Here is a 230,686-nt window from a genome sequence, read left to right as displayed (position 1 = left end):
CGAGAGCGTGCGGGATGAGCAGGTACGCCAGCACCGCGCCCGCGGCGAAGAGGATCGACGCGAAGAAGACGAAGGTGAGCGCGTACTTGCGTTCCTTCGAGTAGAGGCCGGGCGCGATGAACGCCCAGATCTGGTAGAGCCACAGCGGGGCCAGCAGCACCGCGCCAGCGGCGAGGCCGACCTTCAGCTGGATCATGAAGGCTTCGAACGGGACCGTCTGGAGCAGCTGACAAGGGCCGTCCGCCTTGGCTCCGAGCCTGCGCTCCCATGGGATGCCACAGTACGGGCCGGTCATGATCTCGCCGAGTGACGGGATCACGCCCACCTTGGTCTGGAACCAGATGAAACCAATGATCCCGCCAGCCACGATTGCGAGCAGCGCGAAGCCCAGCCGACGCCGGAACTCGTAGATGTGCTCGATGAGCGTCATCGTGCCGTCGGGGTTGCTCCGACGGCTGCGCTTGCGCCGCTTCGTGCCGCGGCGCTCCTCACCGGAGGCGGAATCCGCCACTGGACAGTCCGTTCTCGTCAGGGTCCACCATGAGCGCGCCGTGACTTCGGCGCGCTCATCCGCGAACAGGCTCCGCTGTGCTGGCTGGAAGCTGGCTTGCTAAAAGACCGCTCAGCTGGCGTTCTTCTGTGCCTGCTCGGCCGGAGCGGGCGCGGCGGCCTGCTGCTTCTTGAGCTCGTCGAGCTGACGCTGGAGGTCGGCGACCTGCTTGTCCTGCGCGGTCGCGGCAGGCGCGGGCGTGGTGGCCTGCGGCAGCTGCTTGGTCTCGACCTCTTCGGTCTCGGCCGCCTTGTCCTTGTCTCCGGCCATGTCCTTGGTCTCGGCCTTGAAGATCTTCATGGACTTGCCGATGGACCGCGCGGCGTCCGGAAGCCTCTTGGCGCCGAACAGCAGGACAACGACGAGCACCAGGATGATGATGTGCCACGGCTGCAGCGCGTTCATCGTGTGCGGCCTCCTTCTTGAGTCTCTGGGTGAGATGTTACCGGTCTTCGAGCCCACGTCGTTGCGCGATCGCCACACGGAGCGCGGCCGACCGGGCGCGGAGCAGCCCTGTCCGTTTTCGGGTGTTCGTAGCCACCATGCTCATCGTATGGGTGAGTACGCGCAAGGCTCCGCGTAACTTGATCAGCAGAACAAAGAGCGCGATCAGCCCGGCGACGGCGAGCACGATGCTCGGCAGGTACGACACGGCGTCACCCTACTGCTCGTAGGTTGACGCAAGGTGACGTGCCCGCGCCAGCGCGTCGGCCGCCCGTCGACGAACCGCCTCCGCCAGCGCGGCGGGGCTCTCTACCTGCGCGTCTCCGCCCAGTCCGAGGATCAGCCGGACCATCCAGGACTCGTCGGCGTAGCGCATCCGGATGCGGAGCCGTCCGCCGTCGAGTTCGTCGAGTTCCTCGCACGGGTAGTACTCGGCGACCCAGCGGGTGTCGGGGTCGAGCACCAGAACGGCTTCCTGCTGATCGGGACGCGGGCGGAAGACGCCGTCGGAGATGTCGGTCGGCCGGGCGTGCGCGGGCGGGACGGCGGGTTCGTCGAGCACGGTCAGCTCGTCGATGCGGTCGAGCCGGAACAACCGGACGTCCTCCGCGCGGCGGCACCAGGCTTCGAGGTAGCCGACCGCCTGGACGATGAGCAGCCGCATGGGGTCGACGGTGCGTTCGGTGATCTCGTCCTTGGACGCGGTGTAGTACCGGATCCGCAGCGCGCGCTTCGCGGTGAGGGCGGCACGGACGGCTTCGCGGGTGCGGGCGGTCTTCTTGCCTTCGCGGACTCCCCCGCTGACCACGATCCCCGACGGCTGGGCCTGTCCCGCGGCGGCTTCGATCTTCGCGATGGCGCGGCGGACGGCGTCGGCGTCGACCACGCCGGGTGTCTCGGCCAGCGCCCGCAGCGCGACCAGCATGGCCGTCGCCTCGCCACCGGTGAGCCGCAACGGGCGGTTCATCCCGGCGTCGTGGGTGACGACGATCGTGTCGCCTTCGAAGGAGAGGTCGATCAGGTCACCGGGTCCGTAGCCGGGCAGCCCGCACATCCAGAGGAGTTCGAGGTCCTTGCGCAGCTGTTTGGGCGAGACGTCGAAATCGGCGGCGGCGTCGGTGATCTTGATACCCGGCCGGGCGAGCAGGTACGGCACGAGCGCCAGCAGGCGCGGCATCCGTCCGGTGGCGCTCATCGGGCACCGCCTGCGTGGGCGATGGCCTCAAGGCGGCTGAGGACCGACTTCGCGAGGACGTCGGGTTCGAGGACCAGGATGTCCGGACCGTGCGCGGTGAGCCAGTCGGCGGCGGATTCCGGGTAGTACAGGTCAATCTCCACGAGGTCGCCTTCTTCTCCTCCCGCGTCGCTGCGGCCGACGACACGGCCACGGCGGCGGACCCCGGCGGCCCGGCCGTCGGCGACCCAGACACTGGCGGTGGTCGGCGCGGACGGGTCCTCACCGCTGCTGGACGACACCATCTGCAGGAGGTTGACCCCTTCCGGGCGTTCGACGACGCCGGCCCTCCCGACGGGTTCGACCTTGCCGGTGACGCGGGAGAGCCGGAAGCAGCGGGAAGCGCCGCGGTCCCTGTCATGCCCGACGACGTACCAGCGGGCACGCCACGACACGACACCCCACGGTTCGAGGGTGCGGATCTTGCGTTCGGCCGAACCGCTGCGCCGGTACTCGAAGCGCACCGCCTGACCGGCCTGGACCGCGGCGAGCAACGGTCCAAACGCCGGTTCGGCGCGGACGCGGGGTTCGACGACGGTCGGGGCGTGGTCGTCCACCTCGACTCCGGCGGCGCGGAGCTTCACCAGCGCGCCCTGTGCCTCACCGGTCAGTTCCGGCGAATCCCACAGCCGGACGGCGAGGCCGACGGCGGTCGCCTCGTCGGGCGCGAGGTCGATCTCGCCGAGTTCGTAGTCGCGGCGCGCGATGCGGTAGCCGTCGATCGCGTCGAAGGCGGAGTTGCGGCCGGTCTCCAGCGGGATGCCGAGTTCACGCAGTTCCGTCTTGTCGCGCTCGAACATGCGGAAGTAGGCCTCGTCGCTGGCCGCGTCGGCGTACCCGGGCACGATGCCCCGGATCCGTTCGGCGGTGAGGTACTGCCGGGTGGACAGGAGGGCCAGAACCAGGTTGACCAATCGTTCGGCGCGTGCGGTGGACACCCGGTTACCCTAGCCCGCGCCGTCCGACCCGATGGTGAGAGCCGCCGATCGCGCGTCGTAACGGTCCCTGGCGGACTCGACCTCGTCGAACCGCGTCTCGGCCCAGTCCTTGATCCCGGCCAGCAGCTCACGGAGGCTGCGGCCGAGATCGGTCAGCTCGTAGTCGACGCGGACCGGCACACAGGCGGTGACGGTGCGGGTCAGCAGGCCGTCCCGTTCCAGGGTCCGCAGGGTCTGCGTGAGCATCTTCTGGCTGACGCCGGCGATCCGGCGCGAGAGGTCGCTGTAGCGCTGGGGCCCGTCGCCGAGGGCGACGAGGACCAGGCTGACCCATTTCCCCGAGACCTCGTCGAGCAGCTTCCGGGCCGGGCAGGCCGCGAGATAGGCGTCGTAGGCCCGTTTCTCCTCGTTCCGCCGTTCCTGTGCCGTGCGCGTGACCACGATCGCCGTACCTCCGCGTGGGTTGGGCACCTCGAAGTGCGTACTTCCCGATGGAGAGTAGCTCCCCATAAGTTCGGTCTCGACGACCCCTGGGAGGAGAGCGATGCACGCGATGGTGGTCCGCCGGTTCGGTGGCCCGGAAGTCCTGGAATCCATCGAGATCCCGGTGCCCGCGCCGGGAACCGGGCAAGTACGGGTGAAGGTGGCCGCGGCCGGGGTCAACCCGGTCGACGCCGCGACCCGGTCGGGTTTCCTGACCGAGGCGGGGATCATCCCGCCGCGGGAAGCGGTCGGGATCGGCTGGGACGTGGCCGGGACGGTCGACGCGATCGGCGACGGCGTCACCGGGTTCGCCGCGGGTGACGCCGTGATCGGCCTGCGGGACCGGCCGGCGACCGCGCTCGGCACCTACGCCGAGTACGTCGTGCTCGATGTGGACGCGATCGCCCGCGCCCCGCGGACGGTGTCCCTCGTGGAGGCCGCGACCCTGCCGCTGAACGGCTTGACCGCCCGCCAGGCGCTCGATCTGGTCGCCCTCCCGCCGGGAGCGACGGTCCTGGTGACGGGAGCCGCGGGCGCGGTCGGCGGGTACGCGGTCGCCTTGGCCAAGGCCCGCGGTCATCGCGTGGTGGCCGTCGCCGGTTCCGCCGACGAGGCACTGGTTCGCGACTTCGGCGCGGAGGTTTTCGTGCCCCGTGGCGACTTCCTGGCTGACCGTGTGCGCGCCGAAGTCCCCGGCGGGGTGGATGCCGCCCTCGACACGGCACTGCTCGGCCTCGACGCCTTGGACGCCGTGAAGGGCGGCGGGCGGTTCGTAGTGTTCGCGGCCGGCGCGGCGCCGATTCCCTTGCGCGGCATCAGGGTCGAGCACGTCTGGATCCGCGCCGACGGCGCCGCACTGGGCGAATTGGTGGCCCTGGTCGACAGCGGCGTGCTCGCCGTCCGGGTCGCGGAGACCTTGCCGCTGGACGACGCGGCAAAGGCACACGAGCGACTGGCGGAGGGCGGACTCCGAGGGCGAGTAGTGCTGACCGGCCAGGAGAGCTGAAGGGCGCTTTCCCCGCATCTCACGCGGTGAAGGGCGCTTTCCCCGCATGCGATGCGGGGAAAGCGCCCTTCGGCCAGGCGGACAGGAGCGTCAGCGCGCGGCCGCGGTCTGGGGCAGCAGCGCCTCGGCCAGCAGCCGCCATTGCGGCATGGCCGATTCCCCGGGTGCGACCCCGATGACCTGGACCCCGACGTGGTCGGCACCGGCGTCCAGATGTCCTTGCAGTTTCGCCGTGATCGAGTCGAGGTCGCCCCAGAACACGAGGTCGTCGACGAGCCGGTCGCTGCCGCGGCCGCCGTCGATGTCGGCTTCGGTGTAGCCGAGGCGGAGGAACTTGGCGACGTTGTACTCCGACGTGAGGTACACGTGCAGGTGCTCACGGGCGATCTCGCGCGCCCTGCCCGGGTCCGTTTCGAACAGCACCGCGTGCTCGACGCCGAGGAAGGCCTTGTCCCCCAGCACTTCCCTCGCCTTGGCGGTATGCGACACGGGCACGTGATAGGTGTGCGCCCCCTCGGAACGGTCCCGGGCCAGTCCGAGCATCTTCGGCCCGTACGCGGCCAGAAGCCGCCGCATCGGCGCGGCGGGCGCCGGGTTGGCGTTGGTGACCTCGTCGAGTTCGTCGAGGTACTCGTTCATCGCCTCCAGTGGCTTGACCCCGGGACGCGCGCCGCCGAAGCCGAGTCCCAGGACGTGCCTGCCCGGGTAGGCGTCGGCCAGCAGCAGGGCCGCACCATGGGTCCAGCGCGCTCCGCGGGATCCGATCCGCGCGATCCCGTTGACCACCGACATCCGTTCGGTGGACGCGAGCAGGAATCCGGCGTGGGTCAGCGCCTCGCGGCCGTCCCGTTCCGGGATCCAGATCGCGGGCCAGCCGAGTTCCTCCAGTTCCCGCACGGAATCCCGCAGCATGCTCGCCGGCTGCTCTTCGAAGTCGAACGTCCAGATCCCGAAACGCCCCAGTTCCATCTGTCTCTCCTCAGGTCGAGTCCCACATATCGAAGTATCGCAGATTCTCGATATGTTATTCCCGTCGAGGCTCAGATCGACCGTCCCAGCAGGTCGACGAGCTGGGCGATCCGCTGTTCGTCACGCCGATAGTGCGTCCACTTCCCCACCCGCGTGGACCGGACGAGCCCGGCACGCTGGAGCAACGCCATGTACGCCGACACCGTCGACTGCGCGAGCCCCAGCTTCTCCTGAAGATGACTCACGCAGACCCCGACCTCGTTCTGGTCGGCGATCGCCCTCTCCGGCGGGAAGTGCCTGTCCGGCTCGCGCAACCAGCCGAGCACCTGGAGCCGGACGGGATTGGCGAGCGCCTTGAACACCTCGACCAGATGATCGGTGGTGTCCGGGGCGGGGTCTGCGTGTGCGGTCATGGTCCGTCGAGCCTAGCCAACTCAGACGACGATGACCCGGCGTCCGCGCGTGTGCCCGGCCTGGCTGTCGATCTGCGCCTGCGCGGCCTCGGCGAGGGTGTACGACTTCTCGACCGGGATATGGAGCCTGCCCCGCGCGATGAGATCGGCGGCCTCGGCGAGGGCGTCCGGCAGGCTCCCGGCGACCCCGGAGAACCGGACGCCGAGCTCCGGGGCGCCGAGGTCGGCGATGGAGATCACCTTCCGCGGATCCCCGGTCAGCTCGACGAGTTGGGGGATCACGCCCGCGCCCGCGAGATCGAGGGCCGCGTCGACCTTGCCGAACTCGCGCACCAGCTCGGCCCAGCCGTCGTCGTACGTCGTGGCGAAGGCGCCCAGACCGCGCAAATAGTCCTGGTTCGCGGCGCCGGCGGTGCCGATCACCGTGATGCCGCGGTCGCGGGCGATCTGCAGCACCGCCGATCCGACCCCGCCGGACGCGCCGCTCACCAGCAACGTCTGCCCGGACTCCACCCCGACCTCACGGAGGACACGCAGCGCGGTCTCCACCACGGACGGATACCCGGCCGCCTCCTCGAACGTCAGACCCTCGGGCATCCGGGCCCAGGCCCACAGCACGGCGAACTCGGCATAGGTACTCGCACCTTCGCCGAAGACGGGATCGCCGACCTTCACCCCTTCGACGCCTTCACCGACCTCGTCCACCACCCCGGCCGCGTCCTGTCCGGCCCCGAAGGGCAACTCGACCGGATGGGCGCCCAGAACCTGACCTTCCCGGAGCCGCCAGTCGACGGGGTTCACCCCCGCCGCCCGCACCGCGACGCGTACCTGACCGGGGCCCGCATGGGGCTCCTCGGCGTCCGTGAGCCGCAGGACCTCCGGACCGCCGAACTCGGCGAAACTCACTCTCTTCATACGATCGACCGTAGCACTAACGGTTAGTGTTTTGAAACAGGTAGTGTTTTGCATCTGATAGCGTTAGGCGATGACAGAGCCACTGGGGCGCCGTGAACGCAAGAAGGCCGCGACGCGCCGGAAGATCGCCGAAACCGCGCTGCGGCTCTTCCTCGAACGCGGGTACGACGAAGTGGGCATCCGTGACGTGGCGGCCGAGGCCGACGTCGCCGTCACCACGCTTTTCTCCCACTTCGCCTCCAAGGAGGCTCTGGTGTTCGAGCTGGACGGCGACTTCCAGCACGGCCTCACCCAGGCGGTCACCGACCGGGCGCCGGACGAGCCGCTCATCTCCGCGCTGCGCCGCGAGATCCAGGCTCAGGTGCGCCATTGCGCGGCGGACGGGGCCGCGCCGGTCTGGCGCATGATCGACGGGTCACCCGCGCTGCGGGAGTACGAGGAACTGATGAGGCTCCGCCACGCGAAGGCGCTGGCGGCGGCCATCGCCGCCGATCTCGACGCGCCACGGACCACGACGGCCTGCCAGGCGATCGCGCGGTTCGTGGTCGACGCCCATTCACTGGCCCGCGAGTCGGCCGATCCGGACGCCGCGGTGGACGAGATCTTCCGGATGATCGAAGCGGCCTGGGAGGTCTACCGGCCGCAATCGGTGTCCTGAGCGCCGCTCACGACAGCCGGGCGGCCCTGCCCTTCGCACCACTCGCCCAGCACGCGCCGCGGGCGCAGTCGACCGAGTCGAGCGAGCCGGTGTCGAAGGACTTCCAATGCCGTCCGCCGTCCGGGCTCAGGTCGCTCCCGCCGGGTCCGACCGCGATGACGGTGTTCCCCCGCCAGGCCAGGCCGGAGCGGTAGCCGACGGGAGCCTCCGGCGGCGTCCGCCAGGTGCGGCCCTTGTCCGCGCTGAGCGCGACCGCGGGGCCGGGCGCGTTCGGTGCGGCGTAGTCACCGCCGATGGCCACACCGTGCCGCGGATCCCGGAAGGTCACCGAGAAGACCCCGGCCGAGGCGCCACTGGGCAACGGGGTGTCGGCGGCCGCCCAGGTCTTCCCGCCGTCGCCGGAGTGCAGGACGCGCGCGCGGGCCCCGCCGCCGGTGGCGATCCAGGCGTCGTGCGGACCCTCGGTGGTCAGGCACTGGCCGCTGGCGGCGAAGCCGAACTCACCGTCCAGCGCGGGGACCATGCCCTCGGCGGGCACCGGCTGCCACGTGCGGCCGCCGTCCGAAGTGGACTGCAGCCGGAACTTGCCGCCGACCGGGTCGCTCATCGCGAGGCCGCGCCGGTGGTCGAAGAACGCGACGCAGTCGTAGAAGGCGGCCGGGTCGCTGTTCTGAAAGGACAGGCGCCAGCTCAGGCCGCCGTCGTCGGTGCGGTAGATCCGGGACGCGTCGCCGGGCCCGATGGACAGGGCGACGGCGTGATCGGCGTCGAAGGCCTCGATGTCACGGAAGTCGAGCGCCGCGGTGCCGGGCGGGGCGACGGGCTGCCAGGTGCGGCCGCGGTCGGTGGTGCGCAGGATGGTGCCCCTGCTGCCGCTGACCCACGCGGTGCGGGAGTCGACCGCCGACAGCCCGCGTAACTGCGCGTCCGTGCCGGTCGGCGTCTCCGTCCAGGTGGGAGCGGGACACTCCGGCGCCGCGTGCGCGACCCCGGTGAACGCCAGCGGGACGACCGCCCCCAAGCAGGGCCAGCAGCGCACGACGCATCGGCGTACCTCTCCTCGAAGATCCGTGAAGGCCACCCTAGACGGCTCGGCGCCTTCCAAGATGGCCTTCACGGAGTAATTCAGAGCGAGGAGATGAGCCGCTCGACGCGTTCGTCCACCGAGCGGAACGGGTCCTTGCACAGCACAGTCCGCTGCGCCTGGTCGTTCAGCTTGAGGTGCACCCAGTCCACGGTGAAGTCGCGCCCCGCGGCCTGCGCGGCGGCGATGAAGTCACCGCGCAGCTTCGCCCGCGTGGTCTGCGGCGGGGTGTCCTTGGCCAGCTCGATCTCGCCGTCGTCGGTGACCCGGCGGACCAGACCCTTGCGCTGCAGCAGGTCGAAGATGCCGCGGCCGCGCCGGATGTCGTGGTAGGCCAGGTCGAGCTGCGCGATCCGCGGGCTCGACAGGTCGAGGTCGTGCTTGTTGCGGTAGCGCTCGACCAGCCGGTGCTTGATCGCCCAGTCGATCTCGGTGTCGATCTTGCTGAAGTCCTGCTGCTCGACCGCCTCCAGCGCCCGGCCCCACAGCTCGACGACCCGCTCCGACTGCGGCGACGACCCGGTCTCCTTGACGTGCTGGACGGCACGGGCGTGGTACTCCCGCTGGATGTCCAGCGCGGACGCCTCACGGCCGCCGGCGAGCCGCACCTGGCGGCGGCCGGTGAGGTCGTGGCTGATCTCGCGGATCGCCCTTATCGGGTTGTCGAGGGTGAAGTCGCGGAACTGGACGCCGGCCTCGATCATCTCCAGCACCAGATGCGCCGACCCGACCTTCAGCATCGTGGTCGGTTCGGCCATGTTCGAATCGCCGACGATCACGTGCAGGCGCCGGTAACGCTCGGCGTCGGCGTGCGGCTCGTCGCGGGTGTTGATGATCGGCCGGGACCGCGTGGTCGCGCTGGAGACGCCTTCCCAGATGTGCTCCGCACGCTGGGACAGGCAGTACACCGCTCCGCGCGGCGTCTGCAGCACCTTGCCCGCGCCGCAGATCAGCTGCCGCGTCACCAGGAACGGCAGCAGCACGTCGGCGATCCGGGAGAACTCCCCGGCACGGGTCACCAGGTAGTTCTCGTGACAGCCGTAGGAGTTGCCCGCCGAGTCGGTGTTGTTCTTGAACAGGAAGATGTCGCCGCCGATGCCCTCGTCCGCCAGCCGACGCTCGGCGTCGACCAGCAGGTCCTCGAGGATCCGCTCCCCCGCCTTGTCGTGCGTGACGAGCTGGACGAGGTCGTCGCATTCGGCCGTGGCGTACTCCGGGTGTGAACCCACGTCGAGATAGAGCCGGGAGCCGTTCGACAGGAAGACGTTCGACGAACGTCCCCAGGACACGACACGCCGAAACAGGTAACGCGCCACTTCATCCGGGGAGAGCCTGCGTTGCCCGTGAAAGGTGCACGTGACCCCGAATTCGGTCTCGATGCCAAAGATCCGCCGCTGCATCCCACCAGAGTAGGCGGTGAGGCCCCGCTGAAGGTGCGCCGTTCGGGCGGCGACACGCGGTCGGTACGTTGCGTTCGGTGAAAGGTGTGCGGAAAGTCCCGATCGGGTATCACGCACATGTCGGCCCGACCCGGAAGCGGTGAAACCGTGTTAAAGCAGCTCAAGCGCCCTTTCCGCAAGGTCGGGCGAACCGACCGGCGCCTGATGGCCCGGAGTGCGGCCCTCCCGAGGACGCGGGCCGACGACGTGATCACGTCACTTTCAAAAAGTGCGGACAAATCCAAACTCTGGTGGTGTGTCGCCGTACTGCTCGCGACGAAGAAGGGCCCGACCCGGCGGGGCGCGCTCCGCGGTGTCGCCGCCATCGCCGGGGCGAGCGCCGCCGCGAACCTGGTCGGCAAGCCACTGTTCCCCCGCCGCCGTCCCGCGGCCGAGGAGGTTCCGATGCACCGGCGCCTGATCCGGCGCCCGACCTCCTCGTCGTTCCCGTCCGGGCACTCCGCGTCCGCGGCCGCCTTCGTCACGGCCGTCGCGATGGAATCCCCCAAAACCGGCGCCGCCCTGGTACCGCTGGCCGCCGCCGTGGCCTACTCGCGGATCCACACCGGGGTGCACTGGCCCAGTGACGTCGGCGTGGGGATCGGCATCGGCATCGGCGCGGGCCTGCTCACCCGGCACTGGTGGCCGCTCAACCCCGATGTCCCCGGCCGCACCGCGCACACCGCCGAAGCCCCTGAGATGCGCGACGGCGAGGACATGCTGGTCCTGGTCAACCCGCACTCCGGCATCGACGGCCGCGACCCGACCGAAGACGTCCGGTTCGCCTGGCCCAAGGCCACCGTGCTGTATCCGGACCCCAAACAGGATCTGCGCGCCCAGCTCTGCGACGAGATCGCGGCCCGCGACAACACGGTGCGCGCGCTCGGCGTCGCGGGTGGCGACGGGACGGTCGCCGCGGTGGCCGCCGTCGCGGCCGACCACGACCTGCCGCTCGCGCTCATCCCGGCCGGCACGCTCAACCACTTCGCGCGCGACGTCGGCATGCGCTCGATGCCCGACGCCGACGCCGCCACCGAGGCGGGCAACGCCGTCGGCGTCGACCTCGGCGAGGTCGAGATCAACGACGACGACGATCACCGCTACTTCGTCAACACCGCCAGTCTCGGCGGCTACCCGGAAATGGTGCGGATACGGGAAAGGCTGCAGAAACGGCACCCCAAGTGGCCGTCGGCGGCGATCGCGCTCGCCCGCACGCTGCGGCGCGCGAAGCCGCTGGAGGTGACCCTCAACGGCAAGGAGGCCAGCATCTGGCTGCTGTTCGTCGGCAACGGCACCTACGCGCCGAAGGGGTTCGCGCCTTCGCACCGCCCGGCACTCGACACCGGCTTGCTCGACGTCCGGTACCTGCGCGCCGACCTGCCGTACTCGCGGGCGCGGTTCATCCTGGCCACGCTCACGAACAGCCTCAACGCCAGCCACGTCTACCAGGAACTCGACGTCCCGGAACTGCACGTCCGGCTGCTCAACGGCAACCGCCGCGTCGCCACCGACGGCGAAGTCGGCCCGCTCGGCAAGGACTTCCGCTTCCGGTCGCGGCCCAGCGCGCTCACCATTTACCGGCTTTAGGCACCCAGCAGCGCGCTGCCCAGCGGGGTCAGCGAGTGCAGCACGGCGTTGCGGTCGCGTTCAGTGGTGATCAGCCCCGCGCGCCGCAGCACGGTGGTGTGCTTGCTGACCGCCGACGGCGTCACGCCCAGCCGGGCGGCCAGCTCCGACGTGCTGCAGCCGACCGCGAGGACCGCCAGCGCCGCCGCCCTGGTCGGCCCGAGCAGATCGGCCAGTGCGCTGTCCGGCGATCTCCGCACGTCGCGGCCGTACCCCGTCGAGGGGGCGCCCTGCCGCACCGACGGATACAGCAGCCGGACCGGCGTCTCCCCCATGGCCGGGACGATCACCGGGCACACCGCGAAGTACGTCGGCGAGATCGTGAGGCCGGCCCCGCCCGTGCCACGGGAACCCGCGATCCCGTCGCCGACCTCCAGGACCGGGCACGACCAGCGCACCAACGGCCGCAGACTCGTCAGGACCGCGTCCACGCCTTCGTTCAGCAACAGCTGCGCCCGCATCCCGCGGTCCGCGTCCACCTGGGCCCGCGCGGGCTCCCAGCCCGGCGCCAGCGACAGCTCGAAGTAGTCCTGCAGCGCCTGGACGAGCCGCGGCAGCCCGGCGGTGTCGCCGTCCGGCAGTCCCGCCGCCCAGGCCGGCAGCTCCCGGTTGACCGGGACGTCCCGCAACGCCGACTTCAGGCACACCGGGTCGGTCCGGGCGATGGCGGCGAGCCCCGCCTCCAACCCGCGGTCCTCCGCCTCCGGGACGAGGAACGCCGGGATGGGCGCGTGCGGGCGGCACAGCCACAACAGCACCGAGGCCGATTCCACCAGCCCGAGCTTGACCCGGTGGCGCCAGCGGTTGAACAACGCCGAGCCCGCGTCGCGCCGCTGCAGGATCTGCAGGCTGGAAACCAGCTCGGCCAAGGGATCGGCTTCGGGCGCGAGCCGGACGCGCGTCAGGTCCTGCAACGTCAGCTCGATACGCACGGATGTCCTCGCCTTGATCAGAGTCTTCGCCGTGTGATCGCGAACCGCGTCGTTCCGTTACATGGTTGAACTGCTCTATTGCCGCTGCCGGAAATCTCCTCGACGGCCGTGGTTCAGACCTGAATGATGTTCGCAGAAGGTCCGCTTCTCGGGGGTTTACGCGGCGCCTTCTCTGAGGGGGATTCATCGGCAGGGCCCACCGGGCCGCGCTTTGTCGCGGTCCGGCGACTCAAGCCGCTCTCCTTCGGCTCACTGGGAGAAAACGCTTTCCACAAAGGGGAAAGAAAATGACGAAAATGAAGCGTCTGGCGGGAATCATCGCCGCCGCGGCGGGTGTCCTGACCCTGGTCACCGCGCCCGCCGCCACCGCGGCCCCGCAGCCCACCGGCGACGGGTTCAAGACGGTCACCGTCCACGGCATGAAGCTCATCCCGGTCAAGCGCACGCCGACCGGCGCGCGCACCCAGGCGGCCGGCCTCGCCGACGCGGACATGTTCCTGATCCCGTCCGGGCTGGACGCGAACAAGTGCTGGGACGCCGACCTGAACACCATCAACCGCAACGGCACCAAGATGCAGCTCTGGGACTGCAACTTCGACGCGGACCACCAGGCGTTCTACATCACCGACAACCCCGAGGGCTACTCCCGCTTCCAGAACGTGGCCAGCGGCCGCTACCTGGACGCGGACCTCAACACGATGAACGGCAACGGCACCATCGTCCAGCTGTGGGACTTCATCGCCGGTGCCAAGAACCAGTGGTGGGGCGGCACCGTCAACCCCGAGGGTTACGTCCGTTTCCAGAGCCCGAGCAGCGGCCGCTACCTGACCGCGGAGGGCAACTCGGCCAGCAACGGCACGCGGCTCCAGCTGTGGAGCTTCATCGCCGGTGGCCGTAGCCAGTGGTGGGGCACCGGTCCCGCCTGAGGCCATGAGCGGTCCAGGCCGCGACTGATCGGCTGAAAATCGTGAAGGCCCCCTTCACCGCGTCTAGCGCGGTGAAGGGGGCCTTCACGTATCTCACAAGGAAAGGGCTCAGTCCTTCTTGGACTCGCCTTCGGGCTTGTCACCCTCGGCCGCGTCCTTCTCCGGCTCCGGCTCGGCAGGCAGCAGCGCGTCCAGTGCCGCCCCGGCGACGCGCCGGAACTTGCGGCCGCGCCGCTCCCGTTCCAGGACGGCGACCTCGAGCTTCACCGGGTCCGAGTCGCCGTTCGCGGGCGTCGGGGTGTTGGCGCGCAACGCCTTCACCGCGACACCGAGCGCCGCCCCGAGGTCCATGTCGGACTCGTAGCTTTCCTTCAGCTTCGTGGTGAGTGTGTCGGCCTGACCGCCCATCACGACGAACTTCGGCTCGTCGAAGATCGAACCGTCGTAGGTCAACCGGTACAGCTGGTCCTCGGCGGCGGTCGCGCCGACCTCGGCGACACAGACCTCCACCTCGAACGGCTTCAGCTGCTCGGTGAAGATGCTGCCCAGCGTCGCGGCGTACGCGTTCGCCAGCGCACGCGCGCTGACGTCCCGCCGGTCGTACTGGTAACCCTTCAGGTCCGCGTGCCGGATTCCCGCCACCCGCAGGTTCTCGAACTCGCTGTAGCGGCCCACCGCCGCGAAACCGATCCGGTCGTAGATCTCCGACACCTTGTGCAACGTCGCCGAGGGGTTCTCGGCCACGAACAGCACGCCACCGCGGTACTTGAGCACGACCACGCTCCGGCCGCGCGCGATGCCCTTGCGCGCGATCTCGGAACGCTCCCGCATCAGCTGCTCGGGAGAGGCGTACAACGGCATCGTCACTGTGGTGCTCCGCTCTTTCTGGCTCTCATCGGCAAGGGACTGGGAAGACGGCTAGCGCCCGCGCTCGGCCCGCGCGGCCACGACGGCCTCGGCCACCGCGGTCGTCTGCTCCACCGGCACGGCGACCGCGCCCTGCTCCGCGGTGACCGTGACGACCGTCGGGAAGATCCGGCGCACCAGATCCGGCCCGCCGGTCGCGCTGTCGTCGTCCGCCGCGTCGTACAGCGCCTCGACCGCCACGCGGATCGCCCCTTCGGCGTCCGAATCGGGGTCGTAAAGCTTCTTCAGCGCGCCCTTCGCGAACAGCGAGCCCGAACCGATGGCGTGATAGCCCGCGCGCTCCTCGTACCGCCCGCCCGTCGGGTCGTACGACACGATCCGGCCGGCGTGCTTCGCGTCCTCCGCGTCGAGGTCGTATCCGACGAACAACGGCAGTACGGCCAGCCCGGCCATCGCCATCTCCAGGTTGGACTTCACCAGCCCGGCGAGCTTGTTCGTCTTACCGTCGAGCGAGAGCGAAACGCCCTCGATCTTCTCGTAGTGCGCCAGTTCGACCGCGTACAGCCGGACCATCTCGATCGCGAGCCCGGCCGAGCCCGCGATGCCCACCGCCGAGTACTCGTCGGTGACGTGCACCTTCTCCATGTCGCGCGAAGCGATCAGGTTGCCCGACGTCGCCCGCCGGTCACCGGCGATCAGCACCCCGCCCGCGAACTTGACCGCGACGATCGTCGTCCCGTGCGGGGCGTCCAGCCCGCCCGCCCCGGCCGCGACCCGCCGTTCCGGGAGCAGCTCGGGCGCCTGCGCCCGAAGGAAGTCCGAGAACGACGAGGTCGCCGACGAGAAGTACGCGGCGGGCAGCGCCGACTTACCCGAGGTGTGTTCCATACGTGCTCAAAGTTCCAATCTGTGTGATCCGCCGGCTCCGCACAGGCGACCCCGGCCCGGGGCCGCCGGAAGACGAACTACTCGCCGCCCTTTTGCACGTACGCGCGGACGAAGTCCTCGGCGTTCTCCTCGAGCACGTCGTCGATCTCGTCGAGGATCGTGTCGACGTCCTCACCGAGCTTCTCGCGCCGCTCCTGGCCCGCCGGACCGCCGTCCTCGAACTCTTCGTCCGAGTCGCCGCCGCCGTGCTTTTCGATCTTTTCCTGAGCCATCTCGCCTCCCGGTGTGGCCGATGTTTCCTAGCCTACCCAGCGGTCCCGACATTCCGTGGGATCCGTGATCGCTTAACCCCGATGAAAGGAAATCCCGCTAGTCCGAACCGGTGAGCGCCTCCACCAGCTCCTCGGCGGTCGCGGAGTCGTCCAGCAACTTCCCCACGTGGGCCTTCGTGCCCCGCAACGGCTCCAACGTCGGGATCCGCACCAGCGATTCCCTGCCGACGTCGAAGATGACCGAATCCCACGACGCCGCGGCGATGGAGTTGGCGTACTTCTCCAGCGTGCGGCCCCGGAAATAGGCCCTGGTGTCCGAAGGCGGCGTCGTGACCGCCTCCAGCACCTCCTCCTCGGTCACCAGGCGCTTCATCGAGCCCCTGGTGACGAGCCTGTTGTACAGGCCCTTGTCCAGCCGGACATCCGAGTACTGCAGGTCGACCAGCCGCAACCGCGGCGCGCCCCAGGCCAGCTGGTCCCGCGCGCGGTAGCCCTCGAGCAACCGCAGCTTCGCCGGCCAGTCCAGCCTGTCCGCGCATTCCTGGGGGTCCCGCGCCAGCGCGTCCAGGATCTCGCCCCAGACCCGCAGGACCTCCTTGGAGGCCTCGTCCGCGCCGGTGCGCTCCAGATTCGCCGACGCGATCTCGTGATAGGCGAACTGCAGGTCCAGCCCGGTGTACTTCCGCCCGTTGGCCAGCGACACCTTCGCCTTCAGCGTGGGGTCGTGGCTGATCTGGTGCACCGCCCGCACCGGCTCGTCCAGCTTCAGGTCGTCGAACCGGATGCCCGACTCGATCAGGTCCAGCACCAGCGCCGTCGTCCCGACCTTGAGATACGTCGAGTACTCGGCCAGGTTCGCGTCACCGATGATGACGTGCAGGCGGCGGTACTTGTCCGCGTCGGCGTGCGGCTCGTCGCGGGTGTTGATGATCCCGCGTTTGAGCGTGGTCTCCAGGCCGACCTCGACCTCGATGTAGTCGGAGCGCTGCGAGAGCTGGAAACCGGCTTCCTCGCTCTGCTGCCCGATACCGACCCGGCCCGAACCGGTCATCACCTGACGGGACGCGAAGAACGGCGTCAGCCCGGCGATCACCGCGGTGAACGGCGTCGACCGCTGCATCAGGTAGTTCTCGTGCGTGCCGTAGCTCGCGCCCTTGCCGTCGACGTTGTTCTTGTACAGCTGCAAACGTGGCTGGCCGGGGACGGTGGCGGCCTTGCGCGCCGCCTCCTCCATGACCCGTTCGCCCGCCTTGTCCCAGATGACCGCGTCGCGCGCGTTCGTCACCTCGGGTGCCGAGTACTCCGGGTGAGCGTGGTCGACGTACAGCCGCGCGCCGTTGGTCAGGATCACGTTGGCCGCGCCCAGGTCCTCGACGTCCGGGTCGTGACCGGGCCCGCTCGGCCCGGTCAGATCGAACCCGCGGGCGTCACGCAAAGGCGATTCGACCTCGTAGTCCCATCGCGCCCGCCTGGCTCGCGGGATGTCGGCCGCGGCCGCGTAGGCCAGCACGACCTGGGTCGAGGTGAGTACCGGGTTCGCCGTCGCGTCGCCCGGCACCGCGATGCCGTACTCGACTTCGGTTCCCATGATCCGCCGCATACCCACCACCCTACGGGGTCGGAGCCGTGCGACGATGCCCCCCATGTCAGGCAGTGACGAACTCGTTGCGCTCTATGACCTCGGCGGAACCGCGGTGGGGGCGGCCGTCCGCTCCCGGGTACGTGCCGAGAACCTGTGGCACGCCGCCGGCGTGGTCTTGGTCCGTTCGAGTGACGGGAACTCCGTCTACGTGCACTTGCGCACGCCCACGAAGGACGTCTATCCCTCCACTTGGGACTGCTGGGCGGGCGGCATCGTCGCGGCGGGCGAGACCCCGGAGGACTGCGCACGCCGTGAACTGGCTGAAGAACTCGGTGTGCACGGAGTGGAACTACAGCCGCTTTTCGTCCACATCACCGACGACGGCACGATCCGGTGCCACAACTTCGCCTTCGAGGCCCGCTGGGACGGCCCCTTCGTGCATCAGCCGTCCGAAGTCGTCGAAGGACGATGGCTGACGCTGGAGGAGTTGCGTTCGTGGCTCGAGGATCCGGAGAGCCGGTTCGTACCGGACGGACGGCTCGGCGCGTTGGAGTGGTTCCGCCGGGAAGACGCCCTAGGCCGAACGGAGGCGCTGCGCGACGATCGGCAGTAACCGCCGCGCGGCGTCGGCCGCGCGCGCCTCGGTCCCGGCGGTCACGCTGAGTGCGGAGACGAGCTTTCCCTTGGCGAGCAGCACCGTGCACGTCGTGCCCGCGCACCAGGCGCGCTGCGCGTCGATGCCGGGCAGCTTCGTCAGCGTGAGCTTCTTGCCCGCGCAGTCCGCCCGGGTGACGACGTCCGAGGCGTCACGGTCGGGGTACTCGGTGACCTGATGCTCCAGCGTCGATCCACTCGGGTACGACCACGCCACCGAACGGCTCGGGCCGCGGGTGAGACCAGTCAGGCAGCCGGACATCGTGCTCTCGCCGGGGACGACCTCTTCCTCGGCGACGTCTTCGTCGGTCAGCAGCGCCGCGGAAACGGCCGCCGGGACCGGGGCCTGGGTCGGGGGCAGCGGCAAGGGCGCGGCCTGCGGTTTCACCGATGGCCGCGTGGGTTCGACCGTGGGCGTCGGCGCCGGGTCGTCGTAATAGGTGTCGAGGTCGTTGGGACGGTCGGCGCATCCCGACAGACCGAACAGCGCGACCGTCGCCACCGCGAGCACCTGCCGATGACGCACCCTCAAGCCTCCCGGTGTCCCGCCCGTTGTTTGCCGCGAGACTAGACCAGCGCCTCACTGCCAGCCGAGGCAGGACCTGTGCCGCCAGTAGGCGGCCGGTTCTTCGGCGAGCGTGGCCAGCTCCGCGAGGTCGTCCGCGGTCAGCTTCGCCTTCGTGGCAACGAGATTCTCCGCGAGCTGCGCCGTGCTCGACGGGCCGATGACCGCCATCGGCCGCCACTCCCGCGCCAGCACCGCCGCGATCGCCACCGCGTCCGGGCCCACCCCGTGCGCCCGGGCGATCCGGTCGAGCGACGGCGGCGGCTCGACCACCAGGCGGCCGTTCGCGACGGTTTCCTTGACCAGCACCCGTTTCCCGGCCGCGTGCGCTTCCGCGAGCGCCGGGCCCGCCGAAGGTTCGAGCAGGTTCCACGTCGACTGCACGGCACTGAAGACCGGTGTTCCGGCCACTTCCAGCTCGAACGCGCGGCGGATAGCGTCGGCCTGCGCCGGTCCGGACGTGGAGAACCCCACCGGGACACCGTCGGCGGCGAGTTCGGCCAGCGCGCCGACGAGCCGCTCGTCGGCGAACAACGGACTGTCCACGGTGAGTGAGTGGACCTGGTAGAGCGACACCGCTTTCCCCAGCAGGGCACCGGTTTCCGCCCACTGTTCGGCGAACCGCGCGGCGGTGTGCTCCTTGACCTCGTGCACTTCCGCGTCGAGCTTCCACTCGCCCACGTAGCGATAGCCCCATTTACTCGACACCGTCACGTCCGGGTGGCCGCGGTCGGCGAGCCAGCCGGCGAGGAACTCCTCCGAAGAACCATACGAACGGGCGACGTCGATCCAGCGGACGCCCGCGCGGTACGCGTCGTCCAGTACGGCGTGGGTCGCCGCGCGCATCGCCTCGAATTCGCGTCCGGGCGGCAGCACGCCGGTCCGGCCGAGATTGATGTACGCGGGCCTGCCGAGCGCGGCCAGTCCGACGGCGATCCGTGCGCCGACAGGGATTTCCGAGTCCGTCACCGGGCTCCTTCGTTCTTGTGGCGGAGGATCGCGAGCCACTGGCTCGAGTTCTGCGCCTGCCGGTGGAGCTTTTCGAGGCGGGCCGCCGGGGCCCGGACGTATCCCTTGCCGAAGACCGGCGCGATCTGGCGGAGACTGGCGCCCTCTTCCCTGGCGGCGAGCAGGGCCCAGTCGGACGCGTCGGCGCAGGCCGCGGAGGCGCGCCGCAACTCCCCCAGCAGTTCGATCAGCTCGGGGGCACTCACTTCCCCGGCCTGGACGGCGGCCGCCGTCGTCTCCAGCCATGCCAGGACATCGGCTTCGGTGATCGGCGCGCGCGGGCGCCCGGAGGTTTCGCTCACGGCCGCTGAGTATAGGTCGTTATACGCTCGGCAATCGGGACCGCCACGCGGAGGGATGGGACACATCGTCCGAAAACCGCTGGAGTACACAGTGGATTCCCGATTCACTGAGCCGGGGATTGAGGACTCAGGAGAAGGACAATTGGGACGTTTCGGTATCGCGATCCGGTTCGCGGCACTCGCGATCGTGTGGGGTGCGAGTTTTCTGTTCATCAAGGTCGGTCTCACCGGCCTGTCGCCCGCTCAAGTGGCGCTCTCCCGCGTCTGTCTCGGCGCGGTGGCGCTGATCGCGATCGCCGCGTGGCGGCGCAAGCCACTCCCCCGTGATCCGGCGCTCTGGGGCCATCTCGCGGTCGTCTCCGTACTGCTGTGCGTCATCCCGTTCCTGCTGTTCTCCTGGGCCGAGCAGTACATCTCCTCCGGGCTCGCCAGCATCTTCAACGCGACGACCCCGCTGATCACCATGCTCATCGCCGCGGCGGCGCTGCCCTCCGAGCGGTTCACGAAGGCCCGCACCGCCGGCCTGATCCTCGGTTTCCTCGGCGTGCTCACGATCGTCGGGGTCTGGCAAGGGATCGACGTCTCCCACGAACTGACGGCGCAGCTGGCGTGCCTCGGCGCGACGACCTGCTACGGGATCTCGTTCGTCTACGTGCGGCGGTTCATCTCCGGCCGGAACCTCGACGCGCCGACCATCGCGCTCGGCCAGGTCTGCTGCGGTGCCGTGGTGATGCTGGTGCTGGCGCCGTTCATCGCGACGGCCCCGGTGCGCCTCGACACGCCGATCGTCCTCAGCATGATCGCGCTCGGCGCGCTGGGCACCGGACTCGCCTACGCCTGGAACGCGTCGATCATCGCGGCGTGGGGCGCGTCGAACGCGTCGGCCGTGACGTACCTCACACCCGTTGTCGGTGTGCTGTTGGGAGTCCTGGTCCTCGACGAACCCTTGGCGTGGAACCAGCCCGTCGGCGCGCTGCTCGTCGTCCTCGGGATCCTGGCCGCGCACGGCAGGCTGAGCCCGCGCAAGAAGGTCGAGGAAGCCGTCGCCGTGTGACACGACGAAGGGGCCCTTCACCGCATGGCCTGCGGTGAAGGGCCCCTTCGTTCGTGCTACAGGTACTGACCGGTGTTCGTGGCGGTGTCTATCGCCCGCCCGGAGTCCTGGTTCTTGCCGGTGACGAGCGTGCGGATGTAGACGATCCGCTCGCCCTTCTTGCCGGAGATCCGGGCCCAGTCGTCGGGGTTGGTGGTGTTGGGCAGGTCCTCGTTCTCCGCGAACTCGTCGACGATCGCGTCCAGCAGGTGCTGCACGCGCAAGCCGGGCTGCTGGGTCTCCAGCACCGACTTGATGGCCGACTTCTTCGCCCGGTCCACGATGTTCTGGATCATCGCGCCCGAGTTGAAGTCACGGAAGTACAGGACCTCCTTGTCCCCGTTGGCGTAGGTGACCTCGAGGAACCGGTTCTCGTCCGTCTCCTCGTACATCCGCTCGACGGTGTGCTGGATCATCGCGTCGAACGTCGCCCGGCGATCGCCGCCGAACTCGGCGAGATCGTCCGCGTGGATCGGCAGGCCGTCGGACAGGTACTTGGAGAAGATGTCCTTCGCGCCTTCGGCGTCCGGACGCTCGATCTTGATCTTGACGTCGAGCCGGCCCGGCCGCAGGATCGCCGGGTCGATCATGTCCTCACGGTTGGAGGCGCCGATGACGATGACGTTCTCCAGGCCCTCGACACCGTCGATCTCCGAGAGCAGCTGCGGGACGATCGTGGTCTCCACATCGGAGGACACGCCCGAACCGCGGGTGCGGAAGATCGAGTCCATCTCGTCGAAGAACACGATCACGGGGGTGCCTTCGGAGGCCTTTTCCCGAGCTCGCTGGAAGATCAGGCGGATATGCCGCTCGGTCTCCCCGACGAACTTGTTCAACAGCTCCGGACCCTTGATGTTCAGGAAGTAGGACTTCCCGTCCGCCTTGTCGCCGCGGGCTTCCGCGACCTTCTTGGCGAGCGAGTTGGCCACCGCCTTGGCGATGAGGGTCTTACCGCAACCAGGAGGACCGTAGAGCAGCACGCCCTTCGGCGGGCGCAGCTGATACTCCTGATAGAGATCCGCGTGCAGGAACGGAAGCTCGACGGCGTCGCGGATCTGCTCGATCTGCCGGGTGAGGCCACCGATGTCCTCGTAGCGGACGTCGGGCACCTCCTCCAGCACGAGATCCTCGACCTCCGCCTTCGGCACGCGCTCGTAGGCGTAACCGGCCTTCGAGTCCACCAGCAGGGAATCGCCCGGCTTGAGGGGCTGTTCGGCCAGCGGGTCGGAGAGCAGGACGACCCGCTCCTCGTCCGCGTGCCCGACCACGAGCGCACGGGGGCTGCCGCCCTCGACGTCCGGGGCCAGCACCTCGCGCAGCGCGCAGACCTCGCCGATCTTCTCGAAGTCGCCGCCTTCGACGACGGTGAGTGCCTCGTTGAGCCGCAACGCCTGTCCGCGCTGCAGCGACGAGACCTCGACCGCGGGTGAGACCGAAACCCGCATCTTGCGGCCCGCGGTGAACACGTCCACCGTGTTGTCCTCGTAAGCGGTCACGAACACGCCGTAACCGCTCGGAGGTTGGGCCAGCCTGTCGACCTCCTCTCGCAACGCGAGCAACTGGCCACGCGCCTCGCGGAGCGTCTCGACCAGTTTCGTGTTGCGTTCCGTGAGTTGGCTCACGCGTTCCGACGCCTCGGCGAGTCGCTGCTCCAGCACTCGGTTCTGACGTGGCGAATCGGTGAGCTTCCGTCGCAGCAGGGCCACTTCCTCCTCGAGGAAGCGAATCTGACGTGCCTGCTCTTCGGACGTGGTTCCAGCTCCGGTCGTTTCTGAAGGGTCGGCCTCCTCGCGCCGACCTCCGGGAAGGTCATGATGCATCGGGCACCTCCTCGGAGTGCTTTTCATTCCACGGTACCGGCGATCACCGACAATAAAAGGCCTTTCCGCATCACAAGATCGGCGCGTCGCGTTCTGGACGACTCCTCTGCACGTACGTCGGCGCCGCGCAAGGGGCCATCCCGGTGCCGGGTCCGACACTCCCATGGTCACAATCCGTCCACCTGGCCTGACCTGCGCCGGAATACCCGGCCCCGTACGGGTGCAAACGGGTTCCGGGTATCAGTTCGGCCCTAATCGAGCGGCGATCCGGCGCGATGGCTAGCATCGGCCCGACGTTCGCCGGGTCGGCGGACCGGCCTGTCGTGTTGAGCATTTTCGCAGAACAGCTAGGGGGCAACAGCCATGACTTCCCCGCCGCAGCAGCCCGGCGGCTACGGGCAGGACCCGTACGGCCAACAGGGCGGGTACCCGCAGAGCGGCCCCCAGCCGCAGCAGGGATACCCCGGGGGTGGCCAGTACGGCCAGCAGCCCGGTCAGTACGGGCAGGACCAGTACGGCCAGCAGGGCGGATACCCGCAGAGCGGGCCCCAGCCCCAGCAGGGATACCCCGGTGCCACGCAGCAGTTCGGGCAGCCGGATCCGTACGGTCAGCAACAGGGCGGCTACAACGCCTACCCGCAGGAGGGCGGCTACGGTGAGCCGCCGAAGAAAAAGAAGACCGGCCTGATCGTCGGCATCGCGATCGGCGCGGTACTCCTGGTCGGCGGTGGTGTCACCGCTCTCGTCATCGCGCTGAACTCGGGCGACGACGACAAGACCGCCGCGCCGCCCGCCAGCTCCAGCAGCGCGGCCCCGACGGGTTCGGCGTCTTCTTCCGCGCCGAAGTCGTCGAGTTCCTCGACCCGGAGCAAGTCCAGCTCGCCCAGTTCCTCGACCCCCAAGGGCTCCGGCCCGGCCCCGCTGGGCAAGTCGACGCCGCAGGAGGTGGCCGACGCCGTCATCGCCGCGTACAACGCCGGGGACGGCAAGACCGTCGCGCAGTCGGCCTGCCGCAGCGTGAACACCAAGGACGAGGTGCCCATCGGCAAGGACATCAAGATGGAGAAGACCGGGGAGATGACGATCAGCGGCGACACCGCGAAGCTCCCCGCGAAGGTCACCCAGGGCACCAAGGTCGACACGGGCAACCTGAACTTCAAGAAGGAGTCCGACCTCTGGTGCTTCACCGGCGGCAAGGGCTGACCCGAAGCCGGTGTCCAGCAGGCTGATCGCCGTTCTCGCCGGCTGCGGCGCGGTCGTGGTGGGTGTCGTGGTGGGGCTGCTGCTGGTGGCCCCGTCCGGCTCCGACCCGGCCGCGCCGGGCACGGCGCCCGCCCCACCGGGACCGGGTTCGTCCCGTCCGGTCCCGGTGGATCCGGACGTGGCCGCGGTCGAGGTGGTCGGCAAGGCGATCGCCGCCGCGATCGTGAACCACGACGCGACGGCGTTCGGCAAACTCACCTGCGTCCAGCAGTCGTCGGCGGATCTGGCCGCGCTGAAGCGGAAATGGGAGGCCGCAGGCAAGGTGAGCGCGACCGTCCCGGATCCGCCGAAGGTCGGTGGCGACTCGGCCACCGTGACCGTGCACGTCGAGGGGGCGGGCGGCCAGAAGGACACGCCTTTCCCGCTGAAGAAGCGGGACGGGAAGTGGTGCGTGCCGTGATCTCCCGGTCCGGAGTGTCATAAGGGGTCCCCATGAGACGAATTTCGTCTCATGGGGACCCCTTATGACATCCCTGGACCCGAGTCCGGGTCAGCCCTTGCCGGAGCGCCGGTGGACTCGCGGCGAGACGGTTCCGTCGGCGAGACGTCGCGCCGTCAGCAGGAACGCGGTGTGCGCGACCATCCGGTGATCCGGCCGGACCGCGAGACTCACCACGTGCCAGGGCCGCATGAGCGTCTCCCACGACTCCGGCTCGGTCCAGCACTGCTGTTCCCGCAGGGCTTCCGTGATCCGCGAAAGTTGTGTGACCGTCGCCACATAGACCGTGAGCACGCCGCCGGGCACCAGATGCGCGGCGACCGTCTCCAGCTGGTCCCAGGGCGCCAGCATGTCGAGTACCACCCGGTCGACCTCGCCGGTGTGGGTCGAAAGGTCCGCGACCGTCAGCGACCAGTTGTCCGGTTTGCGGCCGAAGAACTTTTCCACGTTCCGTTCGGCGTGCTCGGCGTGGTCGTCCCGGATCTCGTAGGACTGCACGGTCCCCTCCGAGCCGACCGCCCGCAGCAGCGAACAGGTCAGCGCCCCGGAACCGGCGCCCGCCTCGAGTACCCGCGCGCCGGGGTAGATGTCGCCCCACATCACGATCTGCGCGGCGTCCTTCGGATAGATCACCTGCGCGCCGCGCGGCATCGACAGCACGTAGTCCGGCAGCAGCGGGCGCAGCGCCAGATAGTGGCTGCCACCGGCCGAAGTCACGACCGAACCCTCCTGCGCGCCGATCACGTCGTCGTGCGCCAGTGCGCCACGATGAGTGTGATACTGCTGTCCCTCGGCGAGGACCATGGTGTAGTGCCGCCCCTTGGAGTCGGTCAGCTGAACCCGGTCACCAACACGAAACGGCCCACGGACCGACACTGAACCTCCATAGCCGCAAACACTTGATCGACGATCGATCCTCGCAGGTGGCCGTACCGCGCTACGCCGGGGGTCGGCTCCGGGACATCGCGGCGCGCAGGTCCTCGCGCCGGAGCACCCCGGCGGGCCTGCCTTCGTCGTCCACGACGAGGAACTGCCACGCGGCGGTTTCCCGGACGCGCTCGGCGATCTCCTCCCCCGACTCCGAGGAAAGCAGCACGGTGTCGGCGCGGATCGGCTCCGCGGCCATCTCCGCGGGCGCGTGCGGCGAGGTCCCGGCCAGTTGCGCGGCGGCCGTCTCGTCGAGCAGCCCTGCCGCGACGCCGTCGGCACGCACGAGGACCACCCCACGGCCCGCCGAAGCGGCCAGCGCGTCCGAGACGGGGCTTTCCGCGGGAAGCTGGAGGACGGGCCGGACGAGTTCGCTCAGCCGTACGCCTTCGGGCCAGCCTCGGCGCGCTTCGGCGGCGAGTTCGCTTCGCGCGCCGAGGATCACGAACCACGCCGTCACGACGCAGACGCCGAGCCGGAGCCAGCGGTCCTCGCTGCCGGCCGCCAGGCCCCACAGCGCCCAGACGACCAGTCCGGCCGCGACGAGACCGCCACCGACGACGGCGGCGCGGGTGCCCTTGTCCCGGCGTCCGGTGGCGGCCCAGACCCCGGCGCGGACGAGGCGCCCGCCGTCGAGCGGGAGTCCGGGAAGGAGGTTGAAGATCCCGACGGCGAAGTTCGCGACGGCGCATTCGGCGATGAGCAGCCAGGCGGCGCTCTCGGGCGGGACGGCGAACATGAGCAGCCCGCAGAAACCGCCGAGCAGCAACGAAACCACCGGTCCCGCGGCGGCGACGAGTCCTTCGTGCCTCGGCTGCCGGGGAGTCCTCGCGACCTCGGAGAGGCCACCGAGCAGGAACAGCCGCAGCCGCCGGACCGGGATGCCGAGGCGCAGCGCCACCAGGCAGTGCCCGAGTTCGTGCGCCAGCACGGAAAGTCCCAGCAGGACGGCGAACGCGGCCGCCAGCAGCCACGAGGTCACCGTGGTCGCGCCGGGCAGGAGCCGCCCGACCAGCGGCGTGTAGAGGACGACGATGATCAGCGAGCCGATCCACCACGAAGGGGCGAGCAGCACGGGAATGCCGGAGACGCGGAACAGCAGGAGTCCGCCCTCCGGTGCCACGCCTCGTCGAGGCGGGCCCTGCTCACCCGTCACCGCCATGTGTCAGAGCGTAGATGCCCAGGTGTGGGGTGCCGGTAACCCGCCCGTCCCGTCCGGGTGGTGTCGGTCATGCCCGCTCCGGTGCGTCGCGGTCACGGAACTGTCGGTACCCGGCGCTACCCTCCCCTCATGCCCGACACCGACACGGTCACCGCCGATCCGCCGCCCGGCGCCGAAGTCCCGCGCCGTCGGCCGGCCCTGTCCCCGTCGCGTGCCAGCGACTTCAAGCAGTGCCCGCTGCTCTACCGGTTCCGCGCGGTCGACAGACTGCCCGAGATCCCGACGAAGGCCCAGCTGCGCGGCACGCTGGTGCATTCCGTGCTGGAGCGCCTGTTCTCCCTTCCGCAGGCCGATCGCACTCCCCCGCAGGCCAAGGAGCTGCTCGCGCCGGCGTGGCAGGACCTGTCCGCGGAACGTCCGGAGTGGATCGAGCTGTTCGACCAGGACGATCCCGAGGCCGTCACCTCATGGCTCGCTTCGGCCGAGCAGCTCGTCGACACCTACTTCGGGCTCGAAGACCCCCGGCGGCTGGAGCCGGAGGCGTGTGAGCTGCACGTCGAGATCGAGCTGGGCTCCGGGGTGCTGCTGCGGGGTTACGTCGACAGGCTGGACGTCGCGCCGACCGGCGAGATCCGCGTCGTCGACTACAAGACCGGCGCCGCGCCCCGCGAGATCGGCGAGGCCAAGGCGATGTTCCAGATGAAGTTCTACGCCGTGGTCCTGTGGCGGCTGCGCGGTGTCGTGCCGCGTCAGCTGAAACTGATGTACCTCACCGACGGCCAGTCACTGGCCTACACCCCCGACGAGGCCGAGCTGGTCCGGTTCGAGCGCACGCTCGAAGCGATCTGGCAAGCGATCCTCAAAGCGGGCAAGACCGGCGATTTCCGGCCCAATCCGAGCAAACTCTGCGCGTGGTGCGATCACCAGGCGCTCTGCCCGCAGTACGGCGGCACTCCCCCGCCCTATCCCGGCTGGCCGGAGCCGGATCCCGGCGAGGAGTCCGTTTTGGACCGTGCGGATTGAGGTGTCCGGTGTGACAGAGGCCTTTTACGTTCCCTCGGGCGACGGGAAGTTCGTCCCGACCGAGCACACCGCGGGGCCGTGGTCCCCGGACGCGCAGCATTTCGGGCCGCCCTCGGCGTTGCTCGTCCGCGCGCTCGAGGAGATCGACGCGCCGCACGCGAGCCAGCTCGCCAGGGTGACGATCGAGATCCTCGGCCCGGCACCGCTGAAAGAGCTTTCCGTGCGGGCGTGGGTGCGGCGCCCGGGCCGCTCGGTCGAGTGGCTGGCGGCCGAACTCGCCCACGGCGAGCGGGTCGTCGCGCGGGCGTCCGCGTGGCGCATCGCGACCTCGGACACCACGCCGGTGGCCACCTCCGAAGGTCCCGCCCTGCCCTCGCCGGACGACGCCCCGGCGTCGAACTGGCCCGAAAGCTGGCACGGCGGTTATCTGGACGCCGTCGAGTGGCGGCGGGTCCGGGGCGCGCTCGACGAACCCGGTCCCGCGACGGTCTGGGGACGTCAGCGCGTCGCCCTCGTGGACGGGGAGAAACCGAGCGCGCTGCAGCGGCTGTTCGTCCTGGCGGATTCCGGCAACGGGATCTCGAACTTCCTCGACCCGCGGGAGTGGTGGTTCATCAACTCGGAGCTGACAGTGCACCTCCGGCGCCCACCACTGGGTGACTGGATCGGCGTCGACGCGGCCACCCTGGTCGGCCCGAACGGCATCGGCACGGCGACGACCACGCTGCACGACGTGTCCGGGCCGCTCGCCTCGGGGGCGCAGGCGTTGCTGGTGCGACCGCGACAGGCGGGCTGATAGACGCGCTTTCTCGGCGTGTTTCCAATAGCCTTCCCGGAACAACAGACGCAGGGAGCGCTTCGGCATGCAGATCACCTCGGTGGTCAACCAGAAAGGCGGGGTCGGCAAGACCTCACTCAGCGTGGGCGCGTCGGCCGCACTGGCCGAACGCGGCCGCCGGGTGCTGCTGATCGACCTCGACCCACAAGGGCACGCGACCACCGAACTCCTCGGCCTGGACGAGGTGGCCCCGGACGCGCCCAGCCTGGCGAAAGCCCTGACCAAGGTGTGGAAGGGCCCGATCGAGGAACTCGCCGTACGGCATCCGCGCAGCAACATCGGGCGCGGCGGCGCGTTCGACGTCATCCCGACGTCGCCGGGCATGTTCGACCTGATCAGGCGGCTGGACCAGTTCCGGGTGCCCGGCTGGCAGCTGGCCAGGGTGATCCAGTTCGCGAACTACGACCACATCATCATCGACTGCCCGCCCGCGCTCGACGTGCTGACCAACAACGCGCTGGCCGCGTCGCACGGGATCCTCGTGCCGGTGCAGCCGGACCGGACGAGCATCCGCGCCCTGCGCCTGCTTTCGGACCAGGTGCGCTACGTCGAACAGACCGTCGGCCGTCCGCCGATCGCCTACTACGGCCTCGTTCCCGGGCTGTACCGCCGCCCGATCTCGCATTACGCGGCGGCGGCGCTGCAGGAGCTGTACACGTTCGGGATCCCGATGCTCTCGCATGTCCCGCTGGGCGTGGTGATGAACGAGGCGGCCGCGCACGGCGTGCCCGTGACGACCTACGCACCGGAAACCCTGCAGGCGCTGTCGTTCCGGGAGATCGCGGCGACGCTGGACGGGTACCTGCAGAACCATCCGGCCCCGGCGATCGTGCCCGCGGACGAGGAGTTCGTCTTCGAGGACTTCATCACCGAGGTCTCGGTGGCCCGCAGCGCCAACGACAACGGCGCGCGGAAGAAGCTCTACGACCTGATGCCCAAGAAGCCGAACCGGCCTCGGTAGCCCATGCCATGAAAGGTCCTTTCCTTGCGAAATTTGCAAGGAAAGGACCTTTCATGGCGTCCTTTTTTCCTGGTTGTGGCCCGGGGCTGAAGGGCGCTTTCCCCGCATCGCATGCGGCGAAAGCGCCCTTCGCCGCGTCAGATGAGGGGAAAGCGACCTTCAGCCCCTCCCGCCCATGCCAGGGTGCAAGGGAGCGGGGTCGTGCGCGGGTAACGGCTCTGACCGGCGACGTGGATCGTGAGTGGTAAGTGCCGTTCTAACGACACTTACCACTCACGAGGCTTTACAGGCGGCAGGCCCGGATGTCCGACGCCAGGACGGCCTTCGCGCCGGTCTCGGCCAGTTCGTCCATGATCCGGTTGACCTCCTTGCGCGGGACCATCGCCCGCACGGCCACCCAGTCGTCGTGCGCGAGCGGCGCGACGGTCGGCGACTCGAGGCCCGGTGTGATCGCGATGGCCGCGTCCAGCAGCGAACGCGGGCAGTCGTAGTCCAGCATCATGTAGTGCTGGGCGAACACGACACCTTGCAGCCGCGCCTTCAGCTGGTCCTTGGGCCGGGTGTGCTCGGTGCCCGCGCGCTGCAGCAGCACCGCCTCCGACACGCAGATCGGGTCACCGAACGCCACGAGATTGTGCTGGCGCAGCGAACGCCCGGACTCGACGACGTCGGCGATGGCGTCGGCCACGCCGAGCTGGATCGAGATCTCGACCGCGCCGTCGAGACGGATGACCTCCGCCTCCACCCCGTGCTGCTTCAGGTTCTCCCGCACGAGCCGCGGGTACGACGTCGCGAGCCGCTTGCCCTGCAGGTCCTCGGCCTTCCAGTCCCGGCCGGCCGGCGCGGCGTACCGGAAGGTGGACCCGCCGAAGCCGAGGCCGAGGATCTCCTCGACCGGGGCACCGGAGTCGAGCGCGAGGTCGCGGCCGGTGAGGCCGAGGTCCAGTTCACCGGATCCGACGTAGATCGCGATGTCCTTGGGGCGCAAGAAGAAGAACTCGACCTCGTTGACCGTGTCCAGCACGGTCAGGTCGCGGGCCTCATGTCGCTTGCGGTAGCCGGCCTCTCCGAGCATCTCCGACGCGGCGGCGGCGAGGGCTCCCTTGTTCGGCACGGCGACACGCAGCATTGCTTCTCCTTGGTTCTCCGGGACGCGAGCGCGTCACAGGTACCGGTACACGTCCTCTGTCGACAGTCCACGGCCGAGCATGAGCACCTGTATCCGGTACAGCAGCTGTGAGATCTCCTCGGCGAGCCGGTCGTCGGATTCGTGCTCGGCGGCGATCCATCCCTCGCCCGCCTCTTCGAGCACCTTCTTGCCCTGCGCGTGCACTCCGGCGTCGAGCGCGGCGACGGTACCGGAACCGTCGGGGCGCGTCCGGGCGCGGTCGGCAAGCTCGGCGAACAGCTCATCGAAGGTCTTCACGGTCGGAGATCCTTCCATCCGCATCGCGACCGCGCTGCCCCGGGCCGGTGTGTTGACACCGGCGTCACACCTCAGAACAGCGTCGACCCGCCCCGTTCGAAGTCGAGCAGCTGCCGCTTCCGTTCGATACCACCGCCGTAGCCGGTGAGATCGCCGTTCGAGCCGATCACGCGATGGCACGGCACGATGATCCCGAGCGGGTTCTTCCCGTTCGCGAGACCGACCGCCCGCGACGCCGTCGGCCGCCCGAGCCGGTCGGCGAGTTCGCCGTAGGACACCGTCTCGCCATACGGGATCCCGAGCAGGCCCCGCCAGACCGTCCGCTGGAATTCGGTGCCGCCGAAGCTCAGCGGGAGATCGAATTCCCGCCGTTGGCCCGCGAAGTACTCCTTCAGCTGTTTCTCGGTCTCCGCGAAGATCGGCGCGCTCGGGTCGGGATGACCGAAGGTCTCTTCGGCCGGGCGGTGACGCTGCTGGACCATGTACAGGCCGCAGAGGCCTTCCTCGTCGGCGACCAGGGTCAGCGGGCCGTACGGGCTGTCGATGACGGTGTGCGTGCGCATGGCGCTCCTTGCGGACTCAGGCGGCCGGAAGCCGGTTGATCGGGTGGTCTCCGGTCGCCCAGAGGTGCTGCACGGCGTAGGCGCGCCAAGGACGCCAGCGTTCGGCGTGCGCGACGAGCGCGGCCGGGCCCAGCCCGTACGCCTTCGCGGCGACCTTGACGCCGAGGTCGGTCGGCAGGAACGCGTCCGGGTCGCCGAGCGAGCGCATCGCGATGCTCTCGACGGTCCACGGGCCGAAGCCGGGCAACGCTTGCAGCCGTTCCCTGGCGCGCTGCCAGTCACTGCCCGTTCCGAGGTCGAGGCCGCCTTCGGTCAGTTCGGCGACGAGGCCGAGCAGCGTCCGCTTCCGGCTTCGCGGCATCGCGAGGCTTTCCGGGTCGATCCCCGCGAGGGCGGTGGCGTCCGGGAAGACGTGGGTGAGGCCGCCGTCCGCGTCGTCGACCGGCTCGCCGTGCGCGAGGACCAGCCGGGCGGCGTGCGTGCGGGCGGCGGCGGTCGACACCTGCTGCCCCAGTACGGCGCGGACGGCGAACTCGTCGCCGTCGACGGTCCGGGGCACCCGCCTGCCCGGCGCGGCCTTCACGAGCGGGCCGAGCAGCGGATCCGCGGCCAGGAGGTCGTCGACCGCGACCGGATCGGCGTCCAAGTCGAGCAGGCGGCGGCAGCGGCTGATCGCGGTCGAGAGGTCCCGCAGGTCCGACAGCGTGAGCCGGCAGCCGATGTAGCCGTCTTCGGGTTTGAGGGCGACGACGCCCGCGCCGTGCGGGAGCCGCAGCGTCCGGCGGTAGGCGCCGTCGCGCCACTCCTCGACACCGGGGACGCCGGTCGCGACGAGATGCCCGAAGAGGTTGTCCGGGAACAACGGCTTCCGGTACGGCAGACGCAGGTTCAGCGTCCCGGGGGCGGTCGACGGTGTGGTGCGGACCCGTGCCCGCAACTCCGTCGGGGACAGCGCGAAGACCTCGCGGACGGTGTCGTTGAAGGTGCGGACGCTGCCGAACCCGGCGGCGAGCGCGACGTCGATCATCGGCAGGCTCGTCGTCTCGATCAGCAGCCGGGCCGTCTGCGCGCGCTGTGCCCTGGCCAGGCTGAGCGGACCCGCGCCGAGTTCGGCCCGCACATGCCGCTCGACCTGCCGGACGCTGTAGCCCAGCCGGGCGGCCAGCCCGCTCACCCCGTCACTGTCGACGACGCCGTCGGCGATCAGCCGCATCGCCCTGGCCACCAGATCCGCGCGTTCGTTCCACCGCGGCGAGCCGGGACTCGCGTCCGGGCGGCACCGTTTGCAGGCACGGAACCCGGCCTCCTGCGCGGCCGCCGCGCTCGGATAGAACGTCATGTTCTCCGGTTTGGGCGGGACGACCGGGCAGCTCGCCCGGCAGTAGATCCGCGTCGTCAGGACGGCGGTGAAGAACCAGCCGTCGAACCGGTCGTCCTTCGCCTGGACCGCGCGGACGCACCGCTCGAAATCCTCATGCACCCGGTCAGCATCACCGACCACGCGGCCGGGGTCTAGCGGAAATGCGACATGGTGGTCAGGGCAGGAGCGCGGTCAATCCGGGCACGTCGAGGCCGACCAGCGACGAACGGAACACGCGCCGCTCCCCCGGCGGGACGTCGACGTCGTTCGGGATCACCACCACCGTGCAGCCCGCCGCGGCCGCGGAAGCCGCGCCGGGCGGGGAATCCTCGATCGCGACGCACCGGGAAGCCGGGACCCCCAGCAACTCCGTCGCCAGCTGGTACGGCCTGGCGTGCGGCTTGTTCAGACCATCGACCTCGTCACCGCAGACGGTGGCCGCGAAATACTCACGGCCGATGGTGTTGAGGGCGAGTTCGGTCAGCGATCGTTCGGTGGAGGTGACCAGCGCCATCGGCACACCCTGGGCTCGCAACAGTTCGAGCAGCTCCTGTGCGCCGGGACGCCACGGGAGCGGGCCGTCGAAGAGGTTGGCCGTCCGCGCGCGGATCCACTCCCCCATCTCCGCGATCGACTCGGGCGTGACGGGTTTACCGCACACTTCGAGCAGGAACGCGGCCGTGTCGTCCATATTGGACCCGACCAGGCTCAGCCGCTGCTCCTCGGTCAACGTGCCACCGAGGGTTTCGACGGCCTCGTAGAGGGCGACGTCCCACAGCTTCTCCGAGTCGACCAGCGTGCCGTCCATATCCCACAGCACGGCGGCGAGTCCGTCCAGTGTGGACGGTTCGGTCACGGCTCCCCCTTCACGATCAGGTGTTGAAGTACTTCGCCTCCGGGTGGTGGCAGACGATCGCGTCGGTCGACTGTTCGGGATGCAGCTGGAACTCTTCCGACAGCTTCACGCCGATCCGCTCCGGACGGAGCAGCTCGACGATCTTCGCCCGGTCCTCCAGGTTCGGGCAGGCGCCGTAGCCCAGGGAGAACCGAGCCCCACGGTAGCCGAGTTCGAAGAACTCCTCGACGTCGTCCGGGTCCTCCTCGGCCACCGCGGCGCCGCCCGCGAAGCGCAGCTCCTCGCGCACCCGGCGGTGCCAGTACTCGGCCAGCGCCTCCGTGAGCTGCACCCCGAGGCCGTGGACCTCCAGGTAGTCCCGGTAGGAGTTCCCGGCGAACAGCTCGTTGGCGTAGTCGGCGATGGGCTGCCCCATGGTGGCGAGCGTGAACGGAATCACGTCCACCTCGCTGTTCGCGAGCGCCCGCTCGCGCGGCCGGTAGAAGTCGGCGAGGCACAGCCGCCTGTCCCGCCGCTGCCTCGGGAAGGTGAACCGCAGCCGCTCCGGGGCGTCCGGGCGGGGCTCGGTCAGCACCACGACGTCGTCGCCGTCGGCGACGCACGGGAAGTACCCGTAGACCACGGCGGCGTGCGCGAGGACGCCGTCCGCGGTGAGCCTGTCCAGCCAGTACCGCAGCCGCGGCCGTCCCTCGGATTCGACCAGTTCCTCGTACGTCGGCCCTTGGCCGCCGCGCGCGCCTTTGAGCCCCCACTGGCCCATGAACGTCGCCCGTTCGTCGAGCATGGCGGCGTAGTCGGCCAGCGGGATCCCCTTCACCACCCGGGTGTCCCAGAACGGCGGCGAGGGAAGCGGGACGTCCGTGGCGACGTCGGAGCGGGCCGCAAGGTCCACTTCGGACTCTTCGGCGGCCTTCTTCGCCTTGCGCGCCTCGGCGATCCGCAGCGACCGCTCGCGGCGTTCCTTGCGCTCCTGGCGTTTCCGCTCGGCTTCGGGGTCCACGAGGGGCGATTCACCGCGTTTGGCCGCCATGATCGCGTCCATCAGGCGGAGACCTTCGAAGGCGTCACGGGCATAGCGGACATCGCCGAGATAGAGCTCCGCGAGGTCGTTCTCCACATAGGACCGGGTGAGCGCCGCCCCGCCGAGCAGCACCGGCCACCGTGCCGAGACCCCACGGGAGTTCATCTCCTCGAGGTTCTCCTTCATGATCACGGTCGACTTCACCAGCAGGCCGGACATGCCGATGGCGTCGGCCCCGTGCTCCTCGGCGGCGTCCAGGATCGTCGTGATCGGCTGTTTGATGCCGAGGTTGACGACCTCGTACCCGTTGTTGGACAGGATGATGTCGACCAGGTTCTTGCCGATGTCGTGGACGTCGCCGCGCACGGTGGCCAGCACGATCCGGCCCTTGCCGGAGTCGTCCTCCTTGTCCATATGCGGTTCGAGCAGCGCGACGGCGGCCTTCATCACCTCGGCCGACTGGAGCACGAACGGAAGCTGCATCTGCCCGGAGCCGAACAGCTCGCCGACCGTCTTCATCCCGGCCAGCAGCGTGTCGTTGATGATCTCCAGCGCCGGACGCTGCTCCAGCGCCGCGTCGAGGTCGGCGTCGAGGCCGTTGCGCTCGCCGTCGACGATCCGCCGCTCCAGCCGCTCGAACAACGGCAGCGCGGCCAGCTCTTCGGCGCGGGACGCCTTCGACGACGCGGTGCTGACGCCCTCGAACAGCGCCATCAGCTCCTGCAACGGGTCGTAGCCCTCGCGGCGCCGGTCGTAGACGAGGTCGAGGGCGACCGCCCGCTGCTCGTCGGGGATCCGGGCCATCGGCAGGATCTTGGACGCGTGCACGATCGCGGTGTCGAGCCCCGCCTGCACGCATTCGTGCAGGAACACCGAGTTCAGCACCTGCCGCGCGGCCGGGTTGAGCCCGAAGGAGATGTTCGACAGGCCCAGCGTGGTCTGGACCTCGGGATAGCGGCGCTTGATCTCGCGGATCGCCTCGATCGTCTCGACGCCGTCGCGGCGGGACTCCTCCTGGCCGGTGGCGATGGTGAAGGTCAGCGCGTCGATGATGATGTCGCTGTGCCGCAGGCCCCAGGTGCCGGAGATGTCCTCGATCAGCCGCGCGGCGATCGCCGTCTTGTGCTCGGCGGTGCGCGCCTGGCCCTCTTCGTCGATGGTCAGCGCGACGACGGCGGCACCGAACTCGCGGGCCATCTCCATCACCTTCGTGAACCGCGATTCCGGCCCGTCGCCGTCCTCGTAGTTCACCGAGTTGATCGCGCACCGGCCCCCGAGCCGTTCCAGTCCGGCGCGCAGCACCGGGACCTCGGTCGAGTCGAGCATGATCGGCAGCGTGGACGCCGTCGCCAGCCGCCCGGCGAGTTCGGCCATGTCCGCCGCGCCGTCCCGGCCCACGTAGTCGACGCACAGGTCCAGCATGTGCGCGCCGTCGCGGGTCTGGTCGCGCGCGATCTCGACGCAGTCGTCGAAACGGCCTTCCAGCATCGCCTCCCGGAACGCCTTGGAGCCGTTGGCGTTGGTGCGCTCGCCGATCATCAGGACGCTGGCGTCCTGCCGGAACGGGACGGCCTGGTACAGCGAAGACACGCCGGGTTCCGGGCGGGGGCGCCTGGTGGCGGGCTGGATGTCCGCGACCGCTTCGGCCAGCTGCCGGATGTGCTCGCCGGTCGTCCCGCAGCAGCCGCCGACCAACCCGACGCCGAACTCGCGGACGAAGCCGGTCAATGCCTCGGCCAGTCCTTCCGGGGACAGCGGGTAGACCGCGCCGTCCGGGCCCAGTTCGGGCAGTCCGGCGTTCGGCATCACCGAGAGCGGGACGCGCGCGTGCTTCGACAGCTGCCGCAGGTGCTCGCTCATCTCGGCGGGCCCGGTGGCGCAGTTGAGCCCGATCAGGTCGATGCCCAGCGGCTCCAGCGCGGCCAGGGCCGCGGTGACCTCGGTGCCGAGCAGCATGGTGCCGGTGGTCTCGACGGTGATCGAGGCGATCACCGGTACCCGCCTGCCCTCGGCCTTCATCGCCCGGTGCGCGGCGATGATCGAGGCCTTCGTCTGGAGGATGTCCTGTGTCGTTTCGACGATGATCGCGTCGACGCCACCGGCCAGCAGGCCTCGGACCTCTTCGAGGTAGGCGTCACGCAACGTGGTGAAGGGCGCGTGCCCGAGCGTCGGCAGCTTCGTGCCCGGACCGACCGACCCGAGGACATGGCGCGGACGATCAGGCGTCGCGTACTCGTCGGCGACCTCGCGCGCGAGCCGCGCGCCCGCTTCGGACAGCTCGAAGATCCTGTCCTCTATGCCGTATTCGGCCAGGTTCGCGTAGTTCGCGCCGAAGGTGTTGGTTTCGACGAGGTCGGCCCCGGCTTCGAGGTAACCGCGATGCACGCCGCGGACGACGTCCGGACGGGTGACGTTGAGGATCTCGTTGCAGCCCTCGAGTCCGGCGAAATCGTCGAGGCCGAGGTCGTGCGCCTGCAACGCGGTCCCCATCGCGCCGTCGGCTACCAGGACCCGGGCGCGCAGCGCGTCGAGCAGCGGTGACGAAAGGCGATCGGACATGCTCAACAGCGTACGACCGCCTGGTCGTAGGCTGGTCCGGTGAGTGAGCCCGTCGACGAGACCCAGCGGCCCGGCCGCGACCACCCGGATGACACCAAGCCGATCATGATCGTCGCCTTCGAAGGATGGAACGACGCAGGTGACGCGGCCAGCCGGGCGGTCGAGCATCTGCAGCTCAACTGGGATGCGACACCGCTGAGCGAGCTGAGTCCGGACGAGTACTACGACTTCCAGGTCAGCAGACCGACCGTGCGCATGGTCGACGGCGTCACCCGCAGGGTCGACTGGCCGACCACCCGGCTCTCGGTGTGCCGCCCGGAGGGCTTCAGCCGGGACATCTTGCTGGTACAGGGGCCCGAGCCGAACATGCGCTGGCGCGCCTTCTGCGGGGAACTGCTGGAGTACATCCAGCAGCTGGACGTCGCCACCGTCGTCACCCTCGGCGCCCTCCTGGCCGACACCGCGCACACCCGTCCCGTCCCGGTCACCGGGACGGCGTACGACAAGGACACCGCTTCGCAGTTCGGCCTGGAGTTGAACAACTACCAGGGCCCGACCGGCATCGTCGGGGTCCTGCAGGACTACTGCGTCCAGGCCGGTGTCCCGGCGGTGTCGATCTGGGCGGCCGTGCCGCACTACGTCTCGCACCCGCCGTCGCCGAAGGCCACCCTCGCGCTGCTGCACAAACTCGAAGACGTCCTCGACGTCGAGATCCCGCTCGGCGCGCTGCCCGAGCAGGCCGAGGAATGGCAGCGGACGGTCACCGAGATGGCCGAAGAGGACGAGGAGATCAGCGAGTACGTCCGAGGGCTCGAGGAGCGCGGGGACGCGGAAACCGAGTTCACCCTGGACGACGTCAGCGGGGACAAGATCGCGGCGGAGTTCGAGCGGTACCTGCGGCGCCGTCGTCCCGGGCAGGACGGTCCGGGCCGGGGCTGACAGCGGCCCTCAAGCGCTCTCCCGCTCCATCCACGCGCCATGAAAGGTCCTTTCCTTGCAAATTTTGCAAGGAAAGGACCTTTCATGGCGTTGGGGGCAGTGGTGGCGAGGCCTCAGAAGATGCGGCGTAGCGGGATGGGACCCCGCGCCCGCTTCCGCCACTCCCGCGGATAGCCGAGCGAAACCTCTTCGAACCGCACCCCGTCCGCCTCCGTGGAACGCGGGATGTGCAGATGCCCGTAGACGGCCACCTCCGCGCGGTAGCGCAGGTGCCAGTCCTCGGTCTCGGTGGTCCCGCACCACAGCGCGAACTCCGGCCAGTACAGCGGCGCCGTCGGGTGCCGGTGCAACGGCCAGTGCGACATGAGGATCGTCCCGTGGTCCTCCGGGATCGCCTCCAGCCGCTCGGTGCTGACCTTCACCCGGTCGGCGCACCAGGCCTGCCTGCTGGGATACGGGTCCGGGTGCAGGAAGAACTCGTCCGTGCACAGCACGCCGGCGTCGCGCGCGTGGTCGATGGCCTTCTGCAGCGACAGTCCCTCGGCCTCCGGGGCCCGCCAGCTGTAGTCGTACAGCACGAACAGCGGGGCGATCGTCAGCGGTTTCCCCTGGTGTTCCCACACCGGATACGGATCCTCCGGGGTGAGGACGTCGATCTCCCGGCAGCGCTCGACCAGATGCTCGTAGCGTGCCTGGCCCCGGAGCTGACATTCGTCCTTCTGGGTGGTCCACAGCTCGTGGTTGCCGGGTACCCAGACGACCTTCGCGAAGCGTTCCCGCAAGGTCTTGAGCACCTCGATCACGGACTCGGCGCGTTCGGCGACGTCACCGGCCACGAGCAGCCAGTCGTCGGGGGTTCGGGGGACGACCTCGTCGACGAGCGGGGCGTTGCCCTCATGGGTGACGTGGAGGTCGCTGGTGGCGAAGAGATGCGGCACTCCACCACCGTAGCTTCACCCGGACCGGGGAACCGCCGAAACCGCATCCCGGCGTAACCGGCCCGAAGCCAGCACGCCCAGCACCATCAGCGCCGAGACGGTGTGCAGGGCCGCCTGGACGTTCAGCAGGACACCGGTACCCAGCACGCTCACCAGCCCGCCGGCCAGCAGCGCGCCCAGTGCGGTGAACCCCGCCATCCCGGCGAACATCGTGCTGAGCACCCGGCCGGACCGTTCGGGCGACGCGGCCGTCTGGACCAGCGAGAGCAGCCCGGACCCGGCCAGCACCCCCGGCGCGCCGACGAGGCCGAACAGTCCGATGTAGACACCCAGCGACGCGGTCAGCGCGGGCAGGTTCCAGATCAGCGCGGACAGCAGGCCGAGCGCGAGCCCGCCCCAGCCGAGCAGCGCGGCGGGCGCGACCTTGCGGGCGACCGTGGCGACGGCGAATCCCGCGGCCAGCCCGCCGAGTGCCTGCACGCCGCGCAACAGGCCGACGTCGCCTTCGGTGCCGTCGAGGATGTCGAGGACGAAGACCACGAACAGCACCAGGAACATGCCCTGCGCCAACGAGGTCAGGACCACGACGAAACCGGCCACGCGCAGCCGCCCTTCCCGCCCGATCTCGCGCAGGCCGTCGAGCCACGCCTTCACCACCGGCTCGTGCGGACCGGCCGCGACGGGTGCCGCGGCCCGGAGGAAGGGACGCGCCAGCAGGGCCGACGCGATCACCAGCACCCCGAGGTAGGCCACCACGACCCAGCCCAGACCGCCGAAGCCGAGCAGGAGACCGCCCGCCCAGCCACCGGCGAGCCGCGAGACGCTGCTGTTGATGCTCATGAGGCCGTTGGCGCCGATCAGCTCGTCCGGGGTGACCAGCTCCGGCACGAGCGCGTTGCGGGCGGGTTCGAACAACGAAGCGAGCCCCGCCTGGCCCGCCATGACCGCGTAGATCACGACCACCGGGCCGTCGGCCCCGAGGAAGAGCAGCGGGAGCGCCACGAACGCCTGTCCCGCGCACACCACGCACAGCACCAGCCGCCGGTTCCAGCGGTCCGCGATCACGCCGGCGACCGGGCTGAGCAGCACCGCGGGCAGCAGGCCGAGCACGATGCTCAGCGCCGTGGTGGCCGCGGACCCCGTCGCCTGGAAGACGAAGACCGGCAGCGCGATCTGCAGCATCCACTCGGCGGTCTCGGAGAAGAAGGCGGCGATCCACAGCCGCGCGAAAGCAGGTTCCCTCAACGGTTTCATCTGCTCGGCTTCCCCTCCGCGTCGATGCGCAGGAACGCGCGGAACCCCAGGTGCACCGGCCGGGCCTCCTCGGGCGCGTCCTTCCGGATCGCGCCGACGTAGGGCCGGACCAGCGCGTCGATCCCCTCGACCAGCTTGTCCAGTTCCGCCGCGGTGACCCGCAGCGAGTACGTGTTGATGCCGGACGAGTCCTGCCACTCCTGCTCCAGCCGGTCGGCGGCGTCGAGGTAGCGCTCGGTCAGTTCCCGCTCCCGGGCGAGCGTCGTGCCCAGGACGGCGAGCTGCGCTCCGCGCAGCGAGGGGTCGTCGCCGAATTCGAGGCCGACCTGGCACGCGCGCCAGGGCCGCTCCCGCCCGTCCTCCGCCTCCACCCGCTCCACGAGCCCGTGCTGGGCGAGCTGGCGCAGATGCCAGCTGATGTTGGACGCGCTCGAACCGACGGCCGTCGCGCAGTCGCTCGCCGTCCGTGGGCCGACCGCCATCAGGTGGTCCAGCAGTGCCGACCGCAGCGGATGCGCCAGCGCCCGCATCAGCTCGGCGTCTTCGATCCGCTTGCGCGGCGGCAACCCGGCCATCGGCTCGATCCAATCTGAAAGAGTTCTTTCGAAAGTTCTCTTTCAGAGTTGCAGGCGGCCGCGAGGTTGTCAATCGGCCTCGATACCCTTGCCAGGACAGTTGCTGTCCCCCTCAGTAACTGCACAAGTCAACTACTGCCCCAGGAACGCGCATGCCCGACCAGCGGGAACTCGCCACCGCAGCCGCCCTTGAGATCCCCCGGTTCGTCAGCGCGACCGTGCTGTTCCAGACGGCCATGGCGGAGCGGCTGGGGATCAGCCCCACCGAGTTGCACGGCCTTCAGCTGGTCATCAGCGGTGCCGCGACCTCGCCGACGGGTCTCGCCCGGGCGCTCGGGATGACGACCGGCGCGGCGACGCGGCTGCTCGACCGAATGGAGAAGCAGCGTCTCGTCGAGCGGGTCCCCGATCCGGCCGACCGCCGCCGCCTGCTGATCCGCCCGCTCCCCGACCGGCTGGACGACGTCGGCGCTCTCTACGCCCCCATGGCCCGCTTCTTCGGCGATCGCCTCGGCAGGCTCGACCGGCGCCAGCTCGCGGCACTCCTCGGCGTCATGACCGACGGCCGCGCCTTCGCCGAACAAGAGGCCGCCCGCCTGCGATCCGGCTCACCGGAAAAAGGGGGTTGACTAACGCTACAAGGGTTGCGTTAGAATTCCTCCCATCATGGACAACTGACACCCGCACCCACTCCGTCCCGAGGCTGCTTCGGTCGAGCACGGCTCCCGTAAGCGACAGCGCCCGGCGGGGATTCCCCACGGATCCGAAACGCGGTGATGTCGTATGTCTCTTTCCCTGATCGCCAAAGACCTCGTCCGTTCCTACGGCGCCCGCGTCGTGCTCGACGGTGTCGACCTGACCGCGTCGGCCGGGCAACGGCTCGGCCTCGTCGGCGAGAACGGCGTCGGGAAGTCCACGCTCCTGCGGCTGCTCGCCGGGGTCGAAGAGCCCGACGCCGGCGAGGTGCTCCGCGGCGACGACGTCGGATTCCTCTTGCAGGAACTGCCTTTCCCCTCGACGGCCCGGTTCTCCGACGTCCTCGACGACGCACTCGCCGAAATCCGGCAGGCGTCGGCGCGACTCGACGAACTGACCGAAGCGCTCACGGAACGTCCTGACGACGCGGCGGTGCTCGACGAGTACGGCACGGTCCTCGAATGGGCACAGGCGCACGATCTCTGGGACGCCGACCGGCGGGCCGAGGGCGTGTGCGCGGGCCTCGGGCTCGCCGGCATCGACCCGGCGCGGCCGCTGGGCACCCTGTCGGGTGGGCAGCGATCGCGGCTCGGCCTGGCCGCGCTGCTGATCCGGCGGCCGGGGACGCTGATCCTCGACGAGCCGACGAACCACCTCGACGACGCCGCGATGGAGTTCCTCGAACAGCATCTCGCGTCGCTGACCGGGGTCCTCGTGCTGGCCTCGCACGATCGCGTGTTCCTCGACGCGGTGTGCACCGACATCGTCGACCTCGATCCGGCACTGGGTGGCCCGACGCGCTACGGCGGGGCGTATTCCGCTTACCTGGACCAGAAACGCGCCGAACGGGCGCGCTGGGAGCAGCGGTACGCCGAGGAGCAGGACGAGCTGAAGGAACTGCGCGAAGCGGTGGCCGTCACCGCGCGCAACGTCGCGCACAACCGGCCCCAGCGCGACAACGCCAAGATGCTCTACGACTTCAAGACCGGGAGGGTGCAGAAACAGATCTCACGCCGGGTCCGCAACGCCCAGCTGCGACTGGACGAGCTGGAGCGCGATCAGGTGCGGAAGCCACCCGCGCCACTGCGGTTCCAGGCGGAACTGACCGGCAGGCCCGGCGACGACAAGACGGCGATCTCGGTACGGGACATCGAGGTCCCGGGGCGGTTGCGGCTGGGCACGCTCGACGTCACGACGACGTCGAGACTCCTGATCACCGGCGGGAACGGCGCGGGGAAGTCCACCCTCCTGTCCGTGCTCACCGGCGCCCTGACCCCGGACGCCGGGACCGTCCTTCGTGGACGCGGGGTGCGGATCGGGCTGCTGGCGCAGGATGTCGAGTTCGCCGAGCCGGACAAGTCGGCGCAGCGGACCTACACCGAAGCGCTCGGCGAGGCCGCTCCGCCGTTACGGAGCCTGGGCTTGCTGGCTCCGCGCGACCTCGGGACCCGGGTCGGCGCGCTGTCGGTCGGGCAGCGACGGCGGCTCGCGCTGGCGTTGCTGATCGCCGATCCGCCGGAGGTCCTCCTGCTCGACGAGCCGACGAACCACCTCTCGCTCAGCCTGGCCGAGGAGTTGTTCGCCGCCCTCGACACGGCTCCGGGCGCCGTCGTCGTCGCTTCGCATGACCGCTGGCTGCGGCGGGACTGGGCGGGTGACCACCTGCGGCTGGTGGACGGCCGGGTCGCCGTATAGGGCGTTATACGGGCGGCAGGTGTGTCATGAGGGGTCCCCATAGGACGAAATTCGTCCTATGGGGACCCCTCATGACGTTGCTCAGAGCACGACGCCGAGCAGCGCGTCGACCGCGTTCCGGATCAGGCCGGGTGCCGCCGGGTCGGAACCGGACCGGTTCAGCGCCTCGCTCACCCAGGCGTCCACGGCGGTGAGCGCCATCGGGGTGTCGAGATCGTCGGTCAGGTGGTCGCGGAGACGGGCGATCGTGTCCTCCGCGGCCGGGCCGGTGCCGAGCGAGACGGCGTCGCGCCAGCGGGCGAGCCGGTCTTCGGCGTCCGCGAGCAGCTGCGCGGTCCAGGGGCGGTCTTCCCGGTAGTGGCCGGCGAACAGCGCGAGCCGGATCGCGCCGGGGTCGACCTTGTCGGCGCGCAGCCGCGAGACGAACACGAGGTTCCCGCGCGACTTCGACATCTTCTCGCCGTCGAGGCCGATCATCCCGGCGTGCACGTAATGGCGCGCGAACGGGCGGTCGCCCGCGACGGCTTCCGCGTGCGCGGCGCTGTACTCGTGGTGCGGGAAGATCAGGTCGGAGCCGCCGCCCTGGACGTCGAAGCCGAGGCCGAGGCGGTTGACCGCGATCGCGCTGCACTCGATGTGCCAACCGGGGCGCCCCTCCCCCAGTTCCGACTCCCACGACGGCTCACCCGGCCGCGCCATCCGCCAGAGCAGGGCGTCGAGCGGATGCCGCTTGCCCGGCCGGTCCGGGTCGCCGCCGCGTTCGGCGAAGAACTTCGCCATGGTCTCGGCGTCGTAGTTCGACTCGGCGCCGAAGTGCCCGGTCGCGTTGTGGTCGAAGTAGATGTCCGGGTACTCCGCGTCGTCGGCGCGGTACGCGCTGCCGTTCGCCAGCAGTTTGGCGATCACCTCGACGATCTCCGGGATGCTCTCCACCGCACCGACGAACTGCCGCGGCGGCAGCACTCGCAACGCGGTCATGTCCTCGCGGAACAGCGCCGTCTCGCGCATGCCCAGCACGACCCAGTCGTCCTTGTCCCGCTGAGCGCGCTCCAGCAGGGGCTCGTCGATGTCGGTGACGTTCTGTACGTAGTGGACGTCGTGCCCGGCGTCGCGCCACAGGCGGTTCACCAGGTCGAATGTCAGATACGTGGCGGCATGCCCCAGATGGGTGGCGTCGTACGGCGTGATGCCGCAGACGTACATCCGGGCGGTGGACCCCGGCGCGGTGGGGCGGATCTGCCCCGTCGCGGTGTCATGGAGCCGCAGCGGACGGGGGGTGCCGGGGATACGGGGCACGTCGACCGATGACCAAGTCTGCATACCTCGACTGTAAGCGGAGCCGCCGCGCCGTTCCCGCCCGGTGGGAGGCGGACACGGCCGGAGTAGCCGGATCCCCTACTCGCGGGCCCGGGCGGCATTGGCGTGGACGGCGTCCCGGATGTACTCGCCGAGGCCCGGCCGCTGGTCCGGTTCGCGCACCAGGAAGCCGAGCTGGACCGGTTCCGTCGCGTACAGCGCGGCGATCTCGCGGTGCAGGGCGTGGTCGCAGTCCCCCATGAACGCGGCCAGCATCCGCCGGTGCTCTTCGGCGAGGTCCATCGCCGCGGCGCTGTCGGCGGGCGCACCGGAGTCGACGACGTCGAGCAGCCGCCGGACCCAGTCTTCGCGGGCCTTCTCCGCCTCGCTCCATTCCGCCTTGGACAGTGGCATCGCCGCCGCCTGCCACTGCGGGGTCTCGCCCCACCGCCGGACAGCCTCCTCCGCGTAACCCTCCGGTTCACGGAACTCGCCGAAGACCTCGAACTTCTCCTCCGGCGTCAGCGCGCCGCCGACCTCCTTCGCCTTGATCACCCGTTCGACGGACTCGACCATCCGGCTCAGCTCACCGATCCGCTCCAGCAGCAGCGTCCGCTGCCGCCGCAGATGCTCCAGCGCGTCCAGGCCCGGATCGTCGACGACCTTCGCGATCGTCTCCAGGCCGAACCCGAGTTCGCGGTAGAACAGGACCCGTTGCAGGCGATCGAGGTCTTCGTCGCTGTAGCTGCGGTAGCCCGCGGAAGTCCGGCCACTCGGGGATAGCAGCCCGATCTCGTCGTAGTGGTGCAGCGTGCGCACGGTGACCCCGGACCACGCCGCGACCTTCCCCACCGGATACCCCATCGGCCCAGCGTAGGTGGACTCGGCCGGGGACCGCGCGTAGAAACGAATCATGGGGACAGCTGGAACCACCGTGTCGGCTTCGCTTCCACCCGGGCCCCCGCTGCCCGCGCTCGTCCAGACGCTCGTCGTCGGCAACCTCCGGCATCACGTGCTCCCGCTGCTCGAACGCCGCTACGGATCCGTCGTCCGCCTGCGGTTCGCGCCGAACCGGGACATCGTCATGCTCACCGACCTCGACGACATCAAGGCCGTGTTCTCCGGACCGGTCACGACGTTCCACGCCGGCGAGGGCAACATCATCCTGAAGCCGGTGATGGGCGACCACTCGGTCCTGGTGACCGACGAGGACCGGCATCTGCGCACGCGGAAGCTGCTGATGCCCGCGTTCACCGGCGCGGCGTTGCGCGGCTATCGCGACATGATCACCGGGCTGACCAGGGCCGAACTCGACCGCTGGCCGGAGAACCGGGCCTTCGGCGCGCACGACCGGATGCGCGCGCTGACGCTGGAGATCATCCTGCGGGTGGTGTTCGGTGTCGCCGAAGGGCCGCGGCTCGACGAACTCCGCCGCCTGATCGGGCATCTGGTGGAGATCGGCCTGGTCCAGGTGCTCGGCTGGCAGAACCCGCGCCTGCGGCGGTTCCGGCCCTGGAGCACCTACGCCGGACGCCAGGCCAGGGTCGACGAACTCCTCTACGCCGAGATCTCCGAGCGGCGGCGGGCCACCGATCTCGATCAGCGCACCGACGTCCTGTCCCGGCTCCTCACGGTGCCCGCCGACGGCGACGAACTGTCCGATGTGGAACTCCGCGACCAGCTGGTCACCCTCCTGCTCGCCGGGCACGAGACCACCGCGACCGCGCTCGCCTGGGCACTGCACGAGCTTTCCCGTGAGCCCGCCCAGGCGGCGTTCACCACGCGTGCGGCGGACGAGGGCGACGAGAAGGCGCTCGAAGCGGTGGTCAAGGAAGCGATGCGGCTACGCCCGGTGGTCGGCGAGGTCGTCCGGCGGCTGACCGAGGACGTCGAGATCGGCGGTTACCGCATCCCGGCCGGGTTCGACGTCATGCCGTCGATCGTCGTCGTCCACGCCGACGGCGGCCATCATCCCGATCCGCGGCTCTTCCGGCCCCGGCGGTTCCTCGACGGCGCGCCGCCCGCCGGCAGCTGGCTGCCGTTCGGCGGCGGTGCCCGCCGGTGCCTCGGCGCGGGGTTCTCTTTGATGGAGGCCTCGATCGTGCTGCGTGAGCTGTTCGGCCGGTTCACCGTCGCCCCGGAGCACTCCCGGCCGGAACGGGTCCGGTCGCGGCCGATCACCCTGGAACCGGCCCGCGGGGCCAGGATCAAGGTGACCCGCCGCTGACCTACCGCTTCCTGGTGCGCAGGTAGTCGCCGACCACGGCGGCGCCGAGACCGTCGAGGTCGGGTGCCACGACCCGGCCGCCCGAACGACGGGCGATGAGGTCGACGAACGCCGTCAGGCGCGGGTCGTCCCCGAGCCGGAACACCGTCACCGACGCGCCCAGCTTCGCCATCCGGTCCACTTCGGACAGTGTCTTGAGCAACGTCCTCGGCTGGGGCGGATAGTCGAAGACCGCCGAGCCGTCGGGTTCCAGATGCGCTGTCGGCTCGCCGTCGGTGACCATCAGGATCACCGGCTGCGCGTCGGGATGCCGCCGCAGATGACGTCCGGCCAGGAGCAGGGCGTGGTGGGCGTTGGTGCCCTGTTCCCAGGCGCCTTCCAAGCCGACCAGTTCGGCTAGTTCGACCGCCATCGCGTGGCGGCCGAAGGTGATCAGCTGCAGGGCGTCAGCGCGGAACCGCGTGCTGATCAGCTGGTGCAGCGCGAGCGCCGTCCGCTTCATCGGCAGCCAGCGGCCCTCCTGCACCATCGACCACGACGTGTCGACGAGCAGGGCCACCGCCGCGCGCGACCGGTGCTCGGTCTCGATCACCTCGACGTCGGAGACGTCCATCCGGACGGACCGCCCGCCCACCGAAACGGAGCGCAGGACGGAGTTGCGGACCGTCCTGGAGACGTCCCACGGCTGCATGTCCCCGAACCGCCACGGCCTGGTCGCGCCGGTCGGCTCGCCCGCGGCACCGGCCGATTCGGTCTCCCGGCTGCCCGCCTTGCCGCGCAACGCGTTCACGACGTCGGCGAGCGCGGTTTCCCCGAGGCGACGCAAAGCCTTGGGGGACAACCGGAGTGAGCCGTCGGGGGCCCGTTCGAACAGACCCTGCCGCCGCAGCTCACGTTCCAGTTCGGACAGTCGGCGGGCATCGACGCCCGCGTCCGGGCCGAGCTGACGCTGGAGCGCGTCGAGGTCGATGTCCTCCAGCCGCGCCCCCGGATAGGACTGGCCCAGCTGCTCGGCCAGCGCGTCCAGTTCGGCGAGATCGGACATCGCCCTCGCGCCCTCGCCGAGACCGAGCGGGTCGTTGCCGCGGAAGCGTTCCGAAGTCGTCCAGTCCTCACCGGGCCGCAGCGCCCGCAGCTGAGAGTCCAAAGTGGACAGCTGCTGCGCGAGCCGGGGGTCCCCGAACGCCTGCTGGGCCAGTTCGGCCAGTTCGGCGCGCTGCTCGGGGGTCATCGAGTTGAGCATCCGCTGCGCGGCCGCGGCCCTGGCGGCGAGGACGTCGATCAACTCCTCGACGTTCTTCGGGTTCTCCGGGAAGAACTCGCCGTGTTCGCGCATGAACCCCGCGAACCGCTCGGGCACGTCCTCACGGCCCTGCGCGTGGGCGGCCAGGAGGTCGTTGAGGTCGGCGAGCATCCGGTTCACCCGCTCGACATCCTCCGGACCGGCGTTCCGCATCGCCTCCTTCATCCCTTCGAAGCGGGAATCAAGCAGCTCACGGCCGAGCAGGTCGCGGATCTTCTCGTAGTTCTCCCGGCCCTCCCGCGACCGCCAGTCGTACCCGGCGAGTTCGCGGACGGCCGCGGCCGTCCCCGGGGGCAGCGCGTCCAGTTGTGCTTCGCGGAAGCGGGCGTCGTCGTCCGGGTCGGGGAACAGGTCACGCCGCTCGGCCTCCAGTGCCTCGTCGAGCAGCCGCTGGACCTCTTGGAGGGTGCCGTCCAGCCGGTGACGGCGCTGGATCTCCGACCGGCGCTGCCACAGCCGCCTGGTCAGCTCGTCCAGCCCGGCGGTGCGCGGGGTCCCGCGCCTCAGCAGTTCCTCCAGCGCCGACCGGGGCGAGGCCCCCGCCATCACGTCGCGGCCGATCTCGTCGAGCGCGTCCCGCAGATCGGCGGGCGGCGCCAGCGGATCCGGGCCGTCGTGCCACGGCCCGTACGAATAGCCTTCCGGGAGGGAGTTCATCGGCCGTAGACGGTCGTCGAGTCGTCGGAGTCCTTGGCGAGTTTCCTCGACAGGAACAGGGATTCCAGCGCGAGTTCGACCGCGGCGGCGATCCGCCCCGCCGGTTCGCCGGGGCCGACACCGGCACGGGCGGCGACGTCGTGGAGCACCGGCAGTTCCGGCAGTGCGGCGAGCACGTCCTTACCCGGCACGCGTTCCCCGGTCGTCACCAGATGGCCGTCCTCGACGGCGTCGGCCAGCGGCAGGAGGTCGAGCCCGGCGAACCGCGAGCGGGCCGTCTCGGCGACCGCCCGGCGCAGCAGGTGCACGAGGTGCTCGTTCTCGCGTCCCTCCTCCCCCGGCTCGAATTCGAGTTTGCCGCGCAGGACGGCGGGCACCGCTTCGAGGTCGACCGGGCGCGCCACGGCGGGGTCCTCGCCGGTCAGCGCGGAGCGGCGCAGCGCCGCCGCGCCCACGGTCTCCGCCGCCGCGACGGCGAACCGCGCCGAGACGCCGGAACGCTGGTCGATGACCGGCGATTCGCGCAGGTTCCGGACGAACCGGGCGAGCACCTCCAGCAGCGGCTCGCCCACCTCGGCGACCAGGTCCGCCTCCTGCTTCACGACCGCGATCTCCGCGTCGACGTCGAGCGGGTAGTGCGTCCGGATCTCCGCCCCGAACCGGTCCTTGAGCGGGGTGATGATGCGGCCGCGGTTGGTGTAGTCCTCCGGGTTGGCCGTCGACACCAGCAGCACGTCCAGCGGCAGGCGCAGGGTGTACCCGCGCACCTGGATGTCGCGTTCCTCCATCACGTTCAACAGCGCGACCTGGATGCGCTCGGCGAGGTCGGGCAGTTCGTTGATCGCCACGATGCCGCGGTGGGCGCGCGGGACGAGTCCGAAGTGGATGGTCTCGGGGTCGCCCAGGCTGCGGCCCTCGGCGACCTTCACCGGGTCGACGTCGCCGATCAGGTCACCGACCGAAGTGTCCGGTGTGGCCAGTTTCTCCGTGTAGCGCTCGTCGCGGTGGCGCCAGGTCACCGGCAGGTCGTCGCCGAGTTCGGCGGCGCGGCGGCGGGATTCCGGGGTGATCGGGTCGAGCGGGTGCTCGCCCAGTTCGGCGCCCTCGATGACGGGCGTCCATTCGTCCAGCAGTCCGGCGAGGGTCCTCAGCAGCCTGGTCTTGCCCTGGCCGCGTTCGCCGAGCAGGACGACGTCGTGGCCGGCGAGCAGCGCGCGTTCCAGCTGCGGCAGAACGGTGCGGGAGAAGCCGACGATGCCCGGCCAGGGGTCTTCCCCGGCGCGGAGCTTGGCGAGCAGGTTGTCGTGCAGTTCTTTTTTGATCGAGCGCGGCGGCATGCCTGCCGCGCGGAGGTCCCCGGCGGTCCGGGGCAGATGTGCGGGAACAGCGTTCACCTGTTCGACGCTACGTCGCGGTCGTGGGCCCTGTCGACGTGAAGCAACTCCAGCTCGGGCGATCAACCGATCGGTGGATGGCGGTCTCCAGAGATCGGCCGATGTGGGACCGGGTGCCCGCGCGCGAGGCTGGGCCCATGCCCAAGACGCGGAAACCCCCGGTGCCCCAGGACGATCTCGACCACCCTCGCAGCCGCACGGCCTTCCTGCGGATGAAGGCGCTGGTCGGCTGCTACATCGGCCTCAGCGTCCTCGCCCTCGTCGTGGCGTATCTCTGGCGCGACCGGCCGGACGTCGTGACCGACGTCGTCTGGGTCCGCGGCGAGGGCGTGCTCATCGCCTCGGTGGTGCTGTTCGTGTTCGTCCTCGGCGCCGCTCGCGGACGGCGCGGGGCGTACCTGCGGTTGCGGATCGCCTCGGCCGCCATGGTGGTCGCGATCGCGGTGCTGGTCTCGCTGCCCGGCTTCCTGCCCACGTGGATGCGGATCGAGCAAGGGCTCTGCGGTCTCGTCCTGATCGGTGTCGCGGTGATCGCCAACGGCGGTCATCTGCGATCGTTGTTCGCGAGTGGGCGGACAGCGGGGGTGTGAATGAGAGTCCCGGAGCAGCTGCGGGGTCCAGTGGTGACCTCGCTGCCCTTCGCGCTCCTGGCGGTCCTGACCGGTTTCACCCTGGTGACCGGCGGAGCGCGATGGCCGGAACTCGTCCTCTGCGGGCTCGCCGCCGGATGGATGCTGGGGTTGTTCGCCCTGCCGCCCGCCTGGCGGGAAAGCGTGCCGGTGATGGCCGTCTTCCTGGGGGTGCTGACGGCCATCACGCTGGTCCTCGTGCTCGACGCGCCGTGGTTCGGCTGCTTCACCCCCGCCCTCTACGTCTACGCGTTCCGGCTCTTGCCGTGGCCGTGGGTCCTTCCCGGCGTCGCCGCGGTGGCGGCGGTGGCCGGGACCGCCCAGGCCTACGGCGTGGACAAGTCCACGTTCGCCGGTGTGCTGGCGTACCTGGCCGTGCTCGCCGTCAACGCCGGGCCGATGTGCGGTTTCGCCTGGTTCGCCTGGCGCAGCGGCGAACGGAACCGGGAGCGGGAGAAGGCGTTGCGGGAACTGGCCGAAGCGAACCGGCGGCTGGAGGCGAGCCTGGCCGAGAACGCCGCACTCCACGACCGGTTGCTCGCCAGTGCGCGCGACACCGCCGTGCACGACGAACGCGAACGGATGGCCCGCGAAATCCACGACACCCTCGCGCAGGGGCTCACCGGGATCATCACGCAGTTGCAGGCGGCCGAGCACGACCCGGATTCGTGGCGCCGCCGCACCACCGCGGCGACGGCGCTGGCGCGGGAAAGCCTGACCGAGGCCCGGCGTTCGGTGCACGCGCTGCGGCCTGAACCGCTGCGGGCCTCGCGGCTGAGCGAAGCGCTTGAAGGCGTCGCGGACCGGTGGTCGGCGCTGCACGGCGTCGCGGTGCAGGTCACCACCACCGGAGCCGCCGTGCCGCTGTCCCCCGAGACCGAGATCGCGTTGCTGCGGACCGCGCAGGAGGCGCTGGCGAACGTCGCCGGCCATGCCCGCGCGACCCGCGCCGGGGTGACGTTGTCCTACCTGGACGGCGAGGTGGCCTTGGACGTCCGTGACGACGGCCGGGGGTTCGATCCGCTGGATCCGCGCGGTGACACCACCGGAGGCGGCTTCGGGCTGACCGCGATGCGCCAGCGGATCGAGAGCCTGTCGGGAACGCTGCGGATCGAGTCCGAACCGGGCGGCGGCACCGGGATCTCCGCCCGCGTCCCGCCGGGAGCGCGCCCCGCGTGACTTTGCTTCCGATCCGCGCCCGGCGCACGGTTTCGCCCGGCGCGCGATTAAAATCAACCCAGTGTGCCGTCCTAGTGCGACCCTCGCGGTCTGGTCTTCGGCGTGGCTGAACGGAGCCGCCGCCTCCGACGACGTCCTTGACGCCCTTCAGGTCTGGGGCGAAGCCCACGACGTCGTCGCCGCGGACGCCGCGGCCGCCGAGGCGTTCGATCTGCCCCTGGCGTTCAACCGGGCGGCGACCCCGGTCCAGCTGCTTCTCGCGTTGCGGGCGCAGGGCGCGAAGAGCATGCAGTTGCTGATGCCGGTGCCCGGTGACGTCCGCGGGCTCGGGGGCGGTGGCCCGTTCACCGAGGCCGCGCTGCGGGCCGGAGAGGCCGTGGTGTTGCCGGATTTCGGCTACGGCCTGGTTCCGGAGACGATCGCCGAAGGGCTGATGCGGTGGACCGTGTACTCGGTGCCGATGCCGGGTGTCCTCGAATACCGGCCGCTGGGTGAGGCCGAGCACGGCCTGACCGACGCGATCCGCGCGAGTGCCGGCGCGCTGCAGACGCTCGACGTCGCCAGCGACCGGCCGGGTGTGCGGGCGGAACTTTCGGCGCGGCTGCGATCGGCCACCGACGCGCCCTGGCCCGCCGGGATGCCCGGGCGTTCACTGCGGGTGCTGCAGCGGTCCGAGGAGATCGCGGCGATCCTCGCGATCGCCGAATCCGACGATCCGGGTGGCGCGCTCTCCGCCTCGGCCGCGCTTCGGCGGGCGGAAGCGTTGCGGCCGCTGGCCGAAGCGATCCGGAACGCGCGGTACGCGGCGATCAACGAAGCGGTGCGGGTGTTCGCGGACCAGGCGGACCGGCACCCATAGCCCCGCGGTTCACGCGGCGACGGCGTGCCGTTCCTGGATCTTCCCGGCGTACCGGACCGACCACAGCGAAAGCCCGCCGATCACGGCGATGAGCAGGACCACGCTGAGCGCGTTCATCACGTCGGCGGGCAAGGTGTAGACCAGCGGAACCCGGACCGCGGCCTCCAGGAGCAGGGCCACTCCCCAGACCGCCGACATCCGGGTGAAGGCCCGGCGGAGGGCGGGAATCTCACCGGTGAGCCGGTCGAGTTCGGCGCGTTTGGCCGCGCTGGAGCCGGCGCGCACGGCGACGAGCAGCATGGGCGCGCGGCCGAAACAGCTCACCAGCAGCACGATCGCCGCGGTCGCGGTGCCGAAGGATTCCTTCAGCAGCAAGAACTTCGCGTCACCGGTGACCAGTGACAACACGAGACCGACCCCGAGCACGCCTGCCAGTAGCGCGGCGAAGCCGTCGAAGCACCTGTCGCGGACGGCGACCCACGCGATCCGGGCCGCGGCCAGCACCGCCCCGGCCAGCAACGAGACCTGCTCACTCTGTCCGGCGAGCCGGAGCCCGTAGTAAGCCGCCAGTGGCACCGCGACGTCCCAGACCAGCAGAGCGAGAGCCGGGTTCCCACCGCGCGCGGTCATGATCGCGTCTTCCCCGTCGCCTCGCAGTCGGCCAGGAAGGACAAGATCCGCGCGTTGACCTCGGCCGCGGCTTCGCCCGCGATGGCATGGGTCGCCGACGGCCACAGTTCGACCTGCCCCCGCGGCAGCAGCGCGCGGGCGCGGGCGGCGGCGCGGTCCCCACGGTGGATGACGCTGCGCCCGGCCACCAGGGCCAGCACCGGCATCCGCAGCGAACGCAACTGCGCGTCGGTGATCAGCCTGGGCGTGGGCAGCGCGATGCGGAAGGTCCGGATGCCCTCGTCGATCACCCGCGCGACGGGGTCGGCGGTGTCGACCTCCGCCCCGCCGGAGATCCAGCGGAGGAACGACGGGCGGGCCCAGCGGTTGACGACGGGCACCGCGGTGAGCGTGGCACGGAGGACCAGTCCCGCGGTCAAGCGGCCGAACGTCAGCACCGGGTCGATCAGCGTGAGCGACGTGAGCCGCTCCGGCGCCCGCACGGCGAGGTTGGCCGCGAGCCAGCCACCGAACGAGTAGCCCACGAGATGGACGGACTCCAGTTCGAGCTCCGCGAGCACCGTGCTCAGCCAGGCGGCCTGATCCGCGCCGTCGCGGATCGGGGCCGTCTGGCGGCTGCGTCCGGGCTCGCCGATGAGGTCCAGCGCGTAGACCTCCCCGTGTCGCAGCAGGGCGGAGAGGTTGGGCTCCCACATCACCGCGGTCCCCGCGCGACCGGGCAGCAGCACGATCGGCGTCCCGCCCGGCTGCCCGAACCGGTACACGCGCGCCACCCCGAACGCCGTCTGGATGTCGTGGATCGCCGTGGGTGCGGGCAAAGCCGCCAGTCCCCGTTCGTAGACGACCTCGTACTCGGCCCGTGCCCCCGGCGAAGCGAAACCGCCCACCCTCATGTGCCCTCCCTCTTTTACGGTACGATCGGATTGTAACCACTTGGTGAACAGTTGGCAATCCGATCGGACTGCAAAAGGAGCGGCGCGTGCCCAAACGAGTCGACCACGAACACCGGCGGGGGCAGATCGCCGCGGCCGTCCGCCGCATCGCGGCCGACCGGGGACTCGAAGGCGTCAGCCTGAACGAGGTCGCGGCCGAAGCCGGTATCTCGAAAGGGTTCGTCCAGCACTACTTCGCGTCGAGGGACGAGATGCTGCGCTACGCGGCGACCACCTTGCGGGGCGGGCTCGAAGAGCGCATCGCCGCGGGCCTGCCCAGCGGGAAGCCCGGTGTCCGGGATCTGCTCGTCGCCCTGCTTCCCCTGGACGAAGCCGCCAGGGACGACGCACTGGTCGCCAACGCCTTCCTGATGCGCGCGCTCAAGGATCCCGAGATCGCCGGTCACTTCCGGACCGGCCACGGCGCGGTCCGCGACGCGGTGGCGGCGATGCTGGCCGCCGCCCGCGACGACGGCGATCTCGTGCCCACCGTCGATCCTGCCACCGAGGCCGCCCTCCTGCTGGCGCTGGTGTCCGGCCTGGGAGACGCGGTGCTGCTGGGCTACCAGTCCAGCGAAGAAGCCATCGGCCTGATCGACCTGCACCTGTCGAGGATCACCGCTCGTGAGCGGTAATGACGGTTCTAACCGTCATTACCGCTCACGAGGCGCATTACGGACGCGCGGGCCTCTTCGCGGGCTCGCAGCACCCGACAGCGCAAGGCGCGCCGTTCACCGTGCATCCGGCCGCCGGGAACGGCGACAGCTTGCGCGCGGGCAACCCTTCCGTGTGCTCGCGGATCAGCTCGACGACGAGCTCCGCGAAGCGCGGGTCGGTGTCCGGAGTGGCGGCCCGCGCGAACCCCATGCCGTGTTCGGCGGCGCGCTCGGCGGCCTCGTTGTCTAGGTCCCAGATGACTTCGAGGTGGTCGGAGACGAAGCCGACCGGGCAGACGACCACCGACGTGACGCCGTCCGCGTGCAGGGCGTCGATGTGGTCGACGATGTCCGGCTCCAGCCACGGCACCTGGGGCGGCCCGGAACGCGACTGCCAGACGACGTCGTAGGTCTCGATCCCCGCTTCGGCCGCGACGAGGCGGGCGGCCTCGGCGATCTGACGCGAGTAGCGGTGGCCGCCTTCCGAGGGCGGGCCGGAAGCGGCGTCGGCGGATTCGGGCACGGAGTGGGCGCAGAAGACCGTCCTCGTGCCGGGCTCGTTCCCGAGTTCGGCGTGCGCGGCGCGGACCGCGTCGGCGACGGCGCCGACGAACAGCGGGTGGTCGAAGAACTGCCGCAGCTTGACCAGTTCCGGCGCGCCGTCACCGACCGCGGCGCGGGCACGCTCGATGTCCTCGTCGTACTGACGGCAGGCGGAGTAACCGCCGTACGCGCTCGTGGGGAACACCAGGACGCGCCGCGCGCCCGCCTTGGTGATCTCCGCCAGCGTGTCCTCGACCATCGGCCGCCAGTTGCGGTTGCCGAAGTGGACGGGCAGGTCGATCCCGGCCGTCGCGAGCTGCTTCTCCACCGCGGAGATAGCGTCCCGGTTCAGGCGGTTGATCGGCGAGACCCCGCCGAAGTGCTGGTAATGCTCGGCGACTTCGAGCAGCCGTTCCCGCGGGACGCCCCGCCCCCGCGTGACGTTCTCCAGAAACGGCATCACCTCGTCGGGTCCTTCGGGACCACCGAACGAAAGCCAAAGCAGCGCGTCGTAACCCACCCTCTCATCTTGCCGTTGTGGCGCCCCGCACGCTGACCCGGCCCGTTTTGAACCGGTCGATCCAAAACCTGGTACGGTCGTTTCCATGGCCAGGCCGAAGGAATTCGACGAGGGCGCCGCCATCGGGCGCGCCATGGACGCGTTCTGGGCGCGCGGCTACGAGGGCACGTCGACCCAGGCCCTCTGCGAAGCCACCGGACTGGGCCGCAGCAGCATCTACAACACCTTCACCAGCAAGCACGAACTGTTCATGCGCGCGCTCGACCACTACGCCGAACGCGGCATCGTCTCCAGGACGGCGTTGCTGGAGGAGGCGGGCACGGGCATCGAGCGTTTCCGCGCCCTGTTCTCGTTCACCATCGACGAAGAGGTCGCGACCCGCGGCCGCGGCTGCCTCGTCGTCAACACGGTGGCCGAGTTCGGCGACCGCGACGCCGAGGTCAAGGCACGGATCGACGCCGACACCGCGCGTCATCTCACCCTGCTCGCGTCCTGCGCCAGCGAAGGGCAGCTCGACGGGACGATCGACGGTACCCGTCAGCCCGCCGACATCGCCGAATTCGCGCACAGCACCGTCGCCGGCCTCCGGCTGATGTCCCGGCGGGGCGCGGACCGGGCGGCGATGGAGGCCGTCGCGAGCATCGCGGTGGACGCGATAGCCGCCAAGTAAGCCGGAATCCGCTCTCGGGCGACGCTGCCCACATTTTGGACTGATCAATACAAAACTGGAGGAAGATCCCGTGCCTTTGGCAGTGTGCGTGCTCGGACTGAGCGTGTTCGCGCTCGGTACGTCCGAGTTCATGATCACCGGCCTGCTGCCGGGGATGGCGGCCGACCTCGGCGTCGGCATCCCGGAAGCGGGCCTGCTCATCTCCGCCTTCGCGATCGGAATGGTCGTCGGCGCTCCCCTGCTGGCGATAGCCACCCTGCGCGTGCCGAGGCGCGCCACCCTGATGGGCCTGCTGGTCGTCTTCGGGCTCTCCCACGTCGTCGGCGCACTCGGGACGGGGTACGCGCTGCTGTTCGCGACGCGCGTCGTCAGCGCCGTCGCCTGTGCCGGGTTCTGGGCCGTCGCGGCGGCCACCGCGGTCGCGCTGGTCCCGGTGGAACGCCGTGGCCGGGCGCTGGCCATCCTGGTCGGCGGGCTCACCGTCGCGAACATCGCCGGTGTCCCCGCGGGCACCTTCCTCGGACAGCACGCGGGCTGGCGGGCCGCGTTCTGGGCGGTCACCGTGCTGACCGTCATCGCGCTCATCGGGGTCTTCGCCCTGGTCCCGGAGACGCAGAAGGGTGAGGAAAAGCCCGACGTCGCGGCCGAACTGCGGCTCTACCGCGGCGGCCGGTTCTGGCTGGCACTCGGCGTGATCGCGCTCGCGCAGGCGATGATCTTCGCGACCTTCAGCTACCTGGCGCCCCTGCTGACCGAGATCAGCGGACTCCCGGAGAGCTGGGTGCCGGGCGTGCTGTCCCTGTTCGGGCTCGGCGCGCTGCTCGGGATCACCGTCGGCGGGCGGCTGGCCGACGCGAGGCCGTTCGCCACCCTGTACGGCGGCCTCGCCCTCGCGTTGCTCGCGCTGGTCCTGCTCGCCGTCGCCGGTCCACAGACTCCGCTCGCGATCTTGGCCGTGTTCCTGTTCGGCGTCGCCGGATTCGGCGTCAACCCCGCACTGAACGTCCGCGCGTTCGCGGTGGCGGGCACCGCGCCGACGCTCGTCGGCGCCAGTACGACCGCCGCGTTCAACGTCGGCAACACCGTCGGCCCGTGGCTCGGCGGCGAGTCGATCGACGCCGGTCTCGGCTATCCGAGCGTCGCGTGGGTGAGCGTCGGACTCGGCGTCGCCACGATCCTCGCCCTCACCTTCGCCGCCGGTGTCCAGCACACCGACAACCGCCGCCCGCTCCGCGAAACCGTGACCCTCTAAGGAGAAAACATGTCCGAACGCACCGAAGCCACCCTCACCGAGTTCTTCCGAATGTCCACAGGGGACACTGACGGCGCCTCGGAACTCTTCGCCGAAGACGTCGCGTGGGACATCCCCGGCGCGACGGATCTCGTGCCCTGGATCGGCCCGCGCCGGAACCCGGCGGAGATCCGCGAGTTCTACAGCCTGCTCGACAAGGGCCTCGTCAAGGACCGGTTCGACGTCGAACGCGTCCTCGTCGACGGGCCGCACGCGGTCGCGATCGGCCGGCTGCGCTCGACCATCCGCAGTACCGGCAAGGTGATCGAGACGGCCTTCACCATCCAGTTCGAGGTGAACGACGACGGCCTGATCACCAAGTACCTGCTGCTCGAAGACTCCTGGCACGTGGCACAGGCCGTCCTCCCGTGAAATCCGTGAAGGCCTCCTTGAGGGACCCTGGGTCCCTCAAGGAGGCCTTCACGGACTACGAAAAGGGCTCAGAAGCCGGTGGCGTGCAGACCGCCGTCGACCATGATCATCGAGCCGGTGGTGGCGGGCAGCCAGTCCGAGAGCACGGCGCAGACGGACTTCGCCGTCGGGTCCGGGTCGGAGCTGTCCCAGCCGAGCGGGGCCCGGTCGCCCCAGCCGTTTTCCAGGTCCGCGAAGCCGGGGATCGACTTCGCGGCCATGGTCTTCATCGGGCCGGCGCTGACCAGGTTGACCCGGATGCCCTGCGGGCCCAGGTCGCGGGCCAGGTACCGGTTGACCGACTCCAGCGCCGCCTTCGCCACGCCCATCCAGTTGTAGGCGGGCCACGCGACGCGCGCGTCGAAGTCCATGCCGACGATCGACGCACCGCGCGAGAGCAGCGGCAGGGTCGCCACGGCGAGGGACTTGAAGGAGTACGCCGAGACGTCGACGGCCACCTTCACGTCCTCGCTGGGGGCGTCCAGGAACGGCGCGCCGAGGCACGACTGCGGCGCGAACCCGATCGAGTGCAGCACGCCGTCGAGACCGTCGACGTGCTCACGGACGCGGTCGGCGAGCGAGTCGAGGTGCTCCTGGTTGGTGACGTCCAGCTCCAGCACCGGCGCCTCCTCGGGGAGACGCTTGGCGATGCGCTCGACGAGCGACAGCCTGCCGAAGCCGGTGAGCACGACCTTCGCGCCCTCCTGCTGCGCGATCTTGGCCGCGTGGAACGCGAGCGAGGCGTCGGTGATGACGCCGGTGATCAGCAGGCGCTTGCCTTCGAGCAGTCCTGGCACGGGACCTCCAGTCCGGAGTGGGTGAGCAGTACGGGAAAACGGGGGACGTCAGTGGCCCATGCCGAGGCCGCCGTCGACCGGCAGCACCGCGCCGTTGACGTATCCGGCCTCTTCGGAGGCGAGGTACCGGACGGCGGCGGCGATCTCCGACGGCTCGGCGTACCGGCCGGAGGGAACCTGGGCGAGGATCTGCTTCTTGCGGTCCTCGCCGAGTTCGTCGGTCATGTCCGTGGCGACGAAGCCCGGCGCGATGACGTTCGAGGTGATGTTGCGCGAGCCCAGTTCCCGGGCGAGCGACCGGGCGAGGCCGACGAGACCGGCCTTGCTCGCCGCGTAGTTGACCTGGCCGGCCGAGCCGGTGAGGCCGACGACGGACGAGATGAAGATGAAGCGGCCCCACTTGCCGCGCAGCATGCCGCGGGAGGCGCGCTTGGCGACCCGGTAGGCGCCGGTGAGGTTGGCGTCCACGACGCGGGTGAACTGGTCCTCGCTCATGCGCATGAGCAGGGTGTCATCGGTCATCCCGGCGTTCGCCACCAGGACCTCCACGGGCCCCTGGTTCTCTTCGACGAGCGTGAACGCGGCGTCGATCTGCTCGGCGTCGGTGACGTCGGCCTGCACCCCGAAGAGGCCTTCGGGCGCACCGGAACCGCGGTGCGTGATCGCCACCTTGTGCCCCTGCGCCGCGAGGTCCTTCGCGATCGCCAAACCGATGCCGCGGTTGCCGCCGGTGACCAGTACCGACCGTCCCACTTCAGCTCTCCTCGCGTCGTCCATGTCCCGCTGACGCACTGAGGTTATCGGCTCACCCGGGACCAGCCGGAGCCGCGCCACCCCTACCTCCGGGTAACCGCGACCGTCCTAAGCGGATGTTAGGAACCGGGCCGAAACCTTGCCCGGTCGTCACGGATTGTTCACCGTGAGCCGGAACACAGGAGGTCAAAGATGACAACCCGGATCGGCGAATCGTCGCCGCCCGTAAGCGAGAGGCGGGTCGTCGGCAACGTGCTGCGCGGCTCGATCGGCAACCTGGTCGAGTGGTACGACTGGTACGCCTACGCCGCCTTCACCACGTACTTCGCCAAGTCCTTCTTCCCCACCAAGGACACGACGGCGGCCTTCCTCGGCACGGCGGCGGTGTTCGCCGTCGGCTTCCTCATGCGGCCGCTCGGCGGCTGGATGCTCGGCCGGTTCGCCGACCGGTTCGGGCGACGAAGCGCACTCGTGCTCTCCGTCACGTTGATGGCGGCCGGCTCGCTGATGATCGCGCTGACCCCGACCTACGCCACCATCGGGATCGCCGCGCCGATCCTGCTGCTGGTGGCCCGGCTCATCCAGGGGCTGTCGGTCGGCGGCGAGTACTCGACCTCCGCGACCTATCTGTCCGAAGTGGCCACCCCCGGCAAACGCGGGTTCTACTCCAGCTTCCAGTACGTGACGCTGTACGGCGGCCAGTTGCTGGCGCTCGGCCTCCAGCTGCTGCTGCAGGCCATCCTCACCGAACAGCAGCTGACCTCGTGGGGCTGGCGGATCGCCTTCGTCGTCGGCGCGCTCGCCGCAGTCGTGGTGATGGTCCTGCGCCGCGGGATGGACGAGTCGGCCAGCTTCGAGGAGAGCAAGGCGACCGGTACCGGCAAGGAGGCGGGCGACAAGGGCACGCTGCGCGCGCTGATCAAGTACCCCAAGGAGATCGCGCTCGTCGTCGGCCTCACCCTCGGCGGCACGGTGTCCTTCTACACCTTCGCCACCTACAGCCAGAAGTTCATGGAGAACACCGCGGGCATCCCGCGCCGGACGGTCACGCTGATCCTGTTCTGCGCGATCCTCGTCGCCGCGATCCTGCAGCCGTTCGCGGGCAAGCTCTCCGACCGCATCGGCCGCCGCCCGCTGCTGATGTTCTTCGGCATCGCGGGCACGCTGCTGACCGTCCCGATCATGACGCTCATGGGCGGGACCAAGGAGCCGGTGCTCGCGTTCCTGCTGATGCTGGCCGGGCTCGTCATCGTCACCGGGTACACGTCGATCAACGCGATCGTGAAGGCCGAGCTGTTCCCGACGAAGATCCGCGCGATCGGCGTCGGTCTCCCCTACGCGCTCACCGTGGCGATCTTCGGCGGCACCGCCGAACTCATCGCGCAGGCACTGAAGGGCGCCGGCCACGAATCGGTGTTCTTCTTCTACGTCGCGGGCTGTGTCCTGGTGTCGCTGATCGTGTACGGCACAATGCGGGAAACCTCGAAGACCTCGGAGCTGGAGAAGAAGCCGCGGCCCGAGTCCGAGCTGGTGTCCGGCCGGGAAGGCTAGGCGGGAAGGTGTGGCCGTGCGGGTGCTGCTCGTCGAAGACGACGCCGGCGTCGCCGACGCGCTCGCGGAATCGCTGCAGGCGCGCGGCCACACCGTCTCCCACGTGATCCGGGGCAGCGACGCGCTGCACCGCCATCGTGAGGCCGACGTGATCCTGCTGGACCTCAATCTGCCCGACATGCACGGGCTCGACGTGCTGAGGAAGGTCCGGCAGGTCTCCCCCGTGCCGGTGCTCGTGCTCACCGCGAGCGGGGACGAGCGTTCCGTGGTGCGCGGGCTGCGGCTTGGCGCCGACGACTACCTGGCGAAACCGATCCGCCTGGCCGAGCTGCTGGCCAGGATCGACGCGGTCGTCCGGCGCGCCGCCGTCTCGGCGGCGCCCCAGGACGGCGTGGTCCGGGTCGAGGACGTCGAGATCGACCTCGGGGCGCGGCGCGTGCTGGTCGGCGGCGTCGACATCGGGCTCACCACCAAGGAGTTCGCCGTCCTGGCCGTGCTCGCCGCCCGGCCGGGGACCGCGGTGAGCCGCCAGCAGCTGATGGACGAGGTCTGGGGTGACGCGTACCTCGCCGTCTCCCGGTCGCTGGACGTGCATCTGACGCAGCTCCGCGCGAAGCTCGACAGGCCGGGACTGCTCACGACGATCCGGGGTTTCGGCTACCGCCTCGGCCGGGACTGACCGGTGCGCGCCCGGCTGCTGGTCGTCCTCGTCACGCTCGCGCTGACCGTGGTCGCCGCGTTCGCGGTCCCGCTGTTCGGCTCGACCGCGGCGCAGCGGACCCAGCAGCTGGTCATCGCCCGCAACGCCGACGTCGACCGGTTCGTCGTCCTCGCGCAGCAGGCCGTCGACTCCGGTGACCCGTCCGCGCTGGCGGTCGACGCCGCGCGGTATTCGTCGTTATACGGCGAGGCCGTCGTCGTGGTCGACGCCCGAGGGGTGCCGCTGGTGGAGACCGGCGGGATGACGGCCGCGGAACCGGTGGTGCGCTCGCTCGTCGAATCGGCCCTTCGCAATCAGCCCGCGAAAGGCCCCGAGCAGCTGAGCCCGTGGTCCGCCGACCCGGTCTACTTCGCCCGTCCCGTCGGCACCGGGACGCGAGTGGCGGGCGTGGTCGTGCTGCGGGCCTCCGTGGCGACGGCGGCGGCCGACGTCGCCGCCCGCTGGGCCGCGATCGTCGCGGGCGCGGTGCTGGTGGCGGCGCTGTTCGTGCTGCTCGCGGTGTTGCTCGCGCGGTGGATGGTGCGGCCGCTGCACGAACTGGAGAACGGGGTGCAGGCGGTGACCGAGGGGCATCGCGCGCAGGTCCCCGACCGGGCCGGGCCGAGGGAACTGCGTTCGCTCGCGACCTCGTTCAACCGGATGTCCGACGCCGTCGTCGAGGCGTCCGAACAGCAGCGCCGTCTCGTCGCGGACGCTTCGCATCAGTTACGGAATCCCATGGCCGCCTTGCGGTTGCGGGTCGACTCGCTGGCCTCGCGGGTCGACGAGGACGGGCAGCGGACCTACCGCGCGACCGTCGCCGAGGTCGAACGCCTGGAGTCCCTGCTCGACGGCCTGCTCGCGCTGGCGCTCGCGGAAAGCGCGGCGACGCGGCTGGCCGCGGGGGAAGCCGGCGACGAACCCTGCGACCTTCCTTCCGTGCTCGCGGAACGGGTCGACGCGTGGCGCCCGTCGGCCGACGCCGCCGGAGTCGACCTCGCGGCCGCGGAGGGTCACCACGCGCCGGTGACCGTGCGGTGCCCGGAGGGTGATCTCGCGCAGGTGCTGGACGTCCTGCTGGACAACGCGGTGCACTACGCCGGCCAGGGCGCCACCATCACCACCGGCTACGAGACCGGGGACACGACCGCCACGGTCATCGTCTCCGACAACGGACCCGGACTGTCCACAGAGGACCGCGAACGCGCGACCGAACGGTTCTGGCGCGCGGGCGGTGACGGGGCGCCGCGCGGGACGGGCCTCGGACTCGCGATCGCGAACCAGCACGTGCTCGCCCGGGGCGGGAAACTCGAGCTGCGGCAAGCGGAACCGCACGGGCTCGAAGTCCGCGTCGAACTCCCCCTCGCGACTGGCGGTCCGGCATGACCGTCACCAGGCGCACCGCGCTCCTCGCCGGGCTCGCCACCCTCGCGGGCTGTTCGACGGCGGGCTACCAGGGCCCCGAACGGGACGTCGTCATCGCCGCGGGCGAGAGCGGCGGTTTCTACCTCGCCTTCGCGGAACTCCTTGCCCAGCAGCTCAACCGGGCCGAGCCACGGCTGCGCGCGGTGGCCGTCGCGACCGAGGCCAGCGTCGAGAACCTGCGGCGGCTGCGGGACGGCCGGGCCGATCTCGGACTCGTCCTCGGCGACGTCGCCGAATCCGCTTTCACCGGCGCCGATCCGTTCTCCGTCCCCATCGCGTTCTCGGCCATCGGCCGGGTCTACGAGAACTACCACCAGCTCGTGGTCCGCGCGGACGGCAAGGTGCGGTCGCTCGCCGATCTGGCCGGGCGGCCGGTGGCGATGGGCGCGAGCGGGTCCGGCGTCGCCGTGTTCAGCACCCGGCTGTTCGCCCGCGCCCAGGTCCCGGTGAACGCGAAGAACCTCCTGCTCGGGGAGGCGATCAACGCGCTGGTGGCGCACGAGGTCGACGCGCTGCTCTGGTCGGGCGGCATCCCCACGCCCGCGCTGACCGAGCTGAACCGGACCACCGCGATCACCTTGCTTCCGCTGGACGCGCACCTTCCGGCGCTGCGCGCGGGCTACGGACCGGTGTACGACCAGGTCCACGTCCCGGCCCAGGCCTACCAGGGAGTCGGCGAGCTGCGCACCATCGGCGTCGCGAACCTGTTGCTGGCGGCGCCTTCCCTGCCCGACGACGTCGCCGCCGCCGTGGCGCGCGCGCTGGTCGGCCACGCCGCCGACCTCGTCCCGGCACCCGCCGTCGGAACCCAGTTCCTCGACGTCCGGACCCTGATCGGTACCGGCAAGGTGCCGCTGCATCCGGGTGCCGCGTCGGCCTACCGTGCCCTGCACGGGTGATCACCGCTCCACCTTCGGAGTGATGCGCGTCGTCCCGGGGCGCTGCCAGGGTCGGAGGCAGGCGGCCGCCCGGCCGCCCCGTTCCGGAAGGATTCCAGCAGTGTCATCGAGACACACGCACGTGGCGCGGGGTTCCGCGTTCATCGCGGGCCTCGCGCTCGCGGGCGGGCTCGCCACGGCGGCCCCCGCCACCGCGGCCGATCAGGTCGAGCTCACCGCACCGGCCCTCACCGGCCACTTCGACGTCGGCACCACCGACCTCCATCTCGTCGACGGCGATCGCGCCGATCCGTGGAAACCGGAGCGGCGCCGGGAACTCATGGTCACCGTCACCTATCCGGCGGACCCGTTCGCCGACGGACCGCGGGCGCCGTGGCTCACGCGCGGGATGAGCACCGTCATCGATCAGGTGCTGGCGGGCGAGGACTACCTCGGTGTCCCGGCGGGCACCATCGACTGGCCGTCGACGAAACGGCGGGCCGAGATCGGCGTCCCGGCGGCACTCGGCGCACCGAAGCCGGTGGCGCTCTTCTCCCCCGGTTTCGGTGCCCCGCGCGAGACCTACTCGACGATCGTCGACGATCTCGCGAGCCGCGGGTACGTGGTCGTCTCGCTCTCGCACACCTACGAGAGCATGGCCGTCGAGTTCCCCGGCGGCCGGCTGGAACCGGCGCTGCCCCCGGGTGAAGGCCCGGAGTTCATGAAGAAGGCCCTCGACGCCCGAGTCGGCGACACCCGGTTCGTCCTCGACCAGCTCGCGAAACTCGCGAGGGGACAGAACCCGGACGCTGAGAAACGCGCCCTCCCCTGGGGCCTCGGCCGGTCGCTCGACCTGTCCCGGGTCGGCGCCTACGGCCATTCCTACGGCGGGGTCACCGCGGGCGAGAGCATGGTCCACGACCGCCGGATCGACGCGGGGATCAACCTCGACGGCGCGATGGCGTCCGCGTTCGGCTACCCGGCGGGTACCGCCTATGTTCCGGGCGAGGTCACGAAACGCGGCCTGGACCGCCCGTTCCTGCTGATGGGCGCCGAAGGCACCGACGAGAACGGGAAACCGCAGGACCACACGCACCGGCATCCCGAATTCGACCGCAGCTGGGCGGATTTCTGGGCCCAGCAGCGGGGCTGGAAACGGGATCTGCTCCTGCGCGGGGGCAGCACGCACATGGCCTACAGCGACCTGCAGACGATCGTGCCGCAGCTCGGCGCGCGCGTGACGCCGGAGAAGCGCGCGGCGGCCATCGGCACCGTCGACCCGCGGCGGTCCATCGCCGCGCAACGGGACTACATCGGCGCGTTCTTCGACCTGCACCTGCGTGGCCGGGATCAGCACCTGTTCGACGGTGAGTCGCCACGGCACCCGGATATCGACTTCATCGACTAGATCGTTGTGCCACGCTCCGAGGAGGCGGCCGCCCGGCCGTCTCCTCGGACGAAAGGACTCCACAGTGTCATCGAGACACACCTGGGCGGTGCGGGGTTCGGCGCTTCTGGCCGGTCTGACCGCCGCCGCCGGACTCGCGACCGCGGCCCCCGCCGCGGCGGCGGAGCCGATCCGGTTCACCACACCGGCGCCGACCGGCGACCACGCGATCGGCACCACCGAACTCCATCTGGTCGACAGCTCCCGGCCCGATCCCTGGAAACCGGATCGCCGCCGCGAACTCATGGCCACCGTGACCTATCCCGCGGACCGCCACGGTGACGGACCGCGGGCGCCCTGGCTCAGCGACGCCATGGCCGACACACTGGACGACGGGCTGAACAGCCCCGCCTACCTCGACGTCCCGCCGGGCTCGATCGACTGGACGTCCGCGAAACGCCACGCGCGCACGGACGTACCCGTGAGCCTGTGGGGCGGTCCTCGTCCGGTCGTCGTGTTCTCGCCCGGCTTCTCCGTGCCGAGGGAATTCGACACCGTCCTCACCGACGATCTGGCGAGCCGCGGATACGTCGTCGTCTCGCTCTCGCACACTTACGAGAGCATGGCCGTCGAGTTCCCCGGCGGCCGGATCGAGCGGGCCCCGCAACGGGAACTGGATCCCGCGACGATGAAGACGGCCATCGACGCCAGGGTGGCGGACAGCCGGTTCGTCCTCGACCAGCTGTCCCTCCTGGCACACGGGGTGAACCCCGACGCCGGGCACCGGCCGCTGCCCCGCGGCCTCGGCCGGCTGCTCGACCTCTCCCGCGTCGGCATGTTCGGGCATTCCTACGGCGGTTTCACCTCCGGCGAAACGATGTACCACGACCGCCGGGTCGACGCGGGGATCAACCTCGACGGCGCCCTCGCGAGCGCGTTCGGCTTCCCGGAAGGCACCCCGTACGTCCCGGGAGAGGTCGTCAAGCACGGCCTCGACCGCCCCTTCATGCTGATGGGCTCGGAACTCACCGATCCGGTCACCGGCAAGCCCGTCGAGCACACGCACGCGAATCCCTACGACCGCAGCTGGGTCGAGTTCTGGGGGAACCAGCGCGGCTGGAAACGCGATCTGCTGCTGCGCGGGAGCGCGCACATGGGCTACAGCGACCTGCAGGCCGTCGTCCCGCAGCTGGCCTCGCTCGTCAAACCGGCGAAGGTGCGCGAACTCATCGGCACGATCGACCCGCGCCGCTCCGTCGCCGCGCAGCGCGACTACATCGGGGCCTTCTTCGACCTGCACCTGAAGGGCCGGGACAGGCACCTGTTCGACCGCGAGTCGCCGCGCCATCCGGACGTCGACTTCATCGACTGACACGCGCGTGAAGGCCTCCTTCCCCCGGCTGAGCCGGGGGAAGGAGGCCTTCACGTAAATTGGCCAGGTGACCGAACCACGGAAACCGATCGTCGAGATGCCGCTGCGCGTGCGCTACCACGAATGCGACGGGCAGGGCATCGTCTTCAACGCGCACTATCTCGCCTACGTCGACATGGCCATGTTCGACGTGGAGAAAACCCTCTTCGGCTCCCACAAGAACGCGCTGGAGCACGGCGCCGACCTCGTGGTCGCCGAATCGAACCTGCGCTACCACGCGCCGTGCCGCTACGACGAAGAACTGGTCATCGCCGTGTTCCTGGGCCACCTCGGGACGACGTCGCTGATCGTCGACTTCGAGGTCCGCCGCGGCGAAACCCTGTGCACGGAGGTCAAGACGCGCTACGTCTTCGTCGATCCCGTGACGCTGCGGAAGGCGGCGCCACCCGCGTCCGTGCGCGAGGCGTACGCCGCCCTCCTTCCCGCTCAGGCGGACTGAACGCCGGGGCGCCGGTCCTCCACGACGTAGCTGGCCCGCGTGCTGATCGGCGCGCCGGGGGTGTTGACGTACGGGACCACCCGGAAGTCACTGCGCCAGCGCTGCCGGTTCACGTTCACCCGGACATAGCCGCGCTGGTTGTTGAAGAACTTCATGTGCGGGTTGGCTTTCAGCAGGTTCTCACCCGCCGGGGTCATGTCGGCGCCGTTGCCGCCGCTGGTGATCGACGTCCCGACGAATTCGCTCGCCACGGTGGGCGAACCCGGGTCGCCGAAGTCGCGTTTGAGGTCCCAGGCGTAGTTCTGGTGCCGGTCGCCGGTGATGACCACCAGGTTCCGCACCCCGCGGTCCTGCGCCGCGGCGAGGACGCGGTCGCGGTCGGCGACGTAGCCGTCCCACGGGTCGAGGTAGACGTTGGTGGCGGCACCCGCGTCCGTGTCGGTCTGCCCCATCGGCGCCTGGTTGCCGAGGATCTGCCACCGCGCGCGGGACCGGGAGAAGCCGTCGAGCAGCCAGTTCCGCTGTTCCGAGCCGAGCAGGGTGCGGTTGTCGTCGAACCGTTCGGTGCAGTTCGCCGACTGGCCGTCACCACAGGGCTGGTCGTCGCGGTACTGGCGGGTGTCGAGCATGGTGAACTCGGCGAGCGTGCCGTAGCTCAGCCGCCGGTGAAGCCGCGCGTCCGGGCCCTTCGGCAGCTGGGCGATGCGGTACGGCAGGTGCTCGTACATCGCCTGGAAGGCCTGGGCGCGGCGCTGGCGGAACACCGCCGGGTCCTGGTCGGGTTCGTTGTCGGCCTGCGAAAGGTCACCGGCCCAGTTGTTCTCCACCTCGTGGTCGTCGTTGACGTGGATCCACGGGAAGGCGGCGTGCGCGGCCATCAGCGGCGCTTCGGACTTGTAGAGCGCGTACTGGAGCCGGTAGCGCGCGAGGTCGAAGGTCTCGCCCTTGAACTGCGCCCCCACCGGCGTTCCGCGGCCGACGCCCGTGACGCCGCTTTCGTAGAGGTAGTCGCCCAGGTGCACGACCAGGTCGAGGTCTTCGGCCGCCATGTGGTCGTAGGCGGTGAAGTGGCCCGCCTCCCACGACTGGCAGGACGCGAACGCGAAGTTCAGCTCACGCGGCGACGACCAGGCGACCGGCGCCGTCCGCGTACGGCCGACCGGCGAGATCTCGCCGCCCGCGCGGAACCGGTAGAAATACTGGTGGTCCGGCGCGAGACCGTGGATCTCGGGGTGCACGGAATGGCCCAGTTCGGGCGTGGCGACCACGGAGCCCCGGCGGATCACGCCGCGGAAGCGCTCGTCGACCGAAACCTCGTACTCGACACGCACCGGCGTCCTCGGCATACCGCCGAAGCCGTCGGCCTCGTAAGGCTTCGGCGCGAGCCTGGTCCAGAGCACGACACCGCCGGGCAGCGGGTCACCCGACGCGACGCCGAGGGTGAACGGGTTGCCGGCACCGCGGGCGAGCGGCATCGCGCCGGCGGCGTTCCAGGCACCGGTCCCCAGCAGGACGGCGGCCGCGCCGGCGGAGCCGTAACCGAGGAAGCGGCGCCGCGACAGGGGATGAGGGAGTGAAGGCATGAAGCCCTCCTGTGGTGGGATGGTCACGGGCGGGCCTCATGCTCGTCCGGTTCGATGGCCACCCGGCCGCGCTCAGGCGAAGCGACCGTGAACGAAAGACGATCAACCCTCGTGTTCCGCATCCTGTTCTACCGCCCGGAAATACCGCCCAACACGGGTAACGCGATCCGCTTGACCGCGAACACCGGCTGCGAACTCCACCTGGTGGAGCCGCTCGGTTTCACGCTGGAGGACAAGCAGCTGCGGCGCGCCGGACTCGACTACCACGACCTCGCGCGCGTCCACGTCCACGCGGACCTCGACGCGGCGTGGGCCGCGCTGCTCCCCGCGCGGGTCTACGCGTTCAGCGCGTCGGCGACGCGGCTGCACACCGACGTCGCGTATGAACCCGGCGACGTGCTGATGTTCGGGCCGGAGTCGGCCGGGCTGCCTGCTGAGGTCCAATCGGCCCCTGAGGTGACCGATCGGGTGCGGCTGCCGATGCTGCCGTCGAGCCGGTCCCTGAACCTGTCCAACACCGCGGCGATCAGCGTCTACGAGGCTTGGCGGCAGAACGGCTTCGCGACCCCGTGAGACGCCTGGCCCCAATGCTATGAAAGGTCCTTTCCTTGCAAAATTTGCGAGGAAGGACCTTTCATAGCACGCGCGGTAGGTGAAACTAGGGCAGCCGCTGCCCCAGGAAGAGCGAAGCGGCGGCACCGATCATCAAGACCAAAGTCCCGATGATGACCCAAGGACGGCTCGCGTCGGCGTCCTTCAGCTCGTAACCGATCTGCTCGCCGAGGTCGTTGTACACGCGCTTCAGCTCGTCCGCGCTGGCCGCCTTGTAGAAGTCGCCGCCCGAAAGCCGCGCGATCTCCTCCAGCGACTCGTCGTCGACCTTCACGTCCTGCGGTTTGCCGTCGATGTCGACCGAACCGTGCATGGTCCCGAACGAGATCGACGAGATCGGCACCTGCGCCTGCTTCGCGGCCTGCGCGGCGGTGTAGCCGCCTCGCGGGGCGTACAGGTCGTCGGGCACCGTCTGCTTGCCGTCGCTCATCAGGACGATCCGGGCGGGCGGCGGGCCTTCCGCGCCGCCGACGATCGCCGAGAAGCTCTCGATCGACTGCAGGGCGGCGAAGATCCCTTCACCGGTCGCCGTCGACTGCGCGAGTTTCAGGTTGTCGATCGCCTTCACGACGCCGCCGCGATCGGTGGTCGGCGCGACCAGCACGGTCGCCGTCCCCGCGAACGAGATCAGCCCGAGGTTCACCCCCGGCGTCATGTTCTGCGCGAACGAGCGCGCCGACTCCTGGGCCGCCTTCAGCCGGGTCGGGGCGACGTCGGTCGCCTCCATCGACAGCGAGGTGTCGATCACCAGCATCACGGTCGCCCGGTTGCGGGGCACCTTCTGCTCGGCGGTCGGCCCGGCGAGCGCGACCGTGAGCACCAGCAGCGAAAGCACGATCAGGATGGCGGGAACGTGCCGCACCCAGCCTTGGCTCTTCGGCGCGATCTTGTCCAGCAGTTCCAGGTTGGCGAACCGCATGGTGCGCTTGCGCCGGGCGCGCTGGGAGAGTACGTAGCCCACGGCCACGGCGACGACCGCCAGCAGCAGCAGGAACCACCACGGCGAGGCGAATCCGGTGAGGCTCACGCGACACCCCCGGACCAGCGGCGCTTGCGGGCCACCACGAACCGGACCATGTCCGCGATCCAGTCCGAATCGGTGCGCAGCACCAGATGCGCGGCACCGGCCCGGCGCAGCGCGGCCGCGACCTCCTGCCGGTGAGCGTGCGCCGCGGCGCCGAATTCCTTGCGCAGCAAGGCCGAAGCGTGCACTTCGCGCTGTTTCCCTGTCTCCGGGTCGGCCAGCACGACGGTGCCCACGTCGGGCAGGTCGATGTCGCGCGGGTCGAGCACTTCGATGGCGATGAGGTCGTGGTGCCCGCCGAGCGCGCGCAGCGGACGCTGCCATTCCGTGTCGCCGAGGAAATCGGAGATCACGACCGCGAGCCCGCGACGCCGCGGCGGACGGCGCAGCTTCTCCAGCGCCGCCGCCAGATCGCCGCGGACACCCACTTCGGCACGCGGGGTCTCGGCGATCTTGCGGACCAGTCCCCGCGCGTGCGGAAGACCGCCGCGCGCCGGGATACGCGTGATGCTGCCCGCCCCGTTGGTGACGAGCGCGCCGATCCGGTTGCCGCCCCCGCCGGTCAGGTGGGCGACCGCGGCCGTCGCGCAGACGACGAGATCGCGCTTCTCGCACAGCGCGGTGCCGAAGTCGAGGCTCGCGGACACGTCCGCCACCAGCCAGGTCTCCAGTTCACGGTCGGCGACGGTCTCCCGGATATGCGGGCTCGTCGTCCGCGCGGTGACCGCCCAGTCCATCCGGCGGACGTCGTCACCGGGCTGGTACGGCCGGGCCTCCCCCGGTTCCGAACCGGGCCCCGGCACCAGGCCGAGATGGTTGCCCTGCAGCAGACCGTCGAGACGGCGGCGCACGTCGAGTTCGAGCGTGCGCAGGCCCGCCTCCATCCGCTCCCCGCGGAGGACCGGCGGAGCCCAGGAAGGACGTTCGCCCTTCTCGTTCTTCACTCGGATTCCTTACCTGACGGGCGCGCCGGCCGGAACCGGGCCGCCTTGCCCGGCCCCGCCCTGCGGCCGGGCCGAGACCTGCGGCAGCGGCACGGTCTGCAGCACCCGCGTGATGATGTGGTCGATGGGGACGCCGTCGGCCAGCGCGTCGTAGGACAGGACGAGCCGGTGACGCAGCACGTCGGGGACGACGTCGACGACGTCCTGCGGGAGCACGTAGTCCCGGCCGCGGACCAGTGCCAGCGCGCGGGCCGCGGCGATGATGCCGAGGCTCGCCCGCGGCGAAGCGCCGTAGGACACCCAGCCCGCGACGTCGGCGAGACCGTGGTCGTTCGGGGTACGGGTGGTGAGCACGAGGCGGACGACGTAGTCGACCAGGGCGTGGTGCACGAACACCTGCGAAGCGACGTTCTGCAGCCGGACCAGCTCGGCGGGGCTCAGCACCTCTTGCGGGGTGGGCGGGGTGACGCCCATCCGGTAGATGATCTCCCGCTCTTCCTCGGCGGTCGGGTACTCGACGACGATCTTGAACAGGAACCTGTCGCGCTGCGCCTCGGGCAGCGGGTAGACGCCCTCGTTCTCGATCGGGTTCTGCGTGGCGAGCACGAGGAACGGGTCGGGCATCGGGAAGGTCTGGCCGCCGATCGACACATGCCGTTCGGCCATCACCTCGAGCATCGCCGACTGCACCTTCGCCGGCGCGCGGTTGATCTCGTCGGCGAGCACGAAGTTCGCCACCACCGGGCCGAGTTCGACGTCGAACCGCTCGGCGCCCTGGCGGTAGATCCGGGTGCCGAGGATGTCGGCGGGGACCAGGTCCGGGGTGAACTGCACCCGCGAGAACGAGCCGCCCACCACGCGCGCGAAGGTCTCGACGGCGAGGGTCTTGGCGACCCCGGGGACGCCTTCGAGCAGGAGGTGCCCCCTGGCCAGCAGGCCGACCAGCATCCGCTCGACCAGCCTGTCCTGGCCGACGATGATCCGCTTGACCTCGAACACGGTCCGCTCCAGCAACTGGGCGTCCCGCGCCGGCGTTCCGGGCTGCTGCTGCGCGCCGTCGGCGTAGCCGGGCTCGGTCACTCGTGCCTCCTGTGTTCCCCGCTTGCGTTCTTGCGTCCGGATGTGACCGTAGTGGTCGGTGGCACAGCCGTTCGTGAAGGTAGCCAACCGGACCACCGGTATGACCGCTGTGAAGGGCTTCCGCTCACGTCAGCCCCCGCTCCTTCCGGAACTCCGCGAGGTCGTCCCACGCCTGCCGCGGATGCATCGCCATCCGCCGCCGGACGACGGCGAGCCGGTGCAGCCCTGGCCCCAGCCGGTCACCCGTCAGGGTGTCGTCGAAGATCTCCAGCACCGTCGCGCAGAACAGCACGAAACAGCCGCTGTGCCAGCGCAGGTCGCTGATCGGCGCGGCCGTGTCCTCCCCGTCGGCCCGCACGAGACGGGCGGCGAGTCCGGCCAGCTCCCCCGGTGCCTCGGTACCGGGGACGCCGAGCAGGTCGGTGGTCAGGGCGACCAGTTCGGGCGAGCGCTCCAAGGTCGCCGCCGTCGCGGTGAACGCCCGGGTCTTGCCCGCCAGCTCGGCGGTGACCAGGGTGCGCGCGACGGTCTCCAGCGACGGCCGGTAGCTCTCGTTCGCGAGGTCCACCATCTCGACGGCACAACGCTTGAGATCCCGGGGCAGCCCGCCCGAAAGGCAATGCGCCAGGTAGCAGAACTGCTCGGAGATCCCCCGCAACCGCAGGGCGACCCACAGCCTGCTTTCGTCCAAAGTGAACGGTTCCAGCCGCACCATCTCCGAGAACGCGCTGTCGAACGCGTCGCGGACGCCGAGCCCGCGCTGTTCGAAGCCGAGCACCGCGTCGTCGGAAACCGACACGAAGAACAGGCAGCCAGGGACGTCGAAAACGCCCTTCACGTCGTTGATGAACTGGTGCGCCTTCTCGGGCTCCCCGATCTTGTCCAGTTCGTCGATCGCGATCACGACCCGCCCGGCGACGTCCTCCGCGGCGAGGCATGCCGCCGCCAGTTCGGCGAACTCCCGGAACTTGTCGACGACCTCGGGATGCGTGAGCTGCTGCTCGGCACGCTGGGTGGACCAGGTCCGGCCCGCCTCGCCCCTCAGCGGCATGCTGAGCTTCCCGGACCATCCGGTCGTGTAAGTCTGCAGGAACCGGATCCGGTCGAGTTGCTGCCTGGTGATGCGCTGCAACCGGTTGAGATCCGCTTCTCCCCACCGGGCGATCAGATACAGGAGCGGGCTCAGGAGAACCCTGAGCACGCCGTAACTCTCCCGCACCAGGACAGCGGTCAGAACACCGGCGGCCAGCAGGCGCCGGACCGGAAGCCCCGACCACACCTGACCCGGCGTGAGCCTGCCGTGCAGAATGTCGCCGCCGAACGCTGCCAGTTCCGATGCCGCTTGCTGAACGCTTCCGCCCCACAGCAGCCAAACGGCCACCAAGGCGACGCAGACCTTCAGCGCGTGGGAGAGCAGCCGCCAGGCCGTCCTGCCGAGCACCGTCCACCACCGGACCTGATCCGCCGTCCGGGTCCGCCCCGGCGGGATCGCGGCCAGTACGGCCTTGCAGAGCAGCGCGTGCAGGTGCAGGACGAAGTCACGGGCTTCGTAGGCCGCCGGCGCCGATCCGACCACGACCAGCGGCGCAGCCTGGCCCGCCTGGCTGAGCAGCCCTTGTTCGAGCGAGCGGATCGAGGTGGTCTTACCCGCTCCCCGGCTGCCGGCCAGGGCGATCGCGACCGAATCGGCGCGGTCGACGATCCGCCGCAGCCTCCTGACCGCCGCCGTGTGCACGAGATCGTGTCCCGGCTCCTCGTCCTGGGGATCCGGTTCGGCGAAGGTCAGGTCGGTACTGTCGAAGGTCCGCCGGTGGTCCTGGATGTAGGCGCGAAGTTCGGGAAGGACGATCTCCCGGAGCGCGTGGTCACGGCGGTCGCCGAGGGCGACCAGATCCGGATGCGGGACGGTGCCCGCGAGCCGTCCCTTGTCCCGGACGAACAGCACCGGGAACCGGCGGACGATCCGTCCCGCCGACAGCGTGATCACGCAGGCGAGGCCGAGCAGCCCGAAGGCCTGGAAACCCAGCGGCATCGCGGGCCAGGCGAGCTGCAACACGGTGAAGTAGCCGGCCACCAGGACCCCGACACCGGCCAGCAGGCCGACTTCCTCCAGCGCCAGGTCCCAGGAGGGCGGCCTGCCCGGCGCGCGCTGGGCACGTTCGCGTTCCATCCTGACCTTGGCGAGCGCCGACACACTGGCGAGGATCGCCTGCCGCGCCTCCTCGGCACGCAGTTCCTCCCGCTTGAGCCCGCCCGCGATCTCCGGCAGGTCCAGCGCCTCGTCGAGCAGCTCCTCCAGGGCGAGCCGGGTGGACCACGTGTCGAAGTCGCCGAAGAACGCCTCGCTGTCTCCGAGAACGGTCGATCGATACGTCACCCTGGGCCGCGAGCTCACCGGCTTATGATGCCGAACCAAGCCGGGAGGTTCCCTGGGCGTCTCAGGAAAACCGGTCCAGATCCTCCGGGGTGTCGATATCGTCGCTCTCCCCCGGCTCCTCCGGCACCTCGACGATCTCCAGCCCGCCGAGCGTCCGCCGCAGCGACGCGTTCTCGACCCGCTCCGGCAGCGCCGACCGCAGGGCCTCGGCCCGCCAGGCGCCGAGCAGCCACTGCCGCTCGCCCGAGGAATCGACCAGGACCGCCCCCGGCGCCGTGCCCAGCGCCGCCGTCAGCCTGTCCACAGTGGACCTGCGCACCCCGGCGAGGTCGCCGGCCAGCACGACGACGATCTCCGTGGGCACCATGGCGAGCCCCGCCGCCAGCGCGGCGACCGGGCCCGCGCCCGGCGAAGCCTCCCGCGTCCACCGCACGCCGCCGAAACCCGGCCGTTCCGGGCCGACGACGATCACCGGGTCCGCGTCGGCGAGCGCCGCCAAAGCCCGCGCCATCAACGGTTTTCCGCCGACGGGCAACGCGGGTTTGTCCACACCGGACAGACGGCGCGCGGCGCCGCCCGCCAGCACGATGCCCGCGTATGCCACGCCCTAGCCGATCAAGCGGGTCGCGTACGGCATGATGCCGCCGTAGCGCACCGGCGCGATCCGCACCCGCAGACCCGACTGCGGCGCCTCGACCATCTGCCCGTTCCCGAGGTACATCGCGACGTGGTGGATCCCCCGCGCGCTGCCGCCCCAGAAGAGCATGTCACCGCGGCGCATCTGGGATAGCGGCACCTTCCGCCCGGCGTCGTACTGGTATCCGCTGTAGTGCGGGAGCGCCCGCACCCCCGCGAAGGCGTAGATCATCAGGCCGGAACAGTCGAAGCCGATCTTCATGTAGTCGCCGTAGCGGTCCGCCGTGCCGCCGTCGCGGATACCGCGGGTGGGGCCGGAGGTGTTTCCGCCACCCCACGCGTACGGAAGTCCCAGCTGCGACAGCGCCCGTTGCACGACGGCCTCGACACTCGCCCCGGCGGGAGCCGACTGGACGGGCCTGCCCGACGGACGGCCACTGCCGCCCTGGCTCGGCCTCGACGCGGCGAGCGCGGCCTGACGGGCGCGTTCCTCGTCCTCGCGGGCCTTCTGCGCCTTCCAGTCTTCGTAGCGCTGACGCTGGCCCTGCAGGCCGCTGACCTTCTGCTGCGCCTCGAAGAGCTGCTTCTCGACGTTCGCCTTGTCGGCTTCCAGCAGCTCGTTCTGCGTGGCCTGGGTGTCCTGCGCGTGCTGGGCGGCGCTTTGGGCGTTGTCGGCCTCGTGTTTCGCCGCCTCGGCCTCGCGCTTGCGCTCCTGCGCGATCTCCAGCTTCTTGCGCGCCGTCGCGTCCTTGTTGGACTTCTCCGTCTGCGCGCGCTTCATCGTGTCGAGCGCGTTGAGCCTGCTGCCGCCGACGGCGTCGAGCAGCTGCGCGCGGCCGAGCAGTTCCTTGGGGCTGTCGGCGGTGAGGTAGGCCGACACCGAACCGATGGTGCTGCCCTGCTGGAAGCTGGCGGCGGCGAACTTGTCGAGGTCCGCGCGGGCCTTGTCGATGGCGGCCTGCGCGGCGTCGGCCTCGGTGCGCGCGGACCGCGCTTCCCGGTCGGCCTGCGCGGCGGCGTCCTGCGCGCTCTCCGCGTCGACCCGCGCCTTGTTGGCCTCTTCCATCTTCAGCTCGACTTCGTCGTTGAGCTGAGCGAGCTTCGACTCGGCCTGGGCCAGCTGGTTGGTGAGCCTGCCGACATCGCCCGCCTTGGCGTTGGCCTCGGCCTTGCTCGAGTTGATCTCGGAGTCACTGGGGTTCGGCGGGGGCGGCGGGACCGCGAGACCCGTGCCGGTCACCCCGAGCAACAGGACGACGCCGAGCGCGGCGAGGGTCACGCCACGGCGGGCCACGGTCCCGGACCCGGTTTCACCACGCACGATCCGCCCACCTCCTGATCTTGAACTTCCGGCTCACTGTGCCACTGCTGCATCAGCATTACCAGAAGCACCACCAGGAACTTACACACCGTAGGCACCATTTCCCCTCAACGGGGGACGAACAGACGAACGTTTCGTCACTCGAACGGACGCGGCCGATGAGACGTTGATGACCGGCGTGGCGGCTTGCTTCCCAAAAAGGACGCGCGTACTGTTTTAAGGGACGAACGAGGTGTGCCATCCCGCGTCCGGACTTACGGTGGGGGTGCGCAAGACTCGCTCCGGGTCGACCCGACGGCCTGGAAACACACTGAGAACACACCGAACTGACCCGGGACGAACGCTCACGAGCCTGAGTCCATGCCACTGGAGTTAGAAGTGACTGCACCTGCCAGCAAGGACAGCTTCGGCGCCAAAGACACGCTGAAGGTGGGCGACGCCTCCTACGAGGTGTTCCGCCTGAACAAGGTCGAGGGCTCCGAGCGCCTTCCCTACAGCCTGAAGATCCTGCTCGAGAACCTGCTGCGGACCGAGGACGGCGCGAACATCACCGCCGACCACATCCGCGCGCTCGGCGACTGGGACGCCAAGGCGGACCCGTCGATCGAGATCCAGTTCACCCCCGCCCGCGTGATCATGCAGGACTTCACCGGCGTGCCCTGCGTCGTCGACCTCGCCACCATGCGCGAGGCCGTCACCGACCTCGGCGGCGACCCGGACAAGGTGAACCCGCTGGCTCCCGCCGAGCTGGTCATCGACCACTCGGTCATCATCGACGTGTTCGGCCGCGCCGACGCCTTCGAGCGCAACGTCGAGATCGAGTACGAGCGCAACCGCGAGCGCTACCAGTTCCTGCGCTGGGGCCAGGGCGCCTTCGACGAGTTCAAGGTCGTCCCGCCGGGCACCGGCATCGTGCACCAGGTCAACATCGAGCACCTCGCGCGCACGGTCATGGCCCGCAACGGCCAGGCGTACCCCGACTCCTGTGTCGGCACCGACTCGCACACCACGATGGTCAACGGCCTCGGCGTGCTGGGCTGGGGCGTCGGCGGCATCGAGGCCGAGGCGGCCATGCTGGGCCAGCCGGTCTCCATGCTCATCCCGCGCGTCGTGGGCTTCAAGCTCACCGGCGAGATCCCCACCGGCGTGACCGCCACCGACGTCGTGCTCACCATCACCGAGATGCTGCGCAAGCACGGTGTGGTCAGCAAGTTCGTCGAGTTCTACGGCGAGAGCGTCGGCGCGGTGCCGCTGGCCAACCGCGCCACCATCGGCAACATGAGCCCGGAGTTCGGCTCCACCGCGGCGATCTTCCCGATCGACGAGGAGACCGTCCGCTACCTCAAGCTCACCGGCCGGTCCGAGGAGCAGGTCGCGCTCGTCGAGGCCTACGCCAAGGAGCAGGGCCTTTGGCACGACCCGTCGCACGAGCCGGAGTACTCGGAGTACATCGAGCTGGACCTCTCGACGGTCGTCCCGTCGATCGCCGGCCCGAAGCGCCCGCAGGACCGCATCGAGCTCACCGACGCGAAGAACTCCTTCCGCAAGTCGATCCACGACTACGTCGGCGGCGAGCAGGACACCCCGCACACCAACGTCGACGAGGCCGTCGAGGAGTCCTTCCCGGCCAGCGACCCGGCCGCCCTCTCGTTCAAGGACGAGGGCGCGGTCGACATCCAGTCGGCGGCGAACGGCCACAGCGGCCGCCCGAGCAAGCCGGTCAAGGTCAGCACCTCCGACCGCGGCGAGTTCGTCCTCGACCACGGCGCCGTGGTGATCGCCTCGATCACCTCGTGCACCAACACCTCCAACCCGTCGGTCATGCTCGGCGCGGCGCTGCTCGCGCGCAACGCGGTCGACAAGGGCCTCGCGGTCAAGCCGTGGGTCAAGACCTCGATGGCGCCGGGTTCGCAGGTCGTCACCGACTACTACACCAAGGCCAACCTGTGGCCGTACCTGGAGAAGCTGGGCTACCACCTGGTCGGCTACGGCTGCACCACCTGCATCGGCAACTCGGGCCCGCTGTCGGACGAGATCTCCGCGGCGATCCAGGAGAACGACCTCACCGCGGTTTCGGTGCTCTCGGGCAACCGGAACTTCGAAGGCCGCATCAACCCCGACGTGAAGATGAACTACCTCGCGTCGCCGCCGCTGGTCATCGCCTACGCGCTCGCCGGCACGATGGACTTCGACTTCGAGAACCAGCCGCTCGGCCAGGACACCGAGGGCAACGACGTCTTCCTGAAGGACATCTGGCCCTCGGCCAAGGAGATCCAGGAGACCATCGACTACGCGATCACGCAGGAGATGTTCACCAAGGACTACGCCGACGTCTTCGACGGTGGCGAGCGGTGGAAGTCCCTGCCCACCCCCGAGGGCAAGACCTTCGACTGGGACGCGGAGTCCACCTACGTCCGGAAGCCCCCGTACTTCGAGGGCATGAAGGCGGAGCCGTCCCCGGTCACCGACATCTCCGGCGCGCGCGTGCTGGCGAAGCTCGGCGACTCGGTCACCACGGACCACATCTCCCCCGCCGGCGCGATCAAGCCGGGCACCCCGGCCGCGCAGTACCTGACCGAGCACGGCGTGGAGAAGAAGGACTTCAACTCCTACGGCTCGCGTCGCGGTAACCACGAGGTCATGATCCGCGGCACCTTCGCGAACATCCGGCTGCGCAACCAGCTGCTGGACGACGTGCAGGGCGGCTACACCCGCGACTTCACCCAGGACGGCGCCCCGCAGGCGTTCATCTACGACGCGGCGCAGAACTACGCGGCGCAGGACATCCCGCTGGTCGTCCTGGGCGGCAAGGAGTACGGCTCCGGTTCGTCGCGTGACTGGGCGGCCAAGGGCACGCGCCTGCTGGGCGTGCGCGCGGTGATCACCGAGTCGTTCGAGCGGATCCACCGGTCGAACCTGATCGGCATGGGCGTCATCCCGCTGCAGTTCCCGGCGGGCGAGTCGGCCGCGTCGCTCGGCCTCGACGGCACCGAGACGTTCGACATCTCGGGTATCACCAAGCTGAACGAGGGCGAGACCCCGCGCACGGTCCACGTCACCGCGACGAAGACCGACGGCACCAAGGTGGAGTTCGACGCGGACGTCCGCATCGACACCCCGGGTGAGGCGGACTACTACCGCAACGGCGGCATCCTGCAGTACGTCCTGCGGAAGATGACCAAGGCGTAAAGCAACCCCCGCGAAGGCCCCTTTCCCCGCACTTCGGGGAAAGGGGCCTTCGTCGTTCTTCGGTACCGTGCGGGCATGACCACGGGGAGAGTTCAGGTCGAAAACGGCGAATTGGCCTACGAGGCCCGGGGCGACGGCGATCCGGTGATCCTGCTGCACGGCGGGATCCTCGACTCCCGGATGTGGGACGCCGAGATGACGGCGCTCGCACCACACCACACCGTCATCCGGTACGACGCGCGCGGGCACGGCGAGTCGTCCACGCCGACAGAGCGGTTCAAGCACTACGAGGATCTCCGCGAGCTGATGACCGCGTTGGGACTCCCCCGGGCCTCGCTCGTCGGCCTGTCCGGTGGCGGGCGGATCGCGGTCGACTTCGCGCTGACCTACCCGGATCTGGTCGAGAACCTCGTCCTGGTCGCCACCGGGCTCAGTGCGATGGTGACGAAGGACCCCTTCGTCCTGGAGCAGAACAAGAAGCTCGAAGAGGCGGGCGCCAAGGGCGATCTCCCCGGTGCCATCGAATGCATCCTGCGCATGTGGGTGGACGGGCCGCGGCGCGCCCCCGCCGACGTCGATCAGCGAGTCCGGCGGCTGTGCCAGGAGATGTACACGCAGACGGTCGTGCGGCACGGACTCTCCGGCTTCACGCTGATGGACGAACTCCGGGCCGTCGAACGCCTCGGCGAGCTGACCCCGCGCACCCTGACCTTGTTGGGAGATCTGGATTCCCCGGACATCCTGGCCATCGCCTGCCAGATCGAAAGCGAGGCACGCGACGCCCGGAGACTGGTCGTCCCCGGGGTCGCGCACATGATCAATCTGGAGAAACCCGCCGCGGGACCGGACTGGCTGACGGAAGCCAGTCTCGACCCCAGGTGTCCACAAGAGACCCCTGTCCGGCCCCAGGTGTCCAATTTGAGTAGTTTGCGCGGTTTTGGGATGGGGTCGTGAGTGATAAGTAGCGTTCTAACGCTCTTTATCACTCACGACCCCATCCTGAACCGTACTTCTAGGCATCGATCGGACACCGAGTCGCTGGTGACTATCCCTGGTGGACAGACATGGGACGCGCCCTGCCCCACGTGGGGCCCCTTGTCGATCGTCAAGGTAGTGAAGGCCTCCTTCGCTACCTTGAGGGTAAGCAAGGGGGCCTTCACAGTTGCGAGCCGATCGCGCCATGTTTGGCTTATCTCTCAAATAGAACCGTCATTGCCGCTCACGACCTCGGAGCAGTCTTCCCGGTGCCCGGGGCGGCGGTCGACGACGCGGCCCAGCGGGCGCAGGAGCACGTTGACCCCGACGATCACCGTGGTCCCCGCCAGCGCGACGACGTAAAGTCCCGCGCCCGCAAGGGATCCGACGGCCGCGGAGCACCACAGCGTGGCGGCGGTGTTGAGCCCGCGCACGTTCAGCCCGTCCCGCAGGATCACCCCGGCGCCGAGGAACCCGATACCGGAGACGATCTGGGCGGCCACCCGCGTCGGGTCGGCGTCACCGCTGCTGTTCAGCCCGCCGAAACCGTGGGCGGACAACAGGACGAAGAGGGTGGCGCCGACGGCGACGAGGGCGTTGGTGCGGAGACCGGCCATCCGGGCGCGGTACTGGCGCTCGATGCCGATGACGGCGCCGAGGCCGACGCCGGTGCCGACCCTGAGCAGCATTTCGAAGGTGTTCATGATTCCGGCTCTTTTCTGGCGTGCGTACACAAAGCCAGACAGGGAAAGGAGACCGGAGAAGGTCAGCGCACCGCGCACGCGGGTGAACGGCGACCGCTTCCGGTCGATCCAGAACTGTCTTCCGGCATGTGCCGCTCACCTCGCTTTCCTACTCGAACGGTGTTGATCAACCTTCGGAAGATACCACGCGGTCAGGGCTTCCAACGCACGGCGACCGCGCCGGACCGGCCGACGATCACGCCGTGAACGTTGATCGAAGTCGCGAAGGTGATGGTTCCCGGGCCTGCTCCAGCCGCCCTTCCGAGGTCGGTGAGGCTTCCGTCGGAGTTCCAGCGCACGGCGGTGTAGCGCCCTTCTGTGTCCTTCGACATACCGACCGCGGTGTTGTCGGGACCGGCGGCCCGCGCTTCGCTGTCCGGCTTGTCGGTGACCGGGAACCCGCCGAGATCCGTGACCGAACCGTCGGCCTTCCACCGCGTGGCGAACACGCCGTAGCTGCCGCCGACCGAACGCTGCACCGTGCCGACGATCGTCCCGTCGGCGCCGATGCCGAACGCCTTCGCGTAGTAACCGGACGGCAGGTACTGCAACCCGAGGACCGTCCCGTCCGGGGCCCAGCGGGTCGCGTGCGTCTGGTGGTCCTGCGCGGTCGACCAGCCCGCGATGGTGCCGTCGTCGGCGATCGCCGCCCCGCCGCCGGAGGTCCCGCCGGGGAGGGTGGCCAGTTCGGTGACCTTGCCGTCGGTCCCCCAGCGGACCGGCTTTCCGTAGTAGCTCGAGTAGGACGCCGAGCAATAGCCGGTGATCTGGCCGGTCGCGTTGATCGCGTCCGCCTGGCAGTACGTGGTTCCCGCGAGAGTGTCCAGGACGGTGATCCCGCCGTCCGGTGCCCAGCGGACGGCGCGCTGCCCCGTGCTGTTCGACGACAGCCCGACCACCGTTCCCGCGTTGTTGATCCCGGTGGCCTCACTCCGGGTGTCACCGGCCGCGGTGCCGAGATCGGTGACCGTTCCGTCGGCGCCCCAGCGCACGGCGTGCGAGGTACCGGCCGTGTTGGACCAGCCGACCGCTGCCCCGCTGTCGTTGATCCCGGCGGCACCGGCGACCGAGGAACCGGGCAGCGCGGGAAGCTCGGTGAGTACCGGGGCGGCCGAGGCCGAGGCCGGGGCGAGTACGGCCAACGCGACGGCGGATGCCCCGGCAATGGACAGAGTTCTCTTGGTACGCAAAGGTTTCCTTCCCCCAACCGCGGCGAGAATCGCGGATCAAGATCACCTTAGCAAGCGGCGATCGCTCCTCCCAGGTCATTTCCGGCTCCGGAAATTGCCGCTAATTGGGCGAACCGAACGCCGCACGGATCGTCTCCCGCAGCCAGCGCTGGGCGGGGTCGGCGTCGAGCCGGGCGTGCCAGAGCTGCCGGACCTCGACCTCCGGCAGTTCCGCCGGAACCGGGAACCAGCGGATCCCGAGCGAGCGGCCGTACTGCTCGGCCAGCCGCTGGGGCACGAGCCCGACGTAGTCGCTCGACGCGACCAGGAACGCCGAGACCGCGGAGGTGGGGACAACGGCCGCGACGCGCCGCCGCAGTCCTTCGGCCTCCAGGACGTCGTCGAGCGGACCCCGGGTACGACCCCGCCGCGACGACGAAACGTGGGGATAGCGGCAGAGCTGCGCCAGTGTCGGACGGCGGGCCCGGCCGAGCGGGCTGTCGACCCGGACGATCGCCACCACCCGTTCGCGGTACAGCAGCGTCGAGTGGATGTCCGGTGCCGCGAGATCGCCCGCGCCGATGTCCAGATCGACCGAGCCGTCCCGGAGCGCCTCGGCGCTTTCGCTGCCTTCGGCGACGAACCGCAGCACCACGCCGGGCGCGACGGCCGCGGTCGCTTCGACGGCCGCCGTCGCCAGTGTCGCGGCGACACCGTCGTTGATGCGGATGGTGAAGGTGCGTTCCAGCTCCCCGATCGCCGGCTCCCGATCCGCGCTGATCAACGCCGACGCTTCGTCGAGCAGCGATCGCACCCGCGGCGCGGTCCGGAGGGCGAACGGGGTCGGCACCATCCCGCGCCCGGCGCGCACCAGGATCGGATCCCCCATCGCCCGGCGCAGGCGGCTCAATGCCCGGCTCGTCGCGGGGATGGAGAGGTGCAGGCGCTCGGAGGCGCCGGTGACGCTGCCGTCCCGGAGCAGCGCGTCGAACACCCGCAGGAGATTGAGGTCCAGCTGGTCGGCCATAGTTGCATCGTACGCAAGTAATCCTTGTCAATGTTGCGTCGCACGAAGGCCGCGCTGGTCCCTAGCGTGGTGGACATGCCACTCCGCCTTCAAAATCGTGAGGACCCGGGCACCGCCTCGGGCCATCCGGCCGCCCGGCGCGGTCTGCTCACCGTCCTGTGCGCGTGTGTCGTGCTGGTCGTCGGGATGGTCGCCGCGATCAACCTCGCGGTCCCGATGCTGGCCGCGAGCGACCTGCGCCCGTCCGCCTCCGCCCTGATCTGGATCGTCGACACCTACGTCGTCTTCTTCGCCTGCCTCGTGATCCCCGGCGGCGCCGCGGGCGACCGCTTCGGCCGCAAGGGCGTGCTGCTCGCCGGTCTGGCGCTGTTCGCGCTCGGCGCCCTGCTCTCGGCGGTCGCGCCGAACCTGCCCGTCCTGCTGGCCGGCCGCGCGATCACCGGGATCGGGGCCGCCGCCGTGCTGCCCAACACGCTCGCCGTCCTGCTGCACGCCGTACCCGCCGAACGCAAGGGCGTGACCATCGCGACCTGGGCGTCGATGACCGGGATCGGCGGCGTGGTGGGGAATGTCGGGGGTGGCGCGGTGCTGTCCGGCGGGTCGTGGCGCTGGCTGTTCGTGGCCGCGATCCCGCTTTCCCTGGTGCTCGCCGCGCTCGTCGCCCGGATCGCGCCGGTGTCCCCGCGCCACGACCGTCCCCTCAGCCCGCTCGGCGCCATCCTGCTCGTCGGCGCGTCGGTCGCGTTGCTGCTCGGCATCGTCGAAGGACCCGAAGCGGGTTGGGGCAGCCCGGTCGTCCTGACCGGATTCGGCGGCGCCATGGTGCTCTTCGCCCTGTGGACGTTCGTGGAGCTGAAGGCCCGGCATCCGCTGCTCGATCCCCGGTTGTTCCGCGTGCCCGCGTTGCGCGGCGCCTGCCTCGGCATGACCGCCATCTTCTTCGGGATGTTCGCGCTGTTCTACGTCAACGCGTCGTTTCTCCAGTACGGCAAGGGTTTCAGTGTCCTGCTGACCGGGCTGGGGATCATCCCGCTGACCGTCCCGGTCATCCTCGGCGCGCGGCAGGTGGGCAGGCTCGTCCGGCGTGCCGGGGTCGACGTCACCGTCGCCCTCGCGTTCGTCTTCGTCGGCTGCGGCCTCCTCGGACTGTCCACAAGCGACACCGATACGTCCTATCCCGCCTACGCCGCCTGGCTTGTGGTCACCGGGATCGGTGTCACGCTGGCCCTTCCGACGCTGTCCTCCGCCATCGCCGGTTCGCTGGCCCCGGCACAGGCCGGTGTCGGCGCGGGGCTGCAGGCCACCACCCGCGAGTTCGGCAGCGCGCTCGGTGTCGCGGTCATCGGCACCGTCCTCACCGGACGGTTCGTCGCCACGCTGCCCCCGGACGTCCGCGCGAACCAGGATCCGCACACCGTCGCACAGGCCCTCGCGGCGGCGCCCGGTCGCGCGCCCGAAGTGATCTCCGCGTTCGTCACCAGCGCGGGCACGGCCCTGCGGGTGATCGGCGTGAGCGTGCTCGTCCTCGGGGCGCTCGTCGTCCTGCAGTCCCGTCTTTCCCGCACCCGCGGGAACCAGTAGAAGGAGCGATTCCCATGCACGTATTCGTCACCGGGGCGACCGGGTGGATCGGCTCGGCCGTCGTGGACGAGCTGCTCGACGCCGGGCACGAGGTCACCGGCCTCGCTCGCTCGGATACCTCCGCCGCCGCGCTGGAACGCAAGGGTGCTCGGGTCCGCCGTGGCGACCTCGACGATCTCGACGGTCTCCGCACGGGTGCCGAAGCGGCCGAGGCCGTCATCCACCTGGCGAACAAGCACGACTGGGCCGACCCCGCCGAGTCCGACCGCGCCGAGCGGTCCGCGGTCCAGACCTTCGCGGACACGCTGACCGGAACCGGCCGGGCCTTCGTCCTCGCCGCGGGTCTCTCGACCCTGGGCAAGGGCCGCCCCGCCACCGAAAGCGACCTCTCCCCCGCCGTCGGCCCGGACTCTCATCGAGGTGGCGCCGAGAACCTCGCGCTCGAGTACGCGGAGAAGGGGATGCGGGTGATCAGTGCCCGCTTCGCGCCTTCCGTCCACGGCATCGGCGACCACGGCTTCCTCGCGTCGCTCGTCGCGGCGGCCCGTGAACACGGCGTGTCCGGCTACATCGGCGACGGCACCACGGCGTGGGCGGCGGTGCACCGCACCGACGCGGCCCGGCTCGTCCGGCTGGGCCTCGAAGGCGCGCCCACCGGCTCGCTGCTCCACGTCGTCGCCGAAGAAGCCGTCACGACAAAGGAAATCGCCGAAGCCGTCGGACGGGCACTCGGTATCCCTGTGGTGTCCGTCGCGCCGGAGAAGGCCGCCGAGCACTTCGGTTTCGTCGGCCGGTTCTTCGCGACGGACATGTCCGCGTCGAGCGCGCGCACCCGCGAACTCCTCAAGTGGACCGCGTACGGGCCGACCCTGGTCGAGGACATCGAAGCCGGCGCCTACTCCTGAAAGGAATCACCATGTCCGAAGTGACCGCGTTCATGCTGGTGAAGACCACGCCCGAATGGCTCGGCCTGACGGTCGAACAACGTGTGGCGGTCTTCAAGACCGAAGTACTCCCGGCGATCGAGAGCAAGGTGAAGGGAGTCCGTTCCCGCTTCTTCGACACCGAGTTCTACTCGGCGCGGGTGACCGACGTGTGGGTGTGGGAGGCCCAGGACCATCACTCGTACCAGCTCCTCATCGAGGCGCTGCGCGAGACGCCCTTCTGGGACCGGTACTTCGAGATCGTCGACCTTCTCGTCGGCGTCGAGAACGCGTACGCCACGAACTACGGCCTGGACGCCTACGCGAGCGTCGACGTCTGAGGCCAGAAGTCCGTGAAGGCCTCCTTCTCGACCTTGAGAGCAGGGAAGGAGGCCTTCACGGACTTGCGCCTGGGATCAGGCAGTGGCGGTTCCGAACGGCTGGACGTTCGGCTGGAACACCTGACCGTTGGCCGGGACCTTCAGATCGATCAGGTAGTCGGCCGTCACCTTGTCCACGCCGAGCGAGTCACCCAGGATGCAGTGCCCGAAGGCGTCGACCGACAGCAGCCGGGCGTTGCCCAGCTCGGCGGCCATCCGCTTCGAGAACAGGTACTGGGTCGCCGGGTCGTAGTAGTTGCCGACGACCAGCACCGGGGTGTCGGTCTTGGCCTGCCACGGGCCGCGGTAGACGTCCGGGTTCTTCGCCGGCCACACCGGGCAGCCCGCGATGTCCGCGAACGCCTGGTAGCGACCGAAAGTGGGCGATTCCTTCTCCCACTTCGCGGCGATCTCGGGAACCTTCTCCTGCTTGATCGTGATCTTCTTGTCCGAGCAGTTCACGGCGAAGTAGGAGTCGTCACCGGTGTACGGGCTGTCCGGGTCCGCGTCGGCCCGCCCGTTCACGCCCGACCGCAGCACCTTCAGCTCGACGGCCTGCGCCGTCTGCGTCTGCGCCGCCGGCGGGTGGATGACGTTGTACAGCGCCTGCAAATCGTCGGCCAGCGCCGGGAACGACGACGGCGAATACAGCACACCGGAGACCGTGCCGGTGAACGTGTTGATGTCGTAGCCGCTGCCGTCCGGCAGCTTGATCGGCTGCTGGCGCAGGTACGTGCGGAGTTCGTCGAACTTCTCCCGCGGGGTACCCGAGCTGAACGAGCACTTCGGCCCGACCTGCGCGCACTTGCGCAGGAACGCGTCCAGCGCGATCTCGAACCCGCGAGCGCGCTCGCGGTCGTACTGCACGCCGTCACTGGTGCGCAGCGCCGGGTCGACGTTGCCGTCGATGACGATCGCGCGGCTCTGCTTCGGGAACATCGACGTGTACGTCGACCCGATCAGGGTCCCGTACGAGAAGCCGACGAAGGTCAGCTTCTGGTCGCCGACGGCCGCCCGCATCTTGTCGAGGTCACGCACGACGTCCTTGGTGGACATGTGGTTCAGCAGCGCGCCGGCGTTGTTCTTGCAGAACTGGCCGTAGTCGCGATAAGACGCCAGCGTGCCGGAGATCTCCTGCCGCGAAAGCGGTACGGGGATCTGCGCGGCGAAGACTTCGTCCGCGTCCTCCTGCGTGGTGAAGCATTTGAGCGGGTTGCTGGCCCCGACCCCGCGGGGGTCGAACCCGATCAGGTCGAACCGGTCCAGCACCTGCGGCTGGAGGTAGTTCGCCGCGCCGATCGGCATCCGGAACCCGGAGCCGCCGGGACCGCCGGGGTTGAGGAACAGCGAGCCGATCTTCTTGTCCGGCGTCTTCGCCGCCCGCTTCAGCATCGCGATGTCGATGGTGCCGAGCGCCGCGTTGTCGTGGTCGATCGGCACGCGATACCGCGCGCAGCTGTAGAACTTCACCTGATCGGCGGGAACGCCCCGGATCTGGTCCGCCGTGCAGGCGCCCCAGGTCACCGGCGCCGTCGCGCCGACCTGGGCGGCCGATGTCCCGGCCTCCTGGGCGGCGACCGCCGTTCCGGGCAGCCCGGTCAGCGCGGCGCCGGCCACGAGTGCCCCTACCAGTGCGAAACCGCGCACCGGCCTCCTTGTGGATCTCGGCAAAACGACTCCTCCCTCGGCTGGCGACATGCCGGAACATGTCGCGCGATGCGCCGCCGACGTCACGGCGCGTAACACCAAGCGAGCCTCGCACAAGCGGGTAACCCAGTCACCGGCCGAAAGGATGGTACGAACCTATCGAGTGGTGGTCTTTAACTCGAAAATCGGTAACACACGGCGAGCGGACTCCTCCTCCATGGAGTAACCCGGCCAGAAGTCCAGCAGGAGCTTCCACATCGCGTCGCGCTCCTCGCCGACGAGTTCCCTGGCCCTGACCGGGATCTCCTTGCCCGCCAGCGCGACGACCGCGTCGGGCCGCGAACGCAGGTTGTGCGTCCACGCGGGATCGTTCGGCCTCCCCCAGTTGGAGCCGACGAGCACGATGTCGCCCTCGTGCGGGAAGTACAGCAGGTTGGTGTCGCGGGGCAGCCCGCTCTTCCGGCCGGTCGTGGTCAGCCGCAGGGAAGGGAGCCCGGCCATCGCGACCAGGCTCACCTTCCCCTTGAACAGGCGGTGGAGTTTCTTGTCCACCCAGATGATCCCGCCCGCGAGCTTCATCAGCCACGGTTTCGTGCCGAGCGCGCGGGCGAGGAGCGTGAGAGGGTTAGCCACGCACAGATCTTGCCAGGCTCACCCCGAACCGCGATTCCGAGTCCGTCCACCATTTCTCCACCGCGAATCCGGCTTCGGCCAGTTCGGCGGCGATACCCTCCCGCCGGAACTTCGCGGAGATCTCGGTGCGCACGTACTCGCCCTCGGCGAATTTCACCCGCAGGTCGGCGCCCGGGATGTCGATGGTCATCGACTCACGGGCACGCAGGCGCATTTCGATCCATTCGTTCTCCTCGTCCCAATACGAGACGTGGTCGAAGGCGGCCGGATCGAAATTCGCGCCGAGGCCGTTGTTGATCACGTGGAGCATGTTGCGGTTGAACTCGGCGGTGACCCCGGCCGCGTCGTCGTAGGCGCGTTCCAGCGTTTCCCGGTCCTTCACCAGATCCGTCCCGAGCAGGAGCCACTCCCCTTCGTCGAGCACTTCACGGACCGAGCGCAGGAAGGTGGCGCGATCGGCGGGCAGGAAATTGCCGATCGTGCCGCCGAGGAAGACCACCAGCCGGGGCCGGTCCCCCGGCAGCAGGTCGAGGTGCCGGGTGAAGTCCCCGACCACGCCGCGGACCGCGAGGGAGGGGTAGTCGGCCGTGATGGCTTCCGCTGCTTCGGCGAGCGCGGTTTCGGAGACGTCGAGCGGGACGAACTCCTTCAGCGTGCCGTGGCTCGTGAGCGCGTCGAGCAGGAGCCGGGTCTTCTCACTCGACCCGGAACCGAGTTCGACGAGCGTGTGCGCGCCGGAGCTTTCCGCGATCTCGCCGCCGCGCGCGGCGAGCACCTCCCGTTCGCTGCGGGTCGGGTAGTACTCGGGCAGCGCGGTGATCTTCTCGAACAGTTCGCTGCCGCGCGCGTCGTAGAACCATTTGGGCGACAACCACTTCTGGTCGGACTCCAGGCCGGTGCGGACGTCCGCGCACAGCTGCTCGGTGATGTCCGACTCGCTGTGGTGTACGTCGAGATCCACTTCGGTCATCGTGCCTCAGGGCTCCGATCGGCTTCGAGGGCGGGGTTTTCTTCCAGGGCGATGATTTCCACGCCCTCTCCGGTGACCCGGACGGCGTGGTGTTCGGGAACGGGTGTCCAGCCGGGATCGTCGTCGCACGGTTCGGACGCGACGAGGACTCCGCCGCCGGTGTCCCGATAGGACAGTGAATGCGTCCAGGCGGTGCCGATGAGCGTGCTCCCGTCCGTCAGCAGGAAGTTGAGCCGTGATCCCGGCCCGGCTTCCTCGACGGCGCGGGTCAGCCACGTGACGGCCGCGAGCGGGTCTTCGCCCGCTTCGAGCCGCTCACGCAGCAAAGCCCACAGCAGCACCGAATCGGTCGTCGCCTCCAGCGTCAGCAGGCGGGTGACCGGGAGTTTCGCGGCCAGTTCGGCCATCGAATCCGGCCAGCCCCTGATCAGCCCGTTGTGGCTGAAGAGGTACCGGCCGCCGGTGAACGGCGCGGTGGCCGCCTCGACCACCGGCATCCCCGTCGTGCCGTTGCGGACCGCCGCCATGAAGGCGGGCGACCGCACCGACCCGGCCAGCGCGGGCAGGTCCCCGTCCGTCCACAGGGGAGCGGACCGGCGCAGGCGCAGCGGCTCCGGGCCCTCGGCGTACCAGCCGAGGCCGTAGCCGTCCGCGTTGACCGAACCGCCGCCCCGCATGTCGGCCGGGGCGTAGGACTGCACGAGCAGGGAACGCGGGGCGTGGAAGAGCACTTCGGCGGGCGAACGCGGCTCACCGAGATACGCGAGGTGACGGCACATGCCGCTCAGCCCACCTCGCCCGGTCGCGCGTCCCGGGCACAGCGGAACCCGGAGAAGATCTGCCGTCGGATGGGATGGTCCCAGTTGCGGAACGTGCCGCGGATGGCCGCCGCGTCCGTGCCGAACGAGCCGCCGCGCAGGATCCGGTAGTCACCGCCGAAGAACACTTCGGAGTACTCCCGGTACGGGAACGCCGCGAATCCCGGATACGCCTCGAACCCGCTGCTGGTCCACTCCCAGACGTCCCCGATCAGCTGGTGCACGCCCAGCGGCGACGCCCCCGCCGGATACGCGCCCGCTTCCGCGGGCCGCAGGTGCCGCTGCCCGAGGTTGGCGTGCTCGGGGGTGGGTTCCTCATCGCCCCAAGGGAACCGGCGTGAACGGCCGGTCGCCGGATCGAACCGGGCCGCCTTCTCCCATTCCGGTTCCGTGGGCAGGCGCCTGCCCGCCCAAGCGGCGTACGCCTCGGCCTCGTGGAAGGAAACGTGGACCACCGGCTCCGCGGCGGGCACCTTCTCGTAGACGCCGAACCGCGTGCGCCACCAGCCGTCCTGCTCGCGCTTCCAGAAGCGTGGCGCGGTGATCCCGTGTTCGCTCCGGTACGCCCAGCCTCGCTCGCTCCACCACTTCGGGTCCTGATAGCCCCCGGAGTCGAGGAACTCGATATACGCCCCGCAGGTCACCGGTGTGGTGTCGATGAAGAACGCCTCCACCGCGACCTCGTGCGCCGGGCGCTCGTTGTCCAGCGCCCAGGGTTCCGCCGAGGTGCCCATGGTGAAGGCCCCGCCGGGGACGAGGACTTCGGCGGGCAGCCGCCCGGACCGCGCGGAGGGCGGAGCGGGCGCGTGCAGCACCGGATCGCCCTTGCGGAGCTGGTGGGTGGCCAGCATCGTCTCGTCGTGCTGCTGCTCGTGCTGGGTGATCATGCCGAAGGCGAAGGCGTCCTGGGTGAGCCGCCTGCCTTGCAGCGGAACGTTTTCCAGGATGTCGAAGGACTTCTCCCGTACCTCGCTGACGTACTTGCGCGCCTCTTCCGGGCCCAGCAACGGCAACTCCGGGCGATCGGCGCGGGCGTGCTGGAACGCGTCGTAGATGTCGTCGATGTCCGGGCGCAGCGCCTCGCGGCCGCCGACGTCACGGACCAGCCAGAGTTCTTCCTGGCTGCCGATATGCGCCAGATCCCAGACCAGCGGGGACATCAGCTTCGAATGCTGGCGGACCAGCTCTTCGTCGTCGATGTCGGTCAGCGCGACACTGCGCTCGCGGGCCCTGGTGAGCGCCTCGGCCGCGTGGGCCCGCAGGTCTTGCGGGCTCAGCGCGCGAAGCGGGTTGGTCTCGATGCTTTCCACGCTCATGACTGGTGACTCCTCGAACCGTGCACGAGGGACTGCACGCCCTCGCTGATCTCGGTGATGCTCTCCGGCGGCAGACCCGTCATGCCGAGTTCGGCACAACCGAGGTCCACCACCTCGCTCGCGACGGCCGCGATCGCCCGGTCGGCGAGACCGAACCGGGCCGCGCACTCCCATCTGCCCATGACCGGTTCGCACAATTCGAGCACTTTGTCCACTGTGGACGGGCGTGCGAGCAGGGCGGTCAGCAGGGCCACCGGATGCAGCCACTTGGCGGCGGGCTGCGCGTCCAGGTAGCGGATCTCCAGGTACCCCTGTGGACGGACCGGCGTGAAGAAGGTCGTCAGGTGATAGGCCAGGTCGTCCTCGGTCGGCTTGCCGAGTCCGGCGCCCGCGCCCCTTCCGTCGATCCAGTCGGCGAAAGTCAGCGAATCGGGCGCGTCCCAGCCACCGTCGCGGCCGGGCAGCACCATCAGCGGGGTGTCGAGGATCCGGCGTGCCCACTCCCCCGCCGGATCCCGGCCCGGCTCCGCCGAACGGGTCCGGGCCTGCTCGGTGTCCATCACGGCCAGCCAGCGCGCGGACGCGTGGCCGGTGTCGCGTCCGGCGTGGACCCGGGAATTGGCGAAGGTGGCCAGCAAGGGCGGGCCGAGGGCGTGGACGGCGGCCCAGCGGGTGGCGAGATCGCGTTCCTCGCCGGCGTCCACACAGACCTGCAGGCCCGCCGTGCTGCACATCATCGTCGCGCCGCCCTCGCCCATCGGGGCGAAGCGGCGTTCCATGGCGGCGTAGCGGGGTGTGCCCAGTTTGCGGGCGGGGGCACGAAACCTGTCTATCCCGCTGTCACCGAGGTACAGGCCTCGGGCGGCGAGAAGGTCTTGGAGATGGGCCAGATCGGCCGAGACGACGGCGTCCAGGTGGCGCAGCGTGGTCTGGGGTTGAGCGGAGATCTCCACCTGACATCCGGGCTCGAGGCTCAGGGGTGAACCTGCCGGAAGCGGGAGGGCGGGGCTGTCGGGGCGCAACGTCCGCGGGGTGTGCGGGCCGAGCGCGGCGGCGAGATCGTCGGGTTCGAGGGGCCGGGCGGGCTCGTCGGCGTAGTGCACGGTGTACTCCAGCTCTACGCCGAGAAGTCTCGGTGGCCCGTGTTTGAAGCACACGGAAGCCACATACGCCTCGCCTTCGGCGCGGTCCGAAAGGACCTTCGCCGTCGCGTTCGACGCGCTCCCGGACTTCTCGGGGAAATCATGAACAGTAGTCATCTTTCCGCCGTCCAGTCGGTTGTCCGATCACTGAGAAACCTTGACTTCGGACGCTACACGCGGGGTCCGACAAATTCAGGTCGGTTCTTACCGGGCAGGATCGCCGGACCACCACGCAAGACAGGACGAGTCAGGGCAAAGCGGGCTCCGTGCCCAGGCCCAGCGCAGCGGCCGCGGTGCGGACCGCCTGGATCACCAGCTGCAGGGCCTGCCGCCGCGACGACGTCGTCCGGTAGGCGATCGAAACCGTTCGGAGCAACGGTGTGGTCAACGCGACAACGTCGATCCCCGGCGGCCGGAGACCGAGCCCGAGATCGGACACGAGGGTTACCCCGAGCCCGGCCCGGACCATCGCCATCGCCGTCGACTGCTCTTCCACCTCGTGGTTGATCTTGGGTTCGAACCCGTGCCGGTGGCAGGCGGTGCGCACCGCGCGGCCGAAATGACTCTTCGGGCTGGCGAGGATCCACGGATGCTCGGCCAGTTCGAGCAGCGACGCGCTGCCCGCGGGGACGGCGCCGGACGGCACCGCGGCGTGCAGCCGTTCGACGGCGATCACCGCGCGCTCCAGGCCGGCGTCCCACGGCATCGGCGCGTCGGAGTAGTCGATCACGAACGACAGGTCCAGTTCACCGTCGCGGACGGCGTCGGCGGTGTCCTCGGGCGCCAGTTCCCGGGTCCGCACCTGGATGCCCGGATGGTCGCCCGCGAGCGCGGCCAGTGCGTGCGGGAGAAGCCCGGAGGCGACCGAAGCCCACACCCCGGCCATCAGCCGGACCGAGACGGTCGACTGGGCCTCCTCCAGCGCCAGCGTCGCGCGCTCGACCGAACCCAGGATCTCCTCGGCGTGCTCGGTCAGCAGAAGCCCCAGTTCCGTCAGCTGCACCCGTCTGCCGAATCGTTCGAACAGCTTCGCGCCGACGTCCCGCTCCAACTGAGCCAGCTGCTGCGACACCGCCGACGCGGTGTAATGCAGTGACGCCGCGGCCGCCGTGACGGTGCCGCGCCTGCTCAGCTCGCGCAGCATCCGCAGGCGGTGCAACGAAAGCTCCATGTCCCCAACGTAAACGGGCGCGGTCGCGGACGCCGGATGACGCGTTACACCAGTTTCTCTGCACGACATCGTTCAGATTCGGTAAATGGACGCCCGTGCCCGCCGGGGCGCACCCTCGGAAGTGGCGCAGGACGAACCCGAACCCGAAGGAGGTGGCCGCATGGCCGCGAGGAACGCCGAACCGCTGATGAGGCTCATCTGGACCGACCCCGTCACCGGCGCGACCGGCTACCTCGTCGTGCACAGCCTGGTCTCCGGTATCGCGACCGGCGGCACCCGGATGCGTGCGGGCTGCACGATGTCCGAGGTCGAGGACCTGGCCAGGGGGATGGCGAACAAGACCGCGACCTTCGGCCTCCCGGTCGGCGGTGCCAAGGGCGGTATCGACTTCGATCCCAAGGACGACCGGGCTTTCGGTGTCCTGGAACGGTTCTGCGCGTTCCTGCGGCCGTGGATCGACAACCACTGGGTGACCGCCGAAGACCTCGGCGTGCCGCAGCACCTGATCGACGAGGTGTTCGCGAAGCTCGGGCTGGAGCAGTCGTACCACGCCGCGATCCGCCGTTCGGCCGATCCGGCGCACACCCTTCGCCGCGTGCAGGCCGGGTTGAGCACCCCGGTCCCCGGCGGGCTCCTGCTCGGGGACGTCATCGGCGGCTACGGCGTCGCGCAGGCCTGCCTCGGCGTCGCCGACGCGTGGGAGTGGCCGGTCGAGAAGACCACCGTCGCCGTGCAGGGCATCGGCACCATGGGTGGCGGCGCGGCCTGGTACCTGCACGAAGCCGGGATGAACGTCGTCGCGGTCGCCGACGCGGCCGGCACGCTGTACCGGCCCGAAGGCCTCGACATCCCGGCGTTGCTGGACCTGCGTGACGAGTACGGCGAGATCGACCGGAGCCGGCTGCCGTCGGACGTCCGGCTGCTGCCCCGCGACGAGATCGTCGCGACGGAGGCCGACATCTTCGTCCCGGCGGCGATCTCCTACGCGCTGCGCGCCGGGAACCAGGGCGCCGTCAAGGCGAAGGTCGTCATCGAGGCGGCCAACGCGGCGACCACCCCCGACGCCGAAGCGGGCCTGGCCGCACGCGGGATCCCGGTCATCCCGGACTTCGTCGCCAACGCCGGTGCGGCCGCGTGGGCCTGGTGGCTCCTGCTCGGCGAGGTCGGCGCGGACCCGGCCGACTCGTTCCTGCGGCTGCGGACCGAGATGCGCGCGAAGGTGGCGCTGCTGCTGAGTTCCTGGAACCTCGACCGGATCGCACCCCGCACCACCGGCCTCCGGCTCGCCGAAACCACCCGTTCGGACGCCACCACCGCCGAGACCGCTCCGGTTCTGGTCATCCCCTGACGTCATGCGCGTGAAGGACTCCTTCCCTCGGCTGAGCCGCGGGAAGGAGTCCTTCACGCGCGTCGGGGTCAGGAGGCGAAGCGGTCGGTGGCGCCGATGAGGACGTCCCGCATCGGCTCGTCCTGGGTGCTGTGGCCGACCTCGTCGATGATCACCAGTTCGCTGCCCGGCCAGGCGTGCGCGAGTTCCCACGGGGTGCCGACGAGGTTCCCCAGGTCGAGACTGCCTTCGGCGAGCACGGCCGGGATATGGGCCAGCTTCTTGGCCTCCCGCAGGACGACGCCTTCGTCCAAAAAGGACCCCTGGCTCCAGTAATGGGTGACCAGCCGCGCGAACGCCAGCCGGAACTTCGGCGACTCGAAGCTCTTGTACGGCGGGGAAGTCGGGATGACCGCGTCCTCCCAGGCGCACCAGTCCGCGGCCGCCTTCTCGTGCACCACGGGGTCCGGATCCATGAGCAGCTTGTGGTAGGCGGCCGCCAGGTCGCCGTCACGGTCCTCCTCGGGGACGCCGTCACGGAACCTGGCCCAGGCCTCGGGGAAGACGCCGCCGAGGCCGCGGGTGAGCAGGTCGGTCTCGCGCCGCCGCCCGGTGGCCAGGCCCATCAGGACCATCTCGGACACCCGGTCCGGGTATCGCTCGGCGTAGACCAGCGCCAGCACCGAGCCCCAGGAACCACCGAAGATCAGCCACTTTTCGATGCCCAGACGCTCGCGGAGCAGCTCCATGTCCGCGATCAGATGGTCGGTGGTGTTGGCGGAGAGGTCGGCCTCGGGCTCGCCGGCGTGCGGCGTGCTCCGGCCGCAGCCCCGCTGGTCGAACAGCACGACGCGGTACCTGTCCGGGTCGAAGTAACGGCGCAGCCCGGTGCTGCAGCCGGTGCCGGGGCCGCCGTGCAGCGTGACGGCGGGTTTGCCGTCGGGATTCCCGCAGACCTCCCAGTACACGAGGTGCCCGTCGCCGACGTCGAGCATCCCGTGGTCGTACGGTTCGATTTCCGGATAGAGCCGTGTCACGTTCTCGTCCTCCCAGACCCGCGCGAAATACAACAGCGCTGTCACAATAGCCCGGATGGCGGGCTTGGTCGCGGGGTTTTCGCGCGCGAGGGGGGTCCGGTCCGGATCAGGCCGCTGCCTACTCGCCGCGGCGTCCTGAAGGACCCCTTTGAGACGTTCACCGTCTCAAAGGGGTCCTTCGAGACTGCCGCCCAGCGCCGGGACTCGGACCCCGTAGGTACAAGAACTGAAAGTCCGTTGCGGGAGCCCCATGCGCCTCGTCAGGGACGATCAGCGTCTCAAGCGTGGCGCTCGCGACCTCCCGATGAAGAGAAGACACCTTCGTCATGGCGCAGGCCGTCCATGAAGGAATTGGGACGTTGAGTGTCCTAATTCCTTCATGGACGCGGGTGTAGTACATGAAGGCCCCCTTCCTCGCGTCTGGCGCAAGAAAGGGGGCCTCATGTACTACTGGTATCAGCCGCCCAGAGTCGAGGACACGTGGCGGAGCGCGTCCGCCAGTTCCGCGGGCCCGGCGGGTCCGATGTGGACCACCGTGTCGTTGCCCCGCCCCGTCGTGTAGCTGAGGTACCGGCCCCAGTCGGTGTCCGCGAAATGCAGCGGATCCTCGACCGCCGTATGCCTGCCGACCTCGTCGCGCTTGCCGGCGTAGAGCTCACCGCTCCCTTCGACCGGCCGCTGCACGAGGCTGACGATGTCGGCGACGACCGGCGGTAGCGAATGCGTGTCCGGACCGCGCCGCGCCGCCTCTTCGAGTTCGTACGCGCGGATCGTGCGGAGCCTGCCGCCGCCCGCGGGGACGGGCGGCAGCTGCTCGATCAACGTCTCCGGCAGGCGACGCCGGTCGATCTCCTGGAGTCCGACCCAGTCCCCGGACGCCACCGCCAGCACCGCCTGCAAGCCCAGCGAAGCGGCGAGCACGCCGTAGGTCTGGCCACCGGCGTTCACCCAGCCGTAGTACTCGATGGCAGGTTTCGTGAGCACCGGCAGCCAGTCCAGGAACTCGACCGAGGTACGGCCGTTCGAGTCCAGCAGCCCGGCCTGCGCCAGGGCGGCTTCGACCCGCTTGTCCGCCTCCGCGCGAGCCGTCCTGGAGATCCAGCGCGGTTCGGGACGCAACGTGATGTGCAGGTCGCCGACGCGTTCGCGTTCGGCGAGCGCCGCCAAGGCTTCGACCGGGACGTCCACCCGGCCCGTTCTGACGGTCATCCGCTACTCGCCGATGACCGGCGGGCTGGTCCGCTGGTCGGTGCCGAAGATCGCGTCGGGGTCGGCCTCGATCAGGTAGTCGGGACGCTGGTGCTCGTCGTCCTCGTCACCGTCTTCGCCGCGCCTGCCGCCGGCCCCCATCGGGCCCATCTGACCGGCACCACCGCGGCCACCGGCACCACGGCCACCGGCCAGGTGGTCGGCGCCGCCCAGGCCGCCGAGGCCCCCCATACCGGAACCCCTTCCGCCGCCCAGGCCACCGGAACCGGGTCCGCCCGCGCGGCCGCCGGTGCCGCCCTCGCCACCGAGGAGCCGTCCGGCCGCGCTGCCGGGGCCGGGCACGTTGCGCCCGCTGCCGCCGCCGGGCGGATTGCCGCCGCCACCACCGGGACCGTAGTTCTGGCCGAGCCCGTTGGTGAGGCCGATGACGTCGTCCAGACCACCGTTACCGCCGCGCCCGGGGTCCCTGCCCGGGATCTCGGTGGTCTGTCCCGGCCTGCCCCGGCCGCCGCCGGACGGGAGCGTCGTGTCGCCGGGACCCGGCCTCCGCGTCGGCGTCGTGATGCCGTTGTCGTTGCCCGGCCGGTCCCTCGGGGGTACCGGCCGGTCCTCGCCCGTCCCCGGCCGGTTCTGGTTCTGGTCGGTGCCCGGCCTGTTCTGGTTCTGGTTGGTGCCGTTGTCGTCCGTGCCGCTGGTGTCGGTGCCGTCGTTCTCGTCCCCGCCACCCGTCTTGCCGGGCTTCACCGGGATGACGGGCGGCGGCTTGATCGGCGGCGGGCCGCCGTCGACCTTGATGCTGACGTTCGTGCCGTCGCTCTTCAGCACGCCGTAGTCGGTCGGCAGGCTGGACCTCGTGTCGAGCGTGGACGTGTCGTACTGGTCCATCACCCGGACGTTGTTCTGGTTCGCCGCCTCGTGCTTCGCGACACCCTCTTGGTAGTTCTTGATGTCGTTGTTGACCATGAACGGCCCGGCGATCGGGATCGCGCCCTTGAGGCCGGTGGTCCAGGGGTTGGGCTTTTCCGGCTTCGGCGGCACCGGGACGACCGAATAGCTGGACTCGTCGAAACTGTCGGCCTGCATGGTCACGGAATCCCTGGTCGTGAAGAGGGGCTCCGCCGTCTCGCGGAAGGCCAGCTCGAGCGGTCCCGCGCCCGCGTTCGCGGCGTCGGCGGCCGAGCCGGTCCAGGAGGCCTTCATCCGTTCCTGCAAGGACTTGATGCTCATCCCCCGCTGGACGTACGCGTCCGAAAGCTCCGCCACGCGATCCGCCGCGCTCCGGAGATTCCGGGTGTCACCCTGGGTGAAATTCTCGAAGATCTGCTTGCCGTCCACCCTCATGCCCCCTTGAGTGTCTTGATCACGGCCGACGCGAGCTTCTGCGCGGTCTCACACGAATCCTGCTCACCCTGATAGCTCTTGGCCAGCGTGCCGATGGCCAGATCGTCGGCGACACCGACGGCCATCGTGCAGTTCCCCTCGGCCCGCTCGTCGGACAGTCCATAGAAGACCGTCGGATAGCCGTCGACCTCCGGCCCCGGCGCGACGAACCTCATCCGTCCCGTCTCCTTGGCCTGGTAGAACCCGGCGAGCCCGCCGGTGCCGCGCTCGCGGTTCCCCGATCCGATGAGGACCTGGACCCCGTTGCCCTTGCCCTGCTTGGACATCGACCAGCCGCAGGACGGGTTGGTCCCCTCGGATCCACTGGCGCCGCCACCCGGGCGGCCCGGGTCGGTGTATCCCAGCGCGGCGAGGTCGGCCGCGGCCACCACGGTGCAAGGCTCGGTCAGGAACGAGTCGCGAACGGTGAGCGGGGCGGACACCTTCGGGACGTTCGGGTTCGCGGGCGCCGAGGAGGCACCCGACGAGGCGTCCGACCCGGTGGTGGGACTCGGTTTGCCCGGGTTCTCGCCCGAGCAGGCGACCAGCGCCGCCGAGACGAACACCAGCGTCGTGGCGGCGATACAGCTCTTCAGCACGTTAGGCATCCTCAGGTCGACCGCATGGTGTTCGCCGCGTCGGTGGCCATCGTCTTCGTCTTGGCCAGCTCGAGCTTCGCGATGTACCCGACGATGTACTCCTTCATCGACTCGTTCTGCTTCTTCAGCGACTGCAGGGAGTCCATACCGGCGTCGACGTAACTGGAACTGACCTCGTCCTGGCCGGGAGGCATCAGCTCGAAGAGGATGTCCTCGATCTTGTCGCCGTCGTCGGAGACCTTCTGGAGCTCTTCCTTCCACAGCCCGATGACGGACTGGAGCTCGTCGGGACTCATCTCGAAGCCGCCGCCACCCCCGCCTCCGCCGCCGTAAACGGTCGGCTCCGGCGGAGTGGTGAGATCACCCCAGACGGCCTTGATCGCGCTCGCGGCGTCGCCGATGATGTCCACGCCCGCACCTTCCCCTCAGCATTCACGCACCGTGACGGACAAAGCGTAGCCAAGCGACCGGCGGGCTGTCAGCCGATCCGATCGATCCTCGGACGCGTGTCGGAGCCGCCCGGTTCCCCCTGTCGGGCGAAGATCGGGCGAACTGGTCACAGTACGTACGTACGGATTGCTTTACCCCGGTTCCCGGTGACAGGATTCCAGGATGCCACGGGTCAGCCAGGATCACCTCGACGCACGCCGGCGCCAGATCCTCGACGGCTCCCGCGTGTGCTTCGCGCGGTATGGCTACGAGGGTGCCACCGTCCGGCGGCTCGAGGAAGCCACCGGCCTGTCCCGGGGCGCCATCTTCCATCACTTCCGCGACAAGGAATCCCTGTTCCTGGCGCTCGCCGAGGACGACGCGGTCCGCATGGCCGACGTCGTCGCCGAACAGGGTCTCGTCCAGGTGATGCGCGATCTGCTCTCCAACCGCAGTGAGCACCCCGCCGACTGGCTCGGCACGCGCCTGGAGGTGTCGAGGCGGCTGCGCACCGACCCCGAGTTCCGCGCCCGCTGGGCCGAGCGGTCCCACCAGCTGACCGCCGCGACCCGCCGCCGCCTGCTGCGCCAGCGCGACGCCGGGATCCTGCGCGACGACGTCGATGTCGACGTCCTGACCGCCTATCTCGAACTGGTCCTCGAAGGACTCGTCTCCCATCTGGCCATGGGGCTGCCGGGCGACGATCTCGGTCCCGTCCTCGACCTGGTCGAGGAGAGCGTGCGGCGGCACCGCGCCCGCGCGGCCGGGGGAACGCGTTAAGATTGTCCCATCACCGCAGTACAGCGGTGGTATCCGTTGGTTCCCGAGTGAGGAGTGACTCTTTTCGTGCGCGACGCGCAGTCACCTGGTGACAGTATCGAGCCGGGTGGCACACCCGGCTGTTCCGCGGAGTTTCCCGCCGGTCCCCTTCCCAGGGGCGGGAAATGATGGAAATCCTGTTCGCCGTTCTCGGCATCCTCCTGTTCCTGCTGCTGACCATCGGCACCGGCCTCGCCGTCGCCGCTGAGTTCTCCCTCACCGCGCTCGAGCGCAGCACGATCGACGCGAACGTCCGCCAGGTCGGCGACCGCCGCGCGCACACCGTGCAGAAGGCGCACCGCACCCTCTCGTTCCAGCTCTCCGGCGCGCAGGTGGCGATCACCATCACCACGCTGATCACCGGTTACCTCGCGGAACCGGTCATCGGCGACCTGCTGCACCCCCTGTTCACCGGCGTCGGGTTCTCCGAAGGCGTGGCGAAGGGTGTCTCACTGGCGGTCGCGCTGGTCCTGGCGACGTCGCTGTCGATGATCCTCGGCGAGATGATGCCGAAGAACCTCGCGATCGCCCGGCCGCTGCAGACCGCGCGCGCCGTCGCGGGGTACCACTCGCGGTTCTCGTCCCTGTTCCGCTGGCTCATCACCCTGATGAACAACAGCGCCAACTTCCTGGTCCGCAAGTTCGGCGTCGAACCGCAGGAGGAACTGCGGTCCGCCCGCTCGCCCCAGGAACTCGGCTCGATCGTGCGCTCCAGCGCCGAAAGCGGCACGCTCGACACCTCGACCGCCGAACTGCTGGACAAGTCGCTGCGCTTCGGCGAGCGGACCGCGGACGAGCTGATGACGCCGCGCGTCCAGCTCGAATCGCTGACCGTCGACGACACGATCAACGACCTCATCGAGATCTCGCGGCGCACCGGATTCTCGCGGTTCCCGGTGTACACCGAGGATCTCGACGACGTGCAGGGCGCGGTCCACATCAAACAGGCCTTCACCGTGCCCGCCACCCAGCGCGCCTCGGTGCGGATCGGCTCGGTCATGCGGCCGATCCCGACGGTCCCCGAATCGCTGCCCGGCGACTCACTGCTCAACCGGCTGCGCGATTCCCGGTTCCAGCTCGCGATCGTCGTCGACGAATACGGCGGCACCGCGGGACTGGTGACGCTGGAGGACGTCGTCGAAGAGATCATCGGCGACGTCCGTGACGAACACGACGAGCGGGAAGCGCCGTCCTCCCAGCAGGTCGGCGCGGACAACTGGCTCGTGTCCGGACAGCTTCGCGCCGACGAAGTCACCGACGAGACCGGGTTCCGGATGCCCGACGGCGACTACGAGACCATCGCCGGGCTGATCCTCGAACGGCTCGGCCGGATCCCCTCCCCCGGTGACGCCACCGATCTCGACGCCTGGCGGCTCACGGTGACCAAAATGGACCGTCTCCGCATCGCCGAGGTCGAGGTCCGCCGGGTCAGCGAAACCGCCACGGCCGCCGAGCAGGAGCCCGCCCGATGAGCGACTGGTTCAACATCTTCCTCGTCGTGGTCCTGCTGCTGGCCAACGCCTTCTTCGTCGGCGCCGAGTTCACCCTGATCTCGTCGCGGCGTGACAGGCTGGAAGCGTTGCTGGAACAGGGAAAAACCCGCGCGCGGATCGTCATCAACGCGAGCAGGAACGTCTCGCTGATGCTCGCGGGCGCACAGCTCGGCATCACGATCTGCTCGCTGCTGCTCGGGCGGCTCGGCGAGCCGGCGATCGCGCATCAGCTGGCCGGGTTCTTCGAGCTGCTCGGGATCCCCGACGTGCTGCTGCACCCGATCTCGTTCGCGATCGCGCTGGCGTTCATCACCATCCTGCACGTCCTCATCGGCGAGATGGTGCCGAAGAACCTCGCGATCGCCGAGCCCGAGCGACTGGCGCTGTGGCTGGTCCCGGTGCACGTGGCCTGGGTCAAGGTCGCCAACCCGTTCATCTGGCTGCTGAACTTCGTGGCGAACTCGCTGCTGCGCCTGTTCAAGGTCGAGCCGAAGGACGAACTCGAAACCGCCTACACCTCCGACGAACTCGCCGAACTGCTCAGCGAGTCACGGCGCGAGGGGCTGCTGGAGCAGTCCGAGCACCAGCGGCTGAGCAAGACGCTGTCGTCGGTGGCGAAGACGGTGGCCGACGTACTGGTCCCGACGGCTCAGCTGACCACGCTGCCCTGCTCGCCCACCCTGGGCGACGTCGAACGCGCGGTGTCCTCGACCGGGTTCTCGCGGTTCCCGGTGTGCACCGACGACGGGACGCTGACCGGCTACATCCACGTCAAGGACATCCTCGACCTCGTGGGCGAGGATCCGACGACCGTGGTGCCGTCGGACAAGACGCGCGGGCTGACCGAACTGCGCGCCGACGCCCGGCTGGACGAGGCGCTTTCGGCGATGCGCAAGGAAGGCAGCCACCTGGCGCGGGCGCTGAGCCCGGCGGGGAACGCCGTCGGCGTCGTCGCGCTGGAGGACCTCGTCGAGGAATACGTGGGAACTGTCCGCGACGGTACCCACGTCATGTCGTGACCGGCCCCATCGTCCTCCCCGAGCCCGTCTGGCTGGCCAGGGAGGACGACCACGTGACCCGGATGCGGCGCTGGACGACACCGCACCAGCGCCGCCGCTCGCGGGGCGAGAAGCATCCGGTGCTCGACTTCCTCTTCACCTACTACTCGCACCGGCCGGGGCACCTCGAACGGTGGCAGCCGGGGCCGGGCGTGGTGCTCGAAGGCCGGTCCGCGCACCGGTTCCTGGAGCGGAAGGGCTACCTCGAGACGCCGGACGGCGTCATGCTGGATCCGGCCGGTTTCACCGAGGGCCGGGCCAAAACCGCCGAATTCGTGCTCGGCCTGCTTTCCGCGACCGCGTCCCGGGCACCGAGGCTCAGTTGTTTCGGGCTCCATGAATGGGCAATGGTTTACCGGGAATCGGCGGATGAGGTTCGTCACTCACAACTTCCGCTCCGCCTCGGCTCCGAAGGCACGGACGGCGTCGTCGAGTCACTGGAGATCCGCTGCGGGCATTTCGACGCCTTCCGGTTCTTCACCGAGCCCGCCCGGCCGCGCAACACGCTGCGGCCGGAGCGGGAGAACCAGATCGAGTTCGAGCAGCCGGGCTGCCTGCACGCGAACATGGACCTGTTCAAGTGGGCCTACAAACTCGACCCGTTCATCCCCGCCGAGCTGGTCGGGGACTGCTTCGAGCTGGCTGCGGACATCCGGGAGCTGGACATGCGCGCCAGCCCGTACGACCTCGCGTCGTTCGGGTACGCACCGGTGCGCATCGAGAGCCCGGAGGGGCGGGCCGAGTACGCTCGCGCGCAGGCCGGTTTCGCCCACCGGGCCACCCCGCTGCGTGAGCACCTGATAGCGCATTGCCAACGGCTCCTGACCGAGTTAAAGAAGGCGCCCGCGACACGCGGAAAACAACTGTGAGTTGCCACATTCCCCGTAACATCCTCCCCTGTTAGAGTGATAACGGTTTGATTGCATACGCAGCGCGAGCGCGCACGTTTCGAAAGGACAACGATGGGGCGACACAGCGTGGCCGAGGAGCCGGTGCCGCATCCCCTCGATCCGCCGAAGCGGCCTCAGGGTCGCGGTGAGGCGACCGGTTCGCACCGGATCGTCGGGAAGAAGGCCCCGCGGCGCCGGATCGCCAAGTGGCCGATCGCCTGCCTGGTCCTCGTGGTCCTGGTCGCGATCGGTGTGTTCGGCTGGAACTGGGCGGACGGGGAGCTCAACACCCGCGCCGAGGCCCAGGCCAAGGCCTGCAGCGCCGGCGACACCCCGATGCGGGTGGTCGTCACCCCCAGCATCGAGAAGCCGGTCCGCGCGGCGGCCGAACGCTGGAACAACGCCGCGACCGTGGTCCGCGACCACTGTGTGATCATCCAGATCGACGCCCTGCCCTCGGCGGCCGTGCTCGACGGCCTCGTCGGGCGCACTAACCTGGACTCCATCGGCGGTCTTCCCGCCGCCTGGATCCCCGAGTCGTCCTACTGGGTGACAGAGCTGAACACCGCCAAGCCCGAATTGGTCGGTTCGCCCGCCCAGTCGGTCGCGACGGCGCGTTCGGCCGACTACCCGCTCGTCGGGCTCGCCGGCAAGACCATCGACGAGGTCCAGATGCGCGCCTCGCAGACGTTCCGGCAGTTCCTGCAGCAGCCCGCCCAGCAGGCCGACTTCGCCGCCGCGGGCATCAAGGCCACCTGAGCCACCAGCCGGGCCGTTAGACCAGGTCGAAGGTGTCCGGGTCGGGCCCGGTACGGGTGCCGTCGTCGAACTCGGCGAGGGCGGCCAGATCGTCCTCGGCGAGTTCGAAGTCGAAGACGTCGAAGTTCTCCCGGATCCGGGACGGCGTCACGGATTTCGGGATGGCCACCGTGCCGAGCTGCAGATGCCAGCGCAGCACCAGCTGCGCGGGGCTCTTGCCGTACTTGGCCGCCAGGGCGGTCAGCGTCGCGTCGGACAGCAGTGATCCCTGTGCGAGCGGACTCCAGGCCTCGGTGACGATGCCGTGCGCGGCGTGGAACTCCCGGAGCGCCTTCTGCTGCAGCCGGGGGTGCAGCTCGACCTGGTTGACCGCGGGTACGATCCCCGTCTCGTCGAACAGCCGCCGCAGATGCGGCTCGTGGAAGTTCGAGACGCCGATCGCCCGCACCCGTCCGTCCGCGTAGAGCTTTTCCAGCGCCCGCCACGTTTCGACGTATTTGCCGCGCGTGGGCATCGGCCAGTGGATCAGGTACAGGTCGACCCGGTCCAAGCCCAGCTCCGCCAGGCTGGCGTCGAACGCGCGAAGTGCCTCGTCGTACCCGTGGGCCGGATTCGGCAGTTTCGTGGTGATGAACAGTTCGTCGCGAGGCACGCCCGCCGAGCGAATCGCCTCGCCGACACCGGCTTCGTTCCGGTACGACGCGGCGGTGTCGATGCCGCGGTACCCGGCTTCGATCGCGGTCCGGACGACCTTGGCCGTATCGCCCGCGGGCACCTGCCAGACGCCGAAACCGAGTTGGGGGATGGTTACCTCGTTGTTCAGGACGACGGAAGGCACGGCCATGGATGCAGAATCCTCACTGGGGTCTGTGGCAGGACTTCTCGCCCCGCATCATTCCATCCCGCGCGCGGCGTACGCGCGCAGATACTCGGCCGTGTCCGCGTCGGCCGGGAAGAACGACTCGATCACCAGCTCGGCGACCGTGATGTCCAACGGGGTCCCGAACGTGGAAACCGTGCTGAAGAACGTGAGATCCACACCCTCGTGCCGCAGCCGCAGCGGGACGAAGATGTCACCCGGGCCGGGGACCTCCACCTCGGGGACGGGATCGTCGCACGGATAGGCGACCAGCTCCTCCAGCAGTTCCGTCAGCGCCGGATCCGCCGTCTGGGACACCTGGCGCCGCAGCCTGCCGAGCAGATGTGCCCGCCACTCCCCCAGGTTGAGCACATGCGGCGCCATCCCCTCCGGGTGCAGGGTCAGCCGGAGGACGTTGACCGGCGCCGTCATCAAGGTGGGCGACACCAGGTCGGTCATGATCGACACGCTCGCGTTGGCGTCGACCAGGTTCCACCCGCGATCGACGACGGCGGCCGGGTACGGCTCGTGACTCGTCATCAGCTGCCGGACGGCCTGGCGTACCGCGGCCAGCTCCGGATCGCCGAGCCCGCTCTCCGGGTACGCGGGCGCGTAACCCGCCGCCAGCAGCAGCTGGTTGCGTTCCCGCAAGGGCACCTCCAGATGTTCTCCCAGCCGCAGCACCATGTCGCGGCTGGGCTTGGACCGCCCGGTCTCCACGAAGCTCAGGTGCCTGGTCGAGATGTCGGCGTTGATCGCGAGGTCGAGCTGGCTGATCCGGCGGCGGTCACGCCATTCCCGCAGGAGTTCGCCGACAGGGCGGCCCGCGCGGCCCGCCATCACTGTGGTCGTCACGATCACGAACTTACGCACCGCGTCCGCCGCGCCGCCATTACCTCACGCGTAATCGACGGGACCCACCCTCGGCCGACAGAGTTGCGTCATCGGTTACCCCACAACGAAACAAGGAGACACCATGTCGGACATCCAGCGCGTCGCCGAGCAGTACATCGCCGTGTGGAACGAGACGGACACCGAAAAGCGCCGTGCGCTCATCGCCGAGGTGTTCACCGAGGACGCCACCTACACCGACCCGCTCGGCGCGGTCACCGGCCACGACGGTGTCGACGGCTTCATCGCCGGCGCGCAGGCCCAGTTCGCCGGGCTGACCTTCAGCCTGCCCGCGGCCCCCGAAGCGCACCACGACATCGCGCGCTTCCAGTGGTACCTCGGCGCCCCCGGCGCCGACGAGCCGCTCGCGATCGGCTTCGACGTGATCACCGTCGAGGACGGGCGCATCAAGCAGGTGCTGGGCTTTCTGGACAAGATGCCCGGCTGACACCTACGCGAAGGCCTCCGGCGGCGGACAGGAGCAGACGAGGTTGCGGTCGCCCGCGGCCCCGTCGATCCGCCGCACCGGGGGCCAGATCTTCGCGGCGGTGAAACCCGCCGGGAAGACGGCGATCTCCCTGCTGTACGGGCGATCCCATTCGCCCGCGAGGCAGCGCGCGGTATGCGGGGCGTTCCGCAGCGGGCTTTCGGCCACCGGCCACTCCCCCGCGGCGATCTTCTCGATCTCGCCGCGGATCGCGATCATCGCGTCGCAGAACCGGTCGAGCTCGCCGAGATCCTCGCTCTCGGTGGGCTCGACCATGAGCGTCCCCGCGACCGGGAACGACATCGTCGGCGCGTGGAGGCCGTAGTCGGCCAGCCGTTTGGCGACGTCGTCGACGGTGACACCGGTCCGTTTGGTCAGCGCGCGGAGGTCGAGGATGCACTCGTGCGCCACGAGTCCCTCGTGCCCTGCGTACAGCACCGGATAGTGCTCCGCGAGACGCTTGGCGACGTAGTTGGCGTTCGCGACCGCGGTCAGCGTCGCGCGCCTCAGGCCGTCCGCGCCCATCATCCGGACGTAGGCCCAGGAGATCGGCAGGATGGACGCGCTTCCCCACGGCGCGGCACTGATCGGCCCCACCCCGGTGGCCGGGCCGGCGTCCGGCTGGAGCGGGTGGTTCGGCAGGTACGGCGCCAGATGCGCGCGGACACCGATCGGGCCGACGCCGGGGCCACCGCCGCCGTGCGGGATGCAGAAGGTCTTGTGCAGGTTGAGATGCGAGACGTCGGCGCCGAACTTCCCGTACTGCGCGACGCCGATCAGCGCGTTCAGGTTCGCCCCGTCGACGTACACCTGGCCGCCCGCGTCGTGCACCAGCGCGCAGACCTCGCGCACGGTGTCCTCGTAGACGCCGTGCGTCGAGGGGTAGGTGATCATGATCGCGGCCAGGTCGTCCGCGTGCTCGTCCACAGTGGACTTCAGGTGGCCGAGGTCGATATTGCCCTCGTCGTCGCATTTCACGACGACCACGCGCATGCCCGCCATTACCGCGCTGGCCGCGTTCGTCCCGTGCGCGCTCGACGGGATCAAGCAGACGTCACGGGCCGCGTTCCCGCGTTCGCGGTGGTAGGCCCGGATGGCCAGCAGCCCGGCGAACTCGCCCTGGCTGCCCGCGTTCGGCTGCAGGGAAACCGCGTCGTAGCCGGTGATCCCGGCCAGCCAGCGCTCCAGGTCCCGCACGATGACGAGCAGCCCGGCCGCGTCCTCGGCGGGCGCGAACGGGTGCAGACCGGCGAACTCGGGCCAGGTGATCGGCTCCATCTCGGCCGTGGCGTTGAGTTTCATCGTGCACGACCCGAGCGGGATCATGCTCCGGTCGAGCGCGACGTCCTTGTCGGACAACGCCCGCAGGTACCGCAGCAACGCCGTTTCCGAACGGTGCGCGTGGAAAACGGGATGCGTGAGGTACTCGCTGGTGCGGCGCAGATCCGGCGGGAAGCCGTCGGCGGTGTCCGCGTCGAGGGAGTCCACATCGGACACCGCGACACCGAAAGCCTTCCACACCAGGGAAAGGTGCTCACAGGTCGTCGTCTCGTCGCAGGCGACGGCGACGTGGTCGGCGTCGACCAGCCGCAGGTTGACCCCGAGGTCCCGTGCGGTGCCGACGACCCCGGCCGCGCGCCCGGGGACCGCCACCATGACGGTGTCGAAGAATTCGCAGTGCACGACGTCGACACCGCTTTCGGCCAGCCCCGCGGCGAGCACCGTGGCCATCCGGTGCGCGCGGTTGGCGATGGCGCGCAGGCCTTCCGGCCCGTGATACACCGCGTACATCGACGCGATGACCGCCAGGAGCACCTGCGCGGTGCAGATGTTGCTGGTCGCCTTCTCCCGGCGGATGTGCTGCTCTCGGGTCTGCAGCGCCAGCCGGTACGCGGGAGCGCCGTCGGCGTCCTTCGAGACCCCCACGAGCCGTCCGGGCAGCTGGCGTTCGAGCCCCTGGCGCACGGCGAGGTACGCCGCGTGCGGGCCACCGAAGCCCATCGGCACACCGAACCGCTGCGTCGACCCGATGGCGACGTCGGCGCCGAGTTCCCCGGGCGGCCGCAGCAGGGTCAGTGCCAGCGGATCCGCCGCCATCACCACGGCCGCGCCCAGCGCCTTGGCCTCGGTGATGGTGTGCTCCCATTCGCGGACGACGCCGGAAGCACCCGGATACGAGAGCAGCACGCCGAAGAAGTCGCCGCCGAGACCGAGTCCGGTGATGCCCTGCGAGAGATCCGCGGTCACCAGGTCGATGCCGAGCGGTTCGGCGCGGGTGCGCAGGACCTCGATCGTCTGCGGCAGCGTGTCCTCGTCGACGACGAACCGGTTCGATTTCGCCTTGCCGGCCCGGCGGACCAGCGTCATCGCCTCCGCCGCCGCGGTCGCCTCGTCCAGCATCGACGCGTTCGCGATCGGCAGCCCGGTCAGGTCGGCGACCATGGTCTGGAAGTTGAGCAGCGCTTCGAGGCGGCCCTGCGAGATCTCCGGCTGATACGGCGTGTACGCGGTGTACCAGGCCGGGCTCTCCAGCACGTTGCGGCGGATCACCGGCGGGGTCACGGTGTCGTGGTAGCCGAGACCGATCATCTGGACCATGGGCCGGTTGCGCGCGGCCAGCGCGCGGAGTTCGGCGAGCGCGGCGGTCTCGGTGGCGGGCGGCGGCAGCTCCGGCGGTGTCGCGGATTCCCGCAGTGACACGGGAACGGCCCGCTCGGCCAGATCGTCGAGGGACCTCACGCCGACGACGTCGAGGATGCGCGCGAGTTCCTCCGGACCGGGACCGATGTGCCGGTCCGCGAAGGGGGTTCCGGATTCGAGGGCGGCCAGAGAAACGGGCTCCATCGGGGACCTCCCAGGACGCGGGGTGAGGCCGGGACGGATGTCCTGGCCCTCCCCACTCTGTCCGTACTCCCGTGGGAGCGCCTGAGAGTTTCGCCCGAGTGTTGAGCCGGGCTTGCACCGTCGGCGGGGCCGCCAGGCTGTGACCTGGCGAACCACTTTCCAGAGGCGTCTCGTCCGCGCGGTCCAGGGTGCCTGAGAGGTTCCGGGGAGGACTTGCTCCTTCGGCGCCGAGCTCAACGGTTATCGACTCGGTCTCTCCCGCGCGGATTCGTCGACCGCGGAAGTGAGCCTACCCTGCCGCCCGCGCGGCTTCATGATCAGCCGGTGCGACGTGCGTTACGGCGCTGCGTGAGTTCGTCCGGCGTGACGGTTTCGATCGTGCCGCCGTCGGCGCGTTCGGCCGGGAACTCGTGGATGGTGCCGCTGATCTCCTGCATCGCGCCGCTGACGGCGATACCGAAGACACCCTGACCGCCCTGCAGTAAATCGACGATCTCTTCGGGCGAGGTGCATTCGTAGACGGTGGTGCCGTCGGAGAACAGGGTGACCCTGGCGAGGTCACGGACGCCGCGCAGGCGCAGATGGTCGACCGCGACCCGGATGTTCTGCAACGAGACACCGGTGTCCAGCAGCCGTTTGACGACCTTCAGGACGAGGATGTCCTTGAACGAGTACAGCCGCTGTGAACCGGAGCCGTGCGCCGTGCGGATACTCGGCGCGACCAGCTTCGTCCTGGCCCAGTAGTCGAGCTGCCGGTAGGTGATCCCGGCGATCTGACAGGCTGCGGGACCGCGGTAACCGACGAGTTCGTCCGGGAGGGAAGAGTCGGGGAACAGCTCACCCTGCTCGCCGTCAGCGACCGGAACGAGCGGCTCTTGAGGGCTACCAGCCTCGACCACGCCATGCCTCCCCTCGCCCGACCTGGCGGCCGGCGAACAAAGCCGCGCGGACCCAGGTGGGTCCGCACCGGAGTGAACCGTCAAGACGAATGCCCCGGACATCCGAATCACACCTTGGCGATTTACCTCCATTGACGGTAAGCGCGTCCGGCAAAGCGGTCAACGCGACGCGCGGTCGGCCTCAAGCTCTTCTTGAGACTTCTTCGGAACCGTCCCCCGATCGGCTGCGCGGTTGCCACTTTTACTCGACCGTGTTAATTTTTACTCATGCAAGTAACATCGCCCACGCAAAGCGCCCTGCAAGAGGTGCAGGCCGAACTGGGGCTCTCGGTCACCGAGGCCGCCCGGCGGGCGCAGATCATCGGGGCCACGATCGCGACGATCTCCGATCTCGGCTACCACAAGACGTCGTTCGCGAAGATCAAGGAGCGGGCCGGGCTGTCCAGCACGCGGATCATCTCGTACCACTTCACCAACAAGGCGGGCCTGATGCAGGCCGTGGTCACCACCGCGACCGGCATGAAGGACAAGTTCCTCGAGGAGCGGACCCAGGGCACGACCGACCGGGCCGGGCTGCTGCGCGGCTACATCGAGTCGGAGATCGCGTTCCTCGGCTCGTACCCGGAACTGGTGCGGGTCATGGTCGAGATGGCATCGAGCGGCTCCGACGCGGAAGGCTGGTTCATGTCGGCCCCGATCGTCGAGGAGTTCCGCACCGGCCGGCTCGAACGCCAGCTACGGCAGGGGCAACGGGAAGGCGCTTTCGGCGAGTTCGCGCCGGACGTGATGGCGCTGTCGATCGCGCAGGCCATCGACGGCGTCGCCGCGAAGTTCGCGGCGGACCCGAAGCTGGACCTGGAGCGATACGGCCGGGAACTGGCGGACCTGTTCACGCGGGCGACCGCGGCCTGAGTCGTGAGTGGTAATGACGGTTAGAACCGTCATTACCACTCACGAGCCGATCACGTGTCCGCGCCGCGGAAGTCTTCCGGGGAGACCGAGTCGAGGAACTCGCGGAACTTCTCGACCTCGTCCTCCTGCTCGTCGGGGATGATGAGGCCCGCTTCCTCCAGCACCGCGTCCACGGCGTGGATGGGGACCCCGACCCGCAGCGCCAGCGCCACCGAATCGCTCGGCCGCGCCGAAACCCGGATATCCCCGTCGAAGACCAGTTCCGCGAAGAACGTGCCTTCCTTCAGGTCGGTGATGACGACCTGTTCCAGCTCACGGCCCAGTGCTCCGATGACCTCTTTGAGCAGGTCATGGGTCAGCGGACGGGCCGGGCGGACTCCCTGCTGCTCCAAGGCGATGGCGGTGGCCTCGACCGAGCCGATCCAGATCGGCAGGTAGCGCTCGCCTTCGGTTTCCCGCAGCAACAAGATCGGCTGATTGGCGGGCAGCTCCACCCGCACGCCGACGACGCGCATCTCGCTCATCGGGCTTCGCCTCCCTCTCGTGCACACGGGCTGCAGCGCTTGTCTCGACGACCAAGCGACGGCACTTCCGACGCTACCCGTCTTCCGAGCGCTGTGCTCGCTGTCTCCGACATTCTCGGTTCGCTCGCGGCAAACCGACTCTCACGGTACGGCATAGGGTGCCGAACATTCAGTCATTGACAAGTGACCTCACAACGGTTCCCGGTCCCCCGGAGCCGCTCAGCCGCCTGTGACGGCCCGTATCCCGGCCTTCACCAAGAGCGTATGTAACGCGACGGTCAGCGCGGCGAGCTCGCGGACGACCTCGTCGCCCCTCGCTTGCGCGTCCTCGTCACGGTGCCGATACACCGGGGTCACGATCTGCTCCAGCAGGCCGACCTCGCGGTCGGCCGCGGCCCGGAAGGCACGCAGATGTCTCGGCTCGATACCGAATTCGGTCATCGCCTTCACGGTCTTCGCCACGAGGACCGCGTCCGGATCGAAGAAACCCGCCGCTCCAGGGCGAACGAGACCGTATTGCCGCAGCTCAGCCAGGGTGGCGGCGTCGATGCCCGCCTGGCGGAGCAGATCTTCCTCGGTCAGTCTGATCTCGCGATCGCTCTCGAAGTCCCCGGGGGACGGCAGCCCGCCGTTCTCCCCCGGGGCGTCGAGCGAAACGAGTTTCCGCGGCGGTCTGGGCCCCGCCGCCGAGGGCACGGCGCCCTGATCCGCCGCGTCCAACTGTTCCTTGATGACCTTCAGCGGAAGGTAGTGATCCCGCTGGGCGGACAGGACGAACCGCAACCGCTCCACGTCCGCCGGAGCGAACTGCCGGTACCCCGACGGGGTCCGGCCCGGCTGGACCAGACCCTCCGCCTCGAGGAACCGGATCTTGGAGATGGTGACATCGGGGAAATCGCCGCGCAGCTGTGCCAGCACGGCCCCGATGCTCAACCCATCGCGCTGCGACGCATCCCGATCAGGCCGCCCGGCCGCCGTCACTGTGCCCCCTGGCCCCCGTGACCCGGGCCGGTCAGGAAGACCAGGCGGAACTTGCCGATCTGCACCTCGTCGCCACCGGCGAGGACGGCCTGGTCGACCGGCTCGCGGTTGACGTAGGTGCCGTTGAGGCTGCCGACGTCGATGACGACGAACTCGCCGCCCTCACGGCGGAATTCGGCGTGCCGCCGGGAGACCGTGACGTCGTCGAGGAAGATGTCGCTGTCCGGGTGCCGTCCCGCGCTGGTGGTGTCGCGGTCCAGAAGGAAGCGCGAACCCGCGTTCGGGCCCCGCTTCACGACCAGGAGCGCGGAACCCGCGGGCAGCGCGTCCACACCCTGGACAGGGGCCTCGGCAGCCGGAGGAGCCTCAGTGCCTTCGACGTCGGCCAGGAAGTCGGCCCGGAAGACAGAAGTCCGCTCCGGAGACTGCTCCGGGGGAACGCCGGGCCCGTCGTTCGTGCTCACCTGAGCTCTCCTAACGCATGTGTGTTGCCACTACTCAAGAACTTGTGGAGGTCAAACGTACCGTGCCTGATCGAATCTCCGGTCCGCGGCTCCCCCTACTCGGATCGGACGGCCGCGGCCTGCGGCTATTCCTGGATCAGTGCCTGGTACGCCTCGGCCTCGAGCAGCGATTCGACCGAGGTCGCGTCGTCGAGCCGGAGCTCGATGAGCCAGCCTTCGCCGTAGGGGTCGCTGTTGATCAGTTCGGGCGACTCGGTCACCGCGTCGTTGACCGCGACCACCTCGCCGTCGAGCGGGGCGAACAGTTCCGAAACGCTCTTGGTCGATTCGACCTCGCCGAACGTGTCGCCGGCGCCGACCTGCTTGCCGACCTCCGGCAGTTCGACGAACACCACGTCACCGAGCTGGTCCTGCGCGTACTCGGTGATGCCCACGCGCACGAGCCCTCCGTCGCGTACGGAGACCCACTCGTGTTCCTCGGTGTAGCGCAGTTCTTCTGGAGTGGACAACGCCGCTCCCCTTTCTGATGCCCTCACTCGAAACCGACGCGCGAAGTTTCGCATCCCGCCGGGTCACGCGCCCGGCGCCTCCCGCAACGCGGGCGTTTCGGCCGAACGCAGCGCCCGCACGGTCTGGACGACGTACAGCACGCCCGAATAGACGTACAGCACCGCGCCCCAGGCCGTGAAGGCGTACCCGATCGGGCGGGCGACCGCGGCGATGTCGGAACCACCCTGGGTGAGCAGCAGGAGCGGGAACGCGTACATCAGCACGAAGGTGGCGCCCTTGCCGATGTAGGTGACCTCCGGCGGGGCGAACCCGCGGTGGCGCAGCAGGAGCACGCAGACCCCCAGCACGGCCTCGCGGACGACCAGCGGGACCACGAGCCACCACGGGATGATGTCGCGGAGCAGGAAGGCGATGAGCGTCGCGAGGATGTAGAGCCGGTCGGCGGCGGGGTCGAGCAGCTGCCCGAGCCGCGACATCTGGTTCAGCCAGCGCGCGAGTTTGCCGTCGAGCCAGTCGGTGAGGGCGCTGAACACCAGCAGCGCGAGCGCCCAGCCGTCCTCCTTCGGGCCGAGGAGCAGCCACAGGAAGACCGGCACCCCGGCGAGCCGGAGGATCGAAAGCATGTTGGGGACGTTCAGGGCCTGCCGCAGCAAAGAGGGCTCTTCGCTGGTCACGCTCGGTTCGGGGGGCGTACTCACCCGCGCAGCCTATCCAGAGCCGCCCCCGTCGTCCGGCTCAGCTGGCCCGGGTGTGGCTCCAGCCGCGGCGCTGCAGGTCCGCGCTGGTCAGCGCCACGGGCCTGCCCCGATGGTCGGTGCCCATCCAGCGGATGTGCCCGGCGGAACTCTCCAGGACGTACGGGCGGCCGCCGCACCAGACGACGGTGCACGGTGCCGTGGGCGGCAGCTCCGCGCTCGCCGGTGCGGTGGCCTCGAATGACGCGGGATCGTTCTGTTCGTCGGTCTTCATCGCTCTCACGGTTTCGGTGACGGGGACTGGGACACGCCGGAGCGCTACCTTTGTTTTCGGCAGAACAGGGCCGGGCGTTAACGGTCCGGCGCCGGATTCGTCCGATCGGTTCGCGACGACAGCGGTGTGTTGTCGCGCCGTGAACGGCATGTTAATTGTCCATAATGGACAGTGATTGGGCGGTCCTCGCGTTCCGCCGCGCCGCCGTCGCGATAGCCTCCCGCGAATCGAACGTGGCTCAATGCCACGGCATCGGGCCCGGCCGGGTCAGAATGGGCCGGCCATGACCGGCCGACGAAAGGATCGCTTTGCCCGTCTCGACGACCACGGGATCGTGGCGGCGCCTGTTCGCGGCCTGCGCCGCCGTCGGCACGCTCGCCGCCTGTTCGGGCGAAGGTCCGCCACCGGCTGTCACGTCCGCGACGCTTTCGCCGCCCGCGACCCCTTCGCCCACGTCACCCGGTTCGCTACCGCCGATCCCGTCGCAGAGCGCGCCGAGTTCGCCCACTGCCCCGAATCCCGCCCCCAAACCGAAACCCGCTGAACCGGTACAGGGTTCGTGCGGCACGGTCACCGCGGCGAGCGGGCTGACCCTTCAGGTGCTCAACGGACCGGGGGTCTCCTGCGCGGACGCGACCGGGATCGTCGGCTCGTTCCACCGGAGGATCGCCGGACGCCAGTCCGCGGAGTCGGACGAGCCGGTCAGCGAGACCGTCGACGGCTGGCTGTGCGTTTCCGGCGCCCCCGCCGCGCAGGGCGGCACCAGTTGCAGCAAGGGCGAGCAGAACGTGTTCGCCGCCGTCGTTCCCGTCGAATGAACCATCCCCGAGAAGAAGGGCCCATGAAGAGCCTCTCCGTACTTCCCGCCGCGGTCGCCGTCGTCCTGCTGAGCGGTTGCGGGGCCGATCCCGCCCCGTCGGCAACGCCCGCGCCGCCGTCCGCCGCTCCCGCCTCAGAACAGGCGCCCCCTGGAACGCCGTGCGGCGAGATCGCCGGGTTCCAAGGAGCCAAGAACAAGGTCGTCGCTTACGGGAAGACCGACTGCGCCGAAGCGACCCAGGTGTTCACGGACTACTTCGCCAAGCTGACGCCCGCCGAGGCCACCTCGCCGCAGGGCCCCGGGCCGGTGGTGATCGGTGCCTGGACCTGCGGGAGCGGGCCGAACGATCCGGTGACGACCTGCTCGACCGAAGACGAGCGGCAGATCGAAGCGAAGCGCTCCTGAGGCTCTCGTCAGCTGTCGAAAGTCCGTGAAGGTCCCCCGCCTCCACGCTCGGGGGCGTACCGGTCCCCGGGGCGTGTCGCTGATCTTCTGCTGATCAAGCTTTGCAACGGGGGTGACCCCGCGTCGATGAAGGAATTGGGACACTCAACGTCCCAATTCCTTCATCGACGGCCTGCGCCCTGATGAAGAGGTCTCTGACCCGCACAATGCCGACTTTGCCGACCTTCACGGACTGTCTGTCGCGGTTACAGCGTCAACCACGCTTCGTGGCCGCGTTCCCCGACGAGAAGGTACCCAGTCCGGTAGCCGGGCGGGACCACGAAACAGACGAGCCCCGTAGTGCCGTCGAAGGCGCCAGGAGCGCCCGCGCAGCCATCGACCCGCCGCGGCTCGCCGTGCTCGTCGGCGGACAGCTTCAGCGATGTGTCACCCAGCCCCCTCGCCTCGGCCCGAAGCGTGAGAACGTGGAAATCGCTCAGCCACGCGGCGGCTCCTTCAGGCGGCCGCGGCTGGATTCCGGTCACGCGCAGCGTCAGTTCCCCGGCCACGACGGTCCCTCCTCGGCCGACCGCCGGCGGATCCCCGGCCTCACGCCCGTACTTCCACAGATTCAGCGCGGGATCGACTCCCGGGCGATAAGCCGTCCCGCCGAAGCCGACCGGAGTCAGCACGACGAACGAGGCCAAGACGACACCGGCGAGGAACGACGGCACTGCCCGCGCCGTCCCCAGCCTCCCCGGCAGCAGACGGCGCCCCTGCCACATCGCCAGAACCCCGAACGCCAGGAGCAGGCCGCCGAGTGACATCGCGGCGATCTTCTCCCCGGTGTGATGGGCTTCGACCTCGGCGCGCGCGCCACGTACGGACAGCACCCGGTCCGTCAGCGAGGAAAGCCGGGCGACCACGGGCTCCCCGCGGCGGAATTCCTCCCCTACCGGGAGTTCGATCACGCGGCGGTCTTCGGTGACCGCACGGACCTCGTAGATGGTGTGCGGACCGTTCTGTCCTTCGGTGATCGTGAAGTCCGACTCGCTGACCACCGCACGCACGACGTGGGTTCCGCCCAGCCCCTCGGCGGCCCATCGGCCGACGAAGGCCGCGAGGAATCCCAGAACGACCCCGAGCACGATCAAGCCCGCCACAGCTCGGGTTCGCTGTTCGTTGTTCCGCGCCTGTTCCTGGACTGTCACCGCTCACCCCCGCACCGTCGCTCCAGGGTAGGCAACGCCAAGGGCAGGCGGGCACAGGATTTCTGCCGACAAGATCTTTTCCGGAGCCGCTTGTCATCGCAAGTAAGAGTCGTATAGACTCAAACTATGCTCACCAGGGACGACGCCGTGACGATGATCGAGAACTCGGTCGACGCGGCCTCGCTGTTCGCCCGCCACGGCTACCGCGATCTGGCGGCGGCCGTCCATCCCGACCGGAATCCCGGCGACGCCCGGGCGCGGCAGGCCGCGGCCACCCTCAACCGCTTCTACGGCGACTGGAAACGTGCCCGCCGACAGACGGTCACGACGGCGACGTCGGCCTACACCCTCACCGGCGCGCACGCGGTGGGCAGTGTGGCGACGACGTACCGGACCACCGGCCCGCACTTGGTCAAACTCGTCCGCTCCCCCGCCCTGAACCCGCTGATCCACGCCGAGTGGACAGCGTTGCGGGCACTCGACGCCTTCACCGAACGGCACCGCTGGCTGCGCCCGTACTACCCGCGGCTGCTCGACACGTCGGGTCCGGTGGTGCGGGGCGATCGGGCGTTCAGCGTCCTCGAACCGCTCATCGACGGGTTCACCACCCTCGCCGAGATCCGGACGGCCTTCCCGGACGGCCTCGACGGCCGCGACTACGCCTGGATGCACCGGCGCCTCCTGCGCGCCGTGGCCGGGTCGCATCGCGCGGGTGTCGTCCACGGCCATCTGACCGCCGACAACGTGCTGGTCCACCCCGAACGGCACGGCATCGTCCTGATCGGCTGGTCCTTCGCCGTCGAGGACGGTGTGCCACCGCTGGCCTCAGACGGAGCCGTCGACTATCCGCCCGAGGTCCACAAAGGACTGCCGATGACCGCGGCCACCGACGTCCACATGCTCCACCGCTTGATGCTTTCCCTGCTGGCGCCCGGAGAAACCCGTCAACGCGAGTTCGCCACGTGGTGCACGCAGGACGCCCCGGGACAGCGGCCCGACGCCGTCGAGCTGCTCGACGAGTACGACCACCTGCTCGCCGACCTGTACGGCCCCCGCACCTTCCGCCCCTTCACCATCCCCGAGACAGGAGCCTGACCATGGGACACGGACACTGGGACGACAACGCCTACGCCGCCGCGAAAACCTTCCGCGCGGCCAAGGGCGAGGACGACTTCGGCTACACCGCCGATCTTCGCTCCAAGCCCGCGACGGAGTGGAAGGTCGCACCCGCGCTCGATCCGCTCGACGCCGTCCGGGAATGCCGGGATTCGGCCGACCACGCCGATTCGACGCCGATCGCGGTGCTGTTCGACGTCACCGGCTCGATGCGCCGGGTGCCGCGGGTCATGCAGGGCAAACTCGGCAAACTGCACGGATTGCTGAAGCGCCGCGGTTATCTGGCCGATCCGCAGGTCCTCTTCGGCGCGATCGGCGACGCGGACAGCGACAGGGTGCCTTTGCAGGTCGGGCAGTTCGAGTCGGACAACCGGATGGACGAGCAGCTGCGCACGATCTTCCTCGAAGGCGGTGGCGGCGGGCAGAAGAGCGAATCCTACGAACTGGCCGCCTATTTCATGGCGCGGCACGTGGTCACCGACGCTTGGCGGAAACGCGGCCGCAAGGGCTACCTGTTCCTCATCGGCGACGAACTGAACAAGCCCGCGCTGGAAGCCCGCCACCTCCGCCGCGTACTCGGTGACGACGTGCGGGAGGACATCGACCCGGCGTCGGTGTACCGGGAACTGGCCCGCAAGTGGCACGTGTACTTCGTGCTGCCGAACCAGTCTTCGTACTACAACGATCCGGAGATCGGCGAGCACTGGAACGGCCTGCTCGGCCAGAACTTCCTGAAACTCGACGATCCCGGCGCGGTGTGCGAACTGATCGCGGCCACGATCGGCCTGGAGGAACGGGTCGTCGACGTCGACCGGGCACTCGCCGACCTCGCGGACATCGGCTCGGTCGCCGAAAGCGCGGCGGTCGGCAAGGCACTGGCGAAACTGGGCGCCCGATCGGTCGTCACCTCGGCGGTGCCCGAGCCGGACGGGCCGAACGACGTGGTACTGCGATGAGCCTGCTGGACGGGCACGTGGTGGTGGTCGGGCTCGGCTTCGGCGACGAAGGCAAGGGAGCCGTGGTCGACGCGCTCTGCGCCGGACAGCCCACCACCGCCGTCGTCCGGTTCAACGGCGGCGCGCAGGCCGCGCACAACGTCGTCGCGGACGGGCGGCACCACACCTTCAGCCAGTTCGGGGCGGGCACATTCGCCGGCGTGCCCACCCATCTGTCCCGGTTCGTGCTGGTCGAGCCGTTCGCGCTGGCCGAGGAAGCGCGACGGCTCGAAGCGGCGGGTGTCCGGGACCCGCTTTCGCTGCTGAGCGTGGACGGCGGGGCGCTGCTCACGACCCCGTTCCACATTCACGCCAACCGGGCGCGGGAGGACGCCCGCGGCGCGAACCGGCACGGCTCGTGCGGGAAGGGCGTCGGCGAGACCGTCTGGTACTCGCTGCTGCGCGGGGCCGCGCCGGGGGCGGTGGTGGAGAACCAGGAGGTGATCGGGACGCCGGGGGAAGCGCCCACGGTCGCCGACTGCGCCCGGCCGTCGGTGTTGCGGCGCAAACTGGACGCGCTCGCGCGGTTCTACGCCCCGCTGGCCACTCCACCGCACGGCATCGACGAACTGGTGGCGCTCTACCGCGATTTCGCGGGCGCGGTGCGGATCACCGACGGGGACGAGACGGGGCGGCTGGCGGATTCCGGGCGGCTGGTGTTCGAGGGAGCGCAGGGGGTTCTCCTCGACCAGCACCACGGGTTCCACCCGCATACGACCTGGTCCACGACCACACCGCACAACGCCCGCGCGCTGCTGGGCGGGCGCCCGCACGCCGTCGTCGGTGTCACGCGGACCTACCTCACCCGGCACGGCGCGGGGCCGCTCCCGACCGAGTCCGCCACCGTGCTCGCCCGTTTTCCCGAGGCGCACAACGGCACCGGCGAGTACCAGGGCTCGTGGCGGGCCGGACATCTCGACGCCGCACTGCTGGACTACGCGATCGCGGCCTGCGAGGGCGTCGACGCGCTCGCGGTGACCCATCTCGACGCGAGCGGGCTGAAGGTCGTGCCCGCGGACGGCTCCCCCGCCGTCGACCTGCCGGATCCGCTGGCGTGGTTCGGTGCCCGGCTGCCGGTGGCCGTCGCCGGGTACGGCCCGGACAGGGCCGGTTACCGCCTCGTGGAGACAAGGTCGACAATCAACGCGTGATCGAGTCGACGCCGGTGTCCGTTGACGTGCTGGTGGTGCGGTTCGCCCCCGCCGCCCGGACCGTGCTGCTGGGAATCGCGCCGCGGGCCGCCGAGCCTTTCCAGGGGGCTCTCGCCCTGCCCGGGGTGCTGCTCGGGCTCGGGGAACGGCTGAGGGACGCGGCCGCCCGCGCGGCCGTCACCAAACTCGGGCTGCCGCCCGGCGCGCTCTCGGCGACGGGACAGCTCGCCACCTTCGACGAGCCGAACCGTGATCCGCGCGGCCCGACGCTCTCCATCGCCTTGTGGGCCACCACGTCCCCCGCGCTCGACGAGCCGGGAGACGTGGTGTGGGTGCCGCTGGACGAGGTCCCGCCACTGGCGTTCGACCACGACCGGATCGTGGCGGACTGCCGTCCGCTGCTGGCCGACCGGCTGTGGCGCGATGTCTCCTTCACCGCCGGGCTGCTGGGCCGGACGTTCACCACGGCCCAGGCGCTCGACGTCACCGAAGCGCTGACCGGCGACCGCCCCTATCCGGCCAATCTGGGCCGGACCATGGAACGGGTCCCCGGCCTGCGGCGGACCACCGAGCACGCGGCCGCCCTCCCGAAAGGAGGACGGCCGCCTTCGCTGTGGCGCTGGGAGTGACGGGTTTCAGATCCCGCAGGAGGACGCCGACCAGAACCGGCTGGACCGGTGCGCCACATGCGTGTGATCGTCGTGGCCGGGGTAGCCCGGCCCGAGGATCTCGCTGAACCCGTGGTTGCGGGCCTGCCGCGCGAGACCGCAGAAGCCCTGCGACCCGGCCCCGAGGTCGACGGCGTCCCCGTAGAGGTGGCGGCTGTTCGTCGCGCCGCCGACCGCGTTGTTGCAGGCGACGCTGCGGAAGCCGCCGTTCACGTCGATCGGCCGGTCGCCCATGGCGTGCCGCATCGCCTGCAGCTTCCACATCGACACCAGTGCGTTGGCCTTCGCCGTCGCGGCCGGGACGTTGCCGCCCGACCAGTCCGAGTTGCACCGGTTCAGTTCGGCGTAGGTGAAGTTGACCGGCGTGCAGTCGTTGTCCTGCAGCTCGTAGATCTTCGCGAACGTGGCCGGTCCGGCGATGCCGTCGGCGCCCAGCCCGTACGCCTGCTGGAACCGGGTGACGGCGGCCTTGGTGCCCGCGCCGAACTGGCCGTCGAGGGCCAGCACGCCGCCGTAACCGGGGTAACCGGCGACCCGGATCTGCAATTGCCGGACGTCGTCGCCGGACGCACCCTCGGACAGGGTGCGTCCCCAGGTGTAGCAGGCGTCGGCGGCGGTCATGTCCCCCGCGGTCACCGGGCCCGGATCGGCGGCGGCCGGAGCGGCCACCGCGGTGCCGAGTCCGGCCACGAGGGCGAGCATGGGCAGCAGAAGACGAATACGCATGACAGGAACACCTTTCAAGGCAGGGAAGGTGAGTCCCGTGACCCCCACGGGATGTCAACGATTCACTACCCAGCAGGCTAACGCGTCTTCACCTGGCGCACTGTGGTTCGTTCGACCCACAGAGGTGCCCGGACTCACGAGGAGGGGAAGTCCTCCTCGCGGAACTCCCCCGCCGGCCGTTCGCCGGTGCCGGTCTCGCGGCCCCGCAGTTCGACCCGCCGGATCTTGCCGGAGATCGTCTTCGGCAGCTCCGCGAACTCCAGCCGCCGGATCCGCTTGTAGGGCGCCAGATTCTCGCGGCAGAAGGCCAGGATGGACGCCGCCGTCTCGGCCGTGGGCGCGTGGCCGTTCGAGAGCACGACGTACGCCTTCGGCACCGCGAGCCGGATCGGGTCGGGCGCGGGGACCACGGCCGCCTCGGCGACGGCTTCGTGTTCCAGCAGGACACTTTCCAGTTCGAACGGTGAGATCCGGTAGTCCGACGCCTTGAAGACGTCGTCGGTCCGGCCCACATAGGTGATGTAGCCGCGTTCGTCGATCGAGCCGACGTCCCCCGTGTGGTAGAAGCCGTTCGCGAAGGCCGCGGCGGAGCGCTCTTCGTCGTCCGCGTAGCCGGTCATCAGCCCGACCGGGCGTTGGTCGAGGTCGAGGCAGATCTCGCCCTCCCGCGCGCGTTCGCCGGTGACCGGGTCGACGAGCGCGACGGTGAAACCGGGCAGCGGGCGGCCCATCGACCCGGGCACGACCTCCTGTCCGGGGGTGTTGGCGATCTGGACACTGCTCTCGGTCTGCCCGAAACCGTCGCGGATCGTGACGCCCCAGGCCTTTTCGACCTGGTCGATCACTTCGGGGTTGAGCGGCTCGCCCGCGCCGACCACCTTGCGCGGCGGTGTCTTCAGCACGGTCAGATCCGCCTGGATCAGCATCCGCCACACCGTCGGCGGTGCGCAGAAACTGGTGATACCGCACCGTTCCATCTGCGCCATCAGGGAAACCGCGTCGAACCGCGCGTAGTTGTAGAGGAACACCGTCGCTTCGGCGTTCCACGGCGCGAAAACGTTGCTCCACGCGTGTTTCGCCCAGCCCGGCGAGGAGATGTTGAGATGGACGTCGCCCGGTTCGAGGCCGATCCAGTACATGGTGGACAGATGGCCGATCGGATACGAGACCTGCGTGTGCTGCACCAGTTTCGGCTTCGCCGTCGTGCCGGAGGTGAAGTACAGCAGGAGCGGGTCGTCCGCCGCGGTCGGCCCGTCCGGGGTGAAGGTCTCCGGCTGCTCGTAGGCGTCCACGAAGGACCGCCAGCCCTCGACCTGCTGGCCGACGGCGATCCGGGTGTAGTCGCCGTCGACGTTCTCGAACTTGTACGCGTCGGCGGAGCGGATCACCACGTGTTTCGCCGCGCCCCGCTCGACCCGGTCGGTGAGATCCGCCGGGCCGAGCAGGGTCGAGGCCGGGATGATGACCGCGCCCAGTTTGATCGCGGCGAGGATGGTCTGCCACAGCTCACCCTGGTTGCCCAGCATCAGGATCAGCCTGTCGCCCCGGCGGACGCCGAGTGAGCGCAGCCAGTTCGCGACCTGGTTCGACCGGCGGGCCATCTCCGGGTAGGTCCAGCGGTTCTCGGCGCCGTCCTCTTCGACGATCCACAGCGCGGACCGGTCCTGATTGGCCGGATCGGCCGCGACGACGTCGAACCAGTCCAGCGCCCAGTTGAACTCGGCCGGCCGGGGCCAGGTGAAGTCCCGATACGCGGTTTCGTAGTCCTCGCGATGGGCCTGCAGGTAGTCCCGTGCCTCGCGGAACGTGCGGTGTGCCTCCGAAGCGCTCACGATCTTCCTCCTGGTCCGCCGGGTGGCCGCGGGTTCTTTCTACTCTCCCTTGAACTCGGGCGCGCGCCGCTCGAGGAAGGCCTGCACGGCCTCGCCGAGGTCCTTGCTGGGGAGGAACGCCGCGTTCCAGGCCGAGACGTAACGCAGGCCTTCGGCGACCTGGCGTTCGGTGTTGGCCGACAGCACGTTCTTGGTGCCCTGCACGACCAGCGGCGGGTTGGCGGCGATCTCCCGCGCCATCCCGCGGGCTTCGGCCAGCAGCGTCTCCTGATCCGCGTAGACGTCGTTGACCAGGCCGATCTTCTCGGCGCGGGCGGCATCGAAGTCCTTGCCGGTCAAGGCCAGTTCGCGCAGGTGCCCCTCGCCGATGATCGGCGCGAGCCGCTGCAGACTGCCGAGGTCGGCGACGATCGCGACCTTGACCTCGCGCACGCTGAACTTCGCGTCCGCGCTCGCCAGGCGGACGTCGGCGGCCGCGATCACGTCGACACCGCCGCCGATGCACCAGCCGGAAATGGCGGCGATGACCGGTTTGCGGCATTCGGCGATCGAGGACACGCTCGCCTGCAGGGTCTTGACCTCGTCGAGGAACTTCGTCCGCGGGCCCGCGAGCGCGTCCCCGCCGAGCATCTCGCCCCAGCTCGGCATCATCGCGGGCAGGTCGAGCCCGTAGGAGAAGTGCTTCCCGCCGCCGGTCAGCACGACCGCCCTGACCTGGGGGTCCGCGTCGAGGGCGCGGAAGACGATCGGCAGTTCACGCCAGAAATCGGGGCCCATCGCGTTGCCCTTGGACGGACCGAGCAGCGTCACTTCGGCGACGTGCCCGTCGATCTCCACCTTGAGCGAAACGAGATCGGGAAGACTGTCAGCTGTAGCGGTCATGGGGTCATCTTGACTCATGTGATTGACAGGCTGCCAACGGCCACTGTGCCCGACCGGGCCTGAGATGCTTTCCTGGTATCACCGGGCAATACCGGTGAGTACCCCGACGATCGACGAAGGACGGTGGGAGATGAGCCCGGCCAGCAGCGCCACCGCGGTCGCCGACCTGCCCGCACTGATCCCCGGACGGGACCGGGAACGCTCTTCCCGGCCGATCGAGCTGTCGGGATCCTTCACCCATGAGGGGCACCGGCTCGCCTACACCGAGTTCGGCTCCGGCGACCGGGTGGTCGTCCTCACCCACGGCATCATGCTGACGAGGCGGATGCACGCCCCGCTCGCCCGCAAGCTGGCGCGCGCCGGTTTCCGCGCGGTGACGCTGGACCTGCTCGGTCACGGCGACTCGGACCGGCCCACCGACTCGTGGCTGTACTCGATGCCCGCGTTCGCGGAGCAGACCGTCGCGCTCCTCGACCACCTGGAGATCGACGCCGCCGTCATCGGCGGGACGTCGCTGGGCGCCAACGTCGCGCTCGAGGTGGGCGTGGCCGCGCCCGAACGCGCGCTCGGGCTGGTCGTCGAGATGCCCGTGCTGGACAACGCGATCGTCGCCGGGCTGATCACCTTCGCCCCGCTGCTCATGGCCGCCCGGTTCCTGCCGGTGACCGTGCAGGGCGTGGCGCTGGCGGCGAAACTCGTCCCGCACGGCAACCAATGGGTCGACGTCGTCACCGACACGCTTTCCCAGGAACCCGCGCCGATGGCCGCGCTCCTGCACGGCGTGCTCTTCGGCCGGATCGCGCCGCCCAAATCGATCCGGCGGACGATCGAGACCCCGGCACTGGTCATCGGGCACGAACGCGACCCGATCCATCCCTTCGGGGACGCCGACACGCTGGCCGCGGACATGCCGGCGGCCGAGTTCGTCCAGGCGAGGAGCCCGGTCGAACTGCGCTTCGACCCGAGCCGGCTGACCGAGGCGATCGCCGGGTTCTCCGCGCGCTGCCATGACCGCTGAGCCGGAGCCGTCCCGGGACCCGGGCGCGACGGAACTGCGGACCGCGCGACTGCTCCTGCGCCGTCCCCTGCCCGAAGACCTCGACGCGATCTTCGCCCTCCACACCGATCCGGAGGCGTGTGCGCACAACCCGTCGGACCTGCTGGAAACCCGCGAGGACGCGGAACTGCTCCTGCTCCGCTGGTCGGACCAGTGGGATCAGTACGGCTTCGGGTACTGGACGGTCAGGCGGCGGGATTCACCGGAGTCGTTGGGGTTCTGCGGCGTGAAGGTCGCCGGCTTCGGCCGTCACGTGGTCTTGAACCTCTTCTACCGGCTGTTCCCCTCCGCCTGGGGTTCCGGGTACGCCGTCGAGGCCGCGACGGCGGCGATGGGCTGGGTGCGCGCCCACCGGCCGGACGACCTCGTGATCGCCCGCGTCCGGCCGGAGAACGTGGCGTCGCAGCGGGTGGCCCTCCGGGCCGGTCTGGTCAGGGCGAGTGACTTCGACACCCCCGGCGAGGACGGGGCCGACTGGTTCTATGTCTCGGGCGGGGACCACGAGGGCTGAGCCAGCCCCGCCACCGGACCGAAGACGATCACCGCGGGCGGGCGCACCCCGGCCGCCGCCGCGTCCTCGACCACACTGTCCAAAGTGGATCGAAGGACCCGCTGGGTGCGCATCGTGCCGTCCTCGACGATCGCGACCGGGGTGTCCCCCGGCCGCCCGTCCAGGAGCGCCTTCGCGAAGAGCGGGAGCCGCTCGACGCCCATCATCAGCACGATGGTGCCGCGCATCTTCGCCAGCAGATCCCAGTCCACCAGCGACTTCTCGTCGCCCGGCGCGACGTGGCCGGACACCACCACGACCTCGTGGGCGACGCCGCGGTGGGTCACCGGGACGTCCGCGGCGGCGGGGACGGAGAACGCGCTCGTGATGCCGGGGACCATCGTCACCGGGATGCCCGCTTCGGCACAGGCGAGGACCTCTTCGAAGCCGCGGCCGAACAGGTACGGGTCGCCGCCCTTGAGCCGGACGACGAACTTGCCCGCCTTCGCCCGGTCTATCAGCGTGGAGTTGATCACGTCCTGGCTGGCGGCGCGGCCGTAGGGGATCTTCGCGGCGTCCACGATCTCGACGTGGGGCGAGAGTTCGTCGAGCAGTTCGCGCGGGGCCAGCCGGTCGGCGACGACGACGTCGGCCCTGGCGAGGAGACGGCGGCCGCGGACGGTGATCAGCTCCGGATCGCCGGGGCCACCGCCCACCAGCGCGACCCCGGGGAGGTCGTCGTGGGCGTCCGGCACGCGGCCGTCGGCGACGGTGCCAGCACGGAGGCCGTCGAGGATGCTGTCCCGGACGGTGGCCGACCGCAGCGGCTCCCCGCCGGAAAGGACGCCGACCAGCAGTCCGCCGTGCCTGCCCGAGGCCGGGGTGACGGCGCTGCCGAGGTCTCCGTCGTCGGCGCGGACGCAGAACACCCGCGCGCGTTCGGCCTCGGCGCAGACGGCGGCGTTGACCTCGGGGTCGTTCGTGCAGGCCAGCGCGTACCAGGCGTCGGCGAGGTCGCCCTCGGTGTAGCGGCGCTCGTGCCAGACGATCTCCCCCGCGTCGGCCATGGCGCTCACCGACGGCGTCGTATGCGGTGAGACCAGTTCGACCCGCGCGCCGGCGCCGATCAACCGCGGCAGGCGGCGCTGGGCGACCGTCCCGCCACCGATCATCACGACACGACGGCCGGCCAGGTCGAGGCCGGAGAGGTAATGCGGGTCATCCATGCGGGGCAGTGTAAGGATTCAGTGGCCCGGACCGCGATCCGAGTGAGAACCGCCTCAGCGTTCCAGCAGGGCCAGCAGCTCGGTATTGCCGAACATCTTGGCCGCGTCGATCGCCGACGGCTCCCCCGCCGCCGGGTCCGCACCGCCCGCGAGGAGCGCTTTCACGACGCCGGGTTCGTTCTTGAAGACCGCGCCGGCGAGCGGGCTCTGGCCGCGGTCGTTCTCGCGGTTCGGATCGGCGCCGCGCTCGATCAGCGCCGCGACGGTCTCCGCGTGACCGTGATAGGCGGCGAGCATGACGAGCGTGTCGCCCCGGTCGTTGGTCAGATTCGCCGAGACACCCGCGTCGACGTACGCGACGAGATCGGCCGTCGCGCCGGCCCTGGCGTAACCGAACACCTTCGCCCACAGCGCCAGCAGTTCGGGGTCGAATTCCTCGGGCTGCCCGGGGTTCTCCGTCATACGGCGATTCTTCCACAGGAGCCGCGGTCCGGGCGGTGCGTGAACACCGCCCGGACTCCAGGCCTCAGCGGCCCGCGTTGGGATAGGGAAGCAACGCCATCTCACGGGCGTTCTTGATCGCCGTGGCGACCTGTTTCTGCTGCCGGGGCGTCAGCCCGGTGACCCGGCGGGCGCGGATCTTGCCCCGGTCGGAGATGAACTTCCGCAGCAGATCGGTGTCCTTCCAGTCGACCTCGGTGATCTTGTTGGCGTGCAACAGGTTCGTCTTGCGCTTGAGGGGGCGGTCCCGCGTCGGCCGTGCCATGGCGCTCACCAGCTCGACTTCGTGACGCCGGGCAGCTCACCGTTGTGCGCCATCTGCCGCATCCTGACCCGCGAGAGCCCGAATTTCCGCAGGTAGCCGCGGGGGCGGCCGTCGGCGGTGTCACGATTGCGGATCCGGGTCGCGCTGGCGTCCCGCGGCATCGCCTGCAGCGCCGACACCGCGGCCGCCTTCTCCTCGGGGGAAGCGGAAGGCGAGGCGATGGTGGCCTTCAGCGCGCGCCGTCGTCCGACGTGGCGGGCGGCGATCACCTTGCGCTGCTCGTTCTTGGCGATCTTGGACTTCTTGGCCATCAGCGCTCCTCCTTGAACTCGACGTGCTTGCGCGCGACCGGGTCGTACTTGCGCAGCACCATGCGGTCCGGGTCGTTGCGGCGGTTCTTCTTCGTGACGTACGTGTAGCCGGTCCCGGCCGTCGAGCGGAGCTTGATGATCGGCCGGATGTCGGTGCTCTTGGCCATCAGAGCTTCACCCCTTTCGCGCGGAGTTCGGCCACCACGGCCTCGATCCCCCGCTTGTCGATGGTCTTCATGCCCTTCACCGAGACCCGCAGCCGGACCCAGCGCCCCTCGCTCGGCACGAAGTACCGCTTGGCCTGCAGGTTCGGCTCCCAGCGCCGGGACGTGCGCCGATGCGAGTGCGACACCTGCTTCCCGTAGCCCGGTTTGCGGCCGGTGACCTGGCACACGGCTGACATGCACCCTCCCAAGTTGATATCGGTTGTCGTTTTCATTTACTCTACACAGCCGAACCAGAACGCCCTCGACGCCCCGGAGCTTCAGTGACCGACAACCCCCGCGTGCCCCTCGTCCTGATCGGTGGCCTCGCACCGGGACCGAACGCCGACCTCGCCGAGCGGCTGCGCCTTGCCGAGCCCGGCACCGCCGTCGTGCATCACGACCTGAGGCAGATTCACTCCGGAGTGGTCAAGCGGCGGATCCGGCTCGGCGACGGCGACCAGCTGACGATCCTCGAACTCGCGCACGGCTGCGTGTCGTGCACACTGCGCGAAGACCTGCTGCCGCTGCTGCGCAAGCTTGCGCGGATGCCGCAGGTGCGGCGGATCGTGGTCCGGCTCGACGAGGCCATGGAGCCCGAGCCGGTGAGCTGGGCGCTGCGGAACGTCCTCGTCGGCGACAGCCCGGTGATCGAGGACGTCGATCTCCAGGCCGTGCTCGCCGTCGTCGACTGCGAGAGCTGGCTGGCCGACGCCACCGGCGACGAAACGCTGGCCGAACGGAACATCCAGGCCAGCCCCGAGGACGAGCGCACCGTCGCCCAGGTCGCGCTGGCCCAGGTCGAGTTCGCCGACCTGCTCGTCCTGGCGGGCGCGGCGGCCGACGCCTGGTCCGCGGCGAAGGCGTCGGCCGTCCTCGACCGGGTCGCGCCGTCGATCCCCCGTATCGGACTGTCCGAAGTGGACGGGGCGACCGTGCTCGGCGCCGTCCCGGCCGGAGCCCGGCGCGGCGAGGTCACCGACATGCACGGACCGCTGCTGTACGGCGAACCGCCGTTGCACACCGACTGCGGGATCGGCCTGCTCACCTTCACCGCGCAACGGCCGTTCCACCCGGAGCGCCTGCACGACGCGATCGACGTCCTGCTCGACGGCGTCGTCCGGAGCCGGGGACGGCTCTGGGTGGCGAGCCAGCCGGACATGGCGCTCTGGATCGAGTCGGCGGGCGGTGGCCTCGGTGTCGGGCACGCGGGCCCGTGGCTCGCCGCCGACGGCGGGCCGGACTGGGCCGATGTCTCCCCCGAACGTCGCACGCTCGCCTCCCTGCGCTGGGACCCGGTGTTCGGCGACCGGGCGCAGGAACTCGTCGTCGTCACCGATCAAGCCACCCCCGACGAGGTCGAGGCCGCCCTGCGCGGGGCGCTGCTGACCGACGGGGAACTCGCCGCCGGTGAGCGGGAATGGCTCCGCTACCCGGATCCGTTCGGCGAATGGCACGAAGAACCGTGTGAAGACACGGAAATCGACCCCGAGAAGCACGACGTGAACGTGTCGAACCGAAAGGACGAAACGCAGTGAAACCAGGCATCCACCCCGACTACCACCCGGTGGTGTTCAAGGACCTCTCCACCGGGGACGCCTTCCTGACGCGGTCCACCGCCACCTCCGAGCAGACCATCGAATGGACCGACGGCAACACCTACCCGGTGGTGAACGTCGAGATCAGCTCGTGGTCGCATCCGTTCTGGACCGGCAACCAGCGGATCATGGACAGCGCGGGCCAGGTCGAGAAGTTCCACCGCCGCTACGGCCGCCGTGGAGGTTCGAAGTAATGGCCGTCCCGAAGCGGAAGATGTCGCGCAGCAACACCCGGTCCCGGCGCTCGCAGTGGAAGGCCGCCGTGCCGGACCTGGTGCCGATCAAGGTGAACGGCGAGACGAAACTGGTGCCGCGCAAGCTGATGAAGCATTTCCATGAAGGTGGGAAGTGACGACGCCGGTCACGGTGCTGTCCGGGTTCCTCGGCGCGGGCAAGACGACCGTGCTCAACCACGTCCTCGCCAACCGCGAAGGACTGCGGGTGGCGGTGATCGTCAACGACATGAGCGAGGTCAACATCGACGCCGCGCTCGTGCGGGACGGGAACAGCCTGTCCCGCACCGAAGAGCGCCTCGTCGAGATGACCAACGGGTGCATCTGCTGCACCCTGCGCGACGACCTGCTGGAAGAGGTCTCGCGGCTCTGCGCGGACGGCCGGTTCGACTACCTGCTCATCGAATCGAGCGGGATCTCCGAGCCGATGCCGGTGGCGGCGACGTTCTCGTTCGCCCGCGAGGACGGCGCCACCCTGCTGGACACCGCGCGTCTCGACACGATGGTGACCGTGGTCGACGCGGTGAACTTCGAGCGGGAACTGGCCTCGGGCGACGCGCTGGCCGAACGTGAGCTGGACCAGTACGACGGCGACGAGCGGACGGTCAGCGACCTGCTGATGGACCAGATCGAATTCGCCGACGTCCTCCTGCTGAACAAGGCGGATCTCGTCCCGGCCTCATCCCTCGAACGGCTGACAGCGGTGCTGCGACGGCTGAACCCCGCCGCGGAAGTGGTCGTCTCGACGCACGGCCGGGTTCCGCTGGAGCGGCTGCTCGGCACCGGGCGTTACGACGTCGAGCGGGCACAGGAGGCACCCGGCTGGGTGGCCGAACTCAACGGTGACCACGTTCCGGAGACCGAGGAGTACGGGATCTCCAGTGTCGTCTTCCGCTCCGGGCGGGCCTTCGACCCGGAACGGTTGTGGGACTTCGTCGAGCAGCTCGATTCCGGCGAGTACGGGACCGTCCTGCGGTCGAAGGGGTTCTTCTCCCTGGCGTCGCGGCCCGGCGTGACCGGGCTGTGGTCGCAGGCCGGGTCGGTCGCCCGGTTCGAGCCGCAGGGCGTCGAGGACGCGCCGCGGCAGGAACTCGTGTTCATCGGGGTGGGGCTGGAGAAGGACGCCCTGCTGGACGCGCTTCGGTCGTGTTTGTCCAGTGTGGACTTCGCCGGGGCGGATCCCTTCCCGGAGTGGGAGGCGGTGCACGTCCACTGAAGTGTCATGAGGGGTCCCCATAGGACGAAATTCGTCCTATGGGGACCCCTTATGACACACGCAGGCCCGCGCGTCAGTGGTCGTCGTAGTGGTCCCCGTGCACGGCGTGGCGGTGGCCGTCGTGCAGGTAGTCGACGTGGTCGCCATGCGGGACGGCGACATGGCCGCAGCCCTCGCCGTGGGCGTGCTCGTGACCCTGATGCGGGACGTGGGCGTCGGCTTCGCACTCGTCGTAGTGTCCGTCGTGGGCGCGGTGCAGGTGACCTTCGTGCACGTAGTCGACGTGGTCGCCGTGGGGGACGGCGACGTGGCCGCATCCTTCGCCGTGGGCGTGCGTATGGCCGGCGTGTTCGGTGTGCGCGGCGGTCATCACCGGATCCTTCCTGATCGATCTTGCCTGATCAGGCGGACCGTAGCACCGGTTTTCCCGCCCGGCAGCGCTCTCACCCGACCGAGTATCCGCGCGTTTCGTCCTCTGGATGCGGTACTTGCACGCGCAACTACCGCATCCAGAGGGCGAAACGCGGGAAGCTCAGGACGAGCAGCAGCCACCGGCGGGTGCGGAACCTTCGTAAGCGTCGTGCCAGTTCCACCACGCGTACGGCGGGGTCTGCGGGTAGCCCTCCGGCGAGTCCTCCCACTCCTCCTGGCGCCCCAGCGCGGTGATGTCGAGGTAGCTCCAGGTGCTCCCCATCGCCTCATCGCCACGGTTGTTGATGAAGTACGTCCGGTACACCTGGTCACCCTCGCGGATGAACGCGTTGGTGCCGTGCCATTCGCCGACGCCGAAATCGACGTCGAAGTCACTGGTCATCGTGTACCACGGCATCGTCCAGCCCATCCGCGCCTTCATCCGCGCGATGTCCGATTGCGATCCGCGTGAGGTGAAGGCCAGGGTGGTGTCCCGGGCGTTCAGGTGGGCGACGTGCGCGACCTGGTCGGCCACCAGCGAGCAGCCTTTGCAGGCGTGGTCGGGGAAACCTTCCACCCCGGGATCGAAGAACGCCCGGTAGACGATCAGCTGACGGCGTCCCTCGAACAGGTCGAGCAGGCTCACCTTTCCGGACGGTCCCTCGAACTCGTACGGCTTTTCGACCGCGACCCACGGCATCCGGCGGCGCTCGGCGGCGAGCGCGTCACGGGCGCGGGTCAGCTCCTTTTCCTTCACCAGCAGGCGAAGCCGCGCTTCTTCCCATTCCGCCGGGGTGACCGTCTTCATCGCGCCAGCTCCGCGGGCAGGACGCTTTGCCGGTTCGGCTGTCCCTCGCCGGTGGTGATCAGCGCGCGCAGGCTGGTGCCGACGTAGAACGTCCACGCCTTGTGACACACCTCGAAGCATTCGTACTCGGGCACCAGGCCGTGATGCGTGAAGCGCGCTTCGGTCTTGCCGTCCTTCTCGGTGATCTCGAACGTGATCGTGGTGCCGACCCATTCGGTGTCGTCCCGGGTGAAGTCGAAGTGGTTTTCGAGGACCAGCCAAGAGACCTTGCGGCCCGGTACGGACTCCGTGATCCGTACGCGGCAGTGGTGGAGCTCTTCGTAGTGGTACTCGAACTCGTCGCCGGTGTGCACGATCTCTTCCGACCACCAGCCGCGGACGTCGGTGAAGGCGTCGTAGACCTGCCGCGGCGTCTGGTCGACGGTGAAACTCGTCGTGAAACTCATGATGATCCCTCCAGATGGTCTTTCAAGGCGGCGAGCGGGCCGTCCCAATCGCGGGCCAGCGCCGCCAGGAACTGCTGGGCGACCTGCATCGGGGCCGAGCACAGCCGGTAGCGCACGCGGCGCCGCTCCCCCTGTTCCGGGGTCACCAGTCCGGCGTCGGTGAGCAGGGCGAGGTGCTTGGCGATGGCCTGCCGGGTGATGGGCAGGCGCTCGGCGAGATCGGTCGCCGTGGCGGGGCCGCCCGCGGCGAGCGTGGCGAGGATGCTCCGCCTGCTCGGGTCGGCCAGTGCGACGAAGACCTGTTCGGCGATCGCTTCGGTGTCAGGCGGCATCGAGGTATTCGATCAGTTCACCCAGTTCCGCCGCCCACCCCTTCGTGTTCCCTTCGAACGCGACGCGGTGGGCTTCTTCCGGAAGCTGCGAAAAGCCGCTCTCGACGACCGTGAGGCGGGTGCCCGCGCCGACCGGTTCGAGGGTGAACTCGACGTAGGTCCGGCGGGGGTCGTCGTCGGGCAGACCGTAGATCTGCCAGGTGAAGCCGAAGATCTCCGGCTCTTCGATGCGTTCGACGCGCATGTTCGCCTTGTGCCCGTTGTCCCACTTCATCTCCGCGTCACCGCCGGGCCGCAGGTCGATGGTCGCCTGGTTCCCGAACCAGGTGCCCAGTCCTTCGGCCGTCGTCAGCGCGGCCCAGACCTTGGCCGGCGGATGGGCGAGCTCGACGGTGCGTTCGATGCGGTCGGGGAATCCCACGACGGCCTCCTCAAGTAGCAATCAATCGGTTGCTATAACTTTGTATAGCAACCGACCGATTGCGTCAAGGGTGACTCAGGAGGCGGTGTACAGCGCGCCGAGGAACTCCAGCAGCAGCCGCTCCCGCAGCGGGCCGGGCGCGGCGGCCAGCAGCGCGTTGATCTCCGCCATTCGAGCGGGCAGGCCCGCTGCCCCGCCGAGGCCCGCGGCCGCCAGCAGCCCGGCGAACTGCTCCGGCGTCAACGTCGCCGGGTCCAGCGCCGCGACGAACTCGGTCACCTGCGGGTCGACGACGACCGGACCGGATTCACGGGCGGCCCCGACCGAAGCGGCGAGGTCGGTCAGGAACGCCTCCTCGCTCCCCCGGTTCGCGGCTGTCACAGTCAAATGCAGATTCGCGGGCGACGACTCGTGGGCGAACTGAGGCTGGACGTACCAGCCACGCTCACGCATCTCGTCGGCGACGGTGAACAGGTCGAAACCCGTGCCGTGGTCCACGGTGAACGCGAGCAGCGTCGACACCGGATCGCCGAGGACGCGCAGCCCGTCCAGCGCCTCGATGCCGGCGCGGATCTCCACGGCCGCCTCCCGCGCGGCCGAAGCCAGCTTGGCGTACCCCTCGTCTCCGAGATGACGCACGACCGCCCACGCCGCGGCGAGCGGGCCACCGGACCGCGTGCTCTGGAGCGTGGTGTTGAGCATCGTGTACCCGGGCCAGTCGGCGCTGGCGAAGTACTGCGTGCGCCGCAGTCCGGCGTTGGCGTGCAGGAGAACCGACACGCCTTTCGGGCAGTAGGCGTACTTGTGCAGGTCCACCGAGACACTGGTGACGCCGGGAACGTCGAAACCGAACGGGCCGAGCCCCAGATACGGCAGCACCCAGCCGCCGATGCAGGCGTCCACATGGAACCGGACGCCGTCCAGCAGTGCCGCGATCTCCGGGATCGGGTCGAGGACGCCGTGGGCGTACGACGGCGCGCTCGCGACGACGAGCACCGTGGTGTCGTCGACGGCGGCGGCCATCGCCTCGGGGACCGCGCGGAAGGTCACCGGATCGACCGGCACCGGAATCACGCGGACACCGAAGAAATGCGCCCCCTTGTGGAACGCGGCGTGCGCCGTCGTGGGCAGCACGATGCTCGGCGACGTCACCTCCGGTCGCGCGTCGCGGGCGGCCAGCACCGCGAGCATGCACGACTCCGTGCCGCCGGAGGTCACCGAGCCGACCGTCTCCGCCGTGCCGCCCAGCAACCGCGCCGCGGTTCCGGCGAGGTCGTTCTCCATCCGCAGCAGGCTGGGGAACGCGGTGGGGTCGAGACCGTTGGCCGACGACGCCAGCGCGTGCGCGGCCGCGCCGAGTTCGTCCACTTCGGACAGACCGCTGTCGTAGACATAGGCGAGCGTCCGGCCGCCGTGGGTCGGCAGGTCTCCCGCGCGCAGTTCCCGCAGCTCCCGGAGGATGTCTTCGGCTGTCACGACCGGCGCTCCAGCACCGACTTCCGGAGCAACGGGATGCCCAGCACGATCAGCACGGCCGGGAGGATCGACGCGCCGAGCAGGATCGCCGTGAGCGCGCTGTCCGGTTGCGCGGCCTTGGCGTCGAGACTGGACTGGTACCCGCCGAACTGCAGCACGAGCCCCCACAGCCCCGGTCCGAGCGCCAGCCCCAGCGTCTCCGACGCGGTCCAGACCCCGGCGGCGACCCCGGCCCTGGTCTCCCCGGTCCGCTCCTCCTCGTCGCTGATCAGATCCGGCAGGATCGCCAGCGGGAACACCGAGATCCCCGCGTACCCGACGCCGCAGAAGGCGACGAAGACCATCGTGACCGCGAACGGGAACACCTGGGCACCGAGCAGCCCCAGCAGGCCGACGCCGAACGCGGCGGTGGCGATGCGGAAACCGGCGAGCTTCCCGAGGCTCGCGCCGAGCCTCGGCCACAGCGGCATGGTCAGCAGGGCCGGGCCGACGAAACCGACGAACAGGACCGTCGAATAGCCGGAGCTGCCGAGGATCCGCTCGGCGAAGAACGGGATCGCGGCCAGCACCGTGCCGATCCCGAGGGCCTGGATGAAGTAGACCCCGAGCAGCCAGCGGAACGGCCGCCACTGCGCCAGCGTCCGGAGCAGTTCGCGCGGGCTCACCGTGTTCGGCCGCAGGGCGCCGACGGGGGCGTCCTTCAGGCCGAAGTACACGCCGAGCGTCGCGAGCAGGATGATCACGGCGATGAACACGCCCATCAGGCGGTACCCGGCGATACCGCCGACGAGGTCGGTGATCGCGGGCGCGCCGCCGCCGGAGATCAGGATGGCGACCGCGAGGAAGCCGATCCGGACGCTGGTCAGCTTCGTGCGTTCCTCGGCCGAGTCGGTCAGCTCGGCGGGCAGTGCGTTGAACGGCACCTGGAAGAACGCGTACGCGGTGGCGCACAACAGGAACGCGACGACGACGTAGATCGCGTCGGGTAGCGGGTCGCCGAAGCCGGGGTGCGCGAACAGCGCCGCGAAGAGGACCGAGACACCGATGCCGCCGTAGAGCAGGAACCGGCGACGGCTGCGGGTGCGGACCATGTCCGCGTCCGAGAGCCTTCCCGCGATCGGGTTGAACAGCACGTCCCACGCCTTGGGAACGAACACGATCCCGCCGGCCACGCCCGCCGGGACGGCCATCGTGTCGGTGAGGTACTTCAGGAGGAGCAGGCCGGGAACCGTGCCGAAGGCGCCGGTGACGAACGAGCCGAGCGAGTAGCGATACCTCGTCCGTGCTGGCAGGGCTGCCATGATCCTCCTCGAGGCGATTCTCCCGATGAAGGCCTCAGTATTGGATCTTGGCCACCACCGGGTAGTGGTCGGAGGGAATCGTGCCACCGTCGTAATGCACGAGCTGTACCGGGCCGACAGCGGCGAGTGGACGGCCGCCCGCCCGCACGGCTCCGACGTAGTCGAGCGAGTCACGGTAAGTCGCCGGGACCGACTTCGCGGCCTGCGGGTTGGTCACCGCGTCGAAGGTGTACGCGCCTTCACCCGTGGTGCGGAGGACGCCGTCGAGGAAGGCCTCACCCTGCTGGATCTGGGTCCGGCCGAGGGAGTCCTTGCGCTTTTGTCCCGCCCAGTACTCGATGTTCAGGTCGCCGGCCACGACGACCGGCTCGGTGGCGGGCGCGTATTTCGTGACCAGGTCCCGGATCTCGCCAAGCTGCGCCATCCGGACGTCATGCGCCTTCGGCAGCGTCTCCGGCCCCTCGTCGGCCTGCATATGGGTGCCCGCGATCCAGAGCGGTTTCCCGTTCACGACGAGCCGGGCGAGCGCGGCACCCTTGTTGGACAGATAGTCCGCCGTGCCGGAGTAGGAATTGCCGAAGACCAGCTGGTGCTTCTCGGTCACCGGCGCCTTGCTCAGCACCGTCACCCCGCCGTTGACCACGATGGGGGAATTCGAGCAGTTCCCGTTCACCGTGGTCCAGCCCGGCGACGTCGTGCAGTACTGGCCGACGAGCGGGGTCTGGTACGGCCAGACGTCCTTCAGCCGGTTCCGCATCTCCTCCGCCTGGGCGCTGAACGCCTCGTCGAGGACGACGACGTCGGCGTCGTTCGCGCGGATGACGGCCTCGGCGGCGCGGGCCCTGGCCTGTTTGTCCGAGGTGTTCGGACTGGCGATCCACGGGAGCTGCCAGATGTTGAACGCCATGACCTTCACCGAGACCGCGGCTTGCGCGGGGACGGCGGATCCGGCGAAGAGGGCGGCGGCGATGGCGAGTACGGCGAGCTTCCGCACAGAAGACCCTTCCGGTGTCAGGAGACGACGAACGTCCGGGAAGTTCCGCTGAACGCGGAGATCGCCCCGTTCCAGCCGTTCTTCCAGTTGCCGAAGTGGACCACGCGGTATTTGCCGATCGGGGCGTTCGGGGGGATCTTCCAGTGGACGACGGCTTTCGATTCGGCGACGAAGGTCCGCGCCCAGTGGTACTTCGTGTCCCAGTCACCGTCGTCGGCGTGACGCACCCACTTGCCGTCGACCAGCCGCTGGATCTCCAGGAACGTGCCGCCGCGCCGGAGGTCGTTCTTCGGATGCCCGGTGACGAACTCGACGGCGACCTGCTCACCGCGCGCGTAGGTGCTTTTCGCGTCGACCAGGACGTCACCGAAGCCCTTGAACGCGGGCGGGCTGTCGAAGAGGACCCCGGGCTGGAAGTTGATCAGCTTCCCGCGCAGGTCCCTCGGCGTCGGCCCGTGCGGCACGGTCGTCCCGGCCTTCATCGCGGCCGCGAGCTTGGCGAACTCCTGCTGGTACGCGGGAAGTGTGTAGCGGCCGAAGAGCGTCGACGCGCCTTCGTACTGCTGCGCGTCGTACTCCTCCGGTGTGGTGACGTACTGGCTGTAGGCGTTGGCGTAGCCCTGGACGAGCACGTTCTCCAGTGGGACACCGAGTTCCGCGGCGACGGTCCGGCGCAGGCGCAGCCCGGACACGATGGTCAGCTCGGCGGGCACGGCCACGAGGTGCAGCTGTCCGATGCGGACGAGTTGCAGCGGCAGGACCTCGGGCGCCCACGGATACGGCTTCATCGCACCGAACGGGACGGCGACCACCTTCGGCGCCTGCGCGTCGGCGAGTGCCTGCGGGATCGGCGCGTCGATGCCGCCGAGCCAGTCGATGAACGGGTTCTTCACGCCTTCCGGCAGCGGCAGCCCCGGGCCGTCCTCCCGGCTTCCGGCCAGCATCGACACCCCGATCGCGGCCGTGCAGGTGTGCTGCGGCCGCCCGTTCGGGGTGTACTTCGCGTCGACCGCGACGTCGGACATGTCGACGTAGCACATCCGGTGGTCGACGCCACCGGTCACGGCTTCCGCGGCCGCGTCGAAGGCGCTTTTCGCGGCGCGGAACTGGAGATCTCCGATGGTGCGGGTGTTTTCGAACTCCGTCTCCGGTGTGCCGGGTTCGAGGTTCAGGTTCGGGCTCATGTCGCCGGTGTTGGTCTGCGGGAAGGCGGCGACGAACCGGGGGTTCCCGTCGAGGTACCGCACGCCCGCGTGGTCGTGCTCCCATTCGTAGGCGGCGTACCCCTTGTTGTCCCCGCTGATCAGGTGGTTGCCGTTGCTCATCGATGTCCCGTGCGTGGCGAACCAGCTGATCGCGCCGATGTCGGCGCCGCCCTGGCTGAACCGCAGCACCGTGACGGCCGGGTCGATCGCCTGCGGGAAGTGGTCCTTGTCCGCCTTGGGGTTCAGGTCGAAGGCCGCGCGGGAGCGGTTGACGCTCGCCGTGGTCAGTTCGGCGCGGCCGAGCCGGATCGACCCGGGCGCGAGGTTCGCGTGCGCCCGGCTGATCGCCTCGAAGATGCCGTCGACGACGGCGTCGTAGACCTCCTGCTGGAAGCCGAGGATCGCCAGATCGTAAGCGGCGTAATGGGAATCGCCGCCGCACGCGGAGTGGGTGTGCGTGGCGTTGAGGAGCACGTTCTGCTCGGTGTACAGGTCGCCGAACGCGGCTTGGAGCTTACGCAGCACACCCTGGTGGACGGACTGGAACAGCGCGCCGAGGTCGGCGGTCACGAACGCGATCCGCTTGGCGCCGTCGTCGACCACGAAGGCCCGCGCCCGGGTGCGCAGGTGGATGCCGGCGGTCTGCTGCTGCGGCATCGAGTAGCCCATCATGCCGTTCTCGGCGGCCGGGCCGGTGACGTCGGAGATACCGGCGCCGACGCGGAAAACCGCTGATGGCGCCGCTTGTGCCCGATGGGCGCCGAGCACACCGGCCGCGACCGGCAACGCCGCCGCACCCGCGAGAACCCGCCTCCGGCTCACCGCCATGAGTAGCACCTCCCGACGTCGAACATGAACCGACTTCATGTTCGAGGCGGGACGCTACGTGATGGGCCTCACGCTCGCAACCCATGACGCATCCAGAGGACTAAATGCGGGGTCAGTGGCGCACTTATCGGAAAGCTTCGCAGCGAACGCGCACCCGAGGACAAGGAAGGCTTCGTGGATGTTGTCGCGGACCTCCCATCGGATGCTTAGACGCCGGAATCAGTGCGGCAGGGCGAAGGCGCCTTCGACGTCTAACCGCTTACGCCCCGGATGCCGAAACCGACGCTCCACCCGCGGCAACAACGGCTCGATCCACCCCGACAGACCGTCATCGACCTCCCATGGACACCGCTGCCCCACCCCTCACAGACGATCACCGAGACACGGCAACAAACCGCACCCACGATCATTCTGTTACGACCCCTAAATGCGTGGCCTGCGTCCTTGGAACGCGATTCACCACTCGCCTCAGGTATTTCTGAGGCTTCTTCGGCCTGCCCTGTAGTCTGAATATGCTATAGCACAGGTGTTCGAGTGCGGGTAGCGTTGGGGTCGTGGCCAGCGATAACAGATCCGAGACGACGCGTACCGAGTGGTGGCGCGTCGATACTGCGACGCTGCATGCCCGCAAGCAGGAATTGGAAGTGTTGAAGCGCCGGTTGGATGCGGAGCAGAATGCGATTCTGGCGGAAATCAATAACCGGGGTGTTCGTGGATGTTCCGGTCATGCGACGTTGGCGGCGATGATTTTTGAGGATTTCCTGGTGACGGACAAGGAGGCCGGTGCTCGTGCTGATCGGGTGCTGGCGTTGTATCCCGGGGTGGTGGTGGGTGGCGAGGTCGTGCCGCCTCTCGCGCCCTTGACCGCCGACGCCGCCGCCGAAGGCGCGATCGGCGGTAGTCAGGTCGACGCGATCATCCGCATCCTGTCCCGGATCCCGTCCACCGTCCCTGAGGAGGAGGTGCGGGGCGGGGAGAAGATCCTGGTCGACCTGGCTCGCCGGGCCGGGCCCCGGCAGATCGCCCGGGCCGGGCGACGGCTCTTGGACGAGCTGGACCCGGACGGGAAGGAGCCTCGCAACGAGGACCCGAAAGATGTGCGGCCGGAACTGCGGTTCGTCAAGCACCGTGACGGCACCCTCGGTCTCAAAGCCACCCTCGACCTGGAAACCTACGCACGCCTGAAATCCGACCTCGATCCCTTGGCGAAACCGCATAAGGCCATTGATGGGGTTCGGGACTCTCGGACCCAGGACGAACGCTACGGGGACGCTTTCACCGACTACGTGCGGTTGAAGACCACCAGCCGAAACCTTCCCGGACAAGCCGGGGAAGCCACCCACATCCTCGTCACCATGTCCTACGACGATTTGATCCGGGACATCGGCGAGGCACATCTGGATCTGGTCGGGCCGATCAGCGCGACCGATGCCCGGATCCTCGCGTGTGATGCTCGGGTCCGGCCCGGTGTCCTCGGCACCGCGGGCGAACCGCTTGATATCGGCCGGTCGAAACGGACGGTGTCCCTCGCTCAGAAGTATGCGTTGACCCTCCGCGATGGCGGCTGCGCGTTCCCGGGCTGTGACATGCCGGTGCCGCGTTGTACCGCACACCATATTGTTTTCTGGCGACACCACGGCGAAACGAAAATCGACAACCTCGTCCTGCTCTGCACGAAGCACCACCGGTTGATCCACCGCAGCGAATGGAAAGTCGCCATCGCCCAAGACGGCCTGCCGGAGTTCACCCCGCCCGCCTATCTCGACCCCACCGGCCAACCCCGGCGTAACACCATGCACCTCAGAACATAGGCCGAAGCACCGAAAGCGAGAGTTGCCATGGTCGTGACCGACACCTTCACCCCGTAGTGCATCAGATCGCGGCTGGCGCAGTCTCGACGAACGTGACGTCGGAAATCCGCCAGCGTGCTCGCGGTCGTCGGGCGAGGATCCGCTCATGATCGTTGAGCCGCGGGGAATCCGTATCCGGCATCGCGGGCATGAACCGCAGGTGCATCCCACCGCCTACGTCGCCCCGACGGCCACGCTGGTCGGTGATGTCCGCGTGGGACCAAGGGCGCGGGTGATGTACGGCGCGGTGCTCGATGCCGAGGGGTCTCGGATCGAGATCGGGGAGGCGACGGTCATCTGCGAGAACGCGGTGCTGCGCGGGTCCGCGGTCGCCGGCGATCAGCCGGTGCTCGTCGGCGACCACGTCTTCGTGGGGCCGCATGCCACGCTGCTGGGCTGCGAGGTGGGCAGGTGCGTCTATGTGGCGACCGCGGCGACGGTCCTGCAGAGCGCACGGTTGGGGGACGGCTCGGTTGTCGCTGTCGGCGCGCTTGTCCATGCGCGCACCGTTGTGCCGGACGAGTACTTCGTGCCGCCGCACACCGTGGCACTGGACGCGCCGGTGCGGCTGCTGGCCCCTGGCGATCCGGGCTTGGCCGAGGCCGTCGGCCGGGTGGGCTTCGCGCAGGTGGCGTTCGGCATCGACACGGAGTGGACCGACCGGATCAACCGGTACGAGCGCATCGCGGAGGTGCGCGTCGCCGAGTTCGGCACGCACGCGGACGATGAGGTTCTGAATCTCGGCTAGCGCTGCCGTAGACAGGGCGAATCTTGCCTGACGCGAAACGAGAGCGGGCTACCCCAGGGTCTCTGCGACCTTCGTGAGCGTGGCGGCATCGCCCCGCAGCAGCAGCGTAGTCACCACGGTCTCGTCCCAGGCGGCGAGTTCGTCGCGGATCTTCTCCGCCGGTCCGATCAGGGAGGTGTCCTCGACCAGCGACGTCGGGATCGCGGCGGTCGCCTCGTCCTTCCGTCTGGCCAGATACAGCTCCTGGACCTTGTCGGCGACGTCCTCGTATCCCATCCGGGCGAAGACGTCGTGGTGGAAGTTGACCGATTTCGCGCCCATGCCACCGATGTAGAGCGCCAGCGACGGTTTGATCCAGCTCGCCGCCTCCTCGACGTCGTCATGGACGAGGACCGGGACGGACGCGGCGACCTCGAAGTCGTCGAAACCGTGCCGGGCGCCGGGGCGCGAGAATCCCTCCTGGAGCGCGGCCCGGTAGAAGCCGTCGCTCTTGGGCGAGAAGAACAGCGGGAGCCAGCCGTCGCAGATCTCGGCCGAAAGCGCCACGTTCTTCGGTCCCTCGGCGGCGAGGAAGATCGGGATCTCCTTGCGGAACGGGTGCACTGTGGACTTGAGCGGCTTCCCCAGTCCGGTCCCGCCCCGCAGCGGCAGCTGGAAGTGCTGTCCGTCATGGGTCACCGGCGCTTCCCGCGCGACGACCTTCCGCACGATGTCGACGTACTCGCGCGTGCGGGCCAGCGGCTTCGGATACGGCTGCCCGTACCAGCCTTCGACCACCTGCGGCCCGGACGCGCCGAGCCCGAGCACGAACCGGCCGCCGGAGAGGTGATCCAGCGTCAGCGCGTGCATGGCCGTCGCGGTCGGGGTGCGTGCCGACATCTGGACGATGTTGGTGCCGAGCTTGATCCGGCTGGTCGACGCCCCCCACCAGGCCAGCGGGGTGAAGGCGTCCGAACCGTAGCCCTCGGCGGTCCACACGGAATCGAAGCCGAGTTCTTCGGCCTTCAAAACGGCGTCCAGCGCGCCCTCGGGCGGGCCGGAGGACCAGTAACCGAGGTGGTATCCCAGCTTCATCGAGGCTCCTCGTCAGACGTTCGGTGAGTAGTGCTCGGGTTTGCCCCGCTCCGAAAGCGGCGGAAGGTTCCTGGCAGGAGTCTCGACCAGCGGCGCGTCCGGGGCCAGCTCGCCCCGCTCCCGGCGCCAGCCCGCCCTGGCGCGCGGATGGTAACGGCGATCGCGCGGGACCAGCTTGAACGCCGCATTGATCAGCTTTCCCACGCGGCGGTGCCGTCGCTCGTCGCGGGCGGTCCAGGTGTGGCCGAGCCGCTCGCGGATCGACTGGTCGTACAGGCCGACGGTCAGCCAGACGAAGTTCCGCGCCACGCTCCCGCGGACGAGGTTCCAGACGAAGTCCGGCAGCCAGGGCAGGAAATGCGGCTTGGCGATGTCCTGGATCTCGAGGACGTCGCGGGTGGCCTTGTTGTCCTCCAGGACCTCCTCGCACATGCGCTTCCAGTACAGCTGGAAGTCCTCCCAGGACTCCGGCACCGGCCGCATGCTCATGCCGTACATCTCGTACCACTGGACATGCTCTTCGAACAGCTTCCGCTTCTCGGCCTCGCCGATGCCGCCGCAGAAGTTGTCGGCGATGAGGATGGCGCTCACGAAGAACGTCGAATGCGCCCAGTAGAAGGTGTCCGGGTTGAGCGCGTGGTAGCGCCGCCCGTGTTTGTCGACGCCCTTGATCCGATCGTGGTAACCGCGCACTTCCAGCGCGGTCTGCTGAGCGCGCGGGCCGTCGTAGATCACTCCCCCGATCGGGTACAGCGAGCGGAACAGCCGCTGCCAGCGCTCCTCGAAGAACCGCGAATGCTCCTCCACGCCCGCGCCCAGCTCGGGGTGCATGTTCTGCATGGATCCGGCCCAGAGCGCGATGAGCAGTCCCCGCCAGTCGCCGAAGTACTTCCAGGTCAGCGAATCCGGTCCCAACGGCCGCGGCTGTGTCATCCCCGGTCTCCTCACTGAGCTGGTTAAACTGACCACAACTGTTGTCAGGTTAAGGTTGACAACGGCCGTAGTCAACAAGAGGAGCCGATCATGGCCGGCCGCAGCTGGGCAGGCACGACGCTGGACGACCGCAAGGCCGCCCGCCGGGGACAACTCGTCGAGGCTGGTCTCGACCTGCTCGGCACCCAGGGCAGCGCCGGGGTGAGTGTCCGCGCGGTCTGCCGCCACGCCAAGCTCACCGAGCGGTACTTCTACGAGAGCTTCACCGACCGCGAGGAACTGGTCGTCGCGGTCTACGAGTTCATCGCCGGGCAGGCACGGCAGGCACTGGTCGACGCAGTCAGCTACACGACCGCACCCGCCGACAGGGCGAAGGCCGCCATCCGTGCCTTCGTCGAATTGATGCTCGACGACCCCCGCAAGGGCCGGGTGCTCCTGCTCGCGCCGATCACGGATCCCGCGCTGACCACCCGCGGGATCGCGCTCCTGCCCTCCTTCGCCGAATTGGTCAGCGGGCAGCTTTCCCACGGTGACGCGGCCGAACGGCAGATGATCTCGATCGGGCTGGTCGGCGCACTGAGCAACGTCTTCATCGCCTACCTCGACGGCTCGCTCAAGGTGAGCCGCGACCGCCTCATCGACCACTGCGTCCGCCTCGTCCTCGGCGCCGACCGTCAGCCCTGACCGCGTTCGGCGACCAGCTGCAGGGCGATGTCGATGATCATGTCCTCCTGCCCGCCCACGTACTTCGCGGCGCCGACGCGGTACAGGATTTCGTGCGCGGGGACGTCGTAGCGTTCGGCGGCGCGCTCCGCGTGCAGCAGGAAACTCGAGTACACGCCCGCGAAACCCTGCACGATCGACGACCGGTCCATCACCGGCAGCCGCGTGATGTAGGGCTTCACGACGTTCTCGGCGGCGTCCATCAGCACGTCCTTGTCGACGCCGGTGCGGATCCCGAGCCGTTCGAACGTCGCCGCGAGCACCTCCGTCGGCGAATTGCCCGCGCCGGCGCCGAGCGCGACGAGCGAGCCGTCGATCTGCCGGGCGCCCGCGCGGTAGGCGAGCACGGAGTTCGCGACACCGAAGCTCAGGTTCTGGTGCCCGTGGTAGCCGACCTGCGCCTCGTCCCCGAACTCCGCCACCAGCGCGGCGATCCGGTCGGCGGCCTCCTCCAGGATCAGCGCCCCGGCCGAGTCGACGACGTACACGCACTGGCACCCGGCGTCGACCATGATCCGGCCCTGTTTCGCCAGCGCCTCCGGCGTGGACATATGGGAAAGCATCAGGAAACCGACCGTCTCCAGCCCGAGTTCCCGCGCCGCACCGAAGTGCTGGACGGAGACGTCGGCCTCGGTGCAGTGGGTCGCGATCCGGACCGCGCCCGCGCCGAGACCGGCAGCCACCCGCAGGTCGCCGACCGTGCCGAGGCCGGGCAGAAGCAGCACCGCGATCTTCGCCCGGCGCGCCTCGTCGACCGCCGCTTCGATCAGTTTCCGTTCGTCCACAAGGGAGAACCCGTAGTTGAACGTCGAGCCGCCGAGACCGTCGCCGTGGCTGACCTCGATCAGCGAGACGCCCGCGTCGTCCAGCGCCCGCACGGTGTCGCGCACGTTCTTCTCGGTGAACTGGTGCGCCATCGCGTGGCTGCCGTCGCGCAGGCTCGTGTCGACCAGCCGGACCTCGCGGTCCACGTCGTCCCAGCTCATGCCGCCACCCCCTGCGTGGCCAGCAGGTCGCCGACGCGGGCGGCCGCGGCCGTCATGATGTCGAGGTTGCCCGCGTATTTCGGCAGGAAGTCCCCGTTCCCGGCGACTTCGAGGAACACCGCGACCCGCGCCTGCCCGCTCCACCCCGGCCTCGGCGGGTCGAATTGCGGATCCGCCTTGAGCGTGTAGCCCGGCACGTAGCCCTGGACCGTCTCGACCATCCGGTGGATGGATTCGGTCACCGCGCCGAAGTCCGCGTCGGGGTCGATCGCGCAGAACACCGTGTCCCGCATGATCATCGGGGGTTCGACGGGGTTGATGATGATGATCGCCTTGCCGCGGCCCGCTCCCCCGACGAGTTCGATCCCGCGCGCCGTGGTCGCGGTGAACTCGTCGATGTTCGCCCGCGTCCCCGGGCCCGCCGAACGCGACGAGACGGACGCGACGATCTCGGCGTAGGGCACCGGCGTCACCCGCGACACCGCTCGCACGATCGGGATCGTGGCCTGGCCGCCGCAGGTGATGAGGTTGACGTTCGGCACGTCCAGCCGTTCGGGCAGGCCGACGGCCGGGCAGGTGAAGGGGCCGACCGCGGCGGGGGTCAGGTCGACCGCGCGGATCCCGGCGGCGGCGTAGCGCGGCGCGTTCGCCAGATGCGCCTTCGCCGAGGTCGCTTCGAAGACGAGGTCCGGCAGTTCGTCGCGGGACAGCAGCCAGTCGACACCTTCCGCCGACGTCTCCAGTCCCAGTTGGGCGGCCTTCGCCAGCCCGTCCGAGTCCGGGTCCACACCGACCATGTACCGCACTTCGACGTGTTCGCTGCGCCTCAGCTTCGCGAGCAGGTCGGTGCCGATGTTCCCGGGACCGACGATCGCGGCCACCGCTTTCCGTTGCGCCATGTCGGATGACGCTCCCCGAGCGGATAGGGCACACTCAACCCATGCGTGCCGCTGGGCGGAACGACGAGGAGGAACGAACCGGAGCGGACGGCCTCGTGGCCGCCCGGATCTCCGCGTTGCTCTCGGCCTTCCGGCCCGGCGACGACGCGCTCGGTGTCTCCGAACTGGCGCGGCGGACCGGACTGGCGAAGTCGACCGTCCACCGGCTCACCGGTCACCTGGTCGCGACCGGACTGCTCGAACGCGAGGGCCCGGCGCTGCGGCTCGGGCTGAAACTGTTCGAGATCGGCCAGCTGGCGGTGCGGCGCCGCGGACTGGTCGAGGCGGCGCGCCCGTATCTCGCCGACCTCCGTGAAGCGACGCGGAACACCGTGCATCTCGCGGTCCTGGAGGGTACGGAGGTCGTCTATCTCGACATCCTGCGCGGACCGGACGCGCCCTCGCTGCCATCCCGGATCGGCGGCCGTTTTCCCGCGCACGCCACCGGGGTCGGGAAGGCGATCCTCGCTTTCTCGCCGGAATCCGTGGTGACACAGGTGATCGAGGCCGGGTTGCCCCGGGTGAGCGTCCGGACGATCACCGCCGCCGGCCTGTTGCGCCGACAGCTCGCGAAGGTCCGCGCCGACGGGATCGCGTTCGAACGCGAGGAATCCGGCGTCGGCGTCGTCTGCGCGGCGAGTCCTCTCCTCGACGCGAAAGGCGTCGCGGTGGCGGCGTTGTCGATCTCCGGCTGGGCGAATCGCATGCACACCAGCCGCGTCGCGCCCGCCGTCCGGACCGCCGCTTTGGCCCTGTCGCGCACCTTGTGAGATTTACGCGACGAGCCCGCGCCGGACCAGTTCGGGCCGGACGCCTTCGCCGAACCAGTAGGCCTCTTCCAGATGTGGGTACCCGGAGAGGACGAACTCCTCGATCCCGTGCGCGTGGTATTCCTCGATGAGATCGGCGACCTCGCCGTGGCTGCCGACCAAGGCCGTGCCCGCCCCGCCGCGCACCAAGCCGATCCCCGCCCACAGGTTCGGGTAGACCTCCAGGCCGCGCACGCCGCCGTCCGCCTTCCCGCCGTGCAGCGCGGCCATCCGCCGCTGGCCGACGGATTCACTGGCGGACAACTGTTTCTGGGTATGGGCGATCCGCTCGGGGTCGATCGCGTCCAGCAGTTTGCCCGCCTCTGCCCACGCTTCCGCCGACGTGTCACGGGACAGGGTGTGCAACCTGATGCCGAAGCGAAGTTTTCGGCCCTGTTCTTCGGCGAGTTCGCGGACCTTCGCGATCTTCTCCGCGACCTGCGCGGGCGGCTCACCCCAGGTCAGATAGACGTCGGCGTGCTTCGCCGCGATCGGCAACGCCGCCGCGGACGAGCCGCCGAAGTAGATCGGCGGTACCGGATCGGGTGCCGCGATCGTGGTCGCGCCTTCGACCTTGAGATGGTCGCCCGCGAAGTCGAACGGCTGACCGCTCCACACGCCGCGCACGATTTCGAGGAACTCGCCGGTGCGGGCGTAGCGCTGGTCGTGATCGTGCCAGTCGCCGAAACGGCGCTGCTCGACCGTGTCGCCGCCGGTGACGACGTTGAGCAGCACGCGGCCCCGCGAGAGCCGCTGGAAGGTTCCGGCCATCTGCGCGGCCAGCGTCGGCGAGACCGTCCCCGGCCGGAAGGCGACCAGGAACTTGAGGCTTCTCGTCTCCCGGATGAGCGCCGCCGTGGTCAGCCAGGCGTCCTCGCACCAAGTCCCTGTCGGCGTCAGGACACCTTCGAAGCCGTTGCCCTCCGCGGCGCGGGCGACCTGGGCGAGGTAGTCGATGTCCGGCTCGCGGGAGGCGGCCGCTCCGGCGGCGCGGGAGGCGTGGAAGTGCTCCACGATCGTCCGGCCGTCACCGGTGGTGGGCAGGAACCAATGCAGCTTGACCGTCACGGTCCCGAGCTTCGGCTTCCGGGCGGCACCGGGTCAATCGGCGCCGCCCTCGTCCCGCGATCTGGACGCGCCGCCTTCGCGTTTCGTCCTCTGGTTGCGTCTTTCAGCCGCCGAACATCAGCCGCCAGTCGTCGAGCGACTTGGGCTGGAACACGAAGTTCGTCTCCTTCACCCGCGAAAGGTGGGCCGAGGGTTCCGCCGAGTACTGGTGACCGGGGTAGACGGCCGGATCCCCGTCCAGCCCGGCCAGCCATTGCAGGCTCCGGTAGATCGCTTCCGCGTCACCGCCCGGGAAATCGGTGCGGCCGCAGCCTTCGAGGAACAGCGTGTCCCCCGAAACGAGACGGCCGTCGACGAGGAAGCACTGGCTTCCCGGCGTATGTCCCGGCGTGTGCAGCAGCCGGATCGGGACCGCGCCGACCTCCAGGACGTCGTCGTGTTCGTGCGAGCGCAGATCGGTCCCGGAAACGCCGGTGATCCGGCGGACCCACTCGGCTTCCGCGGCGTTGACGTGGATCGGCACTTGGACGCGCTCCAGCAGCTCCGCGATCCCCGGCAGCGAGAAGCCCATCATCTCGCCACCGACGTGATCGGGGTGATGATGCGTGGCGAGCACGCCGGTCGGCCGCATGCCGTCGGCCTCCAGCAGGTCCAGCAGATCGCCGACGGCGTACGCCGGGTCGACGATGACGGCCTCGCTGGTCTCCCGGTCGCCGATCAGGTAGGCGAAGTTGACCATCTGCGTCGCGACCGGATCACCCACCGCGAAGTCACGGCCCGCGAGCAACTGCCGGAAGTACAGCCTGTCAGCCATGGCAACACCTTACGGTGCCTCACTCCCCCACGGTGCCATCGGCCAGCTCTCGCAGGATGTCCAGATGGCCGGTGTGCCGCGCCGTCTCCTGGACGACGTGCGCGAGCACCCACCGGACGGTGAACCGCCTCGACCGGCGCGCCCGGTCACCGGGCGAAACCCCGGCCAGCGCGGCTTCCGAGCGGGCCCACTCGGCGCGGTAGGCCTCGACGACCGACCGCGGGTCGTCGTCCTCGGTCAGGTCCCAGCTCGGATCCGGTGAGCCTTCCCACAGCGACGGCAGCTCCGCGCCGCCGGCCTCGATCGACAGCCACCAGCGCTCGACCGCGGTCAGATGCTTGAGCACGCCCAGCGCGCTCATCCTCGGCGACCCAGGCAGCGGTGTCGCGGCCGCCTGCTCCCTGGTCAGCCCGGCGACCTTGTTCACCGCGGTGGCACGGAGAAAGCGCAGGAAGTCCCACTGGATCCCGGCCTCGTCCTCGGCGATCCCGTCCGGCCAGGCCCGCTCGACCGGCTCGGCGCTCGAACTCGTGTTCGACATGCGGACACCTTACACATCGGGCAGGACTAGGCTGGCGCGTCATGTGGTGGGGATTGATCTGCGCGTTCTTCGCGGCCTGTGCGTACGGCGTCGCTTCGGTGATGCAAGCGATCGCCGCGAAGGCGACCTCGGGTGACGAAGACCGCGTCGATCCCCAGCTTCTGGTGCGGGTGCTGCGGCAGTGGAAGTTCGTCGCGGGCCTCGCGTTGGATGTCATCGGTTTCGTCGCGCAGGTGGTCGCCCTGCGCGTACTGCCGCTGTTCGTGGTCCAGGCGGCGCTGGCGGGCAGTCTCGCCGTGACCGCGGTCGCGGCGCGGACGCTCGGTGTCCGGCTGGGACGTCGCGAGTGGACGGCGGTGGCGGTGGTCTGTGCCGGGCTTGCCCTGCTCGGGATGTCGGCGGAGAGCGAAGGTTCGTCGGCGACCGGGCTGGGTTTCCGGCTCGTGCTGGTCGGCGCGGTGGTCGTACTCGGCACGGCCGGGATGTTCGCCGGCCGCGCCTCGCGGCGGATCCGGACACCGGCGCTGGGCCTGGTCGCCGGGCTGTGCTTCGGCGTCGTCGCGCTATCGGGCCGGGTGCTCCCCAGCCTGGCCCCCCTCGACCTGCTGACCGACCCGGCCACGTACACGCTGGCCGCGGCGGGCGCGATGGCGATGCTGTTCTACGCCACCGCCCTGCAACGCGGCAGCGTCACCACCTCGACCGCGATGATGGTGATCGGCGAGACCGTCTTCCCGTCCCTGATCGGGGTGCTCGTGCTCGGCGACACGACGCGACCCGGTTTCGCGGCCGTGGCGGCGGTCGGTTTCGTGCTCGCCGTTTCGGCGGCGCTGGCACTGGCCCGGTTCGGCGAGCCCGCCCCGATCGAGCCGGTCAGCGCGCCGCCCGGCTGACCCCGCGACGGGACACCAGCAGCCAAGCCAGGTACAGCCCGCCGATCGCCCCGGTCACGAGGCCGACGGGCAGGCCGGCCAGGAACTGCTGGGTGATCAGATCGCTCACCACCAGCAGGAGCATCCCCATCAGCGCGGCCGCGGCGAGACCGGGGCCCGAGGACCGAGTGAGCCGCTTCGCCAGCTGAGGCGCGGCGAGGGCCAGGAACGCGATCGGACCGGCGGCCGCCGTCGCGATCGAGCACAGCCCCACGCTGACCCCGAGCAGCACGATCCGGCTCCGCTGGACCGGCACGCCGAGCCCCATGGCCGAGTCGTCGCCCATCTCCAGCAGCGAAAGCCTTCTGCCGTAGACGAAGGCGAGCGGAAGCAGGACGGCGATGGCGACCGCGACCGGGACCACGTGCTCCCACCCGCGTCCGTTGAGCCCGCCGACCAGCCACGCCTGCGCCGCCAGGCCGTCTTGCCAGGCCGCCCTGGTGAGCAGGTAGGAGTTGAACGCGATGAGCATCGCGTTCACCCCGATCCCGACGAGGATCAGCCGGAACGCGTGCACGCCCCGGTTCAGCGCGAGCAACGCGATCAGCGCCGCCGTCACGACGCCGCCGACCAGCGCGCCCGCCGACACCTGGAGCATGCCGCCGTGCACGACGATGATCGTCAGCAGCGCGCCCGCGGCGGCCCCTTCGGTGAAGCCGATGAAATCGGGACTGCCCAAGGGATTGCCGGACAGGCTCTGCAGGATCGCGCCACTGACCGCGAGCGCGCCGCCGACCAGCAGCGCGGTCAGCAGCCGCGGCAGGCGCAGCGTGGTCACGATGAATTCGGTGCTCCGGTCCCCGAAGCCGAACAACGTCTGGATGACTTCGCCGACGGACAACGGGTAATCGCCGGTCGTCATGCTGACCGCGCCGACGAAGAACACGGTGACGGCCAGCAGCGTGACGACGATCGCCGCCCTCGGGGTGACGCGCAGGGAAAGCCCGCCGCCCGGGGTGCGCAGGACGCGCGTGCTCATCGGTGGTCGCTCCTTGATCGCGGTCACAGCCGGGCCAGCTTCCGGCGGCGGCAGAGCGCGATGAACACCGGCGCGCCGACGAACGCGACCACGATGCCCGCCTGCAGTTCCTCGGGCGGGATCAGCACGCGGCCGAGGACATCGGCGCCGATCAGCGCGATCGGCGCGAGCAGCATCGAATACGGCAGCACCCACCGCTGATCGGGGCCGACCAGCATGCGCGCGGCGTGCGGCACGGCGAGGCCGAGGAACAGGATCGGGCCGACCGCCGCGGTCCCGGCACCGCAGAGCAGGGTCACCACGAGCGCGCCCAGGACCCGGGTGCGGCCCACGTGCGCGCCGAGCGCCTTGCCGGTCTGGTCGCCGAGCGCGAGGATGTTGAGCGGCCGGGCGAGCAGCAGCGCGATGATCGCGCCCACCACGACGAACGGCGAGATCTGCAGCAGCACGTCCCATTTCCGGCCGCTGAGCGAGCCGACGTTCCAGAACCGGAACTGGTTGAACGTCTCGGGCATCAGCAGCAGCACCCCGACGATGTAGGCCTGGAGCACGGCCATCACGGCGGCGCCGGCGAGCACGAGGCGGTCCGGGGTCGCGCTGCGGCCCGCCGAGCCGAGGAGATAGACCACCACCGAGGACAGCGCCGCCCCGGCGAAGGCGAACCAGATATAGCCGAGCACGCCGGAGACTCCGACGAACGCGATGCCCGACACGACCGCGGCCGCGGCGCCGGTGTTGACACCGAGCAGGCCGGGGTCGGCGAGCGGGTTCCGGGTGAGCGCCTGCATCACCGCGCCGGCCAGGCCGAGCGCCACCCCGACGACCACGCCCAGCAGCGTCCGCGGGATGCGTTGGTCGTGGATGATCACCGCGTCGGTCGAGCCGTCGTTGTGCCACAGCACCGACCAGGTCGAGGTGAACGGGATGCTCTTCGACCCGACCCAGATGCCGAGCAGGAAGACGAGTGCCAGCAGGGCGAGCCCGAGCACCAGGCCGCCGGCGCGGAACGTCCGTGCCGCCGCGCTCGGCGGGGACGCCGCGGCGGGCGGGCGTTCGGTGACGACCACGGGACCTCCTTCGACTGAGGCGAGGCTAACCGAACGCCGGAGTTCACCTCAACGAGCTACCGACTTAGACTAGCCTTACCTACCCCGAACAACGGAGGCGCCGGTGACCGCAACGGCCACCACCAGCCGAAGCGTCCTGCGCCAGGCTATTTCCGGGCAACGACGGCAGGTCACGCTCGCGTCCATCCTCGCCGCCGGGCACCAAGGCGGCGAAGCACTCGTCCCGGTGATCATCGGCGTGGTGATCGATCAGGCCGTCGCCGGCGGCTCGGTGGGCACACTCGTGTTCTGGCTCGCCGTGCTCGGCGTGGTCTTCGCGGGACTGTCCTACAGCTACCGGTTCGCCGCGCGCGCGGCCGAAGGGGCCTCGCTGCGGGCGGCGCACGACATCCGCGTCGCGATCAGCCGCCGGGTCCTGCATCCCGGCGGCGGCGCCGAAAACGGCAAGCTGGCGGGCGAACTGGTCAACATCGGCACCAGTGACGCGCAACGGGTCGGGGTGGTCAACGCCGCCCTGCCGTTCGGGATCGCCGCGCTCGCCGGTGTGCTGGTCAGCGCCATCGCCCTGCTGCGCATGTCCCTCCCGCTCGGTCTCCTGGTCCTGCTGGGCACGCCGCCGCTGTTGTACCTCGCGCATCTCATCGGGAAGCCGCTGGAGCGCCGGAGCGAGGCCGAGCAGGAACGCTCGGCGCACGCTTCGGGGGTCGCCACGGATCTGGTCGCCGGTCTGCGGGTGCTCAAGGGCATCGGCGCCGAACCGGCCGCCGTCGCACGCTATCGCGACACGAGCCAGAACTCGCTGAAGGCGACCTTGCGCGCCGCGAAGGCCAAGGCCTGGCACGACGGCGCGGTGCTCGCGCTCACCGGTGTCTTCATCGCGATCGTCGCCCTCGTCGGCGGGAATCTCGCGTCCTCGGGCGCGATCAGCGTCGGCGACCTCGTCGCGGCGGTCGGGCTCGCGCAGTTCCTGCTCACCCCGTTCCTGATCTTCTCGTGGGTCAACAGCGAACTGGCGCAGGGCCGCGCGTCGGCGTCCCGCGTCGCCGACCTGCTGACCACGCCGGCGGCGGTCGAAACGGGCGACGGTGCACTCCCGTCGCCCGCCACCGGGAACGTCCGGCTTTCGGGCGTCTCCTACGGCAGCCTCCGCGGGGTCGATCTCGACATCCCGGCGGGGCAGCTGGTCGGCGTCGTCGCCAGCGATCCCGCCGCCGCGACCGACCTGCTCGACTGCCTGGGCCGCGCGGGCGATCCGGCCGAGGGCCAGGTCCGCGTCGACGGCGTCGATCTGTCCACTGTGGACCCGGACCGGGTACGGGAGGTCGTCCTGGTCGCCGCGCACGACGCGGACCTCTTCGAAGGAACGCTGGCGGAGAACGTCCACGCCGGCGGACCCGCGCACGAACAAGCCCTGGCCGCGTCGGCGGCGGACGAGGTCGCGGCGGCGTTGCCGGACGGGATCGCGACCGCGGTCACCGAACGGGGCCGCTCCCTTTCCGGCGGGCAGCGGCAACGGGTGGCCCTCGCCCGCGCGCTCGCCGCGGAGGCCCCGGTCCTCGTCGTCCACGACCCGACGACGGCGGTGGACACGGTGACCGAGGCGAGGATCGCCACCGGGCTCGCCCGGCTACGACGAGGACGGACCACAATCCTGGTGACCACGAGTCCCGCCCTGCTCGCCGTGACGGACCGCGTCGTCGTCCTCGACGGCGGCCGGGTCACGGCCGAAGGCGGCCACGCCGAACTCGCGCTCGATCGCGCCGACTACCGCGCGGCGGTGCTGTCATGACCCGTGAACTGCTCCCCACCGCCGACGGCAAGCGGATCCGCGCCGTCCTGGGTGAACTGCTCCGCACTTCGAAGGCCCGTGCCGCCGGTGCGCTCGCGATGCTCGTCGGCGCGACCGCGATCGGGCTGCTCACCGCTCCCCTGCTCGGCCACATCGTCGATCTCGTCACCGGGAAACGGCCGGCCACCGAGCTGACCACGCCGGTGGTGGCACTGGTACTGGTCGCCGTCGCCCAGGCGATCGCGACCGCGCTGGGCGTCTCGCTGACCGCGCGGCTCGGCGAAACCCTGCTCGCGGAACTACGCGAGCGGTTCGTGGACCGCGCCCTGGGCCTCCCGCTGGAGCAGGTCGAACGCGCGGGTTCCGGCGACCTGACCGCGCGGGTCACCAACGACGTCACGGTGGTGGCGAGGGCGGTCCGCGAGGCCTTGCCCGAACTGGGCCGCTCGGTACTCACCATCGTGCTGACGCTCGGCGCCCTCGCCGTCCTCGACTGGCGGTTCCTTCTGGCGGCACTGCTGGCGGCCCCGATCCAGCTGCACACCGTGCGCTGGTACGTCCGCAACGCCGTCCCACTGTACGCGGAGCAGCGGATCGCGACGGGTTCCCAGCAGCAGCAACTGCTCGACACCATCGGCGGCGCGAAGACGGTGCGCGCGTTCCGCCTCGCCGACGCCCACGTGGAGCGGGTCCGGCGGCGGTCCGAGGGCGCGATGGAGCTGATGCTGCGCGGCGTCCGGCTGATGACGAGGTTCTTCGCCCGGCTCAACCTCGCCGAGTTCGTCGGCCTCTCCGCCGTGCTCGCGGCCGGTTTCCTGCTGGTGGGCGCCGACGCGGTGACCATCGGCGCGGCGACGGCGGCGGCGTTGTACTTCCACAGTCTCTTCGGCCCGATCAACACCGCGCTGGCCTTGGTGGACGACGCGCAGGCCGCCGCGGCGAGTCTCGCCCGCCTGGTCGGTGTCGCCGACCTGCCCGCGCCCCTGGAACCCCAGCGGCCCGCGAAACCCGTCGACGCGTCAGTGAAGGCGGCGGGCGTCTCCCATTCCTATGTGGACGGACACCCGGTGCTGCGGGACGTCGATCTGAGTCTCGCCCCCGGCGAGCGGGTCGCGCTCGTCGGCGCCAGCGGGGCCGGGAAGACGACGCTGGCCAAGCTGATCGCCGGGATCCACACGCCCGCCGCGGGCACGGTCTCCGTCGGCGGGGTCCCGCTGGACGAACTCGGCCCGTCCGCGACCCGGCGGGCCGTCGCGCTGATCAGCCAGGAGGTGCACGTCTTCGCCGGTTCGCTGGCGGACGACCTCCGGCTCGTCCGGCCGGACGCGTCCGACGAGGATCTGCTGGCGGCGCTGGACAAGGTCGGCGCACGCGGCTGGGCGGAAGCGCTGGGCGAAGGCCTCGCGACGGTGGTCGGCGAAGGCGGTCACCAGCTGACCGTCACCCAGTCCCAGCAACTGGCGCTGGCCAGACTGGTCCTCGCGGATCCGCCGATCGCGATCCTCGACGAGGCCACCGCCGAAGCCGGGAGCGCGGGCGCGAAGACCCTCGAAGCCGCCGCGGCGGCCGCGCTCGAAGGCCGGACCGGCCTGGTCGTCGCGCACCGGCTGACGCAGGCGGCGGCTTCGGACCGCGTCGTCGTGCTCGACGCGGGCGTGGTCGTCGAAAGCGGGACGCACGACGAACTCGTCGCCTCCGGTGGTCGGTACGCGACGCTTTGGGCGGCCTGGTCGGACAACCGTTCACGGACGTGATCCGGGACGCAGTGGCACCGGTTGCAATCGACCGTCCGGCGTCTTAGGTTAGGCAAACCTGAATTTCGATTAATCCGGCTTCGCGCCGGATCGCCGATCAAGAAGGACGGATGATGGCCCGAATCCCCACCCTCTCCGCCGTGCGCGGACGCCTGAAGACCGCCGGCGTCCTGGCGTCCGCCCTGGTACTGGCCGCCACGCTCACCGCGTGCGGAGGTGGTGGCGAACCGGCCACCCCGGCCGCGCAGAACACCGCCGGTTCGGCGGTCGACGCGAACGCGTTCCCGACGACGATCGAGCACAAGTACGGCAGCACCACCATCACCCAGGAGCCCAAGCGTGTCGTCACGGTCGGCCTGACCGAGCAGGACGCGCTGCTCGCGCTCGGCGTGGTCCCGGTCGGCGTCACCGAATGGCTCGGCAAGTTCCCCGGCACGATCGGCCCGTGGGCGACCGACAAACTCGGCGGTGCCGCGCTGCCGGAGGTCCTCAAGGACGTCGACGGGCCGCAGTACGAGAAGATCGCCGCGCTGAAGCCGGATCTGATCATCGCGCTGTACTCCGGGCTCACCAAGGAGCAGTACGACAAGCTGAGCCAGATCGGCGCCCCGGTCGTCGCGCAGCCGAAGGAGTACAACGACTACGGCATCCCGTGGAACGAGGCGACCAAGAAGGTCGGCCAGGCCGTCGGGCGTGCCACCAAGGCGAACGAGCTGGTCAAGGGTGTCGAGGACAAGTTCGCCCAGGTCCGCAAGGAGCACCCGGAGTTCCAGGGCAAGTCGGCGCTGATGGCGTCGACCTACGAGGGTTATTTCGTCTACGGCAGCCAGGACGGCCGCTCGCACATCCTCGAATCGCTCGGCTTCAAGCTGCCCGCCGATCTCGACGCCGTCATCGGTGACAAGTTCGGCAAGAGCCTCAGCGCCGAACGGACCGACCTGCTCGACCGCGACGCGCTGGTGTGGCTCATCGACACCCCGGCCAAGGCGCAGGAGATCCTCGGCAAGGACGCGCTCTACAGTGGACTGAAGGTGGCGAAGGAAAAGCGCGAGGTCTTCATCGAGAACGAAGGCACCTACGGCAGCGCGGTCTCGTTCGTGACCGTGCTGAGTCTGCCGTACGTGATCGACCGGATCGTCCCGCAGCTGTCCGCCGCCGTCGACGGTGACCCGAAGACCGAGGTCAAACCGGCCAACTGAGTCTCGCGGAAAGGAAACGGGGCCGCGGGCTTTCCGCTCGCGGCCCCGTTTCGTGCGCCATGACGGTCAGTGCGGGAATCCCCCGGAGTTGTGCAGCGGGACGGTGATCTGCTTCAGCCAGGTCTTCGTGGTGAAGTCACGGGCCTTGATGACCACCGAGCCGGGTGAGACCTCGATCTGCAGCCCCTGGTTGAACGCGCCGCCGAGCGACACCTCCCCGCCCTTGCCGTCGTCCGTCCAGCCGACCTGGACGGCCGCGGTGTTGACCACGGTGAACCCTTCGAGGTTGCCGGTGCCCGGGACCACCCGGCGGACCACCCAGTCCGACAAGCTGAGATCCCAGTGCGTGTGCCCGGAGAAGAGGAACACGTCCGGATGGCGCCCGAGGATCGAGAGCAGCCTGTCGGACTGGAGATAGTCGGAGCGGTAGAGCTTGTTGTGCGTACCGGAAACCGTGTTGGGGAGCGGATGATGGGTCAGCACCATCACCGGGCTGCGCCGGTTCGACCAGTACCGGAGGCGTTGTTCGAGCCAGGTGAACTGGCTGTCGCTCATCCAGACCTCGTCCCACAGCTTGGGGTCGTGGTACTTCGCGTACCGCTCGGTTCCGAGGCACAGCACCGGAACCCCGCCGAACGACGTCTCGGAGTAGACGGTGTTCCGGCCCGCGAACCGGTAGAAGCTGCGGAACAGGGAATCCTCGGTGGTCCCGTTCGGCCAGGTCTCCTGCGCGAGCGTGTCGGGATCCCGCCATTTCGGGACGTAGAACTCGTGGTTGCCGATGGCCCACGCGATCTCGCGCGGATGCGGGTGCTTGTCCAAAGTGGACCGCAGCTGGGCGTACTCGAAGTCGTAGCCACGCGGGGTGAGGTCACCCGCGATACCCAGTCCCGCGCTGTCCGGGTTGATCGCCTGCAGATCGTCGAGCGCCTTGCCGAAGTCGGCCAGGTCACCCTGGATGTCACTGAGGATGTTGAAGCGGACGACGGGCCAGTGTGGCCATTTCGCCGGTGGCCCCGGTCGTGCTTCCGCTTGTCCCGGCAGCATCGCCGCCCCCGCCGCCGCGCCACCGGCGGCCACCATGAACGCTCTTCGATCCATAAAGCGAACCGTACTCACGTTTTATTTCGGCAAAGGAAATCAGGGGCCAACACTCGGCTCTCGGGTCTCGTGAGTGGTGATGACGGTTCTAACCGTCATCACCACTCACGAGGCCTCAAGCGGGGTCAGGACTCCATGGCCTTGATGAGCGAGGCGGGCCGCAGGTCGGTCCAGTTGGTCTCGACGTATTCGAGGCACTCCAGCCGCGAAGCCGGGCCGAACTTCGTGGTCCAGCCCGCCGGGACCTCGACGAACTCGGGCCACAGGCTGTGCTGCCCTTCGTCGTTGACGAGCACCAGGTAAGTGCCGTCGGGGTTCTCGAACGGGTTCGTCATGCCTTGTTCTCCTTCTGTGTATCCGATGAATCCAGCGAGTCCGCCCGCCGCGTGAGGGCGTCCAGCGCGGCGAACCAGTCCTCCGCCAGCCCCCGCACCGACCCTTCGGTCAGCACGGCCGCCGGCCAGGACCAGTGCGCGCCCAGTTCGGGGCCGCCGGGGCGGTCCTCGGTCAGGGCGTTGATCGTGAGCGCGTGCGAGACCGGCATGTGATCGTCCGCCCCGAGTTCCGCCGCCTCGGCCTCCGCCGCGTACGACCAGTCGGTCGCCTCCGGGACACCGATCCGGCCCAGGTAGTTGAACTCGATCTGCGGCTTCGCGAACTTCGCCAGCTCGGGACCGGTCCGCGGGTCGAGGTACCGGAGCACACCGTGCCCGATCCCCGCGTCCGGGAGCCCGTCGAGATGCGCCCGGACCCGTTCCAGCGCGACGCCCGCGGCGGGCCCGCCCGCGAACGCGTCGTCGAGGTCCAGCTCGCCCAGGTCGAGGCATACCGGGACGACGCTGGTGAACCAGCCGACCGTCCGCGAAAGATCGGCCCCGCCTGCCAGGTGCTCCTCACGGCCGTGCCCTTCGACGTCGACCAGCACCGCCCGGCCCTCGTCCCGGCGCCACCGGGCGACAGCGAGCGCGAGACCGGTGAGCAGGACGTCGTTGACCGTCGCCCGCAGCGCCGACGGTACCCGGGAGAGCAGGGGCGCGGTCCGCTCGGCGGGCAAGGTCAGCGCCACCTTCTTCACGGTTCCCTGCACGTCCCGCGCCGGGTCGAGCGACCGGTCCAGCGGGATCGGGTCCGCACCGGCCAGCACCGACTTCCACAGCTCCAGCTCGCCGTCCCGCTTCCGCGTGGACAGCGCCTGCGACCACCGCCGGAAGGAGGTGTCCACAGAGGACAACGCGGGCACCCGGCCGAGAGCGACGGCTTCCCAGGCGGAAGCGAGGTCCGGCAACAGGATCCGCCACGAGACGCCGTCGACGGCCAGGTGATGGATCATCAGCAGCAGCCTGCCGGGTCCCGAGGACCCGGCGTCGAACCACGTCGCGCTCAGCATCACCCCGGCGTCCGGGTCCAGCCGGGCCCGGGCCGGCTCCGCTTGCCGCTCGATCAGCGCGAACAGGTCGCCGTCCCCGGCGTCGACCCGGTCGACCTGAACCTCGACGGAGTCGGCCACCCGGAGCACCCAGCCGTCCACCGACCGGTCGAGCCGTGCGCGCAGCATGTCGTGCCGCGCGACGATGGCGCCGAGCACGGCCTCCAGCTGGGCGCCGGTCATCCCGGACGGCGTCCGCAGAAGCGCGGCCTGGTGGTATCCGGCGATCGGCCCGCCCAGCTCCCGGAGCGCGTGCATGATCGGCGTGAGCGCGACCGTGCCGTCGTCCTCCAGGCTCTCGGCGACCTCGGCCAGCGCCGCGACCGTCCGGCCCGCGAACACGTCGTGCGGCGTGATCCTCAGCCCGGCCGCCCGCGCCCGGCTGACCAGCCGCATGGCGACGATGCTGTCCCCGCCGAGGGCGAAGAAGTCGTCGTCGGCACCGAGTTCCGGTACGTCGAGCACCTCCGCGAACAGCGCGCACAAGGTCTTCTCCCGCACCGTCTCCGGCGCCCGGCCACCGGCCAGCTCCGCGTAGTCCGGCGCGGGCAGGGCCTTGCGGTCCAGTTTCCCGTTGGACAGCACCGGAAGCGCGTCGAGCGTGACGAACGCCGCCGGGACCATGTAGTCCGGCAGTGCCTCGGCCGCGAACCTCCGCAGGTCCGCTCGGTCCACAGTGGACACCACGTAGGCCACCAGCTGCTTGACCCGCGGGCGGTCCTCACGCACCAGGACGACGGCCTGAGCGACCTGTTCGTGCCGCTCCAACACGGCTTCGATCTCGCCGGGTTCGATCCGGAACCCGCGGATCTTCGCCTGATCGTCGGCGCGCCCGCCGAAGTCCAGCCGTCCGTCCGCGGTCCACCGGGCGAGGTCGCCCGTGCGGTACATCCGCGCGCCCGCCGGACCGAACGGATCGGCCACGAAGCGTTCCGAGGTCAGCGCCGCTCGCCCGAGGTAACCGCGGGCGAGCCCGGCACCGGCGATGTACAGCTCACCGGTGACGCCTGGCGGCACCGGCCGCAGTGCCGCGTCCAGCACGTAGGCGCGGGTGTTCGCGACCGGACGGCCGACCAGCGGCTTCCCGCTGTCGCCGATCCTCGCGACCAGCGCGTCCACTGTGGACTCCGTCGGTCCGTACAGGTTGAACGCCTCGGTCCCGTCCAAAGTGGCCAGACGACGCCACAGGCTCTCCGGGACCGCCTCGCCACCGACACCGATCACGGCCAGCGGGCACCGGTCACCGTCGAGCAGGCCGGCGTCCGCCATCTGCGCGAAGAACGACGGCGTGACCTCGATGAAGTCGAAGCCGTCCCGCTCGATCATCGCGGCCAGCAGCTCGGGGTCGCGCCGGGTCTCCTCGTCCACGATGTGCACGGCGTGCCCGTCGAGCAGCCACAGTTGCGGCTGCCAGGACGCGTCGAAGGAGAACGACCACGCGTGCCCCACCCGCAGCTGCGGTTTGCCGGTGGCTTCGACCGCGGGCCGGTGGAGGGTGGCGCGGTGACTGTGGAACAGGTTCACCACCCCGCGATGCGGGACGACGACCCCCTTGGGCGTTCCCGTCGAACCCGACGTGTAGATCACGTACGCCGGATGTTCCGGGTCGAGCGGCCGGATCCGGTCCCGATCGGTCAGGTCGTGCGCCTGCCGGTCCTCGGTGACGAGCGCGCACAGCGCGAGCGTCTCGATGCCGGTCCGCGGCAACGACTCCAGCAGCTCGGGTTCGGTCAGGATCACCTTGGGCCGCGCGTCGGCCAGCATCGCCGCCAGCCGGTCGGCCGGATAGTCCGGGTCGAGCGGCAGGTACGCCGCGCCCGCCTTGTGGACGGCGAGGATCGCCAGCAGCACGTCCGCCGACCGCGGCAGTGCCAGCGCGACGAAGTCCTCCGGCCCGACCCCGTGGGCGACCAGCGCCCGGCCGAGCCGGTTGGCGCGCTCGTTCAGCTCCGCGAAGGTCCAGCTGACGTCGCCGGACACCACCGCCACCGCACCGGGCGAACGCCGGACCTGTGCCTCGAACAGACCGGCCACGGTGGACGGTTCGACGGTGAGCCGCGTTCCGTTCCCCTCGCGCAGGATCCGGTCGAGTTCGGCCTCGCCCAGGATGTCGACCCGGCCGACCCGGCTGTCCACATCGGACACCATGGCGGTCAGCACCCGTTCCATCGCGACCGGGAGTCGTTCCGCCAGGCCGTCGTCGAACAGATCGGCGCGGTATTCGGCGGTGAGCTTCAGCCGCGTGCCGGGTTCCACCGCCCAGGTGAGCGGATAGTGCGTGGAGTCCTCGTGGCGCACGATCTCCCCGCGCAACCCGGCTCCGGTCTCGTCCTTCTCCGCACCCGGATAGCTTTCGAACACCATCAGCGTGTCGAACAGCTCGCCGAGCCCGGCGCCGCGCTGGATGTCCGCGAGACCGAGGTGCTGGTGCGCGATCAGGCCGGACTGCTCGTCCTGGACCCGGTCGAGCAACGCTCCCAGCTTTTCGGCCGGGTCCAGCACGATCCGCACCGGGAGGGTGTTGATGAACAAGCCGATCATCCGCTCGACCCCGGCCAGTTCGGGCGGCCGCCCGGCGACGGTCGCGCCGAACACGACGTCCGCCCGGCCGGTCAGCCTGCCGAGCACGATGCCCCACGCGGTCTGGACGAGGGTGTTCAGCGTCAGCCCCCGTGCGCGGGCCAGTTCGGCCAGCGCGGCGGTCGCCCGCTCCGGCAACTCCAGGGTCCGGCGTTCCGGCAAGGCCGGGACGCGCTGCGGGTCGTGCGGGACGAGGTGGGTCGGCTCGGTCAGCCCGTCGAGCGCCTGCCGCCAGGCGGACTCCGCCGCCTCACGATCCTGGTCCCCGAGCCACGCGAGGTGGTCACGGTACTGCCTGGCGGGCGCCGGATCCGCGCCCGCGTAGAGCTGGGACAGCTCCGCGAACAGTTGCGGCACCGACCAGCCGTCGAGCAGCACGTGCTGGTGGGTGAACACCAGCCGGTGCCGCCCTTCCGGCAGGGCCAGCAGCAGGAAGCGCAGCACCGGCGCGGCCGCCGGATCGAAGCGGCGCCGGTCGTGGGCCAGCTCGGCCTCGACGGCGTCCGCGGTTTCCACGAAGCGCCAGGGCACCGTGACCGAGCGCGCCACCAACGCGACCGGACGGCCGGACGCCAGATAGCGGTAACCGGTGCGCAGCACGGCGTGCCGGTCGACGAGTGCCTGAGCGGCGTCACGCAGGCGGTCCGGGTCGAGCAGTCCGTGGAGGTCGAACGACACCTGGACGGTGTAGACGTCCGGCCCGTCACCGTCCATGGTCGCGTGGAAGAGCAACCCGGCCTGCAGCGGCGTCAGCGGCCACACCTCGGCCGTGTCCGGGGCGGCTTCGAGGATTTCGGCGCGTTCGCCGTCGTCGAGTTCCACCAACGGCTTCCCGCTCGACGCCGAGGGCGCGTCCAGCCGTACCGCGCTGACCTCGGCCAAGGCCGCGACGGTGCGCTGCCGGAAGACGTCGCGGGGGCTGAGCAGGAGCCCGGCGCTCCGCACCCGGCCGACCAGTTGCATCGCGACGATGCTGTCGCCGCCGAGGCGGAAGAAGTCGTCGTGGACGCCGACCCGCTCCAGTCCGAGGACACCGGCGACGAGCGACGCGAGCAGCTCCTCCCGCGGCGTGCGCGGAGCGTCGTCGGACACCGCCTCGGCGAAGTCCGGGGCGGGCAGTGCCCTGCGGTCGAGCTTCCCATTGGGGGTCAGCGGGAACTCGTCGAGGACGACGAACGCCGACGGCACCATGTACTCCGGCAGAGCGGACTCCGCGAGACGCCGGAGGTCTTCGACATCGGCGGATCCGGCCAGGTAGGCGACGAGCCTTCCTTCCCGCAGGACGACCCGTGCCGGGACCCGCTGGGAGAGCACGGACTCGATCTCGCCCAGCTCGATCCGGAATCCGCGCAGCTTGACCTGGTCGTCGATGCGGCCGAGGTACTCGAGCGCGCCGTCGGCCCGCCACCGCGCGAGGTCACCGGTGCGGTACATGCGCTCCCCCGCGTCGAACGGGTTCGCCACGAACCGTTCGGAGGTCAGCCCGGCCCGCCCGAGATAGCCGCGCGCGAGCTGCGCGCCCGCCAGGTACAGCTCACCGGCGACACCGGGAGGAACCGGCTGGAGCCGGGCATCCAGGACGTAAGCGCGGGTGTTCCACACTGGACGTCCGATGGGGACGGTGCCGTCGACGACCTCCCAGGACGTCACGTCCACCGAAGCCTCGGTCGGCCCGTAGAGGTTGTGCAGCGGGACCTCCACGCGTGCGGCCAGTTCCGGCGGGAGCGCCTCACCACTGCACAGGACCCGGCGGACGCCGTGCCAGCCTGGCTCTTCGGCCAGGAACGCCTCCAGCATCGAGGGGACGAAGTGCAGCGTCGTGATCCTCTGGTCACGGATCACCGACTCGAGGTAGCGGGGATCCCGGTGGCCGTCCGGTTTGGCGACCACCAGGGTCGCGCCGGTGAGCAGCGGCCAGAAGAATTCCCACACCGACACGTCGAAACTCGACGGCGTCTTCTGGAGGACCCGGTCGTCCGCCGTCAGACCGTACTCGTCCTGCATCCACAGTAGACGGTTCACGATGCCCTCGTGGGGCACCACGACCCCCTTGGGCCGACCGGTCGAACCCGACGTGTAGATCACGTACGCCGGAGACTTCGGATCGACGACGCGGCCGAGATTCCCGTCGGGGTGGCCGTCAAGTCCGGGCAGCTCGTCGAGGACGACAGCCGGAGCCGCGTCTTCGAGCATGTAGGCCAGTCTGTCGGCCGGATAGTCCGTGTCGAGTGGCAGGTACGCGCCGCCCGCCTTGTGGACCGCGTACAGCGCGACGACCAGATCGATCGACCGCGGCAGCGACACCGCCACCACCGACTCCGCACCCACACCCTGCTCGACCAGCCACCGCGCCAGTCGATTCGCCCGCGCGTTCAACTCGGCATACGAAAGCTCCGAGCCCTCGAACACCACAGCGACCGCATCCGGCGTCCGCACCACCTGAGCCTCGAACAACTCCGGCAGCGTCGCCGCCGGAACGTCGTGCGCGGTGTCGTTCCAGCGCGCGAGCTGACCGCGCTCGTCCTCGTCGACGACGTCGAGCGCGCCGACGGGGATCGCGGGATCGGCGGCGATCTGGTCCAGGACCGCGACCAGCCGCCGCCCGATCGCCTCGGCCGTGGTGTGGTCGAACAGGTCGGCGCTGTACTCGATCGCGCCCGAGATCCCGTCGGCGTTCTCCAGGAAGCCGAATTCGAGATCGAACTTGGCGGTCCCCTGGGCGAGGTGCTCCTGCTCCGCACGGAGACCGGACAGCGCCAGGCCGTCACCCGATTCGGGCAGGTAGACCACCATCACCTGGAACAACGGGTGCCGGGCCAGCGAACGTTCCGGGTTGACCGCGTCGACCAGGCGCTCGAACGGCAGGTCCTGATGCTCGAACGCGGCCAGGTCCGCCGCCCGCACCCGGCGGAGCAGATCGCCGAACGCCGGATCGCCGGAGAGGTCGGTGCGCAGCACGAGGGAGTTCACGAAGAAGCCGACCAGCGGCTCCAGGCGTTCGTCGGTGCGCCCGGAGCTCGGCGCGCCGAGCGGGATGTCGTCCCCGGCGCCCAACCGGTGCAGCAGGGCCGCGACCGCGGCCTGCGCCAGCATGAACATGCTGACGTCGTGCCGCCGGGCGACCTCGCGCAGGCGTCCGCTGAGTGAGGCGTCGATCGGGAAGGTGACCAGGCCGCCTCGGTGACTCGACTCCGCCGGGCGCGGCCGGTCCGACGGCAAGGCCAGCTCGTCCGGCAGCCCGGCCAGCGTCTCCTGCCAGAACTCCAGGTGGCCGGACGCCGTCGCGTCGAGCATCTCCCGTTGCCACAAACCGTAGTCCGCGTACTGGACGGGCAACTCTGTCCACTGTGGAGCTTCACCCGCCAGCCTTGCTTCGTAGGCCGTGGCGAGGTCGGTCATCAGCGGTCCCTGTGACCACTCGTCGGTCGCCACGTGGTGCAGCACGAGCAGGAGAACGTGTTCCGTCGGCGAGACCGCGAACACGGTGGCCCGGATCGGGAGTTCCTCGTCGAGGGCGAATCCGCGTCCGGCTTCCGCCACCAACCGGGCGGGGAGATCCTCGGCGTCGACGAACGCGACCTCAGGCCGCACGTCGGTGAGGATGCGCTGCGTGGCGACGCCTTCCTCCTCGGCGAACACCGTCCGCAGGGTTTCGTGCCGGTCGACGACGTCGCCGATCGCGGCACGCAGTGCGTCCGTGTCCAGGTCACCCCGCAGGCGCCAGGCGAGCGGGATGTTGTAGGTGGGCGTGACCCCTTCGAGCCGGTACAGGAACCACAACCGTTGCTGCGCGGGGGAAAGCGGCAGTACGTCCGGACGTCGACCGGCACCGAGGACCGGCCGGGCGATCGGTTCCGCGAGCCGTGCGGCCAGCGCCGCGACGGTGGGGGCGTCGAAGACGTCACGGACCGACACCGTGGCGTCCAGGCCGGCCGAGATCCGGCTGACCAGGCGCATCACCAGCAGCGAATGCCCGCCGAGCGCGAAGAAGTCGTCGTCGATCCCGACCCGCTCCACGCCGAGCACGTCGGCGAACAGCGCGCACAGCGCCTCTTCCCTGGCATCCCGCGGTTCGCGGCCCTCGATGGTCGCGAACTCGGGTGCGGGCAGGGCTTTGCGGTCGAGTTTGCCGTTCGGGGTCAGCGGGATCTCGTCGAGGACGACGAACGCCGACGGCACCATATGCTCCGGCAGCCTCGCCGCCACAGCCTCGCGGAGCCCGTCCACGGAACCGACGACGTAGGCCACCAGCCGGTCTTCCCGGGCGACGACCACGGCACGCGTGACGGAACCGGACGCGGTCAGTGCCGCCTCGACCTCGCCGAGTTCGACCCGGAAACCGCGGATCTTGACCTGATCGTCGACCCGGCCCAGGAATTCGAGGACGCCGTCGGCGGACCAGCGCGCGAGGTCGCCGGTGCGGTACATGCGCTCCCCCGCGTCGAACGGGTTCGCCACGAACCGTTCCGCGGTCAGCCCCGCTCGCCCGAGATAGCCGCGGGCGAGCTGCACCCCGGCGAGGTACAGCTCACCGGGAACACCCGGCGGGACCGGGTTCAGCCGCGCGTCCAGCACGTACGTCCGCGTGTTCCACACCGGACGCCCGATCGGGACGGACGGCGTCGTCTCGGCACCGGCCCGCCATGCCGTCACGTCGACGGCCGCTTCGGTCGGGCCGTAGAGGTTGTACAGCGGGACGTCCACGCGGGCGGCCAGCTCGGACGGCAGGGCCTCGCCGCTGCAGATCACCCGGCGCAATCCCGCGCAGCCGGCGGTTTCCAGGAACAGCGTGAGCATCGACGGGACGAAGTGGACGGTGGTGATCCCGGCCGTGCGGATCAGCTCCGCCAGATAGACCGGGTCCTTGTGCCCCTCGGGTTTCGCGACCACCAGCGTGGCACCGGTGATGAGCGGCCAGAAGAATTCCCACACCGACACGTCGAAACTCGACGGCGTCTTCTGCAACACCCGGTCGTCGGCGGTCAGACCGTACTCGTCCTGCATCCACAGTAGACGGTTCACGATCCCGGACTGCGGCACCACCACACCCTTGGGGCGGCCGGTCGAACCCGACGTGTAGATCACGTACGCCGGAGACTTCGGATCGACGACGCGGCCTAGGTTCTCAGGCGAATAGCCGTCCAGGCCGGGCAGCTCGTCGAGGACCACCGCGGGAGACGCGTCTTCGAGCATGAAGGCGATGCGGTCCGCCGGGTAGTCGCTGTCGACCGGCAGGTACGCGCCACCCGCCTTGTGCACCGCGTACAGCGCGACGACCAGATCGATCGACCGCGGCAGCGACACCGCCACCACCGACTCCGCACCCACACCCTGCTCGACCAGCCACCGCGCCAGCCGGTTCGCCCGCGCGTTCAACTCGGCATACGAAAGCTCGGAGCCCTCGAACACCACAGCGACAGCATCCGGCGTCCGCACCACCTGAGCCTCGAACAGCTCCGGCAGGGTCGTGACCGGGACCTCACGAGCCGTGCCGTTCCATTCAGTGACACGCGTGAGTTCGTCCTCGACGAGGACGTCGAGGGTGGCGACCGGCCGGTCCGGCGCGGTGGTGACCTGGTCCAGCAGGGACTCGAGCCGGGCGAGCAACCGGCTTGCCGTCGCCGCGTCGGCGAGGTCTTCGGCGTACTCCAGCATCAGCGTGGCGGTGTGCTCGTCGTCGACCATCGTGAAGTGCAGGTCGAACTTCGCCATCCCGGTGTCCATCTCGAACCACTCGGCGGGCAGGCCGAGCACGTCGTGGGCGCCGCCCTGCCGGTGGTAGCCCACCATCACCTGGAACAGCGGGGTGCGGCCCGGCACGCGAGGTGGGTTCAGCTCCTCGACGACGCGCTCGAACGGCAGGTCGCCGTGCGAGAACGCGGCGAGGTCCGCCTCGCGCACCCGGTCGAGCAACTCGGCGAACGTCGGCTCGCCCGACAGATCGGTCCGCAATACCAGGGTGTTCACGAAGAACCCGACGAGCTGCTCTAGTCGTTCGTCAGTACGTCCTGCGATCGGGGCGCCCAGCGGGATGTCGTCCCCGGCGCCGGTCCGGTGCAGCAGGGCGGCCACCGCCGCCTGGAGCACCATGAACGGGCTCGCCCCCGCTTTCGCCGCCAGGGCACGCACGGCGGCCGACAGCTCGGGAGACAGCGGGGACTTCACCTTCCCACCTTTGCCGGTCGGGCGGAGCGGGCGCGGGCGATCCAGCGGCAAGGTCAGCTCGTCCGGGGCGCCGCGCAGGGAATCCGCCCAGAAGGCGACCTGGCCGGCGCCACGCTGATCGAGGAAGTCCTTCTGCCACAGCGCGAAGTCGGCGTACTGCACGGGCAGGTCCGTCCACATTGGAGCCTCGCCGCCGAGCCGGGCCTGATAGGCCGAGGTCAGGTCGCCCAGGAACGGGCGGTCCGACCATTCGTCGGTCGCGCTGTGGTGCAGGACCAGCGAGATCACCTGGTCCCGCGCCCCGAGCCGCAGTACGCGCAGCCGGACCGGGATCTCGCGCGCCAGGTCGAAGGGGGTCCGCGAAAGCTCGGCGACGCGGGCGTCCAGGGTGGCCTCGGCGCACTCCTCGACGGCGAACGGGATCTCCGGCGCGTCGAGAACGCGCTGGCAGGGCTCCCCGTCGTACTCCTCGATGACGGTCCGCAGGACCTCGTGCCTGCCGAGGACGTCGCCCAGCGCGGCGCGCAGCGCGGCGAGATCCAGGTCGCCGCGCAATCGGAAGGTCAGCGGGAAGTTGTAGGCGACCGCGTTCGGTTCCATCCGGTCGACCAGCCAGAGGCTGCGCTGAGCCGACGAAAGCGGGATCCGTTCGGGGCGCTCGGCCCGGACCACCGCGGGCCGAGCGGGTTCGCCGCCGCCCGCCCGGGCGGCCAGTTCGGCGACCGTCGGCGCCTCGAAGAGGTCACGGATGGCCAGTTCGGCGCCGAGTTCGGTCCTGGCCCGGCTGATGAGCCGGGTCGCGAGCAGCGAATGACCGCCGAGGTCGAAGAAGTTGTCCTCGACGCCGACGCCGTCCAGGCCGAGGACCTCGGCGAAGAGCGCGCACAGCGTTTCTTCCTCGACGGTCTCGGCCGGGCGGCTCTCGGTGAGCCGCACCGCGGGATCGGCGTCCGGCAGCGCCCGCACGTTGAGCTTGCCGTTGTCGGTCAGCGGCAGGCTGCCCAGGGTGACGAACGCCGCCGGGACCATGTAGTCCGGCAGTTCCGTCTTGAGCCGGTCACGGAGACGCCGCACCAGTTCGCCGCCACCGCGGGCCGAGGTCGGGCTCGTGGCGTATTTGGCCAGGTTCGTCCCGGCCGAGACCGGCCGGTGCACGTCGGTGATCAGCGCGTCCGTCTGTCCCTTGTGGACGAACACCGCCTCGAAGGCGCCGTCCAAGGACCAGGTCGTGTGCACCCGGTAACCGAGCCGTTCCCCGAGTTCGTGCACGTCCTCGGGCTCGACGCCCTCGGTGGCACGGAAACGGGCGAGGACGTCGACGAGCGGCGCACCGGCGTCCAGCGCCCGGGTCGCCTCGACCTCGGGCAGCTGACGGGCGTCCGGGATCCGGCTCACCCGCAGCATTTCGGTCTCCGCGAGGTACCCCTCCAGCGCGGCGAGCGAACCGACCTCGTCCCACGACAGCCGCGGCGCCTGGGCGACCGAGAAGACCTCGGCCGGCTCCTTCACCAGGACGGCGTCGTAGCGGTACCGGCTCAGCTCGTTGTGCAGCCTCGCCCGTTTGATCCGGACCTGGGCGGCGACCCCCGGCAAGCGCCGCGCGAGGGCGGTGAAATAGTCCGGGTCGATCAGCAGTTCCTTCTCCAGCGCGGCACCGCGTTCGATCGCCCGTCGTACCTGGGCGACGTCGGAGGTGGCGTCGGCGCGGGTGAGCTGGATCGCGGTGTGGAAGGCGCGGGCGAGGCGCAGGTTCCGCACGTCACCGACGAACAGCGCACCGCCGGGCGCGAGCAGGCCGAGGGCCTGGGTGAGCACGCCGGTCAGGTAGTCGACGCTCGGGAAGTACTGGATGACGGAGTTGATCACGATCGTGTCGAACCGCCCGGCGGGCAGACCGTCGAAGACGTGCGCCGGCTGGGCGCGCAGGTTCACCTTGGCCGCCAGCGCCGGATCCCGTTCCAGTTCGCGGTTCAGCTTCGCGATCACCGGCGCGGCGAGGTCGGTGCCCCAGTACTCCCGCGCGAGCGGCGCGATCTGCCCCATCAGCAGACCCGTGCCGACGCCGATCTCCAGCACCCGCTCGGGCTTCAGCTCGGCGATCCGGTCGACGGTCGCCCGCCGCCATTCCCGCATGTGCTCCAGCGGGATCGGCTCCCCGTCGTAGCTGGAATCCCAGCCCGCGAAGTCCTCGGTGAACAGCGCGGTCGGGATCTCGGTGTACTCGTCGGAGTAGATCTGCCGCCATTCGCCGACCTGGTCGGCCTCCGCCTCGGCCCGCGCGTCCCCGCTCAGTTCGGCCGGGACGACGTAGCCGATGAGCCGCTGCAGCCCGGGCGCCGACGGGTCGGGCCGCGCGATGACCGCGGCCTGCGCGACCTCCGGATACCGGCTGAGCGCGGTCTCGATCTCACCGAGTTCGACGCGGTAGCCGCGGATCTTGACCTGGTCGTCGGTCCGCCCGAGGAAGTCGAGGTTCCCGTCCGGGCGGCGGCGCACGAGGTCGCCGGTGCGGTACATCCGCCCGCCGCCGCCGGAGAACGGGTCGGCGACGAATCGTTCGGCGGTCAGGCCGGGGCGGCCGAGGTACCCGCGGGCCAGGCCCTCGCCCGCGATGTAGAGCTCGCCCGCGACCCCGTCGGGGACCGGCCGGAGCCAGGCGTCCACGATGTAGGCGCGGGTGTTCCAGATCGGCTTGCCGACGGTCGGGGTGTCGCTGTCGGTCGTGCCACCGCCGAGGGTGTTGATCGTGTACTCGGTGGGGCCGTACAGGTTGTAGCCGTAGGTCCCGTCGGTGTCGCGCAGCCGGTTCCACACCGACTCCGAAACGGCCTCGCCACCGAGGAGGACGAGCGCGGGCCGGTGCCGTCCGTCCCCGTCTTCCAGCAGCCCTTCCTCGATCAGCAGGTGGGCGTAGGTCGGGGTCACGTTGACGACGTCGACCTCGTGCTCGTCGCAGTACGCCACGAGCGCCCGCGCGTCCCGCCGCAGTTCCTCGTCGCAGACGTGGACCTCATGTCCTTCGACGAGCCACAGCAGCTCTTCCCACGACATGTCGAAGGCGAACGACACGGTGTGCGCGATCCGCAGCCGCCGCCCGCCCGCCGACGCGATGGCGGGCGCGAAGATGGCGCCCTGGTGGTTGAGCTGCATGTTCGTCAAGCCGCGATAGGGCGTGACGACACCCTTGGGCTTGCCTGTCGAGCCCGAGGTGTAGATGACGTACGCCGGATGCTCCATGCGGTTCGCGCGGCCGCGGGCGAACAGCGGGCGTTCGGCGTCGGAGATCGGGCCGTCGCCGAACGCCCTGTCTTCGTGGTCGTCGACGAGGACACGCGGCGCCGCGCCGGGCAGTGTCGCCGAGACGTCCTTGGTGGACACCAGGCACAGCGGTGCCGCGTCCTCCAGCATCACCGCGAGCCGGTCGGCCGGGTAGTCGAGTTCCAGCGGCAGATACGCCGCGCCGGTCCGCAGCACGGCGAACAACGCGACGACCATGTCGATCGAGCGCGGCAGACCGAGCGCGATCACCTGTTCCGGGGCGGCGCCCTTCGCCAGCAGCAGGCGGGCCATCCGGTTGATCCGCGCGTCGAGTTCGGCGTAGGTCAGCTGTTCTTCGCCGAACACCAGTGCGGTCGCGTCGGGTGTCCGCTCGGCCTGGACGGCCAGCAGATCCGCGATCGTGTCCTCGATCACCGGGTGCTCGGCTTCCGCCCAGCCCGCCTCCAGCGCGGCAAGGTCCTCTGTGGACACTGTGGCGAGCGCGCTGACGGGCTTCGCGGGGTCGTCGACGATCTGCTCGACGAGCGAGGTGAACCGGCCCAGCACGGACGCGGCCTGGGCGGCGTCGATCACGTCGTCCCGGTAGGACAGCGTGATCCGGAGCTCCTCACCCGGGGTCACCACCAGCGTCAGCGGGTAATGCGTCGCGTCGATGTTGAGCAGGTCGGTGATGCCGTGGCGATGACGGAGGCCGTCGCGCCGCTCGTCCCCGTCCGCGTTGCGCAGCACGAAGAGCGTGTCGAACAGGACTCGGTGCCCGGCTTCCCGTTGCAGGACGCCGAGACTCATGAACTCGTACGGTGTCAGGTCCATGCGCTCGGATTGCAGGCGCCGCACCAGGTCCAGGACGGACTCGCCCGCGTCGAGCCGCACCCGGGTGGGCACGGTGTTGAGGAACAGGCCGATGGTGTTCTCGATGTCGGGCACGGCGGCGGGCCTGCCCGCGACGGCGGCGCCGAACACGACGTCGTGCCGACCGGTCATGGTCGACAGGACCACGCCCCAGGCGGCGTTGAGCACGGAGTTGACGGTCAGGCCGTGCCGCCGGGCCTGCTCGCGGAGGCCGCGGCTCAGCTCGCCGGGCAGCGCCGTGTCCAGGTTGACCGGGGTGGCCGGGACCAGGTCCTGGCCGTCCGGCCCGATGACGGTCGGTTCCGCGAGCCCGGACAGCGCCTCGCGCCAGGCACTCGTCGCCGTCTCGATGTCCTGCCGGTCCAGCCAGCGCAGGAAGTCCACATAGGACCCCGGTGTGGGGAGCGTCCGGTCGTCCCCGCCCAGGTCGTACAGCGCGAACAGCTGCTCGATGACCAGCCAGGCCGACCAGCCGTCCCAGAGCAGCAGATGGCGGTTCAGCACCACGCGATCGCGTCCGCCCCCGAGCCGCACCAGCTTCATGCGGAACAGCGGCGGGGAGCCGAGATCGAACCGCGTCGCGCGGTCCTCGGCCATCAGGTCTTCTAGCCGGGTCCGTTGTTCGTCCTCGGGCAGCTTCGAAAGGTCCACTTCGGACAGTGGAGGCTCGACGTCCGCCGCCACGAACTGCACCGGCCCGCGCAGTCCCTCGCTGGTGAACCCGGCCCCGAGGCTCGGGATCCGGCGGAGCAGCGCGGCCACCGCCGCCCGCAGGCGGACGGCGTCGAGGCGGTGATCGAAGTCGATCGCCTCCTGAATCGTGTAGATGTCCACGCGGTCGGAGTTGTAGCTGGAGTGGAAGAACAGGCCTTCCTGCAGCGGCGACAGCGGCCAGATGTCGGCGACCGGCACCGGGCTGGACCGCTCGACGCGCGCGATCTCCTCCTGCGTCAGCGACACCAGTTCCAGATCGGACGGCGTGAGCCCCGCGGGCTCGGCGGTGTCCGCCGCCGCGAGTTCCGCCAGGGCGGCGGCCCAGCGGTCGGCGAGGGCGAGTGCCCCGGCCGGGCCCGCGAACGTCGCCGTCAGCCGCGGCCCGTCCTCGGTGTCCTCACAGGCGACGCCGATCCGCAGGACGTGGTCGCCCGGCGGCGGGACCGCCACGTGCCCGCCGAACTGCCACTCCCCCGGTCCGGCGGGGACACGCCCGTCGTACCGCAGGGCGATCCGCGGCCGCGCGAGCCCGGTGAACAGCGGCACGGTCTGCGCGTTGAGGTACCGCAGCGGGCCGTAGCCCCCGGGCGTCGCCCGGACGGTTTCCTTGACGGCCTTGAGCATCGCCGGCGGCGCACCGGTCGCGGTGAGGCGCACCGGACGCACCGACGTCAGGGCGCCGACGGTGCGCGGGGCGTCGGCGACCCGCTCGTGGACGTCGACGAGGAGGTCACCGTCGACGGCGGCCTTCAGCGCCGCCAGGAGGACGTCGGTCACGTCGCCGTGCACGGCGGCGGGCAGCGGGCCGACGAGCGCGCGACTGTCCTCCGTGGACAGGGTGATCCGGCGTTCGGTGACCTCGCCCGTCGTGGGAACCTCGAAGGCGCCGGGGGCCAGGGTCGCGGCCCAGTGGTCGATTTCGCCGAGCAGGGCGGGGTCCTGCGCGTTCGTGGTGATCCGGCGCGCGATGGTCCGCAGCGACGTCTCCACGGGCGTGAACGCGGACGCGTCGCCTGCGGTCACGGTTCGCCAGGCGAGCGCGAGATCCGCGGCGAGCGTCGGCCAGCTTCGCGCGTCCAGCAGGACCGGATGCGCGACCAGGAGCAAGCGCCCGGGCTCGTCGAACCACACCGCCTGCAGCAGGCCGTCGGTGAGCCGTCCCACTACCTCCCGGTAGCCGTCCTCGATGGACCCCGTCGCGCGGCGGAGCAGGTCCGTGGCCTGGACTGTCCCTTGTGGACGGACTTCGAGCGACCACAGGACCGACGCGACCCGCGTCAGCGCGAGCCGCAGGCCGTCGTGGTGGTCGAGGACCAGTTGCAGGGCCGCGGCGAGTGTCTCGACGTCGGCCCCGGACGGCACGGTGAGGACCACGGACTCCGGTTGGACCGCGGAACCCAGCTCACGGAGCCGGAGCACTTCCGGCAGGAGCGGCAGCGCGCCGACCCCCTCGGCGTCGGCCACCGGTCCCGGCTCGGCCCGCGTACCGGTGGCCGCGAGCGCGGCGGGGGTCCGGAGGGCGAAGACGTCCTTGGGGCTGAGTTCGAAACCCGCCCGGCGGGCGCGGCTCGACACGGCGATCGAGGAGATGCTGTCGCCACCCAGCAGGAAGAAGTCCCCGTGGACGTCGACGGCGTCCAGTCCCAGGACGTCCGCGAAGATCCGCGCGAGCGCCCGTTCCTGCTCGTTCCCGGACGCCGCGGCCACCCTCGTGCCGGACTCGGGCGCGGGCAGCGCCCGGACGTCGAGCTTTCCGCTGGGAGTCAAGGGGAACTCGTCGAGGACCACGAAGGCCTGCGGGACCATCGGGGCGGGCAACGCCTCCGTCACCGCGGCACGCAGCCGCTCCACGTTCGCGTCACCGGTCACGTAACCGACGAGCGTGCCGTCTTTGGCGACCACCGTGGCGGCCGTGACCTCCGGCAGCGTGGCGAGTACGGCCTCGATCTCGCCGAGTTCGATCCGGTTGCCGCGGATCTTCACCTGCCGATCGGTGCGGCCGAGGTACTCGATCTCGCCGTCGGCGCGGCGCCGGACCAGGTCCCCGGTCCGGTAGAGCCGCTGGCCCGGTTCACCGAACGGGTCGGCGACGAAGCGTTCGGCGGTCAGGGACGGCCGCCCGTGGTAGCCGCGGGCCAGCTGGACACCGGCGAGATACAGCTCGCCCGCCACGCCGTCGGGAACGGGACGCAGGTAGCCGTCGAGCACGTGCAGTCGCGTGTTCCACACCGGACGTCCGATGGGGACAGTGGTCCCCTCGGATCCGGTGGTGGCGAAGAAGGTCACGTCCACCGCGGCCTCGGTCGGGCCGTAGAGGTTGTGCAGCGGGACCCCGGTGAGCGAGCGCCAGCGGGCGGCGATCTCGCCGGCCAGTGCCTCGCCGCTGGAGAACACGCGCCGGAGGCTCCGGGTCCAGCCGAGGTCGTCGGTGACGTCCTCGCTGCCCAGGAACGCGGCGAGCATCGACGGGACGAAGTGCAGGGTGGTGATCTCCCGGTCCCGGATCACCCGCGCGAGATAAGCCGGATCGCGGTGACCGTCCGGTTCGGCCAGCACCACCGCGGCGCCTTCGCACAGCGCCCAGAAGAACTCCCACACGGACACGTCGAAACTCGACGGCGTCTTCTGCAGGACCCGGTCCGACGCGGTCAGCCGGTACTCGTGCTGCATCCAGGCCAGCCGGTTGACGATCGCGCGATGGGTGACCGCCACCCCCTTCGGCCGTCCGGTCGAGCCCGAGGTGTAGATCAGGTAGGCGGCGTCGTCCGCCTTGGCTGGTTCGCCCTGGACATCACCGGTGACGGGCTCGTCGGTCACGGAAACCCGCGTCAGCCCGTCGGCGTCGGGGATCCGCGACGCCGTCCCGGGTTCGGACACGATGAGACGCGCGCCGGAGTCGGCCAGCATGTAGCCGACCCGGTCGGCCGGGTAGTCGAGGTCGATCGGCAGATACGCGGCCCCGGCCTTGAGCACGCCCAGCAGGGCGACCATCAGCTCGGCCGACCGAGGCACGGCGGCGGCCACGACCTCGCCGGGGCCCGCCCCGCGCGACCGCAGGGTGCGGGCCAAGGCCTCCGCACGGGCGTCGAGGTCCGCATAGGACAGTTCGGTGTCCTTGAACAGCACCGCCGTCGCGGAAGGCGTCTTGGCGACCTGCTCGGCGAAAGCCCCGGCCAGGGTGTGCTCGGGCACCGGGTGCGCGGTCGCGTTGAGGTCGGCCAGACGGCCGCGTTCGGCGGGTGACAGCAGATCGACGGCCGCGACCGGCAGCTCCGGGTTCGCGGTCAGCGTCTCCAGCAGCCGGGCGAAGCGTTCCGCGAGCTGCCCGGCCGCGACAGCGTCGATCCGGGCGGCGTCGAACTTGAGGCTGAACTCCAGATCTTCCCCCGGTGCCACGACCACCGCGACCGGGAAATGCACCGCGTCGACGACCTCGACCCCGGTGAGGCGAAGGGCTCCGGACGGGTCCACGCGCTCGTCGTCACGCGGGAAGTTCTCGACGACGACGAGGGTGTCGAACAGTTCTTCCTGTCCGGCGCCCGCGATCCGCTGGAGTTCCCCGAGGCCGAGATGCTGATGATCCAGCAAAGCCGACTGCTCGTCCTGCAGCCGCCGCAGCACGGACGCGACCGGTTCGGCGGCGGACCAGCGCAGCCGCACCGGCACCGTGTTGATGTACAGGCCGACCGCCGACTCGAGGCCGGCGGCACCGGTGTCCCGGCCGGAGACCGTGCTGCCGAACAGGACGTCTTCGCGGCCGGTGAGCCCGCCGAGCAGGAGACCCCAGGCGCCGTGCAGGACGGTGCCGAGGGTGAGCCCGTGCGCACGCGCCATCGCGGCCACTCCCGCCGTCGCCCGCGCGCCGAGGTTCAGGTGCACCCGCGACGGCCGTCTCCCGGCCGCGGCCGGTGCTTCGATCAGCCGGGTGGGTTCGTCCACTCCGGACAACGCGGTCCGCCAGGCTTCCCTCGACACCTCGTGATCGCGCGACGCGAGCCGTCGCAGGTGATCCGCGCGGGGGTCCGGCCCCGGCCCCGGCGCGTCCGCGCCCGCGTAGCCGGCCAGCAACTCGCGGAGCAGCACGACGACCGACCAGCCGTCCGCGAGGATGTGGTGGAACGTGAGCGCCAGCTTGGCCCGGTCCTCAGCGAGCCGGGTGAAGGTCGCGCGTAGCAGGGGCGGCCGCGCGAAGTCGAACCGGCGTGAGCGATCGGCCTCGAAGGCTTCCTCGGCGTCTTCGGCCGCCACCTCGCGCCAGGGCAGTTCGGCGTGGTGGGTCACCACCTGGACGACCTGGCCGCCGTCGAGCTGACGGAAGCCGGACCGCAGGGACGGATACCGGTCCAGCAAGGCCTGTGCCGAGCGGCGCAGCGCGGCGGCGTCGACCGGTCCTTCGAGGTCGAGCACCTCCTGGACGGTGTAGATGTCGGCGGCCGACCCGCCTTCGAACTCCGCGTGGAAGAAGAAGCCTTCCTGCAACGGCGTCACGGGCAGGACGTCGGCGTACTCGGCGAGCGTGGCGCGTTCGGCGCCGGTCAGCGCCAGCAGCGGCCGCTCGTCCACAGTGGACTCCCCGGCCACGATGCCGGCGCAGGCGGCCAGCGCCTCTGGGGTCCGGTGCTGGAAGACCTGGCGCGGGGTGATGGCGAGGCCCTGCTCCGCCGCGCCGAGCACCAGGCGGATGGACAGGATGCTGTCGCCACCGAGGGAGAAGAAGTCGTCGTCGGCACCGGCCGAGGGCAGTCCGAGTACCCGCGCGACGACGTCGCACAGGATCCGTTCCCGCTCGGTGCGCGGCGCGCGGCCGGTGGCGGCGGCGCCGAAATCGGGCAGGGGCAGCGAAGTCCGGTCCAGTTTGCCGTTGGGCATGATCGGCAGCCGGTCGAGTTCCACGAAGGCCGACGGCACCATGTAGTGCGGCAGCGCCGATTCCGCGTGCGTGCGCAGATCCTTCAGCAGCGACGGCGAGCCGTCCGCCTCCGGCACGACGTACGCCACCAGCCGCCGGTCCCCCGGCTTGACCTCGCGCGGTACGACGGCGATCCGCTCGACCCCGGCGCAGGCGGCGAGCGCGGATTCGATCTCCCCCGGTTCGATCCGGAAGCCGCGGATCTTGACCTGGTGGTCGGTGCGGCCGAGGAAGTCGAGGTTGCCGTCCGCACGCCAGCGGACCCGGTCACCGGTGCGGTACATCCGCGCGCCGCCCCCGGCGAAAGGATCGGCGACGAAGCGTTCGGCCGACAGGCCGGGACGTCCGGCGTAGCCCCGCGCGAGACCGCGGCCACCGACGTACAGCTCCCCTTCGACACCGACCGGGACCGGCCGCAGTGCCGTGTCGAGGACGTAGCAGCGGGTATTCGGATCCGGCCTGCCGATCGGGATCGGGCCGGACCAGCCGGGCTCCGCCGCCCACAACGTCGAGTTCACCGTCGCCTCGGTCAGCCCGTACGCGGCGACAACCTTCAGGTCCTCGGCCCAGCGCGCGATCAGTTCCGGCGGAACGGTCTCGGTGCCGACGATCAGCACCGCGCCCTTCGGAAGTTCGCAGTCCGGTGGCAGCGCCGCGACGAGCGACGGCGGGAGGATCATGTGCGTCGCTTCGTGGGCGGCGATGTAGCCGGTCAGCTCCACGCCCGCGACCCGGCGGTGCGACGGCACCACGATCAGGGTCCCGCCGACGCACAGCGACATGACCAGATCCCAGACCGTCACGTCGAAGCCGGTCGAGGCGAACTGCACGACCCGGCTGTCCCCGCCGATGCCGATCCGTTCGGTCGCCGTGCTGATCAGGCTGCCGATCCCGTCGTGGGACAGGACGACGCCCTTCGGCCTCCCTGTCGAGCCCGAGGTGTAGATGACGTACGCGGCCCGGCTCAGCGCGATCCCGCTGACGTCCACAGTGGACGGATCGAGTGCAGCGAGTTCCCCGGCGATCGCGGCGTCGTCGAGCAGGATCCGTTCGGCGTCCACACTGGACGGCAGCTGCGCGGCCTCTTCCCTGGTGGACACCACGATCCCGGCGCCGGCGTGCGAGAGCATGTACGCGATGCGCTCTTCGGGGTGATCGAGGTCGAGCGGCAGATAGGCCGCCCCGGCCTTCATCACGGCCAGGAGCGCGACCACGAGATCGGCCGAACGCGGCATCGCGACGGCGACGACGTCCTCGTCACCGACCCCGCGGTTCCGCAGCAGGCGGGCGAGCCGGTTGGCGGCGGCGTCGACCTCGGCGTAGGTCAGCCGGACGCCCTCGCAGACGACGGCCTCGGCGTCCGGCTTCCGTGCCACCACCCGGTCGAACGCCTCGGGCCAGGACACTTCCGGCGACTCCGCCGTCGCGGTCCCGAGTTCCAGTACCTCGGCCCGCTCGGCGGCCGAGAGCAGGTCGATCGCGGCCAGCGGCAGCTCCGGCCGCTCCACCAGGCCGTCCAGCACCGTGGCGAACCGGCGGCGGTGCTCGGCGAGTTCGGCGTCCGAGGACACGGCCGCGTCGGCGTCGAAGTCGAAGCGCAGGCCCCGGCCCTCGCCGGCGTCGTACACGGCGATGGCGACGTCGCTGATCGGACCGAGTTCGAGGTTGTGCACGGTGGCCTTCGCGTCGCCGAACGCGAGTTCGGCGTCCACGGCCATGAAGTTCACGCTAAGCCCGACGAGTTCGTGCACCCCACCGCTCGCGCCGAGTTCCCTGGCGAGGTCCTCGCCGCGGTACCGGCTGTGCGCCAGCAGCGCGGAGACCTTCTCGGCGACCTGGGCGACCAGAGCCGACGGCGTCGTCTCGGGCCGCACGGTCAGCCGCAGCGGCAGGACGTTGGACACCATGCCCGGCTGCTCACGCAGCGCGCGGGTGGTGCGCGCGGTGACCGGCAGGCCGAGGACGAGGTCTTCGGCACCGGTCACGCGGTGGGCGTAGGCCGCCACCGCGGCGATCGCGACCCGGGAGAGCCGCGTTCCGGCGTCGAGGGCGAACTTCCGCAGGCCACCGGTCTTCGCCGCGGGCAGCTCCCAGGAGTGGCGCCGCAGCCGGACCGGCCCGGACGACGCGCGTTCGAGCAGCCGCACCGGGTTCGGCCTGCCCGTGAGTTCGCCGAGCCAGTACGCCTGATCGGCCTTCCCGTCGTAGTCGGCCTCGATCAGCCCCGCGAGCGGCCAGTCGACCTCCTCGGCGGTACCCGCGTAGAGCGCCGCCGCACGCCGGGTCAGCACGGCCTGGCCGTGCGCGTCCATCACCAGATGGTGATAGCGCTGAAACCAGCGGACCCGGTCCTCGGCGAGGATCAGCAAGGTGTGCGCGGTGAGCGGGCCCCGGCCGAGGTCCGCCACCACGGCCAGTTCCGCCCGCGCCCAGGCGTCGGCCGCCGCTTCCGGATCCGGCTCACCGGTGAAGTCCAGGACAGCGACGTCGGCGGGCGCGGCGGGAAGCTGGCGCGGCTCGCCGTTCTCCACCTCCACCGTGACGTGCAGGCATTCCGCCTCCGCGACCGCCCGACGAACGGCGTCGGCCAGCCGGGCGACCTCGATGTCGCCTCGAAGCTCCGCGACCCAGCCGATCGTGTAGACCGGATCGGCCGGGTCGAGCTGCTGAGCCAGCCAGATCCCCTGCTGGGCGGGGGTCAGGGGAAAGCCGCGGTTCATCGGGGTTGCCTCCACCGTTCGAAGAGCGTGAAACGTCGTATGCGGGTCAGGCCGGCCCGGTGGCGCTGACCGCGTACTCGGGCCGCGACGCGTCGGCCGCGCGCCGGTCCACAATGGACTCCAGGATCTCGCCGACCCGGACGGCGGTGTTGGACAGCAGCGACGACGTGATGCCGTGCGTGTGCTCGGTGCCGCCCTGGAGGTAGATCCCGCCGTGCAGCGCCGGTTCGGTGACGATCCGGTAGTCGCGTTCGACGCGCAGCCTGCCCTCGTCGTCACGAGCGCAGGCGGAGGCGAGTTCGCCGAGCAACGGCGTGGGATCCGCTGGGCTGTACCCGGTGGCGTACACGACGAAATCGGCGTCGAGCCGGGTCCGCTCGCCGGTCTCCAGCGCCTCGATGGTGACCCGGACCCCGGAGCCGGTGTCGACGACCTCGGTGGGCCGGGAGACGTTGATCAGCTTCAGGCGCTCGACGCCCTGGACCTTCTCGCGGTAGACGCGGCGGTACAGCTCGTCGATCAGCTCGATGTCCACAGCCGAGTAGTTGGTCGCGCCGTGGTAGCGCATCAGGCGTTCCTTGACCTCTTCCGGCGCCTCGTAGAACCGCCCGACCGCCTCGGGGTCGAAGATGCGGTTGGCGAACGCGCTGTCGTCGGCCGGGCTGTAGCCGTAGCGCGCGAACACCGCGCACACCTCGGCGCACGGGAAGCGGTCGTGCAGCAGGGCGCTGACCTCGGCCGCGCTCTGGCCGGCGCCGACGACGACGAACCGGCGCGGCTCCTCGGCGGCCATCCCCTCGACGCGGTGCAGCAGTTCGCTGTTGTGCCAGATCCGCGTCCCCGGCGTCACCCCTTCGGGCAAGTTCGGCCGCAGCCCGGTGCCCATCACCAGGTTGCGGGCGCGCAGGTTCACCAGTTCGCCGTCGGTGCGGGCGTGGACGTCGAAGAACACGATCTCGTCGCGGTCGAAGACGGGTGTGACCGAAAGGACCTCGGTGCCGTAGGAGACCAGGTCGTCGACCTTCGCCGCCGCCCACTCGAAGTAGTCGTGGAACTCGATCCGCAGCGGGAACAGGTTCTTGTGGTTGATGAAATCGACCAGCCGGTCCTTGCTGTGCAGATACGACAGGAAGCTGAACGAACTCGTCGGATTCCGCATCGTCGCCAGGTCCTTGAGGAAGGAGACCTGCATGGTGGCGTTGTCGAGCAACATCCCGCGGTGCCAGCCGAAGCGGACCTGGCGCTCCAGGAAGTGGGCCGTGACGGTCTCGGCCCCGGGTGCGGCGTTGTGCTCGGTGACGGCGATGGCGAGCGCCAGGTTCGACGGACCGAACCCGACCCCGACCACGTCGTAGACCGGAACCCGTTCACCGACCACTGCTCGTGCCATCTTGAACCCCTAGCGCGGCTCAGCCGCATCTCGGTACTTCGTTACAAAGACCAGGGAACCCTAACCTAAGTTAGGTGAGGCTCAACTAGTACTTTCAGTGGTGATGTTCATCCCTCGACCAGGAGGAGGCCGGTCCCATGCGGGTCGCCATGTTCGGATACCAGACCTGGGGACACCGCACCCTGCGGGCGTTGATCGACGCGGGCCACGACGTCGCCCTCGTCGTCACCCACCCGAAGAGTGACCACGCCTACGAGAAGATCTGGTCCGATTCCGTCGCGGACCTCGCCGAGGCCAACGGGATCCGTGCCCTCCTGCGCCAGCGTCCCGACGACGCCGAACTACTGGCGGAGCTGAAGGAAGCCGATCTCGACCTGATCGTCGCCAACAACTGGCGTACCTGGCTGCCGCCCGAGATCTTCGAGATGCCGCGCCACGGCACACTGAACGTGCACGACTCCCTGCTGCCCGCCTACGCCGGCTTCTCCCCGCTGATCTGGGCGCTCATCAACGGCGAGCCGGAGGTCGGCGTCACCGCCCACATGATGGACGCCGACCTCGACGCGGGCGACATCGTGCTGCAGCGCTCCGTCCCGGTCGGGCCGAAGGACACGACGACCGACCTCTTCCACCGGACCGTGGAGCTCATCGCGCCGATCACCACCGACGCCATCGAACTGATCGCCAAGGGGAACTTCACCCCGGTCAAACAGGACCGGTCGAAGGCCAGCTTCTTCCACAAACGCGCCCTCGAAGACAGCCTCATCGACTGGTCCTGGCCCGCCGAGGAGATCGAACGGCTGGTGCGCGCCCAGTCCGACCCGTACCCGAACGCCTTCACCTACCACCGCGGGAAGCAACTGCGCGTCATCCGCTCGTCGGTGTCGGCCGGCCTCTACGGCGGCACCCCCGGCCGGATCTTCATCCGCGAGGGCGAGGGTGTCGTGATCGTCGCCGGACCGGAGGCGCGGCGCGGCCGTTCGCACGGGCTCGTCATCGAGCACGTCCGGACCGAGGACGGCACCGAACTGGCCGCGACCGACTACTTCCGCACCATGGGCGGCTACCTCACCGCTCGCCCCTGACCTGCGGGTAGTGAGGGGTCGAGCGTGTCGCGGTCCGGTGGCCCGGCGATGTCCGGTGGTGTCGCGAAAACAACTTCGGCTGCCCGGTATTTGCTGACTCACTGGTGTGCCCGGGGGTCGAGCGTGGAGGATTCGGGACGTTGAACGTCCCGAATCCTCCACGGCCGACCCCGTGACGGGGGATGTGGGCAGCGAAGGCTGTGCTGGCTGCCGTCTTGGGCGAGTGGGGAAGATTCCGGACGTTGGACGGCCGGAATCTTCCCCACTCGGTCGTCCACCACGGGTCGTGACCGGCACGACCACCGCGCCGCACCCGCAGACGCGCAACCTTGCCTCACCGCTCGCCCCTGACCTGCGGTCAGGCGCTGTCCGGAAAAAAGTCATCGCGGGACCGATGAGTTCCCGCGAAAGGCGCCGTTACATCGGGTAAGAACACTCGATGGGAGGCGCCATGACCGACACGATCGCCGCGGCGAAGGCGGGGGACGAAACCGCCTTCGCCGCGCTCACCGAACGGCACCGGCGGGAACTGCACGTCCACTGTTACCGGATGCTCGGCTCGTTCGACGAGGCGGAAGACGTCGTCCAGGAAGCGCTGATCAACGCCTGGCGGGGATTGGGCACCTTCGACGGCGGGAACTTCCGCGCGTGGCTGTACCGGATCGCCACCAACGCCTGCCTCGACGCGATCCGCAAGAACGAGCGGCGGGTGCCGTCACTGCGCTCGTTCGCCGAAGTCCCCTGGATCCAGCCGTATCCGGACAGGCTGCTGGACGAGATCGCGCCGCCGGAGGGCGAACCGCACGCGCTCGCCGTCGCCAGGGAGACCATCGAACTCGCCTTCCTCGCGGTCCTGCAGATGCTGCCGCCGCAGCAGCGCGCGGTGCTGATCCTGCGCGACGTCCTCGGCTGGCAGGCAGCTGAAGCCGCCGAGCTGCTGGACCTTTCCGTCCCGGCCGCGAACAGCGCGCTGCAGCGCGGCCGGGCGACCCTGCGCGAACGCCTTCCGCACCAGCGCGGCGAATGGTCCGCGTCGGCACCGTCCGAAGAGGAACGGGCGCTGGTCCGGCGGCTCATCGACGCACACGACAACGGCGACTTCGGGACACTGAGCAGCCTGGTCCGCGACGACGTCCGCGTCACGATGCCGCCGGAGCCGCACTGCCACATCGGGCTCGAGAGCCTCGCCAGCCTCGGCAGGATCGCCGAGGAGATGGGCGAGTGGCGCGCCGTCGCGGTCGACGCGAACCGGATGCCCGCCTTCGCCTCGTACCTGCGGCGTCCCGGTGACACCGAGTTCCGCGCGTTCAAACTCGACGTCCTCCGGGTCGTCGACGGCAAGGCCGCTGAGTTCACCACGTTCGACAGCCGACTGTTCCCGGCCTTCGGCCTGGACACCACACTGAGGGGGAAGTAATGCCGGAGAAGATGACCGACGAGCAGCGTCGCGCCTTTCTCGCCGAGGGGACCCGCACCGCCGTCTTCGCGACAGCCCGCCCGGACGGCAGGCCGCACGCCGTGCCGGTCTGGTTCGCCGTCGACGGGGAAGACATCCTGGTCAACCTGGGCATCGACACCGTCAAAGGCCGGACACTCAAGGAGAACCCGCGTGTTGCGGTGGTCGCCGAGGACCCGCGTCCGCCGTATTCGTTCGTGAGCGTGGAAGGCGTCGCGGAGATCGTTTCGGATCCCGACGCGGTTCGCTCCGGGTCGGCGCTGATCGCTGAGCGGTACCTCGGCGAGGCCGGGCAGGAGACGATCGACGGCTGGCTGGAGTACGCGACCTCGCCGGGGAAGGTGCTGGTGCGGGTGCGGCCGGAGAACATCGTGGCGATCGCGAAGGTCGGCGGCTGACGGCACTGGGTCTCGTGAGTGGTAATGACGGTTAGAACCCTCATTGCCACTCACGAGACTCTTGGCCAGGGCGGCCGCGGGAGGCCAGGATGGCGTCGTGCCCGAGATCGTTTTCGACGAAAACACCCGTTCCTGGCTCATCCGCACGGCAGCCACGAGCTACGCGCTCCGGCTGGCCGAGGATGACTCCCCCGCCCACGTCTACTGGGGACCGGCGCTCACCCCGGCGCAGCTCTCCGACGTCCTCCCCGGGTCCGGCTCCCGATGGGACTCCTTCAACGATCCCGACGAGGGGCTCGACGAACTCGCCGCCGACGGCGGCACCCGCCACTGGACCCCCGCCCTCCAGGTCCGCTTCGCCGACGGCACCCGTGCCCTCGAATGGCGGTACCTCTCCCACGACATCGACGGCGGCGAACTGCGCGTTCGTTTCCGCGACCGCCACTACCCCCTGCGCATCACCCTCGGCTACCGCGTCCCGGCGGGCACCGACGTCATCGAGCGCTGGACCGAACTCACCCACGACGGTACGGACGACCCGATCGAGGTCGTCCGGGCCGATTCGGCGAGCTGGGTCGTGCCGCTCCGGCCGGACTACCGGATCAGCCATGTCACCGGCCGCTGGGCCGCGGAAAGCCAGCTGCTCCGCGAGCCGGTCCCCCACGGCGAGACCACCTTCGGCAGCAGGCGCGGGATCACCAGCCACCACGCCAATCCGTGGGTGATGCTCGACGACGGCGAGGCGACCGAGCGCCACGGCGAGGTCTACAGCGCCGCGCTCGCGTGGAGCGGTTCGTGGCGGATCACCACCACCCGCTCGTCCAACGGCCGCGTCACCGTGACCGGCGGCTTCGGCCAGGACGGCGTCGTCCACCGGCTCGCACCCGGTGACACGCTCACCACCCCCGTCTTCGCCGGGCTGTACACCGACGGCGGCTTCGGCGCCGCGAGCCGCGCGTGGCACGCGTACACGCTCGGCCATGTCCTTCCCCATCCCGGCGAACTCCGGCCGGTGCTCTACAACTCCTGGGAGGCGACGGGATTCGACGTCACCGAAACCGGGCAGCGCGCGCTGGCGGAGAAGGCGGCGGCGCTCGGGGTCGAACTGTTCGTGATGGACGACGGCTGGTTCGGCGCCCGCAGCGGCGACCACGCCGGCCTCGGCGACTGGCAGGTCAACCGCGAGAAGTTCCCCGACGGCCTCAAGCCGCTGATCAGTGAAGTACGACGGCTCGGGATGAAGTTCGGGATCTGGGTCGAACCGGAGATGGTCAACCCGGACAGCGGCCTCTATCGTGCGCGGCCGGACTGGGTCCTGCACCATCCACATCGGACACGATCGGAACTGCGAAACCAGCTGGTGCTCAACTTCGCCCGGCCGGACGTCGCCGAATGGGCGTTCGGCTGGCTCGACGCCCTCGTCGGCGAGCACGAGATCGATTTCCTGAAATGGGACATGAACCGCCCGTTCAGCGAAGCGGGCTGGCCCGCCGACAGTGACCCGGACCGGCTGTGGGTGGAGCACACCCGCGCGGTCTACGCGATCATGGACCGCCTGCGCGACGGCCATCCCGGGCTGCGGATCGAGGCGTGCAGCGGTGGCGGCGGCCGGATCGACCTCGGGGTCATGGCGAGGACGGACCAGGTCTGGACCTCCGACAACACCGACGCGCTCGACAGGCTCGTCATCCAGCACGGCTACGGGCAGGTGTATCCGCCCCGCGCGATGTCGGCGTGGGTCACCGACGATCCCAACTTCATCACGCAGCGCTCCACCCCGCTGCGGTTCCGGTTCCACGTCGCGATGGCGGGTGTGCTGGGCATCGGTGGCGACATCGTCAAGTGGTCCGAGGAGGACCTCGGCTACGCGCGGGAACAGATCGCGCTGTACAAGGAGATCCGGCCGGTCGTACAGCACGGCAGCCTCTACCGGCTCGTGCCGCCGACCACCGACGGGGTCTCGGCGCTGCAGTACGTGGCGGCCGACGGCGGGCGGGCGGTGGTGTTCGTGTTCCGGCAAGCGGCACATTTCCCCACTTCCGAACGACCGGTCCGGCTCGACGGTCTCGACCCCGCCGCCCGGTACCGCGACGAGGACACCGGGAAGGTCTGGCACGGCGCCGCACTGCTGGCACACGGCCTGTTCCCCGGTCTTCCGGCCGGTGATTTCGCGAGTGTGGTGATCCGTCTGACCAAGCTCTGAGCCGAACGATAGATCAGATGTATCGCCCTTTTTGAGCCGATTTGGCCCGGTGGACCTGCTTGACATCACCTTAGACATCCGATCGAATGCCGTCGTATATGAGACGCCGTAGATCGCCGTGAGAAGGGTGAACGGGCATGAGAAGGTCCTTCGCGTTGGGAGCGGCGTTGCTCCTCGCCGCGAGCCTCACCGGCTGTACCGTCGGCGGCGGCACGGGCGGCTCCGGCGGCGGTTCGGAGATCTCCTTCCTGACCTTCGAAACGCCGAATCTGCCACCGTCCTATTGGGACTCCGCGATCAAGCGCGTGACGGACCGGAACCCCGGTCTCAGCGTGAAGAAACTGGTCGCCCCGTCGACCGATCGCACCGGTTACGCCAAGCAGCTGCTGCAGTCCGGTCAGTTCCCCGACGTCGCGATCGCCGTCGACTCGGCCGGTTTCGCCGAATCGGGCAACCTCTACGCGTGGACGCCCGAGGAGCTCAAGGACTTCCAGTTCCCCGGCGCCAACCCGATCAAGGGCGGGCACCACCAGCTGCCCGCCAACACCCAGACCATCCCGCCGATCTACTACAACAAGAAGCTCTTCGCCGACGCCGGGATCACCTCGGTCCCGGCGACCTGGGCGGACCTCCTTGCCGCGTCGGAGAAACTGAAGGCGAAGGGCATCACGCCGTTCACCATCGGCGGCGGCAAGGAGGGCTTCCCGTCCGCGATGCTGCTCGACGGCCTGGTCAGCGTGGACGTCTACGGCAAGACCCCGGACTGGCTTTCCCGGCGGCGGGCCGACCAGGTCAAGTTCACCGATCCGGACTTCCAGCGGGCGTTCGGGAAGTTCGCCGACCTGGTCGCCAAGGGCTACCTCGACAAGACGCAGGTCTCGCGGGACTACTCGGCGACCGAGGCGGCCTTCCTCAAGGGCGAAGGCGCGATGTACCCGATGGGCAACTGGTTCGCCGCCAGCGCCGACGCCAAGAAGCCGTCGTTCGACATCGGCGTCTTCAACTTCCCTTCCGAGGACGGGAAACTCGTCGTGCCCGCCTATACCGGCGGTGGCATCGTCGTCAACGCCAAATCCCCGAACCTCGACGCGGCGAAGAAGTTCGCGCTCGCGTTCCAGCTCGACAAGGAACAGATCGACGCCTCGGTCAAGGCCGACGGCCTGTTCCCCGCCATCAAGGGTTACACGCCGCCCTCCGACGCCGGACCGGTCTTCAAGGCGGGCTACGACCTGTACCGGGAAGCCGTCGCGAAGAACGCCGTCGTGAACGCCTTCAGCTGGGAGACCGCGGACGACGGGCTCCTGCCTGGGATGAAGGACAAGGTCTACCAGGCCGCCCAGGACGTCATCACCGGCCGCAAGACGGTGGCCGACGCGTGCGCGTTCCTGGACACCGAGTGGGCGAAGGCGCGCTGACACCACGATGGGGAGAAAACCGATCCTGCCACGGGTGTGGCATTTCGCCTCGTTCGGCGCTCCCGGCGTCCTCATCTATCTCTGCTTCGTGCTGGCGCCGATCCTCATCAGCTTCGGCTACAGCTTGACGAACCACAACCCGTTCAATCCGCCTTCGGAGTTCGTGGGCCTGGAAAACTACGCACTGCTCTTCCAGGACGAGCAGTTCCTGACCGCGCTCCGGGTCACCACGATCCTCACCGTGATCGTGGTGATCGTGCCGAACCTGCTCGGCCTCGGCGTCGCCCTACTGCTCGACCGGAAAGGCTGGCTGTACAACGCTTTGCGGAGCGTGTTCTTCACGCCCGTGATCCTCAGCTCGGTCGTCGTCAGCATCATCTGGACGAAACTGCTCGACGACCGGGGCCCGATCAACGAGGCCCTGCGCGCGATCGGTGTCGAGCATCCGCCGGGCTGGCTCTCGGACCCGGATCTGGCGCTGTACTCGGTCGCGTCGATCGTCTGCTGGCAGATGCTGGGCTTCTGCGTGGTCGTCTACCTCGCGGGCCTGCAGGGTGTCCCGGCCGAACTGCTGGAGGCGGCGGAGATCGACGGCGCCGGACCCGTCCGGCGGTTCCGCGCGGTGACCTGGCCGCTGCTCGCGCCGTCACTGACGATCAACACCGTCGTCCTGTTGATCTCGGCGTTCAAGACCTACGACCACGTCAAGGTCGTCACCAACGGCGGCCCGGGTTCGGGGACCACGGCCACGATCGCGTTCAACGTCCTCGCCACCGGCCTCGACGCGAACCACGTCGGCTACGCCTCCGCGATGGCCGTGGTGATGCTGGTGATCGTGGCGACGCTGACCACGATCGTGCTGCGTTTCCTGCGGCGGCGGGAGGTCGACCTGTGACCACAGTGGACGGTGCGAAGCGGTCGTGGCTCCGGCCCACCGCGGCGATCCTGGTGAGCGCGATCTTCTTCGTGCCGCTGTACTACGTGCTCGTCAACGTGGTCAAACCCGGCGAGCTGATCGCGCGGGAACCGGCGTCGGTCCCGCTGCCGCCGACGCTGACCAACATCCACGCCGTCCTCACCCGGCCCGACGGCCTGTTCTGGGTGAGCCTGGCGAACAGCCTGCTCGTGACGCTGCTGTCGATCCTCGTGCTGACGGTGCTTTCCGCCATGCTCGGCCACTACCTGGCGCGCTCGGGCAAACGCTGGACCAAGGTCCTCGCGCTGATCCTGTTGGCGGGCCTGATGATCCCGCCGCAGGTGATCCTGATCCCGGTCACCGAGGTACTGCGGCTGACCGGGCTGATGGCGACCCTGCAGGGCCTGGTGCTGTTCAACGTCGGGTACTACGTGCCGTTCGGGGTCTTCGTGTTCACCGGGTTCATCCGCGGGGTGCCGGTGGAACTCGAGGAGGCCGCCCTGCTCGACGGGGCGAGCCGGACGCAGGTGTTCTGGCGGATCGTGTTCCCGCTGCTGCGCCCCGCCACGGCCAGTGTGCTGATCTTCCTGGGGGTGTGGATCTGGAACGACTTCATCGATCCGCTGATCATCCTCGGCCCCGGTCAGGGGACCACGATCACGACCGGCGTCTACCGCTCGATCGGCCAGTACCAGGCGGACCTCGGGAGCGTGTTCGCGCTGATGTTCCTGGCGACGCTGCCGGTGCTGATCTTCTACCTGGCGCTGCAGAAACAGTTCGTGAAGGGCCTCACGGGCGGCGCGACCAAGGGCTGACCCGTTGTCAACCCCCGGATGTTATGAAAGTCCCGTTCATTACAAATTTCGCAATGAACGGGACTTTCATAACACTCCGGTGAGCGTGAAAGAGCCGTTCACAGCTCGGTGACCTTCCCGTCGGCCACTTCCAGCCGCCGCGTGGTCGCCACCGCGTCCAGCATGCGGCGGTCGTGGGTGACCAGCAGCAGTGTCCCCGGATACTCCGACAGCGCCGACTCCAGCTGCTCGATCGCGGGCAGGTCCAGATGGTTCGTCGGCTCGTCGAGCACCAGCAGGTTCACCCCGCGCGCCTGCAGCAGCGCCAGCGCCGACCGCGTCCGCTCCCCCGGCGACAGCGTGGCCGCCGGCCGCAGGACGTGCGCGGCCTTCAGCCCGTACTTCGCCAGCAGCGTCCGCACGTCGGCGTCGGCGAGTTCCGGCACCTCGCGGGCGAAGGCCTCGACGAGCGGGAGGTCACCGAGGAACAGCTTCCGCGCCTGGTCGACCTCGCCGACGACGACACCGGAGCCGAGCGACGCGCCGCCCTCGTCGACCGGGACCCGGCCGAGCAGGGCGGCCAGCAGCGTCGACTTCCCGGCGCCGTTGGCCCCGGTGATCGCCACCTTGTCCGCCCAGTCGATCTGCAGGTCCACCGGACCCAGGGTGAACTCGCCCCGCCGCACCACCGCGCCGCGCAGGGTCGCCACCACCGCGCCCGCCCGGGGCGCCGCGGCGATCTCCATCCGCAGTTCCCATTCCTTGCGCGGTTCCTCGACGACGTCGAGCCGTTCGATCATGCGGTCGGTCTGGCGGGCCTTCGACGCCTGCTTCTCCGTCGCCTCGCTGCGGAACTTGCGGCCGACCTTGTCGTTGTCGGTCGCCTTGCGCCGGGCGTTCTTGACGCCCTTCTCCATCCACGAACGCTGCATCGCGCCACGGGCTTCGAGCGAGGCCTTGGTGTTCGCGAACTCCTCGTACTCCTCGCGGGCGTGCCGTCGCGCGACGGCGCGTTCCTCCAAATAGGACTCGTAGCCGCCGCCATAGGTCCGTACCTGTTGCTGCGCGAAGTCCAGTTCGACGACGCGGTCGACGGTGCGGGCGAGGAATTCCCGGTCGTGACTGACCAGCACCGTCCCGGCGCGCAGGCCGGTCACGAACCGCTCCAGCCGCTCCAGTCCGTCGAGGTCGAGGTCGTTGGTCGGCTCGTCGAGCAGGAAGATGTCGTACCGGCTCAGCAGCAGCGACGCCATCCCCGCCCGCGCCGCCTGCCCGCCGGACAGCGACAGCATCGGCAGGTCGAGGTTGATCGTGAGCCCGAGTTCCGCGGCGACCTCGCCCGCCCGGTCGTCCAGATCGGCGCCGCCGAGCGCGAGCCAGCGGTCCAGCGCCTCGCCGTAGGCGTCGTCCGCGCCGGGTTCGCCCGCGGTCAGCGCCTCTGTGGCGGCGTCGAGCGCTGCCTGCGCGGCGGTGACCCCGGTGCGGCGTGCGAGGAACGCGCGGACGGACTCCCCCGCACGGCGTTCCGGCTCCTGCGGGAGGTGACCGACGGTGGCCGTCGGCGGGTTCAGCCGGACACTGCCCTCCTCCGGCGGTACCAGGCCGCCGAGGGTTTTGAGCAGGGTCGACTTGCCCGCCCCGTTGACGCCGACGAGGCCGATCACCTCGCCCGGCGCGACGACGAGGTCGAGACCGGAGAACAGGACACGGTCGCCGTGGCCGGCGGCGAGATCTTTGGCAACGAGTGTGGCGCTCATGAGATCGGTAAGTCTACGGGGACCGATTGAACAGCTCGTGGTCCCTCAGAAGAGTGGCAAGTATCCAACCGATCACGGAACGTGGGTAACCTGGTTGCTTCTTCTGGACCCGAACGAATCCCCGAGCATTGAGGTCGGTGACAGCAAATGGCGGATTCCGCCACCCCGGTCCCCGTCGCGCACCAGCGGAAAGGTGGTACCCGAAGGCCGACGATGAGCAGGCGGCGGGAAGTCAGTCATGCCAGCGCGCGCTCGCTGCTGATGACGATTCTCGGCGAGTACGTCCTCCCCCGCGACCAGCCGATTTGGACGTCCACGCTGGTCGAGGCGCTGCGAGTACTGGACATCGAGGAGAAATCCGCCCGGCAGGCCCTGGCCCGGTCCTCCGCCGAGGGCTGGGTCGTCTCCGAACGTGTCGGGCGAAGAGTGCGCTGGTCGCTCACCCCACCAGGCAGACGCCTCCTGACCGAAGGCGCGGAACGGATCTACGCCTTCGGCAACGACGAGCGGAGCTGGGACGGCCACTGGCTGATGCTGATCGTCTCGGTCCCCGAAGCGAAGCGGGATCTCCGGCACCGGCTCCGCACGCGCCTGACCTGGGCCGGTTTCGGTTCCCCGGTCGCGGGTGTCTGGGTCAGCCCGGACCTCACCCGCCAGCGGGAGGCCCAGCAGATCGTGCAGGATCTCGGGCTCGACGCGCAGGCGATGTCGTTCACCGCCGCCTATGGCGACGTCGGCGATCAGGAGACGATGGTCGCGCGGTCCTGGGATCTCAGCGAACTCAAGGACCGCTACGAGGACTTCATCGACCGTTTCACCGGTTTGCATCCTTCAGGTGAACGCGGCGTTCTTCGTGCGCAGACCGAACTCGTCCACGAATGGCGCAGCTTTCCCTTTCTCGATCCGAGGCTTCCGCTGAAACTTCTCCCCGACGGTTGGAGTGGCGTGCGCGCGGCGGACCTGTTCCACCGCAAGCACGTCGAATGGCGACCAGAAGCACAGGCCCAATGGGACGAACTCGCGGACATCTCCGGCTAGGGTCACGGAAAACGATCTAGCGGAGGGAACCCGCCTTGGCCACCTCGATCCGCCTCGACCGCGAGGACGACGTCGCCGTCCTGACTATCGCTTCGCCGCCGCTGAACCTCTACACCGCGGAACTCCAGCACGAACTGGGCGAGGCGATCGGCGATCTGGAGACCACGCCGCCACGAGCGGCGCTCATCCGGGCCGAGGGCAAGATCGTCAGCGGCGGGGTGGACGTCTCCCTGTTCGACGCCCAGTCCTCCGCGGCCGAGGCGAAGGTGCTCTTCGACGAGATGCTGGCGATCCCCGACCGGATCGCCGCACTCCCCTTCCCCACCGTCTTCGCCGCCCACGGCCTCTGCCTCACCTGGGCTTTCGAGGTCGCGGTCGCCTGCGACCTCATCCTGGCGAGCGAGAAGGCCAAGTTCGGCCTCGTGGAACGGGTCGTCGGGCTGACCCCGACCATGGGCGGCACCCAGCGGCTCGCCGCCCGCGCCGGTGTCGGCCGCGCCAAGGAGTTCGTGATGACCGGCGCGACCTACGACGCCGCGACCCTCGAACGCTGGAACGTGGTGAACCGCGTGCTCCCGGCGGACGGCTTCGACGAGGCCGTCCGCGCCTTCACGGACGACCTCGCGCAGGGGCCGACCAAGGCGCACGCGGCCACCAAGAAGGTCCTCGAACACTACGAGCACGGCGGCGTCGCCGAGGCGAACGAGCACATCACGACGATCGCCGCCGGGCTCTTCGACACCGAGGACCTGCGCGGCGCGGTGAAGTCGTTCCTCGCCGACGGTCCCGGCAAGGCGACCTTCACCGGCCGCTGATCCGCTGTGCAGTGACCGCTAGGGCCGCTGACCGGCCGCGTCCACCACTCCGGACGCGGTCACCGCGGTCGAATTCGTGCCCAGGTACTGGAACGTGTCGGCGGCGAAGACGATCACGACCGGTTTCGCCACCTTGGGGTCGTCCCCCCGCCGCAGCGGCCAGGTGATGCCGACCCCCGGCCTGCCCGCCGCGTCCTGGGCGTGGTCGATGGCGCGCAGCCCCGGCATCTTCGCCGCCGCGCCGAACAAGGCCGCCCGGACGGCGGGCGGAAGGTAGTTCTCGTTCGCCAGCGTGAGGACGTCCTTGCCCATCGCGTTGACGTCGCCGTCGTGACCGCTGTGGTTGGCGTTGAGGTAGGCGAACATCGCGTCCGCGTCGGTGGGGAGATCCGCCCGGTAACCGGGCGACGGCTTGCACGGCTCCGTGACACCCTTGAGCGGCTCATCGCCCTTGTACACCTGCGCCCGTCCGTTCCGGCAGCCCGGAAGCGGGAAGAGGGCGCCGTCCGTCATCTTGATCAAGCCGTCGTGGGTGCCGTCGGCCGAAAGCCACGCTTCCCGCTCGCCGTCGGGCTGTTTGGTCCTCGTGTAGACGAACTGGTCCGGCTTCGGCGGCGCGCCCGGCGTCTTCAGCGCGGCCGCGGCGGCGTTGCGGAGCACCGTCACCGGATCCGCGGCGGCCGCGGGCGGTTCGAGCCCGACCTGCTCGACCGGGGCCAGTGCGACGACGGCGGTGATGGCCGCGGCCAGCCCGGCCGCCCCCACCCCGGTCCAGACCCAGCGGCGCCGTTTCCTCAGCGGCGTCACGTTTTCCGCTTCCGTGGCGGCGATCTCGGTCATCAACCGCTCGCGCGCCGAAGCGAGCGCGCCGGATTCCGCGAGAGGGACCGACGCGGTCCGCTCGGTGATCAGCTGCAGCTCATCCATGGGTGGAGATCTCCTTCGAAGTCGTGGTGTCCGGGCGCCCCAGTGCCTCGCGGACCTTTCGCCGGGCGCGGTTGAGCCGGGAGCGGACGGTGCCGAGCGGGATGGCCAGTGCCGAGGCCACTTCCTCGTAGCTCAGGCCCTCCCCGGCGAACAAGGTGAGCGCGTCCCGGTCGCCGTCGGCCAGTTCCGCCAGCGCGGCGTCCAGCAGTCTGCCCATCGCCTCGGCGGTCACCTGCTCGGCGACGCGCTCGGCGTGCCCTTCTTCGGCCGCCGGCGGGCCGAGGGCTTCGCGCAGTCTCAGCTCCCTGGCCTCCTCGCGGCGCCGCTGCGCCACCAGGTTGGTCGCGATCCCGTAGAGCCAGGGCCGGGCGTCGCGGCGCTCGGTGTCGTAGCTTTCCCGTTTGCGGAAGGCCACCAGGAACGCCTCCCCCAGCGCGTCCTCGGCGGCGGACGGCCCGATGCGCCGGACCAGGTAGCGGTGGATGTGCGCGGCGTGCCGGTCGAAGATCGCGGAGAACCAGTCCGGCCTGGTCACCGACCTCGCGATCAGCTCCGCGTCTTCCAGATCCCCCGGATCCGCCCCAGATGAACTCATGAACCACCCTTCGCCGTTCGACAGTCTCACCTGCTGTCCGCGTAAACGGCCGAATGGGTTCACGGCCACCGAATCGGTCTAGACCTTTTATGCGAGCCGCGCTACATTCAACTGTGGTCTAGACCACACCGCGCCAGTTCAGATCAGGTTCAGTCTCGCCGCCTCTTTTGGAGAGAACCGCCATGAGACGCACCAGAAAACGACTACTCAGCGCACTCGCCGTACTACTCCTCGCCGCCGGGCTGCTCGTCGCCGGAGGAACACCGGCGATGGCGGCGGGACGCCTCCGCGCCGCCTTCGCCCTGGCAGGCACCACCGGTGAGTACACCGTCACCAACCCCAGTAGCGAAACCGTCGCCGACTGGTCCATCACCTTCACCGTCCCCGCCGGCGTGACCGTCACGAGTGGCTCCCACGCCACGGTCTCGCAGGCGGGCACCCAGGTCACGCTCACCCCGGCGTACTACATCAAATCCCTCGCGCCGGGCCGGTCGACCTACCCCTACAGCCCGTCGTTCCAGCTCAGTGCGGCGGTCACCCCGGCCACCTGCCGGATCGACGACGCCAACTGCGACGGGTCGGGCGACACCCCGCCGTCGAGCCCGGCCAACCTGCGCCTCGTGGCGAAGACGACCACGACCGCCGCGCTGGCCTGGAACGCGTCGGCCCCGGGCTCGCTGCCCGTCGTCGGCTACGACGTCTACCAGGGCGCCACACTGGCGGCGTCGGTCACCGGCACCGAAGCGAGGATCACCGGGCTGACGCCCAACACGGCCTACAGCTTCACCGTCGTCGCCAAGGACCGGAAGGACGCCAAATCGCCGCCGACCCCGGCGCTGGCGGTGACCACCAACAACCCCGGTGACGACACGCAGGCGCCGACCGCGCCGACGAACCTCCGCTCGACCGCGGTCACGGCGGGTTCCGTCGCCCTGGCGTGGAACGCGTCCACCGACAACACCGGCGTCGTCTCCTACGACGTCTACCGCGGCACGACCCTCGCCACCACGGTGACCGGCACGACCGCGACGGTGACCGGGCTTTCACCGTCCACTTCGTACACTTTCACGGTCAAAGCCCGTGACGGATACGACAATGTCTCCGCCGCGAGCGCCGCCGTCAGCGCTCGCACCGGCGACATCGTGAACGGGTACGCCCGGGTCGGGTACTTCGTCCAGTGGGGTATCTACGGCCGCCAGTTCTTCGTCAAGAACCTGGTGACCAACGGATCCGCGAGCAAGCTGACGCATCTGCTGTACGCCTTCGGCAACATCGACCCGGTCAACCACACCTGCCTCTCGGGTGTCACCAAGGGAACGACGTCGAACCCGCAGGACCCGAACCAGGGTGACGGCGCGGGCGACGCGGAAGCCGACTACTCGCGGCCGATGTCCGCGTCCCAGTCCGTCGACGGCGTCGCCGACACCGGCTGGGAACCGTTGCGCGGCAACTTCAACCAGCTGAAGAAGCTCAAGGCCAAGAACCCGAATCTGAAGGTGCTCATCTCCTTGGGCGGCTGGACCTATTCGAAGTACTTCTCCGACGTCGCGGCCACGGCCGCGTCCCGGCAGAAGTTCGTCGCGTCGTGCATCGACACGTACCTGAAGGGGAACGTGAAGGCGTACGGCGGCGCCGGCGGGCCGGGCACGGCCGCGGGCATCTTCGACGGCATCGACATCGACTGGGAGTGGCCGGGCAGCCCCGACGGGCATCCCGGGAACCACTGGAGCGCCAACGACAGGACGAACCTGACCGCGCTGCTGGCCGAGTTCCGCACGCAGATGGACGCCTACGGCGCGACCACCGGCAAACGGTACGAACTGCAGGCGTTCACCCCCGCCGACCCGGCGAAGGTGAAGGGTGGCTGGGAGATCCCGAAGATCTTCGACTACCTCGACGTCGCGAACGTGCAGGGTTACGACTTCCATGGCTCGGGCAGCGACAACTCGTGGGAGCCGAACCGCACCGGCCATCAGGGGAACCTCTACGCCGACGCGGACGACCCGTACAACTTCAAGTTCAGCGTGGAGTCGGCGATCAACGCCTACACCGAGGCCGGGGCCAATCCACGGAAACTGACCCTCGGGCTCGCCTTCTACGGGCGAGGCTGGCAAGGGGTCGCGGACGGCGGCAAGAAGGGCGAATGGCAGAGCGCGACCGGCGCCGCGCCAGGCCAGTTCGCCGAGGAAGCGGGTACCCGTGGCTACGCGAATCTCCTGGCCAGTGTCCCGAACTGCACCGTCCAGCACGACACCGCGGCCGTGGCCACCGCGTGCTACACCGGCAACGGCGGGCAATGGTGGACCTTCGACGACGCCTGGTCCATCCAGCAGAAGGTCGCCTGGCTCAAGACCAGGGGCCTGCTCGGAGTCATGGCCTGGGAGATGTCGGGTGACACCGGAACCCTCATGACCACAGTGGACAACTCGCTGAAGTAAAGGTCCGTGAAGGCCTCCTTGGCTACCTTGAGGGTAGACAAGGAGGCCTTCACGGATGCCTCGGTTTGCTGCACAGTGTGCCTCGTGACTTCTGCGAACGACGACCGGATTCTGCTCATCGTCGGCTCCTACACCGCCGCCAGCGACGGCAACGGCGAAGGCATCGGCACCTTCTGGCGCGACGGGCTCACCGGGGAACTGACCCCGGCGGGCTCGCTCGAACTGGACTCGCCGAGCTGGCTGACCCCGCATCCCACCCTGCCGGTGCTCTACGCCGTGAACGAGACGGCCGAAGGCGCGATCACCGCCGTGGCGGTCGCCGAGGACGGCACGCTGGAGGTGTTGAACTCACTGCCCACCGGAGGGGCGGATCCGTGCCATCTGGCGGTCACCCCCGATGGCCGGTACCTGCTGTGCGCCAACTACAGCGGAGGGAGCCTGGCCGTTTTCGCGCTCGGCCCGGACGGAGTGCCGACCGTGCGCACGGCACTGGTGCGGCACGAAGGCACCGGGCCCGACCCCGAGCGGCAAGAAGCCGCGCACGTACACATGGCCGTGGTGGACGAGACGGGTACCCTCGTCAGCGCGGTCGATCTGGGCACCGACGAGATCCGCACTTACCGCATCGGCCAGGAAGGCGAGCTGATCCCGGTCTCGGTGTCGGCGCTGCCCGCCGGCACCGGCCCGCGGCAATTGGTCCGGCGCCCTGGCACCGACCGCGCGTACGTCGTCGGTGAACTGGCCGCCACACTGGTGACGGTGCGCGAAGAACCACCTGGCACGTTCGCCGTGGAGGCCTCGGTTCCCGCGACACTGCGTCCCGGCGGCGAGAACTACCCCGGCCACCTCGAACTGCACGACGATCGGCTGTTCCTGTCGAACCGGGGCCCCGAGACGATCACCGAGTTCGCCTTCGACGGCGACCTCCCGGCCGCCGTCGCCGATCACGGCGCCGGTGAATGGCCGCGGCATTTCTCCCTCGTCGGCGACCATTGTTATGTCGCGTCGCAGCGCGGCGACATGATCCAAGCCTACGAACGCGCGACGTGGCGCCTTGTCGGCAGTTATCCGATCGGAAGCCCGACCTTCGTGGCACCCTGGCCGCACTGATTCGTTCAGCGGGCTGAACGCTTTTGTTCAGCCCGCTGAACAAAAGGACCCTATTTCTTTTTGGGGCGAATTAAGGTCTTGACGCAACTGGTTCAGACCATGACACTGAATCGCACGCCGCCGGTGACCTGGCTCACACCCGTCCGAGGAGAACCATGTCCCTCCCGAGGAAACTGCTCGCCCTGACCACACTCGTCCCGTTGGCACTGGGCCTTTTCAGCGCTCCGGCCCAGGCTGCCCCCGCCGCCTTCACCCACCCCGGCGTACTGGTCAGCCGCCCCCAACTCGACTTCGTGCGCACCAAGGTCCAAGCCGGCGCGCAACCGTGGAAACAAGCGTACGACGCGATGATGTCGAGTCCCTACGCTTCCTTGTCCCGTTCACCGAAACCGCGCGCCGTCGTCGAATGCGGCCCTTATTCCAATCCGAACCTCGGCTGTACCGATGAACGGCAAGACGCGATCGCCGCGTACTCCCTTTCCCTCGCCTGGTACATAAGCCGCGACGCGAAATACGCGACCAAGGCGATCGAGATCATGGACGCCTGGTCCGCGGTCTTGAAGGATCACACGAACAGCAACGCTCCTCTGCAATCGGCGTGGTCGGCCTCCTCGTGGCCCCGCGCGGCGGAGATCATCAAGCACACCTACCCGAGCTGGCCGAACTCCGGCCGCTTCGGCACCATGCTGCGGAACGTGTATCTGCCCGAGGTGATCAACGGCAGTCACAGCAACGGGAACTGGGAACTCAGCATGACCGAGGCCGCGCTCGGCATCGCGGTCTTCCTCGACGACAAGGCCACCTACGACAAGGCCGTCGCGAAGTTCCGCACCCGTGTCCCCGCCTACCTCTACCTGACCAGCGACGGAACCCTCCCGAAGACCGCGCCCGGCAGCGGCCTCGACACCCGGGACGAGATCGTGAAGTACTGGCAGGGCCAGACGACGTTCGTCAACGGCCTCTCGCAGGAGACCTGCCGCGACTTCACCCACACCGGCTACGGCCTCGCCGCCATCGCCAACTTCGCCGAGACCACCCGCATCCAAGGCCAGGACCTGTACCCGGAGATCGCCGACCGCCTCCGCGAAGGCCTCGGCTTCCACGCGAAGTACCAGCTGGGCGCGGCCGTCCCGTCCTGGCTGTGCGGCGGCAGCCTGAAGCTCGGCCTCGGCCCGGTCACCGAGGTCGGCTACAACCACCTCCACACCCGCCTCGGGTACACCATGAGCAACACAGAGGCACTCACCCTCCGCCAGCGCCCGGCGGGCACCAACGCCCTCTTCGTCGCCTGGCAGACCCTCACGCACGCGGACAACCCACAGTGACCCGTGCGGGCCGCCCGATCGCGGCAGGGCGGCCCGCACGGTCCGTTTTCGCAGCTCAGACACACAGTGACCCCTGGTTGCAGGCCCCACTTCCGGACCCGCTAAAGTACTCACATCGCACTCCACGGAGCGCGGGTCCGGGCTGTGGCGCAGTTTGGTAGCGCACTTGACTGGGGGTCAAGGGGTCGCAGGTTCGAATCCTGTCAGCCCGACCGGAAAGGCCGCTTGATTTGGACGAAAGTCCGGATCAGGCGGTTTTTTGTTGCGGCGTAAGCAATTTCAAGGTCGCGTGGCCCCGGCAACGACCATGGTGGTTACCCGAGGCACGATCCGGATCAGCGAAACCGATCGATCTTCCGGCGCTGCGAAACCATCATCGCCGCAATCGGTGCACTGGCTCCGGCGACTCACAGGACACGGCCTAGCCCAAAAGGACTACCCCGTCTCAGCCCCCATGGCGAAGTGACGAACGCCCCGGCGGTCCTACAGTGGCGGTGTGCTCGGTGAACGGCTCGACTCCTGGCTGCGCGGACACGAGTCGCTCGTCGACGTCGTGACCGCGCTCCTGCTCTCCGCCTGTTGTGTACTTTTCGGACTGTTCGTCCGCGCGGACGCCGCCTACTTCCTGTTCTCCCTGCTCCTGCCGCTGCCGTTGGCGCTGCGACGGCGGGAGCCCGCGGTGTGCGCGGCGCTCGTGATAGGCATCGCGGGCGTCCAATGGCTGACGGTCCGGGACACCGACGGCGCGCTCCTGGCCGATCTCGCCGTCCCGGTGGCGGTACACGCCGCGGCTGCCCACGGACCGCGGTGGGCGGGAAGGGCCGGGCTCGCCGCCGGTCTCTTCGGCGCCGTGCTGGGCGGCCTGAGCTGGCCACTGCTGCCTTCCTCCGCGACGGCGCATGTACTCGTCGGCGCCTTCCTGGCCAGCACGGTGGTGGCCGCATGGGCGACGGGGGCGCTGTGGCGGGTGCGCCGCGCCGAACGCGACCAGCGGGCGCGGCTCGCCGTACTGGCTGAGCGGACCCGGATCGCCCGCGAGATGCACGACATCCTCGCCCATTCGCTGGCGGTCGTGATCGCGCAGGCCGACGGCGGCCGGTACGCGGCCGGGTCGTCGCCGGAGGCCGGGCGGGCCGCGCTCGCCACGATCGGCGACTGCGGTCGTCAGGCGCTGGGTGAACTCCGGCGGGTACTCGGCGTGCTGCGGGACAGCCCGGAAACCGTGGAACCCCAACCGGGTCTGGACGATCTGCCCGGTCTGGTCGACCGTGTGCGGGCGGGCGGGCTCGACGTCCGCCTCGCCTTCGAGACCCCGCCGGGGCCGGTCGAGCCCGGGTTCTCCCTCGCCGCCTACCGGATCGTCCAGGAGGGGCTGACGAACGTCCTGAAGCACGCGGGGACGGGCGCTCGGGCCGAAGTGTCGGTGCGCTGGCCCGCCGGACGGCTGGAGATCGACGTCCTCGACGACGGCCGGGCGCGGATCGCGGGTCCCGGCGGCGGGCACGGCCTGGGCGGCATGCGTGAACGGGCAGGTGCCTACCGCGGCACAGTGACACTGGAGCCGAGGCCCGGCGGCGGTCACGTCCTCAGCGCCCGGCTCCCGGTGCCCGCGTGAGCGGCGATGGGCAGGTCCGTGTCCTGCTGGCCGACGACCAGGCGCTGGTCCGGGCGGGGTTCCGGATGGTCGTCGACTCCCAGCCGGAGCTGACTGTGGTCGGCGAGGCGGGCGACGGGCTCGCCGCCGTCGAGCTCACCCGGCGGCTGGCGCCCGACCTGGTGCTGATGGACGTGCGGATGCCGGTGCTCGACGGCGTCGAGGCCACCCGCCGGGTATTGGCCCTGCCCCGCGCGCCGAAGGTCGTCATGCTCACCACCTACGACCTCGACGAGCACGCCTTGGCCGCGCTACGGGCGGGCGCGGGCGGCTTCCTGCTCAAGGACGCCACCCCGGAGGAACTGCTGACCGCGATCAGGACCGTGCACGCCGGGGACGCGGTACTCGCCGCGTCCACCACACGGCGGCTGCTGGACCGGCTCGCTCCCCCGCTCGATCCCGCCGCGGCCCGGTCGGCGGCGACGCTGACCGGGCGCGAACGGGAGGTGCTGACCGGGCTGGCGCGCGGCTGGTCCAACGCCGAGATCGCCGAATGGCTGGCGGTGGCGCCGGGCACGGTGAAGACCCATGTGGGCAACATCCTGGCCAAGCTGCGGGTCCGTGACCGCGTGCAGGCGGTGGTGCTCGCCTACGAGGCGGGCGTGGTCCGGCCCGGCGAACGCTGACCCGCGCAGGTGACATCGGCACCGGGCAAGGAACCGCCGAGGAGATACGACTCGACGGCGCCGGTGACGCAGCTGTCCGGCGCGAAGAGGTAGACACCGTGCCGGAAGGCGCCGTCCAGCGTGACCATGCGGGACCCCGTCAAGGCCCGGTGCATGGACCGCTGTCCCGGGTACGGCGTGACCGGATCGCCGGACGCGCCCACGATCAGCGCGGGACGGCCGTTGCCGATCGCGGTGGGCGGCTCCGCGGGCGAGGCCGGCCAGAACGCGCACGGGGTGATGTCCCGCGCCAGCGGGCCGAACAGCGGCTCGGCGGCCCGGTGCGCCTGAATGTCCCGGTAGTAGGTCTCCGGGTCGCGGGACGCGGCGCGGTCCGCGCACTGGTTCGCGATCGTGGCGCTGAACCCGAAGGCAGGTTCCACCTTCGGGTCGTCGTACAGGGAAAGCTTCCACTCCTGGACGGGAGTCGGCGTGACGACGAGACCGCGAGCGGCGTCGCGCAGCACCACGACCTGGGCGCTGAACTCGGCGTAGAACGCGTCGCTGTCGTCGACGGTGAGAAGCAGCCCGGGGATCATCGCCGCGTCGATCCGGTGGCCGCCGACCCGCAGGGGTTCACGGGCGGCGGCGCGGGCGATCCCGGTCCACCGCGGCGAGGACGTCGGCGGCCGTCGCGCCCAGGTGGTACCGCTCGTCCCGGCGTGCGGCCCAGGAAGCCCAGTCCCGCAGCGCGGCGGCGTCCGCCGGCCCGGTCTCGCGGGCCAGCGCCGGGCCCGCGGCTTCGGGCGCGGCGGGGCAGTCGAGCACGATCCGGTCGACACGGCGGGGAAAGAGCTGCAGGTGGACTGCGCCGAGATAGCTGCCGAACGACCAGCCGAGGTAGGAGATCTTCTGCTCGCCGAGCGCGGCGCGGACGAGGTCCATGTCCTTGGCCATGTCGCGTGTGGACGCGTACGGCAGGACATCGCGCCGGTCCGCGCAGCGAGCCGCGAGATCCTTCGCGACAGCCGCACCACGGTCGAAGCTGACCCGGTCGGGGCCGGCGACCTGAGCGCTCCGCAGGTATTTGCCGGTGGGCCAGCCGCATTCCAAGGGCGTGCTGAGCCCGAAGAACCGCGGATCGATCCCGACCAGGTCGTATCGTGCCGCGATCGACGGCGCCCCGGCAGGGACCTCCGGCGGGAGCCCCTGTGCGAGCAAGGCCACGCCCTCCCGCGACGGGCCGGGACCGCCGATGTTGACCATCAGCGTGCCCAGCCGGTGCGCGGGATCGGTCGCGGCGCGGCGGGCGACGGCCACCGAAAGGGTCCGGCCGCCCGGATCGGCGTGGTCCAGCGGCACGGTGACCTCGCCGCAGCTCGCCCCGGCGTTCGCCAGCCGCTGCCCGGTCTCGTCGTCCGGACCCGTCCGGCAGTCGTGCCAGTCGATCCGCCGGTGCCCGGCTCCGGCCGCCGCTTCTCCTTGCAGGGCCCCGGCCAGTACCACGGCCGTCAGAACGATCATGCGTATTTTCATCGTTCCGACGCTAAACACGGAAAGCGGCGGGAGCCTCTGCCGCGAGAACGAAATCGGCGCCGGGAACCTACTTCTCACGGCTTAGCTGTACTGACCTGAAAGGTTGGGGATGGCGTTGCCCCAGTGCCGACCTGCCGACGCGAACAACTCCGCAGCGCTGACCAGGCCTGAGCAGCCCAGAGGCCGTTTATGGCGAGCCCAGCGAGGCCCGCGAAGTCTGGCCGAGGAATCCGCCCTCGGCACCTCGGTGCACCCGGGTCAGGTCCGCTTGCGGCTCGCGATCTCGTCAGAGAGCCGCCGCACCTGGGCGGGGTCCGCGTCCCGGGCAAGGGCGACGTAGTGGTCCATGACGGCCGGCCGGTAGCGCACGGGCAACGTCTGCCCCGGGGCGAGCCGGGTGAGCTCGGTGATCGTGAGGTCTTCGTCCGCGATACCGCGGAACGAGATGCCGCCGGCGGTCTCCACGTCCAACATCAGGACCACGCGGGGACTGCCGTCGCTGCTGCCCTCCCGCCAGTCGACGAGAACGCCGAGCGCGAGCGCCCCCGTACGCAGTTCCGCGTTGCGCTTCCACGCATCCCTGCTCAGGAGCGGGTTCGGGGCGACGCCCGGGAAGGCGGGCCCGACGCCGAGCGATTCCCGGCTCAGGTCGGGCCTGAGCTGAGCCATCAGATCGTCGAGCTTCTTCTTGGAACCGAAGAACATCCTGGCCCCCCTTCACCCGGTGCCGGAATCTCGGCCTGGCGCTGCGCCCCTGTCGCGATTGTACGTCGCGGCCGTTCCCGTCCTCCGTCGCATCGCGGCGATCACGCTGATGTCGGACACGCCCTAGTGTCTCGACGGTGAAGATCTGGACGGAGCCGCCTGCCAAGACCGAAGTCGAAGCCGTTGTTCGCCGCTACTTCGGCCTCCTGCGGGACGGGAAGACGCCCGAGGCCGAGCAACTCGTCGATCACACGTCCGTCAGCACGTGCTCAAATCGCTCTGGTCAGGTTCCGTCGGCGCGAGCCTCGATACGGAGCCCGCCTCCGGCGAGTGGGAGCGCGACTTGTCCTGGCTCGGCGAACTCGGCTTGGGGAACTTCGCCTGGGGCGACTCCGGGAGCAATCTCTACGTCGAGATCACCTTCCGCGAGCAGACGATCGAGGTGGCCTTGGGTTTCTGGGTCAAGCCTGTCGACGACGGCTGGGTCGTCTCAGGGCCGTCCACGCTCTGGTAGTCGTGAGTGGCGATTCGAGTTCTACTGAGCCGGTCCCGAGGCGCGCGGCGTCCGCCGCGGGGCGTAGAGGCGGTGCATCAGCAGTTCGAGGGGGCCGCGGTCGAACCGTCGAAGCCACAAGAGGGCGAACGCGACGTCCACCAGTCCGACGAAGACCCAGAGGCCGACGATCCACCATGGACGGGCGTCCGCGAACCTCTCGGCGAGCCCCAGACCCCAGCCATAGCAAAGGAAACCGGCCAGCACGTTCTGGAGTACATAGCAGGAGAGAGAGGTTCGACCGACCGCGATGAGTCCACTTCGGACGAATCCTGGCTTGTCGCGCATCCGAAGGGAGAGATGGGTGACCAGAGCGAGCAGGCCCAGTGCGACGAGGGGCGGCAACAGGTACCTGTCGACGAGGAACCAGTCCGGCCCGCCGAACCCGGTCAGCACGTTCAGGGGCAGCCCGACGGCGAAGCCCAGGACGAGCAGACGCGCACGAAGCTTCGCGCCCTTCTCGGTGTCTTCGAAGACGCCGGCCCTCCGCAGGCGGGAACCGAGCAGGAAAAGGACGACGGCTGAGGGCACGATCAGGACGGTTTCCGCCCGCAGCAGCAGGAAATCGGTGAAGCGGACGGTGACCTGCGCGGGCCAGCTGGCCGTCGTGGCGGGATCGACCTGGGCAGGTGCGCCGGAAATCCCCGGTCCTGCCACGAGCAACGCGGTCACGGCGAGGATCAGCGTGGTGTACACGCCGCCCACGACGATGACGACGTTGCGGACGACTCGATCGCTCCGGCCGATGAGGTACGCGACGAGCAGCGAAGTGAGCCCGTAGGCCATGAGCACGTCGGCTTCGAAGACGAGCAGGTAGTGCGCGACACCTTCCATGAAGAGGATTCCCGCCCGGAGTGGATACCGGCCCGGCCAGGGAACACCGCGCCGCCGGGCGGACTGGTACTGCAACTCGAGGCCGACACCGAACAGGATCGTGAGCAACGCGAGGAACTTGCCGTTGCTCAGCGTGCGAAGACCGACTTCGACGTGCTGCGCGAAGCCGTTCGCGGTACTGACGAAATCCTGGAAGAAACCCAAGGGCCCGCCGGGATGCGCGAAAAGGAACACGTTGGTCCCGAAGGTGCCGAGAATCGCCACCCCTCGGAGTAGATCCAGAGAAGAAATCCGCCCACTACGAGAGTGCTGCGCGGCGGTGGCCGCTGTCCGGTGGATCATGTCGTCGAGCATGCCACCGCCCGCGCCGGACCTCGTCCGTCGTTGGAACGATCTTGCCCTGGTCACTTGGTAGCAGGCCGGCCGACGTCACCTTCGCTGCCAGGTTTCGGTCAAAGGACCCTTCGTGCGGGAACGGCAACCCGTTTGGGTGAAAGCCTATTGTACCGCGCGCCCGGGGTGCGATCCCGTCACGAACCGTAGATCGTGTGCTGCCGACTGGTCTGACCGACTGTCGTCCTTTCGATGGTCGTTCGTCTCGATCCAAAGGACGACAGGACAGGCGGAATCCGTCGATCGAGATCCGCCCGGGCGTCAATCTGCCGAGATCCGCCGGGTTTCGGCGACCTTGACGTTGTAATGGGCACCGTTCACGACCGTGGTCTCGAGGAGAACCTCGAAGTGCTCCATCTTCTTCATCCTGCGGAGGAACTTCCGGTCCCCGAGCTTCTCCGCCGCGGCCGCGGTGCCGTGTTCCCAGCACCCCGCCACGATGACGATCTCCGACGTATCCGGAGCCAAGGGGTTCGGCGTCCGGATGATCAAGGCATAGTCACTGACCGGAAACCCTGACTCGTCGTACCGCGGCGCCGAAACACGGCCGGTGCTCACATCGTGTACCTCGGCGGCCACATGCTCGGGGTCTTCGACGAAAGCGTAGGAGATCACTCCGCTCAGCTTCGCCAACATCGTCCTCGTGACCGCATTCGCCTCCGGCCCACCGATCAGGACCAGGTCCGAACTCAACTCACGCGGCGACAACTGCTTCGACTCCGCGATTCTGCCGGCGAAGCCCAGTCGGCGGAGCTGGGCCTCGATTTCCACGAGCGCCCCGATGTCCCCCATACCCACCACGCCGGCCCGGGCCCACCGCCGCCGCTCCCCGAAGTCATGAGCCCCCAGGACGATCAACGGGTGACGGCCACCCAAAGCCCGCCAGAACCTGCGCGCCCGGATCAACCGGAGGCGCCGTCTCACGTTCGTCACCACCCAGACCAGCACACCCCCGATCGCCGCCGCGATCAGATTGCTGGAAATATCGGGTAAGGCCTGGACCAGCCAACCGCCGACACCTCCGACAGCCAGCCCCATACACAGCCACCTCTCACCGACGCGCTCCCCTCTCCAGTCGCGCTCGGCCCGCGCCCCGTTACCACCGGGGTCGTCAAGTCCGTACGAGGGCGGGAATCAGCGGAGCAGCCGGAGCGGGAGCCGCTCAAGACCGCGGAAGCTGACGTTGGACCGCCAGCGGAGTTCCTCGCCTGACAGCTCCATCTTGCCGTAGCGCCGCAGCAGTTTCGTCAGCACCACGGCGGTCTCCATCTTGCCGAGGGCGGCACCGAGGCAGTAATGCGGGCCGCCGCTGAAGGCCAGCGTCTTGATCCCGGTGCGGGTGACGTCCAGGCTCTCGGGGTGGCTGTACCGGGCGGGGTCCCGGTTCGCCGCTCCGAACAGCAGCATCACTTTGGCGCCCGCGGGGAGTACCGCGTCGTCGAGCACGACCTCTTCGTCCAGGAGCCTGGAGACGATCTGCACGGGTGCGTCGTACCGGGTGATCTCCTCGACGGCGCCCGGCATCAGCTCGGGGTTCTCGCGCAGCAACTGGAGCTGATCGGGGTGACGCAGCAGTGCCAGCACCCCGTTGCCGACCAGGTTCACCGTGGTCTCGTGGCCCGCGACGAACAGGAACAGCACATTGGCGATGATCTCGTGGTCGGTGAGGCGCACGCCGTCGACCTCGGTGTGCAGGAGCAGGGACAGGATGTCGTCGGTCGGCGCGGCCCTGCGCCGGTCGAGTTCGCCGGTGACGTACTCGCGGAACTCGGTCTCCGCCCGGTTCATTTCGGCGACGTCGGCCGCGGTGATCGACGGGTCGATCACGCGGCTGATCTGTTCGGTCCACTGACGGCACTGGACCCGGTTGTCGGTGGGCAGGCCGAGCAGTTCACAGGTCACGGTGACCGGCAGCGGCAGGGCGAGGCTCTCGATCAGATCGGCCTCGCCATCGCCCATGGCGTCGAGCAGGCGGTCGGCCTCCGCGGTCACGCGCGGCCGCAGCCGCTCGACGGCGCCGCGGGTGAACACTTTGCCGAGCACACCGCGGATCCGCCGGTGCGCCGGCCCGTCCAGCATGAGCATCCAGTTCCGCACGCTGCGCACGAGCGGGCTGTCCAGGCCGCCCCTGCGTTCGGCCCAGACCTGGTTCCGGTAGAACTCGCTGGAGACCCCCGGAGCGCGCAGCACGGCGTCCACGTCGGCGTAGCGAGAGAGCACCCAGTAGCCGAAATGGGACTGGTGCACGGGGTCGGCCTCCCGCAGGCGGCGGTAGATGGGGTACGGATCTGTCCGCACCGCGGGATCGCGTGGGTCGAAGAGCGCGGTCATATCCGTCCTGTCCTGTGTCGATGTGCCTGTGCTCCCCCGCTCATCCGTCCGTGGTGACCGGAAGGGCGACGAGTCCGCGGAGCAGGATGCTGTTGTGCCAGCGCAGTTCGCCCGGATCCACCGCGAGGGTGAGGTGGGGGAACCGGTCGAGCAACACGCGGAAGGCGACTTCGCCCTCGATCCGGCCCAGTGCCGCGCCGAGGCAGTAGTGGACGCCGTGACCGAACGCGATGCTGCCGCGTGTCGACCGCTCGATGTCCAGCTCGTCCGGCCGCTCGAACCGGCCGGGATCCCGGTTCGCCGAACCGATCGCCAGCAGCACGATCTCCCCGGCCGGGATCGTCGTGCCGCCGATGGTCACCTCCTCGTCGGTGAACCGCATGGTGGCCGTGGTGACCGGGCTTTCGAGCCGGAGGAACTCCTCCACCGCACCGGGCAGCAATTCCGGGTTCGCCCGCAGCCGTCCCAGCTGTTCCGGGTTCCGCAGCAGCGCGAGCGCCCCGCTGCCGATCAGGTTCACCGTCGTCTCGTGCCCGGCGACCAGCAGCAGGGAGGCCATCGCGGTGGCCTCGGCGTGCGTGAGGCGGTCCGCGTTCTCGTCCGGGGCCAGGATCTCGGAGAGGATGTCCTCGCCTGGATGGGCGACCTTGCGTGCGACGAGCCTGTCGAGGTACTCCCCCATCGCCTCCCTCGCCGCCAGTTGCTCGTGCGGCGGCGCGGTGGACAGCATCGTGCGCGACCAGCCGCCGAACTCCGCGCGCCGATCGTCGGGAACACCGAGGATCTCGCAGATCACGGTCGTCGGCAGCGGGAAGGCGTAGTCCTCGATCAGGTCGACGGATCGCGCCCCGGCGGCGAGCCTGGCGGCCATCGCGTCGGCCAGTTCGGCGGCCAGCGCCTCGATCCGCGGGCGCAGCAGGGCGGCGGCCCGTCCGGTGAACGCCTTGCTGACCAGCTTCCGCAGCCGGGTGTGCTCGGCCCCGTCGGAGTGGAGCATGTGGTGGTCCAGGCCCATGTCGAACTCTTCGGCGTCCTCGGGGAGGCCGGCGGCACGGCGCAGGATCCGGGCCAGTTTCGTGGCGTCCTTCGCCAGGCGGGAGTCGGCCAGCCCGGCGCGAACGTCCTCGTACCCGGTGACCAGCCAGACCGGCGGGCTCATCCCCATCCGCACCTTGGCCACCGGGCGCCGGGCGCGCAGCAGCTCGTACGTCGGGTACGGGTCGTCGGTGAAGCTCTCGTCGATCATGACGACGTCGTCGGCGATGTCGAGCACCGCACCGGCCGGCCCTGGCTTCCCCGCCGGACATGAAGGTGTTGGCATGACCAAGGTTCTCCTCGGTGGTGGAGGTCGGGGCGGGACTCAGATCGCGCGGATGCGGTGCACGAACTCGGTCAGGTCCACCGCGGCGGCCCGGCCGCCGGCCGTCGCGAAGTCGGTGACCAGGCGCACCAACGACTCGTACGCCTCGGTGTGGTCGTAGGAGGTGGCGTCGGTGATCTTCATCGACCACCGCCAGTACCCGTTGAGCGTGTCCGCCAACGGCATCCGGAAGGTGGCGAGGACGTCTTTGAGGTCGTGCACCGTCGACTCCAGCCCGTGCCGCCGGACGTAGGCGCCGACCAGTTCGCTGTAGAACGCGAAATGCCGTGCCTCGTCCCTGGCCAGCCGGTGCAGCAGGTCGCGCAGGACCGGCTCTTGGGCGACGGCCTTGAACCGCTGGTAGAACAGCTGCGTGGCCTTCTCCTGCACCAGGGTGTAGGTGAAGGCCTGCACCGGCGTCTCGTAGGGCAGCGCGAACTTCTTGCGCCCCTCCTCCGCCAGTTCCCACATCAGCGTGTCCGGATCGCTGATCCCGGCTTCGATCTGGTACCTGGTCAGCACCGAGGCGTGCCGCTCCTCGTCGTTGGCCCAGGAGATCAGGAACCGGAAGTACTCCCGGTTGAAACAGAACTCCTCGATGGCCTGATCCCCGTCGGCGACGGGGAACGCCTGGAGGAAGTAGGTCAGGTAGCCGGGGATGTGATCCTCGATGAAGGTGATGAACTTGACCACCGAGCGGTCGGTGTCGGTGAGTTCCTCCGGCCGTAAGGAGGTCCACGGCAGGTCGTCGACGGACCACTGTTTGGTTCCGGCCCGGCTGACGGCCTTCTTCGTCAGCTCGCGCATCTGCGCGGGCTCGATGGTCAGTCGTGCCGGTGCTGTCGCCTGCCCGGCGAAAGGGTCGTTCACGGTGCCTCCGCCGGTCCCATCCGGGACTTCAGCGCGCTGAGCGCGTAGTGCTTGGTGGTGTAGCCCCAGCCCGCGTTGGCCGTCTGCAGGTACCGGATCAGCGGTTCGCCCATCCCGGGCGCCACCTCCTCGACGCGGTCCAAGGCGGCCTGCGCGCGCTCCTCCCACTGCTCGATGGTGCGGTGGTAGTGCGCGGTGAGGTCGGTGAGCCCGGTGAGGCTGAACCCGGCCGACTCGATCGCCGCCACGAGCGCCGAGACCGGCACCATGTCGGCGAACCCGAAGATGGACTCGGTGACGTGCACCGTGCCCGGCCGCCGGGAGAACTCCCGGTAGGTCGCCTCGTCGCGGAAGCAGCTCTCGGACAGATACAGCGATCCGTTGCGCCGCAAGAGACCGTGCACCTTGCGCAGCACCTGTGCCCGGTCCGGCATGTGCACGATCGAACCGAGCATGGTGACCGCGTCGAACTTCCCGGCCATCTCGAGTTCACTGAACGAGCCGGACCGCAGGGTCACCAGGTCGGTGACACCGGCCTCCTCCGCCCGCTGCCTGATGTACTCCGCCTGTGGGCCGGACGGGGTCACCCCGGTGACGCGGCAGCCGTATTCCTTCGCCATGAACAGGATCAGGCTTCCCCAGCCGCAGCCGACGTCGAGCAGCTGCTCGCCGCCGCGCAGCCCCAGCCGTCTCGCCACGAAGTGCAGCTTGTTCGTCTGCGCCTGGTCCAGGTCGGTGTCCGCGTCGGGGTAGAGCCCGGCGCTGTACTTCATCCGCCGGTCGAGGTAGATCTCGAACAACTCGGCGGGCAGCTCGTAATGTTTGTTGGTCGCCCGGTAGGCCTCCTGCGGAGTCGGCGCGGTCATGACGCCGCCAGGTCCCCGCTGACACTCTTCTCCACCATCACGACCAGTTCGTCGACGGTCTTCACCGCGAAGATGGCCTCGTCGTCGAACTCCACGTCCCAGCGACGCTCCAATTTGGACACCACGCGCAGCATCTTCATGGAGTCGGCGCCGGGCAGCTCCCTGAGCACGTCGGTACCGGCGATCCCGGCGGCGGGGATCTTCAGCTCGGTGGCGAGGTATTCGGTGGTGACCGAGGCGATCTGCTCGCGGCTGACGGACTCGCTGGTCATGATTCTCCAGTTCCATGGTCGAAGTAGTGCCGGACGCGGCCGAAGGTGGCCTCGTCCAGTTCCATCAGGTTCCTGGCCTGCTCCGCGCGGATCGGCTGGAAGGTGCCGCTCGCCATGACGTGCACCTCGCCGTCGGGCCCGGTGATCTCGGCCTCGGTGTGCAGCACTCCGTTGCCCCGCCCGGTGATCCGCGCCGTGGTCAGGTATGGCAGACCGATGCGCAGCGGCAGCAGCATCTTGCTCCGCAGGGTCACCGAGAACGCGAGCATCCCGTGCACCAGTGCCAGGGTGTCGCCCATCACCTCGTCGAGAAGTACGTGCACGATGCCGCCGTGCACGATCCCCGGATACGAGGCGTAGTCCGCAGAGAACACCGTTTCGGTCGCGTAGTCCCCGTTCGGCAGCCGCCGCATCTTCAGCTTGAGCCCGACCGGGTTACGCGGGGAGCAGCCGAAGCAGTTGAACGACGGTTCGGCGTGCCACGGGAACTCCACCTCCTCACCGGTGCTGTGCGCGGCAAGGCTCATACCGCGACCTCGGCCTTGATCGACTCCTCGGCGATGGCGCGCCGGACGTCGGCCATCTTGGTCAGCTTGTAGCCGGTGAGCACGGAGAAGTACTTGAACAACTGCTCACAGCACTTGGCCCATTCGCTGCCGTCCTCGTCGACCTCGGCGAAGTAGGCGAACATCTCGTCGATGGTCTCGTGGTCCGCCAGCTCGGGCAGGTTGCCCTTGAACCGGCTGACCGGGTGGCGGTAAAGGTCGCGGGTGGTGCCCATGTAGATGTACAGGGTCTCCACCACCGACGCGCATTCCTCGGGCCGGGCGGCCAGCTGCTGGGCGGTGTAGTGCACGAACTCGCGCGCGTGCCGTGCCTCGTCGCCGCTGGCCTTGCGCAGGATCGCGGCGAGCACCGGCTCCTTCATGCTGCGGGCGACGCATTTGTAGGCGTGGGTGGCGAGCACCTCGCAGATGACGTTGGTGGCCAGCGTGGCCGCCTTGGTCACGCCGGGCGGGTACGCCTCCCGCATCGAGGCGATCGTGCGGTGCTCGATGCTGTGCCCGGCCAGCTGCAACCAGGTCGAGAAGGCCAGGTGGTGCTGGATCTCCTGGTAGCCCCAGATACAGGCGAACTGGGAGAAGTCGTAGTCCATGCCGAACTCGTTGAGCAGGCCGTGGGTCGCGGCGACCACATTGGACTCACCGACGATCGCGCCCTTGGCGAACACGATGTGCTCCGGCAGCACCAGATCCGGCCGGAACTCGTCCCACGGGATGTGGTGCAGCTCCCAGGTCGCGTGCTGGTAGCCCGCGAAGACCCGGGCACTGTGCATCTGCTCGTCGGCGAGCAGCGGAACCCCGGCAGGCGAGGTCGTCGTCTTGCTGTTCACACCCGTTCTCCTTGGTCGGCGCCGGTGGGGTCCGGCGACATGCCTGCGATCTCGCCCGACGTGACGCGCTGGGCGGCCAGCACCCGCTGCCATTTGCCGCTGGTGGTCCGGGGGATCCACCTCGGCTTGACCGCGTAGACCGCCACCTGGGCCAGCTCGAGTTCGGCGGCGACCCGCCTGCGGACCTCCTCACGCACCACGGCGGGGTCCTCCCCCGTCTCCACGATCACGCCGATCCGCTCGCCGCCGTCGGCGTCCGTGTCGGAGAAGGCCACGCAGCGACGGCGGTAGACGCCGGGGACCTCACGGGCGACGGTCTCGACGTCGTCCGGGAAGTAGTTCTGGCCGTGTACCACGACCATCTCCTTGCGCCGCCCGGTGACATACAGTTCGCCGTCGAGCTGGAAGCCGAGGTCCCCCGTGCGCAACCAGCCGCGGTCGAAGACGGCGGCGGTCGCTTCGGGGTCGCGGAAGTACCCGGTGGTCACCGACTCGCCGCGGATCTGGATCTCCCCGAGTGCGCCGTCGGCGACCACGGAACCGTCCTCACGCACGACGCGCAGGTCGACGCCGTGCACCGGACGGCCCACCGAAACCACCGGTTTGGCCGCCGGCGCGGTTTCCTCCACCGGGCGCACATCGCCCGTCCTGGCCAGTTCGTCGCGGTCCACCGCGCGGAGGCGTGCGGTGGCACCGGGCTCGGGGAAGCTGATCGACAGGGTGGCCTCGGCCATGCCGTACACCGGGTACATCACCGAGGCGTCCACCCCGCTGGGCGCCAGTGCCTCGGTGAACCGCCGAACGGTGGCCGCGCTGACCGGCTCGGCGCCGTTGAACGCCAGGCGCCAACGGGACAGGTCCAAAGTGGACAGCTGATCCGGCGGCACGGTGTCCAGCAGGTAGTCGTAGGAGAAATTGGGGCCGGTCAGCACCGTGCCGCCGTGCGCGGCGAAATGCTCCAGCACCTTGCCCGGCCGCCGCAGGAAGGTGGTCGGGGCGAAGACGTGCACGTCGGCACCGTTGAGCCAGTGCGACTGAAGGCCGATCAGGCCCATGTCGTGGAAGGTCGGCACCCACTGCATGAACACGTCGTCGGGGCTGAAACCACCGGAGACCACGCAAGCCCGCAGCCCGGCCATGGTCGTGCGGTGCGGCAGCATCACTCCCTTGGGCAAGCTCGTGCTGCCCGACGTGAACTGCACGATCGCCAGCGCGTCGGGGTCGACGGTGGGCAGGGACCGCTTCTCGCCGGTGCCGCCGGGCGCGGGCGGAAGCAGCAGGCTCACCTCGGTGCCCAGCGCGGCGAGCGCGCCGCCGAGGTCCGCGTGGTCGGCGTCCAGCACGATGTGGCGCATCCCCGCGGCCGCGGTGATGCGGGACAGCCGTCGAGCGGTGCCGTGCACGTCCCCGAACCCGGCCTGGACCGGCAGCACGCTGATGGCGGCACCGGCGCGCCAGAGCCCGTAGATCGTGGTGAGGAACCGGGCGGCGGTGGGCACCAGCACGCCGACCACGTCGCCGGGGCGTACCCCGGAGCGCAGGAACTCGTGCGCGGCGGCGGTGGCGGCCAGCTCCAGCTCGGCCGCGGTGATCTCGTCGCCGGCGGTGGGGAATCTCGCACGCGAGCCAGGCATGGCCTTCGCCAGCCGCGTAAGACTTTCCTCCAGGGTGCTCCCGTCCAGCAGAGCAGGTCGCATGGAATTTCCCTCGGTGGCAATTGATGGATGCGCGAGTTCGGCTCGGATTCCGTTTACCGGTTCCACACCGTAACCCCGCACAGCGCCGATTCATAGAGTCGGCCCGCGAGATTAGGGGTCCACTGAATACAACCCCTAATTTCGACGACTTCCCCCTAGCGCAAAGGGATGACATTGACAGGATTTCCGCGAGCTGACTACGGTCAGCCAACCCCGCATTCCGTAAATGACGCGCCTGAGCGTGTACCGGTATTCTTCCGACCGCACTTTGCTCAGACCGCGCTGGGTGGATGACGACTGGACGGGCGGTTTCATGCAGTTCGACAGCACCACGAATCCCTCTTCGGTCGCGCTGATCGGTTTGTCGCGCGGTCCGTTGTCCGCCCCGCCCGCCGTGGTGGCGCGACAGGCGCTGGAGAATGCCGGGGTAATCCCGGAATCGCTGGACGGCGTGACCGCGGGCGTGTTCGCCATGACGGAGGCCGGACCGGTCGCGGCGGAGTTCGGTCTGCTGGGGCCCGCGGTGACGGCGGAACTCCCGCCTCCGGCCATCCTGCACCTTTCTCTCCAAAGCATTCACACTGGTGAATCGGCGCTCGCCATCGCCGGGGTGGTTTCACCCGGCGAGTACGCGTTTCTGGTGCTGAAACCGCTTTCCTCCGCGATCGCGGACGACGACCCGGTTCATTGCGTGTTCGACGGCAGCGCGCTGGGCCGGGGGTCCGTTGTCCGGTTGGCGTGCGAGCGAGCCGGCGTGAACCCCGACGAGGTCGACCCGGTGGAAGACGACGCGGTGTCAGCACTGTTCGCCCTGCCCGCCCTGCTCGGTCGCGGGCAGGACCGCCGGATGCCCATCGTGCTCGCCTCCACCGACGGTGCCGGGACTTCCTGCGCGCTGGTGCTGTCCGCACCGCCCGCCCGGCCACGACCGCCGGAGCGCCGCGCGGTGCCGGTCCTGCCGCTGATGCTGTCGGCCGACAGCGCGGAAAGCCTGCGCGGCAAGGCGGAGACCCTGCGCGCCCACCTGGACGGGCCTGCCGCACCGGACCTGCTCGACACCACGCACACGCTGGCTCTGGCGCGGTCACACCAGCCGTACCGGAGCGTCGTGCTGGGCGAGGACCGGGCGGAACTCGTCGCCGGTCTCGCCGAACTGGCCGGCGGCCGGGCAGGGACGGCAGGGGCCGGGACCGGCCGCAAAGTGGCGTTGATGTTCCCCGGCGAGGGCGGACAGCGGCCGGGGATGGGCCGCGAGCTGTACCCGCTGTTCGACGTGTTCGCCGACGCGCTCGACGAAGTGTGCGGCCACCTGGACGCGGCGTCCACCTGGTCGGTGCGCGAGCTGCTGCTGGGCGACCGCGGCACCGAGGTGGCGCCCGCCGACGAGGCGATGTACACCCAGGACGCCCTGTTCGCCCTGCAGCTGGCGCTGTTCCGGCAGTTCGAGCACTGGGGCGTCCGCCCGGACTTCGTGGTGGGCCACTCGGTCGGGGAACTGGCCGCGGCCACCGCGGCCGGGGTGTACTCGCTCCCGGACGTGGCCGCGCTGCTGGCCGAGCGGGTCCGGTTGTTCCGGGACCGGACGCCGGTCGGCGGTGCCATGGTGGCGCTGCGGATCACCGAGGCCGAAGCACAAGAGTCGCTGACCGGGCTGGGGGAACTGGCGGCGATCTCCGCGGTCAACTCCCCCCGCTCCGTCGTCATCTCCGGCGACCGCGACACCGTGCTGCGCATCGCCGGGTTCTGGGCCGACCGCGGGCGCAAGGTCAAGCGGCTGCCGGTGGACCGGGCCTTCCACTCCCCGCACATGGCCGCGATGGCAGGCGACTTCGAGCGGTTCGCGCGCGGCCTGACCGCCCGCCCGCCGCGTATCCCGATCGTCCCGGTGCACACCGGGCTCGGGACCGATCCCGGTGTGGTGTGCCTGCCCGAGTACTGGGGCGCCCAGGTCCGCGGCACCGGGCACTTCCTCGACTGCGTCACCACCCTGGCGGAAGCCGGCGTCGACACCTACGTCGACCTGAGCGCCAACGGGGTGCTCGCGGCGCTGGTCGAGGAGACCCTGCCCGGCGCGGCCACCGGCGACCTGCTCGTCACCGCCGCGCTGCGCGGTGGCCAGTCCGACCTGCGCGCGACGCTGGGCACCCTCGGCGAACTGCACGGGCACGGGGTGCCGGTCGCCTGGCCGGAGGTGCTCGGCGACCGGGGTGGCCGTCGCGTGCATCTGCCCACCGAGGTCGCCGAGCCCACCCGTGCCGTCACCACGGACCTGCCCCGGCTGATCCGGGCCGAGACCGAGTCGCTGATCAGCGGCGGTTACCGGCCGGACCGGACCTTTTTCGACCTGGGCATGGATTCGGTGCGCGCCGTCGAACTGATCACCCGGCTGCGCAAGCGGACCGGGCTGAAGATCGCCACGACCGCCCTGTTCGACCACCCCACCCCGGACCAGTTGACCGCGTACCTGGACGGCGGTGCGCCGCGGTCACCGGCCGTCGTGCGCCGCCGGGCAGGTTCGGACGAGCCGATCGCCATCGTCGGCATGAGCTGCCGCTTCCCCGGCGGCGTGCAGTCCCCCGAGGACCTGTGGCAGCTGCTCACCGAGGGCCGTGACGTCGTCACGCCGATGCCGGCCGACCGCGGCTGGGACCTGGAGACGCTGTATGACCCGCGGCGGGAGCGGCCGGGCACCAGCTATGTGCGCGAAGGCGGATTCCTGCACGAGGCAGCCGAGTTCGACGCCGCGTTCTTCGGCATCGGCGGCCACGAGGCCTTGGAGATGGACCCGCAACAGCGGTTGCTGCTGGAACTGTCCTGGGAGGCCTTCGAGCGCGCAGGCATCGACCCGGCCACGTTACGAGGCAGCGACACCGGGGTCTACGCGGGACTGTCCCACAGCGAGTACGGCGTCGGCCCCGGGCACGCCGCCCTCGGCGAGCGGGCGAACCTGGCGATCGGGACCGTGTCCAGTGTGGCCTCCGGCCGGATCTCGTTCACCTTCGGTCTGCAAGGGCCCAACCTGTCGATCGACACGGCGTGCTCCTCCTCCCTGGTCGCCGTGCACCTGGCCGCCGCGGCGCTGCGCCGCGGTGAATGCTCGCTGGCGCTGGCCGGAGCGGTGACCGTCCTGTCGTCGCCCTTGGTGTTCCTGGAGTTCAGCAGGCAGGGCGGACTGGCGCCGGACGCGCGGGCCAAACCGTTCGCCGAAGACGCCGACGGCACGGCTTGGGCCGAGGGCGGCGGCATGTTCGCGCTGGAGCGGTACTCCGACGCACGCCGGAACGGCCATCCGGTACTGGCGCTGATCACCGGGTCCGCGGTCAACTCCGACGGCGCCAGCAACGGGCTCACCGCGCCCAACGGTTCCGCCCAGCGGCAGCTACTGTCCGCCGCGCTCGCGGACGCCGGGCTGCGACCGTCCGATGTGGACGTCGTGGAGGCGCACGGCACCGGGACGAAACTGGGCGACCCGATCGAGGCGGGCGCGCTCGTGGCGGCCTACGCCGCGCAGCGGCCGCCGGACCGGCCGCTGCTGGTGGGATCGCTGAAGTCCAACCTGGGGCACACCCAAGCGGCCGCCGGGGCCGCGGGGCTGATCAAGATGGTGCTGGCCATGCGGCATCGTATGGTCCCGGCCACCGTCAACGTCGAGACACCCAGTTCGCAGGTGGACTGGGCGGCCGGGCTGCACCTGGTCACCGAATCCACACCGTGGCCGGACCGGGGACCGATCCGGCGGGCCGGGGTCTCCTCCTTCGGTATCGGCGGCACGAACGCCCATGTGATCGTCCAGCAGCCCCCGGCCGAACCGGACGCACCGGCGGCCCCGCCGAGTGACCTCCCGCCGCTGTGGACCGTCTCGGGCGGTTCGGAGGAGGCACTGCGCGCGCAGGCCGCCCGGCTGCTCGCGCACTGCGACACCGGCCCCGGGTCCGAAGCCGGCCTGCACGACCTGGGTTTCTCTTTGGCCACGACCCGTTCCGCGCTGGCCAACCGGGCCGTGCTCACCGGCGGCGACCGCGAGCAGCTCGGCCGCGCGCTGGCCGCGCTGGCCGCCGGCAGGACCGGTCCCGGGCTCACCACGGGGGTCGTGGCCGAGGGCGGTCTGGCCTTCCTGTTCGCCGGGCAGGGCAGTCAGCGCGCGGGCATGGGCGGTCTGCTGTATGAGCGGTACCCCGTGTTCGCCGGGGCCTTCGACGAGGTTTGCGCGGCGTTGCCGCCGCGGGTCCGGGCCGCCGTATTCGGCACGGACCAGGAAACGCTGGACCGGACGGAGTTCGCGCAGACCGGGCTCTTCGCGTTCGAGGTCGCGTTGTTCCGCTTGCTGGAGAGCTGGGGCATCCGGCCGGACCTGCTGCTGGGGCACTCCGTCGGCGAACTGGCCGCCGCCCACGTGGCCGAGGTGCTGTCGCTATCGGACGCCTGCCGCCTGGTCGCGGCGCGGGGTTCGCTCATGCAGGCGTTGCCCCCGCACGGCGCGATGTACGCGGTGGCGGCCTCGGCGGACGAGGTCGAGCATCTGCCGCCGGGGGTTTCGCTGGCGGCGGTCAACGGGCCGCGTTCAGTGGTGCTCTCGGGAGCCGAGGACGCCGTCGCCGCGGTGGCCCAGACTTTCCGCGAACAGGGGCGCAGGACCAAACGCCTGCGCGTCAGCCACGCGTTCCACTCCGCGCTGATGGCACCGATGCTCGACGAATTCCTTTCCGTGGCGAGGAGTCTGAGCTATCGGCCACCTCTGATCCCGATCGTGTCCGGGCTGACCGGCCAGGTGGCCACCGAAGAACAGCTGTGCTCTCCGGAGTACTGGGCGGACCACGTGCGGGGCACGGTCAAGTTCGCCGACGGGGTGCGAACCCTCCAGGACCGGGGGGTGAGCACGTTCCTGGAGCTGGGGCCGGAGACGACGCTGACCGAGATGACCGCGGACTGCCTCGGTGAAGCCGTGGACACGGCCGTGGTCCCCGCGCTGCGGGACGCGGACGTACTCGCCGCCGTGGCGGCGCTGCACGTGCGGGGGCAGGGGCCGGACTGGTCGAGGTGGTACGCGGGCAGCGGGGCGCGGCGGGTGGAGCTGCCGACCTATCCCTTCCAGCGCAAGAGGTTCTGGCTGCTACCGGAGGAGACCCCGGAATCCCGCTCCCCGCGGCGGGATTCGGCGTTCTGGGAAGCCGTGGAGAGCGGAGACCTGCAGCGCCTCGGCGACCTGCTGGGCACCGGCACCGAACCGGAGGTCACCGAACTGCTGCCCGCGATGGCGCGGTGGCGGCGTGAGCACGACCAGACCGCCGCGATGGATCGGTTGCGGTACCGCGTTTCCTGGCAGCCGGTGGCGGGACAGGTCGCCCGCAAGCGGAACTGGATCGTGGTGCACGTCGCGGACCTGCCCGTGCCGGAACCCGTCCGCGCGGCGCTCGGAGCCGTGGTGCTGGGCGTCGGCGCCGGGGCCGGGCGCGCGGAAATCGCGGGGCTGCTCGCGTCCGTCCGGGACGGCGAACCGATCGACGGCGTGCTGTCCCTGCTGGCACTGGACGAACGACCGCACCCCGCCGTCGCCGGGGTGCCCGCCGGGCTCGCCTTGACCACGGCGCTCATCCAGGCCATGGGAGACCTCGACTTCGAGGTGCCGTTGTGGTGCGTGACCCAGTCGGCGGTGTCCACCGGGCACGGTGACCGGCTCGGCTCCCCGGTGCAGGCCATGGTGTGGGGCCTCGGCCGGGTCGCGGCCCTGGAACACCCGGCGCGGTGGGGCGGTCTGGTGGATCTGCCGTCCACTGTGGACTCCGCCGTGGCCGAACGGCTGGCCGGAGTGCTCTCGGCGACGGAGGATCAGGTCGCCGTACGCGCCTCGGGCGTCTTCGCCCGGCGCCTCCTGCACGCACCCGCCGGTCCCCGCGAAACGGTGACACCGCGCCGCTGGCCGCGGCACGGCACCACCCTGATCACCGGCGCTTTCGGCGCGCTGGGAAGGAAGCTGGCGCGCTGGCTCGCCGCCCAGGGAGTGGAACGGCTGCTGCTGACCGGCAGGCACGCCGACGACCCCGGGTTCCTCGCCGAACTGACCGCGCTCGGTACCGAGGCCGTGGCGGTCGCCTGCGACGTGGCCGACCGCGACGCCCTGGCCGGGCTGCTCGCGGCGATCCCGGCGGACCGGCCGTTGACGGGAGTCGCGCATACGGCCGGGGTCCTCGACGACGGCGTCCTCGACGCGCTGGACCCGCGGCGGCTGGCCGTGGCCCTGCACGCCAAGGTCGAAGGTGCCCGCAACCTCCACGAGCTGACCACCGGGCTGGAGGCGTTCGTGCTGTTCTCCTCCGCCACCGGCGCGGTGGGCAACGCCGGACAGGCCAACTACGCGGCGGCCAACACCTATCTCGACGCGCTGGCCGACCAGCGACGTGCCGACGGGCTCGCCGCCACGTCGCTCGCCTGGGGACCGTGGGGCCTCGGCGGGATGGCCGTGGACGGGGCGGGCGCGGAGGCCGTGGGCGCCAGGCTGCGGCGCAACGGCATGACCGTCCTCGACCCCGACCTCGGCATCGCCGCACTGGCCACGGCCTTCGGTCGCGACGAGTCGGGCCTGGTGATCGCCGACGTGGACTGGGACCGGTTCCTCTCGGTCTTCGCCACCACCCGGCACAGCCCGCTGCTCGCGGAGCTGCCGGAAGCCCGCCGGAGCAAGGCCGCCGAGCCGCGACCGGAGGTGTCCACCCTCGTGCCGCGCCTGGCCGGGATGTCCCAGTCCGAGCGTGTCCGGGTCCTGCGCGAACTGGTGAGCCGGGAGGTCGCCACGATCCTCGGGCACGACTCGGTCACCCAGGTCCAGCCGGGCAAACCCTTCCACGAGCAGGGGCTCAGCTCCTTGGGCGTGGTCGAACTGCGCAATCAGCTGAGCGCGCGGACCGGGTTGCGGGTGCCCGCCACCGCCCTGTTCGACCATTCGACGCCCACCGCGCTGGCCGGATATCTGAACACCGAGCTCACGCCGAGCGCACCACCGGCACCACCCCGGCCCGAACCGGTGGCCGAGCCCGCGGCCGCCGACCTCGACGACGTGCTCGGCCGGGCCGAACGGGAAATCTTCTTGGCAGCGGAGGGGCTCCTCGATGGCTGAGGACAGCAAGGTACTCGACACCCTGAATCGCCTGACCACGGCGCTGCGGGAGACCAGGGAACGCCTGCGGTCGGCCGAGGCGGCCGCCCGTGAGCCGATCGCCATCGTGGGGCTGGGGTGCCGGTTGCCCGGCGGGGCGACCGACCCGGACGGGCTGTGGCGGCTGCTCGACGAGGGCCGCGACGCGGTCACCTCGTTGCCCGCCGACCGTGGCTGGCCGCGCGGGCGCACCGGCGCCGGCGGGTTCCTCGCCGACGCGGCCTGGTTCGACGCGGGCTTCTTCGGCATCGGCCCGAACGAGGCACAGTCCATGGATCCGCAGCAGCGGCTGATGCTGGAGATCTCCTGGGAGTCGCTGGAGCGGGCGGGTATCGACCCGGCCACCTTGCGTGGCTCCCGGACCGGGGTGTTCACCGGCACCAGCGATCAGGACTACCGGGGGCTGGTCAGCGCGAACCTCGACGAATACGCCGACCACCTGGCGACCGCCACCGCGGCGAGCGTGCTGTCCGGGCGGGTCTCCTACCTGCTCGGGCTGGAAGGGCCGTCGGTCACGATCGACACGGCGTGCTCGTCTTCGCTGGTGGCACTGCATCTGGCGGTGCGGTCCCTGCGCGCCGGGGAATGCGACCTCGCCTTGGCGGGCGGCGCGGTGGTGATGTCCAAGCCCGGCGTCTTCACCGCCTTCCGGCACCAGGGCGCGCTCGCGGCGGACGGCCGGTGCAAAGCGTTCGCCGAGGCCGCGGACGGGGTCGGCTGGGGTGAAGGGGCCGGTGTGGTGGTCGTGGAACGGCTCACCGACGCCGTCGCGTCCGGCCATCCGGTGCTCGCCGTGGTGCGGGGCAGCGCGGTCAACTCCGACGGTGCCTCCAACGGGTTGACCGCGCCCAACGGGCTCGCGCAGCAGCGGGTGATCCGCGACGCGCTGGCCGACGCGGGACTGCGCGGCGAGGACGTCGACGCCGTCGAAGCGCACGGAACGGGCACCCGGCTCGGCGATCCGATCGAGGCAGCCGCCTTGCAGGCCGCGTATGGCCGCGACCGGGACACCCCGCTGGCCCTCGGCTCGATCAAATCCAACATCGGGCACACCCAGGCCGCCGCCGGGATCGCCGGGGTGCTCAAGATCGTGCTCGCGCTGCGCCATCGGACCCTGCCCAAGACCTTGCATGTGGACCGCGCGACGTCCCAAGTGGACTGGCACGGGGGCGGGGTCGAGCTGCTCACCGAGAGCCGTCCCTGGCAGGCGGCCGACGGCCGTCGCCGTCGCGCGGCGGTGTCCTCCTTCGGTATCAGCGGCACCAACGCGCACGTGATCCTCGAAGAGGCTCCGCCGCCGGAACCGGCGGAAACGCCCGCGGCGGAGCAGTTGCCGTGGGTGCTTTCGGCACGGACCGAATCCGCTTTGCGGGCGAGGGCCGGGCAGCTTCTGTCCTCTGTGGACGGCAGAGACCCGGTGGCCGTGGCGCACGCGCTGATCACCTCACGCAGCACGTTCGATCGGCGTGCCGTAATCCTCGACGCCGATCCGCGGACGGCGCTGACCGCGCTGAACCGGGGCACCGCGGTACCGGGCCTGGTCACGGGCACGGCCGAGCTGACCGGCAAGGTGGTGTTCGTCTTCCCCGGCCAAGGCGGCCAGTGGGCGGGCATGGCCGGTGACCTGCTGGAGACCTCGCCGGTGTTCAAGGAGCACCTCGAGCGCTGCGCCCGCGCGCTGGCGCCGCATCTCGACTGGGACCTGCTGGCGGTGCTGCGGCAGGAGCCGGACGCGCCATCGCTGGACCGGGTGGACGTGGTGCAGCCCGCGTTGTTCGCGGTGATGGTCTCGCTGGCCGCGCTCTGGCGCGCCAGCGGGATCGAGCCGGACGCGGTGGTGGGGCACAGCCAGGGCGAGATCGCCGCCGCCCACGTCGCGGGCGCGCTGTCGCTGGAGGACGCCGCGCTGGTGGTGGCCCGGCGGGCGAAAGCGCTGACCACGTTGTCCGGCCGCGGCGGTATGGCCTCGGTGGAACTGCCGGCCGAGCGGCTGCGGCCCAGACTGGACGAACGGCTCGCGATCGCCACGGTCAACGGGCCGGAGTCCTCGGTGGTCGCCGGGGACATCGAGGCCCTCGACCGGCTTCTGACGGAGCTGGCCGGATCCGGAGTCCAGGTGCGGCGGCTGGCGGTGGACTACGCGTCCCACTCTCCCCAGGTCGAGTCGGTCCGCGACCGGGTGCTCGCCGAACTGGCCCCGATCTCACCCCGGCCCACCCACATCCCTTTCCACTCCGCCGTGACCGCGACCGTGCTCGCCGGACCCGAGCTCGACGCGGGGTACTGGTACCGCAACCTGCGGATGCCGGTGCGTTTCGACGCGGCCGTCGCCGGGCTTCCGGTGCCGGAGCACACTTTCTTCGTCGAAGTCAGCCCGCACCCCGTCCTCGTCCACTCGGTGCTGGCGGCCGTCGGCGACCGGGCCGTCGTCACCGGGACGCTGCGCCGCGGCGAGAACGGCCGCGGCACCTTCCTCGCCGCACTCGCCGAACTTTACGTCCGCGGGCTGTGTCCGAAGTGGACCGCGTGGTCGGGCCCGGAGGCTCCCGGTTTCACCGAGCTGCCGACCTATCCCTTCGAGCGCAAAAGGTTCTGGGTCACACCGGGAGAGACGCGCGAGGGCGGGCACCCGGTCCTGGACGCGCCGGTCGACCTGGCGGGCACCGGCGAACTGGTGCTGACCGGCCGCCTCTCGGTGACTTCGTCGCCCTGGCTGGCCGATCACCGCGTACTGGACGAGGTGGTCCTTCCCGGCACCGCCTGGCTGGACTTCGCCTTGCGTGCCGGGACGGCGGCGCACTGCCCCACGGTCGAGGAACTGACCCTGGAACGGCCGCTGGTGGTGCCGGACGACGCAGCGGTCACCGTCCAGCTGCGGGTGGGCGCGCCCGACGGCACCGGACGGCGTGACCTGCGGCTGCACGCCAAAGTGGACGGTGGGAACTGGGTGCACCACGGCGGCGGGACGCTGAGCCCTGAACGGATCGAACCGGCCGAGATCGGCCCGTGGCCGCCCGCGGATGCGGAACCGGTCGCGTACCAAGGTCTTTACCCTGACCTGGTCGAGCGCGGCCTGCGCTACGGCCCCACGTTCCAGGGGTTGCGCGCGGTCTGGCGGCGTGACAAGGAAGTCTTCGCCGAAGTGGACTGCCCGGTGGACGGACGAGGCTTCGTGATCCACCCGGCGATGCTCGACTCCGCCCTGCACGCCCTCGGATTCGGTGGTCCCGCACCGGAACCGGCGACGGACGGACCGGTGCTGCCGTTCGTCTGGGCCGGGGTGAGCGCGCACGCCACCGAACCGGCGAAGCTGCGCGTACGGCTCCAAGGCGCCGCGGACGACTCGGTGCGCCTGAGCGTGACCGACGAAGCGGGCGCACCGGTGCTTTCGGTGGATTCGCTGGTGCTGCGACCGGCCGTCGCGCACCGCGAGGCCCCACGGGACGCCCTGTTCCGGAGCAGATGGGCCGAGGTGCGCACGGCGGTCAGCACGGGCTCGGAACTCGTCGTCACCGTCGGAATCGAGACCGGCCGGTTCCCGGCGTTCCCCGATCTGGACGCGCTCGAGAACGCGGTCTCCGGCGGCCTGCCCATGCCGGACGCGGTGCTCCTCGCCGTTTCCGGTGGTGCGCCGCGGGAATCGGCGCACCGCGCGCTGGCGTCGGCCCAGTGGTGGACGACGCGGCCGGAGTTCGCCGCGGCCAAGCTGGTGTTCCTCACCTCGGGCGCGGTGGCGACCCGGACCGGTGACGACGTCAGCGATCTGGGCGGCGCGGCTGTCACCGGTCTGGTGCGCTCCGCCCAGACCGAGGAGCCCGGCCGGTTCGTACTCCTGGACGCCGACGAGATCACCCCGTTGACCGTCGCGGCCGCGCTGGCCACCGACGAGCCGGAACTCGCCCTGCGCGGCGGCCGGGTGCTGGCGCGCCGCCTGGTGCGGGTCGTCCCCCCGGCCCCGGCGCCGTTCGCCGGTGTCGACGACGTCGTGCTGATCACCGGCGGCACCGGCACCCTCGGCGGGCTGCTCGCCCGGCATCTGGTCACCGCGCACGGGGTGCGGCGGCTCGTCCTGCTCAGCCGTGGTGGCCACGCGCCGGAACTGGTGACCGCGCTCGCCGAACTCGGTGCCGTCGCGACCACCGTCGCCTGCGACGTGACCGACCGGACGCGACTGACCCGCGTCCTCGCGGACCATCGGCCGACGATCGTGGTGCACGCGGCCGGGGCACTGGACGACGGCGTGATGCTGACCATGACCGCGGACCGCCTGGACACGGTCATGCGGCCGAAGGCGGACGCGGCCATCGCCCTCCACGAGCTGACGAAAGAGCTACCGCTCAAGGCGTTCGTCCTGTTCTCCTCCGCCGCCGCGACCGCGGGAACCGGGGGCCAGTCGAACTACGCCGCGGCCAACGCCGTCCTCGACGGACTGGCCCACCACCGTCGCGGCCGGGGCCTGCCGGCGATCTCGCTCGCGTGGGGCCTGTGGGCCGAGCGCAGCGACCTCACCAGCCACCTCCGAACGTCGGCGGACACGCTGTCCACCAAGGAGGCGCTCGCCCTGTTCGACGCCGCGGTGTCCCTCGCCGACCCGGTGCTGGTGCCCGCCCGCCTCACGCTGGACGACGCCGAGGACCGGCCCCTGCTGCGGGAACTCAAGGACCGGCCGGGCACCCCGGACCGGCCGCGCCCGCCGCTCGACCCGCTCGGCGGCCCGGATCGGGAGCGCGCGCTCGTCGACCTGGTGCTGGACAAGGTCGCGCTGACCCTCGGCCACGCCGACACCGCGGAACTCAACCAGCACGCCGGGTTCCTGGAGATGGGGGTGGACTCGCTGGCCGCGGTCCGCATCCGTAACCACCTGGCCGAGGCGCTGGGACGGCGGCTGCGGGCGACCGTCACCTTCGACCATCCAACCCCGGCGATGCTGGCCAGGTACCTGGCAGAGCTACTGGGCAAGGGCGAGGACGACGTGGTCCAGGACGAGGACCGCGAAGACTTCCGGCAGCGGCTCCAGCGCATCAGGGTCTCAGGCTGGGAAAGGAATCGCGCCTTCTTCGGCTCGCTGGAGGAGTTGCCGAGTCCGCCCCGCCCGGTCCGGCTGGCCAGTGGCTCCGGGCATCCGGCGCTGGTGTGCGTCCCCTCCATCACCGGTCAGGCCGAGCCGGTGCAGTACGCGCGCCTGGCCAGGGCTTTCCAGGACGAACGGGATGTCCTGGCGCTCCGGCACCCGGGTTACCGCGGCGACGGGGCCCTGCCGAAGACCCGGGATCTGCTGCTGGCGGCGCACGCCGCCAGTCTGCGTGCCGAGCTGGGAGACCGGCCTTTCGTCCTGACCGGTCTGTCCTCCGGTGGGCTCGTCGCCCACCTGCTCGCGCAGCATCTGCACGACCAGGGCACTCCTCCGGCCGGGGTGGTGGTGCTC

Annotated in this window: 199 protein-coding genes, 1 tRNA gene, 2 pseudogenes and 1 riboswitch (2 of these 203 cut by a window edge); of the genes and pseudogenes, 81 read left to right on the top strand and 121 right to left on the bottom strand. The window is 70.0% G+C overall.

What is annotated here, in order from left to right; all coding sequences use genetic code 11:
• From tatC to SD37_RS19670, 6 genes are all read right to left on the bottom strand, one after another.
• Positions 1-511: the 5' portion of a twin-arginine translocase subunit TatC gene (tatC, locus tag SD37_RS19695; RefSeq protein ID WP_044853270.1), read on the bottom strand. 461 nt of this gene lie to the left of the window's left edge; 511 of the gene's 972 nt are visible here — the first part of the coding sequence; its start codon is at positions 509-511; the stop codon falls past the left edge of the window.
• A 111-nt stretch (positions 512-622) separates the two neighbouring features.
• The gene (tatA, locus tag SD37_RS19690) at positions 623-955 is read right to left on the bottom strand and encodes a Sec-independent protein translocase subunit TatA (RefSeq protein ID WP_044853269.1); all 333 of its coding nucleotides are present in this window, start codon (positions 953-955) and stop codon (positions 623-625) included.
• 37 nt (positions 956-992) lie between these two features.
• Positions 993-1,202, bottom strand: coding sequence for a bacteriophage holin (locus tag SD37_RS19685; RefSeq protein ID WP_044853268.1), 210 nt, complete (start codon positions 1,200-1,202; stop codon positions 993-995).
• Positions 1,203-1,211: 9 nt separating this feature from the next.
• A complete protein-coding gene (locus SD37_RS19680) occupies positions 1,212-2,189 on the bottom strand; it encodes a helix-turn-helix transcriptional regulator (protein WP_044853267.1) in 978 nt (325 codons plus the stop codon).
• Positions 2,186-3,166, bottom strand: coding sequence for a helix-turn-helix transcriptional regulator (locus tag SD37_RS19675; protein WP_044853266.1), 981 nt, complete (start codon positions 3,164-3,166; stop codon positions 2,186-2,188). The genes SD37_RS19680 and SD37_RS19675 overlap by 4 nt, the downstream gene beginning before the upstream one ends.
• Before the next feature lie 9 nt (positions 3,167-3,175).
• Complete coding sequence (locus SD37_RS19670; RefSeq protein ID WP_037319641.1) at positions 3,176-3,607, bottom strand: winged helix-turn-helix transcriptional regulator; 432 nt, start codon at positions 3,605-3,607, stop codon at positions 3,176-3,178.
• Between the two features lie 103 nt (positions 3,608-3,710).
• On the opposite strand from SD37_RS19670, the gene SD37_RS19665 reads away from it, so the two are divergent.
• On the top strand, positions 3,711-4,655 hold the full coding sequence (locus tag SD37_RS19665) for an NADP-dependent oxidoreductase (protein ID WP_044853265.1): 945 nt from the start codon (positions 3,711-3,713) through the stop codon (positions 4,653-4,655).
• Between the two features lie 90 nt (positions 4,656-4,745).
• Here SD37_RS19665 and SD37_RS19660 read toward each other — a convergent pair whose 3' ends face one another.
• The 3 genes from SD37_RS19660 to SD37_RS19650 all read right to left on the bottom strand — a co-directional run bounded on the left by SD37_RS19660 (position 4,746) and on the right by SD37_RS19650 (position 6,952).
• Positions 4,746-5,624, bottom strand: a complete 879-nt coding sequence (locus SD37_RS19660) for a TIGR03620 family F420-dependent LLM class oxidoreductase (RefSeq protein ID WP_044853264.1) — start codon at positions 5,622-5,624, stop codon at positions 4,746-4,748.
• A 71-nt stretch (positions 5,625-5,695) separates the two neighbouring features.
• Entirely contained in the window at positions 5,696-6,037 is a 342-nt protein-coding gene (locus SD37_RS19655; RefSeq protein WP_044853263.1) for an ArsR/SmtB family transcription factor, read from the bottom strand.
• Between the two features lie 21 nt (positions 6,038-6,058).
• Positions 6,059-6,952 (bottom strand): NADP-dependent oxidoreductase, encoded by an 894-nt coding sequence (locus SD37_RS19650; protein ID WP_044853262.1) that lies wholly within the window; start codon positions 6,950-6,952, stop codon positions 6,059-6,061.
• Between the two features lie 70 nt (positions 6,953-7,022).
• Here SD37_RS19650 and SD37_RS19645 point away from each other — a divergent pair, with 70 nt between their 5' ends.
• On the top strand, positions 7,023-7,610 hold the full coding sequence (locus SD37_RS19645) for a TetR/AcrR family transcriptional regulator (protein ID WP_044853261.1): 588 nt from the start codon (positions 7,023-7,025) through the stop codon (positions 7,608-7,610).
• Between the two features lie 7 nt (positions 7,611-7,617).
• On the opposite strand, the gene SD37_RS19640 is transcribed toward SD37_RS19645, so the two are convergent.
• Complete coding sequence (locus SD37_RS19640; protein ID WP_236725421.1) at positions 7,618-8,631, bottom strand: WD40/YVTN/BNR-like repeat-containing protein; 1,014 nt, start codon at positions 8,629-8,631, stop codon at positions 7,618-7,620.
• A 104-nt stretch (positions 8,632-8,735) separates the two neighbouring features.
• Complete coding sequence (gene pafA, locus SD37_RS19635; RefSeq protein ID WP_037319655.1) at positions 8,736-10,094, bottom strand: Pup--protein ligase; 1,359 nt, start codon at positions 10,092-10,094, stop codon at positions 8,736-8,738.
• A 147-nt stretch (positions 10,095-10,241) separates the two neighbouring features.
• On the opposite strand from pafA, the gene SD37_RS19630 reads away from it, so the two are divergent.
• Positions 10,242-11,720: a bifunctional phosphatase PAP2/diacylglycerol kinase family protein gene (locus SD37_RS19630; protein ID WP_044853260.1), complete on the top strand. Its 1,479-nt coding sequence runs from the start codon at positions 10,242-10,244 to the stop codon at positions 11,718-11,720.
• Here the strand turns inward: SD37_RS19630 and SD37_RS19625 are convergent.
• Positions 11,717-12,691, bottom strand: a complete 975-nt coding sequence (locus tag SD37_RS19625; protein ID WP_044853259.1) for an ArsR/SmtB family transcription factor — start codon at positions 12,689-12,691, stop codon at positions 11,717-11,719. The two genes, SD37_RS19630 and SD37_RS19625, sit on opposite strands and share 4 nt — an antisense overlap.
• A 287-nt stretch (positions 12,692-12,978) precedes the next feature.
• Here SD37_RS19625 and SD37_RS19620 point away from each other — a divergent pair, with 287 nt between their 5' ends.
• Positions 12,979-13,617 carry an RICIN domain-containing protein gene (locus SD37_RS19620; protein ID WP_044853258.1) on the top strand — a complete coding sequence of 213 codons (639 nt, stop codon included), beginning with the start codon at positions 12,979-12,981 and terminating at the stop codon, positions 13,615-13,617.
• A gap of 108 nt (positions 13,618-13,725) precedes the next feature.
• Here the strand turns inward: SD37_RS19620 and prcA are convergent, their stop codons facing one another.
• From prcA to dop, 4 genes are all read right to left on the bottom strand, one after another.
• Positions 13,726-14,484 (bottom strand): proteasome subunit alpha, encoded by a 759-nt coding sequence (prcA, locus tag SD37_RS19615; protein WP_083255017.1) that lies wholly within the window; start codon positions 14,482-14,484, stop codon positions 13,726-13,728.
• Positions 14,485-14,535: 51 nt separating this feature from the next.
• A complete protein-coding gene (gene prcB / locus SD37_RS19610; RefSeq protein WP_037319664.1) occupies positions 14,536-15,372 on the bottom strand; it encodes a proteasome subunit beta in 837 nt (278 codons plus the stop codon).
• Between the two features lie 77 nt (positions 15,373-15,449).
• A complete protein-coding gene (locus tag SD37_RS19605; protein WP_037319666.1) occupies positions 15,450-15,644 on the bottom strand; it encodes a ubiquitin-like protein Pup in 195 nt (64 codons plus the stop codon).
• 97 nt (positions 15,645-15,741) lie between these two features.
• A complete protein-coding gene (dop, locus tag SD37_RS19600; protein WP_044853257.1) occupies positions 15,742-17,244 on the bottom strand; it encodes a depupylase/deamidase Dop in 1,503 nt (500 codons plus the stop codon).
• A 43-nt stretch (positions 17,245-17,287) separates the two neighbouring features.
• Between dop and SD37_RS19595 the strand changes: the two genes are divergently transcribed.
• Positions 17,288-17,839 carry an NUDIX domain-containing protein gene (locus SD37_RS19595; RefSeq protein ID WP_044853256.1) on the top strand — a complete coding sequence of 184 codons (552 nt, stop codon included), beginning with the start codon at positions 17,288-17,290 and terminating at the stop codon, positions 17,837-17,839.
• On the opposite strand, the gene SD37_RS19590 is transcribed toward SD37_RS19595, so the two are convergent.
• From SD37_RS19590 to SD37_RS19580, 3 genes are read right to left on the bottom strand one after another with little or no spacing between them, the layout of a single operon-like run.
• Entirely contained in the window at positions 17,801-18,406 is a 606-nt protein-coding gene (locus SD37_RS19590) for a hypothetical protein (protein ID WP_044853255.1), read from the bottom strand. The two genes, SD37_RS19595 and SD37_RS19590, sit on opposite strands and share 39 nt — an antisense overlap.
• Positions 18,407-18,460: 54 nt before the next feature.
• Entirely contained in the window at positions 18,461-19,414 is a 954-nt protein-coding gene (locus SD37_RS19585) for an aldo/keto reductase (RefSeq protein ID WP_083255016.1), read from the bottom strand.
• Positions 19,411-19,755 (bottom strand): hypothetical protein, encoded by a 345-nt coding sequence (locus SD37_RS19580; protein WP_037319678.1) that lies wholly within the window; start codon positions 19,753-19,755, stop codon positions 19,411-19,413. Before SD37_RS19580 ends, SD37_RS19585 begins: the two co-directional genes overlap by 4 nt.
• Positions 19,756-19,897: 142 nt before the next feature.
• Here SD37_RS19580 and SD37_RS19575 point away from each other — a divergent pair, with 142 nt between their 5' ends.
• Complete coding sequence (locus SD37_RS19575) at positions 19,898-20,809, top strand: DMT family transporter (protein WP_044853253.1); 912 nt, start codon at positions 19,898-19,900, stop codon at positions 20,807-20,809.
• Positions 20,810-20,865: 56 nt separating this feature from the next.
• Here the strand turns inward: SD37_RS19575 and arc are convergent, their stop codons facing one another.
• Positions 20,866-22,668 carry a proteasome ATPase gene (gene arc / locus SD37_RS19570; protein ID WP_037319683.1) on the bottom strand — a complete coding sequence of 601 codons (1,803 nt, stop codon included), beginning with the start codon at positions 22,666-22,668 and terminating at the stop codon, positions 20,866-20,868.
• A gap of 363 nt (positions 22,669-23,031) precedes the next feature.
• On the opposite strand from arc, the gene SD37_RS19565 reads away from it, so the two are divergent.
• Positions 23,032-23,871, top strand: a complete 840-nt coding sequence (locus tag SD37_RS19565) for a hypothetical protein (RefSeq protein ID WP_065912891.1) — start codon at positions 23,032-23,034, stop codon at positions 23,869-23,871.
• Between the two features lie 10 nt (positions 23,872-23,881).
• Positions 23,882-24,331 (top strand): MTB12 C-terminal domain-containing protein, encoded by a 450-nt coding sequence (locus tag SD37_RS19560; RefSeq protein ID WP_044853251.1) that lies wholly within the window; start codon positions 23,882-23,884, stop codon positions 24,329-24,331.
• Between the two features lie 90 nt (positions 24,332-24,421).
• Here the strand turns inward: SD37_RS19560 and SD37_RS19555 are convergent, their stop codons facing one another.
• Together SD37_RS19555 and SD37_RS19550 are read right to left on the bottom strand one after the other, a co-directional pair.
• Entirely contained in the window at positions 24,422-25,246 is an 825-nt protein-coding gene (locus SD37_RS19555; protein ID WP_044853250.1) for a tRNA (adenine-N1)-methyltransferase, read from the bottom strand.
• A 61-nt stretch (positions 25,247-25,307) separates the two neighbouring features.
• The gene (locus SD37_RS19550) at positions 25,308-26,459 is read right to left on the bottom strand and encodes a site-2 protease family protein (protein ID WP_044853249.1); all 1,152 of its coding nucleotides are present in this window, start codon (positions 26,457-26,459) and stop codon (positions 25,308-25,310) included.
• A gap of 129 nt (positions 26,460-26,588) precedes the next feature.
• Here SD37_RS19550 and SD37_RS19545 point away from each other — a divergent pair, with 129 nt between their 5' ends.
• From SD37_RS19545 to SD37_RS19535, 3 genes are all read left to right on the top strand, one after another.
• Positions 26,589-27,482 carry a RecB family exonuclease gene (locus tag SD37_RS19545; protein WP_037319693.1) on the top strand — a complete coding sequence of 298 codons (894 nt, stop codon included), beginning with the start codon at positions 26,589-26,591 and terminating at the stop codon, positions 27,480-27,482.
• A 10-nt stretch (positions 27,483-27,492) separates the two neighbouring features.
• Positions 27,493-28,278: a thioesterase family protein gene (locus tag SD37_RS19540; RefSeq protein WP_044853476.1), complete on the top strand. Its 786-nt coding sequence runs from the start codon at positions 27,493-27,495 to the stop codon at positions 28,276-28,278.
• A 67-nt stretch (positions 28,279-28,345) separates the two neighbouring features.
• Positions 28,346-29,281: a ParA family protein gene (locus tag SD37_RS19535; RefSeq protein ID WP_037319698.1), complete on the top strand. Its 936-nt coding sequence runs from the start codon at positions 28,346-28,348 to the stop codon at positions 29,279-29,281.
• A gap of 283 nt (positions 29,282-29,564) precedes the next feature.
• On the opposite strand, the gene hisG is transcribed toward SD37_RS19535, so the two are convergent.
• The 6 genes from hisG to metH all read right to left on the bottom strand — a co-directional run bounded on the left by hisG (position 29,565) and on the right by metH (position 37,066).
• The gene (hisG, locus tag SD37_RS19530; protein ID WP_044853248.1) at positions 29,565-30,410 is read right to left on the bottom strand and encodes an ATP phosphoribosyltransferase; all 846 of its coding nucleotides are present in this window, start codon (positions 30,408-30,410) and stop codon (positions 29,565-29,567) included.
• Positions 30,411-30,443: 33 nt separating this feature from the next.
• Entirely contained in the window at positions 30,444-30,707 is a 264-nt protein-coding gene (locus tag SD37_RS19525; protein WP_065912890.1) for a phosphoribosyl-ATP diphosphatase, read from the bottom strand.
• A gap of 71 nt (positions 30,708-30,778) precedes the next feature.
• A complete protein-coding gene (locus SD37_RS19520; protein ID WP_044853246.1) occupies positions 30,779-31,270 on the bottom strand; it encodes a methylated-DNA--[protein]-cysteine S-methyltransferase in 492 nt (163 codons plus the stop codon).
• 16 nt (positions 31,271-31,286) lie between these two features.
• Positions 31,287-32,750 carry a DNA-3-methyladenine glycosylase 2 family protein gene (locus SD37_RS19515; RefSeq protein WP_044853245.1) on the bottom strand — a complete coding sequence of 488 codons (1,464 nt, stop codon included), beginning with the start codon at positions 32,748-32,750 and terminating at the stop codon, positions 31,287-31,289.
• A 55-nt stretch (positions 32,751-32,805) separates the two neighbouring features.
• Positions 32,806-33,486, bottom strand: coding sequence for an HAD family hydrolase (locus tag SD37_RS19510; protein WP_083255015.1), 681 nt, complete (start codon positions 33,484-33,486; stop codon positions 32,806-32,808).
• Between the two features lie 16 nt (positions 33,487-33,502).
• Positions 33,503-37,066, bottom strand: a complete 3,564-nt coding sequence (gene metH, locus SD37_RS19505; RefSeq protein WP_044853244.1) for a methionine synthase — start codon at positions 37,064-37,066, stop codon at positions 33,503-33,505.
• Positions 37,067-37,105: 39 nt separating this feature from the next.
• Between metH and SD37_RS19500 the strand changes: the two genes are divergently transcribed.
• Complete coding sequence (locus SD37_RS19500) at positions 37,106-38,005, top strand: PAC2 family protein (protein WP_044853243.1); 900 nt, start codon at positions 37,106-37,108, stop codon at positions 38,003-38,005.
• A gap of 113 nt (positions 38,006-38,118) precedes the next feature.
• Here SD37_RS19500 and SD37_RS19495 read toward each other — a convergent pair whose 3' ends face one another.
• From SD37_RS19495 to SD37_RS19485, 3 genes are read right to left on the bottom strand one after another with little or no spacing between them, the layout of a single operon-like run.
• A complete protein-coding gene (locus SD37_RS19495; RefSeq protein ID WP_044853242.1) occupies positions 38,119-38,943 on the bottom strand; it encodes a metallophosphoesterase family protein in 825 nt (274 codons plus the stop codon).
• A gap of 15 nt (positions 38,944-38,958) precedes the next feature.
• The gene (locus SD37_RS19490) at positions 38,959-40,197 is read right to left on the bottom strand and encodes an MFS transporter (protein ID WP_044853241.1); all 1,239 of its coding nucleotides are present in this window, start codon (positions 40,195-40,197) and stop codon (positions 38,959-38,961) included.
• A complete protein-coding gene (locus SD37_RS19485; protein ID WP_044853240.1) occupies positions 40,194-40,772 on the bottom strand; it encodes an ArsR/SmtB family transcription factor in 579 nt (192 codons plus the stop codon). The genes SD37_RS19490 and SD37_RS19485 overlap by 4 nt, the downstream gene beginning before the upstream one ends.
• 152 nt (positions 40,773-40,924) lie before the next feature.
• Between SD37_RS19485 and SD37_RS19480 the strand changes: the two genes are divergently transcribed.
• Positions 40,925-41,401, top strand: a complete 477-nt coding sequence (locus tag SD37_RS19480; protein ID WP_044853239.1) for a MarR family winged helix-turn-helix transcriptional regulator — start codon at positions 40,925-40,927, stop codon at positions 41,399-41,401.
• 154 nt (positions 41,402-41,555) lie between these two features.
• Positions 41,556-43,163, top strand: a complete 1,608-nt coding sequence (locus tag SD37_RS19475) for an ABC-F family ATP-binding cassette domain-containing protein (RefSeq protein ID WP_065912889.1) — start codon at positions 41,556-41,558, stop codon at positions 43,161-43,163.
• Between the two features lie 81 nt (positions 43,164-43,244).
• Here the strand turns inward: SD37_RS19475 and mshC are convergent, their stop codons facing one another.
• Positions 43,245-44,483, bottom strand: coding sequence for a cysteine--1-D-myo-inosityl 2-amino-2-deoxy-alpha-D-glucopyranoside ligase (gene mshC / locus SD37_RS19470; protein WP_044853237.1), 1,239 nt, complete (start codon positions 44,481-44,483; stop codon positions 43,245-43,247).
• Between the two features lie 75 nt (positions 44,484-44,558).
• Positions 44,559-45,323 (bottom strand): MerR family transcriptional regulator, encoded by a 765-nt coding sequence (locus tag SD37_RS19465; protein WP_044853474.1) that lies wholly within the window; start codon positions 45,321-45,323, stop codon positions 44,559-44,561.
• A gap of 49 nt (positions 45,324-45,372) precedes the next feature.
• Between SD37_RS19465 and SD37_RS19460 the strand changes: the two genes are divergently transcribed.
• Positions 45,373-46,686, top strand: a complete 1,314-nt coding sequence (locus SD37_RS19460; protein ID WP_044853236.1) for a cytochrome P450 — start codon at positions 45,373-45,375, stop codon at positions 46,684-46,686.
• A 1-nt stretch (position 46,687) separates the two neighbouring features.
• On the opposite strand, the gene SD37_RS19455 is transcribed toward SD37_RS19460, so the two are convergent.
• Positions 46,688-48,646, bottom strand: a complete 1,959-nt coding sequence (locus tag SD37_RS19455; RefSeq protein WP_044853235.1) for a vWA domain-containing protein — start codon at positions 48,644-48,646, stop codon at positions 46,688-46,690.
• Positions 48,643-50,040 (bottom strand): sigma 54-interacting transcriptional regulator, encoded by a 1,398-nt coding sequence (locus SD37_RS19450; RefSeq protein WP_044853234.1) that lies wholly within the window; start codon positions 50,038-50,040, stop codon positions 48,643-48,645. The genes SD37_RS19455 and SD37_RS19450 overlap by 4 nt, the downstream gene beginning before the upstream one ends.
• 137 nt (positions 50,041-50,177) lie before the next feature.
• Between SD37_RS19450 and SD37_RS19445 the strand changes: the two genes are divergently transcribed.
• From SD37_RS19445 to SD37_RS19435, 3 genes are all read left to right on the top strand, one after another.
• Entirely contained in the window at positions 50,178-50,630 is a 453-nt protein-coding gene (locus SD37_RS19445) for a hypothetical protein (RefSeq protein WP_044853233.1), read from the top strand.
• Entirely contained in the window at positions 50,631-51,848 is a 1,218-nt protein-coding gene (locus SD37_RS19440; RefSeq protein WP_044853232.1) for a sensor histidine kinase, read from the top strand. It abuts the gene before it with no gap.
• A 61-nt stretch (positions 51,849-51,909) separates the two neighbouring features.
• A complete protein-coding gene (locus SD37_RS19435; protein WP_037319733.1) occupies positions 51,910-52,707 on the top strand; it encodes a hypothetical protein in 798 nt (265 codons plus the stop codon).
• Positions 52,708-52,716: 9 nt separating this feature from the next.
• Here SD37_RS19435 and SD37_RS19430 read toward each other — a convergent pair whose 3' ends face one another.
• Entirely contained in the window at positions 52,717-53,337 is a 621-nt protein-coding gene (locus SD37_RS19430; RefSeq protein WP_052675045.1) for a VC0807 family protein, read from the bottom strand.
• Positions 53,334-54,230 (bottom strand): alpha/beta fold hydrolase, encoded by an 897-nt coding sequence (locus SD37_RS19425; RefSeq protein WP_044853231.1) that lies wholly within the window; start codon positions 54,228-54,230, stop codon positions 53,334-53,336. The genes SD37_RS19430 and SD37_RS19425 overlap by 4 nt, the downstream gene beginning before the upstream one ends.
• Before the next feature lie 86 nt (positions 54,231-54,316).
• Here SD37_RS19425 and SD37_RS19420 point away from each other — a divergent pair, with 86 nt between their 5' ends.
• Positions 54,317-54,904 (top strand): TetR/AcrR family transcriptional regulator, encoded by a 588-nt coding sequence (locus tag SD37_RS19420; protein ID WP_044853230.1) that lies wholly within the window; start codon positions 54,317-54,319, stop codon positions 54,902-54,904.
• 37 nt (positions 54,905-54,941) lie between these two features.
• Here the strand turns inward: SD37_RS19420 and SD37_RS19415 are convergent, their stop codons facing one another.
• Positions 54,942-55,988 carry a ferrochelatase gene (locus SD37_RS19415; RefSeq protein WP_044853229.1) on the bottom strand — a complete coding sequence of 349 codons (1,047 nt, stop codon included), beginning with the start codon at positions 55,986-55,988 and terminating at the stop codon, positions 54,942-54,944.
• 85 nt (positions 55,989-56,073) lie between these two features.
• Here SD37_RS19415 and SD37_RS19410 point away from each other — a divergent pair, with 85 nt between their 5' ends.
• The 3 genes from SD37_RS19410 (at position 56,074) to SD37_RS19400 (ending at position 58,321) form a co-directional block, all read left to right on the top strand.
• Positions 56,074-56,658 carry a TetR/AcrR family transcriptional regulator gene (locus SD37_RS19410; RefSeq protein ID WP_044853228.1) on the top strand — a complete coding sequence of 195 codons (585 nt, stop codon included), beginning with the start codon at positions 56,074-56,076 and terminating at the stop codon, positions 56,656-56,658.
• 70 nt (positions 56,659-56,728) lie between these two features.
• Positions 56,729-57,910, top strand: a complete 1,182-nt coding sequence (locus tag SD37_RS19405) for a Cmx/CmrA family chloramphenicol efflux MFS transporter (RefSeq protein WP_044853227.1) — start codon at positions 56,729-56,731, stop codon at positions 57,908-57,910.
• Between the two features lie 9 nt (positions 57,911-57,919).
• A complete protein-coding gene (locus SD37_RS19400) occupies positions 57,920-58,321 on the top strand; it encodes a nuclear transport factor 2 family protein (RefSeq protein WP_044853226.1) in 402 nt (133 codons plus the stop codon).
• A 68-nt stretch (positions 58,322-58,389) separates the two neighbouring features.
• Here SD37_RS19400 and fabI read toward each other — a convergent pair whose 3' ends face one another.
• Positions 58,390-59,157: an enoyl-ACP reductase FabI gene (gene fabI, locus SD37_RS19395; RefSeq protein ID WP_037319757.1), complete on the bottom strand. Its 768-nt coding sequence runs from the start codon at positions 59,155-59,157 to the stop codon at positions 58,390-58,392.
• Between the two features lie 48 nt (positions 59,158-59,205).
• Entirely contained in the window at positions 59,206-59,910 is a 705-nt protein-coding gene (fabG, locus tag SD37_RS19390) for a beta-ketoacyl-ACP reductase (RefSeq protein WP_044853225.1), read from the bottom strand.
• A 192-nt stretch (positions 59,911-60,102) separates the two neighbouring features.
• Between fabG and SD37_RS19385 the strand changes: the two genes are divergently transcribed.
• From SD37_RS19385 to SD37_RS19355, 7 genes are all read left to right on the top strand, one after another.
• Positions 60,103-61,461: an MFS transporter gene (locus SD37_RS19385; protein WP_044853224.1), complete on the top strand. Its 1,359-nt coding sequence runs from the start codon at positions 60,103-60,105 to the stop codon at positions 61,459-61,461.
• 16 nt (positions 61,462-61,477) lie between these two features.
• Entirely contained in the window at positions 61,478-62,140 is a 663-nt protein-coding gene (locus SD37_RS19380) for a response regulator transcription factor (RefSeq protein WP_044853223.1), read from the top strand.
• Between the two features lie 3 nt (positions 62,141-62,143).
• Positions 62,144-63,547: a sensor histidine kinase gene (locus SD37_RS19375; RefSeq protein ID WP_044853222.1), complete on the top strand. Its 1,404-nt coding sequence runs from the start codon at positions 62,144-62,146 to the stop codon at positions 63,545-63,547.
• The gene (locus SD37_RS19370; RefSeq protein ID WP_044853221.1) at positions 63,544-64,485 is read left to right on the top strand and encodes a TAXI family TRAP transporter solute-binding subunit; all 942 of its coding nucleotides are present in this window, start codon (positions 63,544-63,546) and stop codon (positions 64,483-64,485) included. The genes SD37_RS19375 and SD37_RS19370 overlap by 4 nt, the downstream gene beginning before the upstream one ends.
• A gap of 100 nt (positions 64,486-64,585) precedes the next feature.
• On the top strand, positions 64,586-65,872 hold the full coding sequence (locus SD37_RS19365; protein WP_236725420.1) for an alpha/beta hydrolase family protein: 1,287 nt from the start codon (positions 64,586-64,588) through the stop codon (positions 65,870-65,872).
• Between the two features lie 64 nt (positions 65,873-65,936).
• Positions 65,937-67,223, top strand: coding sequence for an alpha/beta hydrolase family protein (locus SD37_RS19360; protein WP_044853219.1), 1,287 nt, complete (start codon positions 65,937-65,939; stop codon positions 67,221-67,223).
• Between the two features lie 67 nt (positions 67,224-67,290).
• Positions 67,291-67,722, top strand: coding sequence for an acyl-CoA thioesterase (locus SD37_RS19355; protein WP_044853218.1), 432 nt, complete (start codon positions 67,291-67,293; stop codon positions 67,720-67,722).
• Here SD37_RS19355 and SD37_RS19350 read toward each other — a convergent pair.
• A complete protein-coding gene (locus tag SD37_RS19350) occupies positions 67,710-69,305 on the bottom strand; it encodes an alkaline phosphatase D family protein (protein ID WP_044853472.1) in 1,596 nt (531 codons plus the stop codon). The two genes, SD37_RS19355 and SD37_RS19350, sit on opposite strands and share 13 nt — an antisense overlap.
• Positions 69,306-69,416: 111 nt before the next feature.
• Between SD37_RS19350 and SD37_RS19345 the strand changes: the two genes are divergently transcribed.
• Positions 69,417-69,878, top strand: coding sequence for a tRNA (cytidine(34)-2'-O)-methyltransferase (locus tag SD37_RS19345; RefSeq protein WP_037305074.1), 462 nt, complete (start codon positions 69,417-69,419; stop codon positions 69,876-69,878).
• A gap of 85 nt (positions 69,879-69,963) precedes the next feature.
• Here the strand turns inward: SD37_RS19345 and SD37_RS19340 are convergent, their stop codons facing one another.
• The 6 genes from SD37_RS19340 to SD37_RS19315 all read right to left on the bottom strand — a co-directional run bounded on the left by SD37_RS19340 (position 69,964) and on the right by SD37_RS19315 (position 77,299).
• The gene (locus SD37_RS19340; protein WP_044853217.1) at positions 69,964-70,944 is read right to left on the bottom strand and encodes a VWA domain-containing protein; all 981 of its coding nucleotides are present in this window, start codon (positions 70,942-70,944) and stop codon (positions 69,964-69,966) included.
• Positions 70,941-71,825 carry a DUF58 domain-containing protein gene (locus SD37_RS19335; protein WP_236725471.1) on the bottom strand — a complete coding sequence of 295 codons (885 nt, stop codon included), beginning with the start codon at positions 71,823-71,825 and terminating at the stop codon, positions 70,941-70,943. Before SD37_RS19335 ends, SD37_RS19340 begins: the two co-directional genes overlap by 4 nt.
• A gap of 69 nt (positions 71,826-71,894) precedes the next feature.
• The gene (locus SD37_RS19330; RefSeq protein ID WP_037305078.1) at positions 71,895-72,965 is read right to left on the bottom strand and encodes an AAA family ATPase; all 1,071 of its coding nucleotides are present in this window, start codon (positions 72,963-72,965) and stop codon (positions 71,895-71,897) included.
• 124 nt (positions 72,966-73,089) lie between these two features.
• Positions 73,090-75,360, bottom strand: coding sequence for a P-loop NTPase fold protein (locus tag SD37_RS19325; protein ID WP_044853215.1), 2,271 nt, complete (start codon positions 75,358-75,360; stop codon positions 73,090-73,092).
• 43 nt (positions 75,361-75,403) lie between these two features.
• Positions 75,404-75,946: a molybdenum cofactor guanylyltransferase gene (gene mobA / locus SD37_RS19320; protein WP_044853214.1), complete on the bottom strand. Its 543-nt coding sequence runs from the start codon at positions 75,944-75,946 to the stop codon at positions 75,404-75,406.
• Positions 75,947-75,949: 3 nt separating this feature from the next.
• Positions 75,950-77,299, bottom strand: coding sequence for an NlpC/P60 family protein (locus tag SD37_RS19315; RefSeq protein WP_044853213.1), 1,350 nt, complete (start codon positions 77,297-77,299; stop codon positions 75,950-75,952).
• A gap of 378 nt (positions 77,300-77,677) precedes the next feature.
• Here SD37_RS19315 and acnA point away from each other — a divergent pair, with 378 nt between their 5' ends.
• Together acnA and SD37_RS19305 are read left to right on the top strand one after the other, a co-directional pair.
• Complete coding sequence (gene acnA, locus SD37_RS19310) at positions 77,678-80,488, top strand: aconitate hydratase AcnA (RefSeq protein WP_044853212.1); 2,811 nt, start codon at positions 77,678-77,680, stop codon at positions 80,486-80,488.
• 75 nt (positions 80,489-80,563) lie between these two features.
• Complete coding sequence (locus SD37_RS19305; protein WP_083255013.1) at positions 80,564-81,442, top strand: alpha/beta fold hydrolase; 879 nt, start codon at positions 80,564-80,566, stop codon at positions 81,440-81,442.
• Between the two features lie 242 nt (positions 81,443-81,684).
• Here the strand turns inward: SD37_RS19305 and SD37_RS19300 are convergent, their stop codons facing one another.
• The 3 genes from SD37_RS19300 to SD37_RS19290 all read right to left on the bottom strand — a co-directional run bounded on the left by SD37_RS19300 (position 81,685) and on the right by SD37_RS19290 (position 84,402).
• Complete coding sequence (locus SD37_RS19300) at positions 81,685-82,167, bottom strand: MgtC/SapB family protein (protein ID WP_044853211.1); 483 nt, start codon at positions 82,165-82,167, stop codon at positions 81,685-81,687.
• A gap of 191 nt (positions 82,168-82,358) precedes the next feature.
• Entirely contained in the window at positions 82,359-83,396 is a 1,038-nt protein-coding gene (locus SD37_RS19295; RefSeq protein WP_145926670.1) for a hypothetical protein, read from the bottom strand.
• A 100-nt stretch (positions 83,397-83,496) separates the two neighbouring features.
• Entirely contained in the window at positions 83,497-84,402 is a 906-nt protein-coding gene (locus SD37_RS19290; protein ID WP_044853209.1) for a LysR family transcriptional regulator, read from the bottom strand.
• A 75-nt stretch (positions 84,403-84,477) separates the two neighbouring features.
• Between SD37_RS19290 and SD37_RS19285 the strand changes: the two genes are divergently transcribed.
• Genes SD37_RS19285 through SD37_RS19275 form a run of 3 tightly spaced genes read left to right on the top strand, consistent with a single transcriptional unit; the run spans position 84,478 to position 87,247 of the window.
• Complete coding sequence (locus SD37_RS19285) at positions 84,478-85,983, top strand: MFS transporter (protein ID WP_044853470.1); 1,506 nt, start codon at positions 84,478-84,480, stop codon at positions 85,981-85,983.
• A gap of 14 nt (positions 85,984-85,997) precedes the next feature.
• Positions 85,998-86,888, top strand: a complete 891-nt coding sequence (locus SD37_RS19280; RefSeq protein WP_044853208.1) for an SDR family oxidoreductase — start codon at positions 85,998-86,000, stop codon at positions 86,886-86,888.
• An 11-nt stretch (positions 86,889-86,899) separates the two neighbouring features.
• Positions 86,900-87,247: a darcynin family protein gene (locus tag SD37_RS19275; protein ID WP_044853207.1), complete on the top strand. Its 348-nt coding sequence runs from the start codon at positions 86,900-86,902 to the stop codon at positions 87,245-87,247.
• A gap of 75 nt (positions 87,248-87,322) precedes the next feature.
• Here the strand turns inward: SD37_RS19275 and SD37_RS19270 are convergent, their stop codons facing one another.
• The 7 genes from SD37_RS19270 to SD37_RS19240 all read right to left on the bottom strand — a co-directional run bounded on the left by SD37_RS19270 (position 87,323) and on the right by SD37_RS19240 (position 94,983).
• Positions 87,323-88,933 (bottom strand): alpha/beta hydrolase, encoded by a 1,611-nt coding sequence (locus tag SD37_RS19270; protein ID WP_044853206.1) that lies wholly within the window; start codon positions 88,931-88,933, stop codon positions 87,323-87,325.
• Positions 88,934-89,089: 156 nt separating this feature from the next.
• Entirely contained in the window at positions 89,090-89,512 is a 423-nt protein-coding gene (locus tag SD37_RS19265; protein ID WP_044853469.1) for a nitroreductase family deazaflavin-dependent oxidoreductase, read from the bottom strand.
• Positions 89,513-89,558: 46 nt separating this feature from the next.
• Positions 89,559-90,536 (bottom strand): L-histidine N(alpha)-methyltransferase, encoded by a 978-nt coding sequence (gene egtD / locus SD37_RS19260; protein WP_044853205.1) that lies wholly within the window; start codon positions 90,534-90,536, stop codon positions 89,559-89,561.
• Positions 90,533-91,315 (bottom strand): ergothioneine biosynthesis protein EgtC, encoded by a 783-nt coding sequence (gene egtC / locus SD37_RS19255; RefSeq protein ID WP_044853204.1) that lies wholly within the window; start codon positions 91,313-91,315, stop codon positions 90,533-90,535. The genes egtD and egtC overlap by 4 nt, the downstream gene beginning before the upstream one ends.
• A gap of 5 nt (positions 91,316-91,320) precedes the next feature.
• The gene (egtB, locus tag SD37_RS19250) at positions 91,321-92,670 is read right to left on the bottom strand and encodes an ergothioneine biosynthesis protein EgtB (RefSeq protein WP_044853203.1); all 1,350 of its coding nucleotides are present in this window, start codon (positions 92,668-92,670) and stop codon (positions 91,321-91,323) included.
• Positions 92,667-93,929, bottom strand: coding sequence for a glutamate-cysteine ligase family protein (locus SD37_RS19245; RefSeq protein ID WP_044853202.1), 1,263 nt, complete (start codon positions 93,927-93,929; stop codon positions 92,667-92,669). The genes egtB and SD37_RS19245 overlap by 4 nt, the downstream gene beginning before the upstream one ends.
• A 130-nt stretch (positions 93,930-94,059) precedes the next feature.
• A complete protein-coding gene (locus SD37_RS19240) occupies positions 94,060-94,983 on the bottom strand; it encodes a LysR family transcriptional regulator (protein ID WP_044853201.1) in 924 nt (307 codons plus the stop codon).
• Between the two features lie 160 nt (positions 94,984-95,143).
• Here SD37_RS19240 and SD37_RS19235 point away from each other — a divergent pair, with 160 nt between their 5' ends.
• The gene (locus SD37_RS19235; RefSeq protein ID WP_044853200.1) at positions 95,144-96,331 is read left to right on the top strand and encodes a Glu/Leu/Phe/Val family dehydrogenase; all 1,188 of its coding nucleotides are present in this window, start codon (positions 95,144-95,146) and stop codon (positions 96,329-96,331) included.
• Positions 96,332-96,399: 68 nt separating this feature from the next.
• On the opposite strand, the gene pip is transcribed toward SD37_RS19235, so the two are convergent.
• The 5 genes from pip to SD37_RS19210 all read right to left on the bottom strand — a co-directional run bounded on the left by pip (position 96,400) and on the right by SD37_RS19210 (position 100,945).
• The gene (gene pip, locus SD37_RS19230; protein WP_083255011.1) at positions 96,400-97,392 is read right to left on the bottom strand and encodes a prolyl aminopeptidase; all 993 of its coding nucleotides are present in this window, start codon (positions 97,390-97,392) and stop codon (positions 96,400-96,402) included.
• A 411-nt stretch (positions 97,393-97,803) separates the two neighbouring features.
• Positions 97,804-98,535, bottom strand: coding sequence for an ESX secretion-associated protein EspG (locus SD37_RS19225; protein ID WP_083255289.1), 732 nt, complete (start codon positions 98,533-98,535; stop codon positions 97,804-97,806).
• Positions 98,536-98,559: 24 nt separating this feature from the next.
• A complete protein-coding gene (locus SD37_RS19220; RefSeq protein WP_145926669.1) occupies positions 98,560-99,897 on the bottom strand; it encodes a hypothetical protein in 1,338 nt (445 codons plus the stop codon).
• Positions 99,894-100,544, bottom strand: coding sequence for a DUF3558 family protein (locus tag SD37_RS19215; RefSeq protein ID WP_044853197.1), 651 nt, complete (start codon positions 100,542-100,544; stop codon positions 99,894-99,896). Before SD37_RS19215 ends, SD37_RS19220 begins: the two co-directional genes overlap by 4 nt.
• A 2-nt stretch (positions 100,545-100,546) precedes the next feature.
• Positions 100,547-100,945, bottom strand: coding sequence for a hypothetical protein (locus SD37_RS19210; protein WP_044853196.1), 399 nt, complete (start codon positions 100,943-100,945; stop codon positions 100,547-100,549).
• A gap of 202 nt (positions 100,946-101,147) precedes the next feature.
• On the opposite strand from SD37_RS19210, the gene SD37_RS19205 reads away from it, so the two are divergent.
• The 5 genes from SD37_RS19205 (at position 101,148) to SD37_RS19185 (ending at position 105,983) form a co-directional block, all read left to right on the top strand.
• Positions 101,148-101,744, top strand: coding sequence for a TetR/AcrR family transcriptional regulator (locus SD37_RS19205; RefSeq protein WP_044853195.1), 597 nt, complete (start codon positions 101,148-101,150; stop codon positions 101,742-101,744).
• Positions 101,745-101,908: 164 nt separating this feature from the next.
• Positions 101,909-103,255, top strand: coding sequence for a hemolysin family protein (locus SD37_RS19200; RefSeq protein ID WP_044853194.1), 1,347 nt, complete (start codon positions 101,909-101,911; stop codon positions 103,253-103,255).
• Positions 103,252-104,295, top strand: coding sequence for a hemolysin family protein (locus tag SD37_RS19195; RefSeq protein WP_037305110.1), 1,044 nt, complete (start codon positions 103,252-103,254; stop codon positions 104,293-104,295). The genes SD37_RS19200 and SD37_RS19195 overlap by 4 nt, the downstream gene beginning before the upstream one ends.
• Complete coding sequence (locus tag SD37_RS19190) at positions 104,292-105,203, top strand: 3-methyladenine DNA glycosylase (protein WP_044853193.1); 912 nt, start codon at positions 104,292-104,294, stop codon at positions 105,201-105,203. The genes SD37_RS19195 and SD37_RS19190 overlap by 4 nt, the downstream gene beginning before the upstream one ends.
• A 93-nt stretch (positions 105,204-105,296) precedes the next feature.
• Positions 105,297-105,983 carry a hypothetical protein gene (locus SD37_RS19185; RefSeq protein WP_236725418.1) on the top strand — a complete coding sequence of 229 codons (687 nt, stop codon included), beginning with the start codon at positions 105,297-105,299 and terminating at the stop codon, positions 105,981-105,983.
• Between the two features lie 16 nt (positions 105,984-105,999).
• On the opposite strand, the gene SD37_RS19180 is transcribed toward SD37_RS19185, so the two are convergent.
• On the bottom strand, positions 106,000-106,827 hold the full coding sequence (locus tag SD37_RS19180) for an aldo/keto reductase (protein ID WP_044853191.1): 828 nt from the start codon (positions 106,825-106,827) through the stop codon (positions 106,000-106,002).
• 48 nt (positions 106,828-106,875) lie between these two features.
• Positions 106,876-107,682: a helix-turn-helix domain-containing protein gene (locus tag SD37_RS19175; protein ID WP_044853467.1), complete on the bottom strand. Its 807-nt coding sequence runs from the start codon at positions 107,680-107,682 to the stop codon at positions 106,876-106,878.
• Positions 107,683-107,818: 136 nt separating this feature from the next.
• Between SD37_RS19175 and SD37_RS19170 the strand changes: the two genes are divergently transcribed.
• Positions 107,819-108,181, top strand: coding sequence for a nuclear transport factor 2 family protein (locus SD37_RS19170; RefSeq protein ID WP_044853190.1), 363 nt, complete (start codon positions 107,819-107,821; stop codon positions 108,179-108,181).
• Positions 108,182-108,184: 3 nt separating this feature from the next.
• Here the strand turns inward: SD37_RS19170 and gcvP are convergent, their stop codons facing one another.
• Positions 108,185-111,064, bottom strand: coding sequence for an aminomethyl-transferring glycine dehydrogenase (gcvP, locus tag SD37_RS19165; protein WP_044853189.1), 2,880 nt, complete (start codon positions 111,062-111,064; stop codon positions 108,185-108,187).
• A gap of 169 nt (positions 111,065-111,233) precedes the next feature.
• Positions 111,234-111,335: riboswitch (glycine riboswitch) on the bottom strand.
• A 46-nt stretch (positions 111,336-111,381) separates the two neighbouring features.
• Positions 111,382-111,963 carry a MerR family transcriptional regulator gene (locus tag SD37_RS19160; RefSeq protein ID WP_044853188.1) on the bottom strand — a complete coding sequence of 194 codons (582 nt, stop codon included), beginning with the start codon at positions 111,961-111,963 and terminating at the stop codon, positions 111,382-111,384.
• A gap of 267 nt (positions 111,964-112,230) precedes the next feature.
• Here SD37_RS19160 and SD37_RS19155 point away from each other — a divergent pair, with 267 nt between their 5' ends.
• On the top strand, positions 112,231-112,875 hold the full coding sequence (locus SD37_RS19155) for a TetR/AcrR family transcriptional regulator (protein WP_044853187.1): 645 nt from the start codon (positions 112,231-112,233) through the stop codon (positions 112,873-112,875).
• A gap of 50 nt (positions 112,876-112,925) precedes the next feature.
• On the opposite strand, the gene SD37_RS19150 is transcribed toward SD37_RS19155, so the two are convergent.
• From SD37_RS19150 to SD37_RS19125, 6 genes are all read right to left on the bottom strand, one after another.
• On the bottom strand, positions 112,926-113,399 hold the full coding sequence (locus SD37_RS19150; RefSeq protein ID WP_005150031.1) for a bifunctional nuclease family protein: 474 nt from the start codon (positions 113,397-113,399) through the stop codon (positions 112,926-112,928).
• 219 nt (positions 113,400-113,618) lie between these two features.
• On the bottom strand, positions 113,619-114,380 hold the full coding sequence (gene ftsR, locus SD37_RS19145; protein WP_081736219.1) for a transcriptional regulator FtsR: 762 nt from the start codon (positions 114,378-114,380) through the stop codon (positions 113,619-113,621).
• Positions 114,377-114,844 (bottom strand): glycogen accumulation regulator GarA, encoded by a 468-nt coding sequence (gene garA / locus SD37_RS19140; protein ID WP_037305121.1) that lies wholly within the window; start codon positions 114,842-114,844, stop codon positions 114,377-114,379. The genes ftsR and garA overlap by 4 nt, the downstream gene beginning before the upstream one ends.
• A gap of 125 nt (positions 114,845-114,969) precedes the next feature.
• On the bottom strand, positions 114,970-115,353 hold the full coding sequence (gcvH, locus tag SD37_RS19135; protein WP_044853186.1) for a glycine cleavage system protein GcvH: 384 nt from the start codon (positions 115,351-115,353) through the stop codon (positions 114,970-114,972).
• 63 nt (positions 115,354-115,416) lie between these two features.
• Positions 115,417-116,052 carry a CDP-alcohol phosphatidyltransferase family protein gene (locus SD37_RS19130; RefSeq protein ID WP_044853185.1) on the bottom strand — a complete coding sequence of 212 codons (636 nt, stop codon included), beginning with the start codon at positions 116,050-116,052 and terminating at the stop codon, positions 115,417-115,419.
• Positions 116,053-116,089: 37 nt separating this feature from the next.
• A complete protein-coding gene (locus SD37_RS19125; RefSeq protein WP_044853184.1) occupies positions 116,090-116,323 on the bottom strand; it encodes a hypothetical protein in 234 nt (77 codons plus the stop codon).
• Between the two features lie 308 nt (positions 116,324-116,631).
• On the opposite strand from SD37_RS19125, the gene SD37_RS43815 reads away from it, so the two are divergent.
• Together SD37_RS43815 and SD37_RS19115 are read left to right on the top strand one after the other, a co-directional pair.
• The gene (locus SD37_RS43815) at positions 116,632-117,141 is read left to right on the top strand and encodes a hypothetical protein (RefSeq protein WP_236725417.1); all 510 of its coding nucleotides are present in this window, start codon (positions 116,632-116,634) and stop codon (positions 117,139-117,141) included.
• Between the two features lie 23 nt (positions 117,142-117,164).
• Positions 117,165-117,548, top strand: coding sequence for a hypothetical protein (locus SD37_RS19115; protein ID WP_044853183.1), 384 nt, complete (start codon positions 117,165-117,167; stop codon positions 117,546-117,548).
• 245 nt (positions 117,549-117,793) lie between these two features.
• On the opposite strand, the gene SD37_RS19110 is transcribed toward SD37_RS19115, so the two are convergent.
• Positions 117,794-118,738, bottom strand: a complete 945-nt coding sequence (locus SD37_RS19110; RefSeq protein ID WP_145926667.1) for a hypothetical protein — start codon at positions 118,736-118,738, stop codon at positions 117,794-117,796.
• Positions 118,739-118,864: 126 nt separating this feature from the next.
• Between SD37_RS19110 and SD37_RS19105 the strand changes: the two genes are divergently transcribed.
• The 4 genes from SD37_RS19105 to SD37_RS19090 are packed head-to-tail and all read left to right on the top strand — an operon-like array spanning position 118,865 to position 122,629.
• A complete protein-coding gene (locus SD37_RS19105; RefSeq protein WP_044853181.1) occupies positions 118,865-119,833 on the top strand; it encodes an adenylate cyclase in 969 nt (322 codons plus the stop codon).
• Positions 119,834-119,835: 2 nt separating this feature from the next.
• Positions 119,836-120,810 carry a hypothetical protein gene (locus SD37_RS19100; protein WP_044853180.1) on the top strand — a complete coding sequence of 325 codons (975 nt, stop codon included), beginning with the start codon at positions 119,836-119,838 and terminating at the stop codon, positions 120,808-120,810.
• Positions 120,807-122,000 carry an adenylosuccinate synthetase gene (locus tag SD37_RS19095; RefSeq protein WP_044853179.1) on the top strand — a complete coding sequence of 398 codons (1,194 nt, stop codon included), beginning with the start codon at positions 120,807-120,809 and terminating at the stop codon, positions 121,998-122,000. The genes SD37_RS19100 and SD37_RS19095 overlap by 4 nt, the downstream gene beginning before the upstream one ends.
• Positions 121,997-122,629, top strand: coding sequence for an NUDIX domain-containing protein (locus SD37_RS19090; RefSeq protein ID WP_044853178.1), 633 nt, complete (start codon positions 121,997-121,999; stop codon positions 122,627-122,629). The genes SD37_RS19095 and SD37_RS19090 overlap by 4 nt, the downstream gene beginning before the upstream one ends.
• Before the next feature lie 6 nt (positions 122,630-122,635).
• Here SD37_RS19090 and SD37_RS19085 read toward each other — a convergent pair whose 3' ends face one another.
• The 3 genes from SD37_RS19085 to SD37_RS19075 form a co-directional block, all read right to left on the bottom strand.
• Positions 122,636-123,394, bottom strand: coding sequence for a D-Ala-D-Ala carboxypeptidase family metallohydrolase (locus tag SD37_RS19085; protein ID WP_044853177.1), 759 nt, complete (start codon positions 123,392-123,394; stop codon positions 122,636-122,638).
• 134 nt (positions 123,395-123,528) lie between these two features.
• The gene (locus SD37_RS19080) at positions 123,529-125,226 is read right to left on the bottom strand and encodes an AMP-binding protein (RefSeq protein ID WP_044853176.1); all 1,698 of its coding nucleotides are present in this window, start codon (positions 125,224-125,226) and stop codon (positions 123,529-123,531) included.
• A 39-nt stretch (positions 125,227-125,265) separates the two neighbouring features.
• Positions 125,266-126,108: a crotonase/enoyl-CoA hydratase family protein gene (locus SD37_RS19075; protein WP_044853175.1), complete on the bottom strand. Its 843-nt coding sequence runs from the start codon at positions 126,106-126,108 to the stop codon at positions 125,266-125,268.
• Positions 126,109-126,238: 130 nt separating this feature from the next.
• Between SD37_RS19075 and SD37_RS19070 the strand changes: the two genes are divergently transcribed.
• Positions 126,239-127,126, top strand: coding sequence for an alpha/beta fold hydrolase (locus SD37_RS19070; RefSeq protein WP_044853174.1), 888 nt, complete (start codon positions 126,239-126,241; stop codon positions 127,124-127,126).
• Complete coding sequence (locus SD37_RS19065) at positions 127,116-127,676, top strand: GNAT family N-acetyltransferase (RefSeq protein WP_044853173.1); 561 nt, start codon at positions 127,116-127,118, stop codon at positions 127,674-127,676. The genes SD37_RS19070 and SD37_RS19065 overlap by 11 nt, the downstream gene beginning before the upstream one ends.
• Here SD37_RS19065 and cobA read toward each other — a convergent pair.
• The 6 genes from cobA to rpmB all read right to left on the bottom strand — a co-directional run bounded on the left by cobA (position 127,646) and on the right by rpmB (position 130,361).
• Positions 127,646-128,881: a uroporphyrinogen-III C-methyltransferase gene (gene cobA / locus SD37_RS19060; RefSeq protein WP_044853172.1), complete on the bottom strand. Its 1,236-nt coding sequence runs from the start codon at positions 128,879-128,881 to the stop codon at positions 127,646-127,648. The genes SD37_RS19065 and cobA overlap by 31 nt on opposite strands.
• Positions 128,882-128,935: 54 nt before the next feature.
• On the bottom strand, positions 128,936-129,343 hold the full coding sequence (locus SD37_RS19055; RefSeq protein WP_044853171.1) for an ankyrin repeat domain-containing protein: 408 nt from the start codon (positions 129,341-129,343) through the stop codon (positions 128,936-128,938).
• Positions 129,344-129,407: 64 nt separating this feature from the next.
• Positions 129,408-129,647 (bottom strand): 30S ribosomal protein S18, encoded by a 240-nt coding sequence (gene rpsR, locus SD37_RS19050; protein ID WP_418189816.1) that lies wholly within the window; start codon positions 129,645-129,647, stop codon positions 129,408-129,410.
• 5 nt (positions 129,648-129,652) lie between these two features.
• Complete coding sequence (gene rpsN / locus SD37_RS19045) at positions 129,653-129,958, bottom strand: 30S ribosomal protein S14 (RefSeq protein ID WP_044853169.1); 306 nt, start codon at positions 129,956-129,958, stop codon at positions 129,653-129,655.
• Entirely contained in the window at positions 129,958-130,125 is a 168-nt protein-coding gene (gene rpmG, locus SD37_RS19040; protein WP_005149953.1) for a 50S ribosomal protein L33, read from the bottom strand. The genes rpsN and rpmG overlap by 1 nt, the downstream gene beginning before the upstream one ends.
• Entirely contained in the window at positions 130,125-130,361 is a 237-nt protein-coding gene (gene rpmB, locus SD37_RS19035; RefSeq protein WP_005149951.1) for a 50S ribosomal protein L28, read from the bottom strand. Before rpmB ends, rpmG begins: the two co-directional genes overlap by 1 nt.
• Before the next feature lie 84 nt (positions 130,362-130,445).
• Here rpmB and mrf point away from each other — a divergent pair, with 84 nt between their 5' ends.
• Genes mrf through SD37_RS19015 form a run of 4 tightly spaced genes read left to right on the top strand, consistent with a single transcriptional unit; the run spans position 130,446 to position 133,208 of the window.
• Positions 130,446-131,699 carry a ribosome hibernation factor-recruiting GTPase MRF gene (gene mrf, locus SD37_RS19030; RefSeq protein ID WP_044853168.1) on the top strand — a complete coding sequence of 418 codons (1,254 nt, stop codon included), beginning with the start codon at positions 130,446-130,448 and terminating at the stop codon, positions 131,697-131,699.
• Positions 131,696-131,953 carry a type B 50S ribosomal protein L31 gene (locus tag SD37_RS19025; protein ID WP_005149945.1) on the top strand — a complete coding sequence of 86 codons (258 nt, stop codon included), beginning with the start codon at positions 131,696-131,698 and terminating at the stop codon, positions 131,951-131,953. Before mrf ends, SD37_RS19025 begins: the two co-directional genes overlap by 4 nt.
• The gene (gene rpmF / locus SD37_RS19020) at positions 131,953-132,111 is read left to right on the top strand and encodes a 50S ribosomal protein L32 (protein ID WP_016334054.1); all 159 of its coding nucleotides are present in this window, start codon (positions 131,953-131,955) and stop codon (positions 132,109-132,111) included. Before SD37_RS19025 ends, rpmF begins: the two co-directional genes overlap by 1 nt.
• Positions 132,108-133,208, top strand: a complete 1,101-nt coding sequence (locus SD37_RS19015) for a GTP-binding protein (RefSeq protein WP_044853167.1) — start codon at positions 132,108-132,110, stop codon at positions 133,206-133,208. The genes rpmF and SD37_RS19015 overlap by 4 nt, the downstream gene beginning before the upstream one ends.
• 73 nt (positions 133,209-133,281) lie before the next feature.
• Here SD37_RS19015 and SD37_RS19010 read toward each other — a convergent pair whose 3' ends face one another.
• The 10 genes and pseudogenes from SD37_RS19010 to SD37_RS43810 all read right to left on the bottom strand — a co-directional run.
• Positions 133,282-133,578: a hypothetical protein gene (locus SD37_RS19010; RefSeq protein WP_044853166.1), complete on the bottom strand. Its 297-nt coding sequence runs from the start codon at positions 133,576-133,578 to the stop codon at positions 133,282-133,284.
• A gap of 162 nt (positions 133,579-133,740) precedes the next feature.
• Complete coding sequence (locus tag SD37_RS19005) at positions 133,741-134,427, bottom strand: DUF899 domain-containing protein (protein WP_044853165.1); 687 nt, start codon at positions 134,425-134,427, stop codon at positions 133,741-133,743.
• A complete protein-coding gene (locus tag SD37_RS19000) occupies positions 134,424-134,873 on the bottom strand; it encodes an SRPBCC family protein (protein ID WP_044853164.1) in 450 nt (149 codons plus the stop codon). Before SD37_RS19000 ends, SD37_RS19005 begins: the two co-directional genes overlap by 4 nt.
• The gene (locus SD37_RS18995) at positions 134,870-135,205 is read right to left on the bottom strand and encodes an ArsR/SmtB family transcription factor (protein ID WP_044853163.1); all 336 of its coding nucleotides are present in this window, start codon (positions 135,203-135,205) and stop codon (positions 134,870-134,872) included. Before SD37_RS18995 ends, SD37_RS19000 begins: the two co-directional genes overlap by 4 nt.
• Positions 135,195-135,626: an SRPBCC domain-containing protein gene (locus SD37_RS18990; protein WP_044853162.1), complete on the bottom strand. Its 432-nt coding sequence runs from the start codon at positions 135,624-135,626 to the stop codon at positions 135,195-135,197. The genes SD37_RS18995 and SD37_RS18990 overlap by 11 nt, the downstream gene beginning before the upstream one ends.
• A gap of 75 nt (positions 135,627-135,701) precedes the next feature.
• Positions 135,702-137,102, bottom strand: a complete 1,401-nt coding sequence (locus tag SD37_RS18985) for a pyridoxal phosphate-dependent decarboxylase family protein (RefSeq protein WP_044853161.1) — start codon at positions 137,100-137,102, stop codon at positions 135,702-135,704.
• Complete coding sequence (locus SD37_RS18980; protein ID WP_065912887.1) at positions 137,099-138,403, bottom strand: MFS transporter; 1,305 nt, start codon at positions 138,401-138,403, stop codon at positions 137,099-137,101. The genes SD37_RS18985 and SD37_RS18980 overlap by 4 nt, the downstream gene beginning before the upstream one ends.
• Positions 138,404-138,437: 34 nt before the next feature.
• On the bottom strand, positions 138,438-139,397 hold the full coding sequence (locus SD37_RS18975) for a sphingomyelin phosphodiesterase (protein WP_044853159.1): 960 nt from the start codon (positions 139,395-139,397) through the stop codon (positions 138,438-138,440).
• A gap of 17 nt (positions 139,398-139,414) precedes the next feature.
• Positions 139,415-141,430, bottom strand: a complete 2,016-nt coding sequence (locus SD37_RS18970; RefSeq protein ID WP_044853158.1) for a neutral/alkaline ceramidase — start codon at positions 141,428-141,430, stop codon at positions 139,415-139,417.
• 249 nt (positions 141,431-141,679) lie between these two features.
• Positions 141,680-141,790 (bottom strand): annotated as a pseudogene (locus SD37_RS43810) (IS5/IS1182 family transposase); the annotation flags it as partial.
• A 194-nt stretch (positions 141,791-141,984) separates the two neighbouring features.
• On the opposite strand from SD37_RS43810, the gene SD37_RS18965 reads away from it, so the two are divergent.
• Both SD37_RS18965 and SD37_RS18960 read left to right on the top strand, forming a co-directional pair.
• The gene (locus SD37_RS18965; RefSeq protein WP_065912886.1) at positions 141,985-143,241 is read left to right on the top strand and encodes an HNH endonuclease signature motif containing protein; all 1,257 of its coding nucleotides are present in this window, start codon (positions 141,985-141,987) and stop codon (positions 143,239-143,241) included.
• A 145-nt stretch (positions 143,242-143,386) separates the two neighbouring features.
• Positions 143,387-144,028: a gamma carbonic anhydrase family protein gene (locus SD37_RS18960; protein ID WP_044853156.1), complete on the top strand. Its 642-nt coding sequence runs from the start codon at positions 143,387-143,389 to the stop codon at positions 144,026-144,028.
• Positions 144,029-144,076: 48 nt separating this feature from the next.
• On the opposite strand, the gene SD37_RS18955 is transcribed toward SD37_RS18960, so the two are convergent.
• Together SD37_RS18955 and SD37_RS18950 are read right to left on the bottom strand one after the other, a co-directional pair.
• Complete coding sequence (locus SD37_RS18955) at positions 144,077-145,102, bottom strand: LLM class F420-dependent oxidoreductase (RefSeq protein ID WP_044853155.1); 1,026 nt, start codon at positions 145,100-145,102, stop codon at positions 144,077-144,079.
• 12 nt (positions 145,103-145,114) lie between these two features.
• On the bottom strand, positions 145,115-146,035 hold the full coding sequence (locus SD37_RS18950) for an oxygenase MpaB family protein (RefSeq protein ID WP_044853154.1): 921 nt from the start codon (positions 146,033-146,035) through the stop codon (positions 145,115-145,117).
• A 90-nt stretch (positions 146,036-146,125) separates the two neighbouring features.
• On the opposite strand from SD37_RS18950, the gene SD37_RS18945 reads away from it, so the two are divergent.
• On the top strand, positions 146,126-146,719 hold the full coding sequence (locus SD37_RS18945) for a TetR/AcrR family transcriptional regulator (protein ID WP_044853153.1): 594 nt from the start codon (positions 146,126-146,128) through the stop codon (positions 146,717-146,719).
• On the opposite strand, the gene dmpG is transcribed toward SD37_RS18945, so the two are convergent.
• Positions 146,710-147,744: a 4-hydroxy-2-oxovalerate aldolase gene (gene dmpG / locus SD37_RS18940; RefSeq protein WP_044853152.1), complete on the bottom strand. Its 1,035-nt coding sequence runs from the start codon at positions 147,742-147,744 to the stop codon at positions 146,710-146,712. The genes SD37_RS18945 and dmpG overlap by 10 nt on opposite strands.
• Positions 147,741-148,643 (bottom strand): acetaldehyde dehydrogenase (acetylating), encoded by a 903-nt coding sequence (locus SD37_RS18935; protein WP_044853151.1) that lies wholly within the window; start codon positions 148,641-148,643, stop codon positions 147,741-147,743. The genes dmpG and SD37_RS18935 overlap by 4 nt, the downstream gene beginning before the upstream one ends.
• Positions 148,644-148,684: 41 nt before the next feature.
• Here SD37_RS18935 and SD37_RS18930 point away from each other — a divergent pair, with 41 nt between their 5' ends.
• Positions 148,685-149,452 (top strand): IclR family transcriptional regulator, encoded by a 768-nt coding sequence (locus SD37_RS18930; RefSeq protein ID WP_044853150.1) that lies wholly within the window; start codon positions 148,685-148,687, stop codon positions 149,450-149,452.
• Between the two features lie 3 nt (positions 149,453-149,455).
• Here the strand turns inward: SD37_RS18930 and SD37_RS18925 are convergent, their stop codons facing one another.
• The 3 genes from SD37_RS18925 to SD37_RS18915 form a co-directional block, all read right to left on the bottom strand.
• Positions 149,456-150,559, bottom strand: a complete 1,104-nt coding sequence (locus SD37_RS18925) for an LLM class flavin-dependent oxidoreductase (RefSeq protein WP_044853149.1) — start codon at positions 150,557-150,559, stop codon at positions 149,456-149,458.
• Between the two features lie 103 nt (positions 150,560-150,662).
• Complete coding sequence (locus SD37_RS18920) at positions 150,663-151,373, bottom strand: MBL fold metallo-hydrolase (protein WP_044853148.1); 711 nt, start codon at positions 151,371-151,373, stop codon at positions 150,663-150,665.
• Between the two features lie 19 nt (positions 151,374-151,392).
• The gene (locus SD37_RS18915) at positions 151,393-151,914 is read right to left on the bottom strand and encodes a DinB family protein (protein WP_044853147.1); all 522 of its coding nucleotides are present in this window, start codon (positions 151,912-151,914) and stop codon (positions 151,393-151,395) included.
• Positions 151,915-151,955: 41 nt separating this feature from the next.
• Here SD37_RS18915 and SD37_RS18910 point away from each other — a divergent pair, with 41 nt between their 5' ends.
• Positions 151,956-152,807, top strand: a complete 852-nt coding sequence (locus SD37_RS18910; protein ID WP_044853146.1) for a DMT family transporter — start codon at positions 151,956-151,958, stop codon at positions 152,805-152,807.
• Here the strand turns inward: SD37_RS18910 and SD37_RS18905 are convergent.
• Positions 152,788-153,825: a FecCD family ABC transporter permease gene (locus tag SD37_RS18905; RefSeq protein ID WP_052675055.1), complete on the bottom strand. Its 1,038-nt coding sequence runs from the start codon at positions 153,823-153,825 to the stop codon at positions 152,788-152,790. The genes SD37_RS18910 and SD37_RS18905 overlap by 20 nt on opposite strands.
• A 23-nt stretch (positions 153,826-153,848) precedes the next feature.
• A complete protein-coding gene (locus SD37_RS18900) occupies positions 153,849-154,892 on the bottom strand; it encodes a FecCD family ABC transporter permease (protein WP_044853145.1) in 1,044 nt (347 codons plus the stop codon).
• Between the two features lie 103 nt (positions 154,893-154,995).
• On the opposite strand from SD37_RS18900, the gene SD37_RS18895 reads away from it, so the two are divergent.
• The 3 genes from SD37_RS18895 to SD37_RS18885 all read left to right on the top strand — a co-directional run bounded on the left by SD37_RS18895 (position 154,996) and on the right by SD37_RS18885 (position 159,634).
• Positions 154,996-156,681 carry an ABC transporter ATP-binding protein gene (locus tag SD37_RS18895; protein WP_044853144.1) on the top strand — a complete coding sequence of 562 codons (1,686 nt, stop codon included), beginning with the start codon at positions 154,996-154,998 and terminating at the stop codon, positions 156,679-156,681.
• Positions 156,678-158,435 (top strand): ABC transporter ATP-binding protein, encoded by a 1,758-nt coding sequence (locus SD37_RS18890; protein ID WP_044853143.1) that lies wholly within the window; start codon positions 156,678-156,680, stop codon positions 158,433-158,435. The genes SD37_RS18895 and SD37_RS18890 overlap by 4 nt, the downstream gene beginning before the upstream one ends.
• Before the next feature lie 113 nt (positions 158,436-158,548).
• Entirely contained in the window at positions 158,549-159,634 is a 1,086-nt protein-coding gene (locus SD37_RS18885; protein ID WP_044853464.1) for an iron-siderophore ABC transporter substrate-binding protein, read from the top strand.
• A 66-nt stretch (positions 159,635-159,700) separates the two neighbouring features.
• Here the strand turns inward: SD37_RS18885 and SD37_RS18880 are convergent, their stop codons facing one another.
• The 4 genes from SD37_RS18880 to SD37_RS18865 all read right to left on the bottom strand — a co-directional run bounded on the left by SD37_RS18880 (position 159,701) and on the right by SD37_RS18865 (position 184,770).
• Positions 159,701-160,735, bottom strand: coding sequence for a metallophosphoesterase family protein (locus tag SD37_RS18880; RefSeq protein ID WP_044853142.1), 1,035 nt, complete (start codon positions 160,733-160,735; stop codon positions 159,701-159,703).
• 125 nt (positions 160,736-160,860) lie between these two features.
• Positions 160,861-161,070 (bottom strand): MbtH family protein, encoded by a 210-nt coding sequence (locus tag SD37_RS18875; protein ID WP_044853141.1) that lies wholly within the window; start codon positions 161,068-161,070, stop codon positions 160,861-160,863.
• On the bottom strand, positions 161,067-183,395 hold the full coding sequence (locus SD37_RS18870) for a non-ribosomal peptide synthase/polyketide synthase (protein WP_261340688.1): 22,329 nt from the start codon (positions 183,393-183,395) through the stop codon (positions 161,067-161,069). Before SD37_RS18870 ends, SD37_RS18875 begins: the two co-directional genes overlap by 4 nt.
• A gap of 31 nt (positions 183,396-183,426) precedes the next feature.
• Positions 183,427-184,770, bottom strand: coding sequence for a lysine N(6)-hydroxylase/L-ornithine N(5)-oxygenase family protein (locus tag SD37_RS18865; RefSeq protein ID WP_044853139.1), 1,344 nt, complete (start codon positions 184,768-184,770; stop codon positions 183,427-183,429).
• A 137-nt stretch (positions 184,771-184,907) separates the two neighbouring features.
• On the opposite strand from SD37_RS18865, the gene SD37_RS18860 reads away from it, so the two are divergent.
• The 7 genes from SD37_RS18860 (at position 184,908) to SD37_RS18830 (ending at position 193,058) form a co-directional block, all read left to right on the top strand.
• Positions 184,908-185,855: a methionyl-tRNA formyltransferase gene (locus SD37_RS18860; RefSeq protein ID WP_044853138.1), complete on the top strand. Its 948-nt coding sequence runs from the start codon at positions 184,908-184,910 to the stop codon at positions 185,853-185,855.
• A 451-nt stretch (positions 185,856-186,306) separates the two neighbouring features.
• A complete protein-coding gene (locus SD37_RS18855; RefSeq protein ID WP_044853137.1) occupies positions 186,307-187,272 on the top strand; it encodes an RNA polymerase subunit sigma-70 in 966 nt (321 codons plus the stop codon).
• Entirely contained in the window at positions 187,272-187,709 is a 438-nt protein-coding gene (locus SD37_RS18850) for a PPOX class F420-dependent oxidoreductase (RefSeq protein WP_044853136.1), read from the top strand. The genes SD37_RS18855 and SD37_RS18850 overlap by 1 nt, the downstream gene beginning before the upstream one ends.
• 97 nt (positions 187,710-187,806) lie before the next feature.
• Complete coding sequence (locus SD37_RS18845; RefSeq protein ID WP_044853135.1) at positions 187,807-189,912, top strand: alpha-galactosidase; 2,106 nt, start codon at positions 187,807-187,809, stop codon at positions 189,910-189,912.
• 137 nt (positions 189,913-190,049) lie between these two features.
• Positions 190,050-191,327, top strand: coding sequence for an extracellular solute-binding protein (locus SD37_RS18840; RefSeq protein WP_044853134.1), 1,278 nt, complete (start codon positions 190,050-190,052; stop codon positions 191,325-191,327).
• 7 nt (positions 191,328-191,334) lie between these two features.
• Positions 191,335-192,222 carry a carbohydrate ABC transporter permease gene (locus SD37_RS18835; RefSeq protein WP_236725416.1) on the top strand — a complete coding sequence of 296 codons (888 nt, stop codon included), beginning with the start codon at positions 191,335-191,337 and terminating at the stop codon, positions 192,220-192,222.
• The gene (locus tag SD37_RS18830) at positions 192,219-193,058 is read left to right on the top strand and encodes a carbohydrate ABC transporter permease (protein ID WP_044853132.1); all 840 of its coding nucleotides are present in this window, start codon (positions 192,219-192,221) and stop codon (positions 193,056-193,058) included. The genes SD37_RS18835 and SD37_RS18830 overlap by 4 nt, the downstream gene beginning before the upstream one ends.
• 98 nt (positions 193,059-193,156) lie before the next feature.
• Here the strand turns inward: SD37_RS18830 and SD37_RS18825 are convergent, their stop codons facing one another.
• Entirely contained in the window at positions 193,157-194,794 is a 1,638-nt protein-coding gene (locus SD37_RS18825; RefSeq protein ID WP_044853131.1) for an ABC-F family ATP-binding cassette domain-containing protein, read from the bottom strand.
• A gap of 147 nt (positions 194,795-194,941) precedes the next feature.
• Between SD37_RS18825 and SD37_RS18820 the strand changes: the two genes are divergently transcribed.
• Together SD37_RS18820 and SD37_RS18815 are read left to right on the top strand one after the other, a co-directional pair.
• Positions 194,942-195,832, top strand: coding sequence for a PaaX family transcriptional regulator (locus SD37_RS18820; protein WP_256376586.1), 891 nt, complete (start codon positions 194,942-194,944; stop codon positions 195,830-195,832).
• Positions 195,833-195,867: 35 nt separating this feature from the next.
• Positions 195,868-196,647 carry an enoyl-CoA hydratase/isomerase family protein gene (locus tag SD37_RS18815; RefSeq protein ID WP_044853130.1) on the top strand — a complete coding sequence of 260 codons (780 nt, stop codon included), beginning with the start codon at positions 195,868-195,870 and terminating at the stop codon, positions 196,645-196,647.
• A gap of 18 nt (positions 196,648-196,665) precedes the next feature.
• Here the strand turns inward: SD37_RS18815 and SD37_RS18810 are convergent, their stop codons facing one another.
• Entirely contained in the window at positions 196,666-197,574 is a 909-nt protein-coding gene (locus SD37_RS18810; protein WP_044853129.1) for a CU044_5270 family protein, read from the bottom strand.
• On the bottom strand, positions 197,567-198,169 hold the full coding sequence (locus SD37_RS18805) for an RNA polymerase sigma factor (protein WP_044853462.1): 603 nt from the start codon (positions 198,167-198,169) through the stop codon (positions 197,567-197,569). The genes SD37_RS18810 and SD37_RS18805 overlap by 8 nt, the downstream gene beginning before the upstream one ends.
• Before the next feature lie 269 nt (positions 198,170-198,438).
• Here SD37_RS18805 and SD37_RS18800 point away from each other — a divergent pair, with 269 nt between their 5' ends.
• The 6 genes from SD37_RS18800 to SD37_RS18775 all read left to right on the top strand — a co-directional run bounded on the left by SD37_RS18800 (position 198,439) and on the right by SD37_RS18775 (position 205,322).
• A complete protein-coding gene (locus SD37_RS18800; protein ID WP_145926941.1) occupies positions 198,439-200,607 on the top strand; it encodes a glycosyl hydrolase family 18 protein in 2,169 nt (722 codons plus the stop codon).
• A gap of 84 nt (positions 200,608-200,691) precedes the next feature.
• Positions 200,692-201,717 (top strand): lactonase family protein, encoded by a 1,026-nt coding sequence (locus SD37_RS18795; RefSeq protein WP_083255287.1) that lies wholly within the window; start codon positions 200,692-200,694, stop codon positions 201,715-201,717.
• A gap of 155 nt (positions 201,718-201,872) precedes the next feature.
• A complete protein-coding gene (locus SD37_RS18790) occupies positions 201,873-203,042 on the top strand; it encodes an alginate lyase family protein (protein WP_044853127.1) in 1,170 nt (389 codons plus the stop codon).
• 138 nt (positions 203,043-203,180) lie between these two features.
• A tRNA-Pro gene (locus tag SD37_RS18785) sits at positions 203,181-203,254 on the top strand.
• A gap of 284 nt (positions 203,255-203,538) precedes the next feature.
• Complete coding sequence (locus SD37_RS18780) at positions 203,539-204,657, top strand: sensor histidine kinase (RefSeq protein ID WP_044853126.1); 1,119 nt, start codon at positions 203,539-203,541, stop codon at positions 204,655-204,657.
• On the top strand, positions 204,654-205,322 hold the full coding sequence (locus SD37_RS18775; RefSeq protein WP_044853125.1) for a response regulator: 669 nt from the start codon (positions 204,654-204,656) through the stop codon (positions 205,320-205,322). The genes SD37_RS18780 and SD37_RS18775 overlap by 4 nt, the downstream gene beginning before the upstream one ends.
• Here SD37_RS18775 and SD37_RS43805 read toward each other — a convergent pair.
• The 3 genes from SD37_RS43805 to SD37_RS18765 form a co-directional block, all read right to left on the bottom strand.
• Complete coding sequence (locus tag SD37_RS43805) at positions 205,286-205,900, bottom strand: alpha/beta hydrolase (RefSeq protein ID WP_236725415.1); 615 nt, start codon at positions 205,898-205,900, stop codon at positions 205,286-205,288. The genes SD37_RS18775 and SD37_RS43805 overlap by 37 nt on opposite strands.
• A gap of 37 nt (positions 205,901-205,937) precedes the next feature.
• Positions 205,938-206,825, bottom strand: a complete 888-nt coding sequence (locus SD37_RS43800; RefSeq protein ID WP_236725414.1) for an alpha/beta fold hydrolase — start codon at positions 206,823-206,825, stop codon at positions 205,938-205,940.
• A gap of 270 nt (positions 206,826-207,095) precedes the next feature.
• Positions 207,096-207,542, bottom strand: a complete 447-nt coding sequence (locus tag SD37_RS18765; RefSeq protein WP_065912884.1) for a hypothetical protein — start codon at positions 207,540-207,542, stop codon at positions 207,096-207,098.
• Positions 207,543-207,807: 265 nt separating this feature from the next.
• Between SD37_RS18765 and SD37_RS18760 the strand changes: the two genes are divergently transcribed.
• A complete protein-coding gene (locus SD37_RS18760) occupies positions 207,808-208,056 on the top strand; it encodes a hypothetical protein (RefSeq protein ID WP_236725413.1) in 249 nt (82 codons plus the stop codon).
• Between the two features lie 21 nt (positions 208,057-208,077).
• Here the strand turns inward: SD37_RS18760 and SD37_RS18755 are convergent, their stop codons facing one another.
• The 10 genes from SD37_RS18755 to SD37_RS18710 form a co-directional block, all read right to left on the bottom strand.
• Entirely contained in the window at positions 208,078-209,271 is a 1,194-nt protein-coding gene (locus tag SD37_RS18755) for a DUF418 domain-containing protein (RefSeq protein WP_044853460.1), read from the bottom strand.
• Positions 209,272-209,583: 312 nt separating this feature from the next.
• Positions 209,584-210,360 carry a hypothetical protein gene (locus SD37_RS18750; RefSeq protein ID WP_044853123.1) on the bottom strand — a complete coding sequence of 259 codons (777 nt, stop codon included), beginning with the start codon at positions 210,358-210,360 and terminating at the stop codon, positions 209,584-209,586.
• Positions 210,361-210,456: 96 nt separating this feature from the next.
• Positions 210,457-211,653, bottom strand: coding sequence for a cytochrome P450 (locus SD37_RS18745; RefSeq protein WP_044853122.1), 1,197 nt, complete (start codon positions 211,651-211,653; stop codon positions 210,457-210,459).
• A 40-nt stretch (positions 211,654-211,693) separates the two neighbouring features.
• Complete coding sequence (locus SD37_RS18740) at positions 211,694-212,974, bottom strand: cytochrome P450 family protein (protein WP_083255010.1); 1,281 nt, start codon at positions 212,972-212,974, stop codon at positions 211,694-211,696.
• A gap of 39 nt (positions 212,975-213,013) precedes the next feature.
• Positions 213,014-213,883 (bottom strand): acyl-ACP desaturase, encoded by an 870-nt coding sequence (locus SD37_RS18735; RefSeq protein ID WP_037305221.1) that lies wholly within the window; start codon positions 213,881-213,883, stop codon positions 213,014-213,016.
• Entirely contained in the window at positions 213,880-214,749 is an 870-nt protein-coding gene (locus tag SD37_RS18730; RefSeq protein WP_044853121.1) for an SAM-dependent methyltransferase, read from the bottom strand. Before SD37_RS18730 ends, SD37_RS18735 begins: the two co-directional genes overlap by 4 nt.
• Entirely contained in the window at positions 214,746-215,021 is a 276-nt protein-coding gene (locus SD37_RS18725; RefSeq protein ID WP_044853120.1) for an acyl carrier protein, read from the bottom strand. The genes SD37_RS18730 and SD37_RS18725 overlap by 4 nt, the downstream gene beginning before the upstream one ends.
• On the bottom strand, positions 215,018-215,548 hold the full coding sequence (locus SD37_RS18720) for a PaaI family thioesterase (protein WP_044853119.1): 531 nt from the start codon (positions 215,546-215,548) through the stop codon (positions 215,018-215,020). Before SD37_RS18720 ends, SD37_RS18725 begins: the two co-directional genes overlap by 4 nt.
• Complete coding sequence (locus SD37_RS18715; protein ID WP_081736223.1) at positions 215,545-216,414, bottom strand: ferritin; 870 nt, start codon at positions 216,412-216,414, stop codon at positions 215,545-215,547. Before SD37_RS18715 ends, SD37_RS18720 begins: the two co-directional genes overlap by 4 nt.
• Complete coding sequence (locus SD37_RS18710) at positions 216,411-218,111, bottom strand: AMP-binding protein (protein WP_044853118.1); 1,701 nt, start codon at positions 218,109-218,111, stop codon at positions 216,411-216,413. Before SD37_RS18710 ends, SD37_RS18715 begins: the two co-directional genes overlap by 4 nt.
• A gap of 226 nt (positions 218,112-218,337) precedes the next feature.
• On the opposite strand from SD37_RS18710, the gene SD37_RS18705 reads away from it, so the two are divergent.
• Together SD37_RS18705 and SD37_RS18700 are read left to right on the top strand one after the other, a co-directional pair.
• Positions 218,338-225,222, top strand: a complete 6,885-nt coding sequence (locus tag SD37_RS18705; protein WP_052675044.1) for a type I polyketide synthase — start codon at positions 218,338-218,340, stop codon at positions 225,220-225,222.
• A 70-nt stretch (positions 225,223-225,292) separates the two neighbouring features.
• Positions 225,293-230,686, top strand: a pseudogene (locus SD37_RS18700) (SDR family NAD(P)-dependent oxidoreductase) (its annotated part continues 354 nt past the right edge of the window); the annotation flags it as partial.

Origin of the sequence: Amycolatopsis orientalis, from assembly GCF_000943515.2 — a bacterium.
Classification (GTDB): Bacteria; Actinomycetota; Actinomycetes; order Mycobacteriales; family Pseudonocardiaceae; genus Amycolatopsis; species Amycolatopsis orientalis.
Note: the sequence above shows the minus strand (reverse complement) of the source record. Positions and strands in the feature narration are given on the sequence as shown.

Excerpts from the sequence above, each read along its gene's own strand:
- SD37_RS18865 (WP_044853139.1), bottom strand. The coding sequence starts at position 184,770 with ATGGCACGAGCAGTGGTCGGTGAACGGGTTCCGGTCTACGACGTGGTC.
- SD37_RS18835 (WP_236725416.1), top strand. The coding sequence starts at position 191,335 with ATGGGGAGAAAACCGATCCTGCCACGGGTGTGGCATTTCGCCTCGTTC.
- SD37_RS19460 (WP_044853236.1), top strand. The coding sequence starts at position 45,373 with ATGGGGACAGCTGGAACCACCGTGTCGGCTTCGCTTCCACCCGGGCCC.
- SD37_RS19565 (WP_065912891.1), top strand. The coding sequence starts at position 23,032 with ATGACTTCCCCGCCGCAGCAGCCCGGCGGCTACGGGCAGGACCCGTAC.
- SD37_RS18850 (WP_044853136.1), top strand. The coding sequence starts at position 187,272 with ATGCCGGAGAAGATGACCGACGAGCAGCGTCGCGCCTTTCTCGCCGAG.
- SD37_RS43805 (WP_236725415.1), bottom strand. The coding sequence starts at position 205,900 with ATGATCCCCGGGCTGCTTCTCACCGTCGACGACAGCGACGCGTTCTAC.
- SD37_RS19095 (WP_044853179.1), top strand. The coding sequence starts at position 120,807 with ATGAGCCTGCTGGACGGGCACGTGGTGGTGGTCGGGCTCGGCTTCGGC.
- SD37_RS19335 (WP_236725471.1), bottom strand. The coding sequence starts at position 71,825 with ATGGAGGCGGGCCTGCGCACGCTCGAACTCGACGTGCGCCGCCGTCTC.
- SD37_RS19660 (WP_044853264.1), bottom strand. The coding sequence starts at position 5,624 with ATGGAACTGGGGCGTTTCGGGATCTGGACGTTCGACTTCGAAGAGCAG.
- SD37_RS19155 (WP_044853187.1), top strand. The coding sequence starts at position 112,231 with ATGCAAGTAACATCGCCCACGCAAAGCGCCCTGCAAGAGGTGCAGGCC.
- SD37_RS19550 (WP_044853249.1), bottom strand. The coding sequence starts at position 26,459 with ATGGCGGTGACGGGTGAGCAGGGCCCGCCTCGACGAGGCGTGGCACCG.
- SD37_RS19055 (WP_044853171.1), bottom strand. The coding sequence starts at position 129,343 with ATGACGGAGAACCCCGGGCAGCCCGAGGAATTCGACCCCGAACTGCTG.
- SD37_RS19480 (WP_044853239.1), top strand. The coding sequence starts at position 40,925 with ATGCCCGACCAGCGGGAACTCGCCACCGCAGCCGCCCTTGAGATCCCC.
- rpsN (WP_044853169.1), bottom strand. The coding sequence starts at position 129,958 with ATGGCCAAGAAGTCCAAGATCGCCAAGAACGAGCAGCGCAAGGTGATC.
- SD37_RS18970 (WP_044853158.1), bottom strand. The coding sequence starts at position 141,430 with ATGGCGGTGAGCCGGAGGCGGGTTCTCGCGGGTGCGGCGGCGTTGCCG.
- SD37_RS18855 (WP_044853137.1), top strand. The coding sequence starts at position 186,307 with ATGACCGACACGATCGCCGCGGCGAAGGCGGGGGACGAAACCGCCTTC.
- SD37_RS19645 (WP_044853261.1), top strand. The coding sequence starts at position 7,023 with ATGACAGAGCCACTGGGGCGCCGTGAACGCAAGAAGGCCGCGACGCGC.
- SD37_RS19370 (WP_044853221.1), top strand. The coding sequence starts at position 63,544 with ATGACCGTCACCAGGCGCACCGCGCTCCTCGCCGGGCTCGCCACCCTC.
- SD37_RS19010 (WP_044853166.1), bottom strand. The coding sequence starts at position 133,578 with ATGACCGCCGCGCACACCGAACACGCCGGCCATACGCACGCCCACGGC.
- SD37_RS19410 (WP_044853228.1), top strand. The coding sequence starts at position 56,074 with ATGGCCAGGCCGAAGGAATTCGACGAGGGCGCCGCCATCGGGCGCGCC.
- SD37_RS19245 (WP_044853202.1), bottom strand. The coding sequence starts at position 93,929 with ATGACTACTGTTCATGATTTCCCCGAGAAGTCCGGGAGCGCGTCGAAC.
- SD37_RS19430 (WP_052675045.1), bottom strand. The coding sequence starts at position 53,337 with ATGACCGCGCGCGGTGGGAACCCGGCTCTCGCTCTGCTGGTCTGGGAC.
- SD37_RS19485 (WP_044853240.1), bottom strand. The coding sequence starts at position 40,772 with ATGGCCGGGTTGCCGCCGCGCAAGCGGATCGAAGACGCCGAGCTGATG.
- gcvP (WP_044853189.1), bottom strand. The coding sequence starts at position 111,064 with ATGGAGCCCGTTTCTCTGGCCGCCCTCGAATCCGGAACCCCCTTCGCG.
- SD37_RS19235 (WP_044853200.1), top strand. The coding sequence starts at position 95,144 with ATGGCCGCGAGGAACGCCGAACCGCTGATGAGGCTCATCTGGACCGAC.
- SD37_RS19065 (WP_044853173.1), top strand. The coding sequence starts at position 127,116 with ATGACCGCTGAGCCGGAGCCGTCCCGGGACCCGGGCGCGACGGAACTG.
- SD37_RS19350 (WP_044853472.1), bottom strand. The coding sequence starts at position 69,305 with ATGCCTTCACTCCCTCATCCCCTGTCGCGGCGCCGCTTCCTCGGTTAC.
- SD37_RS19285 (WP_044853470.1), top strand. The coding sequence starts at position 84,478 with ATGCCACTCCGCCTTCAAAATCGTGAGGACCCGGGCACCGCCTCGGGC.
- SD37_RS19005 (WP_044853165.1), bottom strand. The coding sequence starts at position 134,427 with ATGAAGACGGTCACCCCGGCGGAATGGGAAGAAGCGCGGCTTCGCCTG.
- rpsR (WP_418189816.1), bottom strand. The coding sequence starts at position 129,647 with ATGGCACGGCCGACGCGGGACCGCCCCCTCAAGCGCAAGACGAACCTG.
- cobA (WP_044853172.1), bottom strand. The coding sequence starts at position 128,881 with ATGGATGACCCGCATTACCTCTCCGGCCTCGACCTGGCCGGCCGTCGT.
- SD37_RS18980 (WP_065912887.1), bottom strand. The coding sequence starts at position 138,403 with ATGGCAGCCCTGCCAGCACGGACGAGGTATCGCTACTCGCTCGGCTCG.
- arc (WP_037319683.1), bottom strand. The coding sequence starts at position 22,668 with ATGCATCATGACCTTCCCGGAGGTCGGCGCGAGGAGGCCGACCCTTCA.
- SD37_RS19475 (WP_065912889.1), top strand. The coding sequence starts at position 41,556 with ATGTCTCTTTCCCTGATCGCCAAAGACCTCGTCCGTTCCTACGGCGCC.
- SD37_RS18805 (WP_044853462.1), bottom strand. The coding sequence starts at position 198,169 with ATGAGTTCATCTGGGGCGGATCCGGGGGATCTGGAAGACGCGGAGCTG.
- SD37_RS19305 (WP_083255013.1), top strand. The coding sequence starts at position 80,564 with ATGACCACGGGGAGAGTTCAGGTCGAAAACGGCGAATTGGCCTACGAG.
- SD37_RS19455 (WP_044853235.1), bottom strand. The coding sequence starts at position 48,646 with ATGAACTCCCTCCCGGAAGGCTATTCGTACGGGCCGTGGCACGACGGC.
- SD37_RS19205 (WP_044853195.1), top strand. The coding sequence starts at position 101,148 with ATGCCACGGGTCAGCCAGGATCACCTCGACGCACGCCGGCGCCAGATC.
- SD37_RS19085 (WP_044853177.1), bottom strand. The coding sequence starts at position 123,394 with ATGCGTATTCGTCTTCTGCTGCCCATGCTCGCCCTCGTGGCCGGACTC.
- tatA (WP_044853269.1), bottom strand. The coding sequence starts at position 955 with ATGAACGCGCTGCAGCCGTGGCACATCATCATCCTGGTGCTCGTCGTT.
- mshC (WP_044853237.1), bottom strand. The coding sequence starts at position 44,483 with ATGCAGACTTGGTCATCGGTCGACGTGCCCCGTATCCCCGGCACCCCC.
- SD37_RS19665 (WP_044853265.1), top strand. The coding sequence starts at position 3,711 with ATGCACGCGATGGTGGTCCGCCGGTTCGGTGGCCCGGAAGTCCTGGAA.
- SD37_RS18890 (WP_044853143.1), top strand. The coding sequence starts at position 156,678 with ATGACCCGTGAACTGCTCCCCACCGCCGACGGCAAGCGGATCCGCGCC.
- SD37_RS19595 (WP_044853256.1), top strand. The coding sequence starts at position 17,288 with ATGTCAGGCAGTGACGAACTCGTTGCGCTCTATGACCTCGGCGGAACC.
- SD37_RS18745 (WP_044853122.1), bottom strand. The coding sequence starts at position 211,653 with ATGACCGCGCTCTTCGACCCACGCGATCCCGCGGTGCGGACAGATCCG.
- SD37_RS19200 (WP_044853194.1), top strand. The coding sequence starts at position 101,909 with ATGATGGAAATCCTGTTCGCCGTTCTCGGCATCCTCCTGTTCCTGCTG.
- SD37_RS19385 (WP_044853224.1), top strand. The coding sequence starts at position 60,103 with ATGACAACCCGGATCGGCGAATCGTCGCCGCCCGTAAGCGAGAGGCGG.
- egtD (WP_044853205.1), bottom strand. The coding sequence starts at position 90,536 with ATGACCGAAGTGGATCTCGACGTACACCACAGCGAGTCGGACATCACC.
- SD37_RS19620 (WP_044853258.1), top strand. The coding sequence starts at position 12,979 with ATGACGAAAATGAAGCGTCTGGCGGGAATCATCGCCGCCGCGGCGGGT.
- SD37_RS18945 (WP_044853153.1), top strand. The coding sequence starts at position 146,126 with ATGGCCGGCCGCAGCTGGGCAGGCACGACGCTGGACGACCGCAAGGCC.
- SD37_RS19520 (WP_044853246.1), bottom strand. The coding sequence starts at position 31,270 with ATGCGCACGCACACCGTCATCGACAGCCCGTACGGCCCGCTGACCCTG.
- SD37_RS18995 (WP_044853163.1), bottom strand. The coding sequence starts at position 135,205 with ATGCCGCCTGACACCGAAGCGATCGCCGAACAGGTCTTCGTCGCACTG.
- SD37_RS19425 (WP_044853231.1), bottom strand. The coding sequence starts at position 54,230 with ATGAGGGTGGGCGGTTTCGCTTCGCCGGGGGCACGGGCCGAGTACGAG.
- SD37_RS18730 (WP_044853121.1), bottom strand. The coding sequence starts at position 214,749 with ATGACCGCGCCGACTCCGCAGGAGGCCTACCGGGCGACCAACAAACAT.
- SD37_RS19535 (WP_037319698.1), top strand. The coding sequence starts at position 28,346 with ATGCAGATCACCTCGGTGGTCAACCAGAAAGGCGGGGTCGGCAAGACC.
- SD37_RS18740 (WP_083255010.1), bottom strand. The coding sequence starts at position 212,974 with ATGCCAACACCTTCATGTCCGGCGGGGAAGCCAGGGCCGGCCGGTGCG.
- SD37_RS18720 (WP_044853119.1), bottom strand. The coding sequence starts at position 215,548 with ATGAGCCTTGCCGCGCACAGCACCGGTGAGGAGGTGGAGTTCCCGTGG.
- SD37_RS18840 (WP_044853134.1), top strand. The coding sequence starts at position 190,050 with ATGAGAAGGTCCTTCGCGTTGGGAGCGGCGTTGCTCCTCGCCGCGAGC.
- SD37_RS18755 (WP_044853460.1), bottom strand. The coding sequence starts at position 209,271 with ATGATCCACCGGACAGCGGCCACCGCCGCGCAGCACTCTCGTAGTGGG.
- rpmB (WP_005149951.1), bottom strand. The coding sequence starts at position 130,361 with ATGTCAGCCGTGTGCCAGGTCACCGGCCGCAAACCGGGCTACGGGAAG.
- SD37_RS18885 (WP_044853464.1), top strand. The coding sequence starts at position 158,549 with ATGGCCCGAATCCCCACCCTCTCCGCCGTGCGCGGACGCCTGAAGACC.
- SD37_RS18705 (WP_052675044.1), top strand. The coding sequence starts at position 218,338 with ATGACGCGCCTGAGCGTGTACCGGTATTCTTCCGACCGCACTTTGCTC.
- SD37_RS18960 (WP_044853156.1), top strand. The coding sequence starts at position 143,387 with ATGATCGTTGAGCCGCGGGGAATCCGTATCCGGCATCGCGGGCATGAA.
- SD37_RS18910 (WP_044853146.1), top strand. The coding sequence starts at position 151,956 with ATGTGGTGGGGATTGATCTGCGCGTTCTTCGCGGCCTGTGCGTACGGC.
- SD37_RS19280 (WP_044853208.1), top strand. The coding sequence starts at position 85,998 with ATGCACGTATTCGTCACCGGGGCGACCGGGTGGATCGGCTCGGCCGTC.
- SD37_RS18935 (WP_044853151.1), bottom strand. The coding sequence starts at position 148,643 with ATGGCGCAACGGAAAGCGGTGGCCGCGATCGTCGGTCCCGGGAACATC.
- SD37_RS19150 (WP_005150031.1), bottom strand. The coding sequence starts at position 113,399 with ATGAGCGAGATGCGCGTCGTCGGCGTGCGGGTGGAGCTGCCCGCCAAT.
- SD37_RS18765 (WP_065912884.1), bottom strand. The coding sequence starts at position 207,542 with ATGTTCTTCGGTTCCAAGAAGAAGCTCGACGATCTGATGGCTCAGCTC.
- SD37_RS19195 (WP_037305110.1), top strand. The coding sequence starts at position 103,252 with ATGAGCGACTGGTTCAACATCTTCCTCGTCGTGGTCCTGCTGCTGGCC.
- rpmF (WP_016334054.1), top strand. The coding sequence starts at position 131,953 with ATGGCCGTCCCGAAGCGGAAGATGTCGCGCAGCAACACCCGGTCCCGG.
- SD37_RS19070 (WP_044853174.1), top strand. The coding sequence starts at position 126,239 with ATGAGCCCGGCCAGCAGCGCCACCGCGGTCGCCGACCTGCCCGCACTG.
- SD37_RS18725 (WP_044853120.1), bottom strand. The coding sequence starts at position 215,021 with ATGACCAGCGAGTCCGTCAGCCGCGAGCAGATCGCCTCGGTCACCACC.
- SD37_RS19170 (WP_044853190.1), top strand. The coding sequence starts at position 107,819 with ATGTCGGACATCCAGCGCGTCGCCGAGCAGTACATCGCCGTGTGGAAC.
- SD37_RS18930 (WP_044853150.1), top strand. The coding sequence starts at position 148,685 with ATGCGTGCCGCTGGGCGGAACGACGAGGAGGAACGAACCGGAGCGGAC.
- pafA (WP_037319655.1), bottom strand. The coding sequence starts at position 10,094 with ATGCAGCGGCGGATCTTTGGCATCGAGACCGAATTCGGGGTCACGTGC.
- SD37_RS19115 (WP_044853183.1), top strand. The coding sequence starts at position 117,165 with ATGAAGAGCCTCTCCGTACTTCCCGCCGCGGTCGCCGTCGTCCTGCTG.
- SD37_RS19650 (WP_044853262.1), bottom strand. The coding sequence starts at position 6,952 with ATGAAGAGAGTGAGTTTCGCCGAGTTCGGCGGTCCGGAGGTCCTGCGG.
- SD37_RS19105 (WP_044853181.1), top strand. The coding sequence starts at position 118,865 with ATGCTCACCAGGGACGACGCCGTGACGATGATCGAGAACTCGGTCGAC.
- rpmG (WP_005149953.1), bottom strand. The coding sequence starts at position 130,125 with ATGGCCAAGAGCACCGACATCCGGCCGATCATCAAGCTCCGCTCGACG.
- SD37_RS19290 (WP_044853209.1), bottom strand. The coding sequence starts at position 84,402 with ATGGCCGACCAGCTGGACCTCAATCTCCTGCGGGTGTTCGACGCGCTG.
- prcB (WP_037319664.1), bottom strand. The coding sequence starts at position 15,372 with ATGGAACACACCTCGGGTAAGTCGGCGCTGCCCGCCGCGTACTTCTCG.
- SD37_RS19680 (WP_044853267.1), bottom strand. The coding sequence starts at position 2,189 with ATGAGCGCCACCGGACGGATGCCGCGCCTGCTGGCGCTCGTGCCGTAC.
- SD37_RS18820 (WP_256376586.1), top strand. The coding sequence starts at position 194,942 with ATGGCGGATTCCGCCACCCCGGTCCCCGTCGCGCACCAGCGGAAAGGT.
- SD37_RS18710 (WP_044853118.1), bottom strand. The coding sequence starts at position 218,111 with ATGCGACCTGCTCTGCTGGACGGGAGCACCCTGGAGGAAAGTCTTACG.
- SD37_RS19220 (WP_145926669.1), bottom strand. The coding sequence starts at position 99,897 with ATGAGGGTGGACGGCAAGCAGATCTTCGAGAATTTCACCCAGGGTGAC.
- SD37_RS19490 (WP_044853241.1), bottom strand. The coding sequence starts at position 40,197 with ATGAAACCGTTGAGGGAACCTGCTTTCGCGCGGCTGTGGATCGCCGCC.
- SD37_RS18790 (WP_044853127.1), top strand. The coding sequence starts at position 201,873 with ATGTCCCTCCCGAGGAAACTGCTCGCCCTGACCACACTCGTCCCGTTG.
- SD37_RS19075 (WP_044853175.1), bottom strand. The coding sequence starts at position 126,108 with ATGACCGCTACAGCTGACAGTCTTCCCGATCTCGTTTCGCTCAAGGTG.
- SD37_RS19465 (WP_044853474.1), bottom strand. The coding sequence starts at position 45,323 with ATGGGGTATCCGGTGGGGAAGGTCGCGGCGTGGTCCGGGGTCACCGTG.
- SD37_RS19180 (WP_044853191.1), bottom strand. The coding sequence starts at position 106,827 with ATGGCCGTGCCTTCCGTCGTCCTGAACAACGAGGTAACCATCCCCCAA.
- SD37_RS18920 (WP_044853148.1), bottom strand. The coding sequence starts at position 151,373 with ATGGCTGACAGGCTGTACTTCCGGCAGTTGCTCGCGGGCCGTGACTTC.
- SD37_RS19100 (WP_044853180.1), top strand. The coding sequence starts at position 119,836 with ATGGGACACGGACACTGGGACGACAACGCCTACGCCGCCGCGAAAACC.
- dop (WP_044853257.1), bottom strand. The coding sequence starts at position 17,244 with ATGCGGCGGATCATGGGAACCGAAGTCGAGTACGGCATCGCGGTGCCG.
- SD37_RS18880 (WP_044853142.1), bottom strand. The coding sequence starts at position 160,735 with ATGGATCGAAGAGCGTTCATGGTGGCCGCCGGTGGCGCGGCGGCGGGG.
- egtC (WP_044853204.1), bottom strand. The coding sequence starts at position 91,315 with ATGTGCCGTCACCTCGCGTATCTCGGTGAGCCGCGTTCGCCCGCCGAA.
- SD37_RS19300 (WP_044853211.1), bottom strand. The coding sequence starts at position 82,167 with ATGAACACCTTCGAAATGCTGCTCAGGGTCGGCACCGGCGTCGGCCTC.
- SD37_RS19440 (WP_044853232.1), top strand. The coding sequence starts at position 50,631 with ATGAGAGTCCCGGAGCAGCTGCGGGGTCCAGTGGTGACCTCGCTGCCC.
- SD37_RS18860 (WP_044853138.1), top strand. The coding sequence starts at position 184,908 with ATGCGGGTCGCCATGTTCGGATACCAGACCTGGGGACACCGCACCCTG.
- SD37_RS19125 (WP_044853184.1), bottom strand. The coding sequence starts at position 116,323 with ATGAAGACCGACGAACAGAACGATCCCGCGTCATTCGAGGCCACCGCA.
- SD37_RS18950 (WP_044853154.1), bottom strand. The coding sequence starts at position 146,035 with ATGACACAGCCGCGGCCGTTGGGACCGGATTCGCTGACCTGGAAGTAC.
- SD37_RS19240 (WP_044853201.1), bottom strand. The coding sequence starts at position 94,983 with ATGGAGCTTTCGTTGCACCGCCTGCGGATGCTGCGCGAGCTGAGCAGG.
- SD37_RS19175 (WP_044853467.1), bottom strand. The coding sequence starts at position 107,682 with ATGGCGGGCCGCGCGGGCCGCCCTGTCGGCGAACTCCTGCGGGAATGG.
- SD37_RS19000 (WP_044853164.1), bottom strand. The coding sequence starts at position 134,873 with ATGAGTTTCACGACGAGTTTCACCGTCGACCAGACGCCGCGGCAGGTC.
- SD37_RS18955 (WP_044853155.1), bottom strand. The coding sequence starts at position 145,102 with ATGAAGCTGGGATACCACCTCGGTTACTGGTCCTCCGGCCCGCCCGAG.
- SD37_RS19545 (WP_037319693.1), top strand. The coding sequence starts at position 26,589 with ATGCCCGACACCGACACGGTCACCGCCGATCCGCCGCCCGGCGCCGAA.
- dmpG (WP_044853152.1), bottom strand. The coding sequence starts at position 147,744 with ATGAGCTGGGACGACGTGGACCGCGAGGTCCGGCTGGTCGACACGAGC.
- SD37_RS19275 (WP_044853207.1), top strand. The coding sequence starts at position 86,900 with ATGTCCGAAGTGACCGCGTTCATGCTGGTGAAGACCACGCCCGAATGG.
- SD37_RS19605 (WP_037319666.1), bottom strand. The coding sequence starts at position 15,644 with ATGGCTCAGGAAAAGATCGAAAAGCACGGCGGCGGCGACTCGGACGAA.
- SD37_RS19185 (WP_236725418.1), top strand. The coding sequence starts at position 105,297 with ATGGGGCGACACAGCGTGGCCGAGGAGCCGGTGCCGCATCCCCTCGAT.
- hisG (WP_044853248.1), bottom strand. The coding sequence starts at position 30,410 with ATGCTGCGTGTCGCCGTGCCGAACAAGGGAGCCCTCGCCGCCGCCGCG.
- SD37_RS19400 (WP_044853226.1), top strand. The coding sequence starts at position 57,920 with ATGTCCGAACGCACCGAAGCCACCCTCACCGAGTTCTTCCGAATGTCC.
- SD37_RS43800 (WP_236725414.1), bottom strand. The coding sequence starts at position 206,825 with ATGATCGTTCTGACGGCCGTGGTACTGGCCGGGGCCCTGCAAGGAGAA.
- SD37_RS18875 (WP_044853141.1), bottom strand. The coding sequence starts at position 161,070 with ATGACGAACCCGTTCGAGAACCCCGACGGCACTTACCTGGTGCTCGTC.
- SD37_RS19265 (WP_044853469.1), bottom strand. The coding sequence starts at position 89,512 with ATGAAGCTCGCGGGCGGGATCATCTGGGTGGACAAGAAACTCCACCGC.
- SD37_RS18905 (WP_052675055.1), bottom strand. The coding sequence starts at position 153,825 with ATGAGCACGCGCGTCCTGCGCACCCCGGGCGGCGGGCTTTCCCTGCGC.
- egtB (WP_044853203.1), bottom strand. The coding sequence starts at position 92,670 with ATGAGCGTGGAAAGCATCGAGACCAACCCGCTTCGCGCGCTGAGCCCG.
- SD37_RS18800 (WP_145926941.1), top strand. The coding sequence starts at position 198,439 with ATGGCGGCGGGACGCCTCCGCGCCGCCTTCGCCCTGGCAGGCACCACC.
- SD37_RS18750 (WP_044853123.1), bottom strand. The coding sequence starts at position 210,360 with ATGGGGCTGGCTGTCGGAGGTGTCGGCGGTTGGCTGGTCCAGGCCTTA.
- metH (WP_044853244.1), bottom strand. The coding sequence starts at position 37,066 with ATGTCCGATCGCCTTTCGTCACCGCTGCTCGACGCGCTGCGCGCCCGG.
- SD37_RS19445 (WP_044853233.1), top strand. The coding sequence starts at position 50,178 with ATGCCCAAGACGCGGAAACCCCCGGTGCCCCAGGACGATCTCGACCAC.
- SD37_RS18825 (WP_044853131.1), bottom strand. The coding sequence starts at position 194,794 with ATGAGCGCCACACTCGTTGCCAAAGATCTCGCCGCCGGCCACGGCGAC.
- SD37_RS19655 (WP_044853263.1), bottom strand. The coding sequence starts at position 6,037 with ATGACCGCACACGCAGACCCCGCCCCGGACACCACCGATCATCTGGTC.
- SD37_RS19215 (WP_044853197.1), bottom strand. The coding sequence starts at position 100,544 with ATGCCTAACGTGCTGAAGAGCTGTATCGCCGCCACGACGCTGGTGTTC.
- SD37_RS18915 (WP_044853147.1), bottom strand. The coding sequence starts at position 151,914 with ATGTCGAACACGAGTTCGAGCGCCGAGCCGGTCGAGCGGGCCTGGCCG.
- SD37_RS18810 (WP_044853129.1), bottom strand. The coding sequence starts at position 197,574 with ATGGATGAGCTGCAGCTGATCACCGAGCGGACCGCGTCGGTCCCTCTC.